This window comes from Bdellovibrio sp. ZFWA1 (assembly GCF_056175665.1).
Genome location: NZ_JBJKJH010000002.1, coordinates 345361 through 576046, shown reverse-complemented (window position 1 = coordinate 576046; position 230686 = coordinate 345361). Strand labels below are relative to the sequence as shown.

General features: G+C 43.4%; 215 protein-coding genes and 6 tRNA genes (2 of these 221 running past the window's edge). 98 read left to right on the top strand and 123 right to left on the bottom strand.

From position 1 onward, the window contains the following. On the top strand, positions 1-865 hold the 3' portion of the coding sequence (locus AC04MN_RS12220; protein WP_475383482.1) for a chemotaxis protein CheX. The gene continues 26 nt to the left of window position 1, outside the view; the window shows 865 of its 891 coding nt (coding positions 27-891); its start codon lies off the left edge, out of view; it ends in the stop codon at positions 863-865. Positions 866-935: 70 nt separating this feature from the next. Further along, positions 936-1571 carry a hypothetical protein gene (locus AC04MN_RS12215; protein ID WP_475383481.1) on the top strand — a complete coding sequence of 212 codons (636 nt, stop codon included), beginning with the start codon at positions 936-938 and terminating at the stop codon, positions 1569-1571. 40 nt (positions 1572-1611) lie between these two features. On the opposite strand, the gene AC04MN_RS12210 is transcribed toward AC04MN_RS12215, so the two are convergent. Then, a complete protein-coding gene (locus AC04MN_RS12210; RefSeq protein WP_475383480.1) occupies positions 1612-2787 on the bottom strand; it encodes a mechanosensitive ion channel family protein in 1176 nt (391 codons plus the stop codon). Between the two features lie 63 nt (positions 2788-2850). Here AC04MN_RS12210 and AC04MN_RS12205 point away from each other — a divergent pair, with 63 nt between their 5' ends. Beyond that, positions 2851-3456 carry a hypothetical protein gene (locus AC04MN_RS12205; protein ID WP_475383479.1) on the top strand — a complete coding sequence of 202 codons (606 nt, stop codon included), beginning with the start codon at positions 2851-2853 and terminating at the stop codon, positions 3454-3456. A 1-nt stretch (position 3457) separates the two neighbouring features. On the opposite strand, the gene AC04MN_RS12200 is transcribed toward AC04MN_RS12205, so the two are convergent. Next, complete coding sequence (locus AC04MN_RS12200) at positions 3458-4108, bottom strand: hypothetical protein (RefSeq protein ID WP_475383478.1); 651 nt, start codon at positions 4106-4108, stop codon at positions 3458-3460. Positions 4109-4327: 219 nt separating this feature from the next. On the opposite strand from AC04MN_RS12200, the gene AC04MN_RS12195 reads away from it, so the two are divergent. After that, positions 4328-4771: a hypothetical protein gene (locus AC04MN_RS12195; protein WP_475383477.1), complete on the top strand. Its 444-nt coding sequence runs from the start codon at positions 4328-4330 to the stop codon at positions 4769-4771. A 52-nt stretch (positions 4772-4823) separates the two neighbouring features. Here AC04MN_RS12195 and AC04MN_RS12190 read toward each other — a convergent pair. The 6 genes from AC04MN_RS12190 to AC04MN_RS12165 form a co-directional block, all read right to left on the bottom strand. After that, positions 4824-4900 (bottom strand) — tRNA-Pro (locus tag AC04MN_RS12190). Positions 4901-4907: 7 nt separating this feature from the next. Further along, positions 4908-5507, bottom strand: a complete 600-nt coding sequence (locus tag AC04MN_RS12185) for a MerR family transcriptional regulator (RefSeq protein ID WP_475383811.1) — start codon at positions 5505-5507, stop codon at positions 4908-4910. After that, positions 5497-5835 (bottom strand): integration host factor subunit alpha, encoded by a 339-nt coding sequence (locus tag AC04MN_RS12180; protein WP_475383810.1) that lies wholly within the window; start codon positions 5833-5835, stop codon positions 5497-5499. Before AC04MN_RS12180 ends, AC04MN_RS12185 begins: the two co-directional genes overlap by 11 nt. Before the next feature lie 98 nt (positions 5836-5933). Continuing rightward, the gene (pheT, locus tag AC04MN_RS12175) at positions 5934-8363 is read right to left on the bottom strand and encodes a phenylalanine--tRNA ligase subunit beta (RefSeq protein ID WP_475383476.1); all 2430 of its coding nucleotides are present in this window, start codon (positions 8361-8363) and stop codon (positions 5934-5936) included. Beyond that, positions 8360-9385: a phenylalanine--tRNA ligase subunit alpha gene (gene pheS / locus AC04MN_RS12170; RefSeq protein WP_475383475.1), complete on the bottom strand. Its 1026-nt coding sequence runs from the start codon at positions 9383-9385 to the stop codon at positions 8360-8362. The genes pheT and pheS overlap by 4 nt, the downstream gene beginning before the upstream one ends. Before the next feature lie 160 nt (positions 9386-9545). Then, positions 9546-12077, bottom strand: a complete 2532-nt coding sequence (locus AC04MN_RS12165; protein ID WP_475383474.1) for an NHL repeat-containing protein — start codon at positions 12075-12077, stop codon at positions 9546-9548. A gap of 90 nt (positions 12078-12167) precedes the next feature. Between AC04MN_RS12165 and AC04MN_RS12160 the strand changes: the two genes are divergently transcribed. The 7 genes from AC04MN_RS12160 (at position 12168) to AC04MN_RS12130 (ending at position 18614) form a co-directional block, all read left to right on the top strand. Beyond that, complete coding sequence (locus AC04MN_RS12160; RefSeq protein ID WP_475383473.1) at positions 12168-13025, top strand: 16S rRNA (guanine(527)-N(7))-methyltransferase RsmG; 858 nt, start codon at positions 12168-12170, stop codon at positions 13023-13025. 209 nt (positions 13026-13234) lie between these two features. Continuing rightward, the gene (gene ahpC, locus AC04MN_RS12155; protein WP_475383472.1) at positions 13235-13801 is read left to right on the top strand and encodes an alkyl hydroperoxide reductase subunit C; all 567 of its coding nucleotides are present in this window, start codon (positions 13235-13237) and stop codon (positions 13799-13801) included. Between the two features lie 103 nt (positions 13802-13904). After that, on the top strand, positions 13905-15449 hold the full coding sequence (gene ahpF / locus AC04MN_RS12150; RefSeq protein ID WP_475383471.1) for an alkyl hydroperoxide reductase subunit F: 1545 nt from the start codon (positions 13905-13907) through the stop codon (positions 15447-15449). Between the two features lie 216 nt (positions 15450-15665). Continuing rightward, positions 15666-16748, top strand: a complete 1083-nt coding sequence (locus AC04MN_RS12145) for a winged helix-turn-helix domain-containing protein (RefSeq protein ID WP_475383470.1) — start codon at positions 15666-15668, stop codon at positions 16746-16748. Next, a complete protein-coding gene (locus tag AC04MN_RS12140) occupies positions 16748-17206 on the top strand; it encodes a hypothetical protein (protein ID WP_475383469.1) in 459 nt (152 codons plus the stop codon). Before AC04MN_RS12145 ends, AC04MN_RS12140 begins: the two co-directional genes overlap by 1 nt. Beyond that, positions 17203-17988 (top strand): TrmH family RNA methyltransferase, encoded by a 786-nt coding sequence (locus tag AC04MN_RS12135; protein WP_475383468.1) that lies wholly within the window; start codon positions 17203-17205, stop codon positions 17986-17988. The genes AC04MN_RS12140 and AC04MN_RS12135 overlap by 4 nt, the downstream gene beginning before the upstream one ends. 5 nt (positions 17989-17993) lie before the next feature. Then, complete coding sequence (locus tag AC04MN_RS12130) at positions 17994-18614, top strand: hypothetical protein (RefSeq protein ID WP_475383467.1); 621 nt, start codon at positions 17994-17996, stop codon at positions 18612-18614. A gap of 75 nt (positions 18615-18689) precedes the next feature. Here AC04MN_RS12130 and AC04MN_RS12125 read toward each other — a convergent pair whose 3' ends face one another. From AC04MN_RS12125 to AC04MN_RS12085, 9 genes are all read right to left on the bottom strand, one after another. Next, the gene (locus tag AC04MN_RS12125) at positions 18690-19577 is read right to left on the bottom strand and encodes a mevalonate kinase family protein (protein WP_475383466.1); all 888 of its coding nucleotides are present in this window, start codon (positions 19575-19577) and stop codon (positions 18690-18692) included. Next, on the bottom strand, positions 19577-20560 hold the full coding sequence (locus AC04MN_RS12120; RefSeq protein WP_475383465.1) for a diphosphomevalonate decarboxylase: 984 nt from the start codon (positions 20558-20560) through the stop codon (positions 19577-19579). The genes AC04MN_RS12125 and AC04MN_RS12120 overlap by 1 nt, the downstream gene beginning before the upstream one ends. After that, positions 20547-21443 carry a hypothetical protein gene (locus AC04MN_RS12115; RefSeq protein ID WP_475383464.1) on the bottom strand — a complete coding sequence of 299 codons (897 nt, stop codon included), beginning with the start codon at positions 21441-21443 and terminating at the stop codon, positions 20547-20549. Before AC04MN_RS12115 ends, AC04MN_RS12120 begins: the two co-directional genes overlap by 14 nt. Positions 21444-21455: 12 nt before the next feature. Next, on the bottom strand, positions 21456-22781 hold the full coding sequence (locus AC04MN_RS12110; protein ID WP_475383463.1) for a hydroxymethylglutaryl-CoA reductase, degradative: 1326 nt from the start codon (positions 22779-22781) through the stop codon (positions 21456-21458). Next, positions 22760-23815, bottom strand: coding sequence for a type 2 isopentenyl-diphosphate Delta-isomerase (gene fni, locus AC04MN_RS12105; RefSeq protein ID WP_475383462.1), 1056 nt, complete (start codon positions 23813-23815; stop codon positions 22760-22762). The genes AC04MN_RS12110 and fni overlap by 22 nt, the downstream gene beginning before the upstream one ends. A 20-nt stretch (positions 23816-23835) precedes the next feature. Next, on the bottom strand, positions 23836-24186 hold the full coding sequence (gene rplT, locus AC04MN_RS12100) for a 50S ribosomal protein L20 (RefSeq protein WP_475383461.1): 351 nt from the start codon (positions 24184-24186) through the stop codon (positions 23836-23838). Between the two features lie 40 nt (positions 24187-24226). Further along, positions 24227-24418, bottom strand: a complete 192-nt coding sequence (gene rpmI, locus AC04MN_RS12095) for a 50S ribosomal protein L35 (protein WP_475383460.1) — start codon at positions 24416-24418, stop codon at positions 24227-24229. Between the two features lie 250 nt (positions 24419-24668). Continuing rightward, entirely contained in the window at positions 24669-26180 is a 1512-nt protein-coding gene (locus AC04MN_RS12090) for a hypothetical protein (RefSeq protein WP_475383459.1), read from the bottom strand. A gap of 170 nt (positions 26181-26350) precedes the next feature. Next, complete coding sequence (locus AC04MN_RS12085) at positions 26351-27685, bottom strand: ISL3 family transposase (RefSeq protein WP_475381169.1); 1335 nt, start codon at positions 27683-27685, stop codon at positions 26351-26353. Positions 27686-27934: 249 nt separating this feature from the next. Between AC04MN_RS12085 and AC04MN_RS12080 the strand changes: the two genes are divergently transcribed. Then, positions 27935-28702, top strand: coding sequence for a DUF2799 domain-containing protein (locus tag AC04MN_RS12080; RefSeq protein ID WP_475383458.1), 768 nt, complete (start codon positions 27935-27937; stop codon positions 28700-28702). Positions 28703-28745: 43 nt separating this feature from the next. On the opposite strand, the gene AC04MN_RS12075 is transcribed toward AC04MN_RS12080, so the two are convergent. The 4 genes from AC04MN_RS12075 to AC04MN_RS12060 form a co-directional block, all read right to left on the bottom strand. Continuing rightward, positions 28746-29108 carry a hypothetical protein gene (locus tag AC04MN_RS12075; RefSeq protein ID WP_475383457.1) on the bottom strand — a complete coding sequence of 121 codons (363 nt, stop codon included), beginning with the start codon at positions 29106-29108 and terminating at the stop codon, positions 28746-28748. A gap of 156 nt (positions 29109-29264) precedes the next feature. Next, the gene (infC, locus tag AC04MN_RS12070; protein WP_475383456.1) at positions 29265-29861 is read right to left on the bottom strand and encodes a translation initiation factor IF-3; all 597 of its coding nucleotides are present in this window, start codon (positions 29859-29861) and stop codon (positions 29265-29267) included. A 175-nt stretch (positions 29862-30036) separates the two neighbouring features. Beyond that, positions 30037-31992, bottom strand: coding sequence for a threonine--tRNA ligase (gene thrS / locus AC04MN_RS12065; RefSeq protein WP_475383455.1), 1956 nt, complete (start codon positions 31990-31992; stop codon positions 30037-30039). Positions 31993-32060: 68 nt separating this feature from the next. Further along, positions 32061-32717 carry a PilZ domain-containing protein gene (locus AC04MN_RS12060; RefSeq protein WP_475383454.1) on the bottom strand — a complete coding sequence of 219 codons (657 nt, stop codon included), beginning with the start codon at positions 32715-32717 and terminating at the stop codon, positions 32061-32063. Positions 32718-32894: 177 nt separating this feature from the next. Between AC04MN_RS12060 and AC04MN_RS12055 the strand changes: the two genes are divergently transcribed. Beyond that, positions 32895-33275 carry a hypothetical protein gene (locus AC04MN_RS12055; RefSeq protein WP_475383453.1) on the top strand — a complete coding sequence of 127 codons (381 nt, stop codon included), beginning with the start codon at positions 32895-32897 and terminating at the stop codon, positions 33273-33275. 92 nt (positions 33276-33367) lie between these two features. Here AC04MN_RS12055 and AC04MN_RS12050 read toward each other — a convergent pair whose 3' ends face one another. The 9 genes from AC04MN_RS12050 to AC04MN_RS12010 form a co-directional block, all read right to left on the bottom strand. After that, positions 33368-34567, bottom strand: a complete 1200-nt coding sequence (locus tag AC04MN_RS12050; RefSeq protein ID WP_475383452.1) for a molybdopterin oxidoreductase — start codon at positions 34565-34567, stop codon at positions 33368-33370. An 8-nt stretch (positions 34568-34575) separates the two neighbouring features. Then, positions 34576-35139 (bottom strand): c-type cytochrome, encoded by a 564-nt coding sequence (locus AC04MN_RS12045; protein WP_475383451.1) that lies wholly within the window; start codon positions 35137-35139, stop codon positions 34576-34578. A gap of 1 nt (position 35140) precedes the next feature. Beyond that, the gene (locus AC04MN_RS12040) at positions 35141-35668 is read right to left on the bottom strand and encodes a DUF3341 domain-containing protein (protein ID WP_475383450.1); all 528 of its coding nucleotides are present in this window, start codon (positions 35666-35668) and stop codon (positions 35141-35143) included. Beyond that, positions 35668-37029: an NrfD/PsrC family molybdoenzyme membrane anchor subunit gene (gene nrfD, locus AC04MN_RS12035; protein WP_475383449.1), complete on the bottom strand. Its 1362-nt coding sequence runs from the start codon at positions 37027-37029 to the stop codon at positions 35668-35670. Before nrfD ends, AC04MN_RS12040 begins: the two co-directional genes overlap by 1 nt. Beyond that, complete coding sequence (locus AC04MN_RS12030; RefSeq protein ID WP_475383448.1) at positions 37026-40163, bottom strand: TAT-variant-translocated molybdopterin oxidoreductase; 3138 nt, start codon at positions 40161-40163, stop codon at positions 37026-37028. Before AC04MN_RS12030 ends, nrfD begins: the two co-directional genes overlap by 4 nt. Before the next feature lie 15 nt (positions 40164-40178). Continuing rightward, entirely contained in the window at positions 40179-40721 is a 543-nt protein-coding gene (locus AC04MN_RS12025; protein ID WP_475383447.1) for a cytochrome c3 family protein, read from the bottom strand. A gap of 259 nt (positions 40722-40980) precedes the next feature. Further along, positions 40981-42630, bottom strand: coding sequence for a cytochrome c biogenesis protein (locus AC04MN_RS12020; RefSeq protein ID WP_475383445.1), 1650 nt, complete (start codon positions 42628-42630; stop codon positions 40981-40983). Further along, on the bottom strand, positions 42630-44006 hold the full coding sequence (locus tag AC04MN_RS12015; RefSeq protein ID WP_475383444.1) for a cytochrome c biogenesis ResB family protein: 1377 nt from the start codon (positions 44004-44006) through the stop codon (positions 42630-42632). Before AC04MN_RS12015 ends, AC04MN_RS12020 begins: the two co-directional genes overlap by 1 nt. 77 nt (positions 44007-44083) lie before the next feature. Further along, positions 44084-44887 carry an N-formylglutamate amidohydrolase gene (locus AC04MN_RS12010; protein ID WP_475383443.1) on the bottom strand — a complete coding sequence of 268 codons (804 nt, stop codon included), beginning with the start codon at positions 44885-44887 and terminating at the stop codon, positions 44084-44086. Between the two features lie 66 nt (positions 44888-44953). Here AC04MN_RS12010 and AC04MN_RS12005 point away from each other — a divergent pair, with 66 nt between their 5' ends. Together AC04MN_RS12005 and AC04MN_RS12000 are read left to right on the top strand one after the other, a co-directional pair. Beyond that, the gene (locus tag AC04MN_RS12005; protein WP_475383442.1) at positions 44954-45559 is read left to right on the top strand and encodes a cob(I)yrinic acid a,c-diamide adenosyltransferase; all 606 of its coding nucleotides are present in this window, start codon (positions 44954-44956) and stop codon (positions 45557-45559) included. Beyond that, positions 45556-46680, top strand: coding sequence for a hypothetical protein (locus AC04MN_RS12000; protein WP_475383441.1), 1125 nt, complete (start codon positions 45556-45558; stop codon positions 46678-46680). The genes AC04MN_RS12005 and AC04MN_RS12000 overlap by 4 nt, the downstream gene beginning before the upstream one ends. A gap of 23 nt (positions 46681-46703) precedes the next feature. Here AC04MN_RS12000 and AC04MN_RS11995 read toward each other — a convergent pair whose 3' ends face one another. From AC04MN_RS11995 to AC04MN_RS11975, 5 genes are all read right to left on the bottom strand, one after another. Next, on the bottom strand, positions 46704-49469 hold the full coding sequence (locus AC04MN_RS11995; RefSeq protein ID WP_475383440.1) for a hypothetical protein: 2766 nt from the start codon (positions 49467-49469) through the stop codon (positions 46704-46706). A gap of 112 nt (positions 49470-49581) precedes the next feature. Next, the gene (locus tag AC04MN_RS11990) at positions 49582-50304 is read right to left on the bottom strand and encodes a hypothetical protein (RefSeq protein WP_475383439.1); all 723 of its coding nucleotides are present in this window, start codon (positions 50302-50304) and stop codon (positions 49582-49584) included. Between the two features lie 364 nt (positions 50305-50668). Beyond that, positions 50669-51133, bottom strand: coding sequence for a hypothetical protein (locus AC04MN_RS11985; protein WP_475383438.1), 465 nt, complete (start codon positions 51131-51133; stop codon positions 50669-50671). 181 nt (positions 51134-51314) lie between these two features. Next, positions 51315-51758 carry a hypothetical protein gene (locus AC04MN_RS11980; RefSeq protein ID WP_475383437.1) on the bottom strand — a complete coding sequence of 148 codons (444 nt, stop codon included), beginning with the start codon at positions 51756-51758 and terminating at the stop codon, positions 51315-51317. A 130-nt stretch (positions 51759-51888) separates the two neighbouring features. Continuing rightward, entirely contained in the window at positions 51889-52452 is a 564-nt protein-coding gene (locus AC04MN_RS11975; protein WP_475383436.1) for a hypothetical protein, read from the bottom strand. A 134-nt stretch (positions 52453-52586) separates the two neighbouring features. Between AC04MN_RS11975 and AC04MN_RS11970 the strand changes: the two genes are divergently transcribed. The 15 genes from AC04MN_RS11970 to AC04MN_RS11900 all read left to right on the top strand — a co-directional run bounded on the left by AC04MN_RS11970 (position 52587) and on the right by AC04MN_RS11900 (position 67937). Continuing rightward, positions 52587-53495, top strand: a complete 909-nt coding sequence (locus AC04MN_RS11970; RefSeq protein WP_475383435.1) for a PDZ domain-containing protein — start codon at positions 52587-52589, stop codon at positions 53493-53495. A gap of 27 nt (positions 53496-53522) precedes the next feature. Continuing rightward, positions 53523-55844, top strand: a complete 2322-nt coding sequence (gspD, locus tag AC04MN_RS11965) for a type II secretion system secretin GspD (RefSeq protein WP_475383434.1) — start codon at positions 53523-53525, stop codon at positions 55842-55844. A gap of 32 nt (positions 55845-55876) precedes the next feature. Next, complete coding sequence (gene gspE, locus AC04MN_RS11960; RefSeq protein WP_475383433.1) at positions 55877-57568, top strand: type II secretion system ATPase GspE; 1692 nt, start codon at positions 55877-55879, stop codon at positions 57566-57568. Positions 57569-57571: 3 nt separating this feature from the next. Beyond that, positions 57572-58792 carry a type II secretion system F family protein gene (locus AC04MN_RS11955; protein WP_475383432.1) on the top strand — a complete coding sequence of 407 codons (1221 nt, stop codon included), beginning with the start codon at positions 57572-57574 and terminating at the stop codon, positions 58790-58792. A 45-nt stretch (positions 58793-58837) separates the two neighbouring features. Continuing rightward, a complete protein-coding gene (gene gspG / locus AC04MN_RS11950) occupies positions 58838-59257 on the top strand; it encodes a type II secretion system major pseudopilin GspG (protein WP_475383431.1) in 420 nt (139 codons plus the stop codon). Between the two features lie 3 nt (positions 59258-59260). After that, positions 59261-59845 carry a pilus assembly FimT family protein gene (locus AC04MN_RS11945; protein ID WP_475383430.1) on the top strand — a complete coding sequence of 195 codons (585 nt, stop codon included), beginning with the start codon at positions 59261-59263 and terminating at the stop codon, positions 59843-59845. Further along, on the top strand, positions 59845-60378 hold the full coding sequence (locus tag AC04MN_RS11940) for a type II secretion system protein (protein WP_475383429.1): 534 nt from the start codon (positions 59845-59847) through the stop codon (positions 60376-60378). Before AC04MN_RS11945 ends, AC04MN_RS11940 begins: the two co-directional genes overlap by 1 nt. After that, positions 60378-61244, top strand: coding sequence for a type II secretion system protein GspJ (locus AC04MN_RS11935; RefSeq protein WP_475383428.1), 867 nt, complete (start codon positions 60378-60380; stop codon positions 61242-61244). Before AC04MN_RS11940 ends, AC04MN_RS11935 begins: the two co-directional genes overlap by 1 nt. Continuing rightward, positions 61234-62565: a type II secretion system minor pseudopilin gene (locus AC04MN_RS11930; protein WP_475383427.1), complete on the top strand. Its 1332-nt coding sequence runs from the start codon at positions 61234-61236 to the stop codon at positions 62563-62565. The genes AC04MN_RS11935 and AC04MN_RS11930 overlap by 11 nt, the downstream gene beginning before the upstream one ends. 104 nt (positions 62566-62669) lie before the next feature. Then, positions 62670-64340, top strand: a complete 1671-nt coding sequence (pilM, locus tag AC04MN_RS11925; protein WP_475383426.1) for a pilus assembly protein PilM — start codon at positions 62670-62672, stop codon at positions 64338-64340. A 14-nt stretch (positions 64341-64354) separates the two neighbouring features. Then, a complete protein-coding gene (locus AC04MN_RS11920) occupies positions 64355-64999 on the top strand; it encodes a hypothetical protein (RefSeq protein WP_475383425.1) in 645 nt (214 codons plus the stop codon). A gap of 11 nt (positions 65000-65010) precedes the next feature. Continuing rightward, positions 65011-65976 carry a type II secretion system protein GspN gene (gene gspN, locus AC04MN_RS11915; protein WP_475383424.1) on the top strand — a complete coding sequence of 322 codons (966 nt, stop codon included), beginning with the start codon at positions 65011-65013 and terminating at the stop codon, positions 65974-65976. A 175-nt stretch (positions 65977-66151) separates the two neighbouring features. Next, the gene (locus AC04MN_RS11910; protein WP_475383423.1) at positions 66152-66583 is read left to right on the top strand and encodes a single-stranded DNA-binding protein; all 432 of its coding nucleotides are present in this window, start codon (positions 66152-66154) and stop codon (positions 66581-66583) included. Between the two features lie 33 nt (positions 66584-66616). Beyond that, on the top strand, positions 66617-67060 hold the full coding sequence (locus AC04MN_RS11905) for a hypothetical protein (protein ID WP_475383422.1): 444 nt from the start codon (positions 66617-66619) through the stop codon (positions 67058-67060). Continuing rightward, the gene (locus tag AC04MN_RS11900) at positions 67044-67937 is read left to right on the top strand and encodes a hypothetical protein (protein WP_475383421.1); all 894 of its coding nucleotides are present in this window, start codon (positions 67044-67046) and stop codon (positions 67935-67937) included. Before AC04MN_RS11905 ends, AC04MN_RS11900 begins: the two co-directional genes overlap by 17 nt. Here AC04MN_RS11900 and AC04MN_RS11895 read toward each other — a convergent pair. Continuing rightward, positions 67902-68876, bottom strand: coding sequence for a hypothetical protein (locus tag AC04MN_RS11895; RefSeq protein WP_475383420.1), 975 nt, complete (start codon positions 68874-68876; stop codon positions 67902-67904). The genes AC04MN_RS11900 and AC04MN_RS11895 overlap by 36 nt on opposite strands. A 281-nt stretch (positions 68877-69157) precedes the next feature. Here AC04MN_RS11895 and AC04MN_RS11890 point away from each other — a divergent pair, with 281 nt between their 5' ends. Further along, positions 69158-70243, top strand: a complete 1086-nt coding sequence (locus AC04MN_RS11890) for a DUF3943 domain-containing protein (RefSeq protein ID WP_475383419.1) — start codon at positions 69158-69160, stop codon at positions 70241-70243. Positions 70244-70260: 17 nt separating this feature from the next. Here the strand turns inward: AC04MN_RS11890 and AC04MN_RS11885 are convergent, their stop codons facing one another. The 10 genes from AC04MN_RS11885 to AC04MN_RS11840 form a co-directional block, all read right to left on the bottom strand. Next, positions 70261-72477: a RelA/SpoT family protein gene (locus tag AC04MN_RS11885; RefSeq protein ID WP_475383418.1), complete on the bottom strand. Its 2217-nt coding sequence runs from the start codon at positions 72475-72477 to the stop codon at positions 70261-70263. Between the two features lie 96 nt (positions 72478-72573). After that, on the bottom strand, positions 72574-72813 hold the full coding sequence (rpoZ, locus tag AC04MN_RS11880) for a DNA-directed RNA polymerase subunit omega (protein WP_475383417.1): 240 nt from the start codon (positions 72811-72813) through the stop codon (positions 72574-72576). Between the two features lie 61 nt (positions 72814-72874). After that, positions 72875-73432, bottom strand: a complete 558-nt coding sequence (gmk, locus tag AC04MN_RS11875) for a guanylate kinase (RefSeq protein ID WP_475383416.1) — start codon at positions 73430-73432, stop codon at positions 72875-72877. Beyond that, a complete protein-coding gene (locus AC04MN_RS11870; RefSeq protein ID WP_475383415.1) occupies positions 73429-74307 on the bottom strand; it encodes a YicC/YloC family endoribonuclease in 879 nt (292 codons plus the stop codon). The genes gmk and AC04MN_RS11870 overlap by 4 nt, the downstream gene beginning before the upstream one ends. A 14-nt stretch (positions 74308-74321) precedes the next feature. Beyond that, positions 74322-75272: a tRNA (adenosine(37)-N6)-dimethylallyltransferase MiaA gene (gene miaA / locus AC04MN_RS11865; RefSeq protein WP_475383414.1), complete on the bottom strand. Its 951-nt coding sequence runs from the start codon at positions 75270-75272 to the stop codon at positions 74322-74324. 9 nt (positions 75273-75281) lie between these two features. Then, positions 75282-77255: a DNA mismatch repair endonuclease MutL gene (mutL, locus tag AC04MN_RS11860; RefSeq protein WP_475383413.1), complete on the bottom strand. Its 1974-nt coding sequence runs from the start codon at positions 77253-77255 to the stop codon at positions 75282-75284. Between the two features lie 46 nt (positions 77256-77301). Continuing rightward, the gene (locus tag AC04MN_RS11855) at positions 77302-78612 is read right to left on the bottom strand and encodes a sensor histidine kinase (protein WP_475383412.1); all 1311 of its coding nucleotides are present in this window, start codon (positions 78610-78612) and stop codon (positions 77302-77304) included. A gap of 22 nt (positions 78613-78634) precedes the next feature. Continuing rightward, positions 78635-79480: an SH3 domain-containing protein gene (locus AC04MN_RS11850; protein WP_475383411.1), complete on the bottom strand. Its 846-nt coding sequence runs from the start codon at positions 79478-79480 to the stop codon at positions 78635-78637. A gap of 8 nt (positions 79481-79488) precedes the next feature. Beyond that, complete coding sequence (locus tag AC04MN_RS11845; protein ID WP_475383809.1) at positions 79489-80190, bottom strand: polyprenol monophosphomannose synthase; 702 nt, start codon at positions 80188-80190, stop codon at positions 79489-79491. A gap of 75 nt (positions 80191-80265) precedes the next feature. Next, positions 80266-80742 (bottom strand): hypothetical protein, encoded by a 477-nt coding sequence (locus AC04MN_RS11840; protein WP_475383410.1) that lies wholly within the window; start codon positions 80740-80742, stop codon positions 80266-80268. 114 nt (positions 80743-80856) lie between these two features. Between AC04MN_RS11840 and AC04MN_RS11835 the strand changes: the two genes are divergently transcribed. The 3 genes from AC04MN_RS11835 to AC04MN_RS11825 are packed head-to-tail and all read left to right on the top strand — an operon-like array spanning position 80857 to position 82775. Further along, the gene (locus AC04MN_RS11835) at positions 80857-81540 is read left to right on the top strand and encodes a hypothetical protein (protein ID WP_475383409.1); all 684 of its coding nucleotides are present in this window, start codon (positions 80857-80859) and stop codon (positions 81538-81540) included. An 8-nt stretch (positions 81541-81548) separates the two neighbouring features. Beyond that, the gene (locus AC04MN_RS11830; RefSeq protein WP_475383408.1) at positions 81549-82202 is read left to right on the top strand and encodes a hypothetical protein; all 654 of its coding nucleotides are present in this window, start codon (positions 81549-81551) and stop codon (positions 82200-82202) included. Between the two features lie 15 nt (positions 82203-82217). Then, the gene (locus AC04MN_RS11825; protein ID WP_475383407.1) at positions 82218-82775 is read left to right on the top strand and encodes a YIP1 family protein; all 558 of its coding nucleotides are present in this window, start codon (positions 82218-82220) and stop codon (positions 82773-82775) included. Between the two features lie 101 nt (positions 82776-82876). Here AC04MN_RS11825 and argS read toward each other — a convergent pair whose 3' ends face one another. The 13 genes from argS to AC04MN_RS11760 all read right to left on the bottom strand — a co-directional run bounded on the left by argS (position 82877) and on the right by AC04MN_RS11760 (position 97902). Beyond that, positions 82877-84643, bottom strand: coding sequence for an arginine--tRNA ligase (gene argS, locus AC04MN_RS11820; RefSeq protein WP_475383406.1), 1767 nt, complete (start codon positions 84641-84643; stop codon positions 82877-82879). Positions 84644-84645: 2 nt separating this feature from the next. Continuing rightward, the gene (gene dut, locus AC04MN_RS11815; protein WP_475383405.1) at positions 84646-85095 is read right to left on the bottom strand and encodes a dUTP diphosphatase; all 450 of its coding nucleotides are present in this window, start codon (positions 85093-85095) and stop codon (positions 84646-84648) included. Positions 85096-85116: 21 nt separating this feature from the next. Then, positions 85117-86403, bottom strand: coding sequence for a M16 family metallopeptidase (locus AC04MN_RS11810; protein WP_475383404.1), 1287 nt, complete (start codon positions 86401-86403; stop codon positions 85117-85119). Positions 86404-86417: 14 nt separating this feature from the next. Further along, on the bottom strand, positions 86418-88517 hold the full coding sequence (gene pnp / locus AC04MN_RS11805) for a polyribonucleotide nucleotidyltransferase (protein ID WP_475383403.1): 2100 nt from the start codon (positions 88515-88517) through the stop codon (positions 86418-86420). 157 nt (positions 88518-88674) lie between these two features. After that, a complete protein-coding gene (gene rpsO, locus AC04MN_RS11800; RefSeq protein WP_475383402.1) occupies positions 88675-88944 on the bottom strand; it encodes a 30S ribosomal protein S15 in 270 nt (89 codons plus the stop codon). Between the two features lie 121 nt (positions 88945-89065). Beyond that, the gene (gene truB, locus AC04MN_RS11795) at positions 89066-90010 is read right to left on the bottom strand and encodes a tRNA pseudouridine(55) synthase TruB (RefSeq protein WP_475383401.1); all 945 of its coding nucleotides are present in this window, start codon (positions 90008-90010) and stop codon (positions 89066-89068) included. Between the two features lie 14 nt (positions 90011-90024). After that, positions 90025-90459: a 30S ribosome-binding factor RbfA gene (gene rbfA, locus AC04MN_RS11790; RefSeq protein ID WP_475383400.1), complete on the bottom strand. Its 435-nt coding sequence runs from the start codon at positions 90457-90459 to the stop codon at positions 90025-90027. Positions 90460-90489: 30 nt separating this feature from the next. Further along, complete coding sequence (gene infB, locus AC04MN_RS11785; protein WP_475383399.1) at positions 90490-93432, bottom strand: translation initiation factor IF-2; 2943 nt, start codon at positions 93430-93432, stop codon at positions 90490-90492. Positions 93433-93484: 52 nt separating this feature from the next. Then, positions 93485-94879: a transcription termination factor NusA gene (gene nusA / locus AC04MN_RS11780; RefSeq protein WP_475383398.1), complete on the bottom strand. Its 1395-nt coding sequence runs from the start codon at positions 94877-94879 to the stop codon at positions 93485-93487. A gap of 10 nt (positions 94880-94889) precedes the next feature. After that, positions 94890-95396, bottom strand: coding sequence for a ribosome maturation factor RimP (locus tag AC04MN_RS11775; RefSeq protein ID WP_475383397.1), 507 nt, complete (start codon positions 95394-95396; stop codon positions 94890-94892). Positions 95397-95495: 99 nt separating this feature from the next. Further along, positions 95496-95957, bottom strand: a complete 462-nt coding sequence (locus AC04MN_RS11770; protein WP_475383396.1) for a GNAT family N-acetyltransferase — start codon at positions 95955-95957, stop codon at positions 95496-95498. Next, positions 95954-96595 (bottom strand): hypothetical protein, encoded by a 642-nt coding sequence (locus tag AC04MN_RS11765; RefSeq protein ID WP_475383395.1) that lies wholly within the window; start codon positions 96593-96595, stop codon positions 95954-95956. The genes AC04MN_RS11770 and AC04MN_RS11765 overlap by 4 nt, the downstream gene beginning before the upstream one ends. A gap of 116 nt (positions 96596-96711) precedes the next feature. Further along, positions 96712-97902 carry a porin family protein gene (locus tag AC04MN_RS11760; protein WP_475383393.1) on the bottom strand — a complete coding sequence of 397 codons (1191 nt, stop codon included), beginning with the start codon at positions 97900-97902 and terminating at the stop codon, positions 96712-96714. A 247-nt stretch (positions 97903-98149) separates the two neighbouring features. On the opposite strand from AC04MN_RS11760, the gene AC04MN_RS11755 reads away from it, so the two are divergent. Both AC04MN_RS11755 and AC04MN_RS11750 read left to right on the top strand, forming a co-directional pair. Continuing rightward, positions 98150-98236 (top strand) — tRNA-Leu (locus tag AC04MN_RS11755). Positions 98237-98406: 170 nt separating this feature from the next. After that, complete coding sequence (locus AC04MN_RS11750; protein ID WP_475383392.1) at positions 98407-98748, top strand: rhodanese-like domain-containing protein; 342 nt, start codon at positions 98407-98409, stop codon at positions 98746-98748. Positions 98749-98754: 6 nt separating this feature from the next. On the opposite strand, the gene AC04MN_RS11745 is transcribed toward AC04MN_RS11750, so the two are convergent. Then, positions 98755-98940 carry a hypothetical protein gene (locus AC04MN_RS11745; protein WP_475383391.1) on the bottom strand — a complete coding sequence of 62 codons (186 nt, stop codon included), beginning with the start codon at positions 98938-98940 and terminating at the stop codon, positions 98755-98757. Positions 98941-99147: 207 nt separating this feature from the next. Here AC04MN_RS11745 and istA (AC04MN_RS11740) point away from each other — a divergent pair, with 207 nt between their 5' ends. Both istA (AC04MN_RS11740) and istB (AC04MN_RS11735) read left to right on the top strand, forming a co-directional pair. Further along, a complete protein-coding gene (gene istA, locus AC04MN_RS11740; RefSeq protein ID WP_475382416.1) occupies positions 99148-100608 on the top strand; it encodes an IS21 family transposase in 1461 nt (486 codons plus the stop codon). Between the two features lie 15 nt (positions 100609-100623). Continuing rightward, positions 100624-101397: an IS21-like element helper ATPase IstB gene (istB, locus tag AC04MN_RS11735; protein WP_475382415.1), complete on the top strand. Its 774-nt coding sequence runs from the start codon at positions 100624-100626 to the stop codon at positions 101395-101397. A 28-nt stretch (positions 101398-101425) separates the two neighbouring features. Here the strand turns inward: istB (AC04MN_RS11735) and AC04MN_RS11730 are convergent, their stop codons facing one another. The 3 genes from AC04MN_RS11730 to AC04MN_RS11720 all read right to left on the bottom strand — a co-directional run bounded on the left by AC04MN_RS11730 (position 101426) and on the right by AC04MN_RS11720 (position 103239). After that, positions 101426-102040 (bottom strand): substrate-binding periplasmic protein, encoded by a 615-nt coding sequence (locus tag AC04MN_RS11730; RefSeq protein WP_475383390.1) that lies wholly within the window; start codon positions 102038-102040, stop codon positions 101426-101428. Between the two features lie 110 nt (positions 102041-102150). Then, complete coding sequence (locus AC04MN_RS11725) at positions 102151-102585, bottom strand: Hsp20/alpha crystallin family protein (protein WP_475383389.1); 435 nt, start codon at positions 102583-102585, stop codon at positions 102151-102153. Between the two features lie 165 nt (positions 102586-102750). Further along, a complete protein-coding gene (locus tag AC04MN_RS11720; RefSeq protein ID WP_475383388.1) occupies positions 102751-103239 on the bottom strand; it encodes a macro domain-containing protein in 489 nt (162 codons plus the stop codon). 219 nt (positions 103240-103458) lie between these two features. Here AC04MN_RS11720 and AC04MN_RS11715 point away from each other — a divergent pair, with 219 nt between their 5' ends. Both AC04MN_RS11715 and AC04MN_RS11710 read left to right on the top strand, forming a co-directional pair. After that, positions 103459-104178, top strand: a complete 720-nt coding sequence (locus AC04MN_RS11715; protein WP_475383387.1) for a pseudouridine synthase — start codon at positions 103459-103461, stop codon at positions 104176-104178. 32 nt (positions 104179-104210) lie between these two features. Continuing rightward, positions 104211-106274: a M1 family metallopeptidase gene (locus AC04MN_RS11710; protein ID WP_475383386.1), complete on the top strand. Its 2064-nt coding sequence runs from the start codon at positions 104211-104213 to the stop codon at positions 106272-106274. Positions 106275-106288: 14 nt separating this feature from the next. Here the strand turns inward: AC04MN_RS11710 and AC04MN_RS11705 are convergent, their stop codons facing one another. From AC04MN_RS11705 to AC04MN_RS11670, 8 genes are all read right to left on the bottom strand, one after another. Then, the gene (locus AC04MN_RS11705) at positions 106289-107038 is read right to left on the bottom strand and encodes a cyclic nucleotide-binding domain-containing protein (protein WP_475383385.1); all 750 of its coding nucleotides are present in this window, start codon (positions 107036-107038) and stop codon (positions 106289-106291) included. A 61-nt stretch (positions 107039-107099) separates the two neighbouring features. Further along, positions 107100-108503, bottom strand: coding sequence for a sigma-54-dependent transcriptional regulator (locus AC04MN_RS11700; RefSeq protein ID WP_475383384.1), 1404 nt, complete (start codon positions 108501-108503; stop codon positions 107100-107102). Between the two features lie 22 nt (positions 108504-108525). After that, positions 108526-110124, bottom strand: a complete 1599-nt coding sequence (locus AC04MN_RS11695; protein ID WP_475383383.1) for a two-component system sensor histidine kinase NtrB — start codon at positions 110122-110124, stop codon at positions 108526-108528. Further along, positions 110121-111332: a type II secretion system F family protein gene (locus AC04MN_RS11690; RefSeq protein ID WP_475383382.1), complete on the bottom strand. Its 1212-nt coding sequence runs from the start codon at positions 111330-111332 to the stop codon at positions 110121-110123. The genes AC04MN_RS11695 and AC04MN_RS11690 overlap by 4 nt, the downstream gene beginning before the upstream one ends. Beyond that, positions 111332-112372 carry a twitching motility protein PilT gene (locus AC04MN_RS11685; RefSeq protein ID WP_475383381.1) on the bottom strand — a complete coding sequence of 347 codons (1041 nt, stop codon included), beginning with the start codon at positions 112370-112372 and terminating at the stop codon, positions 111332-111334. The genes AC04MN_RS11690 and AC04MN_RS11685 overlap by 1 nt, the downstream gene beginning before the upstream one ends. Then, complete coding sequence (gene pilB / locus AC04MN_RS11680) at positions 112372-114075, bottom strand: type IV-A pilus assembly ATPase PilB (protein ID WP_475383380.1); 1704 nt, start codon at positions 114073-114075, stop codon at positions 112372-112374. The genes AC04MN_RS11685 and pilB overlap by 1 nt, the downstream gene beginning before the upstream one ends. A 67-nt stretch (positions 114076-114142) precedes the next feature. After that, positions 114143-114952 (bottom strand): Rossmann-fold NAD(P)-binding domain-containing protein, encoded by an 810-nt coding sequence (locus tag AC04MN_RS11675; protein ID WP_475383379.1) that lies wholly within the window; start codon positions 114950-114952, stop codon positions 114143-114145. After that, positions 114945-115886 carry a bifunctional riboflavin kinase/FAD synthetase gene (locus tag AC04MN_RS11670; protein WP_475383378.1) on the bottom strand — a complete coding sequence of 314 codons (942 nt, stop codon included), beginning with the start codon at positions 115884-115886 and terminating at the stop codon, positions 114945-114947. Before AC04MN_RS11670 ends, AC04MN_RS11675 begins: the two co-directional genes overlap by 8 nt. Positions 115887-116011: 125 nt before the next feature. On the opposite strand from AC04MN_RS11670, the gene AC04MN_RS11665 reads away from it, so the two are divergent. Together AC04MN_RS11665 and AC04MN_RS11660 are read left to right on the top strand one after the other, a co-directional pair. Beyond that, positions 116012-117853: an ATP-binding protein gene (locus AC04MN_RS11665; RefSeq protein WP_475383377.1), complete on the top strand. Its 1842-nt coding sequence runs from the start codon at positions 116012-116014 to the stop codon at positions 117851-117853. Next, positions 117850-119265 (top strand): sigma-54-dependent transcriptional regulator, encoded by a 1416-nt coding sequence (locus AC04MN_RS11660; RefSeq protein ID WP_475383376.1) that lies wholly within the window; start codon positions 117850-117852, stop codon positions 119263-119265. The genes AC04MN_RS11665 and AC04MN_RS11660 overlap by 4 nt, the downstream gene beginning before the upstream one ends. Before the next feature lie 22 nt (positions 119266-119287). Here AC04MN_RS11660 and AC04MN_RS11655 read toward each other — a convergent pair whose 3' ends face one another. Together AC04MN_RS11655 and AC04MN_RS11650 are read right to left on the bottom strand one after the other, a co-directional pair. Then, positions 119288-120352, bottom strand: coding sequence for a hypothetical protein (locus tag AC04MN_RS11655; RefSeq protein ID WP_475383375.1), 1065 nt, complete (start codon positions 120350-120352; stop codon positions 119288-119290). A gap of 249 nt (positions 120353-120601) precedes the next feature. Next, complete coding sequence (locus tag AC04MN_RS11650) at positions 120602-120796, bottom strand: hypothetical protein (RefSeq protein ID WP_475383374.1); 195 nt, start codon at positions 120794-120796, stop codon at positions 120602-120604. Between the two features lie 242 nt (positions 120797-121038). On the opposite strand from AC04MN_RS11650, the gene AC04MN_RS11645 reads away from it, so the two are divergent. The 3 genes from AC04MN_RS11645 to AC04MN_RS11635 are packed head-to-tail and all read left to right on the top strand — an operon-like array spanning position 121039 to position 123832. Next, complete coding sequence (locus AC04MN_RS11645; protein ID WP_475383373.1) at positions 121039-121800, top strand: SDR family NAD(P)-dependent oxidoreductase; 762 nt, start codon at positions 121039-121041, stop codon at positions 121798-121800. Further along, positions 121787-123457, top strand: a complete 1671-nt coding sequence (locus AC04MN_RS11640; RefSeq protein WP_475383372.1) for a CRTAC1 family protein — start codon at positions 121787-121789, stop codon at positions 123455-123457. Before AC04MN_RS11645 ends, AC04MN_RS11640 begins: the two co-directional genes overlap by 14 nt. Positions 123458-123499: 42 nt before the next feature. Then, entirely contained in the window at positions 123500-123832 is a 333-nt protein-coding gene (locus AC04MN_RS11635) for a nuclear transport factor 2 family protein (protein ID WP_475383371.1), read from the top strand. Here the strand turns inward: AC04MN_RS11635 and AC04MN_RS11630 are convergent. The 17 genes from AC04MN_RS11630 to AC04MN_RS11550 all read right to left on the bottom strand — a co-directional run bounded on the left by AC04MN_RS11630 (position 123804) and on the right by AC04MN_RS11550 (position 142758). After that, positions 123804-124814: a glycosyltransferase family 9 protein gene (locus tag AC04MN_RS11630; RefSeq protein WP_475383370.1), complete on the bottom strand. Its 1011-nt coding sequence runs from the start codon at positions 124812-124814 to the stop codon at positions 123804-123806. The two genes, AC04MN_RS11635 and AC04MN_RS11630, sit on opposite strands and share 29 nt — an antisense overlap. A gap of 37 nt (positions 124815-124851) precedes the next feature. Beyond that, on the bottom strand, positions 124852-126066 hold the full coding sequence (locus AC04MN_RS11625) for a glycosyltransferase family 9 protein (protein ID WP_475383369.1): 1215 nt from the start codon (positions 126064-126066) through the stop codon (positions 124852-124854). Between the two features lie 78 nt (positions 126067-126144). Then, the gene (locus AC04MN_RS11620) at positions 126145-127248 is read right to left on the bottom strand and encodes a DUF3108 domain-containing protein (RefSeq protein ID WP_475383368.1); all 1104 of its coding nucleotides are present in this window, start codon (positions 127246-127248) and stop codon (positions 126145-126147) included. Beyond that, on the bottom strand, positions 127245-128129 hold the full coding sequence (locus AC04MN_RS11615) for a lysophospholipid acyltransferase family protein (protein ID WP_475383367.1): 885 nt from the start codon (positions 128127-128129) through the stop codon (positions 127245-127247). Before AC04MN_RS11615 ends, AC04MN_RS11620 begins: the two co-directional genes overlap by 4 nt. After that, positions 128098-129117, bottom strand: coding sequence for a tetraacyldisaccharide 4'-kinase (gene lpxK / locus AC04MN_RS11610; RefSeq protein ID WP_475383366.1), 1020 nt, complete (start codon positions 129115-129117; stop codon positions 128098-128100). The genes AC04MN_RS11615 and lpxK overlap by 32 nt, the downstream gene beginning before the upstream one ends. After that, complete coding sequence (gene lpxB / locus AC04MN_RS11605) at positions 129114-130256, bottom strand: lipid-A-disaccharide synthase (protein ID WP_475383365.1); 1143 nt, start codon at positions 130254-130256, stop codon at positions 129114-129116. The genes lpxK and lpxB overlap by 4 nt, the downstream gene beginning before the upstream one ends. Positions 130257-130264: 8 nt before the next feature. Beyond that, a complete protein-coding gene (locus AC04MN_RS11600) occupies positions 130265-131194 on the bottom strand; it encodes a Gfo/Idh/MocA family protein (protein ID WP_475383364.1) in 930 nt (309 codons plus the stop codon). Continuing rightward, positions 131187-132008 carry an acyl-ACP--UDP-N-acetylglucosamine O-acyltransferase gene (gene lpxA / locus AC04MN_RS11595; RefSeq protein ID WP_475383363.1) on the bottom strand — a complete coding sequence of 274 codons (822 nt, stop codon included), beginning with the start codon at positions 132006-132008 and terminating at the stop codon, positions 131187-131189. The genes AC04MN_RS11600 and lpxA overlap by 8 nt, the downstream gene beginning before the upstream one ends. 140 nt (positions 132009-132148) lie before the next feature. After that, positions 132149-132652, bottom strand: coding sequence for an OmpH/Skp family outer membrane protein (locus AC04MN_RS11590; RefSeq protein ID WP_475383362.1), 504 nt, complete (start codon positions 132650-132652; stop codon positions 132149-132151). Between the two features lie 47 nt (positions 132653-132699). Then, positions 132700-135123: an outer membrane protein assembly factor BamA gene (bamA, locus tag AC04MN_RS11585; protein ID WP_475383361.1), complete on the bottom strand. Its 2424-nt coding sequence runs from the start codon at positions 135121-135123 to the stop codon at positions 132700-132702. Positions 135124-135262: 139 nt separating this feature from the next. After that, positions 135263-135943, bottom strand: coding sequence for an ABC transporter ATP-binding protein (locus tag AC04MN_RS11580; protein WP_475383360.1), 681 nt, complete (start codon positions 135941-135943; stop codon positions 135263-135265). After that, on the bottom strand, positions 135936-137165 hold the full coding sequence (locus tag AC04MN_RS11575; RefSeq protein WP_475383359.1) for an FtsX-like permease family protein: 1230 nt from the start codon (positions 137163-137165) through the stop codon (positions 135936-135938). The genes AC04MN_RS11580 and AC04MN_RS11575 overlap by 8 nt, the downstream gene beginning before the upstream one ends. 15 nt (positions 137166-137180) lie before the next feature. After that, positions 137181-138315 (bottom strand): peptide chain release factor 2 gene (gene prfB, locus AC04MN_RS11570; RefSeq protein WP_475383358.1). Its coding sequence is split into 2 segments (ribosomal slippage): positions 137181-138233 and positions 138235-138315, totalling 1134 coding nucleotides; the frame shifts between segments, so codons are not numbered across the junction. A 340-nt stretch (positions 138316-138655) separates the two neighbouring features. Then, positions 138656-139483, bottom strand: a complete 828-nt coding sequence (locus AC04MN_RS11565; protein WP_475383357.1) for a hypothetical protein — start codon at positions 139481-139483, stop codon at positions 138656-138658. A 50-nt stretch (positions 139484-139533) separates the two neighbouring features. Next, the gene (locus AC04MN_RS11560; protein ID WP_475383355.1) at positions 139534-139845 is read right to left on the bottom strand and encodes a hypothetical protein; all 312 of its coding nucleotides are present in this window, start codon (positions 139843-139845) and stop codon (positions 139534-139536) included. A 58-nt stretch (positions 139846-139903) separates the two neighbouring features. After that, positions 139904-140350 (bottom strand): rRNA maturation RNase YbeY, encoded by a 447-nt coding sequence (ybeY, locus tag AC04MN_RS11555; protein WP_475383353.1) that lies wholly within the window; start codon positions 140348-140350, stop codon positions 139904-139906. Continuing rightward, entirely contained in the window at positions 140347-142758 is a 2412-nt protein-coding gene (locus AC04MN_RS11550; protein WP_475383352.1) for an HD family phosphohydrolase, read from the bottom strand. Before AC04MN_RS11550 ends, ybeY begins: the two co-directional genes overlap by 4 nt. 81 nt (positions 142759-142839) lie before the next feature. Between AC04MN_RS11550 and mazG the strand changes: the two genes are divergently transcribed. The 12 genes from mazG to AC04MN_RS11490 all read left to right on the top strand — a co-directional run bounded on the left by mazG (position 142840) and on the right by AC04MN_RS11490 (position 156293). Next, a complete protein-coding gene (mazG, locus tag AC04MN_RS11545; RefSeq protein WP_475383351.1) occupies positions 142840-143640 on the top strand; it encodes a nucleoside triphosphate pyrophosphohydrolase in 801 nt (266 codons plus the stop codon). 346 nt (positions 143641-143986) lie between these two features. Beyond that, positions 143987-145117, top strand: a complete 1131-nt coding sequence (locus tag AC04MN_RS11540; RefSeq protein ID WP_475383350.1) for a vWA domain-containing protein — start codon at positions 143987-143989, stop codon at positions 145115-145117. 3 nt (positions 145118-145120) lie between these two features. After that, positions 145121-145687 (top strand): PilZ domain-containing protein, encoded by a 567-nt coding sequence (locus AC04MN_RS11535; RefSeq protein WP_475383349.1) that lies wholly within the window; start codon positions 145121-145123, stop codon positions 145685-145687. Positions 145688-145715: 28 nt separating this feature from the next. Next, entirely contained in the window at positions 145716-146429 is a 714-nt protein-coding gene (locus tag AC04MN_RS11530; protein WP_475383348.1) for a MotA/TolQ/ExbB proton channel family protein, read from the top strand. Positions 146430-146488: 59 nt separating this feature from the next. Then, positions 146489-147034, top strand: a complete 546-nt coding sequence (locus AC04MN_RS11525; protein ID WP_475383347.1) for an ExbD/TolR family protein — start codon at positions 146489-146491, stop codon at positions 147032-147034. A 2-nt stretch (positions 147035-147036) separates the two neighbouring features. Further along, complete coding sequence (locus AC04MN_RS11520) at positions 147037-147531, top strand: ExbD/TolR family protein (RefSeq protein ID WP_475383346.1); 495 nt, start codon at positions 147037-147039, stop codon at positions 147529-147531. A gap of 2 nt (positions 147532-147533) precedes the next feature. After that, on the top strand, positions 147534-151100 hold the full coding sequence (locus AC04MN_RS11515) for a tetratricopeptide repeat protein (protein ID WP_475383345.1): 3567 nt from the start codon (positions 147534-147536) through the stop codon (positions 151098-151100). A 28-nt stretch (positions 151101-151128) separates the two neighbouring features. Further along, positions 151129-151359, top strand: coding sequence for a hypothetical protein (locus tag AC04MN_RS11510; RefSeq protein ID WP_475383344.1), 231 nt, complete (start codon positions 151129-151131; stop codon positions 151357-151359). Between the two features lie 6 nt (positions 151360-151365). Then, positions 151366-152757 (top strand): AgmX/PglI C-terminal domain-containing protein, encoded by a 1392-nt coding sequence (locus tag AC04MN_RS11505; protein WP_475383343.1) that lies wholly within the window; start codon positions 151366-151368, stop codon positions 152755-152757. A gap of 49 nt (positions 152758-152806) precedes the next feature. Then, positions 152807-153529: an outer membrane beta-barrel domain-containing protein gene (locus AC04MN_RS11500; RefSeq protein ID WP_475383342.1), complete on the top strand. Its 723-nt coding sequence runs from the start codon at positions 152807-152809 to the stop codon at positions 153527-153529. Positions 153530-153568: 39 nt separating this feature from the next. Then, positions 153569-155605 carry a tetratricopeptide repeat protein gene (locus tag AC04MN_RS11495; RefSeq protein ID WP_475383341.1) on the top strand — a complete coding sequence of 679 codons (2037 nt, stop codon included), beginning with the start codon at positions 153569-153571 and terminating at the stop codon, positions 155603-155605. A gap of 37 nt (positions 155606-155642) precedes the next feature. After that, the gene (locus AC04MN_RS11490; protein ID WP_475383340.1) at positions 155643-156293 is read left to right on the top strand and encodes a hypothetical protein; all 651 of its coding nucleotides are present in this window, start codon (positions 155643-155645) and stop codon (positions 156291-156293) included. Positions 156294-156300: 7 nt separating this feature from the next. On the opposite strand, the gene murJ is transcribed toward AC04MN_RS11490, so the two are convergent. Further along, the gene (gene murJ, locus AC04MN_RS11485; protein WP_475383339.1) at positions 156301-157869 is read right to left on the bottom strand and encodes a murein biosynthesis integral membrane protein MurJ; all 1569 of its coding nucleotides are present in this window, start codon (positions 157867-157869) and stop codon (positions 156301-156303) included. Between the two features lie 52 nt (positions 157870-157921). Between murJ and rpsT the strand changes: the two genes are divergently transcribed. Further along, positions 157922-158194 carry a 30S ribosomal protein S20 gene (gene rpsT / locus AC04MN_RS11480; RefSeq protein ID WP_475383338.1) on the top strand — a complete coding sequence of 91 codons (273 nt, stop codon included), beginning with the start codon at positions 157922-157924 and terminating at the stop codon, positions 158192-158194. 14 nt (positions 158195-158208) lie between these two features. Here the strand turns inward: rpsT and AC04MN_RS11475 are convergent, their stop codons facing one another. The 3 genes from AC04MN_RS11475 to lptE form a co-directional block, all read right to left on the bottom strand. Further along, positions 158209-158559, bottom strand: coding sequence for a PilZ domain-containing protein (locus tag AC04MN_RS11475; protein ID WP_475383337.1), 351 nt, complete (start codon positions 158557-158559; stop codon positions 158209-158211). A gap of 99 nt (positions 158560-158658) precedes the next feature. Next, the gene (gene holA / locus AC04MN_RS11470; protein WP_475383336.1) at positions 158659-159669 is read right to left on the bottom strand and encodes a DNA polymerase III subunit delta; all 1011 of its coding nucleotides are present in this window, start codon (positions 159667-159669) and stop codon (positions 158659-158661) included. A gap of 65 nt (positions 159670-159734) precedes the next feature. After that, positions 159735-160319, bottom strand: coding sequence for an LPS assembly lipoprotein LptE (lptE, locus tag AC04MN_RS11465; protein ID WP_475383335.1), 585 nt, complete (start codon positions 160317-160319; stop codon positions 159735-159737). A 46-nt stretch (positions 160320-160365) separates the two neighbouring features. Here lptE and AC04MN_RS11460 point away from each other — a divergent pair, with 46 nt between their 5' ends. From AC04MN_RS11460 to AC04MN_RS11430, 7 genes are all read left to right on the top strand, one after another. Beyond that, on the top strand, positions 160366-161535 hold the full coding sequence (locus AC04MN_RS11460; protein ID WP_475383334.1) for a pyridoxal-phosphate-dependent aminotransferase family protein: 1170 nt from the start codon (positions 160366-160368) through the stop codon (positions 161533-161535). A 2-nt stretch (positions 161536-161537) separates the two neighbouring features. Continuing rightward, on the top strand, positions 161538-162527 hold the full coding sequence (locus AC04MN_RS11455; protein WP_475383333.1) for a D-2-hydroxyacid dehydrogenase: 990 nt from the start codon (positions 161538-161540) through the stop codon (positions 162525-162527). Positions 162528-162541: 14 nt separating this feature from the next. Next, positions 162542-163840 carry an adenylosuccinate synthase gene (locus AC04MN_RS11450; protein WP_475383332.1) on the top strand — a complete coding sequence of 433 codons (1299 nt, stop codon included), beginning with the start codon at positions 162542-162544 and terminating at the stop codon, positions 163838-163840. Between the two features lie 126 nt (positions 163841-163966). Then, a tRNA-Lys gene (locus tag AC04MN_RS11445) sits at positions 163967-164042 on the top strand. A 47-nt stretch (positions 164043-164089) separates the two neighbouring features. Beyond that, positions 164090-164165: transfer RNA gene (locus tag AC04MN_RS11440), tRNA-Glu, on the top strand. Between the two features lie 60 nt (positions 164166-164225). Beyond that, positions 164226-164301: transfer RNA gene (locus AC04MN_RS11435), tRNA-Lys, on the top strand. Between the two features lie 50 nt (positions 164302-164351). Continuing rightward, positions 164352-164427: transfer RNA gene (locus AC04MN_RS11430), tRNA-Glu, on the top strand. A 290-nt stretch (positions 164428-164717) separates the two neighbouring features. Here AC04MN_RS11430 and AC04MN_RS11425 read toward each other — a convergent pair. Next, positions 164718-165122, bottom strand: coding sequence for a FixH family protein (locus AC04MN_RS11425; protein WP_475383331.1), 405 nt, complete (start codon positions 165120-165122; stop codon positions 164718-164720). A gap of 62 nt (positions 165123-165184) precedes the next feature. On the opposite strand from AC04MN_RS11425, the gene AC04MN_RS11420 reads away from it, so the two are divergent. Genes AC04MN_RS11420 through AC04MN_RS11410 form a run of 3 tightly spaced genes read left to right on the top strand, consistent with a single transcriptional unit; the run spans position 165185 to position 167088 of the window. After that, positions 165185-165748 (top strand): DUF6436 domain-containing protein, encoded by a 564-nt coding sequence (locus tag AC04MN_RS11420; protein ID WP_475383330.1) that lies wholly within the window; start codon positions 165185-165187, stop codon positions 165746-165748. Next, the gene (locus tag AC04MN_RS11415; protein ID WP_475383329.1) at positions 165738-166202 is read left to right on the top strand and encodes a FixH family protein; all 465 of its coding nucleotides are present in this window, start codon (positions 165738-165740) and stop codon (positions 166200-166202) included. The genes AC04MN_RS11420 and AC04MN_RS11415 overlap by 11 nt, the downstream gene beginning before the upstream one ends. Then, complete coding sequence (locus AC04MN_RS11410) at positions 166174-167088, top strand: hypothetical protein (protein WP_475383328.1); 915 nt, start codon at positions 166174-166176, stop codon at positions 167086-167088. The genes AC04MN_RS11415 and AC04MN_RS11410 overlap by 29 nt, the downstream gene beginning before the upstream one ends. Before the next feature lie 93 nt (positions 167089-167181). Here AC04MN_RS11410 and AC04MN_RS11405 read toward each other — a convergent pair whose 3' ends face one another. Then, positions 167182-167979 (bottom strand): SPFH domain-containing protein, encoded by a 798-nt coding sequence (locus AC04MN_RS11405; RefSeq protein WP_475383327.1) that lies wholly within the window; start codon positions 167977-167979, stop codon positions 167182-167184. Between the two features lie 164 nt (positions 167980-168143). Here AC04MN_RS11405 and istA (AC04MN_RS11400) point away from each other — a divergent pair, with 164 nt between their 5' ends. The 5 genes from istA (AC04MN_RS11400) (at position 168144) to AC04MN_RS11380 (ending at position 172408) form a co-directional block, all read left to right on the top strand. Continuing rightward, positions 168144-169604 (top strand): IS21 family transposase, encoded by a 1461-nt coding sequence (gene istA, locus AC04MN_RS11400; RefSeq protein ID WP_475382416.1) that lies wholly within the window; start codon positions 168144-168146, stop codon positions 169602-169604. 15 nt (positions 169605-169619) lie between these two features. Beyond that, positions 169620-170009 carry an ATP-binding protein gene (locus AC04MN_RS11395; RefSeq protein WP_475383326.1) on the top strand — a complete coding sequence of 130 codons (390 nt, stop codon included), beginning with the start codon at positions 169620-169622 and terminating at the stop codon, positions 170007-170009. Positions 170010-170296: 287 nt separating this feature from the next. Beyond that, positions 170297-171151, top strand: a complete 855-nt coding sequence (locus AC04MN_RS11390; RefSeq protein WP_475383325.1) for a hypothetical protein — start codon at positions 170297-170299, stop codon at positions 171149-171151. A gap of 127 nt (positions 171152-171278) precedes the next feature. After that, positions 171279-171560 (top strand): IS66 family insertion sequence element accessory protein TnpA, encoded by a 282-nt coding sequence (gene tnpA / locus AC04MN_RS11385; RefSeq protein ID WP_475381948.1) that lies wholly within the window; start codon positions 171279-171281, stop codon positions 171558-171560. Beyond that, complete coding sequence (locus AC04MN_RS11380; RefSeq protein ID WP_475381947.1) at positions 171557-172408, top strand: IS3 family transposase; 852 nt, start codon at positions 171557-171559, stop codon at positions 172406-172408. Before tnpA ends, AC04MN_RS11380 begins: the two co-directional genes overlap by 4 nt. A gap of 408 nt (positions 172409-172816) precedes the next feature. Here AC04MN_RS11380 and tnpC read toward each other — a convergent pair whose 3' ends face one another. The 12 genes from tnpC to AC04MN_RS11320 all read right to left on the bottom strand — a co-directional run bounded on the left by tnpC (position 172817) and on the right by AC04MN_RS11320 (position 192045). Continuing rightward, positions 172817-174373 (bottom strand): IS66 family transposase, encoded by a 1557-nt coding sequence (gene tnpC, locus AC04MN_RS11375; RefSeq protein ID WP_475381868.1) that lies wholly within the window; start codon positions 174371-174373, stop codon positions 172817-172819. Further along, entirely contained in the window at positions 174373-174786 is a 414-nt protein-coding gene (gene tnpB, locus AC04MN_RS11370) for an IS66 family insertion sequence element accessory protein TnpB (RefSeq protein ID WP_475381867.1), read from the bottom strand. The genes tnpC and tnpB overlap by 1 nt, the downstream gene beginning before the upstream one ends. Beyond that, a complete protein-coding gene (locus AC04MN_RS11365; protein WP_475381866.1) occupies positions 174777-175187 on the bottom strand; it encodes a hypothetical protein in 411 nt (136 codons plus the stop codon). Before AC04MN_RS11365 ends, tnpB begins: the two co-directional genes overlap by 10 nt. Positions 175188-175242: 55 nt before the next feature. Further along, complete coding sequence (locus AC04MN_RS11360; RefSeq protein WP_475383324.1) at positions 175243-182031, bottom strand: beta strand repeat-containing protein; 6789 nt, start codon at positions 182029-182031, stop codon at positions 175243-175245. Between the two features lie 35 nt (positions 182032-182066). Next, a complete protein-coding gene (locus tag AC04MN_RS11355; protein WP_475383323.1) occupies positions 182067-183080 on the bottom strand; it encodes a hypothetical protein in 1014 nt (337 codons plus the stop codon). Between the two features lie 125 nt (positions 183081-183205). After that, positions 183206-184114: a hypothetical protein gene (locus tag AC04MN_RS11350; protein WP_475383322.1), complete on the bottom strand. Its 909-nt coding sequence runs from the start codon at positions 184112-184114 to the stop codon at positions 183206-183208. Positions 184115-184366: 252 nt separating this feature from the next. Further along, positions 184367-185902, bottom strand: coding sequence for a transposase (locus tag AC04MN_RS11345; RefSeq protein WP_475383303.1), 1536 nt, complete (start codon positions 185900-185902; stop codon positions 184367-184369). A 284-nt stretch (positions 185903-186186) separates the two neighbouring features. Then, on the bottom strand, positions 186187-186312 hold the full coding sequence (locus AC04MN_RS11340) for a hypothetical protein (RefSeq protein WP_475383302.1): 126 nt from the start codon (positions 186310-186312) through the stop codon (positions 186187-186189). A 616-nt stretch (positions 186313-186928) separates the two neighbouring features. Beyond that, the gene (locus AC04MN_RS11335) at positions 186929-187369 is read right to left on the bottom strand and encodes a four helix bundle protein (protein ID WP_475383321.1); all 441 of its coding nucleotides are present in this window, start codon (positions 187367-187369) and stop codon (positions 186929-186931) included. 50 nt (positions 187370-187419) lie between these two features. Further along, positions 187420-189945, bottom strand: a complete 2526-nt coding sequence (locus AC04MN_RS11330) for a beta strand repeat-containing protein (protein ID WP_475383320.1) — start codon at positions 189943-189945, stop codon at positions 187420-187422. After that, positions 189938-190327: a hypothetical protein gene (locus AC04MN_RS11325; protein ID WP_475383319.1), complete on the bottom strand. Its 390-nt coding sequence runs from the start codon at positions 190325-190327 to the stop codon at positions 189938-189940. Before AC04MN_RS11325 ends, AC04MN_RS11330 begins: the two co-directional genes overlap by 8 nt. A 143-nt stretch (positions 190328-190470) precedes the next feature. Beyond that, positions 190471-192045 carry a methyl-accepting chemotaxis protein gene (locus AC04MN_RS11320; protein WP_475383318.1) on the bottom strand — a complete coding sequence of 525 codons (1575 nt, stop codon included), beginning with the start codon at positions 192043-192045 and terminating at the stop codon, positions 190471-190473. 490 nt (positions 192046-192535) lie between these two features. On the opposite strand from AC04MN_RS11320, the gene AC04MN_RS11315 reads away from it, so the two are divergent. From AC04MN_RS11315 to AC04MN_RS11250, 14 genes are all read left to right on the top strand, one after another. Next, positions 192536-193972 (top strand): sigma-54-dependent transcriptional regulator, encoded by a 1437-nt coding sequence (locus AC04MN_RS11315; RefSeq protein WP_475383317.1) that lies wholly within the window; start codon positions 192536-192538, stop codon positions 193970-193972. A 15-nt stretch (positions 193973-193987) separates the two neighbouring features. Continuing rightward, positions 193988-194248: a hypothetical protein gene (locus AC04MN_RS11310; protein WP_475383316.1), complete on the top strand. Its 261-nt coding sequence runs from the start codon at positions 193988-193990 to the stop codon at positions 194246-194248. Between the two features lie 58 nt (positions 194249-194306). Then, on the top strand, positions 194307-195746 hold the full coding sequence (locus AC04MN_RS11305; protein WP_475383315.1) for an ABC transporter substrate-binding protein: 1440 nt from the start codon (positions 194307-194309) through the stop codon (positions 195744-195746). Continuing rightward, entirely contained in the window at positions 195743-196768 is a 1026-nt protein-coding gene (locus AC04MN_RS11300; RefSeq protein ID WP_475383314.1) for a hypothetical protein, read from the top strand. Before AC04MN_RS11305 ends, AC04MN_RS11300 begins: the two co-directional genes overlap by 4 nt. Then, on the top strand, positions 196765-198429 hold the full coding sequence (locus tag AC04MN_RS11295) for an ATP-binding protein (protein ID WP_475383313.1): 1665 nt from the start codon (positions 196765-196767) through the stop codon (positions 198427-198429). The genes AC04MN_RS11300 and AC04MN_RS11295 overlap by 4 nt, the downstream gene beginning before the upstream one ends. Before the next feature lie 144 nt (positions 198430-198573). After that, positions 198574-199929 (top strand): hypothetical protein, encoded by a 1356-nt coding sequence (locus AC04MN_RS11290; RefSeq protein WP_475383312.1) that lies wholly within the window; start codon positions 198574-198576, stop codon positions 199927-199929. 375 nt (positions 199930-200304) lie between these two features. Further along, positions 200305-200916, top strand: a complete 612-nt coding sequence (locus AC04MN_RS11285) for a sigma-70 family RNA polymerase sigma factor (protein WP_475383311.1) — start codon at positions 200305-200307, stop codon at positions 200914-200916. Further along, complete coding sequence (locus AC04MN_RS11280; protein ID WP_475383310.1) at positions 200913-201182, top strand: sigma factor-like helix-turn-helix DNA-binding protein; 270 nt, start codon at positions 200913-200915, stop codon at positions 201180-201182. Before AC04MN_RS11285 ends, AC04MN_RS11280 begins: the two co-directional genes overlap by 4 nt. Positions 201183-201310: 128 nt before the next feature. Continuing rightward, positions 201311-201679 (top strand): hypothetical protein, encoded by a 369-nt coding sequence (locus AC04MN_RS11275; protein ID WP_475383309.1) that lies wholly within the window; start codon positions 201311-201313, stop codon positions 201677-201679. 89 nt (positions 201680-201768) lie between these two features. After that, entirely contained in the window at positions 201769-202050 is a 282-nt protein-coding gene (locus tag AC04MN_RS11270) for a TrbC/VirB2 family protein (RefSeq protein WP_475383308.1), read from the top strand. A 327-nt stretch (positions 202051-202377) separates the two neighbouring features. Beyond that, positions 202378-204801, top strand: a complete 2424-nt coding sequence (locus tag AC04MN_RS11265) for a VirB4 family type IV secretion system protein (protein ID WP_475383307.1) — start codon at positions 202378-202380, stop codon at positions 204799-204801. After that, positions 204798-205487 (top strand): hypothetical protein, encoded by a 690-nt coding sequence (locus tag AC04MN_RS11260; protein WP_475383306.1) that lies wholly within the window; start codon positions 204798-204800, stop codon positions 205485-205487. Before AC04MN_RS11265 ends, AC04MN_RS11260 begins: the two co-directional genes overlap by 4 nt. Positions 205488-205489: 2 nt before the next feature. After that, on the top strand, positions 205490-206401 hold the full coding sequence (locus tag AC04MN_RS11255; protein WP_475383305.1) for a hypothetical protein: 912 nt from the start codon (positions 205490-205492) through the stop codon (positions 206399-206401). Positions 206402-206414: 13 nt separating this feature from the next. Then, entirely contained in the window at positions 206415-206633 is a 219-nt protein-coding gene (locus AC04MN_RS11250) for a hypothetical protein (protein WP_475383304.1), read from the top strand. 178 nt (positions 206634-206811) lie between these two features. Here AC04MN_RS11250 and AC04MN_RS11245 read toward each other — a convergent pair whose 3' ends face one another. Both AC04MN_RS11245 and AC04MN_RS11240 read right to left on the bottom strand, forming a co-directional pair. Further along, positions 206812-208347: a transposase gene (locus AC04MN_RS11245; protein ID WP_475383303.1), complete on the bottom strand. Its 1536-nt coding sequence runs from the start codon at positions 208345-208347 to the stop codon at positions 206812-206814. Positions 208348-208631: 284 nt separating this feature from the next. After that, a complete protein-coding gene (locus tag AC04MN_RS11240; RefSeq protein WP_475383302.1) occupies positions 208632-208757 on the bottom strand; it encodes a hypothetical protein in 126 nt (41 codons plus the stop codon). Positions 208758-208921: 164 nt separating this feature from the next. On the opposite strand from AC04MN_RS11240, the gene istA (AC04MN_RS11235) reads away from it, so the two are divergent. Further along, positions 208922-210382 (top strand): IS21 family transposase, encoded by a 1461-nt coding sequence (gene istA, locus AC04MN_RS11235; RefSeq protein ID WP_475382416.1) that lies wholly within the window; start codon positions 208922-208924, stop codon positions 210380-210382. A 15-nt stretch (positions 210383-210397) separates the two neighbouring features. After that, on the top strand, positions 210398-211171 hold the full coding sequence (gene istB, locus AC04MN_RS11230; RefSeq protein WP_475382415.1) for an IS21-like element helper ATPase IstB: 774 nt from the start codon (positions 210398-210400) through the stop codon (positions 211169-211171). A 28-nt stretch (positions 211172-211199) separates the two neighbouring features. On the opposite strand, the gene AC04MN_RS11225 is transcribed toward istB (AC04MN_RS11230), so the two are convergent. Then, a complete protein-coding gene (locus tag AC04MN_RS11225; RefSeq protein ID WP_475383301.1) occupies positions 211200-211394 on the bottom strand; it encodes a hypothetical protein in 195 nt (64 codons plus the stop codon). 205 nt (positions 211395-211599) lie between these two features. Between AC04MN_RS11225 and AC04MN_RS11220 the strand changes: the two genes are divergently transcribed. The 3 genes from AC04MN_RS11220 (at position 211600) to AC04MN_RS11210 (ending at position 214807) form a co-directional block, all read left to right on the top strand. Then, the gene (locus tag AC04MN_RS11220; RefSeq protein ID WP_475383300.1) at positions 211600-213630 is read left to right on the top strand and encodes an NADPH-dependent 2,4-dienoyl-CoA reductase; all 2031 of its coding nucleotides are present in this window, start codon (positions 211600-211602) and stop codon (positions 213628-213630) included. Between the two features lie 206 nt (positions 213631-213836). Beyond that, the gene (locus tag AC04MN_RS11215; protein ID WP_475383299.1) at positions 213837-214265 is read left to right on the top strand and encodes a hypothetical protein; all 429 of its coding nucleotides are present in this window, start codon (positions 213837-213839) and stop codon (positions 214263-214265) included. 203 nt (positions 214266-214468) lie between these two features. Beyond that, complete coding sequence (locus tag AC04MN_RS11210) at positions 214469-214807, top strand: RNA recognition motif domain-containing protein (protein WP_475383298.1); 339 nt, start codon at positions 214469-214471, stop codon at positions 214805-214807. 58 nt (positions 214808-214865) lie between these two features. On the opposite strand, the gene AC04MN_RS11205 is transcribed toward AC04MN_RS11210, so the two are convergent. The 3 genes from AC04MN_RS11205 to AC04MN_RS11195 form a co-directional block, all read right to left on the bottom strand. Continuing rightward, positions 214866-216485: a GAF domain-containing sensor histidine kinase gene (locus AC04MN_RS11205; protein WP_475383297.1), complete on the bottom strand. Its 1620-nt coding sequence runs from the start codon at positions 216483-216485 to the stop codon at positions 214866-214868. 65 nt (positions 216486-216550) lie between these two features. Beyond that, positions 216551-216970 carry a MerR family transcriptional regulator gene (locus AC04MN_RS11200; RefSeq protein ID WP_475383296.1) on the bottom strand — a complete coding sequence of 140 codons (420 nt, stop codon included), beginning with the start codon at positions 216968-216970 and terminating at the stop codon, positions 216551-216553. Continuing rightward, positions 216963-219212, bottom strand: a complete 2250-nt coding sequence (locus AC04MN_RS11195) for a heavy metal translocating P-type ATPase (RefSeq protein ID WP_475383295.1) — start codon at positions 219210-219212, stop codon at positions 216963-216965. Before AC04MN_RS11195 ends, AC04MN_RS11200 begins: the two co-directional genes overlap by 8 nt. A gap of 193 nt (positions 219213-219405) precedes the next feature. On the opposite strand from AC04MN_RS11195, the gene AC04MN_RS11190 reads away from it, so the two are divergent. Beyond that, on the top strand, positions 219406-220155 hold the full coding sequence (locus AC04MN_RS11190) for a TIGR02147 family protein (protein ID WP_475383294.1): 750 nt from the start codon (positions 219406-219408) through the stop codon (positions 220153-220155). Between the two features lie 30 nt (positions 220156-220185). Here the strand turns inward: AC04MN_RS11190 and AC04MN_RS11185 are convergent, their stop codons facing one another. Next, complete coding sequence (locus AC04MN_RS11185) at positions 220186-220677, bottom strand: hypothetical protein (RefSeq protein ID WP_475383293.1); 492 nt, start codon at positions 220675-220677, stop codon at positions 220186-220188. 72 nt (positions 220678-220749) lie between these two features. Between AC04MN_RS11185 and AC04MN_RS11180 the strand changes: the two genes are divergently transcribed. The 4 genes from AC04MN_RS11180 (at position 220750) to AC04MN_RS11165 (ending at position 225181) form a co-directional block, all read left to right on the top strand. Further along, on the top strand, positions 220750-222012 hold the full coding sequence (locus tag AC04MN_RS11180; RefSeq protein WP_475383292.1) for a cyclic nucleotide-binding domain-containing protein: 1263 nt from the start codon (positions 220750-220752) through the stop codon (positions 222010-222012). 107 nt (positions 222013-222119) lie between these two features. After that, positions 222120-223265 carry a GGDEF domain-containing protein gene (locus AC04MN_RS11175; RefSeq protein WP_475383291.1) on the top strand — a complete coding sequence of 382 codons (1146 nt, stop codon included), beginning with the start codon at positions 222120-222122 and terminating at the stop codon, positions 223263-223265. Between the two features lie 153 nt (positions 223266-223418). Then, on the top strand, positions 223419-224207 hold the full coding sequence (locus AC04MN_RS11170) for a DUF6531 domain-containing protein (protein WP_475383290.1): 789 nt from the start codon (positions 223419-223421) through the stop codon (positions 224205-224207). Beyond that, the gene (locus tag AC04MN_RS11165) at positions 224204-225181 is read left to right on the top strand and encodes a S8 family serine peptidase (protein WP_475383289.1); all 978 of its coding nucleotides are present in this window, start codon (positions 224204-224206) and stop codon (positions 225179-225181) included. Before AC04MN_RS11170 ends, AC04MN_RS11165 begins: the two co-directional genes overlap by 4 nt. Positions 225182-225250: 69 nt before the next feature. On the opposite strand, the gene AC04MN_RS11160 is transcribed toward AC04MN_RS11165, so the two are convergent. Genes AC04MN_RS11160 through AC04MN_RS11145 form a run of 4 tightly spaced genes read right to left on the bottom strand, consistent with a single transcriptional unit; the run spans position 225251 to position 227506 of the window. Next, on the bottom strand, positions 225251-225658 hold the full coding sequence (locus AC04MN_RS11160) for a YchJ family protein (protein ID WP_475383288.1): 408 nt from the start codon (positions 225656-225658) through the stop codon (positions 225251-225253). 12 nt (positions 225659-225670) lie between these two features. Further along, positions 225671-226108, bottom strand: a complete 438-nt coding sequence (dtd, locus tag AC04MN_RS11155) for a D-aminoacyl-tRNA deacylase (protein ID WP_475383287.1) — start codon at positions 226106-226108, stop codon at positions 225671-225673. A 7-nt stretch (positions 226109-226115) separates the two neighbouring features. Further along, positions 226116-226874 carry a pseudouridine synthase family protein gene (locus AC04MN_RS11150; RefSeq protein WP_475383286.1) on the bottom strand — a complete coding sequence of 253 codons (759 nt, stop codon included), beginning with the start codon at positions 226872-226874 and terminating at the stop codon, positions 226116-226118. Positions 226875-226888: 14 nt separating this feature from the next. Next, on the bottom strand, positions 226889-227506 hold the full coding sequence (locus AC04MN_RS11145) for an RlmE family RNA methyltransferase (RefSeq protein ID WP_475383285.1): 618 nt from the start codon (positions 227504-227506) through the stop codon (positions 226889-226891). Positions 227507-227548: 42 nt separating this feature from the next. On the opposite strand from AC04MN_RS11145, the gene AC04MN_RS11140 reads away from it, so the two are divergent. Then, the gene (locus AC04MN_RS11140) at positions 227549-227776 is read left to right on the top strand and encodes a hypothetical protein (RefSeq protein WP_475383284.1); all 228 of its coding nucleotides are present in this window, start codon (positions 227549-227551) and stop codon (positions 227774-227776) included. Here the strand turns inward: AC04MN_RS11140 and AC04MN_RS11135 are convergent. The 4 genes from AC04MN_RS11135 to AC04MN_RS11120 form a co-directional block, all read right to left on the bottom strand. Beyond that, positions 227724-228197, bottom strand: coding sequence for a hypothetical protein (locus AC04MN_RS11135; RefSeq protein ID WP_475383283.1), 474 nt, complete (start codon positions 228195-228197; stop codon positions 227724-227726). The genes AC04MN_RS11140 and AC04MN_RS11135 overlap by 53 nt on opposite strands. Before the next feature lie 77 nt (positions 228198-228274). Then, positions 228275-229519, bottom strand: a complete 1245-nt coding sequence (locus tag AC04MN_RS11130) for an MFS transporter (protein WP_475383282.1) — start codon at positions 229517-229519, stop codon at positions 228275-228277. Continuing rightward, complete coding sequence (locus AC04MN_RS11125) at positions 229497-230345, bottom strand: ABC transporter permease (protein WP_475383281.1); 849 nt, start codon at positions 230343-230345, stop codon at positions 229497-229499. Before AC04MN_RS11125 ends, AC04MN_RS11130 begins: the two co-directional genes overlap by 23 nt. Further along, positions 230338-230686: the end of an ABC transporter permease gene (locus tag AC04MN_RS11120; protein WP_475383280.1), read on the bottom strand. The gene runs 497 nt beyond the window's last position; the window shows 349 of its 846 coding nt (coding positions 498-846); its start codon lies off the right edge, out of view; the stop codon is at positions 230338-230340. Before AC04MN_RS11120 ends, AC04MN_RS11125 begins: the two co-directional genes overlap by 8 nt.

Here is a 230686-nt window from a genome sequence, read left to right as displayed (position 1 = left end):
AATAGGAGAATGGATCACACACTCGGAAAAAGCGCAGGCCGAGCTGGCTTCTTTTTTAGAATCCGAGGACATTCAACTGCATTTTGTCTGTTGCAAAGATGCGGCCCTAGCGGCAAATACAGTTGATAAGCAAAAGTTAGACTTTATATTCGTCGATGCCGAAGCCCCAAGGATGAAGGAAGGGGACCTTTTGCGAATGTTAAAGTCCCACAAAAATACGGCCTCTGCATCGGTCTTCGTTGCCTCTGCCAACGAGCAAAAGGACCTGCCACTCCCCTTACCGTCCTATCCACTGGTACCAAAACCCACAACTTCTGAAACTCTGATTACTCAACTTAAAGACAGTTTACGTGGAGTCGGTACCGCCGCTGCCTGTGCTCAGGGTTTTGCCGTAGACGCCAGAGTGATTAACGCCATCATCTCGTCGACCTCGAAGGTCGTATCCCAATTAGGCATTTCAGAGCTGAAGATGGACAAGCCCTATAGCAAAGAGATCAACTCTCCATTAGCTGGAGAAATTTGGTCCGTAATTGATATCGACTCTAAAATATTTCAAGGCCGCTTTGCGATCAGTTTCGACAAAGGCAGTTTTCTGCAAATTCTTTCTGGAATGATGGGCGCCGAACTCGATGATCTCAGCGATGAAGATCGCCAAGCTGTCGGTGAAATCAATAACATCATCTACGGGAATGCCAAACCTGACTTAACTCAATACGGCGTCAAAATGACAATCCCAAAAGTTCTAAAAGCAAACTCAGAACTTAAACACCCCGTAGGCGCCCGTGCCATGGTAATTCCATTTGCTACACCAAAAGGAAAGTTCACGATCGACGTCTTTGCCTATCCAGTCAAAAAATCTGCTTAAGACTGCCTGCAAGAAAGCTAGAAAAACTGCAGCAAGAGAATTAGGATAGCCCTTCTATAGGAGCTATCTGATGAAATGGCTGATCGCAATTTTAGCAGCGGGATTTGTGTTAATTTCAGCTTGCGTTATCTATCTGGTAAAAACTGGCGTGAGCTTACGATCAGCTCCTTATATTAAACCCACAGTCATCCAGGATGACATTGGAATTATTGCGGAACATATTTCGCTAAGGTTGTTTCCTGACTTTCAAAGTATCGACTACTGGATTCTTGAAGCCGATCCCGAAAACAAAGAGTGGATTGAAAATATTCAAAAACTTCAAGGCCATTACGAAAAACAATTTAAACGTAATATCACCAGCCTTGTCGACAGTGACTCATTGACTAGCGAAACCGTCAAGGCCTGCCCAAGCCCGTGCTGGATTATAACTGGTAAAAATAAAGCTCATAGCCTACAACAAAAGCCTCATGCCGCTGCCATTATCGAAGGCCTTGGTAAAGACTATCGCAGTCTGACCTGGATATATTTCAACCGACACCAAGTGCCGTCTCAAAAATGTGTTGAAGAACAACGCCTTACAATCGACTGTCTTCCCATAATATCCGTACATGAACTTGAAAAAAAAATGAAAGATGAAAATAAAAGATACTTCCTATTACGGAAGTATCTAGATCGTGACTACTTTATATTGGTACAAAACAAATAATTTGTGAATAACCTAAAAGGGAGTCATATCAGCCAACCCCTTAAAGCGACGGAATTGTAGATCTATTCCCATCTCGAACCGCATGATAGTTTGGCGACATGATTTCTATCTTTCGTTCCGCAAAAACAATTTGAATATTTCTATGCAGATCAGAATAAATGACTGCCATATTCTCGGGTTTTCGTGTCCAAACATTGATCTCGTAGCTTATATGAAAGTCATTTAACGCCGTTTGAAGAACAAATGGCGGCTTTTCTAGGTCGATGTGTTTAGTACGACGGGCAGCTTCAATCAACGCCGACTCCACCTCGCTCCATAGGGCGTCGTAACCGATAGTGATCGTCGAATTCAGTAACACGCCCTCGTTTTGCGCCAAGGTGCTATAGTTCACAATATGATGAGACAATATCATCGAATTCGGAATAGTTATTTCTACGTTTTTTATAGTTCTAACTCGAGTCACAAGTAAATCTTTAGAAACAATGTCACCAACAGTATCGGCAATCTTTACTCGATCGCCCGCCTTAAAAGGACGCATATAGGTGATTAAAAGTCCTGCCATCATATTACCAATGGAACTTGAAGATCCGATGGAAATTAAAACACCAAAGAACACAGAAAGGGCTTTAAAAGCAGGGCTTTCCGAACCTGGGATATAGGGAAAGCACACCACAAGCGCAATTAACAAAAGCAGACCTCTGACAAGCTTATAGGTCGTTTCGGCCCATTCGGCATGGAAGCCTTCAATAACGATTCTCTCGGCTTTTAAGTTCTGGAATACAAAACGAACGACTTTTAAAAGGTAAACGACCAGAATCGATATGACTAAAATAAAAAACAAGTTTGGAAGAATCTCGACAAATTTATGTCCAAGCCACTCTAAAGGAGAAACCAAGCTTTCAACTAAAAAACCTACACTTGCCGCAGTTGACGGAATAGACACCAAAATCGCAGTACATAGCAGGTAAAAGAAGAATAGGCGAAGACCCCAACGTGCAGAATCTAAAATAAAAAGAAAGGCTTCTCTGAATATCTGGGTCTCAATACGCCACTTTTTTTGGGATAAATATTGAGGCAAAGAACCATCTAAAAATTGAATACCGATAGATTTAAACTTCGTATAAAGAAAATTTAAAAATTTCCAAGCCAGAAAAAAGGTAAAGAGCGCAATCAAAACTTTCAGAGGCGGAATAAAATCAAAATCATAACTCATCATGACATCTCCCAAACTTGAACTAAGCCCAAAAACTCGATTAAATAGTATATCGGAGAATGTTTAATGTCGACAATTCGCTTAAGTATAATATCTAGCTTCATTTTATTAATTTTAGCTAACCAAAGCATAGCTGCGGATAAAATAAAAATTTATTTTAATAACGAAGAAGTTTCTAAAATGATCGAGGTTTATTCTCGAGCTTCAGGACAAAAATTCATCATCGACCCTGCAGTAAAAGGAAAAGTTTCTATTTTCATACAGGAGCCGGTCGAAATCACCGAAGCATTCAATCACCTATCATCAGCATTGGCCATTCACGGAATTGGCATGATTAAACAAAATGACACTTATATTGTACGTAATGCTAAAAAACTGCAACGTGACCTTATTGAAGTAGGAACGGAGACTCCAAATCCGGCTCCAGAGCGAATGTATACTTGGATATACACTGTTCGCAATATGCCAGCTTCACAGCTGATGAGAAACTTAAGAATTCTCCCGTCTAAAGATGGCGAAATGAATGTTAATGAAAACACAAATCAGATTATTTTTACCGATTGGTCCTCAAACATCGTACGGATTTCCACTATACTTAAAGAAGTAGACAAACCGAATTCTGCGGATATTGAGGCCATCATTGAAGCAGAAAAAAAGAAGCTAAAAAAGTAGCCTATTTAAAAAAGACTTCTTTTACGCCAAAATTTTGGCTTAACAAGCTATACCACACGGAAAAGTGAAGCTTAGTAAACGCGGACAGATCTGTTTTATAAAATTGATATTGTCCGTGGATATTCTTCAGAAGTTTAAGTTCAGCAGAACCGAACTTGTTTTGATTAAAATCCAAAGGAAATGAAATCTGAAAGTCTCCGCCACGATCGGCGCTTAAATTGTCCTTAGCCTTTATCAAGGCAATGGGACGAGATCCGTAACTAAATACCACCATACCTGTTTTTAAGATCGGAAAATTAAAAAGCCTCAGCAGACTGCGGGCTGATGGATGGTCGTACTTATTTCTTTCAATTAGAACACCCGCGAATTGCCCATCAGGCTCTTGAACAACAGAGACTCTGACAACCACATCCTCTATAGCATCATTACTGACTACAAACGAAGTCCCGACTGCTCCCATTTTCTTCAATCTTGCAATACATTCTTCTTGGAAGGCAGAAAATAGCTCGACTTGCTGATCGGATGCAATATGAATCCCTTGGGAGTTAAAACGCGCTCCATAGGATCGATGGACCTCATCCAAAATATCCTGGGATATCCCAGCAAAACCAATGCTTGGAAGTAAGTTTAATGTAAAAAATATATAAAACACTTTGGTTAACAATTTAAGACCCGCCGATTTTCCAAATTCTCTTCGTTTTAGGGGAAGTCATTAAAAAACACCATCACAAAAAACAATAGATGAAAAATCTTAATGCCCTCAACTAATCTTAAGTATATTTAATCGGCCGCCACAAGCGTCAAAACTAAATCTTTATGGACGCGCTCATCCCAATAAAAATAACATTAATAACGTCGAGGGGGCACATCCATGAAAAAACTTATTTTGATGATTTTCGTAACTATTTATCAAAGTTTATCTGAAGCACAAGATACCGTCAGCCTTCCAGAGTTTAAAGAGATATTATCTAGCCTAAAAGACACCGGCCGGTGCTCCATACGACCCGCCTTCGAAATGCACGAGCCGACCCAATTAAAAATTTCTATAAAAGAAAATACAACTAACACCGAAATCAACCTAAGATTTGAGCGTTCCGTCGACTACACCGAGTCTAAGCTCAGCACACAAACTATCATATATTACGCCGAACGATTTGAGACTGATAGAAATGCAAAAGATACACTGAGCCTGCGTTTTGAAAATCAAAACCTAGTAAACATTAATGCTGCAAAAATGTTTTTAAAGCGCGACAGATTCACTGGAAAGACATATTGGGTTGGCAACCCCACAGTTAGATGCTTTGATGGCTGGTGAAGAAAATCCTTTATTCACCCAAATGTAATATGCAATATTGTGGAAGTTTAGATGGTCTGCGCGACTGGATTTGAACCAGCGACCTCTTGCACCCCAAGCAAGTGCTCTACCAAGCTGAGCCACGCGCAGATCTATACTACAGGAACATCATTCGAACTCGGCGGATATCATTCACTAAGTCCTCGATGGACTCGTTCATGTTACCGATTTTATACATGACTTGAGTCATTTCTTTTTCTTTTTTAACAGCGGACTTAAGCTCTTTCATCGCATTACGTGCGCCCTCGATAGAGAAGCGATCACGATGTAAAAGTTTACGAATCAAAAGTGCATTCTCAACATCTTTGCGAGTGTACATCCGTTGATTATTCGCAGCCTTTTTCGGCTTTAGAACATCAAACTCGGTCTCCCAATAACGAAGAACATACTGCTTAATTCCCAAAATATCCGCGACATCACCAATCTTAAATCCCATTTTATCAGGGATCGATTGAATTTCCTCTAACAGCTTTTCATCAACCAAAGCTGCAGGAAGGCTGACCGGCTCTCGGGCCGTCAAAGGGATCGTTGGATTATCTTCATTCTCGGTGAAGCTTAACTCTGTCTCCTCAAAAGACAATTGGACTTCTTCACGTCCCGCCACCGTCTCATTCGCTTGAGACGGATTTACTTCTCCACGAAGTTCTGCCAAACGATCCAATTCAAATGTCTGAGTTTCTCCAGAATTATTCATCATCACCGTAGTCCTCGTCATCATCGTCGTCGTCATCTGTTAAGTGAGCATACTCTTCACCATTCAGCATTGCTTTCAATACTTGCGAAGGACGAAATGTTAAAACTCGACGAGCCGAAATCTTGATCTGCTCGCCCGTCTGTGGGTTACGACCAATACGCTCATTTTTTCCGCGCACGACGAAATTTCCGAAGCCAGAGATTTTCACTTTCTCTCCGTTTTGCAAAACTGTCTTCAATGTATCGAAAACAAGCTCTACAAGCTCTGAAGCTTCTTTCTTTGAAAAGCCTATCTTTTGATAAACTTTTTCAACGATATCGGCCTTCGTCACTGTTGATTTACCTAGGTTTTGGCCTGCCATGATTTTTCTCCCAAAATCAAATACTTACATAAAAAGCGTAACAATATTCACAAAGCTCTAGCAAGTCTTTATCTGATAGAAATATCAAAATTCTTCTTCAAAGACTCAAGAACCTTATTCTGCACCTCGTTAATCTGTGCTTCTTGAAGAGTTGCTGCCTTATCTTGCAGCACTAAACGAATGGCAACAGACTTAAAGCCCGCATCGATCTTTTCGCCTTCATAGACGTCAAATATTTCCACGTTCGTCAAAAGTCCCGCTCCCGCTTTACGAATGTCTTTCACGACATCCCCGACAGCGATTTCTTTTTTCATCTTCAAAGCTAAGTCTCGCTCGACGGCTTGGAATTTCGAAATGCTCTGGATGCGGTATGAGCGTGGCTGCCCCTTGTACAAAGCATCCAAATCAAGCTCAGCCATCGCTACCGGCACACGAATCTTCTCGGCATCTAACAAAGAAGGATGCGCACTTCCGATAAAGCCAACTTTTTTACCTTCAACAAGCAAGGCGGCAAATTGCCCCAGATGCATAAAACCTGGCACCTCTGCTTTATCGACTTTCACCCACGTATACGAGCCAATGTTAAGCTTTGCTAAAAGCAACTCAACCGCAGCCTTGATCTCAAAAACCACCGGATAATCTAAAGACTTGTTCCAAAGGTTTTGCGGTCGCCCCCACTGAATCAAACCTAAGCGGCGGCTTTCTAGGTAACCATTGTCTTGATAAAAAGTCTTTCCAGTTTCAAAAAGTTTTCCAAAGTGATTCCCCGAGTGGAAGTTGTTCACCATGTTACGGAACAATCCAAAACTCACCGAACTTCTCATCACGTCCATCTCTTCATTGAGTGGATTCATGATTTTGATTTTTTCAGCTGACGTTTTCAGCCCCACCGCATTCAAGGCTTTGACATCACCTAGGAACTGAACTTCTTTAGCACTACCAACAAAAGCAAAATTGAAAGCTTGAGAGAAGCCTTCGCCGCGAATAAAGCGCGAAAGTTTCATATCCAACATATACTCTTTGTCGTGCATAGAAGGTTCTTGATTCATCAGCGGCAAAGCATCTGGAATATGTTCGTAACCGTTCAAACGCGCATACTCTTCCACCAGATCCATATCTTGCTCGATATCAAATCGATAAGTCGGAGGAAGGACACTATACTCAGAGCCCACCTTTTCAACCACACAGCCTAAGCGCTTCATGAAATCCACGAACTTCGCTTCTTCCGCGACATATCCCAACCGATCGGAAACCGTTTGCACTGAAATTTTGATCGCAGCCTTCTTCACAGGTTGTGGATAGAAATCATGATTATCACCGAAGATAATCCCGCCAGCGACTTCAACAATCAGATTCGCGGCGCGATTTGACGCTCGCAAGGCTCCATCCGGATCCACCCCCCGCGAAAAGCGGTAAGAAGAATCCGTATCAACACCTAAACCACGAGACGCTTTACGCACGCTCATGGGTGCGAAATACGCAGCCTCTAAGAAAATATCTTTTGTCGAGTCAGAGACACCCGAATTTTGCCCACCGACTACTCCGGCTAAGCAAACCGCTCGCTCGCCATCACGAATAGTGAGCTCTTCACCCTTAAGTACTTTTTCAGTACCATCCAAGGTGATGAACTTTTCGCCGGCAACAGATTTATCAACGATGATTTTTGAACCCTTGATCATAGAAGCGTCAAAAGCGTGCAAAGGCTGACCAAGCTCCATCATCACAAAGTTTGTAATATCGACGATATTATTGATTGAATTCAATCCCACAGAATCTAGCTTTTGCTTAAGCCATGCAGGAGACTCACCCACTTTAACGCCTTTGATAAAGCGTCCTGTGTAGCGAGGACATAGATCTGAAGCCTTCACCTCAAGGCTCACAGCCTTTTTCGTGCTATCGCCCGTGGCGGCCACTTCAAACTTTGGAGCTTTCAGTTCACGCCCAAGTAAGCAAGCCACTTCACGAGCCAAACCAAAATGACTCAGACAGTCCGCTCGGTTAGGAGTCACTTTTAATTCAAAAGCGACATCGTCATAACCACCAAATTCAGCATAAGGCTTACCAATCGGAGCATCCGCTGGCAAAATCGCGATGCCTTCAGATTCTTTCGCCAGACCTAGTTCTTTCAATGAACAAAGCATACCCGCAGAGTCCACCCCGCGCACTGCTGACTTTTTAATCGCAAAGTTCCCTGGCAATACCGCACCTGGAAGCGCCACAATCACTTTATCGCCCGCTTTGTGATTTTGCGCACCACACACGATTTGATGAACAACATCGCCTGTAGAAACACGGCACAACGAAAGTTTGTCGGCGTTAGGATGCTTGTCTTTTTCAAGGATATGGCCAATCACCACATTCTGAAAATCTTTAGCACGGTTGGTGATTTCTTCCACTTCAAGACCGGCGCGCGTGAGTAACTCTCCGAGCTCTTCTGGTTTAGAAAAGAAATCTTTAATATCTACATAATCATTGAGCCATTTTAATGAAATTTTCATGACAAAAACTGCCTTAAGAAACGAGTGTCATTTTCAGGGAATAAACGAATATCTTCAATTCCATACTTGATGATCGCCATGCGTTCGATACCAAAGCCGAAAGCAAAACCTTGCCATTCTGGATAAGGCACCTTGGCCGCTTGGAAAACTCGTGGATTCACAAGTCCACAACCACCAATCTCGATCCAACCTGACTGCTTACACAAAGAACAACCTTTGCCTTTACAGATCGGACAAGAGCAATCCACCTCAGCCGAAGGCTCAGTGAACGGAAAGAAGCTGGGACGGAAACGTGTTTTCAAACCAGGTCCAAAAAACTCACGCACGAAAAAGCTGATTGTGCCTTTTAAATCTGCCATCGAAATTTTGTGATCCACGCAAAGCGCTTCGATCTGATGGAAGTTTGGCAAGTGAGAAATATCGCTATCGCAACGGAACACAGGCCCCGTTCCAATCACACGCAAAGGTGGCTTTTCGTTTTCCAATGCATGAATCTGAATTGGCGAAGTGTGCGTACGTAAAACATGAGACTTATCGATAAAGAAAGTGTCTTGCATATCCCGAGCCGGGTGATCCGCAGGGATGTTCAAGGCTTCAAAGTTATAATAATCTTTTTCTATCAATGGACCCGTACGAATCGAATAACCCAAACGCGACATGATATGGAAGATTTCTTCTGTCACCATATGCACCGGGTGTTGAGTCCCCTGGGGTCTTCCCATTGAAGGCAGAGTCAAATCAATCGCTTCTGATTCGAGACGCTGATGGATCTCTGCTGATTTTAGGGAAGTCTCAACCTCTGAGTAGGCTGTTTCAAGAGCTTGTTTGACTTCATTGACTTTTTTTCCAAACAAAGGTTTTTCTTCCGGAGGAAGTTTCCCCATTTCTTTCATAATCTCGGTCAAACTTCCATTTTTTCCAAGAAACTGAACCTTCAGATCATAAAGATCCTTCGTCGACTTTGCGGATCGAAACGCGTGCAAAGCCTCTTCATGAATTTTAACTAATTTTTCGCTCGCCATTGGCAACCCTAACTTAAAAAAGATTCTCTCAGTATGAGGGAACCCTAAAGTGGGTATTTTTCTTCATTTTTAAAGTACTTTCAAGGTTTTAAGCGCAGCCACACAAGCAATTGCTCACTCAATGCGCCTAGTTATTAAGCTATTTAAAGCCAATACCATGTTAAAGACCCAAGGCTCCTGAATTTGTCAGCCGACCAATAAAAAAGTCGGAGCCAGTTTCGTTATCTAAAGACCCCACAAACAGCAAACGCCCATCGGAAGTCTCTGCAAAATCGGTTAAATAGGTTTCATAAAAAAGACCTTCAACCCAATTTGAAAACCAAACTCCGGAAGTACCAAAACTAGAATCCAGAGTTCCTGTTACTGTAACTCGAGCCGCTGCCATTTCAACATCGCTGGCAGTTGCATGTTCACTACTCCCACCTAAAAGAATTCGATCCTGCGAATCGACAAAGACCGTCTTTAAATCATCAAAACCATTCCGGATATCAACCGTCAGCATGCCATCTCCAGAAAAGTTTGTATCCAAAACCCCAGTCTTACTAAATCGAACGACCGCGAAGTCTCGAGAAACCCCAAAGGCCCACCCCGCAGCGACTACTCGCCCCGAATTATCAAAAACCATTCGATTGATTCCAGACCCCGACGAGCCAACCCCCACGGATAAAATACCAGAGCTTGCGAAAGTATTATTTAAAACACCGCTGAATGAGTAATTAAGAACCGTAAATTGGGTGTTAGTTGATGGCCTCGCATATCCGCCAACAAAAAGACTGCCATTCTCTTCGTCGATAAGGACCGATGTCGCAATATCCGTGCTTGAGCCAAAATCTTGCGTCACAAACCCCGTCGAATTAAAACTTAAATCCAAAACCCCCGCTGCAGTGTACTTAACCACCAAAAAACGCTGATTCGAATTCGTTGCCTCACCAACAGCAAACACGCTTCCATCGGCCATCACTGCCAAGTCATAAAAACGTGCTGATGTAAATCCAAAATTGGAGCCAACAGTCATTCCCCCAACACCAAAAGTCGAGTCGATTGTCCCGTCCGCGTTCAAACGTAAAATACAAGGTAAAGAATTCGTATCTTTTGCCAAAAGATACAAAGCGCCCGAACCAGGAAGCTCAACCAAGCGATGATCATCCGCCGCCTTAACATTGGTCCGCAAAACGCCGCCAACACCAAAGCTCGAATCCATCTCACCAAGCTCGCTCCTGCGAATTAAAATAAGATCAGTCGAATCACGACCAATCTGAAGCAAAAGACCACTACTTAATTTTAGCAATCCCTTTGACCAATCATATTCATTCCCCATAGAAAAAACTTTTTTCCCAGTTCCACCGTTAAATGACGAATCAACAACCCCCACCAGCGACAACTTCTGAACAAATCCAGCATCATTCGAAGAAGCATTTTGAGTCGTCCCAACTACAACAAAACAACTGCAACCAGCAGAATAAATCCAGTCATTCAGACTTACACTTAAAGGGGCCTCTTCAAAAGTCACTTTCCCCCCAGCTCCAAAAACACTATTCACGCTACCATCAAGATTAAGCGAATAAAGAACGGCTTTAGCATTTTCCACACTATCCATTCCATTAACCATTAATTTCGAGTCCGCAGTTTTTGCAAGTCTTGGCTTATCCGACAAATTAAAGTCCGCGGACGAGAGATCAACATAGCCATCGGAATCAAAGCCCGTATCCAACACACCAGCGCTAGAAAATTTTGCGATTATGGGACCCACCCCAGCAGAACCGTACAAAAAAATGGACCCATCTGAATCAATATACACATCTCCGACAGAAACTATCGAAGCGCCCGGTTTAAAATTTAACTTTCCATCTCCACTAAAAGAAGTATCAAGAGCTCCTGTCAAAGGATCGATAAGTGCCAAAGACGCGCTGTAGGTATAGTTGTCACTAGCTACAAGCAACTTACCGCTTGAGGTAAACTTCATCACTTTGACTTCTCCCATCGTCGAGGCAAAATCCAACTCTAAGACACCGCCGACTCCAAAACTCGAGGCCAACTGCCCTGAAGAATCGTATTTCACAATGATTCCTCGCCCGGTACTTGCCTGATATCCATAGCCTCCAACAAAAATGTCTCCACTGGGGGAAACAACACCAGCGAAGAATTCATCAGAGTTATTTGCTGCTTCAAATGAAAACGAAATAAATCCATTAACCCCAAAGCTACGATCAATTTCCCCATTTGCCGTAATTCGAAATGCATGACCGCTGCGTCCTCGCATATCTTGAAAGGAGCTTCCAAAAACCACAATGCGTCCCGCACTATCCACGTCAAAATCAAAGTAATCACCAGAGTAGCCACCAACGCTGGCTTGACCATCAAAGCCAAAGCTTGTCACCAAGCTTCCGTCTAAATTGAATTTTACAATGCAAAAGGATTCAGGATCTGAAGAGTCTCCACAAGTACCGCCAGCCAGAAATTGATTCCCGGCCAAGGCTCTCACCCGGTGAAACCTACCGTAGTCAAAATCACCAAGTTTATTTTTTATAAAACCTTTGCCCGCAAAGTAATCAGAACCGGAAAAAGTGGGAGTTCCTCCGACAGAAGAATTTTCGGATTCACGAAGCGAATCCAGACTGGCCGTTAAGCTACAGCCAAGCTGAAAGACAAATAATAACCCGAAACAGACCGAATATACCTTTTTACATACCATACTTATCTTTTCGGTAAACCTGTAAAAAGATTCAGTAAAAATATATTTAAAACTCCCAAAATTGCAGAATTTATGTAAAAACAATCCCCTATGGCACATAAGAATAAATCGAATTATAGCGCATATAAAGCCCGCCAGAAAGGCTCGGCCGAAAAGATCAATACTCCCCTTCAAGGGAAGCACAAAAAGCCCGAGACCATCTTTGATATTGAAGAGGCCAGTGATCGCTTAGAAGATATATTCAGAAACCATGACTTCGATCTGGTTTCCCACAATCAGCGTCGCCAGTTGGCACATTTTTATCGTTTATTAATGCTCAACCAAGAGCACCAAAACTTCACGCGCTTACTCAAACTACGCGATGTCGCTATCAAACATTTTATTGATTCACTTATCATTTTGAAACACACAAAGCTTCAGTTTCCGCTGTTAGATATTGGTACTGGACCGGGCTTTCCCGGAATCCCTTTGAAAATTGCTCTGCCTGAAGAACCTATCTTACTTGGTGAAGGCGTTCAGAAGCGTGTTGAATTTTTGAAAACTGTTCGTAGTGAAATTGGCCTTAAAAAGCTAGATATCCTGGGTCGCAATATCAACCCCCATTGCTTTTATCCAATCAACGGCGCCATCACTCGAGCCGTAGAAGACATCCCTAACACTCTTAATAATGTGATTAGCGCCCTTCAGTTGGGAGGACGCGTGTATTTCATGAAAGGCCCAGGAGTTGATCCTGAAATAAAATTAGCCAAAGAATCGCCGATCATGAAGCACTACAAGCTAGTCGAGGACATCGCCTACAGCCTTCCCCATACGACTCACGACCGAAGACTTGTTGTTTACGAAAAAATAAAACATGCAGACCTGCCCGATTTTGATCCTGAAGAGGAACTCCTTCTGGATGAACTCAGTTCGTCAGAACGAAAGCGCTGGGCGGAAAAGTATAAGTAAATGCCCCAGGTCATCTTGCCGCCTCGCGCATTTCCTTGGTTTTGCCTATAATTGAGGCAAAATATAGCTTCTACCCCCCTTTATAGGCTCTGCCTATATTAGCAAAGACAGAATCAATTTTACCTTAGCCCAAATTACTCCTATTCTTTGAAAGTCGTCGCAATGAATTTTTGCACAACAGACTTAGAAACTCATAAAAGGAGATATTCATGGGAACAATCATCAACACGAAAGTTGTCGATTTCAAAGTACAAGCTTACCACAACAACGCATTCAAAGAAGTAAGCCAAAAAGACCTTAACGGAAAATGGTCTATTTTCTTCTTCTATCCTGCGGACTTCACATTTGTTTGCCCAACAGAACTTGGCGACATGGCTGATAAGTACGCTGAATTCCAAAAAATGGGAGTAGAAGTTTATTCTGTTTCTACAGATACTCACTTCACTCACAAAGCTTGGCACGACACTTCAGACACTATCAAAAAAATCAAATTCCCAATGTTGGCAGACCCAACTGGTCATTTGTCACGCGCTTTTGGCGTTCACATTGAAGAAGCCGGTCTTGCATACCGCGGTACTTTCTTGGTGAACCCTGAAGGCCAAATCAAGCTTGCAGAAATCAATGACAACGGTATTGGCCGTAACGCTGACGAACTTCTTCGTAAAGTTAAAGCAGCTCAATTTATCGCTGCCAACCCTAACGAAGTTTGCCCAGCTAAATGGCAACCAGGCGAGAAAACTTTAAAGCCAGGTTTGGACCTAGTTGGTAAAATCTAATTAGTTAAACAACCGTTATCTAAATAGCCGATATCGGCACGTAAAAGGGGGCCAAGGCCCCCTTTTGCTTAAAGTGAACACCCTAAAATTGGCGAGGTAAAAAATGTTAGATCAAGACTTAATCAACCAGCTTAAGACTGTATTTGAAAAAATCGAAAATCCTCTTTCATTGATCTACGATGAAAGCACTCACGAAAATCAAACCGAATTATTGGAAATGCTTCGTGGAGTCGCCTCGGCCAGCGAAAAAATTAAATTACAATCCTCTGGGACCCCGTCACCAGCGCCCCGTTTCGTCATCCAACGTTCCGATGGTAAAGCTAATATTCGCTTTACGGGCATTCCAGGAGGACACGAATTCACTTCCCTTATAATCGCTATATTAAATACTGACGGTAAAGGCAAGATGCCCGAAGGCGGAACTGCAGCTAGGATCAAAAATTTAAAAGGTCCTATTCGCCTTAAAACTTACATTTCACTATCTTGCGAAAACTGCCCAGACGTCGTCCAGGCGTTGAACCAGATGGCGCTTATTCACGAAAATTTTGAACATGAAATGATCGATGGGGCTTACGCCCAACAGGACATTGAACGTCTCAATATCCAAGGGGTGCCGTCAGTTATTGTGAACGACAAACTTCTTCACTCGGGCAAAGTCGAATTTTTAGACTTGTTAGCTAAAGTTGAAAATCAATTTGGAACAAAAGGCGAACTTGTCGAGCAAGAAACACAGTTAGGCCATTACGATGTGGTCGTCATCGGTGGTGGTCCTGCCGGCGCCTCGGCGGCTATTTATAGCGCGCGAAAAGGCTTAAAAACGGCAATCCTTGCCGAGCGCATGGGAGGCCAAGTTGCTGATACCAAAGGTATCGAAAACATGATTTCAGTGATCTACACCGAGGGTCCTCAATTGGTCGCTCAACTCCAAGAACATATTGCTTCTTATCCAATACAGGTACTTACTCAGCGCCGAGTAAAAACTATATCTAAAGATCGCCGTATCTTTATCGAAGGTGGCGAACAGCTGACTGCAGATTCAATTATTGTCGCAACTGGCGCAAAATGGAGAGAGCTGAATGTGACTGGAGAAAAAGACTATCTTGGACGAGGCGTCGCTTATTGCCCTCACTGCGATGGTCCTTTTTATAAAGGCAAAAAAGTCGCTGTCATCGGTGGTGGAAACTCTGGTGTCGAGGCTGCCATAGATTTAGCAGGAATTGTCAGCGAAGTGGTTCTTATCGAATTCGGAGATCAGTTAAAGGCCGATAAAGTATTGGTCGACAAATTGAAATCGCTATCGAATTCTTCGATTATTACTTCGGCAAAAACAACTCAAGTTCTTGGCGATGGCACCAAAGTCACCGGTCTTGAGTACGAAGATCGCACTCAGGGTGAATTAAAGAAGTTAGAACTGGATGGAATCTTTGTGCAAATTGGTCTACTACCGAACAGTCAGTTTATACGCGAAACTGTTGAGACCACAAAATACGGAGAAATCGTCGTGGATGGAAAAGGCCGTACGAACATCCAAGGCATCTACGCAGCGGGCGATGTGACAACCGCCCCCTACAAACAGATCGTCATCGCCATGGGCGAAGGAGCAAAAGTTGCTTTGGCCGCTTTCGAAGACAAGATGTACAATCATTAAAACCTAAACATATATGACTCTTCATCAAAAAGCGGGCCGTCTTGGCCCGCTTTTTTTGTAAAATTTGCCCACTCTTAGACGAAGAATCTTACAAAAGGTGTCTTCTTTTAAACCTAATAAATGCAGGTACTTATTTATTTATTAGAGGTTGACCCGTCCCTGAAAATTACTTACAACCGGCCCCCCATGGACATAAAAAAATTAGCCCTCGAACATATGAAGATGCACGCTCTGCTAGGAAACCATCCTCAGCTTTTGGCGTTTGCAACGGAATCACTACCACTCAACTGGACACCTGCAGAACTTGCAAAGATATGGGACTACATCCTTCGGGCCTCTTTTGAACTGGTCAAAATGGATCTTGCAGAACAAGCCAATGCGACTCTTCTAGAGCTTGCGAAAAAATCGGATGATCCCGAAGTGCAATTCCAATGTCTCTATGGCCACTCTCAGTATCTTTTACGGATCGGCGAACTTGAAGCTGCTAACGAAAAAACATCGGTACTTGTCGAGTTCGCGATGGGCCTTGCTGACAAAACATATCTTGGAAAAGCATTGTATGCACGTTCCCGGTACTACTCGCATCCCGCAATTAACGATGACAACAAAGCTCTAGAGACTATCAATAAAGCTCTAGTCCTAGAGCAAGTTCTAGAAGCCGAAACACTTTGCTCGTTGCTGGCTAGAAAAGCTCACATCCTTTTTGTGCTCAAAGATTTTTACCAGGCAGATCAATTTACCTGGAAAGCCTGGGAACTTGCTAAAGAGAACAACCTCGAAGCCGCAAAGCCTTCCCTTCTTTTGTTAATGGCACGTTTGGCTCGTGATCTTGGGGATTGGGAAAGCTCTAGATCTTATTATCGAATTTTAGGTCACAGCATTGACCTGCAAAAGTCTCCGCGTTGGGAGTCTGTTTTAAAAGGTGAAATCGAGCAGTCTTTAGGCGCGAAAAAAGCTTTGGCAGATCTAATCTATGTCCGCGAAAGCAATTCTTTTATCGAAAAAGAAAAGGGCGCAATTGAAATGAAAAGCCAGCATGTCTTAACGGACCTTGCTTTGATTCTGTTAAGAAATCCCGGCAAAACCTTCACCAAGCAGGACCTAGTTCAAAATGTATGGAAAGAGGAATATAAATCTTTAAAGCACGATAACTTACTTTATGTCAGCATCAAGAGACTTCGCAATCTGTTAGAAGAAAATGTTCAGTCGCCAAAATACATTTTACGAAGTCGAGATGGTTACTACTTCAATCCTCACTTCTCATTTGCCGAAACGGACCACTTGCGGGAGATTCAATAATGTCTAAACTTCAATTTCTAAAAACTTTCTTAATGGCAGTCGGAATCTGGATACTTTCGCTTTGTTTTATCAGTACGATAGCTTTAGCTGGCCCCGGTGGCGGTCATGGCGATGGGCAAGAACCTTGGCCTTTGGCTTTTGGAAGCTTAAACCAGTTTAAAAAATCAGAACTGATTGGTATTTGGAAAGTTGAAAAAACAAATTGGTACCTATCTATAAAAAATGTAAAAAACCAAAATAAAATTTTGATGGCTCAACTATGGGATGATGAATCTGCAGAATCTATCTTCAATGGCCCTTTGCGACTAGAACCACTTTGGGTTGAAGGTGTCGGAGTGATGAATTCACTAGAGTTTTACTCAATTTACATGTTCCGCACCAAAACTGGATTTAAAATGAAGATCATCAATGGCACCCACTCCCAAGAGTACAATCTTCAGCGCACGAGAATGCAGTGATCGAAATTACTTCAAAGGAAAACTCTCATTATAAAAGATGGTTAGACCTCGACAGCTCTCGGGGTCTAAAGAAACATCGAGAGTTCATTCTGATGGGCGAAAAGCTTATTCATGAATATTTAAAAAATCCAGTCTACCCGATAAAAGCTGAAATCATTCATGAAGACCTCCGCCCTTTAACTGTCAGCTCGCCGGGCGCCCGAACTGCGAACAAGATATCACTTTTTAAATTACCAAAAGCTCTTTTTAACGATGTTGATGTTATGGGTACTCACTTCAATCTTTTGGTAATCGAAATGCCAGAAATACCAGAGTACAGCGTGAACATTCACAGTAAACCTTCGGGATTAGAGGTTTTAACTCCTCTTGGCGATCCGGCCAATCTAGGAGCCTTAATTCGCTCGGCGGTGGCCTTCAATTGTTCTAAAATTATCTTATCGAGCGAAGCTGCAAACCCTTTTTTACCTAAGGCTATAAAGGCCTCTGCAGGCGCTATCTTTAGTGCTCAGCTCTTCAAGAGCCCGCTAGAGATTTCAGAACTTGCGGAAAAATGCAGTTACTTATGGGCACTTGATATGAAGGGTGAAAGCATTCACGAATTCGAATGGCCGTCAGACATGCGTTTGCTTATTGGCGAAGAAGGCCGAGGACTTCCCCAGGTCAAAATGAGTCGTCTATCGATCCCTACAGGCCCCGTCGAAAGCCTCAATGCCACTGTTGCTGCCAGTCTAGCATTTTACAGTTGGAATCAATACAACACCCTAAGCCGAGTTAGGAAATAATTCTTATGAATCACATTTATCAAATTTTATTGCTGGTTGTTTTATTTTTTATGGTTATGGCCTCTCAGGCCGCTGAAATCATTGGCGCGTCGGAATTCACCGTGCAAGATTTTAAAAATCAAAGCGTTGTTCTAAAGATTCAAGAAGATCAAACCAGTGAGCTCAACAAAGTTCTGCACGAAGAGTTAGATCCTTTATTTTTTAAATATAAAAAAACCCAACTCGTTCAAATTACTGGACCTGCAGGCTACCGTTTTTGGTTAAGTCCGAACTCATCTTCTGCGACTGCTTTAAGCAAGGCCTTCCTTGATAAGCTGGGTACTGAATTAAATTGTACAAAATGGGAGCGAGACTACATTGCCCCACTCGAGCTGTTAAACAGACCCCATACCAAATTGGTGGCGGCATCTGAAAAAATTCAATCTTTTTTCAATCTTCTTAGCCGAGACAATGCCACGATAAAGCTGTCTGATTTAGTAACTTATTCATGCGAAAACCAATTTGTTGATAGCTATCGAAAAGAATATGGGCACTTCTACAAAGTCTTTATTTTAGATCCAGCCCCACAAATGGACCCAGAACCCGAATTCCGAGCACTGATTGTAGACGACAAGTGGGTTGAATAAACCCACTTCAACGGCAACTAAGTGGGTTGAATAAACCCACTTCAACAACACCTAAGTGGGTTGAATAACCTACGACTAGCTACAACTGATGAGCTGACCCTTGATGTTTTCGGGGATTTCTTGCTGCCAAAGACTTAATACAAATCCCCCGCCACCGCTTCCGGTCGGCTTAACAACAGTTGCCCCGGAATCTTCTAGCAGCCTCATATGTCGAGACAGCTCGCCATCTGTAAGCCCCCACTCTTCGAAACATTGTCTTGCTAGTTTGATAGCCTCAAGTAATTGAGCATAACTTTCAGCCGACTGGGGACTGGTTAAAGCGGCGTGGGCTAACTTTACGGATTCGTGCATTTGACTATCTAATTTTGCCCCACGATCAGGTTGTTCAACTAGAAATTTTTTTACCTTAGTCACACAGTCAGCTGTCACGCCTCTTTGGCCCGAATAACTGACATACCAGTGCGGCATCCATGCTGGTTTAAACTGAACACGTTCCCCTGAACGCGAAAACAAGAGAGCCTCTCCAGACAACGCGACTGCAACATCAACTCCCGAAGATTCCCCATGAAATAGATTTTCTAAATTTCGTGCAAACTCATAGAAATCATTTTCAGAGACAAAGCCCAGATGGCCAAGCCAGCGAGTCAACGCAACACAGATTGTAGCCGAAGCTCCCATCCCCGCCCCAACTGGCACCGATGATTGAATCAGTAACTGACCTTTCAACTGATCTCTTGATATCTTTAAAGTTTGACAGGCGCGCTCGATAACTCCCCAAAGTAGTAGTTCGAGTTCAGAACCATTTTGTCCTGACAACTCGACGGTCAATCGCTGTTCAGAGGGAATAAAATCCAACTGTAAAAATCGAGACTTTAAAGGAAAGACCAATGCTGGCACTCCTCTTAATACTGAGTGCTCCCCTGCAAGGATCCATTTCCCGTAAGCGCGAGTCGAAAACTTCATTAATTCAACCCTTCTTCGCGATAGGGAGTTGCCGTAACAGGATATTTTTCTTCAAAATATTTTTTATATCTTTCAAATCTTTGAAAGTCGTCATTTCGAAAAAGAAGATGAACATTGGCTCCGGCATCCATTGTTACCAAAGGACCATCATTCCATTTTTTAAACTCTTTTTCGCAGTACTCTAAAACATCCTTGCTTCCCTGGGTCATATAAGAAAATGCCGGCACACTGGTCTCGAAAAGTCTATGCATATCGATGAACTCGTCCCAACAAATTTGAATAGCCATTGGCCAATCACCAAATCTAAGGGCGTGAATTAAATCATTAAGCCGCATATGTGCCCGCTCGATTCGACCATCAAAACGTGGACTACTAACGACTCGCCGGTGGGCCTCGCTGGAGCTCACATCCTTCTTATCGTCCTCGACTAACACCACTAAATGATGCAGCTTTGTGTACTCTAACATTGCGGGTTCAGCGTACTCTTCTTTCCACAGCGACCAGGGAGTGAATAACGAACGACAAGATGAACCACTGCCTTGACGAGACAGCGACGAAAGATGCTTTAAATCATCCCCCCAAGTCTTTGTATTAATTGATTGAAACGCTTTGGCCGCGGCCAACGTAAGAGCCGCAAAACTTGAAGCACTGCTTGCCAGCCCACAGTCTGATGGAAAGTTATTCGCGCTTTCGACCAACCAGTATTGATCTTCAATACCCCATTCAGATTTTAAAAAGGAAAAATGCTTTAAAAATCTTTCTTGCCCTTTTTGCGAAAGCTGTAAAGGAATCAAACCAGGCCCCTGCAAAGGCTTCCAAAGATCTTGAGTTCCATCGATGGGTGTTAGCCGAACAAATGTACGCAAACTTTCCAGAGTATAAGAAAGCGAGGCATTAGCTGGCTTATTTCCACTACCTTCGATTTTTCCCATGTACTTAATCAATGCAATATTGGAAGGCGCGCTGGCCTCAATGCTGTTCATAACTTAATCCTTCACAAATATCCAAATCCGTCGCCAAAAGCTTTAAGCCGTTTTTTGGAGCCCATTCCATCAACTTGTTTTTCTGTTCACAAACAACGGCAACCACATCCACTCCCAGCGCTCCGCAAGCTTTAGCCGCTAAAACACCTGGGATTGTGCGTATCGAATTTATTAATCTTAAACTATTATCGCAGGTTAATTCTAACTTTTCTAGTTCCCCAGCGTAGTCGTTCATTCCATCACAAAAAAGAGCTAAATCCTTTTCGATAATGCCTTCGAAAGCTTTATCAAAGGACTTTCGCAATCCGGAAGAATCAAACTCTATACCTTGGCGGAGATGCTCATGAGTCGCCAACTTATGACCTGTATGGAACAAATAAAGTCGAGCATCAAAAGGCCACTGAAATTTCCGGCAAGCTAATGCTTCATTCGGCAAAACCGATTTATCAAAATAACACAGCAAGCCCTTTAGCTGACCAATCAAATCAGCTCCGCTTGGCGGTGTTCCCTGCCCGTCATAGGCACACTCCAAATACGAATCTAAAAGGTCTACCTGCGAGATTTCCTCTATACGATTCCCTAACACTAACTGCTTCCATGCATACACCGCCAAGAACTGGGCCGTTGAGGCTCCCAGTCCCCCTAGAAGTACGCGGTCTTCAAATTCGATAACTATATTTTCAAAGTAATTGGAGTTCTTTTTTATGAATTTCCCAGCCGGAGAATCTGGATGAAACCGGGAGCACTCTCCGGGCAGGGTTCCATTTTTTTTAAAGAACTGAATAAAAAAGGCGGGACCCGTTAATGCAACTAGGGCCGGGCCTTGATGAAGAACCAAATACTCACCAACTAAAAAGGTTTTGCCCGGAATAAAAAACTTCAAATCAGTTCCAATCTAGTGCTTGTTAGGAATAGTTCCCACTGTCTTTTGTTCCTGACGAAGTTCCTTTAGCACTTCGATTGCATTGCTTAACGAAATGCGTTTCCGAATTGCTAAAATTTCTTCCAACTTCTTCACCACATAAGGCTGCTCTTTTTCAGTGGCCCCGGCACCGATAGTCAAATTCTTGATATGAAGTTTCATGTGTCCTTCAATGATTCCAACTGTCGTCAGCGCTTTCAAAGCTCCAAGATTCTGAGCCAGACCCACTGCTGCGATAACTCGAGACAACTCTCCAGCTGACTGAACGCCTAACATCTTCATCGAGACCTGAGCCGTGGGATGTAATGTTGTCACCCCACCAACTGTTCCTACAATGAGTGGTGCTTCAAAAATACCGGTCAATGTTTTCTGTTCTGAATTATAATTCCATCGCGTGATCGAACGATACTGCCCGTCCCTAGACGCGTAAGCATGAATTCCCGCTTCGACAGCGCGCCAATCATTTCCCGTTGCAATCAGAATAGGATCAATACCATTGAGCACACCTTTATTGTTGGTCGCTGCACGATAAGGATCCGCCCAAGCAAATAGAGCGGCCTCTTGAATCTTATTTCCAAGATCAGCATCAATTTCTTTAAGAACGACTTTTGCTCGAGTCAGCTTCGTATCAACAAGATTAGAAAGAATACACATGGTGACTTTTTCGCCTGTGAAGTTCTCAAGGGGTTCTTTTAAAAACTCACAAACCTGATTGATAATATTCGCACCCATAGCGTCGCAAGGATTCATTAGAATGTGAACGACAGCCATATCAGAACCATCACCCCGAGGAACCCGTCGAACAGTGATATCACGAACGCCACCACCTCGACGAACAAGGCCAAACGCGACTTCTTTGTTTGATATTTCGATAAGGTAATTTTTTTGTGAAAGGATAGCTTTTTCGACTGCGGAAAAATCTTTTACTTTTGCAAATTGAATTTGACCAATAATGTCTTCGCCAACAACTTCTGTTGTGATCTCACCATTTTCGCGAATCCATTTTGCAGTTTTACTCGCGGCCGCTACGATCGAAGTCTCTTCAACGGCCATCGGAATCGCATAGTCTTTTCCGTCGATCTTAAAGTTTGTCGCAACTCCCATAGGGATTTGAAACCAACCTACGACATTCTCGATAAATTTTTCGCCCAAAGAGGTGTCTTTTAAGCCACCTTTAGAAAGGTACTCAGCATCACTAGGCTGCAGAACTCCAGCTTCCAGTAAAGCATCAAGGCGTTGTTCGCGTGTCAATTTCGAAAAGCCTTTAAATATTTCGCTTAACTCTTTTGCCATTTCCACACCTTCTTCGTTTTAAACTCTTTAAGCTCTTTAATCCCGGTGCAAAACATCGCGATCTCGAGCTCTTTCTGCAGACGTTGCCATTCGATATCTAACGACTCTTCACTGGTTAGGGCCGGCTTCAATAACGGCTGAGCGATCCCAGCCATATCTGCACCTATCGCTAACATTTTAGCAGCATCCAACCCGGATCTTATACCCCCGGACCCCCAAACCTGACAAATTGCATTCGCCTCTTTGGCATTTAGCACACTTTCTACTGTCGAATGTCCCCAATTCGCAAAAGTCTCTGCAATCTTACGCATAAGACTTTCCTCGTCGGACCTAAAGCCCTCTATTCGCCCCCAATGTGTACCACCTTTACCGCTGACGTCGACAATCTTAACTCCCACATCTGTTAGCTGACGAACCGTCTGAACAGACATGCCCGATCCGGTCTCTTTAACGATGACCGGCACCGAGCAATGCTTGACCAACTCTTCAATGGCTCGAAGACCATGTCTGAAAAAGGGTGTGCCTTCGGGCTGCAAGGCCTCTTGCAAAGAATTAAGATGAATGAATATGCCAACAGCTTGCAAAGAATCGATAAGCTTCATTACTTGATCGACCGGAGTCTGAATTAACTGTGACAGGCCAAGATTTCCAAGCAAAAGCGCTTGGGGATGCTTCTTAAGAATATTTTTCCACTCGAGACTTGCGTTTGGGTCGAACAACTCGCGCCTTTGAGATCCCACACCCATTAAGACCTGGTGTCGAGAGCTCAAACCCGCCAATCGTTCATTAATTTGAACGCCGTCCTCATGACCCGCGGTCATCGAAGAAATAAAAAGAGGAGATGATAAGCGAATTTGTTTTGAAGACGAAAAAAAAGAGGTCACTGTTGTGACCTCTTTCAAATCCATTTCTGGGAGTGCGTTATGAAGGAGGCTCACCTGATCAAGTCCAGACTGTCCGGTCGTTTGCGACTTCGAGTCGAGGGCGATCCTTATATGATCACCCTTTCTTTTTTCAAACTGTTCAGGCGATTCCTTCATAATTCACGTTTGCTTTGAGCTTACTTAGCCAAAGCGTGTTTGCAAAGAGCAGAGAATGCACTTGCATCAAAGATCGCAAGGTCAGCCAACACTTTACGGTCAACTTGAACACCAGCCTTGATAAGGCCACCGATCAAGCGAGAGTATGTTGTTCCATTCAAACGAGCTGCTGCATTGATACGTTGAGTCCAAAGAGTGCGGAAAGCTCTCTTCTTCATTTTTCTGTGCTTGTAAGCATAAGCTAAAGCACGGTCATTTTTCTCAACAGCATGGATATAGCAACGACCATTCGCTGCGTAGTAACCTTTTGCTCTTTTTAATACTTTTTTGTGACGAGCACGATTTGTTTTACCTGATTTTACACGAGCCATTTTTTACTCCAAATAATTCAAAGAGATTGTGAAGGATTGATTAGAACACCAAGCAACGTTTTGCTTGAAGCAAGTTTGCATCGTTTACGTATGATGTTTTACCAAGTTGTCTCTTTGTCTTTGAGCTCATGTGTGAGTTCAAGTGACGCATTTTTGTGCTTTTCTTTTTGATTTTGCCGCTAGAAAGAAGCTTCATACGCTTCTTAGCGCCGCTGTGTGTACGCATTTTCATGATAATACCTTCCTCTGACAGGGCGGCCCCACAAGATTGTAGAACACTTAACTATGCCTTTATCAGCCATATCTTAAATAGCGAACCACAGTTTTAGGGGGATTCCCCCAAAAAATCAACCCCCTAAAGGGGGTCAGGTGTTTTTTTCTAACCATATTGCGTCAGGCGCCTCAATCCACCGTATTTCCTTTAAACCTTCAACAATCCGAAGGCTTAACGCATACCGGTTAGAAAAAAACACCTGACCCCTTTATTTGTCGTTAGAGCGATTTACGTAGAGGCCGTCAGGACGGAAGGCTGAGTGAAACTCTGAATAGCCCTCGGTGTAGTCCTGCTTGTCCTGCTGACGATATTTATCTAAGGCCGACCGAAGCTCTTTGTTCGTCATCGGACGCCCCATCTGCTTCATAAAGGCAGCATCGTCTTTTTCAATTCTTTCAAGTAGGACTTCTCCGACATTCATCAAAACCGCCATTGAGGCCAACATCTGCGGCGGCGTGGTCGGATCAATTTGCGGGCTTCCAGTGATCTTACGAACAAATGGCCACAAAGAGGTCGAACGCAACGGCACCAAGATATTCTTAATGAAAAACGCCTTAGGAGTAGTTCTAAATTCGTACTTTAACTCTTTTGCCCAGCGAACAAGTTCAAGCAAAGCCGCATCTTTATACCGAGAGTCTCTCAATAATCGAGTGTCCTTCCAATCCACAACAATATCAAAGCGTGGATCCGTCTCGAAGTCCCCGGGTGTCGGGATCGGACCGTTTTTAAGATTCAATGCCTGCAAAAAGGCCGCATTGGGAATAGTCACAGAATTGGCAATTTCGGGAATTTGGACCCCGGCCCCTTTAAGATATGAAAACAACGCAATTTCAATACAAGATAAACGCTGGAAATCAGCAAACTGCATATTGTAATCGTACTGTATTTTAAGACCCTTTCGAAGATTGTCGGCATAGACTTTTCTGAAAAACTCGGCGGCCTTTTGCCCTAACGTACGATCTTTGGGGCGAAGCCATAAAATACGGGCATTTTCATTCTTCAATGCAAAATCCCCCTCGTACAAACTGACACCTTCAGCAAAATAAGATTCATACGTCACAAGCTTTCCCGTTACAGGATCTTTATCAACGAACACCACATGACTAAACGGCGACGAGGTATCGGTCACCTGAGTGATCGTTGCACTTAAAAAAGAAACACCTCGAGTTAAAAAAATGTCGCCCGGTTGAAAATCAACTTGCGCATCTTTAAATGCCGGCCCTATCGAATGAGACTTGTAAAATTCCGTATTTTTAATTGGAATTGGTTGAGCTTGAAAGTCTATTGTTCCAGGCTTAATACGAGGGCCTGCAAATGCGATATCTTCTAAGTAATCTTCAAGCTCGCGAAGCTTTAAGATAGAAGTTCTTGAAGTCTTGCGGCACTGAGCAGACATCTGATCCAATTGATTTTGTAGCTTCAAACGCTCGGTTCTTAATGCGACGGCGACCTCAAAGCCTTGCCCTTTCATTCTGGAAATTGGCAAAGTTTCGGGCTTTATAGATTGAACAACTGAAGCCACTCTAGCAAGCTCAGCATCGCAGTTTCCCACATTCAAACCAGCGTCGATAATAGATTTCAAAGTCTGAATTTCGGGGTCTAATAGATCCCCAGAAGAGGCTTGAGCCAATCCTGACCACCCTATAGTAGAGGCCACAACCCATGGCACCACTCTATTTATAACTTTTCGAGTGCTCAAAACCTTTAAAGACTTTTTCATACAAACTCCTCGATTTAAAATCGATATTTTTTCAACCCAAGCGGAGTTCTGCAAAAGGCCCTCCAAAACAGAAAGCTTCTCACTTCCATTAGAGCTGTCGAAGTTTTAAACAACTGCCAATTTTGCACACGCTCAAGATAGGCCTCTCGGGTTTCTTCTGTGGGTAGGTTTCATGCCAGGCTGCTATATTTGAATAGACGCCGGGTATCCATGTGTCTCGAATTGAGAAATCCACACCTCTGAAGGATCTTTAGCATAAACGATTCCTCATTCTGATAGCTGTAGGCCATGGCCTTTAGAACTCTGATTTTATTGTTAAGTCCTTCACTGATTGCAGTCGTTAAATTTGATCGTATATAGGCTTCGATATTGATCCGGTACTTGCGAACTTGCAGTGCAAACTTCCGAAGTGGCAGCAACTTCGAATCTCGAACCAACCCATACCATTTTGCCAAGCGTGATCTAAACCCGTGGACACCTTTTTCTTCTAAAACCTTATGGAAATACTCAACGATAATCATTGCGTTTGAAATATTCGTATTTAACACTTTTAACTTTCCTAGCATATTATTCTCCTCGATAGATAAAACAGCATCTCGCTCTAAAAACATGAACCTTCTCGATGGTGACAACATGATTTCTTCGAACTCTTTTTTGTTCTTTTTTGCCTTTTGAAACTCTTCTTTTCTGACTTTTTCAAAGTATTCGTTCATGCTCTGAACCAAGTGGAATCGATCAATCGCAATCTCTGCATTGGGACAGAGTTTACTCACGGCTTGGAAGTAGCCAGGGTTCATGTCTATTGAAAAAAACTCCACTGATAATCGCTGGGGTCTTGATAGAGTTTTTAAACACGTTGCTAAGGCCATAGCATCCCTACCAGCAGCGTTAGCAATCACCTTTGCAGCCTTCGTACACACTAAGTTTGTTACGAACTTTACGGTCCATCGTGGTGCAAAAGGGTGCTCTCTTTTGGTTTCAGTTTCAGTCTTAAAGTGCACCTCGTCAGCACTCATACGAGAAACATCAAGATCTTTTGTAAACCTGTTTACATCTAAATTCTTTTGCATTTCTCGCATACGCCACTGATCCATTTGCCATAAAGTCTTTGGATCTGAACTCAAGGTCCGGGCCGCAGCAGCACAGGTGGTTTCTTCCATGAGTCGACCCGCGGTTTCGACAAAGCTGCAGCTATGGCCTTTGAATTTTGAATGGATCCCTGAAACCTTAGAGCGTTGGATTTTATTGCATACGGGACAAAGTCCTCGTGGATATCGTAAATGAATAACGACGTCCTTAAAGAGCCCCAGAGGGGGTACTTTAAGGTCTCGATAGCTCCATTGATGGAATTCCAATAAGGGATGCTCGCAGTCCGCGCAGCAGGCGCGGGACCACGGTAACTCTGCCGAAAGCCGACAAGACACAAAGTCCTCTGAAAGCTCCGCGTTGGTAATATTTAAATCTTGCAGACCTAATAAGCTGTTGATCAAATGATGAAGGTCCATTCTTGGCCTTTGTAATTTTTTTTTCGTAGTAAAAAAATCAAATCACAAGGTTCGCCAAGATGGGCCTTTTTATTTCAAGAGACACAACGCAAAAAGCCGGTCACGATGACCGGCTTTACCCCAGGGTATGGGAGCGGGAAGCTCCCATGACAGGATGTCTTTTTTCTTAAGTACCCACAGCTCAATCCCGAGACCCTCAAGATAGACTCCCTGCTTGCTTTAATACCGTTTAAACTATTTAATTTCTGTATGAAAACATCTTTGATTTTTTTAAGCCTATTAGTTTCAAGCAGCCTTCTTGGGGGATGCTCGTACTTTCAACGCAAATCTTGCGAATCTATGAATTGGTTCGAACACGGTAAATCCATCGCCCTCCGAGGCCTCCGCCTTTCCGGTGACGACACCATCGAACAATGCCGTAAAGTTGAGGCTCAAATCAGCGACTCTCAATTAGATCTTGGATGGAAAGCGGGTCAAAGCGAATACTGCTCTTTGGCCGGAGCCTTTGCCGCTGGCAATAAGGGACTTCAATTTTTAGGAGAAATATGCAACCCGAGTGATATTGCCAAATTGAGTGCTGAAAATTTAAAAGGCATTCGCAACTACTGCTCGCCAGAAAACGCTGAGGAACTGGGACGCAAAGGACTGACCTACAACAAGGTTTGCCCAGAGGACTTACTTAAATCTTTCATGGCTTCGTATAATAAGGGGCGAAAATCTTTTTTAAGTAAAAAAGTAGAAAATCTAAAGTCTGAAATTCAGAACAACCAAGGAGAACTGCGCTTCAGCGAGGGCAAACTTCAAGGCGCAGAAAGTAATTTAAAATATGCCGAGGGTCGCCTCCATGGCCTTTCCCTGAACGCATCCCCAAATGAAAAGTCCAGCGCTCAAGCACAATACGATGCTGCACAATCAGAAGTCTTTCGCAGCAGAAACACCGTTCAAAGCTTAAGATCTAAAGTAAATAGATTGAAAACAGAACTAGATGAAGCAGAAAAAGAATTAGCGGGTTTTTGACCCGCTAATTAAAATGACTACTCCTAAAGATCAAACCAACAAACTAGTGGCGCCCAATCGAGCAACCGACCATGCCATGACCTTGATGCCCGTCAACAACGATCACTAGAGTCTCGTTACCCATGACCGGAAATTGACCTTCTAAACAAAGAGGCTGCCCATTTTCACCTGTTACAGACCAACGCACCAAGAAACGATCTGAAGCCGGAGCTTCTCCAAAAGAGGCATTATAAACTTTTGTCGAAGGAACTGCGATATCTCCCCAAACACTCAAAGGATTTTGGTTTGTATCAAAAACAACTAGATTCGCAACCATTGCAGACTCCGTTTTATTCTCGATCTTCACATCAAAGGCATTCGCAACAGCACTCATCATCAACAAACCAACAAAAACTAAATTTTTCATATTTATCTCCTTTAATTGAAAACTACTTCAATTGAATGGCCATGTCCAAAAGGCTAAAACTATATAAATATTGATTAATTTTTAAGCAACTCTAAAATATGGCCTTAGAAACTAACACCTTGAAATAAAAAAGGACCCGTAAAGGTCCTTTTTTTATTAATTATCGTCTTCGTCGTCAAAATCTTCATCTTCAAGCTCAGGAAGAACTTCTTCCTTCTGACCAGCTTTTGGCGGGTTGGCTTTCAAATAATCTTTAATCTTCAATGGATCTGGACCAAGAAGAAGGAATAACTGTTTTCCTTCCATTTTTGGCGCAGCCTCAACCAAAGCAAGATCTTTTACAAAATCAATGCACTTCTCAAGAAGGATCACACCCACTTCTTGGTGAGCCATTTCACGACCCATGAAGCGAACAGAAATCTTAACTTTATCACCAGCGAGCAAGAAACGACGAGCATGTTTCATCTTTGTCTCGAAATCATGCTGATCTGTGCGCGGACGCATTTGAAGTTCTTTTACAGTAACAACCGCTTGCTTCTTACGAGCCGCTGTTGCTTTTTTCTTAGCCTCATACTTGTATTTACCATAATCCATGATTTTACAAGTTGGGGGAGTTGCCGTTGGAGCAATCTCGATCAAGTCCAATCCACGTTCTTCAGCTAAACGAATTCCTTCTGGAACCGTCATTACGCCTAACATTTGGCCTTCATCATCAATAACGCGGATTTGAGGGGCACGAATCTCACGATTCATACGTAGTTCATCTTTGCCCTTCTTTTTGTTGAAACCACCTCTTGAGTCGTTTCTACCTTCGAACTTGCTAATGGGAAACCTCCTAATTATTAGCCTTAAATTCATCACCTAAATACTGTCTCAACTATTTTGACAGCACACCGAACGCCCCTTCGACCTAGTCTAGGGGAATCAGTTACGGAGCCTTAGGCGCTGTTACATTATAGTTTCTATTTTTAATATCAGTCAAAATCAAAGACATCACCTGATCGACAGGGATCCCTTTATGCTCCGAACCATCACGAAGTCGTAATGAAACCGTTTTAGCTTCCGCCTCACGATCACCCACGATAATCATATAAGGAGTCTTCGCCAATTGAGCCTCACGGATCTTAAACTTCAGTTGCTCGTTGCGGCTATCGAAGCTAACTCTCACGCCTTGCGCTTTTAAGTCACTTACTAATCCTTCGCAGAACTCATTCACGCGGTCTGTGATATTCAACACCACCACCTGAGTCGGTGACAACCACGCTGGCAAATGGCCTGCGGTGTGTTCAAGGTAAACCGAGATAAAGCGCTCGAGAGAGCCCAAAATCGCACGGTGTAACATCACTGGACGATGGTCTTTATTGTCTTCGCCCGTGTATTTCAAATCAAAAGCCTCTGGCAAGTTATAGTCCACTTGGATAGTGCCGGTTTGCCAGCTTCTACCTAGAGCATCAACAAAGTGCATTTCAAGCTTAGGACCATAGAACGCCCCTTCGCCCGGTGAGTATGTAAACGGGATTCCCATTTCATTCAAAGCATCCGCCAAGGCACCCTCGGACTTATCCCAAACCTCATCAGAACCCATTCTGTTTTCAGGACGAGTCGCAAGAAGGATCTTGTAATTAGGCATACCTAATACTTGATAAAGTTTGTTCAACATCTCGATAAAGCGAGATATTTCACCCTTCAATTGATCCATTGTACAGAAGATATGTGCATCATCCTGACAGAAAGTGCGAACGCGCGAAAGGCCATGCAAAGCCCCTGATTTTTCATAGCGGTGCAAACGGCCAAAATCAGCGATACGCAATGGCAATTCACGGTAAGAGTGCTTTTCATTGGCATACAACAGACAGTGGCAAGGACAGTTCATTGGCTTGAGTGCATTCTCGCGCTCGTCCAACTTCACAAAGTACATATTGTCTTTATAGTTCTTGTAGTGACCCGATGTTTTAAAAAGCTCAACATCGAAGACCTGTGGCGTGATCACCTCTTGGTATTCATAAGCGCGATAAAGCTCTTTCACATAATTCACTAACTCATTGTAAACTATGGTCCCTTTGCCAGTAAAAAATGGAGACGCCGGTGCCCATTCATGGAACATGAAAAGACCCAACTCTTTTCCCAGTTTACGGTGATCGCGCTTTTTAGCCTCTTCCAAATTATGAAGATAAACTTCAAGTTCTTTTTTATCGCCAAAAGCCGTCGCGTACACACGCTGAAGCATTGGGTTCTTTTCATCACCGCGCCAGTAAGCCCCAGCCACAGATAAAAGTTTAAAGGCTTTGATCTGACCAGTTGATTGCACGTGAGGTCCACGGCAAAGATCGAACCATTCCGCACCGTTGTGGTAGATCCCAACAACAGTTTCACCTTTTGAAGCCAAGTCTTCAATCAACTCAACTTTAAAACGCTCTCCTAAACCTTTGAAAGTTTCAATGGCCTTTGCAATCGGCCAATCTTCACGAGTGATCGCAAGATCTTTAGAGACGATCTCTGTCATCGATTTTTCAATCTTTTCAAAGTGTTCGTCGGTGAAGTTAAACGGAGAATCGAAGTCGTAATAGAAACCATTTTCAATCACTGGCCCAATTGTGACTTTAACTTCAGGCCAAATTTTTTGCACAGCCTGAGCCATGATATGCGCACAAGAGTGGCGAATCACCTCAACAGCCTCCGGAGACTTGGTGGTGATCAATGAAATACGATCGCCGTTATTTAATTTGGTTCGCAAATCTGAAATATCGGTCGATCCGTTTATTTTAACCCCAAGGGTGTCTTTCGCTAAGCGAGCACCGATAGAAAGTGCCACATCAAGAGCAGAGGGTTGTTGATCAAAAGTCTTCGAGCTGTTGTCTGGTAAAATGATATTATAGTTTGACATGGACCTTCACTTTTAGCACGAAGGGCTCACGGGTCAAACTAAAATTAAAGCTAAATTTAGAAGAAAAATCAGGCAGTTCGCCCCAAAAACTGAAGCCCAAGGGTTTCAGAATCGGCTTCAGCTGACACCCATCGAACCTGGCTTTCCACCTCAATCCAAGAGCCGCTGACATCTTGATACATCAAACAGAGTAGATCTTTGACCCTAAATGGTGCCTTTTCCAAACGAATACGGGCCCCATTCCGAGAAAAATCTTCGAAATATCCTTCAAGTATAACTTTAACACTGCGAACTAAGGCCGAACCACAAGCCGAATAAGTGCTGTTCTTAATAATGACCTTCGCTTTTAAGGGCGTCCTTTGCTCTTTACGCATTTTTGTCCCTTGAAGCACCATTCTTTTCAAGGCCTCAAAAGATGGAAATGGTTCCGAACTTAACAGAACTTGGATACCCCCACCCACACCACGGTATTTCTCAAGAAACGAACCCGAAACTCGATGAGCATAAAACAAAACCTTAAAAGAGTATTTCATCATTAAGGCGTGAATACCGGTCACATGCCGAGCATCGAGTTCGTCCACACGAACAACCAAAAGAACATCCTTCACTCCTAGCTCTAGAATTCGACGCAGAGCTTCTAGCGTTTTTATTTGAGACACTTTATCGGCCTCACCCGCCGGTACTGAAAAAGGCAGCCTTTTAAATCCACAAAGAAAAATTCTCACCCAACCCCCTGCGATTTAATAGGTAGCAGCAAAGACCAGACCATATCTTAAAATCCGCCCAAATCATTTATAAGGAAATAGAAAATAGCTGCACTGCCTCGTTAGCTGACATTGTCTAAAAGCTCATCGACATTGCCTAAGAGTATGACACTCCTTAATTAAATCAAAGGACACGTAATGAAAACCTCGTCCCTTTTAATCAGTCTTTTCCTATTGGCTCCTACGACAGGATTCGCCTCGCAGTTGTTCTGCAGTTTCACCGAAAAAGTTTCTATAGAAACCGAATTCCATTTTGCCCAAGATTTGCCTGCTTATGATAGAGTCAATGCCCCGGTTCCAACAGCCTTCGTCATGATCGATGGACAAAAATCACAGCTTATCGATGGTTTCGTGAATCTTAATGGGGGACGAGTTCTAGTCTCATTGAATGACAAACGCAATGGTGGAAACTTCAGTATTTCAGGCAGTATCAACGAGTCATTTTTCTTTCAATGGATCCATAAAGATGGCGCCTGGATTAAGGGAGAATGTAAAATTATCGAAAAGCCATTAATGTAAAATACCTCGCAAGCACATGACCTGGAACTTTCAATGTTGAAATAAAAAAACCCAGCTTTCGCTGGGTTTTTTTATAAAACTTATTGTTTTGACTAGTAAGTCACGTGGTGAGAAAGCGCCTCATGAATACGAGGATCTTTGTGTGCCACAATACTGTGCTTAGTTAAGAAGTTCATAACACATGCCATGAAGATTCCCGCAAAGCCCGCAAACATTCCGATTTCCCAAAAACCAAACACGAAGTGACCGTGATTGAAGTTTGGATAAACCATCCAATAAATGTCTACATACTGCATAACTAAGATCAACACAGAAACAAGAATCACATGGTTGTCGTTACGCTTTAGACCACGAGGCAAAAGTGCCAAGAATGGAACGATAAAGCGGAAGATCAACAACGCCAAAGAAATTCCCAACCATCCGTTTTGTGAACGCATGATATAGTACTCTGTCTCTTCAGGGATGTTTGCGTACCAAATCAACATAAATTGAGAGAACGCAATATATGCCCAGAATACAGTGAAACCTTTTTCAAATTTCACAACGTCATGTTGATGTTCAACTGTGATGTAACCTTTGGCTAAGCCTGATCTTTTGATAAGAATCACGAAAATTGCCAAGAAGGCAAAGAACGACTGAATCATACCCGAGAAAGTATAAATACCAAAGATTGTCGAATACCACGTCGGAAGCAATGACATCAAAAGATCCATTGAAACCAAAGTGAAAGACAAAGCAAACACCACGATAAAGCCCACCGAAAGACCAACGTTTTTGTGAGTAAAAGACTCATCGCCATTTTGATCTTGCTTCAAGCTGTTCCCAACAATGAGCTTTGCAAAAATAAAGCAAAGAACTGCGAAGAAAACCAAGCGTCCTACCATAAACGGCATATTTAAATAAGCCGTCTTTGATGCGATCAAAGAGCTTGCCTCTACAACCTCGGGACGAGCCCAAGGATAAAGAGTCTTCAAACCGCCAAGCAATACCAATGCTCCAACACCAATCACTGGAATGAATGAGGTTGTAGACTCTGCCAAACGACGGATCGACGTTGACCACCCTGCTTTTGCGATATGTTGAAGAGAAGCGAAAACCAATCCGCCAACACCCAAACATAGGAAAAAGAAGAAAGCGACTAAATATGCAGCCCACATACGCTCTTGGTTCTTAATCAAACCAATTACGAATGTAAGGACACCCAAACCAATCAAAGCGTAACTCAAAGTTTTCAACTTCTGAGGGGCTTCGAATTTTCCCAAATGTAAATCTTTAGGTTGATGACCTGCCATAACTCACCTTACTTTCCAGCTTCTTTTTGTAAGAAGCGGATATAATTAACAACCTGCCAACGGTACTTCTGTGGAATGTGGTGATTGTATGGACCCATCACACCCTGTCCCGCTGTAATAATATGATAGATGTGACCATCTGTAAGACCACGCACTTTTTCAGACACCAATGAAGGTGGTTTCAAAGCCATTTTGTCAGCAACAGTGATTTTCTCCTCAACACCACCAAGACCTTTTTGGCCGTGGCAAACTGCACAGTTTGTTGTGTAAAATTTTTGACCAACAAACAGAGTCTCTGGATCCATTTGACCCGCAAGTGGGTTTGGATTGGCCTTAGCCGCCTCAACATCTGTTTTAAAACGATATGGAGTGAATCCAACAGGCACAGTACCCTCTGGTGGAACTCTCATTCCACGGTGATCTGGTGCTTCTTCTTCATACTCTTGAGCCTTGATCGCCGGGCTCTCCATCATATCTTGAATGATCTCTACGTTTGGCTTGTTGCCTGAAGGACCACAAGCCACCAACGAAGAAGCCAACATTGCAATGACAATATATACTGCTGATTTCATCTTAGTACTCCGCCACTTTCTTCACTTCTGAAGCTCCGTTATCACGGAAAATCTTCTCGAGTTTAGCTTCATCGTAGCCGTTGTCGTTACTTGGTACATAGACCGCAAATTTGTGCGAGCTTAAATCGGCATCAATCACTGGAGGATCAATTTTTGGCATTTTACATGCGTAGAAAAGTGCTCCCACTGAAGCCAAAGCTGCAAACAAGACAGTCAATTCAAACAATATTGGAATGAACGCAGGCAACGAGAAAAACGGTTTACCACCGACATTCACCGCCCAGTTAACTGCAGACGTATACCAGGTAAGTAGCAAGCCCGCTGTTAACCCTGTCGCACCCGCCACAAAAGTAACGTATGGCAACCAAGAGCGCTTAATTCCACAAGCCTCTTCCATACCGTGAATTGGGTATGGAGAGATCGCTTCAAACTTAGAAAAACCCATTTCATTCACTTTGCGAGCTGCCGCTAAAACTTGATGCTCTTCAGTGAAAATTCCGGCGATACCGCCAATTTTACGTTGAGACATTAGTGGTGCCCTCCTTTATCATCATAACCCACATTCATTACAGGCTTCACTTCAGCGATAGAGATCGCAGGGAAAAGACGAAGGTAAAGAAGGAATAGAGTTAAGAACATACCGAAAGATCCAACAAGAACACCGGTATCAAACCATGACCACGCATACATACCCCAGCTTGAAGGCAAGAAGTCTCTGTGCAAAGAAGTCACTGTGATAACGAAACGCTCGAACCACATACCAATGTTAACGAAGATCGAAACGATGAACATAACTGCCGTATTACGACGCATGCTCTTGAACCAGAACACTTGTGGAATAATAACGTTACAAGTAACCATGATCCAGTATGACCATCCGTAAGGACCGAAAGCGCGGTTAACGAAAACGAATCTTTCGTATGGGTTGCCCGAGTACCAAGCAATAAAGAACTCAGAAGCGTAAGCGTAACCAACCATCATACCAGTACACATGATGATTTTGTTCATCACTTCCATATGATCGTCAGTGATATAGTCTTTGTATACCGGCCAGCCGATACGAATCAAAGTCATCAAAGTTACAACCATCGCAAAACCCGAGAAGATCGCACCTGCGATGAAGTATGGAGGGAAGATCGTCGTGTGCCATCCTGGAAGACCAGAAACCGCGAAGTCAAAAGAGACGATCGTGTGAACCGAAAGAACTAGCGGAGTCGAAAGACCTGCAAGGATCAAGTACAACATTTCATAGTGTGACCAGTTTTTCGCAGTCCCTCTCCAACCCAATGACAAGGCTCCATAAACTGCACGGCGAATTTTATTCTTCGCACGGTCTTTCATAGTTGCAAAGTCAGGGATCAAGCCGATGTACCAGAACACCATTGAAACAGTCGCGTATGTAGAAACCGCGAAAACGTCCCAAAGAAGTGGTGAACGGAAGTTAACCCATAATGGACCACGTTGGTTCGGATATGGGAACAACCAGAAATCCAACCAAGGACGGCCCGTGTGAAGCAACGGAAACAGACCCGCAGTCATAACCGCGAAGACTGTCATTGCTTCGGCAGTACGAGCCACCGAAGTTCTCCATTTTTGACGGAATAAGAAAAGGATCGCAGAAATCAAAGTTCCCGCGTGACCGATACCAACCCAGAAAACGAAGGTCACGATCATCGTACCCCAAGCAACTGGACTGTTGACCCCAAGAAGACCAATCCCCACACCTACTACTGTCGCAAGGACACCAAGATAGGCCAATAGAAGAGTCTTCGCTCCAAGGAACATTGCCACCCAACCCTTGGAAGGCATACGTTCTGTAGGAGCACAAATATCATCAGTGATATCTTTTAACGTCTTGTTACCAAGAACGAGTTTATTGCGCTTCATCATGCGTGCTCACCTTTGTTAGCTTCTTTTTTATCAGAAGCAGCCGTTTTATCATTGTTGCGAATCTTAGCTTGGTATCGAACTGAAGGAGCCGCATGCCACTCTTCAAGAAGAGCGTATGAACGAGGTTCTTCAGAGAACAACTTCGCTACTTTGCTAGATTTATCATTCAAGTCACCAAATACGATTGCGTCAGTTGGGCAGCTTGTTTGACATGCTGTCTTCACATCGCCATCTTGCAAACGACGATTTTCATTACGAACTTTCGTTTTCGCATCTTGGATACGCTGAACACAGAACGTACACTTTTCCATCACACCGCGAGTACGAACACCCACTGATGGGTTCAATGCCATATGAAGTGGCTTTTCGATCTTCTTCGCGAAGTTAAACCAGTTAAAGCGACGTACTTTGTATGGACAGTTGTTCGCACAGTAACGAGTACCAACACAACGGTTGTAAACCATGTCGTTCAAGCCCTCTGAAGAGTGAACCGTTGCCATTACTGGACACACAGTTTCACAAGGAGCATTGTCACAATGTTGACACATAACAGGTTGGAAAACCGTTTCTGGATTTTCTGGAGTTCCATTGTAATAGCGGTCAATACGGATCCAGTGCATTTCACGGCCTTCGATCACATACTGCTTACCTACAACATGGATGTTGTTTTCAGACTGACATGCAGTTACGCAAGCTGAACAACCTGTACAGCTGTTCAAGTCGACTGCCATACCCCATTTGTGACCATTGTACTGATGACCAGACCAAATATTCCAAATGTGAGCATGAGGCTTTCCAGCCGTTTGGTCTTTCATGTAATCCTTCAACGTCGATTCGATGACGATCTTACGACCTTCCATCGAATGATGACCTTGAGTACATGCAAGTTGATATTTTTTAGAAGTCTTCGTGAATGAAGCTGTCATTCCTGCTGCTAACAACGCGCCAGACTTAACAGTCATCAATGCGAAAGCATTTTTACCGATACCATCAGCAACTTTACCTGCGCGAGTACGACCATAACCAACAGCAACCGCTAGAACATCGTCATGAAGACCTGGTTGGATATGAACTGGAAGTTCAAGAGTTTTATCTCCAACTTTCAATTCGACAACTGTCGCTTCTTTAAGACCGTGCTTTTCAGCCGTCGCCAAAGAAACCATGACATAGTTATCCCAAACAATTTTAGTTACAGGATCTGGAAGTTCTTGCAACCAAGCTACGTTCGCCAAAGTACCATCACCGATTCCGATTTTGCTATAAAGTGCAATCTCAAAACCGCTAGAGGCCTTAGCTGGCTTGATAGAAGTGAATGCATCGATCTTGAATGAGCGAGCCGATGAGCTTGCACCGAAGTTTCCTGCCGCACCCGACTGAAGAGTCGCTTGCCAGAAATCTTCGAAGCCTTGGCCTTTACCCAATGAAGAGTGAAGTTCCGTCTTCCAGTAGTTTCTCATATAGTCATAGAAGGATTCATAATCCAAAAGACGCTTAGGACCTTTATTTGCAAGGTAAGCCCAAGTCATCAATGACAATTGGAAGCTACGAGTATCGTACATTGGACGAATTGCCGGCTGAGCGATAGTGTAAACACCTTTCGCAATCTCAGCATCGTTCCATGTCTCAAGAGCATGGTTATCAGGAGTGATATAATCTGCATGAAGGCCTGTCTCATCGATACGATCGCCAGTGTAGATGACCATTTTCACTTTTTTCAAAGCTTCAACAAAGCCAACAGACTCAGGCAATACATATCCAGGATTTACTCTATGAATGATCAAAGATTGAACTTTGCCATCCTTCATATCTTGAACCAAAGACATCATTGCAGAGTTAGATGCTGTCAAACCAGGAACTGCCGCTTTATGCTCTACAGTCGCGCCGTCGTTTTCTAGAACCGAGTTCAAGAAGTTAACAGCAACTTGCAATTCCAAAGATTTTTCAGTTTGAGTGGCCAAACCACCAGCTACTACTAGTGATGCACCTTTGTTTGCCCAAAGATCTTCAGCCACTTTCGCAAACAAAGCAGTTTCAATACCCAATTTCTTAGCAACGCCTGCAAATGGCTCTAACGTCGCCTTAACAGACGCATTTCCAGCGTATGAAGACAGACCTTTCGTCACGATGATTTCATGAAGAAGACCCATTACAACATCAAGCTGCAATGAAGGTTTGATTCTCATGCGGATATCAGCGTTTGCACCCGTTAAAGAGTAAGTAGAATCAAAAGAAACCAGACGAGACATGTTTTTGATATCTTTACGACCCAAAGCAAATTGCTTAGTGAATGTCGTTGGAGAGATCCATGTTCCCAAGAAGTCCGCATCAACAGAGACAATCATTTTTGCCTTATCAAAGCGATACTGAGGAACTAAAGAGTCACCGTAAGCAGCTTTTTGACCAGCCTGAACATCTTCGTGAGCGAAAGCTTCCCAAACAACGTGCTTAGCGCCAAATGCTTGAGAGAAATCACCGATCACAGCACGAGTCGAAGGAGAGCTCACTGCTCCCGTAAGAACAACGACTCCACCTTTGTTCAATTGTTCAAAAACTTTATTATCAAGGTCTTCCCATTTTACACCAACAGTTTCTTTGTTGGATTTCTTTTCATTGAAAAGATTGCGCTTAGGACCTTGAAGTCTTTCTGGATCGTATAGAGAAAGCAAAGATGCTTGTCCACGCGCACTCAATCCACCTTGGTTTACTGGGTGAGAAGGGTTTGCTTCGATCTTAATTGGACGTCCTTCGCGAGTCTTAACAAGAACTCCGTAACCTTCAGAACCATCGAAATAAGCCGAAGAGTAATAGTTAGGAATACCTAAAGTCACTTCTTCTGGTTGTTGGTTATAAGGAACGATTTTTTGAACTGGACGACGGATACAACCTGCTGCAGACAATGCTACAGAAGCTCCCATCAATTTTAAGAACTCACGACGAGCCCAGCCTTCTTCCTTATCGCTTCCTTCGCGAAGAGGAGAACTTTGAAACTCAGTTTCCGCAAGTTTCATGAACTCTGGATCATTTTTCCATTGCTCAAGACTTAACCAGTACTTGTTATCGCGCTCGATTTGAGGTCGAAGCGCTTTCTTTGCTTCTAATTCATTTTGATCATGATCATTATGGATTTCAGACATTTACAAAATCCTTTATTAGTAGTGACAAGTTGAGCAGTTTAAAGGGGCATTGTTTTGGCTTTCGCGGTGACAGTTCACACACCAGCCCATTGACAATGTCGAGTGTTGTTTTACTTGCTTCATAGTCTCGATTTGACCGTGGCAAGTTTGGCAATTCACACCCTTCGCGATATGCGCATTGTGATTAAAGTGTACGAAGTCAGGCAACATATGCACACGCACCCACTCAACTGATTTGCCAGCATCGTAAAGCTCACGCATTTTTTGAATGTTTGGCTTATCTGTGGCTACTTGCATGTGACAATTCATACATGTTTGTAGAGATGGAATATTCGCGTGCTTTGTTCTTTCCACTTGGTTGTGGCAGTACTGACACTGAATATTGTGAGTTCCCACGTGCAATGAGTGATCGAACGGAATTGGTTGTTCAGGAGAATACCCCTTGTTGTAACCAAGACCGAAATCCCACCAGCAACCCGTCAAAGTGGTCACTGTGAAAAGAGCGATCAGGATTGCGCTTCCTTTTGCTGCTATAGTTTTGAATAATCTGCGGTGCATACCTTTCCTTTAAACGAAATAAGTTCCACGTCTGCTGAAGACGCAATGCTGCCAATACTTCTTTTAAGATGCCTTCTACTTTAAATAGGCCTTAGTCCTGTTGTCCACTATCTTTTTGCAAACATTTTGATAATGCTGACGAATTTCATTTTTCGTCTGCTAGTTTTTTAAACAAAAATGGAGTTGTTGAGATTCATTTTCACCCTCACAACTCCAACTTTGTCACATCACTAATTGATGCGCCGCCTAAAGCCGCGAATCAACCTTCATGACCTAAACGACTCTTTCGAACCACGGCCACGTATATCACAAATAGAATATGCAAAACGACGAAAGCAGAAACATACTCGACACCGCCTGCGCCGAAACCGTACGAATGCAAGCCTGCGCCGAGCACAAAGTTTACACCATACCAAGCCATGATGACCAAACTAAACGTAATGACCCCGGTTGCAACCATACCAAAGTTTTTAAGAAGACCTGCTAATCGGGCATGCAGGACTGCTAGATACCCCAAAAGCGCGATCAAAGCCCAAGTCTCTTTTGGATCCCATCCCCAAAAGCGCCCCCAAGAGTAGTCCGCCCAAATACCACCAAGGATAATTCCCGGCGCTAAAAAGACCACACCAATTTGCATGGAGCGATACACAGCAGTCACAATGGCTTTGATTTTTTCTTTATGCTTCTCTTCACCACGCAAGAAGTAAATAAGACCCAAATCGCTTAACCCAAACGCCAAAAAGAAAGCGGCATAACTAATAGTGATCGTCATCACGTGTACAACCAACCAATAGTTCGAGCGAAGCACGGGCTCTAACGGCTGAAGACTTGGATCGAGAACCGCCGGAGCATAATCCGCAACGATCATCGAGAAAAGTCCAACCAATGAGCCTGCCATCAAAGTAAAGCGGAATTTATATATTATCTCGAGGATCGCCGCGAAAACGACAACACCCCATGAAACCCAAACCACCGTTTCATACATATTTGTAACCGGAGCGCGATCCATCAAATAGACTCGCAACGCAAATCCATATGTGTGAACCAAAAAACCAAGGACCATAAATATCCAGGCAAACTTCATCAACGAACCTTTGTCGGTGGTCCACACGAACAACAAAATCAAAGCGGCGATACAATACAAAATATACGACAACCGAAAAGGATGAAGATCGTTGTAATGAACTTCTAATGAAATCTTCTGTCCCGAAGGATAGACCTCAGGATTCGCAGACTTCGCCACATCTTCAAATGCTTTTACCTTGGCATCAAGAGCCTCTCCGGTCGTTTTCAAATCTTCTTTTGATTTTCCTTCGCCAACAGCGCCAATATGAGTCACGAAAGCTTTTGTTAGCTCTAAAAACGAAGCTTGAGCTCCATCCTTTAAATCCGCAACCGCCAACCAAGCAGAGCCCTGTTCCGCACCAGGGGGGATGACTTTCATCATATTTCCAGAAGCCACCTCATTAAAGATTAAATACTGATTTTCTAAACGCTGCAGAGCCTGGAAGTAGGGATCAAGCTTTTCTTTGCTTTCACGTTTTGCCGCTAGCTCTTGCCTTAAAAGAGTAAACCGATCAGATCCAAAAACCTCTGCACCCGTGAAATGGCGACGCTCTTTAGGCAACTTCAACGCCTCTAATACTTGGTGATTGCGCACTTCAAAAATCGCCTTCTCAGACCAAGATTGCGGAGACAGCATCCAAGTCATAACTATCTCATAACCAGCCCGTCCCTCGTATTGGGTCTTTCCATAGACGATCTCTAAAACTTCTTTCCCAAATGTATCAAAAGGCTTGATTCGCCCAGCATCCTGCACCGGAAGATATTTTAATCCATCACCCGGTTCGGCATGAACAGCAACCGAGGCGAAAACCACCATTAAAATTGAAAGAATTTTCGTAAACATTAGTGCCCCTTATCTTTCTTTTTGAGCGCTTTAAAATCCAAAGTTTTAAAATAAAACAACAATATGATTCCCACGGTCATCACGAGTGAGCCTAGGTACTTCCAAAAACGGCCGGGATCATGATTGACTGAAAAAATAGAAGCAACGGGCTTGCCGTTTTCCTCTTGAAAGCTGGATTGATAAATGGTCAACCCTTTGTACTTGAGCGGTTCGTTCATCGAGATTTCTTGAGTCGCCCCTTCGGGTGTCTCGACGATACTCTTATAGGCCATGGCTCGCATCGTACCTTGATATCGAGTCACATCGAAATGATCTAATTTCAAGTCAAAACCAAGATCGATTCTGCGATTCGCCCACGTCAAAAGATAGGCACCTTGATCCGTGAAAAATTTCACCATATCATTTTGCAAAACCCACTGTTCTGAACCTTTGAATTTCACTTTAATTGCGGCTGTCGTTAACGGACTTGGCCGCGGAACAGGCTTGATTTCCCAATCATCTTTAGCCTTAGGAAGGTAGCGTAAAACACGCACTTTGGAACCCATCCATCCTGGCTCAAACACGCCCCCTTCAGGCACAACTCCAGTTAAAAAAACTTTCTTTTGATCTTTGTGAAAAACGGCGTATCGAACCTTACCATCATCGGTGACATTCAGAAAAATCTCGTTCACACCTCGCCCCTCTGCAGGGACTTCCGTTCCTAAATGCAATGTCGCAGGTCCAAAGTTTTGAACGGCTGGCGTGCCGGGTTTTCTCTGCACCAACCACTCGATAACGTTAAACATCGCACTTTCTATTTGAAAGCGAATCGCCGGACCATAATTCCCTTTATCTACCGCAACCACCTGGCGCGACGGGATGACATATTTTTCGTAGCCAATAATGTCGATACTTCCATCCATCGTCATTACTGAAAATGGTTTTTCAACAGAAGGCGGTTTCATAAAGAAATCAACTTCCTGTTCTAAAGTTTTGCTGTAACGATCACCATCAAAAGAGGAATAAACCGTCAAATCTGTCTGAGGAACTTGGACGTATCTGCCTTTTTCACCAATGCCAATGCGAAGGCTGCCATCAAGACCAAAATTCGATGTCACCCACTGTCCGCACATCAAAATTATAATTCCAACGTGAGCTAGTACAAAGGCTGCATGTCGTCTTTTCCAAGGCCAACGATCCACCATCACTGCGATCAAGTTGATGGCAAGCAAACACATCACCCCAAACATCCAGGGGGTGTCGTAAACTAATTTTTTTGCAGCGAAAGCATCATACTTTGATTCAACGAAAGTTCCCACTGCAGTCAATGTGGCAATGGCAATTATAATAAAGACAGCTAACTTCAACGAGGCCAGGGGTTTTATGATTTTTTTCATCGACCCCAAGTTTTATCCAAGCTCTTTGCTTTTGGCTAGATAAAGCCGGGGACTCCCCTCTCAATTAATTATGCGCGTCAGGAAAGGTGATGCAGATTAGAGACAATATATTCAACAGCCTTTTCGATTTTTTGTTGAACAGCAGAAGATGCCTCTAAATTAAGCTGCTTGGTTTTTTCATCCATATAAAGAGCCCGATTCATCTCTACCTGAAGCGCATGATGCCCTGAATTCGGCGCCCCATATTGTTCCGTCACTCTTCCGCCAAAATAAGGCCAGTTATAACCTACTTTAAATCCAGCGGTACAGTAGGCCGCAATCACTAAATCTTTAAATCGCGGGTCACAACTTGTCCCCTTGCAATCACTCACAACGATGTCTGCCCGCAACTCGCCTGGGTCACGATGCATTTTGGTTCCCAAGCTAGGCATAGAGTGGGCATCTAAATGAAAAATCTTTTTCGCACCATTTCTTTTCATAGACTCGTAATTTTCTCGGATTTCCTGATGGAAAGGATCATAAATCATTCCAACCAACTCTTCATGATTGGCCAGCGACATCGGCTCTGGCATCAAGGGATGATTGTAGGTAGTTACTACCCAATGAAACCCTCGATTGTGCATCCCTGCAGGATTTGTATTCCCGATCACCGAAGTGCTGTCAATATCAGCTGGTACTCTGTTCAAATCGGCGGCGTAGCGATGCCATTGGGTTTTTACCGAACGAATTTTTAATTTGTCGATAGTGGGTTGATAAAGTCTATCCACAAACCGATCCACGTCACACATCAGGATCTCTTCCGGTAAGTTTTGAAGCCACGGAGTCTGCGGTGGGACCTTTTCACCCGAATGAGGAATAGTAATTAGAAAATTATCTGCCATGAGAACTCCGATCATATTGACATAACAAAGCTTCTTACTCGAAACTATAAAAGCAAAGGGTTGAAAATGACAACATCGAATAACAGCCACGACTCAAGCTCGGCACCGAAAGCCAAAATCTATACTCGCACAGGCGATAAAGGTACAACTCGTCTTGTCGACGGCTCGTGTGTAGAAAAATTCAACCCCCGCGTCGAAGCTTATGGCTGCGTCGACGAACTTAATTCAGTGATAGGCTGGTGTCGGTCCGAAGCCGCCCCGTTTAAGGATTTGCAAAACCTTAATGACGAGCTCGAGTGGATTCAAAATAAGCTTTTTGACGTTGGCAGTCTATTGGCCTGCGACAAAGAAGAAGTTCTAAAAATGCTTCCACAAATCACGCCCAACAATGTCGAGCGCATCGAAAAAATGATTGATGTTTGGTCGGTAGAACTTCCTGAACTTCGCCAGTTTATCTTACCCGGAGGCCACAAAGTGGCAGCGGCTCTTCATATGGCCCGTACTGCTTGCCGACGAGCAGAGCGCAGATCTGCGGAAATCATGGTCAAAGACTCCCGGTACGAACTTCCGCTTCAGTTTTTAAATAGACTTAGCGATTATCTTTTTGTCGTCTCTCGGTGGGTAAACTTCAAAATGCAACAGCCCGAAACCACATGGAAGAAGGGCGAATGAGCCTACGTATTGCCACCCCCGAAGATTCGGCTCAGCTGGTTCAATTTCACAAAGAATTTCTGCGCCCAGGACAGGTCGACCTCAAAGTGGACCGCTGTCAGAACTATTTCCTTCCTTACGAAATCCATGGTGAACAACATCTCACCTACATTTTCGAACAAGAACGTAAAATCGAAGGAACAGCCTCGTTTGTCGTTCGTGACGTCATTCTTGATGGAAAAGTTAAAACCGTTTGCTTCGGCCGGGACCTTAGGATTTCCAATAACCGCCAAACGGTCCTCGAGTGGCACAAGCACTACCTGCCAGTTTTAGAAGAGATCTTCAAACAGTTTAACTGCAAATATATGTTTTCGATGATTAGTCAAAATGATCTGCAGGCACTCAACGCATTTATTCGACCTCGTCCCAGTCGACGACTTCTGCCCCGATATTATCTATTTCGTCGCTTCAATATGGTAAGTATTCATGGTAAATTTCCATGGGCAGAAAATCCCTTGCCTCATCTTAGAATCAAACATGCACAAGACCATCACAAAGATGCGTTGATTTATTATATCTCTCAAAAATCGAGACAAAAAGAATTGGCGACAGTTTGGGACGCCTCGAGCTTCGAAGACAAACTAGAGCGCTGGGAGAACTTAAACTTAAGCGATTTTTTGATTGCAATGGACAAAGAGGACAACATCGTTGGCTGTGTGGCGCCTTGGAGCAGTCAAGGGGTTCAAGAATTAATCCCGGTCGAGTACAATATGCGCGGCCACAATTTTCGGCAATTTCTAAAATTTGGGGAGCTATTGGGCTGGACTCGATCTATTACCAAGCCAGCGCATCGCCTTCCAATGGAAGACAGCTTTAAATTTAGATATTTAAACTTTCTTCATGCAGACAATGCAGATATTTTTGAAAGCCTTATTTTTTCAGCCTGGAATAATAGTCAACCCAACGAATTTTTAGTTTACAACCAAATGCGGGCTGATCACTATCTTCGACCTCCGGCGCATTGGATTCACACTCAAATTCCATATGGAATATACTTAGTACTTCCGCCGGATCAAGAACCACCAGCCTTCCTTCACCCACGCAACGAACGCACCTGTGAAGTAGAGCCATTCTTTTTATAAGGATCAGTTTGAAGGGAAAATCTCTACTGCCATACCATCACCCGAAACTGAACGGATGTTTGGTTGAATATAGTTTCATTCGTCGTGTTCGTTCTATCTCGATAAGATCCCACATGAAGAACATTATTACCATTGGCGTTTCCGCACGGAAGCCGAATATAAATATTCCCATTAGATTCGTCATAATCAATTAATGGACCATTCGCTTGAGCCGAATCTCCATACTGATTTATTCCCCATGGAAAAATTTCTCCAGTGGATTTTTTAAAATAGCCCGACATTAACTTCGGTAAACCAGATAGACCCGTAGAAGAATAAGTGTACGTTTGACAGTTCTGAGCAACGGCGATCCATCCGGTATCAAACGAAGGGCTGCCAATTCCAGTCGATCCTATGGCCGCCCACGAAGTACCATTACAAAACTCCATTTTTTTAGTCGAACTATTGTAACGTTGCTGACCCTCGCTTGTCGCATCACAAACCGAGGATGTATTACCAAATTTCACTTCACCAGCAACATCAAGCCTTGCTGTCGGGGCTGCAGTTCCAATCCCCACGTTCCCAGCTGACGGCTCGGTCACAATTGCGTACTTGTTTGTAATTGTCCCCCCGGAAGGCGCAAAAACCTTTATTCCATGCCAATTAGTTACTAAATCGGATGTTCCCATCGAGGACCTTATATCAACTCCAAAAAAATTAGTGACCGTCGTCCCCCCAGTACCATTTCCAGATAGATTTAATTCTCCTCGCAATCCAACCGCATTATTTATCGCTGGAAGGTTTGCACCAAAAGATCCAGTGACTGATCCCACCACACCAGCGGCGGTACCCGTGTAGTTCCCAGAATTTGCATTTCCAGAGGTAACCCCCTGGACGCCCATCGCTATTCCAGAGACAACCCCGGATCCTTGATTACTAAACTGTCCGCGTATGGCACTAGAGCTAGAAATTAAATTGTTTGCACCAAGCAAAGTGAAGGACGACTTCAGCGCTGAAGACTGCAATGTCGTAGAGGCGCTAGGGCTAGTTATTAAACTAATATCCGCCGCAGACATCGATATACTTCCACTAGATCCGTTATAGTATTTATTCACCTGGAAGGTAGAAGCAGCCGAAGAGGTTCCAAACGAGTTTCCAACCATCACCTCTCCGCCGGTTGTCGCGCTTAAAATAGAATTGGATCCATTTGAAAGATTGAATTTTGAATTGTATTTAAGAACTGATTCGCCAGCCACAGAATTGAGATAAAATTCATTGGCCGCGCTAGCGACTCCTAACTCTAGCGAGTTAGCACCTGAACTCACTTTCAACGATGACTTAACTCCCGTCCTTGAAATATCCAAAACCGCAGAAGGACTGGTTGCTCCAATTCCAACATTTCCCAACGCATCGATACGCATTCGCTCTGTACCAGAAGTTGAAAAACCTAATATGTTTGTACCCGGACTAAATAAGCCTAAGGAATTGGCGCCAATTCCCACACCAGGGACAGCTGCATTTCCAACTGCAGCGATCATGGTTCCTGTCATCGTTCCACCAAGTAATGGTAACTTCGTCGAATCCGATGCCGAAGGCACACTCCACGTAGGTGCACCAGCCCCGTTGCTGGTCAATACCTGGCCAGCACTTCCGGCACCGACATTCACCAGCTTCGAACCATCAGTATAAATCACACCGCCAGCTGAAACATCTAAAGAGGAATTATTTGTTCCCCCGCTTGCTATCCCCAGAACTCCGGTCAATTGACTAACGGGCAAACTAATATTCACACAGGAAAAGGCATCCGTAACTGCAGACCAAGTTAAAGTCTGAGACGAAGAGCAATTCGACGAAAATTGACTTGCCCCTAGTGAGGTTCGCAAATCGTCCACGCCAAAGTACACAGGCTCGAACTGCGTATTACTGCTGTTATAGCGATAAACCTGCCCCTCTGAAGGAGTTGTTGAGGCCACTGTAAAGCCACGAATTTTATTCACCGAAGGATTTGGATAAGAACCACCAAGATCACCAGCCGCGGAACCCACCGGAGATCGCCCATCTGATAAACGAGAGTCGTTACCCGCTGCCACCGTCCCCGCCGTGGTTCCAAACAATACCGACACAGTTTTTGAAGATGTTCCTGATACACCAATGCCTGATCCAGCAAGAACATCAGAGATCACTCCAGACCCCCCGGCGTCAGTGACACACGAAAAATTCATACCATCCCAAAACACAACCTGCCCAGCGCTGCATGAACTAACTGGCACATTCGACTTTAATACAAAATCATTAATTGTTTTATCTCCTAAGCGAGTAGTAGACAACGAGGTCAGCGCGAAAGGGACAGAACGAATGATATTATCCGGAGATATCAAACGCCAACCGACACCATCATGGAACTGCACTTTAAGTTTGCGATAGGAATCCACAGAGGAGTTCCAACTCCCGGAGCCAGCGCAGGGATGGGAAATGCCGTTGACGAATGAATCTGAAAGTTTATAGCTAGGATTCCCGGCAACTCCCGGAAAAAGGCGCGTCCCCAGACCAATCGGAACATCAAAAACACCCTTAGAATTACTTAAATTAACACCGTCTTTTTGCTCACGATAGATAACGCAAGAACCATCTTCAGAAGTAATTTCAAAAATGAAGCTGACGTTATTATATTCCAGTCCCTGACCATCTGATTTTAATATTCTGCCTTGATAGGTTAAACTGGCAGGAGAAGCCCAAATAAACGACGGCGAAAATACAGTCAGAAAGACAAGGATAAATAGACTATTTATCCAGTTATTTTTCTGAAGCATGCGCCCTCCCAAAACCAAACAATCTTCCTTTAACTAATCGGCCTTTTTGAGCAAATACTATACAAAAAAAAGAATGATCTACAATGAATGTAATCAATATTCACAATCAGCATCATTTAAACCAAATCGCCAACGTAGAGTCGGTTGAATCTCGATGCCCCGTAGCTGCTATTGTCACAGCTGTTGGCGATACAACAGACATTCCTGTTGATGTCCCATTTTGATAGGCAATGTTTATCGGATAAGTACCTGACATAGCCCACACATTTGCTCCGATGCTCCAAGTTCCGAATGTATCACCGTAGGCTGATGTCCAAGTTGGATCCTTTACACCCAAAAGATAGTCCGAGTAGGTGTATCCGTCTCGATCACTTCCATTCCACTCTAAGTTGTTTAATAAGCCACTCTCCTTAGTCCAAGGAGTGAGCGCTGCTTTCTTAGCAGCAAACGAAGAATTTGTGCTGGCTGATAAGTAAACGTTTTTGCCTTTGACCGAACTCTCAAACATAATTCTCGCAAACTTTAAATGTTTTATTATGGCCGCGCTCTGAGCAATTGTGAATGAAAAGCCTGGCACCGAATAAGCCGTCATTAAAGTACTGCTTGATGCAGTTCCATCCCAATAAGAATTAGCGGGTCCCAGGGAAGTATTTCCCCCAATAGCAAGAGTATTAGTCAAAGCCAATGTGCCGTCATTACTCGCATCACACGTAAAGGGCTCTACAGTCTGAGGAGTCAACTGAGTATAGCCCGCCCCAGCCACAGCCGCTGTCGTCTGAGTTGATCCATCTGGAAACTTAAATCCACCACTTGTGGACTCTATCACGCCATTCACCGACAACTTTTGTCCAGGAGTCGCAGTACCAACGCCGACATTCCCACCAGAAAAATTAGTACCACCGGTTGCGGCAGACCAATAGGTCGCCGAAGCCGGAAGCCTTGCAGAGGCAATGGTTCCTGTAGCGATGACCGATGCGTCTAAGTTGGCGATATTTGCACAAGTATTAGCATCCTTGACTGCAGACCAAGTTAAAGTCTGAGAAGACGCACAACTTGCAGAGAACTGACTTGCTCCCGCAGCAGTCCGTAAATCATCGATACCAAAATAAACGGGTTCAAACTGCGTCGTGCTATTATTAAATCGATAAACCTGCCCATCTAAAGGTGTCGTTGACGCTACATTAAAACCTCTAATTTTATTAACCGAAGGAATAGGGTAACTCCCCCCCTAAGTCTCCTCCCGCAGATCCAGCCGGCGTTCTTGAGTCGGTAAAGCGCGCATCGTTTCCAGCAGCTAAAGTGTTTGCGACGGTTCCAATATTGGCCGTTATTATCGGCGTCGATGCTCCGTTCGTCACCGTTATATAAGAGTTTGCACTGCTGACACTCGTGACCCCATCCGTAATTCCATACCCAGCCAGAGTCGTGGGCTTCCCTGTGATATTCGCCCATGCCGCAGTCACCGCCGAGCACTCAATTCTATCCGTCGCGCTGACATAAATTAATGCTGTGCCAGCACTACAAGATGGCACCGTGTTCAAAAAACTCTGACCACCAATTGTTGAAAAGATATCATTAATTTTTAAAGTTCCGAAACTTGGGGTGCCTGCGGCTCCATGAGGCGCAGCAAAAACCGTATTTGCAACCTGAGAACTTAACGACACACTTAAAGTCCCACTTCCCGTCACCGGGCCCCGCTTACCGACAATATCGAGGGAACCGTCATACCCACAGATGTCACAGTGCCGGCCGTGGGATTCGCAGCCACCCAATTTGAGCCATCAAATTTTAGCACTTGCCCTGTTGTTGGCCCTGGCCCCGCAACTGCGACTCCTTTAATTTTATCTACCGAAATTGCTGAATAATTCCAACTCCGTCGTTAAACTGCACTTTTAATTTTCTAAAGGAATCTATGCTAGAACTCCAGATGCCAGAGCCAGAACAGTTATGTACAACTCCGTTTACAAAGGAATCGGCAAGCTTATAGGTAGGATTGGCACCGGCATCGGGAAAAAGACGCGTTCCGGTGCCAATAGAAACGTCAAACACCCCTTTAGAATTTGCTAAATTAACACCATCTTTTTGTTCTCGATAAAGAACACAGGCACCATCTTCAGAAGTAATTTCGAATAAAAAGCTTACGCTACTGTACTCGAGCCCCTGCCCATCTGCTTTTAAAATTCTACCTTGATAAGTTAACGAATTCGGCGAGGCCCACGCTGAAAGCTGTCCGCAAAACAAACCCAAGCAGATCAGCGCCAACGCTGTCTTTTGATAAAAAAACGACATTGAACCCCTCCGAAAAGAACCGATGTGAGCTTCTAATCGGATATTTATGAGATATTCTCAAGGGATTTAAACAGGTTTTTTACAAAAGAATCAGGACCAGAGAAAAGCTGTCTCATTTCAAGGCAAACAGCTAAGCAAATATTTGATTTTGAACGGTTTCCCGAACCTGAGGCCAAAACCAATCCAAGGCAGGATCGGAATCAATAACATCTTTGACTAAAAGCTTAAGATCCGCCGTGGATGCAACTTCTCGGCGCAGCCAAATTTCAATTTCGTCGTAACCAGGACCAATAATGGTAATTTCAACCGATTTTAAAAAATGGATAAGCTGAACTCGCGACATATCCAAAGAGGGGTTATTCAATTTCTGAGCAAGACATCCAAGAATGTCCGCCTTCAAATCATTAAAATCACGGTAATTGATTCGCCGAAGAATCATATCAGAAACATGCCCCCGATTAACCCAACGCTGATGCAAGCCTTTTTGACAGGCATTGATCAACAAGCTTCTTAGCGCCTGTGGTATGCTCTTAAATTCGACCTCCTCTAGACTCATCACAGTCATCAAGTCGACATATCGAACATTCTTTTGTGTTTCGCGCAGAGAAGTAAGAACTTCAGGCACCCGCAACAAAGAGTTACGAATACTTAAGAGATCGATTCCTGCTCCGTCCGTGAAGTAGAGAATTCGCATATTCTTATCATAACCAAGTTATTAGATTTGTGATCTTTTTTTAAAAATTCCAGCCCATGGTCTAGTCCACTTCGGAAAAGGCCTATGCCATACTAAAGTGAACATAAATAGGCAGCAACCGAGGATACACAACAGTGAGCAATACAAAAGATAGTAAAGTCAAAAGACCACCATTAGAAAAATGGTATCCCTACGTCTTATTTGTCTTCATTGGTTACTGCGTGGCAGACATCGCAATCCTTTCCTATCGGGATCTTCTACTGCCAGCCGGCGCACCTCCGGCCCGTCCGCCAAAAAATCTAAATCTAACCTCAGCTCCGCGAGGAAATTATAATACGATCACCAACCGCAATCTTTTTGCCCTCGACGGCGTCATTCCAGAACAACTCCGCGCAGAAGGACAAGGAAGTGAGAAAAAGGATTTACCACCGGTTCCTTCATCACTTCCGCTAAACTTGGTGGGCACGATGGTGCACTCGAACCCGACAAAATCTATTGCTGCCATAGAGCTTAAAAGTAAAAACATGGTCATCTCAGTTGTTGTTGGACGTGAAATCGAAAACATGGCCACCATAGAGTCCATCGAACGTCACAAAGTAATCTTCCGCAATCTCAATAGCGGCAACCTCGAATATATCGAAATGAAACGCGACGGAAAAGTGGCTTTCGGACTTTCAGGAGCTGCTACCGCCGGAAAAGAAGTTCTTAAAATGGGCGATAACAATTTCACCCTTAAAAGAGCTGACGTCCTCAAATACACGAACGATTTACCGTCTGTTTTAATGCAAGCCCGAGCAGTCCCCAACCGCGTTCCTGGAACCGGAGAAATCAACGGCTTCCGTCTTTTGGATATGCAGCCGGGTTCAATTTACGAACAACTTGGCCTTCAAAGAATGGACGTCATTCAAAACGTCAATGGCACTTCCGTAGACTCTCCAGCTAAGGCGATGGAACTCTACAATGCCCTTAAGCAAGAAACAAAAATAACTATTCAAATTGAACGCAACGGCAAGAAGGAAACTCTGAATTACAACATTCAGTAGTTTCTTGATTATTCAGGAGGAATTGAAATGAAATCCCGCAAAAAAAAGAGCCTAAGCCTAGGATTGGCTTCTCTCATGACCGCGCAAATTGCCGTTGCCCAAACGGATGATTTTCCACCACCGCCTCCCCCAATGCCAGATTTTGGAATGGAAGAAGGTGATGGTTTCAATGCGCCTCCTCCGCCTCCTCCACCAGATTTTGGCTCTAGCTCATCGGGTTTTAGCAATACTTCACCAAGTGGTGGCGGGACAGGTTTTGGCGCAAAAAGCGGCACATCTTCTTCGGTTCTTAGTAAAGCTCAACAACAAAAATTTGCTAAATCGGGACCCGAAGATATCAACTCACAAAACTTCCCCGAGACTATCGAGTCCTTCGATTTTCCAAATGTGGAAATCACCGAACTTGCAAAAGCCATTGGCGAACTGACAGGAAAAAACTTTATCGTCGATCCTGGTGTTCGCGGCAAGATTTCAATCATTGCACCCTCTAAAATCACGGTAGCCGAAGCCTACAATGCCTTTTTATCGGCCCTTGCTATTAATGGTTTTACCGTTGTGCCCTCTGGAGCATTCTGGAAAATCAAATCAGCTCGAAATGCTCAACGGGATAGTATTGAAACTTATTCAGGCGCCTATTATCCAAACTCGGATCAAATGATCACACGGATCATTCACTTAAAACATATTTCCGCAGAGCAAGTAAACCGAGACCTGCGAATTCTACCATCTAAAGATGGCGAGATGAGCGTTTATTCACCAACAAATTCGATCATCCTATCGGACTACGGTTCGAACATTGATCGCGTGATGAAAATTATCAATCAATTAGATGTTCCAGGATTTGAAGAACAACTTGAAGTCATCCCTATTAAGTACGCTAAAGCAAAAGATCTTTCCGAGCTTGTTAGTAAAATCGTAAACAAAGGCGACAACAGCTCTGGCAATCGAAGCGGCGCTGGGACATTCTCTGCTGGCGTTCCCCGTTTTTCCCGTAGCACTTCTGCTTCGGGACAACAGGGAAGCTCTTACTTTATGGCAATTCCCGACGATCGCACCAATTCAATTATCGCTATTGGCAATAAACCTGGAATAGCTCGAATCAAAAAATTGATTGCCCAACTGGATTTCAGAATCCCTCTTGAAGAATCCGGTGGCGTCTTCGTGTATTACGTTAAACACGGTGAAGCCGAAAAAATTTCCCAAACTTTAAGCGGTGTCGCAAAAGACGCTGCGCCAAAACCTTCAAGCTCGGGAACTGGCAGCCTTCTGTCGCCATTTGGCCCCTCTGGGCAAATGCAGGCTTCTCAGGCTGTATTTGGCGGGGACGTTAAAATTGTTGCCGACAAAAATACAAACAGCTTAGTCATCACGGCGAGCAAACAAGATTATGATGTTGTTCTAAATCTACTTTCTAGAATCGATATTCCTCGTGATCAGGTATTTGTTGAGGCAATTCTAATGGAAATGTCAGCCAACGACGCCAATGACTACTCTGCTGGATACTATAAGTACGGAGAATCCGGCTACGGTAAGGTCGGCTTCAACGGGGGCGTCAACCTTAACGACATGCTTTCGCCAACAGCTGGAGCTGGTGCGATTCTTGGATTTGCTGATAATAAAGTGGTAGAAGTTACCGATCCAACATCTGGAAAAGCAGTTAAAATTCCAAACCTGATTGGCTTCATCAATTTTGTAAAAACCGTGAAAAAAGCCAATATCTTATCTACCCCACAAGTGACAGCATTGGATAACGAAGAAGCGGAAATTGAAGTGGGTGATAAGGTGGCAACAGGTACAACTGCGAGCCAAGCAGCTACCGGTCAAACCACGTTTACCCCAACTTTTGAAGACGCAACCATCAAAATGACAATCAAACCTTTTATTAGCAAAGAGTCTGATGCTGTTCGGATGGAAATCAAACAAAGCGTAAAACAACTTTCAAACGTGCCAGTTCCTAAGGCTCTTAAAGACACAACTCAACCTCTGGCAACCCGCTCTATTAAAACTAATATTGTCGTAAGAAATGGCGACACGGCGGTTCTGGGTGGTCTAATTAAAGAACAAGAAACCGAAAGTGTCTCGAAAGTTCCTTTATTGGGCGACATCCCCGTCATCGGATGGCTATTCAAATCAAAGGGAACCATCAAAGAGAAAGTAAATATGCTCGTATTCTTGACCCCAAGAATCATCCGTAATCCTGCAGATTCAAATGGAATCATTGGAAAAAAACTGGACGAGCGTTTAGACTTTATTAAGTCCAACGGCGGACGCGATCCTTATGGAAAGCGCATGGAAGCTATCTCGAAAAAAGCGGGCCTTCTTCCAAACGACGACAATAAAAACGAGTAACTCTAAAACCGAAGGTTTAAGGGAATAAACGAGTGGCAAATTTAGATATTCAAACCGTCCTTTCAAAAGCAACTTCTTTGAGCGAAGATCAACTTCGCTCAATTTTGAACAACACCTCTATGGTCCGCCCTGTTTCAGTTGCTGAAGCCCTTTCAGCAAAAGACTACTCGTCGGCCGAAGAACTTGTTGGCGACCTTTGTAAAGAGCTTGGACTTGAATTCATTCGCGACATCCCTGTTGCTGATATATCAGCAGACCTTGTTCGCGATTTGCCGATCAACTATGCAAAACAAAATGCAGTTCTCCCCTACAAGGACGAACCAGATGCTTTGACGGTTTTGACTTCAAATCCCCTAAATCTAAAAGCCCTGGACGACATGAAGGTGCTTTTTGGTAAAAAAATTCGTCCGCTGGTCACCACTTCCGCAAAAATTCAAGATGCCATCAATCGGGTCTATGAAAAATCAACATCGAACCTTTCTGGATTGGATGAAATCGACGACGAAGATTATGATTTGGACGACCCTATCGTTGATCTTCTTGAGGCCGACGAGGACGATGCGCCGGTTATCAAACTGGTTAACTCGTTACTATTCCGCGCCGTTAAAGAAAAAGCATCAGATATCCACATCGAATGTTTTGAAAAAGAAATGTCAGTCCGTTTTCGAATCGATGGGGTGCTGTTCGACGTCTATAAACCACCTAAAAAGCTTCAGAATGCCATCACCTCTCGTATCAAAGTTATGGCAAACTTAAACATCGCAGAAAAACGACTTCCTCAGGATGGACGTATTCCACTTAAGGTGGGGGGAAAAGATATTGATATCCGTCTATCCACTGTTCCCAGCGTCTTTGGCGAGCGGCTGGTTATGCGTCTACAAAACAAATCGAATGTTGTTCTAGAGCTAGAACAAATGGGTTTTTCTGCAGATAATCTTGAAAAAATGGATGACCTGTTAAGTCGATCTTACGGCATCGTTTTAGTTACTGGCCCAACTGGATCGGGTAAATCAACAACACTTTATGGCTGTCTTTCCAAAATCAACAAACCTGATGTCAACATTTTAACCGTCGAAGATCCCGTTGAACAACGAATTCATGGCATCGGACAGGTACAAACAAACGCAAAGATTGGACTCACTTTCGCGGCCGGACTGCGCTCGTTCCTTCGTCAAGATCCCGATGTTATCATGGTCGGAGAAATCCGGGACTTAGAAACGGCCGAACTTGCCATCCAGGCCTCGTTGACCGGTCACTTAGTTTTAAGCACTCTTCACACCAACGATGCGGCGGGGGCCTTTCCCCGTCTTTTGGATTTTGGTGTCGAGCCTTTTCTAATTGCAACTTCCGTTTTAGGCGTAGTCGCACAACGACTTGTGCGAGTGCTTTGCCCGCACTGCAAAGCTCCTCACACGCCCTCTGATTTTGAAATGGGCTTGTTAGGTATATCTAAAGAACAAGCGGCTCGTGCCAATATTTGCCGTCCGATGGGATGTGAGCACTGCAATCAAAAAGGCTACACGGGACGAACAAACATCCAAGAGCTTTTAACTGTTAACGACGATATTCGCTCACTCATTCTTCGCCGAGCAGACGGTAATACAATTAAGAAAACCGCGATTGCTCAAGGACTTAAAACTTTCCGGGATCACGGCGTTCAAAAAGTCCTTGCAGGTATCACGTCGATAGAAGAACTTTTATCAAATACTCAATTGGATATTTAATATATGCCTATTTATGAATACAAAGGCCTTACCCGAGATGGACGCAATGTTAAAGGAGTGATCGACGCAGAAAACCTGCGCGCTGCTCGCATGCGTTTAAAAAAGGATAATGTCTTTGTTGTTGATATTAAGGATAAGAAAAAAGGCAGCGCCAAAAAATCTGAAAAAGGCCCTCGCCGAACAAAACCCGTTTCCGTACAAGAAATGTCCTTGATGACAAGGCAGTTAGCTACATTAATCAAAGCAAACATTCCGTTGGTTGACGCCTTGATGGCCGTATCTGAACAGGTCGAAAACCCTACCCTTTCCGAAGTGATCGCTGATTGCAAGAATATGGTCAACGAGGGAAGTACATTTGCTAAGGCGCTGGGTAAATATCCTGATATCTTTTCCACAATCTATATTTGTATGGTCGAGGCCGGTGAGTTGTCGGGAGCCCTCGATATCATCTTACTTCGACTTGCCGAATTCTTGGAGGCCCAGGCAGAGCTTCGCTCGAAAGTCAAAAGTGCAATGACTTATCCCATAATTATGCTTGTTGTAACGACCGCACTTATGGGTTTCCTATTTACATTTTTAATTCCAAAAATGACGGCTATCTTCGAATCCAATCCTCAATTGGTATTACCCTGGTACACCGTCATCCTGATTGATTTATCCCAATTCATGGTAAACTACTGGTATATCCCCACAGGTATTACATTAATCGGCTACGTAATATTTAGAAATTGGAAGTCCACAGAAGCTGGCGCGGAGCAATGGGATGGCATTTCTTTGAAATTGCCAATTGCTGGTCCGGTCGTGCAAATGGTTGCGGTCTCTCGCTTCACGCGAACTTTAGCAACTTTGTTAAACGGCGGCGTGCCGATGCTTGCAGCCTTAGATATTGTTCGTAATGTCGTCGACAATCGCGTCATTGCAAAAGCAATCGATGAAGCCCGACTAAATATCTCTGAAGGTGAATCCATCGCAGGACCTCTTAAGAAATCAGGGCAATTCCCCCCGATCGTGATTCACATGGTCAATATTGGTGAAAAAACAGGCGAACTGGAAAATATGCTCATGCAAGTGTCGGATGCTTATGACTTCCAAGTAAAAAACAAACTTGATGGACTCACTGGACTTATGGGGCCTGTCGTCACCGTTATTATGGGTATGGCTATCGCAGCAATTGTGTTTGCGGTCATGGTACCGATGTTTGAAATGACAAACCTTGCAGGTTGAGATAAATTCAAAGACGTCATTAAAAAGCAGAGACAAGGAGTTATTATGTTTCGCTCTATAAAAAATCGTCGCGGTATGACCTTGATTGAAATCATGATCGTACTTGCAATTCTAGGATCTATCATGGCGTTGTTACTTCCACGTGTAACTGGTGGGCTTGATAAATCAAAAGTACGTGAAGTGAAAATTGGTATGGGTCAACTTATGAACTCAATCAATATGTATTACACAGATTGCGGCAAATACCCCGCTTCTTTAGACGGTTTAACAAAGCAAGACGCTGCTTGCTCAAACTGGGGCCCAGAACCCTACGCTAAAGAAAGTCAGTTACGTGATCCATGGGGCAATCCTTATATCTACGAACTTGATGGTCAGACATTCACTATCATCAGTCATGGAAAAGACGGTCGTGAGGGTGGATCTGGCTACAATGCGGATATTTCTTCTGAAGAGCTAGAAAAGTAATTCATGCTTGTAAACAAGAGGGGCTTCACTCTAATCGAGATTTTGATCGTCCTTGCAATTCTTGCAGGCATCATCACTCTAGGCGCCCCTCGATTAATCCCAAAGCAAGGCACCATGAAAAGCGTCGCCCGCAAACTCATGGTGCTCTCCAAAGAGACTCGCAACCGAGCGCGACTTGTGAACTCAACCTACCGCATTGCCTTCAAAATCGAAGATAAAAGCTCGTCATTTTGGGTGGAGCGAGCTTCGGGTGCGAAATTAATCGACCCTAACGAAGAAGCCGAAAAAGAAAAAAACGAAGATCCGGAAACTAAAAAACCCCCCGTCTTCCAGCCGGATCAGTCTGTAATCAAAGAAACTAGCCTCCCCAGCGACCTGCGCTTTTCACACATCGAAACAATAAATATGAAGACCCCAATCACCGCCGGAATGGCCTATATTTACTATTCTCCAGAGGGCTTCGTTGAGGCTTCAGTTATTCAAATCACTAACGCAAAAAATCAAACTTGGACACTTGTCATAAACCCTTTAACAGGGCAGGCTGATATAGTGGAGGAAGCAAGATCTCTCAAAGATTTGCAACGCTAATGAATAAAACCCTGAAAAACAAATTCGGTTTTACTTTGCTAGAAACTCTTTTAGCGATGATCATCCTTTCAACGGGCATCCTGTTGTTATCTAATGCATGGAGCGGCTCCTTCATGCGTATCCGCAAAACTCAATTGAACTCGGAAGTCACTGCTCTATTAGAGCGAAAAATGGTCGAGGTCGAAGCCGAGTATCGCGACAAACCCCTGGAATCAATTCCTGAAGAAAAAAGTGATGACTTCGGCAGCGACTACCCCCAGTACTCTTGGAAACTTGAATCACAAGAGTTCAAAGTCCCAGATCTTTCAGCCAGCTTGACGGCAAAAGATGGCGGAGCCAATGAAATGATGATCAATATCATACGTCAGCTATCTGAACATCTTTCAAAGAGCATCAAAGAAGTCCGGGTCACTATTATTCATAAAAATAAAAACGGTAAGAATCTTCAATTCTCGGCAACTCGATACTTCGTTGATTTTAACAAAGAAATCCCAATGCCCGGCCTTCCCGCCTCGGCTGTTGGAGGGCCGTAATGCGAAGTTCCCCCCAAAAAAACGATGGATTTACTCTCATAGAAGTTCTTATTACGCTCGCGATTCTTAGTGCACTCACGCTGCTGACCGCCCAAAGCGTACAACAAGCCATAAAAAATAAGCTTAAAATTCAAGATCAAATGGATGACGTTTCCCGGATGCGAGATGCTTTAAAGCTACTAGAGCGCGATATCAATTTAGCTTATCACTATAATGATATCGAGCTAGAGATGAATACGTTGATTGAAAAATACAAAAAGCCACAACAAGCTCCAGGTTCTACCGCTTTACCCACGCCCCCGGCACCAGTGAACCCTTATGCGGCACCCAAGGCACCGCGCATGGACCCATCGACTCACTTCATGGGTGAAAATGAAAAAATCAATTTTGCGACAATGAACAACGCCCGCACTGTACGAAACTCGCGACAGGCTGATTTTATTGAAGTCGGATACGAACTGAAAGACTGTAAAAGCCTCAGTAACGATCGCGCTTCAAGTAAATGTCTATGGCGTAGAAGCACCCCTTACGTTGACGACGACGTTACTCGGGGCGGCCAAGAAGTCGTTCTTTTGGAAAATATTTCGGAGTTTAAATTACGCTATCTCGGCAAAGGCAAGCAAGACTGGGTGAATGACTGGAAAAGCGGAAAAGGCGCAGACGGCACAACCAAAGATCGCTTCCCAGACGCTGTGGAAATTTCTTTAACCCTTGAAAAGGAAGTTAAAGGCAAATCAAAAAAGTACTCAATGCAGATAGTGGCTCCCCTGCACTTTCCTAACAATATCGAAAAATCGTCAGGTGGCACGTCCACAACTCCACCAAGTGGCATCCCAAATTCACTAGGGGGTGGTTTTGGAAATTAAAAATATTTTACGTAATCAATGGGAAAAAGAAAAGGCGGCCTGGCATCGCCTTCGTCGCTTTAGCTGGTGGCACAAACCTTTAAAAAATGCCTCGGGAATCGCTATGATGATTGCGATTGCGGCACTCATGCTCATCATGTGGCTAGCAATGGAGCTTTCGTACGAATCTAACGTAGAATACACCGTTAACTCCCAGAATCTTAATCGCATTAAGGCCTACTATGCCGCAAAATCCGGACTAGATGTAGCACTGCTTAGAATTAAAATTTTCCAAAAAATATCGTCTCAGTTTGGGGAGCAGTTAGGTTCAAATTCGGCAATGCTTGACGAAATTTGGCGCTTCCCGTTTGCTTGGCCATTACCAATTCCCGACGAACTCAATGCCGTCGATAAAGACACGATGAAGTCCACTGTCAAAGATGCCTTTATGGATGCGGCATTCATGACCACGATCGAGGATGAAGGCTCCAAAATTGACTTGAACGATCTAGCTTCTAAATCCAAAGTCATCCGCCAAAATGCCAAAAAGCAGTTAATGAATATTTTCGAAACTCAACGAAAGCAAGACGAAGAGTTTGATCGAAAGTACGGGGCCACCAACTTTGAAGCTTTGATTAATCAAATTTCTGATTTCATCAGTGAAAACGTTGAAAGCGCTGGCGGCGGAGATAAAAAATCGGCCTTTGCCGAAATCAATTCCGAAGCCCAATCCGAAATGTTCCCACCGAACCGCGCCTTTCGCAGCTTAGCCGAGCTTCGTTTTATCCCCTTGATGACCGATGATTTGTACGAACTCTTAGAACCAAGAATTACGATTTATGGAATGAAGGGCATCAATCCCAATTTAGCACCCAAAGAAGTTATTCTCTCTTTAGATCCTGGACTTACATCGGAAGTCGTCGACGAGCTGATCAAGCGTCGCACAGATCAAAATTTGGGAGGACCTTATCAAAACGCGGAAGACTTTTGGAATTATGCACAAACAAAAGGTGCACGCATCGAAGGAGATGTTTCGCAAATTCCGTTAGTTTTTGACGCCATCACGAACTTTAAAATTCGTTCAAGCGGAGAGTTCGCAGGCGCGGCTCGCGAAATCACGGCCATCGTTATGGATATCGATCGCATCGCCATAAAAGTAGCAGAGCAAGTTAAAAAAGAAGAAAAGGAAGCCCAGCAAGGCTCGGGATCTTCAGGGTTTTCGGGTTCCTCGGACTCATTCGGGGCAAGACCCACTAGTCCCGCCAAACAATCCCAAAGCCAAAAACGAAAACCCACCATTCCCAAAGGCCCTCCCAGAATTGTCTGGTGGAACGAAAAATAATCAGAGGCCGGACTCTTGTCTGGCCTTTTTTATTTCCATGCACCGTTCTTGGCTTTTCCCAATATAAATTGGATACTTAGTTAAGTTCAGGAGGAACCAAATCCATGAAGTCCGTTGGTATCGATATAGGTTCACATTCTATCAAAGTCGTGGAATTAAACAGTGGCTCTAAAGGACTGAATGTCTCGGCATTTTATCAGCACAAGTTCAGCCAAAATGCGCAGGCTGACCACAATATCGAAGCTATCGAATTTTTGCGCGAACTGGTTGGACGCTACGACAATAGTTCTACTAAATTCTGCATTGCGCTTCGCTCGGACCGCGTAGCACTTCGTTCTAAATTCTTTCCCTTTAACGAACGTATAAAGATTCTAAAATCACTCCCTTTCGAGCTAGAAGAAGACATTCCTTTTTCGACAGACAACGCAATCTTTGATGCTAAAATAATTAAGTTTGTTGGAGCCGGAGCAGAAACAATTGCCTGCGCGGCCCCTAAACATCATATACAAAATGCCCTTCAATTAGCTTCAGATTGTGGTTTTTCTCCGGGAATTTTATCAGAAGAAGGCATTGCCCTAGCAAATCTTACCGAGGGCTGGGGGGAAATTCCAACCATCGCTGCTGCTCCTCACTCATTAATTGGTGAAGTTGAAGAAAAGCCTGCAAAAAATATTCGCCTTGTTTTAAATATGGGCCATCAGCGCACAATCGTAACTGCTTATGACGGCCAACAATTGATTGCTGTTCGGTCGATTCTTTGGGGTGGAAAAAATATCGTCGATGCTGTTGCAAAAAAGTATTCAATCCCTCATATCGAAGCCGCTCGTGAAGTTGAAAATAAAGCCTTCATTCTTACCACCAAACAAGGTGCTTCATTCGATCAAGTTAGTTTTTCAGATACCATCTCGTCTTCAGTGCGCGAAATGGTTCGTGATCTTCAGTTAACCCTACTGGAATTAAAAGCAGAGCACAATGCAACGATTGTCGAAGCTCAAATCACAGGCGGAGCTTCTCAAGTTATCAACCTGGGTGCATTCTTAACTCAGATGCTTGAAATCCCAGTAAACAAACTCGAAACTTTATCACGCTTTCCAAACTCCTTCGTTGAAAAGAATGCCATGAATGAGGCCTTCATGGGTATCGCTCTCGGGTTGGCTTTAGAGGGCATAAAAAAACCACGCAATCCGGCTCTTAATTTTTTACGTGGCGAGTTCGCAATCGAAAATCATAATTTTAAAAACTTCATGGATCGCTGGACGCCATCGTTGAAGGTTTTAGGTGGCGTGATTGTCGTTCTGTTTGCGTACACTTTGCTTCGTGAATCCGTGGCGCTAAGCCTTGCCGATCGCACCACAGATGCCCTGAAGGACCAAGCTAAACAAAGCGCCGGCCTCAAGGGAAAAAAGGCCAACGAAGCTGCCATCAAAAAATTTATTAAAGAAAAAAAGAGAATCGCCACTGAACTAAGAAATCTTGAGGGCCTTACCTCAATGAACTCGGCAATGGATATTTTAAATAAAATTTCCACAGCTGCACCAGCTAAAGGGGCCATTAATTTGGAGGTAAAGAACTTAGCTATCGAGGACTCTCGAGTCTTTATTGAAGGCTATGTTAAATCCCCTAAAGAGATGACATTGCTACAACAGGCTTTAACCAATCTTTCAGTATCTGGAAAAGTTACCAATCAAAAATCTAGCCTTGGCGCAATGACGGACCGAACTGCTTTTGCATTTGGCTTCGAAGTCGACCGTGAAATCACTAAAAAGAATCAATAAGCAGAGGGCGAATTATGAATTTTGAAGACTTAAAAGATCGCATTCAAACAGAGAGCCGCCAAATTCTGGACAAGGTTCAAGAAAGTTCGACCTACAACAGATTGATGGACCGCTACGAGAACATGTCGCCATCAATGCAAAAAATCACCTTGATCGGTGGCATCAGCTTGATCGCATTGGTTGTTCTTTCATTTCCATATTCATATTACTCGACCTCACAAGAATATGAAGATGAATTCTTGGCCAAACGCCAAGTCATTCGTGATCTTCTAAAGACTGTGCGCGAGTCTCAATCAGTTCCAAATATCACCCCCGCCCCTAGCGTAGATCTTCTGCGAGGCATGGTAGAAACTCAGCTGACTAATGCCCAACTTTTACCCGAGCAAAAACTTGGGGTCAGTTCAGTTGAAACTGATTCTAAACTTATACCAGAAAGTCTTTCTAGCGGTGCCCTCGAGGTGAAACTAGCAAAGCTGAATCTAAAGCAGGTTGTCGATCTGGGCTATCAGCTTCAGAGTATCAACAGTAGCGTTAAACTAAAGGATGTCATTATCCAGGCCAACAAAAGTGATGGCCGCTACATGGATGTGACCTATAAACTCGTTGCTCTGGCAGTACCAGAAATGGCTCCTCCAGCTCCACCAGAAGAATCAAACTAGGACGAATAAACATGGATGCAATTCGAAACGCTATAGCAGGATTATTCAAGCACAAGTCCAAGTTCTTTATCATGATTCTGTCAGCTATAATCTTTGTAGCTCTGCTATTTCCCTTCGGAGACCTCGCAGACCTTATTTCTACTCAAGTTGCCAAACTTTCTGGTAATTCGGTTTTTTTAGCTCTTGAAAATATGAAGCTAAGCTTCTTTCCGACTCCAGGAATGAAGCTGGAGCGGGTCTTTGTCGAGACAAATAAAATCGCCGGCCTTTCAATTAAAGAGCTCACAATCACCCCGTCCGTCACCGGCATCGCCGCCCAAAAGCCTTATGGCCACATCAAAGCCAAAGGCCTTCTTGGTGGAGATTTAAATGTTCATGTTTCAAAGGGTGCGAAAACAGAAAATGGGCTAGAACGCCAACAAGTCGAGATCAAAGCGGATCGCATGAGCTTGCAAGACATTCGCAGTTTGGCGTCTCTTCCGATGGTTCTTAAAGGACAGTTAAATCTAGACAGCTCGATGCTCGTGGACATTAGTTTTCAAGAACAGCCAGAAGTTGATATCAAACTAAATATTCAGAAATTTGAAATGCCACCGTCGAATATCAACACCATGATGGGCCCTTTAACCTTACCAGATCTGAAATTAAGCAAAGTCGAACTAAAGGGGCGTCTGTCGGCAGGAAAATTTATTATTGAAAATGGCAGCCTTGGAGCCTCATCTGACGAGCTTTCGGGCAGCATCAAAGGTTCGATCGATTTGCGTATTCAAAATATGGGGGGCTCTCCGGCTCCGCAAATGGGCGCCTACAACCTAGAACTTGATTTAACTGCGAAGCCCGCTTTCCAAGAAAAAGCCGGTCTCTTTTTGGCTTTCATTAACACCTACAAACGTGATACTGCTGCAGGTGCAAACTATAAATTTAAAGTCAGCGCAGCCAGCACTCAAATGCCGCCAAGCATAAATGCTGTGCGATAATTCAATAAAAATCGAGACTCGGATGGGCTTTTTAAGCCCCTTCAATTAGTTTTAACATCAATTGTGCTTAAATTTGCAGCACCCCTTCTGGAGAGTTTCAGAGGGGGTTCTTCTTTATTGACAAGCCCCTGATAATGACAAAAAAAGATTATGTTAATTAATTATTGGAGGGAACATGTCTGGAGTAAATAAAGTCATCTTAATTGGTCGCCTAGGAAAAGATCCTGAAGTAAAGGCAATCGCAAACGGCCAGAATGTGGCTCGCCTAACTGTTGCTACAAGTGAAACTTGGGTTAAAGATGGTCAAAGACAAGAAAAGACCGAATGGCACAATATCACAGTTTGGGGCAAACTTGCTGAAATCTGCGGTAAGCACCTCTCAAAAGGTCGCCAGGTCTATATCGAAGGTAAATTGCAAACTCGCTCGTGGGAAGACCAAAACGGACAAAAACGTTATGCCACGGATATCGTAGCAAACACAGTTCAGTTTTTAGGAGCTTCTGGAGAGTCTACAACTCGCACTTCTTCGTCATCTAATGATGATTTCAACTTCCAAGATTTTGGGCCTGAGCCTAGTTTTAACTCAAACGACGAAATCCCGTTCTAATAAAAGCACGGCACCCTTTATAATAAGGGTGCCATGCTATTCAAAAAGCGAACTCTATCTTTTTTATTCCCCGGCCTGCTTTCAATCAACTTGATCAGTTGCGGACTCTATTCGTCGGAAGGTCGCAAGAAGTTTGAATCCGATACTCCTCAAAATGGCTCCCTTTCACTTTATCTTCGTGGCTGCCAAAGTCTTAATAGCCAGCAAATAATTTATCGTGATCTATCTTTAAATCCGTTAGTTCAATCGACAGACAGCTTACTGTATGCCGATGAAAATCTTGAACTTTGGCAACGACGTCTGACCTCTGAGCAAATCTTAATTCGCTCTAAAATCCAATATACCGACGTCGCATTTCAATTCTGTGACTACATCTTACCAAGTCAGGAAGTGAATCTGGATCAATTTATAAATGAACTTGTGAACTTTCAATTAAGTACACAAAACTCAAGGAAACCAAATGCACAAGATATCTAAGCATTTCACGTTCGCACTCCTTTTGACGTTTATAACGACCGCTTACGCAGAAGCCGCTACGGTCAAGCAAATCAAAGGAAGCAAAGTCCTGATTGATCTAGAGGGTGAAGATGCTGATATTGATCAAGAGTTCTACCTCATAGATAACCTCACCGGAAAAAAGAAAGCCTTAGTCGTTATCAAACAATTGAAAAACGGCAAAGCCGTTGCCGAAGTCAAAAAAGGAAATCCTGAACTTGAGCAGGGCCTCCTTCCCAAAGAAGCTCGATCTAAAAAAATATCGATGGATAATGAAGACAAAGACGAAACTCCCAAATCACAAAAAGGCTTTCAAAAGAAACTAGGATCCAGCTGGGGCGTCGTTGGTTCATATTTGATGGCTTCGATGAATGCCAAATACTCTGTTTCAGGATCTGCAGGCACCACCAACATGAAAGGCAGTAACTTCGGAATCGGAGGCTTTTACAACCAAGTTGTGACAGATAACTTAGCGCTAAATATCACGGGATCTTACGATATGTTTTCCGTGAAAGGATCAGCATCAGGACAGCTTTGTGATGGCAACACAGATCCAAATTGCAAAGTAAACATCAGCTACCTTTCATTCTATGGACAGCTTCGTTATTACATTAGTCAAAATCAATTTCGCCCATGGGTTGGCGGCGGCGGTGGTTTCTTGCTGAAAATGTCCTCAACAAGCAACGTAATCAAACCCCCATCTACAAATCAGGTCATTACAGCTGCCGGCGGCTTCGATTGGCAACTAAATCGAAAAAACTATATTCCTGTTTCACTCGAATATCATCTTTATCCACCGACCTCTACCGTGACAGCTAATATTTTAACTTTGAGGGCGGGTTACGCCTGGAACTTCTAGCTTGCCTTGAATTTTTTGGATAAGTCGTTGATTCAATCTTTCAACGACTTCAACCCGAGCCTTATTTAAATCAAAAGGATTCAAGTAATCCTCTTTCAACGATTCGACAATCGCCGCTTCCAACAAAAGTAAAAAACTTCTTTTTTGTTCGTCCGTTTGCATTTGCGGAATAATTGTCCCTAAATAATAACGAGTCATAGACAGGCTTGTATGCGGATCTTTTTCCGCCGCGATTGCGGCCGAGCTTGGCATACTAGAAAAATCTCGATGGCGATGACCGCCCCCTTCTTCCAAATAGATTGCCTGCTGCATGGCCTTTAAGTTTCCAGCATTGGCAAAGATCGCCACCACATCGGCATAAAGCTCGCTATAAGAAGGCATCAATGCCATCATAGACATAAACTCTTCGTTTGCACCGAGCTGCCCTCCGGCACGGCGAATGGCCATTGAACTTTGATTAGCGACTAAGTTATCGTAAGAAATCAGGGAAATATCCATTAAAGAGCTAAAGACCGAGCCCCACTCTACATCCAAGTGCTCTTTTATAGCCTCGTTCAAAATGGCATGACCATACTCATGAGCCAAAGCCGTTTGCAGGCCCTGAGTCGTGGCATAGGCCACCGAACCATCCTTCTGAGGAATTTCGAAGACTTTAGGCATCCAGATTAAAACGCCATTGTCGAAGCTGGCATTGGTCGATTTTTCCCGAATAACCAGAGACACCCTCGGCAATCTGGGAGTGAAGCCTTCAATTCGTTGTAAAATAGCTGTTGTCTCACGAGCAAAATCGCAGTCAGCTTGCATCCGAAGAAAGAGAACCTTCTCCAAAGCCTTCGTCGGTAGATCGCAATCACCCACGACGCTTTGCCCTAGTGTCGTCAACGGAAAGCTCATCAAAAGTCCTACTCCGAATAGCATATGCTTTATTGTGATTTTCACATCAGCCTCGTCTTTCAGGGACACTTCTTAGAGCCCTAAGGTCTATGCTATTCAAAGACCAGCGCCAAAACTGCTACCCTGATTAATACCGCAAACCGAATAATCAGATGCCACTTTTTGTCTGGATTTTTCGAAAAGTCTTACAAAGGAAATCCGCTCTGCCCGTAGTCACACAACTGTCTACATTTTTGACAAGCCTTTCCTTCCTACACGAACTTCTTAAAGCACCATCAGCCACCTCAAACATCTGATATATTTATCTGATCCCCGGCGAGGTTCTTATGATGCTTAAAAAATCGTTAAGTCTATTTCTGTCTGCATTGTTCTTCGTGCCAAATTTTGGTTTTGCTACCGAAGAAGAACTGACTGAATGGCAAAAAGAGCAGCGACAAAAAGCCATCATTGACGAGGCCTATAGAAATTCGAATCCTCTTTACAGATACACCCGCTCAAGCGATGGGCGCAATGCGCTTACCGATACAAGCACCGAGATTCTTCGCGCCAGAGTATTGGTCGTCGACACCCGCGATCAAAATCGATGCAAAGAAATCGAACGTCAAATACATAACTCGGGAGTGAAAGAAACCAGTAATTCAGAGGGATCTCTTTGTACGGCCTCTGCCAACCAATCCCCCTACAACTCTGTCACTATTTACGAAAAAGTGGACCGAGTTCAATACGAACGTGAACTAGATATCTCTAAGTTAACCAGTACCGAACGGAATGTTTTTACCGAAACACGCAACCTGACTATTGCAGCCGCGGGCTTTGCTGGGCTTCTTTTATTGATGCCTTCAAGCATCACCAAGTGGGATAAATCAAAGGATTCAGAAAGTGTCTTTGCAAAGTACAAAGACAATGTTCGCAATGGACCCGTCATGGATAAAGATGATTGGGCTGTGAACTATATCGGCCATCCTATTTCTGGGGCCGCTTACTACCAAGTTGCTCGGAATTTAGGGATGTCCAAAATGGAGTCTTTTGGATATTCAGTGATCATGTCTACATTCTTTTGGGAGTATGGCATCGAAGCTTTTGCGGAAAAACCATCGATTCAGGACCTATTTATTACTCCAATTTTAGGATCCCTGTTAGGTGAAGTTTTTTATCAGCTAGAGAAAAAAATCGAAAACCAAGGGGGCACCGTCATGGGCTCTCGGCGACTAGGTTCTTTCATTATGGTTTTACTAAACCCTGCTGGCAGTCTTTCGAATCAAATCAATCGCATGATGGGTTCTAAGGTCATTAAAGATTCGCGAATCTCAATTACAACACGAACCAAACGCTGCGATGGCGTGAGCCCACTAGAAGACCCCAGAACTTGTAACGACTCTGGAATCGGAATAAAGATTGAGTTTAAGTTCTAGTATTAGAATATTAGTAATTACTGAGTCACTCGGCTTACACCGATGATGCCTTTGATTTTTTGCAACTCAAAAATCGCATTGTTTAAATGGCTAGCATCTCGAACACTGACTTCGAAGTGGCAGACGGCTTTTTTATCTTTTGTCGTACGGATCTGCACCGATTGAATGTTGATCATCTGAACCGCAAAAACTTCTGACATTGACTTTAAAAGCCCGGGAATATCATGAGCGATAACTTTGACTTTAACCGTGCGCTCTTGCCCCGTTTCAGCCGTTTTAACGTTCCAAGCAACATCGACTTTTCTTTCCGAGTCGAATTCAAAAGCTTTACTACAATCAGATCGGTGAATCGTGATGCCGCGTCCGCGACTAATGAAACCGGTGATAGGATCACCCGGGATCGGATTGCAGCAGCGAGCATAGTGCACTAATACGTCATCCATCCCATCCACGCTAATCAACGAATTGCTCTTGCGGCTCTTTACGACCGCAGCTTTAGCAATTTTCTCCATGAAGCTGACATCATCAGACTTGGCTTCATTCTTCGCGACATTTTCAGGGACTAATTTCGTCACCAAGTGACGAGTCTCAAGCTTCCCGTATCCAATTTTGATATAAAGTTCATCCAAACCATGAACGCCTTCGGCTTTCACAAAGTCTTCGAACAGTTCGCCTTTAAGATATTTATTGGCTGCCATTCCAAACTTGCGGAACTCTTTTTCCACCAAGTCTTTACCCAAGGCAATTGCTCGTTTACGCTGCTCTTCTTTCACCCAAGCCCGAATTTTAGTGCGCGCCTTGTTGGTAACTGCAAACTTCAACCAGTCTTTAGATGGATTCTGCGTCTTCGAAGTGACAATCTCTACTGTATCGCCATTTTGAAGTTGATACTTAATCGGCACCATCTTGCCATTCACACGTGCGCCTACACATGTATGCCCTAGCTGGGTATGAACACTATAAGCAAAATCGATCGGCGTTGCTCCCTCTGGAAACTCTTTAACATCCCCATTCGGCGTAAAGACATAGATTTCAGTTTCAAAAAGATCCGTCTTGATAGTATCTAAAAACTCGTCTGCATTGCGAACCTGCTGATGCAAATTCACTAAATCTCGCAGCCAGTTGGCATCTTGCAAATCACTATCCACAACTTTACCGCGCTCTTTGTACTTCCAATGGGCGGCGATACCGCGCTCGGCAATTTGGTGCATGTCTTTTGTTCTAATTTGAATTTCAATGCGATCGCCACCAGGCCCCACAACGGTCGTGTGTAAAGACTGATAGTTGTTTGCCTTTGGCATTGCGATGAAGTCTTTAAAACGGCCCGGAATTGGTTTCCACAAAGAGTGAACCAATCCCAAGGCTGCGTAGCATTCTCCGACGGAACTCATGATCACCCGAAAAGCCAGAACATCGTGAATCTGTTCGTAATCAATATTCCGACTGGTCATCTTACGATAGATCGACCACAAGTGCTTAGCCCGGCCGTAAACCTCACCGCTAAAGTGCGCCTTTGATAGCTCTCGTTGAATCATGCTAATGACATCACCAATGTACCGATTCGTCTCAGTCTCGCTTTTACGAACCTTTTGCACCATTTCGTAGTACTTGTCTGGTCGGTAGTATCGAAAACAAAGATCTTCTAGCTCGATTTTCAAGGTGTTGATACCCATGCGTCCAGCCAAAGGACAATAGATTTCTAAAGTCTCTAAAGCAATTTTCTCTTGCTTCTCGAAGGGCATAAAATTAAGCGTTCGCATATTGTGCAAACGATCGGCAAGCTTAACTAAAATGACTCGCACATCCTTACCCATGGCAACGATCATTTTGCGAATATTCTCGCCCTGCTTTTCTAAGGAATTTCGAAATTTCATTTGAGAAATCTTAGTCACGCCGTCAACGAGCTGAGCTACGCTGTCACCGAACTCACGGCGAATGTCTTCAAGAGTTGCATGAGTGTCTTCCACCGTATCATGCAAAAGCCCTGTCGCAATGGTATCCAGATCCATGTTTAAATCTGCTAAAATACCTGCAACTGAAAGTGGATGCGAAAAATAAGGTTCGCCACTTCGACGAAACTGTCCTTCGTGTGCCGACTCCGAAAACTTATACGCTTTTTCGATAAATGCCAGATCCGCCGTTGGATGGTACTTCAAAATTCGATTCTGGAGGTCTTCCAAGGTGCGAACGGGCTGCAAGGATGTGTTTTCTTCGATGAACGGAGTCGCTGACATATAACTTCAGTCTATCGAAATAAAAAAAAAGACTCTAGCATATTGTCAGCTAGAGTCTTGCTTTCCCTCTGAAATCGAGGATTTTAGACCTTAGTTTTATTTATTCAGGTCTTTTTCAATTTCAGCAACCGCTGTTGTCAAATTAAGATGAGATTCGTAACCCACGTTCCCTAAAGCCACTTCACGAAGTGATTGAACAATATATTTATTGTTCTTGTGGGCAACAGTGGACTCGGCACCTTTCAAAAGCTGCTTCGCTCTTTTAGCAACCATCAAAACAAGAGCAAATCTATTCGGAACTTTTTCTAAGCAGTCTTCGACCGTTACGCGTGCCATTCGTGCCTCCAGTGGCGATAAAAATCAAATCTAGATAGGATTCGAGCTTCTGAAAATAGCGCTAAGCGAGTAATTTTTCAATGATTTTCTTGAATTCAGTAAAGGATGTCTCAAAATCGTCGTTTACGATCTGAAAATCGAACTTGTCTCGTTCTTTCATCTCTTTTTCGGCGTTGGCCATGCGGACTTCTAAGTCCGCAGGGGCGCCCCCGTCTCTTTTTGTCACTCTGCGTCTAAGCTCTTCAATCGAAGGCGGCAGAATAAATATCGTCTTGGCATCCGGAAACTTAGATTTGAAAGTTGCAGTCCCCTGAACGTCGATATCCATGATGACACATTTTCCACTCGCCCAAGCCGTTTCTAAAGAACGATAAGACGTTCCGTACATATTCGTATGAACTTTGGCCCATTCGACGAAAAAACCTTCTTCAATTTTTTTCTCGAAATCAGCCTTTTCAATAAAATGATAGGGATTGCCCTGAACCTCGCCCAATCTCATATTTCGAGTGGTATAGGTAATATTATCCACCAACCGAGATTCTTCTTGGCAAATACGACTCACAAAGCTGCTTTTTCCCGCCCCCGATGGAGCTGCGACGATAATTAGACGAGTCTTCATTCGATGTTCTGTACCTGTTCTCTCAATCTTTCGATGAGTGTTTTGGCTTCTACCACAGATTGCGTGATCTTGGCCACCTGTGATTTAGAACCTATCGTATTTACTTCACGCAACAATTCTTGAGTATAAAAATCCAATTTTTTACCTTCACCTGCAGAACCACCAAGTAAGTTTCTGTAATTTTTAATATGCTCTGACAGCCGAGTAAGCTCTTCATTAATATCTGCTCTTTCCAGTTGAATCACGATTTCCTGAGACAAACGTTGCTTGTCGATCTCTTCGCCGTTCAATCGAGCTCGAATCTTTGTTTCAAAACGCTCTTGAAGTTGCGCATTGGCCTCGGAGCGCAAAGAAGAAATACTTTTTATTTGTGATTCAAGATCCGTCAGCAACTTTTCTAAATCTCGGCGCAGGGCTTTGCCTTCACGAACTCTTTCAGCATCAACAGCTTTGACGGCCCCGGCAAACACTTTCTTTAAAAACTTATCTTCACCCTTAAATATTTCATGCACCTCTTCGGTTTCGATAACATCGGGCAAACGAGCAATAAACTCTAAATGAGGCTGCGAACTAATTTTTGTCTTCTTCGAGAGTTTTTGTAAAGCCACCAAATACTGAGCCGCTAGGTCTTCATTGACTTTCACTTTTGTGCGCGAAGATTTATTTTTCAAACGTCGGACGACAAAAATATCAACCGTTCCCCGCTTAACTTTTTCACCTAACAACTTCTTCAATTCATTTTCAAAAGGAACAAATTCCCGAGGCAAATGAAAGCGAGTTTCCAAAAAACGACCATTGACCGCACGAATGCTTACCTCAACTGAACTGTCTTTTGACTCTGCCTTAAAATTTCCATAACCAGTCATGCTTTTCATATGCGCTCATCCTCTCATTTTCGCAGAAATTCCTCAATGAGTTTGCCGACAGGACCAGGACCCTGAGCCCCCTCAAACCAGTGAATTTCAGCGTCCCGCTGAAACCACGTGCGCTGCCTTTTCGCCAATTGATGAGTGTGAATCACAATTTGCTCTAAGAGCCATTCTTTAGTCCTGTTATGCTCTAAAAAATCCAGAGTTTCGACATAGCCAACACTTTGCAATGGCGCCCAACCCATTAATCCACGATCTACCAACTGCTGCACCTCTTCAATCAAGCCCGCCTTCAGCATTTTTTGAACTCGGACCTCAATTCGTTGACGAAGAACATCGCGATTCCAGCTTGGCCCGACCTTCATCAACGGAAATGGGAATGGCTTTTTATTTTTTTCGAAATCCTGCCTCAGCGAAGTCAGGTTCAGTTGAGAAGTCTCTGCAGAAGCTTTAATTGTTCTTAACAACTCGACAGCCCTCGATATTCGATATCGATCCTGTGGTTTAATTTTTGCCGCAGCCTCTGCATCAAGCTGCAAAAGCTCTTCATAAAGCTTTTGCGCTCCATCGGGCATCTCCATTTCGGCCTCTACAGCCTGGCGAACTGCCACAGGCACTTCAGGCGTTTGATGCATTCCTTTTTCAATGGCCTGGAAATAAAAACCAGTACCACCCACAACAAAAACCGGAGTTTCATCCCCGTGTTTACTTTTGATTTCATTGAGTGCCTGAAAGAAGTGATCATGATAGATACCCGCAGTCATAACATCCGGCGCGCTCACATAGTCATAAAGAAAATGCGGACACAAAGATCGCTCTTGCAAAGAAGGCTTTGCACTTCCAATATCTAAGTCCTTATAAATTTGCACGCTATCACAATTGACAATCACCCCCTGAAAACGACGAGCCCAATCAAGAGCCACATCCGATTTTCCTGAGGCTGTGGTGCCAACAACAAAAACAACTTTCATCAAAAAATCCTAAACAATTCTTCCGAAGTCTTTTTCAAGCTTCACAAAAGGATACTCAACACTCACTGGCCGTCCATGAGGACAAAATGAAGACATTGGATAAAGATCCATCTCGGATAATAAATTCTTCATTTGTTCGACACTTAAAGTTTGCCCTGCTCGCACGACAGAGTGACAAGCCATCGTTGCACAAATATCACCGATCGCCTTTTCTAAGGCAAAAGACCCGCCCTGCTCTAAGGCCTGCGTCGCCATTTTATCCAGAACGGCTCCTAGAACCGATTCTTTAATAACTGTTGGAGCGGCCTTAACCCCCACCGTTCCAGGTCCCAATGACTCAATATGAACCCCGAGCTTGGCGATATCTTTTTCTAATAACATCAGCGCTTCGACTTTTTCCGGTGAAATATCGACGGCCAGTGGAAATAAATAGTCTTGAATATCAATCTTTCCACCCTTCCATGCTTCCATGAGCCGTTCAAAAACGACTCGCTCGTGCGCCGCATGTTGATCAACGAAAACCATTTTATCGCGAGCCTGACAAACGATATAAGTCTGGTTTGCCTGTCCCAAGACATCCAAGCTTGACCAGTACGCACTGCCCGATTTTACCTCTGCTTTTGCTGACAAAGATGTCGACAACGCCGCTCGCGACTCTGCCGCCGCAGCTAGATCGTCCAACGAGACTCTGGTAACATTCTGAATGTTGCTATTACCGCCAGACTGCCTAATCGCCACCGGCACTTCACGCTGATGAACTGCGGGATCTTTAAAGAGCTCGGGATTCTGGGTTGGTTGAAGTAAAGGAAATTCTTTTTTTGCAAATTGAGTGACCGCCAAGGCTTGGTCTTCAAACTGAAGATTCTGAGCTGGCACCTGAACAGCTCCACCCCCTGGATGTGTGACAGTGACGTCTCCTAAAGACGTCTTCACCGTATGGCTGCCTGCCGCGGAACCCGGAGACATCTGCATCTTTAAACCCGACGCTTCGACCTTGGATTGTATCCACGGAGCTTGTTCTAAAGTACCTCGAATTGCCGCAGCGACCGCTCGGAAAGGCAACGACGGATCTTGAAACTTGACCTGTGATTTTGTCGGATGAATATTAACATCAATGCTTTCGGGATCCGTTTCGACCCAAACAGCCGCAATCGGGAACTCCCCATGCATCAACATATTTCGAAAAGCTTCCACCACCGCGGCCTGAATACTTCTATCTTGAATCGATCTATTCTGAGCAAACAACCAAATATTTTTGGATGTTTTAGCCACGTTATGAGGATCGGCAAAAACTGCATAAGCACGCACATTGCCGCGCTCGCCATAACCTTCGTATAAAGGTTTTACTTCTAATATTTGTTCTGCTCGGTCTTTTTTGGAAGCACAGGCCGGCCAAAAATAAAGCATTTTATTGGCCTCTGTCACCCGAAATTCAACTTGAGGGTGCGCTAAAGCTAAAGACTTTAGCGTCGTTCGAATGGCTCCGTGTTCTGCAACATCAGACTTTAAAAACTTTAAACGCGCCGGCGTATTTTCAAAAAGCTGCTCGACGATTATAGTGGTACCTTCAGAACCTCCGGTCGGATCGATTTCGGTCTTCTTGCCAAATTCGCTAATCAATTGATATGCGGTTTCAGCACCTTTTTTTCTTGAGGTCATCGTCAAGCGACTGACTGAAGAAATCGAAGCCAAGGCTTCGCCGCGAAAACCAAAAGTTCGCAATTTCCATAAATCGTTCGCTTCAGAAATTTTCGAAGTTGCAAATCGCTGTAACGCTAACGGCATTTCGGCCGCCGTCATACCTTTGCCGTTGTCCCCGACCTTAACAAAACGTCCTCCATCGGCGTAATCGACAGTGATTTTTGTCGCTCCAGCATCGATCGAGTTTTCCACAATTTCTTTTATTAAATGAGACGGACGTTCGACAACTTCACCGGCAGCGATTTGGTCGACGACTTCAGGAGGTAAAAGCTTGATTTCCATGAAGCCTTATAGCACGTCTCAGGTAAGAAATCCTAACCTGGAAGCATCATGTCAGAAGGCTTAAAACAACCCTAGTGCCTCTCTCGCAGAACTCTCCATTTTCAGAGGTCGATTCTGTCCAAGACCGAACTGAAATTTGCGCCCCCATGGCCTCTAGATAGGACTTTACCAATAGCATTCCAAAACCCGTCCCCGCCTCATTAGCCGTCCCCCGGGTGCTATTTGCCTTCCCTGCGACAAACAGCGAATCCAAACGTTTTTGAGCAATCCCAACTCCGAAATCTCGAACCACCAAATCAACTCGCCCATCGTGAATTTCAGATCGGATTACAATGCGTCCACCGGATTCGGAAAACTTAATTGAATTTGAAATAAGATTTCCCAGAACATGATTTACTAAAACCGATGAGTTCCCCTGAATATAAACATCTGTAGGAACGTGAAAATCCAGATGAACCCCTTTGCGGTTGGCCATCTCCTCGAAAAAAACTCGGCAATCATGAATTATTGGATGCAAGCGAATCCTGGAAACATCAAACACCAATTTACCAGAATCTAATGCATCCACTCGTCTAACATGATCCAAAATATCAAAAATATTTTTTGCAGCTCTATCCATTTTTTGTACCATCTCGGCCGAAGGCTCACCATTCTGCGAACGCTCGATTCCAAAACGAATTAATGTCAGTGGTGTCGCTAAATCATGGGAAAGAGTTCTTAATAAACTTTGCACTTGAAAGTTTTTTTCCAATAGATTCTTTCGATATATCTGACCAAGACGAAGGGCGATCACGGTAAAGCCGCTGACTAAAAAAATCAGCCCACAGGAAATCATGAACTGAACCAAGTCTTCACCACGAGGATCTAAAACATTCTGAGCCCAACCCATTTTAGTAATGATAAAAGCAACAATGAAAAAGAAAATAGAGATACAAAACCAAATCACGGTGTGAAAAATATTGGCCACTACCCCCATAATTAAAGGTAAAATCGCCACCCAAATTAAAGTGGAAGAGTAAAAACCACCGTTATAAATAGCAAAACTTGTTTGAAAAATCCCACCGGTTGCAACCAAAACATAAGCACCAAACAAAAAGCTTTTAGATTTTTTGTATATTAGATAACTAAAACTATGAAGAAATGAACAGGCAAATCCAATTTCCCAGACTGCGGGGTCTTTCATATACAAATAAGACACCAAAGTATAAGACCACATGAAGATTCCGGTCACAAAATTCAAAATTTTCATCACCTGATTACGATTGGCTTCAAGCTCATGAGCCGCTCGCAGCGATGAGTCCTGAGCCTGCTCTCGTAGTAAGCGGAAATAATCTTTTAAGCCAACCAATAATTCCACTGTTTCCAATCTCTTTCAGTCTTTAAAAGGCCATCTGTGCAGACAGACCTATGCTTAAATACTTATTCTTTTCCCAGTAATACTTGATCTCGGGACGAATTCCCACCGAGGACCAGCGATAGATCGCACCGACATTAAAACAGACTCCCAGAGCCAAATCATCCGCCGCATAGGTCTTCTTCGAGGCCCCACTCCCTAAGGCCAAATCAAAATGGGAGTATCTAGCAACGGGACCAAAACCATAGAAGCCTAAATAGTTGGCCCCTCGGCTAAAATTAGTTAAAAACTGAAACTGCCCAATTAATATAAAACCTTTTGCCGAGTTCTGAGTCACATCTTTGTAATAACTAGGCGTCGTCGTAGATAACATTAACGAGGTATCTGCAGGCATCATCCCTGAAAATAAAGTATTAGGGCCCGCGAACTTAATACCCACAAATGGGACCGCAGCTGAACGCTCACGTCCCGCTGTTTTCTCAGTATACAAAACAGACTCTAAAACAACTCCACGAAAGCGCACGAAGTCCATTGGAAGGTTCGTATTCTTCCGCGCTTTCTCCATGCGCTTTTCTTCAACATCCGAAACAGCATCTTCTTCTGACTTGATTTTATGAGTACCGATACGAAGTTCCGAATCAGCGATCCAGCCGACCAAACCTGGTCGCACTCGAATTTTATGAAAACCCGATTTTTTATTTTTTGAAATATCATAGACTGTCCCGGGCTGAAGCTCGGCTAACACCTTCGAGTCAAAATCTGGAGCTGCATACACAAAAGGAGTTTCTCCGACAATGGTCGCCTTGATAGCTTGTGCAAAAGCCACCCCCGTCAAGCACACCAAAAAAAAGATTACCCCCAATAAACGCATAGATCCTTTTAAGAAAAACGCATCAACCAAACGCGATAGAAGGCCTCAAGAACTATCTTCAAAGACATTTTGCTTTGTCCAACCCGACGATCTTCAAAAACAATCGGAGACTCTGCACCTTTGCAGCCCTTCTTTAATGCCTTATATTTTAATTCAATCTGAAAGCTGTAACCATTAGACTGCACCGTTGCTAAGTCAATTTTCTCTAACGTGTGCTTCTTCCAAGCATTGAATCCGCCCGTCCAATCATTCAACGGGAAACCCAAAATAAGACGAGAGTAAATTCCCCCACCGCGTGAAATAATCTTTCGAAGCAAGCCCCAGTTAACTGTTCGCCCACCAGGAACATACCGAGACCCCACTGCGAAATCGTTAAGTTCGAGGGTCTTTAACAAAGGCCCTAGATCTTCTGGACGATGAGAAAAATCCGCATCCATTTCTACAAGTCCCTCGTAACCTTGATCCATTCCCCATCGAAATCCTGCAATATAGGCTTTTCCCAAACCTTGCTTCCCTGGGCGACTCAACAAATGCAATTTGTCCCCGTATTGATCCGCCTGTAGTTGACGAACAATTTGCGCCGTGCCATCCGGCGAGTTGTCATCGACCACTAAAATATGCACGCCATAATCTTTGGCAAAAACTGCATGAATAATATTCGCAATATTTTCTTTTTCGTTATAAGTCGGAATGATGACTAAAGATTTCATATCCGCAGACGCTACCATAAGCCTTCTATAGGGGCATGAAAAAATGAATTTTCAATGGGGTTTTTATTTTACGCGTTAAAGGGTTTTAGAGACGAATTGCCCTCGTTTAACGGGCACAAGCCCCTTGCGCTGAGCCTCAAGTTCTTTCTGCTTATGAACCTCTTCGGCGCGTCGAGATGTCAACCTTGGAAGATTCAAAGGCTGAGCCAAAAGATACTTCGGATCTTCTCGGCGACGAGCTAACTGAGCCTTTACCAACTCGGAAGCTTGATCAGGGTCTTTTTTGTAAATCAAAGGATCAAAAGCGCAGTGAGGACAAGGCACGCTCATTCTCCAGCGAAGTCGGACAAAGACTTCCGCGAAAGCAATATTAACAACCCAAATAATTAAAAATCGAGCATCGAAATCCTGCCAAAGAATAAACATAAAAACAAAGGATGCTAGCAAGGCCCCAAGAACATTGGTAAAAGAAACGGACTTTTTCTTGTAAACCATTCTTGGTGTACGACAAAAAGCGCAAAATGTTTTTACTTTAGAAGAAAACCATCCCATTGCTTTCTATATTGCCATGGAATACCCCTGAATGCCTTAAAAGCATGGTCTAGTTTTTTTAAAGTCCTGCCGGAAACCCCACACAAGCCTCACAAAAATCGCTAGAATGAAAACATGAAAGCAAAAATTTGGATCAAAACAAGCCTCCTTCTTTCTACCTTTGCACTGGGTGTTGCTATCCCGACCTCAGTCCTGGCTTCATCCACATCAGATAAAAATAAAAATGTAGAGTATGAAGAGCTTAGTTACGACGATCTTCTGCAAAAACTTTCTTCCAAAACAAAAAACACAACAGCGCAATCCTTTAGTGCTTTTGACGACATTAGTATTCACGCAGGCGTAGGTTACATCAATTCCTTCGCAGATATTAAAACAAACGATGGAACTCTTCGTCGACATCAAAACGGCATGCAATTAGCCATCGGGATGGATCTTTTTTCACCTAACTGGTACTCGGAAGCCGGTTTCAAAAATTTTGGGGTCACAACCGGCACAACTGATGAAATATCTTTAAAAGCGATTGAATTAAAGATGGGGTATCGAAATCAAATCCAAGGCCCTTGGAGTTACACTTTAAACACAGGCCTTTCCAATAGATATCTTAAGTTCAAAAATTTAAAAACTGGAGAACAGTTTGAATCCACGACTCCATCTATGCTGATCGGTATGGGTTTATTAACAAAAATCAGTCCGGGGCTTGAACTTGAGTTCGATATGAACTCTAAAAACCCTATAGTCAACGAAACCAACGACCGCGGCAGCTATGACTTTACGATTCGTATGAACGCTGTTCTTTAGGATAAAAATTGAACCCCACAAGTCTCGTACTGACAATTTGGATCGTTTTTTTTGGCGCCATTAGCATTGGCCTCTATAGCAATCTTCGCCGCCGCAACCAAAAACACCCGGCAGGAACTCACGAAGACTTAACTCCCAATTGCATACTCACTCGCTTCCCGCTTTTATTTATCCCCGGCAAAAGAAGCCTCTTTTACTTTTCCGAATACTACAATCTGATTCCAAGTTATTTAGCCGAACACGGTTACGACGTTTTCAAAGCTCACCTTCCCTGGAGCCATCCTCAGGATCGCATTCAACAATTACAACGGCTATTGCAGCAGCAAAAAACCCCGCTTCATCTTGTTTTGACCCAACAATCTTGGATTGAGTTTGCCGGGATACTACATCAAAATCCCCAAGTTCGCTCGGTCACACTGCTGGACCCCATCGATCAACGCCAAATAAAAAGCTCTCTGTTTTCAATTTCTAAATTACCGATTCGTCTGTGGCCCGATCACCTTGCCTGGACAATGCATTCGATGATTCGAAAAGATCCAACGCCTCCAATACACCTAGGGCTTTACCGCAATGGCCTTAAAGAAAGATCTGCCCAACTAGAGCAGAGTCTGTTAAAAAAGATAGTAAGATTAGCTGAAGAAGATTTAATTAGCTCACAATAACCAGAAGGATTAAGAATGAGAGACGTCACTGGCACTGATCCATCCAACTCGTTTAACATCAAAGAAATTGCACAGCGACTTGTTCAATTTCTAAAAAATCCCGTTAAAGAAATCACTCAGCTTCCAGAATGGTCCTGGCCACAGCTTTTGATATTGAATGCAGTCATTGCGATGGCTTCTGGGGTCCTCTCGGGATTTATCCCCCCCAATTTTTATAAAATTGCCGGCGGTCTTATAATCTCCCCGATCGTCAGCACCGTCATGAATGGCCTGATGAGCTTGTTCCTTTACTACTACTTTCAAGTCTTTGAATATAAAACCGTCAGCCTTCGCCGCTTATTCACACAAACCTTTTTTGCCAGCATTCCTTTTTTTATTTTTCAGACTGGTGTAGAGCTTATCCCACCAATCTCGGTCGTTGGTTTTGCCTTCACTGCCCTTCTTATGGTGGTAGGTTTGGTCGAGAACTTCCAAGTCGAGAAAAAGCGCGCCATTAAATTAATGGCTATTATCCTCGGTGTCGTCTTCGTTGTTTGGCTTTGGAATCGCATAGACATCGCAAGAATGTCCTAATGAAAAAGGAGACCCGAGGGTCTCCTTTTTTTTCTCGCTTTTCGCCTGACGGCTGCTGTCTAGCCTTCGCTCTGCGAGGCTTTTCGCCTGACGGCGCGCGCTTACATTCTTTCTGGGGTTGGGATCCCTAATAGAGAGAGGCCTTTTTTCAAGGTTTCACCTACTGAGGCGGCCAATGCCAATCGTGCTTTTTGAAGCTCTTCTGTCTCGGCCTGCCCAATTGAACAGTCATGATAGAACGTATTGAATCGTTTCGCTAAATCATACAAATACGTACAAAGGGCCGCTGGCTTGTAATTCAACGTGCAAGTTGCCACTTCAGTATTAAAACTCATCAGAGCCTGCATCAACTGTCGCTCTGACTTATGAGTCAACAACGACCAAGCCAAGGTTGAGCCCGCCTGCAAGTCCGCGCTCACTTGGTCAAAACCGAATTTGCGGCACAAACTTGAAATACGCGCCGAAGAGTATTGAACAAAAGGTCCAGACTCCCCATCCAGCTTCAGCCACTCATCCATGTCAAAGACGATTTTCTTGTTGGTATCCATACGAAGCATACCGTAACGGATGGCCCCTTTAGCAACCTGAGACGCCACAAGGTCGATCTCTTCAGAAGACCAATCCCCTTCGTAACGAGCCAAATAGTTCGTTTTGACCATCTCTTCCATTTTACGAATCAAATCATTCAAAGGAACGATATTGCCTTTTCGAGAAGACATCGCTCCATCTGGAAGCTCAACAAAGTTGTACTGCAAATGGAAACAATCTTTAGCCTGTTCAAAACCTAAAATTTCTAAAGTTTTGAAAACTTGCTTGAAATGCAAAGCCTGTCGCATATCAACGACATAAATGCTCTTTTGAATTTTATGGTCATTAAATTTTCTACGCGCAAGTTCGATATCTTTGGTGGCATAAAGACCAGTGCCATCCGACTTGAGCATCATACAGAAACCCAAATTGTCAGCCTCTAAGTTCATTCCGACAGCACCTTCAGACTTCACAAGTTTACCCTCAGCAAACAATTGCTTAGCGTACGCCACCGAATCTGAATCAACGTCAGACTCCCAGTACCAAGTGTCAAATTGAACGTCGGCCCACTTATAAACGTCATTCATCAAATCAATGGACCACTGCCGTGTCTCTTTCCAAAGATCATAGTACTCACCGGTCTTAGCTTCTAGCTGCTTTAAAATTTCAGTTAATTCCGCGCGGTTTTTTTCTTCAGCAGGAGTGCCAAGCTCATCTTCAAGCTTGATATTCCCTTTTGAATACATACGTCCCAACCACTCGCCTTTTCCCGTGGCCGGAACAGGTTCCGAGTTGTGGTGTTTCATATACCAAAGGCATTTTGCGACGTGCGTTCCCACATCCCCCGGAAAAGTTGAAGAGACGATATCTCGCCCGCCATAACGAAACAAACGAATCAAAGCATCCCCAAGACAGAGATTTCTCATATGCCCCACATGCAATTCTTTATGCGTGTTGGGCTGAGAGTACTCAATCATTGTGCGCGGCTCTTTGGACAACAAAGTTCTTTTGAACATCTCACCAGACAAAATTGGTGTGATCACTTTTTGACCGAAGGCCTGAGGGTGGAAACTGATATTTAAATAAGGTCCCGCCGCCTGAGCCGACAAAATCACTTCATCCGCCCCTAAACGCGCCGCAAGCTCTGCAGAGATTTTTGGGGGAGGCAATTTCAAAGCTTTAGCCAATAAAAAGCAACCATAAGCAAGGTCACCCATTTCAGGATTCGGCGTATTTCCCAGAGCTGAATAAATATCTGCCAATAGCATGTCTGCACCAAGTTCTTTGGCCGCAGCAAAAATTTTCTCGGAAACGTAGAGTCTCAATTGATCGTGCAACATATTTAGTTCTTTCCTGTGGAACCAAAACCGCCAGCGCCACGAGCCGTGTCTGACAGCTCTTCAACAAGTTGAAAGTCCGCCTGATAAATTGGAGCAATCACCAACTGAGCACAACGATCCTGATCCTGAATAGTCACGGTCTCAAGCCCCAAATTCGCGATAATAATTTTAACTTCGCCACGGTAATCAGCATCGATGGTTCCCGGTGTATTCATCAATGTGATTCCTTGTTTGGCCGCCAATCCACTGCGTGGACGCGCCTGAATTTCATATCCAAAAGGGATTTCAAACGACAAAGCCGTTGGAATCAAAGCTCGCTCCCCAGGTTTCAAGACAACTGGCTGTTCCAACTGAGCCCGCACATCAAAACCACTAGCTCCAGCCGATTGATACTGAGGTAGATCCCCTTTGAAATGTGCCAATTTTTTGATTTTTACAGGAAGCTTCAACATGACAAAAATCCTTTATTTAAACTATTTTTCAAAACTTAATGATTCAAACCAAGATTTATGGGAATCCACATCCGGCCCAATCAAGACACCAGCAAACTGTGAAGTGTCCATTCTTGTTTGTATAAATTCATTCACTGTATCCACCGTCACAGCATTGATTTCATCAATGACTGTATCTACAGGTTTATACTTTCCAAATACCATTTCGTTCACAGCTAACGATGTCATTCGGTTCTCTAGATCATCGGATCCTAATACAATAGAGCCCGTCACTTGGGTTTTAAACATATTTACATCGGATTTTCTCACGCCCTGCTTTTTAAGCCGAGAAATTTCTTTGGCAATGATATCTCCGACTTTGCGCAAGTTCTTGGATTCAGTACCCGCATAAATCAACAATAAACCTGAATCCACATTGGTATGCAAAGACGAATGAATAGCGTAAACCAAGCCCTTCTTTTCGCGCACACTTTGATACAAACGGGACGTCATCCCGCCACCTAAAAGAGTGTTCACGATAAAAGCTTCAAAGCGATACTTATCTTTGAAACTGGCCGTAGGCATACCCACCAATAAATGTGTTTGCTCGCCCTGCTGCTTTTGCTGAACAAAACGAACCGGATTCCAGCCTGGTGCTTTGCGAGTGACACCAACATCTTTATTCGATTTTTTACCCAGTTTTTTATTCACAGCTTTTATAAACTGATCGTGTTCTATATTTCCGGCAATGGAAACAATGATATTCGGACCTGTATAAAACTTTTTATAGTAATCCATGATCTGCTTCGAGTTCATCGTCGCAATGGATTTAGGGGTTCCTAAGATTGGACGCCCCAGTGGATGTTTTCCGTAAACCTTATCGAAGAAAATATCATAGATAATATCTTCTTGATTATCGTCAGACATCGCAATTTCCTGAAGAATCACCCCTTTTTCAAGTTTGAATTCTTTAGGCTCAATTTTCATATTGCAGACCAAATCAGACAAAACGTCCAAGGCCTGATCCCAATGATCTTTTAGAACGTAGGCATGATAACAAGTGTATTCCCGAGAGGTATAAGCGTTGAGCTCTCCGCCCAACTGCTCAAGGCTTTTGGCTATTTGAAAAGGCGAACGAGTTTTAGTGCCCTTAAAGACCATATGCTCAAGAAAATGAGAAACACCGGCCATCTCGGGCTTTTCGTCACGAGTGCCTGTAAGCACCCATATACCTATAGAAACGGCACGGGATTCTGGGTGCCTTTCAGTCAGCACCCGAATCCCGTTATCTAGAATCGTTTTTTTAAATGCGGTTCCTTGTTTGCTCACAGCAATCAGAGATCCTATTGTTGTGAAAGCAATGCTTTTCTAGAAAGTTTCACACGACCCGCGCGATCCACTTCAAGAACCATCACATCAACCATCTCGCCCTCTTTCAAGACATCAGTCACTTGACGGATGCGCTCGTTAGAGATTTCAGAGATATGCAACAAACCTTGAGTATTCGGAAGAATCTCAACGAAGGCACCGAACTCAGCAATCTTCACAACTTTACCAGTGTACTTCTTGCCAACTTCAGCTTCCGCACAGATATCGTTGATCATTTGAAGAGCTTTTTTCGTTGCTTCTGGATCTGCAGAGGCTACGTGAATCGTTCCATCATCTTCGATATCGATCTTAACACCAGTTGCTTCAGTAATTCCACGAATCACTTTACCACCAGAACCAATCACTTCGCGGATCTTTTCTGGTTTGATTTTGATTGTCTCAATTCTTGGAGCGTACTCAGAGATCTGACCACGAGGAGTTGAGATCACTTTTTCCATCTCAGCAAGGATATGCAATCGACCCGCTTTTGCTTGAGTCAAAGCTTGTTCCATCACTTCGAAAGAAACAGAGTCAATTTTCAAGTCCATTTGCACAGCCGTGATACCATTTGCAGTACCCGCCACTTTGAAGTCCATGTCACCCAAGTGATCTTCATCACCCAAGATATCAGTCAAAACTGCAACGCGGTCACCTTCTTTGATCAAGCCCATTGCGATACCCGCAACGTTAGCTTTGATAGGCACACCAGCATCAAGCAATGCCAAAGTGCCAGAACAAACAGTTCCCATTGAAGAAGAGCCATTCGACTCAAGAACTTCAGAAACGATACGTAGAGTATAAGGGAATTTGTCATGTCCTGGGATAACAGCTTTCAATGAACGCTCAGCCAAGTTTCCGTGACCAATTTCGCGACGACCTTGACCACCGAAACGACCCACTTCACCAACAGAGAATGGAGGAAAATTGTAGTGAAGCATGAAGCGACGCTTGAAAGTTCCAAGTAATGAATCAACCATTTGCTCATCATCACCAGTTCCCAAAGTCACAGTGCCAAGAACTTGAGTCTCACCACGAGTGAACAATCCAGAACCGTGAGCTCTTGGAAGGATACCTACTTCGTTGCTGATCGGACGAACAGTTGTCAGGTCACGACCATCAATACGTACTTTTTCAGTTAAGATCATCTCACGAGCACCAACAAACTTAAGATCTTCGATAACTGCAGAAAGCTCTTTTGAACGTTTCGCCAAAACATCTTTCTCAGTGATATTCGCAAGAACAGCGGCTTTAGCGGCATCTTTCGCAGCAGCATAAGCGTTGTAACGCTCGCCCTTTTCTTTGATTTTAAGAGCAGCTTGAATCATTGGTTTTGCAATAGCTTCTACACTCGCTCTGAAATCAGCATCAATTGTTGGAGCAACGAAAGCACGTTTTGCTTTTGAACCAAACTTCTCACGAAGCTCTTCTTGTGCGTTCAACAAAGGCATCATCTCTTTGTGAGCGAACTTCAACGCCGCCAAAGCATCTGCTTCAGAGATGAACTTCGTTTCGCCCTCAACCATCAAAATACCAGATTTAGTTCCAGCAACAATGATATCCATATCGGATTTTTCCATCTGTTGCGGAGTTGGGTTCGCAATAAACTGACCATCTACGCGACCAACTTGAATAGCTGCTGACGGGCCATTGAAAGGAATTTCTGAAATATGAAGAGCAGCCGATGCACCCAAAGAGGCAAGAATTTCAATTGGGAATGAACCATCCGCAGAGACTGTTGTTGCAACAACTTGAGTGTCGTTACGATATCCTTCTGGAAAAAGAGGACGAATTGGACGGTCAATTAGACGAGCTGTCAAAACAGCTTCTGTTGTCGGTTTACCTTCACGTTTGAAGTAACCACCTGGAATTTTACCAGTTGCATAGAATTTTTCTTGATACTCTACAGTCAAAGGAAAGAAATCTAATTCAGACGCTTCCTTCTTTGAAACTGCTGTTACAAGCACCATATTGTTTCCACAAGATACTAGAACAGAGCCATCCGATTGTTTTGCTAAGCGCCCTGTTTCGATGGTGATTTGTTTACCGCCCACAGATGTTGTTACGGTTGTTTTCATGATTGAGCCTCCTGTGCCCTAGATACCAGTGAGATTTAGTACTGGCATCGATTCCTCTTACTGCTGCGACCTATAATTTTCCCGAGGGCACAGCGACTGTCTTAAAAGTCCGAAGGGGCGTTTTTGCGCCCCTTCCGACCATTCTATTTTTTTTCGATTACTTACGAATATCAAGTGCTTTGATAGTATCGTTGTATTTATTTAGATCTGTCTTTTTCAAGTAATCAAGAAGCTTTCTACGTTGGTTAACAGCTTTGATCAAACCACGACGTCCGTGAACGTCTTTCTTGTGAACTGCGAAGTGAGTTGTAAGTTCGTTGATACGAGCAGTCAAAAGAGCGATCTGAACAGGTGTTGAACCAGTATCAAGATCAGATGCTTGGAACTTCTTAACGATTTCAGATTTTTGTTTTGTTGTGACGGCCATTAGCGTCTCCTTATTTAAAAGTTTTGAATTTGCCCCTATACCGTCATGGCTGTCGGTATAAAAGCGCGAGAACAATATATATTCTTAGGCCCCTTGGGGGTCAACCCTTTTCATAATAAATTCAGTACTTAATACCCCTTCGAACCACAAAACCACGCCCGGGCTCAACGCCGATTAAAGCAATGAGTTTCTCGGTACTTAGGCTAATTACCTGCAAAACTACATCAATTTCTGGATCAAACTGCGCGATGAGGTGAGCCCTCAATTCATGGCTAATAAGGCCGTTCTTAAGGTGATTCTCGTCCTGGGGTTTTACACGAATCCGCTTAATCTGCGGCAAGGCTCTCTCCATCGAAACAAAGCCGCGAGGCAGCCCGCCCTGATCACTTTCATGACCACCTGTTTTTTCAGCAATCGCCGCTTGGAGATCCTCTAAGGTCAACGCCCCCTCGCCCTTATAGGGAGCTGACCACGTCCGGCGCAATGCCGACATCGTTGCTCCGCAACCTAGGCCACGACCCAACTGCTGAACCCATGTGCGTATATAAGAGCCCTTCGAACAGGTGATTTCAAATGTCGCCGACTCCGGCGTCCAATCCAACATTTGAACATCCCAAAATTTCATGACTTTTTTCGGAATCTGAACTTCTTCTTCATTCCGGGCGTATTCATACAGCTTTTGCCCTTGAACTTTAATGGCCGAGTAAATAGGAACTTCCCATTCAAACTGCCCTTGAAGACTTAAAGCAGAACTTAAGACCTGTTCTTTAGTTAGCTGAAATTCTGTTTTTTTTAGGATTTGCCCGGTCGTATCTAAGGTATCAGTTTCCAATCCGAACAAAAGCGTGACCGTATAGCCCTTATCACCCTCTAGAATATACTGACTAAGCTTGGTTCCTTCGTTAACCAAACAAACCATCAATCCAGATGCCAAAGGATCTAAAGTGCCAGAGTGCCCAACAGTACGAGTCCCTAACAGACGTCGTAAAGCACCTACCACATCATGACTCGTCTTACCTGATGGCTTATCCACCAGAATCAACCCATTAAAATCTTTGAAATTCATTATAAGGCTCTTATCTATTCTTCGTTATTTTCGGAATCATCAGAATCCGCTTCGGGATCCGCGTCACCAGCAATTGGTGGATTTTTCAACTGACGCTCAGCTTCAAGCTCGTGAAAAATACGTTCCATTTTCAACATATGCTCGGTGGCCTCGTCGGCATAAAAACTAATCACTGGCGTATAGCGCATCGGCAGATTTTTACCGACATAGGTTTGAAACTCCCGAGAGTTCTCTTGAAGGATCTCTAAAGCTTGCTCTAAAGATCCCTTTTCACCCATAACTGTCACATAAACCCGGGCAGTTCGAAGATCGCCCGGCATTTTAACTCGAGAAACGGTCACTAAACCAGGAAGAGGGTGCTTAAACCCCTTCAGCAAAAACTGAGCGACTAATTGTTGAACTTCTTTTTCGGCCTTCGCTACACGACGGCCATCACCCATGTTTTTCATGAACAATCTCTCTCCAGATTCAAAGCCGAACTACTGTCCGGCCTCTACTGGCTTTCCATCAAGGCCCCGTTGAATTTCTTTTTTAACAAAAGCTTCAATCACATCGCCTGCCTTAACATCGTTGAAGTTCTCAATACCGATACCGCATTCGTAGCCTGTTGCCACTTCTTTGGCATCGTCTTTAAATCTCTTCAAAGAAGAAATCTTTCCTTCGTAAACGATCTTTCCATCACGAACTAGGCGCAACATATTATTACGTTGAACTTTACCTTCCGTAACAAAGCAACCTGCGATTGTTCCCACTTTTGGAACAGAGAAGGTATTACGCACTTCTACGCGCCCCATGACTTCTTCAACTACATCTGGCGTTAATAGACCACCCATGGCCTTCTTCATTTCGTCGACAAGCTCATACACGATAGAGTACGAACGAATATCGACACCAGTTTGTTTTGCTTTAGAAGAAGCCCCGCCATCTGGACGAACGTTAAAGCCAATAATGATAGCTTTAGCAGTTTGAGCCAATAAGACGTCAGACTCAGTAATACCACCCACTGCAGAGTGAATAACTTTGGCTTTAACTTCACTTGTAGAAAGCTTCGTCAACATTCCATTGATAGCCTCTAAAGATCCATGAACATCTGCTTTTAAAATAATCGCAAGTTCTTTAACATCACCCGCTTTTACTTTACTAAAGATATCTTCCAAAGACATCTTCGTGGCTGGTGTTGCTGTCGCAGCCTTAACTTGATCAAGACGAGTTTCAGACAATTTCTCTGCCGCACCTTCATCTTTAACCACGTCAAACTTATCACCAGCTCCTGGAGTTGATTCTAAACCAAGAACCTCAACCGGGAAACCAGGACCGACTTCTTGAACTCTCTCGCCACGCTCGTTCATCAAAGAACGCACGCGTCCTTTAACAGTTCCCGCGACGATATACTGACCAACCTTAACTGTACCATCCTTCACAAGAAGAGTCGCTACAGGGCCTTTGCCTTTTTCAAGCTTGGCTTCGATAACAATACCTGTTGCTGAACGCTGAGGATTTGCTTTCAAATCCTGCATTTCAGAAACGAGGCGGATATTTTCTAACAATTCTTTAATACCAGTGCGCTTCAAAGCTGAAACTTCTACGAAGATCGTACTTCCACCCCACTCTTCAGGAACAATTTCCATCTCGGTGAGCTGCTGCTTGATCTTTTGAGGATCTGCACCTGGCTTATCAATTTTATTCACAGCAACGATAATAGGTACGCCTGCTGCTTTTGCGTGAGAAATCGCCTCTTGAGTTTGAGGCATCATTCCGTCATCCGCAGCAACAACGATAACCGCTACATCCGTCGCATTAGCACCACGAGCACGCATCGCCGTAAAGGCTTCGTGGCCCGGAGTATCTAAGAAAGTAATAAAACTTCCATCTTCCATACGAACCGCGTAGGCACCGATATGCTGAGTGATACCACCCGCTTCACCGCTTGCCACGTTCGCATTACGAATAGCATCCAACAAAGAAGTCTTACCGTGATCGACGTGCCCCATAACAGTTACAACTGGTGGACGATCTACTTGTTCGGCATTCAAATCACCAAACGCAACTTCGGTGGCCACTTCTTCTGCCGTCTTAAATGTGTTTTGAGCTTCCCAGTTAAATTCTGGAACGATCAAAGCAATCGTATCAAAATCCAAAACGGTATTCATGTTGGCCATAACACCATTTTGCATAAGTACTTTAATCAATTGAGGCGCTTTCACACCCATCTCCACAGCCGCGTCAGAAAGCTTAATAGATCCATTCACCTTAAGAACGCGCTTGTGCGCAGCTCTTTCAGTGATTTGAGTCTTCATTGCTTCACGCTCAAGCAAACCCTTTTTCTTTTTAGGCTGGAAAACCATTTCACGCTTACGGAACTCTACCGCATTGAAGTCCTGAACTTCTTCAAGCTCTTTTGCTGTTGGTGTCCCACCAGGGCCAGCACCCGCCGGCGTATTAAATTTCGTTTTCTTTTTATCAAAATCACGGCCATGCCCACCGATCGGATCAGGCATAGGTGGCGGTGTCGCCGCCACAAAGCCAGGACGAATTCCGCGGTTCGGAGCTCCCCCAGCTGGGCGATTAAATCCCCCCGGACGAGGTCCACTCTGTCCAGGCCCTGCACCAGGTCCACCTGCAGGTCGACTATTGAAGCCGCCTTGACGAGGCTGGAACGCTGGACGATCCCCCTGAGGACGATCACCTTGCGGACGATCGCCGCGAGCTTGGTACCCACCCTGCTGTGGAGGAGGCGCCACTCGTGACAAATCCATTCTTCCCACGATGTTTCTACGAGGAGCCGCCGTAGCAGAAGACGATACACCTGAAGTACCCACTGAAACTTCTTTCTTGCGAGCCACTGGAGCCGCAGGAGCCGACGCTACGACTGCTGGAGTTTCCTCGCGAACAGAAGCAGCCGGAGTTACTTTTTTAACCGGAGAAGCCGCCGGAGCAGCCGGTGCCGCCTCAACCTTCGGAGCTTCAGCTTTTACAACTACTTTTTCAACAACCGGAGCTGCTGCTTCAACAACCCGCTCGACTGTTTTTACAACAGCTTTTGGAGCCACTTCCGCTACTTCTTCATCACCTTCACTACCAGGTCTTGAGATGACTTTTGCTTTCACCTGCTCATCAGAAGCTTTTTTGCGACGAACAACTGTAGCCTTCGGAGATTCCGAATCCACGGTTTTTTCCTCAGGAGCAGCGACAACCTTTTTAGCTACAGGTTTTTTCGCTGCGACCTTTTTAGGTTTCGCCTCTTCAACTGGCTTTTCTTCAACTCCACCAGATAACTTGAGCTTGATTTGCGCAAGAACCGCAGGTTCAAGTTCAGCCATGTGACTTTTCACAGGCAACTGCCACTCACGGATTTTGTCCATGAGAGCCAAGGGCGTCATCCCTACTTCTTTTGCAAATTCAAATACTTTTGGGTTACTCACTCAGTCTCCTCTTAAATTTCTAAAACTATACCTAGAAGCCCACGAAAACCGACTATTCGTCAGCCTCTCCGGACTCTAGTTTTTGCAACTCAGCCTTCAAACGCTGATCTGCTTGCTCTTTCGCGGAACCCGACATTTGTTTGTCTTTTCCAGCTGAAGGAGCTGTTGGAACTGGAATGCCATCGGCTTTGTATTTCGCAACAAGCGCTTTTGCATCATCAATTAATTTTTCGGCTTTATCTGGATCATCATAGCCAGGGATTCCCATGATATCCTCAACAGACGCCTGGGCTACAGTTTGGAATGAACCAAAACCAGATTGGAAAATGTTTTGAGCCATTGTCTCGTTCATTCCCGGCAACAACATCAAGTTGAAGATCGCATCTGCTGTACGTGAAGACGCCGCAGATTCAGACATGATATCAAGCTTCCAACCAGTCAATTTGGCAGCCAAGCGAACGTTGACCCCACGCTTTCCGATAGCCAATGAAAGTTGGCTGTCTGGAACAACGATTTCCATTTCTCTGTTGTTTTCATCAAGGAACACTCTTGAAATTTCCGCAGGAGCCAAAGCATTGCATGCGAAGCGAGTGATATCCTCATCCCAAGGAACGATATCGATTTTTTCGCCTTTAAGTTCTTGTACGATGTTTTGTACGCGAGAACCCTTCATACCTACGCAAGCCCCTACAGGATCAACAGATTGATCTTTCGAGCGAACTGCGATCTTAGCACGTTGACCAGGATCACGAGCTGCCGCCATGATTTCAACAACACCATCATAAATTTCAGGAACTTCCATCTCGAACAACTTCATCAAGTATTCTTCGCTTGCGCGAGACATGATGATCTGAGGACCACGCGTTGTCTGACGGACTTCCATTAAGAAACCTTGGATACGATCACCAGGCTTATAGGACTCACCAGGAATTTGTTCACGAGGTGGGATATAAGCTTCGGTACGACCAAGATCGACAACGATAGCTCCCTTTTCAACCCGACGAGCCAATCCTGATGCAATCTCACCACGACGCTCTTCGAACTCTGTAAAGATAATTGAGCGTTCGGCATCTCGCACTTTTTGCATGATGATTTGCTTTGCAGTTTGCGCAGCAATCCGCCCTAGATCGGAAGCTTCAAGCTTGATACCGACAGAGTCACCCAAAGAAACATCTGGATCTAATTTAATTGCATCATCATAAGGGATTTCAACTTCATCATCGATAAACTTATCGCGAGCCACAACTTCTTTGAACTCAAACAATTCAACTTCACCAGTATCATCATTGTATGCAGCTTCAATTTCACGATATGTACCGTATTTTTTACGAGCAGCCACAAGCATACCCTGAACAATTGCATCGACGACGATTTGTTTGTCGATACCTTTATCTTTGCCGACCTGTTCAATTACTTTGGATAAATCGGTAAACATATTATCTGCCATACTGACCTCACTATTTCTTCTGACCTTTTGTCATTTCAAATACTAACTTTGCTTTTTCAATCATCGCGATCGGAATTTTCAAATCGCCTTCTTTGACCTTCACATAAACAGACTGCTCGTCTGCTTGCGAGATCACGCCTTCCACTGTTTTCGCAGCTTTCCAGCGCTTTTCTTCAATGCCGGCTTCTTCAAGTGGCTTTAAAGTTTTTAAGGAGATTTTTTTTCCAACGGCTGCGGAATAATGCCAAGCCTTTGTAAGCTTGCGATCCAGCCCCGGACTTGAGACCTCTAAGTTATAAGCTTCCCCTGGGATTAAGTCGTCTGCGATCGCAGCATCCAAGCCTTGAGAGACGCGACTACACTCATCAATACCAATGCCTTCAGTCTTGTCTATATAAACACAAAGAGTTCTGCCCTTACCAATACCCGTAAATTCGATATCGTAAAGAACACATCCTTCTGCTTCTGCCACTTTCGCAGCGATTTCTTCTACTTTTTGTAACCAAGCTTCAGCCATAAACCCTAACGCAATAAAAAACGGGCCTTTTTTGGGCCCGTTGAACAAAAACACCTTAACAACTAAAATCCAGAAAGGCAAGGACTTATAAATATTTAGCTAATCTCTAACAGCGGCCTTCCACGCATACAGAAGGGCTGCAGCTCCATCTCTGTAATATCTTGGCCTTTTTCCGGTTTGAATGAAACCCGAATTTTTATAGAGTTTTTGGGCATTTAGATTCAACTCATGAACTTCCAACCAAACCTCCCCGTCATTACGCACCCCATCACAAGTCATCTCCAAAAGATGTCTCATGACTCCTCGCCCCCGATAGTCTGGCAAAGTTGCAAGGCTTGAAATCTCGCGCACCCCAGGAAGTTCACGCCAAAGGACATAACCCACCAAAAGGTCTTCATCAAAAGCCCCCACACCCGATCCACTATAAAACTCTGCGATCAACAACTCGGGGGGCCAAAAGAAGGCATCAGATATTTGACCATGGGACTGCATCCATGCGGCGAATTCTGAAAGACGGCGATGATCTGAATTTGAAAGACTCCGAAAAGTCAGACCTATCACTTTTTGTCCCCTTCTACGACCAGATTTCGCACACGATACTTTCGCTTCAGAATTTCAAACCACGACCGCAAACGCTCTTGCAGCTGCTGCTGCTCAAGAAAAGACACAACTTGCCCGCGATAAGACTCGAACTCAACATTACCAAACTTATAACGATTTTTTTCAAAATATAACTTTGCTTCAGAATCCGAGATCACACTCTTCAAAGAGTTCGTTTTAAACTCAATAAAGGCCTTAAACGTGAGCTTCTCCAAAACTAGGGTTTCGAGTTCTTTTTCAGAAAAACCCAACGCCTTCAGTTTAGAGTTGGAATTAAAATGAGTTTTAACCCGCTCTAACTCACGCTGCAAACGATCCTTTGGGACGCCCCCGAAGTCAAAACCCGCGGCCTCTAAGGCTACGACCTTTTCAACTAATACCGCAGTCACGTCCTGGGAAGTCAAATCAGCCTGCATTGCCTTGACTCCCGACCATAGGCTATCAATACCACGCGATGCCTGGACCGCTCGCTGGGTCACAATGCGATCACCAACCACACCTAAGCTTTGATTCAACACAATCTGAGCCGCCATAGAATCAAAAGGAAGTATTGTAAAGAACAGTAAAAGGTAAATTAATAAGCGACGGCTATTCAGCATAGGACTATTTAATCATAGCCCAACAAACTTTTCAAAATGAAAAAACCCCTCGCCGAGGAAGCGAGGGGCACCAACCATTTGTAACCATTAAACAGATCTATAAGAGTCTAATCTATCTAGAAATTCACTCGACCCACGACCGACATCATGTAGTACTGAAGTTTTTCGATCGGAGTTCCAGAATTTGCACCATTCCAGTTGTTCACGTTCGAAGATACGCGACTTCCTAAATTGAACATATATCGGAAATCAAATCCTAAAGAAAAACGACTGTTAAACTCTAGATCAGCGCCAGTCAAAACCCCGACATCGAAAGCATGCGAAGTCGCTTCTTGGTTTGTATTGCTGTAGCTATAAACGTTCGTGCTGTAACCTTTGTTATCATAAGTGAAGTTACGATAAGAGTACTGCAATAAACCACCAAGCACTGGACGGAACATACCAGTAAAGAACAAGTACTTACCCGCAATAGCACCAGAGTACTGCTTAACATCCACGGCATAATAAGTATCTGGATCTACTGTATAGTTACCATAGGTAAATGTTCCTTCGATCGCCATAACATCGTCATACTTCGTACCAAAAGTTGCACCTAAAGATATATTACCGCGAACATTTGAAACATCTGGATACTCTGCAGAACCAATAAATCCACTAAAATACTTTGTCTCAACTGGAGCTACTGGCAACTCTTTTTCAGAATCCAAAGCCGCCTTGATTTCTTCGCGAACGATATCACGAGTATTGTCCTCAACAACCGGTTGTGCCGCTTGCTGAATGATAATTGGCTGAGGCTGCGCTACTGGCTGAGCCACGACTGGTTGTGCAACAGCTTGCTCTTGAACCTGCTGCTGATTCTGAAGAGAGTTGAACTTATCACCAAACAAAACTTGAGCCCGCTTCTTCTCGTCCTCCATCCGAGAAATCTCTAATTTCTCGACGATTTTTTGTTCAGTTTCAACTTCCGCATCTTGACGAGCCTTACGGATCTGCTCAGAGCGTGAAGTCGTTAACGGAGTGTCTTCAATATAAGTCGTTGGCTGCTTTTGAACTTCCGCCTGAGGAGCTGAGTAAGCAGGGCCTTGATTAACAATATATACAGGCTGACCGTTCATCGGTACGATGTTTCCAGCTGAAGTATTCACTGTTGCCACAGGCAATGCCGCCGTCGGAGCTGCCACTGTCGTTTGCTTTTGTTGAGCAACAACTTGATCTAGTTCCGCATCAAGATCGACACCTACACCTTGAGCCAAAGAAAAATGGGGACTGATAGTCAGTGCCGCCAAGATATATAAATACTTCTTCATAAAAACTCCTCGTACATAATTAACGGTTGGTATTTAAAAAACTTCGAAAACTCTTTAAGCAAGCAAGATGCCAACTTGGCCGATTTTTGTCCTTTTGCTGCAAAGTGTTGAAATCTGTGGAGTTTAGACTGTCTGAAGTTTAGGCACTGATTCTCACCCCCCTTCAAAAAGTGACAAGTCTGGTGCACATTCATGAAAAAAGTACTTGAACTCAGAGATACTTATCTATAAGTTGAGACCTCCAAATGGCCCTGTGGTGGAACTGGTAGACGCGCCAGACTCAAAATCTGGTATCCGCAAGGGTGTGGGAGTTCGATTCTCCCCGGGGCCACCAACTTTCTTTCCAATTTCTCCCCTGTAAAAATAAAATCCTTCAATCGGTTCATTAAGAGTTCTCTCGTTATTTCTCGTTTCGAGACCAATTTAATGATCTCCTATGTCGATCGTCATCATGGCATTGAACTGAATGAACTAGAATCATCCTATCTTAACCAGGAGCGTATTATGAATTTACTAAAACAGTTCATTTTTGGCGCAGGAATGCTAGCGCAGTCATCAACGGGGTTTGCAGGTACGGAAAACAATATCGTTATCGATGTACGAACCTCAGGGGAGTACGAAGAGGGGCATATCGAAGGAGCCCTCCATATCGACTTCTACGCACCAGATTTTAAAGATAAAATCAATCGCCTAGATAAGACAAAATCATACTCTTTATACTGCCGCAGCGGCAATCGCTCTGGGCAAGCGGCTCGCCTAATGACTACAATGGGCTTTAAAGAAGTCGAAAATCTTGGAAGCCTAGAACAGGCTCGCACCGTAATTAAAATGAAAAAGAAAAATTAATCTAGATCATTTCAAGAAATACTTTTTCTTAAGGTTGTCCAAAAAACCTGGATCTTTCTTGATCTCGGCAAATTTAGAATTGATAAGCTTAAGCAAAGCATCGTGATGCTTTGACTTCCGACTGACAGCCCAATGGATTTTCGGCCCTTGAATCCATTGGGCCTTTTTATGGCCTAACATCGCCATAGGCATACGGTCATTTTTTGCGAATCGCAATCCATCTGCCCGATTTCATGCGAGTTGACCCCCTCGTTTTCAACGAGCTGACCCCCCTGATTTCAGGGAGTTGACCCCCTCAATTTCACTGAATTGACCCCTCTATATTTGATCTGAGGGATCAGACCATGAGCGTTAACGACATTGGATATTACCTGTGGCAGCCCTCCTCTGGGGGTGGGCATGGCCAAAATGAGGACCAGTGTGGAAATTCGCAATCAAGTTCTAGAACTAAAAAAGCAAGGCAAAGGCAAGAAGGCCATCGCGCGAACATTGAAGATCGCACGCAACACAGTGAAAAAAATATTAGAAGAGTCTGAGTCGTCACTAGCGACATCAGAGTCTCCAGCGTGGGCTCAGAAAATCAATTGGGACAACGTCCGATTTCAAGTGGGACGAGGCGTACAATTCAACATTCTTCATCGGGAAAACACTGATGCTAACGAAGTCAGTTATTTGAAGTTCTGGCGTTACTATCGTTCGCAGTTTCCAGAAAACAAAAAAGTCACAATGGTTCTTCACCACAAGCCTGCGGAGAAGACTTTTTTCGATTTCACCGACGGCTTGTACATCACAGATCGAAAGACTGGCGTGAAAACTAAGACACAGCTTCTTTGCGGCGTACTGGCTTTTAGCAGCTTAACATTTGGCGAGTTCGTCGAAGACCAGAAACAACCCAATTTAATTCGCGCAATGGAAAATTGTTTTCGTTACTTCGGTGGCGTCACGCCGTATGTAACAATTGATAATTTAAAACCTGGAGTCAAAACGGCTCATATTTATGATCCAGAAGTGAACCCTGGTTTCGTTGAATTCTCAAACCACTGGGGGTTCGCAGTTATTCCAGCAAGGCCCTATAGCCCACGTGACAAGGCTAAGAATGAAGCCGCAAACGGCGTTGTTCAGCGTCAGTTTTTCCAAGAGTTCAGAGATAAAACTTTTTACTCTTTGGTAGAACTTAATTCTGAGTTTCGCAAATACTGTGATCACTTGAATACAACAGTAATGAAAGACTACGGCGTCACTCGTAGAGAGCGCTTTGCAACTGAATTGCCGCTCCTTCTTCCGTGTGCTTTGGAGTCCTTTGAAGTCTCAAATTGGAAGGAGGCAAAGGTTCATGCTGACTGCCATGTGCAAGTGAATAAACGGTTTTATTCCGTTCCTCATGAATACATTGGTCACTCCGTGAAAGTTCGCCTCAAAAATAAGATGATCGAGATTTTCAACACTAATCTTGAATCTATCGCAGTACACGCGAAGCTGACTGGACATGATCTTTATTCAACCGTGGAAAGTCACTACCCAGAACAGAAGCTCGCGGTCGCAAGATTTGAAGTGAAGCACGCATTGGCAGAGGCGGCTAAGGTTGGTCCGGAAACTACAAAACTTGTAGAACAGCTTATCTCTGGCGATCGCCCTCTGCACTTGCTTAGAAGAGTTCAAGGAATTTTACGTCTTCAGCAAAGCAAGAAAGTATCAAAAGAGTCTCTGGAGTATGCCGCCCAAATGGGAATGAAATTTAATAGAACTCAATATGCCTACATCAAGTCCGTCGCAGAACAATACCAACAAAATGGCCACCGAAGATTATCAACAGTTCCCAAACGAGATGCCGAAACAATTCACTTACATCACCAACACTAACGAAAGGAATATTTTATGAATGAACAAGTCAGGCAAGTTGCACATCAGCTGCGGCTATTCGGTGTACACGCAGCCTTTGAACAACGCGCCCTTGAGGCAAGTGGCAAAGGATTATCGCATCTAGAATTTTTGCGCCTTATACTCGAGGACGAAGTTTGCAATCGCAAGAACAGATCCGCACAAGCGCTCTTGGCGCGAGCAAAATTCCGCAGCCAGGTTGACTTAGAAGACTGGGATATGTCCGCAGATCGCGGCATAACGAAACCAAAGCTGCGTGAGTTGGCAGGACTTTCCTTTTTCCACGCACTGGAAAATCTTTTGATCGTAGGAAAAACAGGTCAAGGCAAAACTCATCTTTCAATGGCAATTGGCCGCAAGCTGTGCCAAGAAAATATCTCGGCGGTGTTTCTACCTATGAACTTTATGTTTGAAGAAGTTCTTGCAGCTAGAACCAGTGGCAAATATCTCAACTATGTTCGCAAGCTCACTCAATCAAAGGTTCTGGTCTTTGATGACTTTGGACTTCGAAACTATACGCACGAGGAAGCTACTGTTCTGGTTGATATTTTAGAAGACCGTCATCGCAAGGGATCGGTGATCGTGACCTCTCAGGTTGAGCCTAAGGGTTGGCTGAAACTTTTTGAAGATCCAGTAATTGCCGAAGCCATCGTAGATCGCCTGTTGAACCCAAGTCAGAAGATCCATTTGCAAGGCCCAAACTTCCGGGAAAAATTGCAAAGAAAACTTCCTGCGGGAAAAACTATTGAAAAAGAAAATTTGCTGAAATAAAAAGCAGCGTCGCTACGCTCCGGGGGGGTCAGTTCCCTGAAAACACCGGGGTCAACTCATTGAAATCGAGCAATCCATCGACGATCTCGGATTCTTCAGGAAAGTACTCGCAGCGCTCTCGCTCGAGTAAACTATATAGCTGCTCGTAACTGTTCGCCAAAGCGACAAAGTCTTCGCTCTTTAAATTAAAATGAGAATAGTCAAATTCTCGCCGCCCACAGGCCTTAAACTTCTTCATTCCCGCCAACGATTGAATCTTCGAAACCTTGTCCGCATTTTTCTTTAAAAAATACAAAGATGAACTGAGTTGGTAATAGGGTTCGGAGTAGGACAAAAACAGAGCTCGCTCTGCAGAAAAATATAGATCCAAGACGATATCAACCTCCCCCTTCTGCGCCTCCCCTAAACATCGAGACCAAGGCATCAAACTAATATGAGGGACATATTTGGTTCGCTGAAATACTCGCTCTAAAATATCGGCACTCAAACCGTCATAAGACCGTTTAGTTGTGCTATCTTCAAACGCAAACGGAGGCCACCCCGCCTCGTCATTGCAAAGTTCGATTTTTATCTTTTCAGTATTCGCTGCAAGTCCCCGCAGAGAGAAAAAGCATAGTAGTACAATCAACAAGCCTAATTTCATACCCCATTATAACCGGTCACCAAATTTTTCCCAATCGGGGTTTTAAAAATGACAGCGAATTAAGAAACAGGACCTTTCGTTAACTGAAAGATCCTGCCACTGTTGTTCGATTATTTAATCTCTATTGCTTTAGCCCTCGCAGCCTCTGCCATTGGAAGCTCTAAACTCAGAACGCCGTTTTCATATTTTGCCTGAATCTTATCGACATCTACGGGCGTCGGAAGCTTAAAGCTTCTTGTGAATCGGCCATAGACGCGTTCTAAATACTTACCTTCTCCGCGAGACTCTTTATTACGCTCTCCGCTGAGGGTTAAAACACCGTCACTGTACTCAACCTTGACATCCTCTTTTCGCATACCAGGCAAGTCAGCGGTGACGAACCACACGCCATCCTTTTGTTCAATATCTACGCTAGGATGAAACTCTTCTTGTCTGCAAACGCTTGCAAATTCAGAGTTAATAGGCCGCAAAGCCTCATCAAACTGAGACATCACGTCAAAAATTGAAACTGGACGACGTGTTTTTGAAAGAACTGGAAATAACATATGAACCTCCTAATTTAAATTATGAAGGTCACAAACCGGCTTGAGAACTTCGTCTCGATATAAACATGGGTCCATATTTAGTACCGTCAAGCAGACTACAAAAAAAAAGATCTCACAACTTAGTGAGATCTTTTGGCGTGTTAAAAGACAGTCCAGTCAAAAAAACTAATGAAGCTCTTGCGCTTCCACGTCCTTTTGAAACTGAGTGTACACGAACACTTTTACATCCAAACCACCTAGATGCTTTTCAATTAATGGGTATACATCACTCCACTGAAGCCCACCAACGCCAGTAGCCAGTTTGGGCAAGGCAACTGACTTAATTTGCTCTTTTTCTACCATCTTACGCAGTTCTTTAAGTGCGTGATTCACATGATCCAAAGAGGCCTTTCCTGGATGTGAGTTATGGTCTTTTGCAGGCTCTTGAGTCATCAAGTTAACAATGCGACGTCCATCTGCGCCAGCCCATGCAAACAACTCTCCGGCCTTTGGATGATTCGCCTGATAGTAATGTCTAAAATCTTTGTACATACTTGGCCACATTTCTCGGAGGCTTAACGCCAATCCACTATCAAAATGATCGTTTGGTGCAACACCATGAGCAATCAACTGAGCCTTAGATTTCAAAATATCTCCTGCAACTTCATAGATCATAAGATCCCCCTTGTTTATAGGTAGATCCTAACCAGCCAATCTAAACAAAAATATGATAGTGATCATATTCTAAATCGAGTCAAAAAGTCTCAAATCATTACCCGGGATGTTAAGCCCTCAATTACAATCAAAATTTTAAAATTTACAACTTGAGGCAAAAAGTCTCTGAAAAAAAATATTTATCTTCAACTGCAAGATATTTAACGGTAAAGCTTTTCCATGGACAATATTTTATATTCTGACGAACATATCGTCGTTATCGATAAGCCGCCTGGATACTACGTCCATCCACCTGAAAAAAGTGACTACCCTATTCCTTACTCGGAAATACTTCTTTACCGTCTTCGTGATCATTTTAAAAAAAAGGTCTATCCGATTCATCGTCTGGACGTCGCAACCTCGGGAGTCTTAGTTTACGGATTCAGCTCTGAAGCGGCCTCTAATCTTCAAAAAATATGGCAAACAGATCTCGTTCAAAAAGAATATTGGGCCGTCGCCCGAGGCTGGCTAGCCCTTAACGAAGGCCAGATTGATCTTCCCTTGGAAGCGGATGGGGAGGGAGTTTTGCAAAATGCCCTCACTTACTATAAAAAAATTGCACAGACAGAATTGCCCTTTGCTGTTGGTAAAAAATTTAGCACATCTCGCTATTCGCTTCTTGAGGTGCGCCTGGCCACAGGACGTTGGCATCAAATTCGAAGACACTTTAACCGCATTAGCCACCCTTTAATTGGAGATGGCAGTCATGGCGACTCTCATCACAATAGATTCTTCAGAGAAAAACTGGGAATTGCTGGATTATGCCTTCGCGCCAAAAGCCTTCGTTTCCCCCACCCCATAAGTGAAACCCCCCTCATTTTCGAAGCCCCCGAAACCGAAAAATGGAGAAAAATACAGCTTCTATTCACGGACTTTGACGCCTTTCAAAAACAGGTATAAATTCCCGCCACATCTTTAATGTGGGGTTTTACATGGGGAAGTCGCAAGCCTTGAACAAGCTGCTGTTAGTAAGCTGCGTTCTTTTATTTCTACTATTAGGTTTGAATGTTCATGCACAAAATAAAGTTGAATCCTTCAAATATTCACTGCAAGTCGAAACCGTGCCCAGTCTTAAAATGCTCAAAGCCGAAGTCACTATTACTTTTCCGGCTTCAGCTTCAAGAAAAACTTCGTTCACACTTAATAAAAACCTAAACATCAACAATATCAGTCGTGGCGATAAAGTTGTTCTGCTACACGCCGGAACTGAAAAAGACGCCTATTCTGAATGGGGCCTAGAGTTAGGCTCGCAGGACAACTCTATTACGATTGAATACAATGGCATGATTTTCGATGACCCGAGCGACGGTGATTCTGAAGGTTTTATTTCCAATGATGGCATTGTGTTGTTGGGAAGTTCAAATTGGTATCCAGATATTATGGGTGGTTTAAAGACGTTCCAAATGTCGGTTCGCCACCCAAGTGACTGGAAAATGGCAACACAAGGCCAAATTATTTCCCAAGAGATCTTAAATGGCACAACAACAACAACCCATTCTGAGAATACGCCTCAGCAAGATCTTTATCTTATCGTTGGACCCTACTTTGAATTTTCCAGAGAACTTCCTAATGGAAAGTGGATTCGTGTTCTTTTACGCAAAGACGACAAAGATTTAGCCCAAAACTATCTATCTTTGCTTCCGGACTACATGGATCACTACGCTAAAACAATTGCTCCATACCCCTATACTCACTTCACCATTATCGAAAATTACTGGGAAACTGGCTATGGCATGCCCGCCTTTACCCTTTTAGGCCCCACAGTATTAAGACTGCCATTCATTCTCTATTCTTCTCTGCCACATGAGCTACTACATAACTACTGGGGAAACTCGGTCTATGTTGACTACTTTAACGGCAACTGGTCCGAGGGACTAACCACATATTTAGCTGATCACTGGCAGCAGGAAACACGCGCGGCTGATAGCGAATATCGCATGAACCAACTTATGGGCTATGCCGACTTTGTCAAAAAAGAAACGGATTTTGCACTGGTCGAATTCAAAGGGCGCCACAACGAATCATCTCAGGCTATCGGATATGGCAAAGGCATGATGTTCTTTCATATGCTGCGCAAAAAAGTAGGCGAGCAGAAATTCCAAGAAGGCCTTAAGAATTTTTACTTCAAAAATGTCTACCAAGCGGCCTCCTATGAAGACATTCGAATCGCCTTCGAGGAAGTTACCGGATTAAATTTAGAAACCTTCTTTGCTCAATGGACTGAAAAGGTAGGGGCTCCGGAACTTAAATTAGGCAGTGTCACTCCGACTCTGTGGGCCGATGGTACCTGGGCAACAAGTTGGGAACTATCTCAAAACGCCAATGACCTTTATGAGTTAGACGTTCCGATTCGCTGGACGTTGGAAAATGGCAAAACCATTCAACAAATAGTGAAATTTAAAGATGCCGCTCAGAACTTCACTCTAGTGACAGACTCTAAACCGGTTCGCATAGAAGTGGACCCTGAGTTTGATTTATTTAGAAAGCTTGTTCCTGAAGAACGACCGGCAACTTTCTCATCTGTTTTTGGTGCGGCTAAGACCACAGTGTATCACACGGCCAATAGCCAAGAACTCTTGAAAATGCCTGCCACTTGGGAGGTCGTCTTTGGTTCAAGATTTGATTACCTTGAAATCGAAGACTCTTTTATCTTACCGTCAGAGGGCGCTGTTATACTCTTAGGCAACTCAAGAACCATGCGAGAATTCGTTCGGTCTCAGGCTAACGACGGCAATCTGAAAATCTCTGAATCTAGTATCTCGTTAGACGGTTCAACTTATGATTATTCCGAGCACAGTTTGTCTTTAGTCTTTAGGAATAAAAATAACCCTGGCCAATATATTGTCTGGGTACCTTCAGCACTGCCCCCAGTGGATGAGCTAGCAAAAAGAATCACTCATTACGGCAAGTACAGTCTGTTGGCATTTAAAGGAAAACCGAACGTACTTAAAAAGACTTTAGCTCCTGCAAATTCGCCTCTTAAGAAAAAACTCTAAGTCAAATGAACGAACTATTCAACTAAGGCCTGACTAGTTCGTTTCAGTCTTTTACTTAAAGTTAAAACCAGCGCCTTTGCCCATGCTGGCTTCGAAAATAAAACTGAATCTAAAGTGGCGTACGGCAACTCAATCAGTTCGCAATCAGCGACCGCAATCACCGAGGCCGTTCTTTTACCCCCTGTGATATGCGCCATTTCGCCTACAAACTCGCCCTCGGCTATAATCCCGATGGCCACGGTTCCTTCCTCAGAGTTTTTGACGGCTTTCATTTCGCCCTTACGCAACACAAATGCACAATCAGCTTCGTCGCCTTCTGAAAAAAGCTGTGCACCTTCGGGTAAGTAGCGAACGCTGTAGGTCGTATTTTGATCCGAACGGCTTGCAAAGTTCAGAGCGCGATAAAAGGCGGCTATAAAATGCTTTTCGCTTTCTGGCTCGGTCAAAAACTGCACCTTGCCTAGCACAACTTCATCGACAAAATGTTCTTTATCAGGAATAGAACTCACTAAAACCAGAGCAACATTTTTAGCATTCTTTTGAGCCAAGACTTTTTCAGCACCTTCTAAAATATCTCCCTTCGAAAGTTCTGAATCAATAATGACCACCTGTGGGGGCACATTATCAATTTTAAACAAAGCGTCCGCAACATCTTTTGAAGAATAAACCTGAGCCGCGGAAAGGTGCTTTTCAATCATCGAAGTAAAATACTTCGTATTGTTCTCGCTTGAGGAGATTATTAAAACTGACTTTCTTTCATTCATGAAATGTGACCTCACAACAAACAAAAACCCACCTTACGGTGGGTTTTCCACGATTTAAATTCTATTCGTCATCCAACTCGTCATCGGCAGAGCCGAGGCCATATTTCTCTATTCGATATCTCATCGATCTAAATGAAATATGCAAAAGCTTTGCAGCTTTCTTTTTTGTACCACCAGCAGCATGAATCGCTTTGATCAAGAGTTCTTTCTCGATTTGTCCCATGACTTTATCTAAATCAACGCCATCATCACCAATTTCAATTTCATGCGAGGATGCCATTTTTCTTCCTGATGAAGTATTAACAATTGGAGGCAACGACTCTGGCAAGATGGTAGCTCCACTTTCAAGTGCCACGGTTCTTTCGATCAAATTTTCAAGTTCCCGGACGTTACCCGGATAGTCGTACTTCTTAAGTATCTCCATTGCCTCGGCCGAAATACCACCGATATTCTTATTAAGACGCTCGTTGTATTTCTTCAAAAAGTGAGCCGCTAACAAAGGAATATCGTCTTTGCGATCACGCAGTGGCGGCGTTTTGATATTAATCACATTCAAACGATAGTATAAGTCTTGTCTAAATGTCCCTTTTGCCACCATTTCTTCTAGATTACGATTTGTAGCTGCGATAATTCGCACATCCACCTTGCTATCATCTGTTGCGCCGACTCGACGAATCACGCGTTCTTGAATAGCACGAAGAAGCTTAACCTGAATTGTCATCGGCAATTCACCCACTTCATCCAAGAATAATGAACCGCCATCAGCAACCTCAAAAAGGCCCGCTTTGTCCGCAACAGCACCTGTAAACGAGCCTTTCTTATGTCCGAACATTTCGGATTCCATCAAGTTCTCTGGAATAGCTCCGCAGTTCACAGTGATAAACGGCCGATCCTTCAAAGGACCATTATAGTGGATAGACTTTGCAACAACTTCCTTACCCGTTCCAGATTCTCCAGTAATAAGTACGTTTGTTGGAGTCATAGATACTCGCTTCACCATATCGAATATATGGTGCATAGCTTCGGAATTGCCAACGACATTTTGAAACGAATACTCTTTATTAAGTTCCTTCTTTAGAACTTTGTTTTCGACTTCTAAATTCTTAGAGCGAAGTGCATTAGCGATATTCATCCGCACTTCATCGATCTTAAACGGCTTAGTCAAATAATCATAAGCCCCCATCTTCATAGCATCAACAGCTGTCTCTGTTGTTCCAAAAGCGGTGATCATCATAAAGACGATATCTGGGTACGAATCTTTGACATGCTTTAAAAGTTCGATTCCGGTCACATTCGGCATCTGTAAGTCCGAAATGATCATATCGAAACTTTTCTTAGCCAGTAGATCTATAGCCTTTTGACCATCTTCGGCCAATGTGATCTCGTACCCTTCTTTCTTAAGCATGATCTCAAGAAACTCCCGGATACTTTCTTCATCATCAACGACCAAAATACGCGACTTCATTCAATGCTCCTTATAATCCACTCTATTTTATTTCAATCTGGGCCAAGGGAAAATGCAAGACAAACTCGGTGCCTATACCTTTCTCACTCTCGACGAAAATCTGGGCACGATGGCCTTCCAAAATTTTATGTGTCACAGCTAAACCCAACCCCGTTCCTTTTGACTTTGTGGTATGAAAGGGTTCGAACATTCTTTTTCGAGTCTGCTCACTCATTCCGCAACCACTGTCTTTAATTCTTACCGTGACAAACTCCGAATTCTTTTCGACTCGCAGCTTAAGACTTGCAAGACCAACATCCTGCATCGCCTGATATGCATTAATAATAATATTTAAAAACGCCTGCTTAAGTTTATCTTTGTGACCAAGAATCAAAGCAGATTCGATAATGTCTTTTTGAACTTGGACATCGGCCCTAACCTGCTTGTTTGTAGCCATTAAATCCATCACTTCGTTGACTAATGCACTCAGGTCGACAGTTTGAGTCGGTGCCTGCTCGGGACGTGAATACTCTAGGAACTCGGTTATCAGATTATTCAATCTATCAATTTCACGTAGAATAATCTTCATTAGTTTTTTATCGTCATCATTGGTTGTGGTCTGGCTTAATAACTCAATACTTCCAGAGATCCCCGCCAACGGATTGCGAATTTCATGGGCAATACCCGCCGCCAAACCACCGATGGCGGCTAATTTTTCATTCTGACGAGAACTAAACTCTAGTCGGCGCATCTCTGTAAAATCTTGAACCAAGGCAATATACAAGCTTTGATTCAGTTCTGCTGACTCGAACCTCTTAATATTCAAACCCAAAATTTTTGCTTCGCTACCATCACTTTCATTGCCTGCAAATCTCACGTCCCCTTGAAATCCCTCGACCTTCTCGCGGTTCAAATCTGGCAACAAGTGAAAAAAGTTTTTTTCAGAGATTCCAAATAGATTTTTGGCACTTGGATTGGAGTTGATAATATGTCCGTCAGCATCAAAAGTCACAAGCCCTGCAGGCATATTTTCAAGTAAGATGCGATTGAACTCTTCAACGGACTGCAGACTTAAATCCGTTTTCTTGAGCTCTGACTTCACGGTATTCAACTGCTCAGCTAAATATCCAGATAAACCGGCAACCGAAAAGAAAGCGATATTGTTAAGTGCCAGCATAAAAAGATTCTGAAGAGGCTTTAACTCTGGCCCAAACAAAGTCGCAAGTGAAAAGGAAACACTTGTTACGAGGGCCACTAAAATCGCGCCTTTTGTTCTGGATACAATTCCTGCTAACAAGATATTCAAAAGATGCAAAAATAAAAATAAAGACTGATTCACTCCGGAATAGTGAATTAATGCGGATAGCAATAACGAATCTGCAACAAAACCAAAAAGGAAAAGTCCACCGGGTTCAACCTGCTTGCTTTCATCACGCAGATATATCAGCCAGCCGACTTGAAATAAATAGGCCAAAATCAGTACTAAATAAAATGGTCCCAGCAAAGACCAATTTATAAAGCTTGGTTGTAAAAGATACGAACCAAGACTGACTGACAAAATTAAAGTGAGCACAGCCGCTCGCACCAGTTGTACGATCGATAGAACCTGAGAAAATGCAAGGGCCGACGAACGTTGACTCATGATCCGATGACGTCTCCCATATTGAAGATCGGTAAGTACATTGCAATAACTAGAACGGCAATAATCCCCCCCAAGAAAACCATCAAAAGAGGCTCAACCAACGAAGTCATTGCTTTAACTGCCGTCTCGACTTCATCTTCATAAAAATCAGCAATTTTACCTAGCATCACATCCATTGTCCCCGACTGCTCGCCGATGGCGATCATCTGAACAACCATATCTGGGAAGGCTTTTTCTTTTGATAGAGGCTGAGTGAAAGGACGACCAGCGATCACAGAGTCCTTACAACGAACCAGGGCCTGTTCGATCACAATATTACCTGACGTCTTTGCTGCAATATCAATTGCTTCAATCAAGCCAACCCCAGAGGATAGCAGCGTAGACAGAGTCCGTGTTAAACGGGCAATCGCAGATTTTTGGACAACTTCCCCAATCACCGGTGCCTTTAAAAGCACACGATCCATGGTTTGGCCTCCGGCCGGAGTCGCCATCCATTGCTTAAATAACACGGGTACGGCAACAGCAATTCCAATATAAATATACCAAGAATTAACTAGTGAATGACTAAGATTCACAACCATTTGTGTTAACATCGGCGGTTCTTTGCCAGAACCAGCATAGAACTCTTGAAACTTTGGAATAATAAAAACTAATATACCTGCGATGACAATCATCGCTACGATGATGATAACTACGGGATAAACCAAAGCCCCCTTCACCTGACTCTTAATTTTTTCCGATTTTTCTAAATAAGAAGCTAGACGTCCCAATATACCATCCAGAATACCCGCTTCTTCACCTGCCTCGATCATATTCACATAGAGCTTATCAAAGACATTGGGGCTTGCGGCCATCGACTCGCCTAATCTTTTACCAGTCTCGATAGAAACCTTCACCTTTGCAGAAGCCTCACGCAAGAGCCCAGGGCGCAACCCTTCTGATAGAATTTTTAGCGAATCGACAACCGGAATACCAGCATTGATCAGAGTAGCAAATTGCCTTGTGAAAATCTGCAGATCTTTGGCGTTTACCTTGGGTGCAAAGAAACCGCTCGAGCCCCCCTTTGCTGCCCGGGCTACCTGAAGACGAGTTGGAATCAACTGCTGAGCACGCAAACGAATCATCGCCTCTTGAGGCGTTGCCGCTTCGATCTCGCCGTTTGAAACTTGTCCCTTAAGATTCTTAGCCTGGTATACGTACTTTGGCATTATACGCCTACCTTTTTAAGCAATAGATCTAAATTTTCCGGATCCTTAGACACAACAAAGGCAGACTTCAAATCAATACGTCGACGAACCAAGTGCTGTAAAAGACTTTGATTCAAGGATTGAACACCAACAGATTCTGCAGAGCCCTTGAATAAGGCTTCTAAAGATTTCATATCTTCATTTTCAATGTACTGCCGAATATGTGGCTTGATTGTCAAAAACTCCGAGGCCAACACGGTTTCTGTAGTTAATCCCTTCAAAGCCACCTGACCATAAACCATACTAATCACTTCTGCAAATCTGGCGGTGCCGTGTTTTCCAAACGCTTGGGAAATGCCCGAGTAACAGCGTTTCAATGCCGCCAAACAAGAGAACGAAGACATCGTATAAATCACAGCCAATCCATTTTCAGCCAGGTTTACGGCCCAGGCTAAGTTCTCGTCACTGTGAACTCCATCCAGAATTACTAAATCCACCCCTTTTAGAAGTTCAGGGTTTTTCCAAGAGGTTGATAGCGCAGAAGCGTATATAAAACTGGCTTTCTCTTCTTTGATCTGCGCAAATGGCGTAGAGGAAACGACCAAGGACACGAAAGATTTTTCTTGATTCAATTTATAAAGCAGCGCCTGCAAAGTCTGAGTCAACTTTGAATCTCGGCCACCACTCATCAAATAAAATCCCTGTAAGTTCGAAAGCGCCTCAACAAATGGGGACGCTGGCAACAACTCGTTCTGAACTTCGCTTTCGCCAAAATTCAAAAGCAGTCTAAAAATGCTGTCTTGCTGTAAAAAAGAGAAACCAACTCGGGCCCCACCGAACTGCCCTTCTCCGTTCACAGAACCTTCTTTTTCAAGTACGGATTTCTGATGATTATTTAATAATGTCTGCATCAGAATATTCCAGTCGCTCATCACAACCGGGGAATTCTTAAGTTGAATCCATTCACCCTGAACTCGAGCCCGTGGCTCACTTCCCAACAGAAAAAGCAATTCACTGGCTTTTTTAGCTTTGGCCTGCAGAATCAATTCAGTAACGCTCATTAAACATCCTTCACTGAAGCATTCACGACTTCTTCAATAGTTGTGATTCCACGCTTAAGTTTCAATAAAGCACTTCGTCGCAAGGTTCTCATCCCCTGCTCTCGAGCAAGATAACGAAGTTGCCCCGTTGTCGCACCTTTAAGAATGGCTTCTTTGATTTTTTCATTCATATAAAGAAGCTCATAAATAGCGGCTCGACCCTTAATACCTGTTCCATTGCAGTTTGCGCAGCCACGCCCTTTAAATATTTGATACTCACCGACTTCGGCCTGAGGAACCCCTAAATTCAAAATTGTCTGAGCAGGAACTTCAATCGGGGCCTTACAAGACTCGCAAATTTTTCCAACTAATCGCTGCGCAACGATTAGATTGACCGTAGAGGTAATGATGTAAGGCTGTACACCCATTTCGGTTAACCGAATGACTGTCGCGGGAGCATCATTCGTGTGAAGCGTACTAACGACCAAATGCCCCGTCGAGGCCGCTTTAAAAGCAATCTCGGCCGTTTCATAGTCTCGAATCTCCCCCACCATGACCACATCGGGATCCTGACGCAGAAAGGACTTCAAGGCTGACGAAAAATTAAGATCAATATCAGGGTTCATTTGAACCTGATTAATTCCTTCTAAGTTAAATTCCACCGGATCTTCTGCTGTCGAAATATTTATATCGGGGGTATTTAGCTCTGCTAGAGCCGAATAAATGGTCGTCGTTTTACCCGACCCTGTAGGACCCGTGATCAAGATCATTCCTTGGGGTAAATTAATACACGATTTGAAAAGTTTTAAATCGTCTTCTTCAAAGCCAAGCTTAGTCATATCCAGCTGCAGATTACTTTTATCCAACAAACGCAGAACGACTTTCTCGCCCCACAAAGTCGGCAAAACACTGACCCGGAAATCCATTTCTTTACCTTTGACCGTTCTAACTTTCAAACGACCATCTTGAGGGCGGCGTTTTTCAGCAATATCTAACTTAGACATGATCTTAATACGTGAAGAAAGGGCCGGCCCCATCGCCACTGGGGGGTTTGCGGCCTCTACTAAATTACCGTCGATACGAAATCGAACACGGTATTTTTTTTCGTAAGGTTCAAAATGAATATCAGAAACTTTTTTGCGAATAGCATCATTCAAAATCTGATTTACCAATTTAACGACAGGCGCTTCTTGTGATGAACTGTCATCAATAACTTCAGCGGTACTGACTGCAGCATCCAGGAAGTCTTCATCTTCTTGGCTCGCCGCTGCCGCAGCAATGCTTTTCATATTGATCGAGCCACCATGATATTTATCGATCGCAGCAGCTATCGCAGTTTCAGTCGCAACCACTGGCTGAATATTTCTAATCTTAGTGATGAACTTTAGATCCTCGCGAATCATGATGTTCGAAGGATCAGCGAAGGCCACGACCAAAGTATTCATGGCTTTTTGTAGTGGAATAAGTTGAAACTTGTCGCAGGTTTCTCGAGGAATCGTAGCAATGACCGAGGCCTCGATTTCAAAGGTATTAAGGTCAACCCCTTGAACTCCATAAGCTTTTTCTAAAGCTCGCAGCACGATATTTTCTTTTACAAAGCCAAGTTTTATAACCGTCGCCGTTAGCTTTTCACCCGTTTTTTTCTGTTCTTCAATAGCCTGAGCCAATTGTTCTGGACGAAGCAAACCTTGCTTAACAAAAATATCTGCGAGTTTGGCGGACATAGATGACACTCCCGACTTTAAGTCTAACGAAGAGTGCCGAAAATTGTAACTAGACGAGGGTTGAGATTTATGAAGACTGGATGAAGGTCTTTATCTTTTCAACACCTTCTTCCTTAGACAGAGTCCAGGAGATACCTAACAAATGGGTCAACTCACACATATACCAATACAGCATTTCGTATCCTGAAGATGCTTTTAGATTAGCTTTCTTTGCCTCGTAATATAAAAGATTTTCGGAAGTTCCAACTTCGGCATCCAAAACAAATCCATTTAAAGTCATAAAGTTAAAGTACGAGATATCCTGCAGTAACAATTTCTGATCAATAAGATCATCAGCGTTGATAATCAAAGAGCCGGGCTCGGCATTTAAGACAAGCTGGCTATTTAAAAGCTCGGAAAATCGCACGCCTAAAAAAAGTCGCGAAAGATGCTGAATATTCTCACGATTCGAACCAACCATCTCGTCGACAATAAAAATATTTCGATATCCATTTTGCGCTGCAAATCCGGCAGCAACCCTAGCACATTCTCCGCGTCCGATAACATAGGCAGATTGGCGAATATCCAGATCACCCGCATTCTCGACAACCAGGCGGCGAAAAACATCTAAAATCACCAATCGTGGAATCCACTTTCCTTGCTGAAAGTGAATCACATCCGCTGCCATCAATTGGCGCGAAAACTGGGCATGCACTGGAAACTGCTGAACCACGCCCCAGCTATCGCGAACTGGCAATAGATAAAGAGCAGCTTCGGGATCTGCCAAAAATTCTTGGGCTGTTTCGACAGTTAGCTTCAATCCCGCATCTTGCGCCAGGAACTGCACGACTTTAGCAAAAGTTGACATTTCGCTACCTAAATAAAGTATTTTAGCCATTGTTTTTGAACCAATCTTTTGCTTCTGAAATATCGAGTTGGATTTGATGTTTTAACTCCGAGATATCAGAAAATTTCTTCTCATCCCGAATAAAGGATTTCAACACAACTTCAACTTCAAGACCGTATAAGACAGCATTGAAATCAAAAAGATGGCTTTCGATTTTAACGGGACTACCACTTTCCGACTGAGCAAAAGTAGGATTGATACCGATATTTGTAATAGACGGATAAAAATGTCCCTGTACCTTTGTAAAAGTGCAGTAAACACCTTTACGCGGGATGAACTCGACGTCTGGCGAAATATTGGCGGTCGGCACCCCAATTGTCCGTCCTCTTTGATAGCCTTGCTCGACATGCCCACGCACATAATAATCACGCGCCAAATATTTTTTAGCAGACGCAATGTCTCCATTTTTTAATGCTTCACGAATTAAAGATGAAGAAACAACAACCCCTTCCAATTTCATCGGAGGGATAATAATCAGCTTAATTCCTCGTTGCCGACATTGCTCTTCCAAAAACCGCAAATTACCTTCGCGCTGCGATCCAAAAGAAAAGTCGTGCCCAACCACCAAAGTTTTTGGCCGTAAACAGCGCACTAAATAATTTTCAACAAAATCTTTCGCGGAAGTTTTAGCAAAATCTGCCGAAAATGGTTCTACGACAACGGCCTTAATTCCAAAACGTGCAAACTGCTCTTGTTGATCCCGAAGGTCAAAAAGACGCTGGGTCTGCCTCTCAGGATAAAGAATTTTCACGGGATGAGGATGAAATGTATATACGATGGGATCAACCCCTTCGGCCTGCGCTTCCCGACTGACAGTTTTTAGCAACTCTTGGTGTCCTAGATGAACCCCGTCAAAGTTACCGATTGTCACGACCGATCCCGCTAAAGGCTGCCCTATTTGTTGTACGCCATGAAAAACCTGCATGGTTTAAATATACCCTCTTTTGCGCAAGCCAGAAAGTGCTTTTAATACTTGATATTCCTCATAATTTTGCTACGGTGCGATGCGTGATTAGGTCTTTAGTATTGTTCCTCGAAAAGATGAAGCAAATGAGTGTCTTTTTTTTCGTAAAAAGACGGGGACTCATTTTAAGAGCCCTACTTTGTTGGGTGCTTGGCTTGGTGATTCTGCTAAATGATGAAACCTCAAACTACGATCAACGATTCAACCTCCGCGGCAACCAAAAACAATCCGAACAAATTGTGATCATCACGGTCAAGCAAAGCGAAGTCTCGTCGGCATACTTCAATCGCACACAATTTCGAGGCGACTTCGAACAACTGACTGACATGACCGATTCATTTTTTTGGAATCAAAAAATATGGTATCAACTGTTAAGCAAGATTCTTGCACAGCAGCCTGAAAAAATTGGAGTAACACTGTATTTCGGCGACAACATCGGCGATGTCCATTTAAGCCCCCAGGAAACTCAAGTTTTCACCAATTCAAAGATCATTTGGTCATCGACCTCAAACTATCTAGAGCAAGAATTAGCCCCTCTGTTCATGAACTCGGAAGCCAATAATGTGGCGACAAACTCAATTACCAAAGATGAAGATGGAATTGTCCGTCGCATCTTCCCGACCGATGAAAATCACATGTCGGAAGCATTAACTGGCAAAAAATGGCCAGATAGCCTTAGCGGTTTAGTCATCAATTATCGCGGCACCGGAGAGGCTTTTTCACATATTTCTGCAAGTGAAGTTCTATTCGATGAACTACCAGAAAATTTCCTAAAAAATAAAATCGTACTTATCGGATCTGAGCCTAGCGATAGCCAAAAATTTATGACACCACTGGGCCCTCAGACTCGAGCCGAGGTTCTAGCTCAAGTCACCGATAATCTGGCCAATGCCCGCCCCATAAAGCGTCTTCATTTTGGTTGGTACGCATTACTCATGGCTCTGTTTACAGCATTAGCAGTTTACCTAATATCAAATCACCCGCAAAAAGTTGCGATCATGTTCTTCACTTGGATCATGACTTTAGCTTTGGCTCTTTCAGTTTGGACCTTTGATACGTTTTACATATGGACTCCGGCGCTTTCTCCAGCCGCAGTGATGATCATTACCTGGATTGTATTTGTCGGCTACCAAGCAAACAAAATCGAACAAATGCACTTCCAACTGCAACAAGAGCAGCGTGCACTCCAGGAACTAGAGCAACTCAAAAACAATTTCGTAAGCCTTATCTCGCATGACTTAAAAACTCCCATCGCTAAGATTCAAGCAATCGTCGATCGCATGATCCTAGAGAACGGTGAAAACGAGAAAATAAATTCAGACCTTAAGAATCTTCGCGGCTGCTCTGACGAGCTTAATCGCTATATTCAATCTGTCTTAAAACTACTACGCCTTGAATCCAGAGACTTTCATTTAAATAAAGAAGTCGGCGACATCAATGAGGTCATCGATGATGTCATAATTCAGCTGCGTCCATTGGCCGCAGCCAAGGGTATTCATCTACAGACTCAGCTAGAACCCATGTTTTCAGTCGAGTTCGACTTAACTCTGGTGCGTGAGGTCGTCTTGAACCTTATTGAAAACGCTATTAAATACACAGGTCCTGGTGGCCTGGTCGAAGTTCGCTCTGAAGAAATTGACAATGTCATTCGAGTCTCTGTTAAAGACAGCGGCGAAGGAATCAAAGCAACAGACCTTGATAAAGTCTGGGGTAAGTTCACCCGAGGCTCGGATCAAGATATGAAGTCTAAAGGCACCGGACTGGGACTTTACTTAGTTAAATATTTTATTGAGCTTCATCGTGGAACAGTTCACCTAGAAAGCGAGTATGGTGTTGGAACCTTAGTCACCTTCACCCTACCTATCGACGAGGAAGAATCCGAACTAAATCCATCTGAAGCAGCATCAACAACGGAGAAATTAACATGAAAGACAAATTAACTACCTTGATCGTTGATGACGAAGCCGAACTGCGAAAATCAGTTATTTCGATTTTGCATTCAAATATGCCCGAGATTGAATTCGACATCACCGAAGCTGCTAATGGACGCGAAGCCTTGAATCAAGTTATGGCTCGACAATACGACCTCGTATTAATGGACGTTAAGATGCCTGAAATGAACGGCTTAGAAGCTTTAACTGCGATAAAAGAACACGATCCTCGTACTTTTGTCGTCTTGATGACGGCGCACTCAAATCTTCAGGATGCTGTCGCTGCAATCAAGGAAGGCGCCTACGATTACACGGAAAAACCCGTGCAACCAGAAAAATTAGCCAGCGTTGTCCGTAAGAGCTTAGAAGCTCGCGATCTGGTTAGCTCGTTAGCCATTTCCAATCCTATCTTCGATGATGATGTCGAGTCAGAGTTTGTCGGTAATTCAAGCAAAATGCGCGAAGTTTTCAACCTGGTTTATAAATTATCAAAAGTTGACACCACAGTCCTTGTACGTGGCGAAAATGGAACTGGAAAAGAACTGGTCGCCCGAGCCATTCACTTCAATTCACCACGAAAAACAGGAAGCTTCGTCGCCATCAACTGTGGAGCCATTCCCGAAAACCTGATGGAATCAGAGCTTTTTGGCCATGAAAAAGGCGCGTTTACTGGTGCTATTGAGCGTAAGATTGGGAAGTTTCAATTAGCCAATAACGGTACACTTTTTCTTGATGAAATCGGAGAACTTAAGCCCGACATGCAAGTTAAGCTGCTACGTGTACTACAAGAAAAGAAATTCACACCCGTGGGCTCGAATCGCGAAGTTAAAACAACGGCAAGAATCATCGCGGCGACTAACCGAAATTTAGAAAAAATGATGGAAGATCTTAGCTTCCGCGAGGACCTTTTCTATCGTTTAAATGTTATGCCTATCTTTATGCCCCCGCTCCGTGAACGCATTGACGACATGGAGGCTTTGATCATGCACTTTGTGAAGAAATTCAGTCGCAGCCATGGCCGACAGATCAATGGTATCGATCCCCTAGCTTTAGAAATTCTTAAGACTTATCGATGGCCGGGAAACATTCGAGAGCTTGAGAACGTCGTTGAACGTGCTTTTATTGTGGAAGGTTCAGATAGAATTACTGTCAGCTCGATCCCCGAACATGTTCGGGAGCAAGCGCAGAAGCAGTCCAAGGACAACAAAGAAGAAACGCACACTCAACTTGGAGCAATGGATTTTGACTCCTTCAAAGAAGAGATGGAAAAGGAATTTATCATTAGTGCTTTAAAAGCCAATAAAGGAAAGATCAATCAAACCGTAGCCCAGGCCAATATTCCTAAGAATACTCTTTTAAGAAAGATTCGAAAATACGGAATCAATGTCCGTAACTACTCTGAAGAATAAAAAAGGGGCTAAGGCCCCTTTTTTATTTTCCCAGCTGCTGCAATAAACTCCGATACTGCTTATAATGAAACAGTTGAACTGGATTTTTAAGTTCGGTCGCATTGTCATCGAAAACAAGGTTACTAACAATATTCTGAATCGTAGGATCCCATTTAATAGCCTGACCAATCTGATTTAACAAAGCCAAGGTACTTTTAGAGGCCTCAAGTCTTTTTAGAATCTCTTTCTTGGTGGACATGTTAGATTTTTCAAACAAAGAATGCAGTTTTACTTTTCCAAACTTACCATTACTTAGCTTTGCCAAAAGAGCCGAGCCTTTTTCAGACAGGCTTGCTTGATCGATCTCGCGTAAATCTATCATATAACTCACTGCCAAGGCCAATAACATGTTACTGCGAGCCTTAAGCAGTTGGATCGAAATTTCTTTATTTGTTCCTGTTACAAATATGGCCTCTGATTCCGTTAGCTCTTGGCCTAACTTGTCCTTTATAAGCGCTGACTTCATCAAGTCATAGAAGCTTTTTATTTCAAAGGTCTGCTTGGTGTCTTTATGAATCTGTTCTTGGTGATGATTCACCATATGCATCGCTACAGAAAGAGCCAAAAAGGCCATTTCATTTGACCGTCCTTCTGGATCATCCAAAGTCGGACTCAGTTTTTCAACATCAATACGATTGTAGATATCTGTTGCCCGTCTAAAGAATTCGTTAGCAGCATCCACAAAAAGACGTTCTCGCACTTCAGGAGTGTCATAGGTTTTATTATTATTCCAAAACTGAAATTCAAAAGATTGAAAGTAGATGGCCGAGGCTGCGATGCGCGCACCCATACCAGATTGTTTATCCAGTATCAATTGCATCTTTTTGTTGCGAGTATCTTCCGTTTCTTTGGTACGAATTTGCGGATACATATGAGACGTGACATCGTTCATCTCATCAGTGGTCTCGGCCATTTTCTTGGTGGTATCTGACATTTCTGTCGTGGTGTCAGCCATGGTCTTCGTCCGTTTATCCAACTCCTCGACCTTCGAGCAGGCACTAAGGCACAACAGCCCTGATATAGCTAAAAGCCATTTTACTTTAGACATAGGTTCTCCTGATCAAGCCGGTGAAACATTATTGTTTCCATTAGACACAAGCAGGATAAATGCCAAAAAAATCGAGCTAAAATTCTAGATTTTGCAGCTCATTCTAATTATAGGCTATTTAGAACACCTAAATTTAAAAGCGTCCAAAAGTTCGACAGTTTAACATGACAAAAAACAAAAAGCGCCCCCAACATGGGAGCGCTCACAGCAATTAACAACAGGAAAAGAGCTTAACTAACGGACGAAGGACTACTTTGTTTCAGTTTCTTTTTTTGTATCTTTCTTATGAGCTTTCGCCATTTTTTTGTCAACTTTTACAACTTCAGCTTTTTGAGAAGCTGCTGTCGCTGGCGCTGCAGGAGCCGCGGGAGCTGCAGGTTGATTGGCATGAGCTACGAAAGAAGCCATTACGATTGACGCTGCGATTGTTGCGATTTTTTTCATTTATAATCTCCTTGTTTTATCCATAACTGGACAAGAAACAATATACCGCAGGGAGCCCTAAATAAGATGATCTGAAGATGAAAACATTTTTATTTTCATTCGCTCTTACGTTCATCTAGGTAGGTCTCATTTATAAACAAATTTGAAACTTTATACTCCAATATATCTCAGGTTTTGTTTACTTTTTGGCTTACTCTTTTATGGCCAATTTCCGATAAGTTAGAAGATTTAGAGGGCAGTTCATGAAGCTTTACGTTATTACCGGTGGATCAAAAGGTTTAGGACTTGAAGTGTGTCAGCAAGCGCTGATCGCTGGTCACATGGTTATCAATCTTTCTCGCTCTAAAGGCCCCCTTAAGTCAGGTTCACTAGAACAATACACACTGGATCTAAGCAAACCTATAGCAACGGAAAAAAGAATAAAATCGATCTTACTTAAAATAGATAAATCTGCACGCTATTCTAAAATTCAAGAGATCGTATTAATTAATAATGCCGGTATTTTAGACCCATTAGGTCCCGTCGACAGAGTCGATCCTAAAGAGAGTACTCAGCATCTCAATGTAAATCTAATTGGACCTATTTTAACGACGAAATACTTCACTCAACTAGCGCTTTTAAAAAAAATGAAACTTGCAGTGATTAATATTGGGTCGGGGGCTGGGAAACACCCCATTGCCGGCTGGGCCCACTACTGTGCTTCTAAGGCCGCGCTACAGCTATTTACCGAAACTTGTGCTTTAGACTATGCCAAAAACAAATATCTTCGTTTCATTCACTTAAGCCCTGGTATTATTGACACTGGAATGCAAAAGCAAATACGCTCTACTTCTGAATCGCTCTTCCCAGATGTTAAAAAATTCAAGCAGTACAAGAAAAATAACAGTCTTCAAAAACCAGAAAAAGTTGCCAAAACTTTGCTAACCTTTATAGAGCAATCATCCAAAACAGCACAGACCTCTTGGACCATATCCGAAATGGAAGCTAGACATGAAAAAAAATAATCATCTTAAAAAATATTTCCAATATCTTCTAGGAACTACTGCATTTATCTTTTTCTTTATTCAAGGGTTCTGCCTTTCACACCCAACAACGACCACACCTTTTGCAATCGTTAATAACTTAAATTTAAGCTCCGAGTCCGCCTACTTTGAAGACGACACTCCGAGCTCTGGAATCGAAATAGGATACAGTCCAACGGTTGTATTTGGTGACTACGATAATGACGGATGGACCGATGTCATTGTAGGTTGGAAACTGTTTAAAAACATTAGCTCGACACAGCAGATCCGCTTTACTGAAGTAACTTCCAAAGTTGGCATCGACAAAATTCATGGCAATCCCCTGTTTGCTGACTTCAACAATGACGGACTGCTAGATATTGTCACCTCTGGAGGGCACCTATGGATTCAGAAAAATAGTGGCCAATTTGTTGAAAGCTCTAAGGACTACAATTTACAGTTTCCAAAAGAGGTACAAACCATTGCTGTCGTAGATGTTAATAAAGATGGGTTCTTAGATATTTTAGTCGGAAGACATGAAATTAAAGAGGCACCACTTTATCTAGAACCTCAACTTTTTATAAATGTAAGGGGAAAGCTTTTCATCAATAACAACCCTCTCGTTTTTAAAAGCATCCCCAACTATCTCCGCTCAATTGCTGTTGCTGATTACAATAACGACGGTAGCGTGGAAGCTTATTTTTCGAACTACCGCATCAGACCTAACAACTTCTTCAATCTAAATTCGATTTGGATGCGCGATCTTGCACCTCAATTTAAAATTGAAGGCCTCTATAATCCAAAAAAATATTTAGATCCAACAACTAAGCAATGGTACGGGCCTCGATACGGACACACTATCGCGTCGACCTGGGGGGACCTTAATAATGACGGAAATTTCGATCTTTGGGTTTCAAACTTAGTACACAAATTCGTTGGAATGAATAAAGGTGCCTTTGATCAACGAGGATACCTTTGCGATGATTCAAAAATTTACAGAAATACCGGAGCCCCGCTTTATCAATTTGTTGATATGCGTGCTAGTTCAAATATTCCCTACCGCCCAATCGGTGACTTTACAAAGTACAACGGAGATGAGCTTTGGGCCCACACCACCATGGGTGATTTCGACAACGATGGATGGTTAGACGTCTACGTGTCCCAGGTCTATGACCTTCCTTACTCTTATTCTTTGCTTTATAAAAACAATGGAAACTTTAAATTCACAGACGTTGGAGCCCAACATGGAATTCGCGTTTTTGACTCCTATGCCGCGGCCTGGGCAGACATTAATAACGATGGAAAGCTCGATCTGATACAAGCTGGCCGAATTAAAAATGGTGCTGACCGCAGGGTTCGGGTTTTAAAAAACGTTATGCCCGATGGAAACAACTACCTTAAAATTCGCCTTACAGGCAAAAAATCTGGCAGCTATCCCGTTACTGCCCAAGTTCGAGTTTTCCATCCCAATGGAGTCTTTTTAAGACAGGTTGATGGCGCTGTCGGAACCATGAATCAACAAAATGATCCGACCCTTCATTTTGGTCTAGGAAAAGTCACGCAGCTTACCAAAATTGAAATCACTTGGCCCTCAGGAAAAAAGCAGGTACTTAAAAATATAAAACCTAATCAGCTACTCAAGGTTGTTGAGCCTCTATAAGGTCTTAGCTTCCTGATAAATTCTAAAAGCCTAAGGTAAAGTATGAATGAATCTAAAAAAATAGAATTAGTTCAGGGCCAACTAGATGCCTATAACTCGTTAGATATCGAAAAATTTTGCAGTTATTACCATCCAGAAGTTCGTGCTTATCGAATCGGAGAATCTAAACCATTTATTCAAGGTATCGACCAATTCCAAGCAAGCTACGCTGAAAAATTTAAAAAAACTCCAGATCTGCACTGCAAATTAAAAAGCAGAATTATCCTAAAAGGACGAGTGCTAGATGAAGAATCCGTGACACCTTCAGGTTCCCATGTGGTCGCCATCTATGATTTTAAAGACGATCTTATTCACGAAATATATTTTGTGTATTAACTAACAAAGTTGCCTGCAAAACTTGCTCAGCTTCAATTGACTTCATACACTCATGGGTTCCTAGTGGACACTCCTTGTGCCCATGTTTGCCACAGGGACGACAGCTTAAAGCTTTGTTTTCAACAATAGCCACTTTTTGCCCCCACGGACGATATCCAAAGTCTAGTACCGTGGGACCAAAAATACCAACGACTGGTGTCTCGGTCACCGCAGCAAGATGGGCACTTGCAGAGTCATTTGCAACGACTAACTGAGCTTTAAGCATAATCGCAGCTGACTCGATCACTTTAGTTTTACCTGTTAAGTCATACGCTCCAGACAACTTCTGAGCCACAAGTTGTGACAGCCCTTCTTCTCCTGGCCCGCCCATCAAAAGAATCTGAAATCCTTGTTGCTGTAAACCTTGAGCTAACTTAATAAAGCCTTCTGTTGTCCAACGTTTAGTTGCCCACACACTGCCAGGAAAAATCAGTACAAATGGCTGACGTTCCATTTGCGCAAGAAAATCAAAACGATCTTTTAATGCAGGCCACATCACTTCGGCAATCTGCTGAACTGAAAGCCGACAATTCATACTAGCCCACTCTGGAGCTGCCGGTAATAGACCTTGAGAGCTGACTTTTAGTGGCTGGCTCTGTGTACAGTACTCAGTAGATAGGTTGTGAAGATCTGGGTCTACGATCTCCATTAAACTCAACTGCCTTAAAGCATCCGGCCAAGACAAATTTTTAGATATACATTGGTCATAAAACAGAAAACTCCACCAATTCTTGAAGCCCCATTTATGACGAGCTTTGAGTCCACGAACAAAAAAAGCTGTTCGTAAAGACTCGTGCGGAGAAATAAGATGATCGATTTGATATTTGCCCAATTCCGCAGAAATCGTTGAATAAGACTTCGAGTCCCCTTTTTTAATCTCGAAGCATTGATCAACAAGTTGAAGTCTTAAAAAAAAGTCGCCAAAGCCCTGACGACATACCAAAAACAATTTTTGATTGGGCCACGTCTTCTTTATTTTTTTAAGGAGAGGAATCGTTAGTAACAGATCGCCCAGAAAAGCTGTTTGAATTACTACGTTCACTTGCACTGGTTATTCCTTGTTGAAATCTGTCCTGAGTTTCCCGTTCGTCAATAATTTTAACTTGGCGGCGAACCGCATCGATCATCTCTGAAAAGGAAACCTGATCGTAACACATGATCTCTTTTTGGCAAGATCTCTTCCAACAAGGAGCACAGGTAGCCTTGGTCAAGACAACCTCACCCCGCTCGTAAAAATCAATTTCGTGGGCACAAGTTGGACCAAACCAAGCTACTATTCTTTTTTGGGCCGCGATCGCCATATGCATTCCCAAACTATCACCTGTGACAACAACATCAACGGCGCTCACACTAAGATAGCCATCGCGCAAACCGCTACTTTCGGAACTTCGAATCACCGGAAGCTGGTAGGCAATTTCATCATTTCGCAAGATATCCTCAGGTCCCCCCAGAAGAACCACTTGAACACCGGGCCACTTTGAGATTTCCTCGATCAACTTTCGCTGAAACTGAACACTTAACTTTTTATGAGCAATCACATTGCTACAGCCAGTATTAAAACCGACTAGCATTTTTTTAGAAGGACCGCCCCACTCTATCCGACGTCGCTGAACTTCGTGACGCTCTTCAAGCGATAACGGCATATCATACTCATCTCGTCTATAAGAAAGCTCTAAGGCCTCGGCCATTAATTGGGTTTCAGGCTTTTTATTCACAAAAAACTTACGGTAATCGTCCAAGCCAATCTGCCACAATTCTTGTGCAGCTGGCGTCGCCGGTATAATCGCCCCCGTACGGCCTTCCACTGAAAAACCGTAAATCTTATCGATCTGCGTTCTTTTAATTATCCCAGCCGCCTTTAAACTTTTATCAATAACAAAAGCAATATCAAACTCTAGCGCCGACAAACTTAACAAATCAGTTTCAATGGTGGTTAATACTCTATCAATTCTTGGATGCTGTCGTAAAAGTTGATCCGCTGGTTTATCTGTAATCCAAGTAATATGCGAACCGGGAAATTTTCGCTTGATGCCAGCTAAAATTGAAGTAGCCCGTACTACGGCCCCCAACGCACCCAAATGAACAACCAATATTGATGATTTAACCGCATCGTAAAAAAGACAGTCCTCGCTACAAAGAGTACTTTTACCACAAGGCTTATAACCGTTAAAATGGCGACAATCGGTTTTTGGCATACTCTAAGAATAACAAAAGCCCTGTATCTTATTAAAGACCAGGGCTTTGTATTTACTCATTCAAGATCTGAATCTAGTCTATCGACCGGGCTCTATCTTTGTTACTTCCGAGATAAGAGTCCCAATTTTAATTTTAGATTCGATACGTAGAACATATTTTCGATCATCGTCAGAAAGCCAGATATAAATATCACCAACGGGCTTAAAAATGCCCTTTACAGTAAACTCTGGCTTTACGACAATGGCCTTAAATGTGCCAGCATCCGTTTCTAAAGTCTCGCGTCGCACAACTTTGCCTCGAAAAACTAGATTCTCGTTATCATGCGCCACTCTAAACTGATATTCCTTACCATCTTCCCATTTGAACACACGCATATAATAGATGGCACTAAAGACGTTTTGAGAATACTGCTGTATCTCCCAATCTATCTTTTTTATCTCCTCACCTTTTTTTTCAGTAATTTTCTTTTCCCAAAAAAAGGCTCTGTTTTTCTGCCAATCAAAAAAAGACCGAGATTCGCGCAGCTGACCCGATTCCTTTACATGAAGCTGAAAAGCACTTGGAACTAAGTCATCAAAACCAACTTGGGTAACCGCCCGATCATCCACCTTATAAAAAGTTTCAAACAAGGGTGACGTTTTCAACTCGGTGGCAAATGTATAGGAATTCTTGCCATTAACATTTGCAAAGTTTTCGACTTTGAATTTGATTTCGCCGGCTGAAACTTTGAAGTAGTGCACATTATGAGTCACAACCTCTCCGACTTTAAAGGGATCCTTCAAGGGCCGACGCCCCTCAAAGCCCACGGCATCTTCAATGTTGGGTTCTCGAGCCGTCAAGACTGAGGGGACAGCTTTAGACTCCGACATGCTTGCACTGCTTTTCGGAGCTCCCTTTTTTACAGGACTTTTCTTGCCATTTTTTTCTGTTAAAGGACTCAGGGACTTTTTAGGTTCTTGCGATGTTTTTAACGCGGCTCCTGGTGACTTCAATTCCAGAGGTGACTGAGGACTGTCTTGGGAAGGAGATTTGATTTCTTCGCCGACATTTTCAATACGCACGGCCTTTTCAAACTCGTCATTCTTCTGCAAATCGTCGGATTTTTCAAAATGAAGAACAGATGAAGCGCATCCCGCTATCCCTAACGATAAAACAAAGATTGCAAGTTTGTTCTTAATCACTCGATATCCTTCCAACGACGATGCACCCACATCCATTGATCGGGATGCTGACGAACACAATCCTCGATAATATCAGTAAAGTGTTGAGTCATTTTTTGCACGGTTTCATCCTTATTGTCTGTGATGAATCCCTGCATGTCTAGAGCCGGCCTGAAGACAATGTGAATTTTCCCGTCGTCTCCCTCGTATGGGTACACCGGCACTACGGGCGCCCCCGTCTTAAGGACAAATAAAGCTAGACCATAGGCTGTTCCAGTTCGCTTACCAAAAAACTTAGTAGGAATACCATAAGGTCGCCCCATGAATTGATCGAGAACAAAGGTCACAGCCACCTTCTTCTTCAAAGCTTTTAAAATCTCGAACGCATTATTCGGCCCATGAGCATCGATATACTGAACACCTTTGGCCCCACGAATCGCGAACCAAAAATCATTTAAAAGTTTATTTTTAAAAACTTTTGTAATTATCGAAATAGGCATAACCTTCATTGCAATTGCGTTTGCCGCCATATCACTATGACCGATATGCATCGACAAAAAGAATACACCTTTATTTAAATCCTGAGCCTGACGACAGTACTCAACTCCCTCAAACACAACATGCTTGTCAATCCACTTATCAGTGAGGGCTGGCAAAATAAAAAATTCCGCAAAATTGTAGCCAAGGTTATAGACGGACTCCCGTCCCACTTGCTTTTTCTTCTGTTCGTCCCAGTCTGGAAAAGCGATTTCCAAATTGGAGTCTATAATTTTTTTTCGAAACCGAAATAAATCAATCCATATAAAACCTAAGATGCCTCCTAGCCCCCTTAATAAAGGACGTGGAAGTAAAATAAGAAATTGAGAAATTTTAACCAGGAAGAATTTTAGAAAGGATCTCATACACCTTTTCCTCGGATTGAGAGGGCTCCATAGCCAATGAAGCAAAGTAGACATTATTCTTTATTGCTTCGGGAAAATCTTTAAACTTAATGGCGTCTTTCGCTGTTACTACTAAAATAGCTTCATGGAGCTTTGCATTTTGTTTTAAATTTTCTAAAGCTTCTAGATCGATCGCTTCATGATCACCAAACCACTGAGTCCCCACGATCTCAAACCTTAAGTCAGACATCATTTTTTCGAAAACCTCGGGTCTAGCTATACCGGCGGCCAGATAAACTTTTCTACTAGGAAAATTTACCAAAGAGACAAAATTTCCACTTAAATTCATAAAACCATTTATCGATGACTTAAACTCGACGACAGGAATATCTGAAGGAATCAACTTTCTCAGCGTATGAATGTCTCCATCTCCAATTTGGTTGACCTTGGTAATAAAAACAAGTTGAGCTCGTCGTAAAGAGCTGAAATCTTCCCGAGCCCGGCCCGCGGGGACAACTTGGTAGTTTTCAATTTTCTCTGTAGCATCCAATAACACAATATCGATATCTCTAGAAAGTCGTCGATGCTGAAATCCATCATCGACAATCATCATATCATACTTTTTTTGTGAGGTCGCAAAAGCTGCAATATCACTTTTAACTTGGCCGGAATAAAAATCCACCTCGGGATGAAAGGATGCTAACATAACAACTTCATCTCCATAAATCGCTGCAGGATTCTTCGCACTAAGATCCACCAAACAAGGCTCTGAGGCCTGCGCCTTGTAGGCTCTACTTACAACAGCAATTTTTAATTTTCGGTCTTTCAAAGAATTTAAAAGCCAATCCACAATGGGGGTTTTACCTGTTCCACCCATCGTTATATTCCCCACGCTGACGACAGGAATATCCAAGCTCACCGATTTAAGTCGCCCCTTATCGTAAAGCTTGTTACGCAAATCCATTGCAGATGAGTAAATGGCTCCTAGGCCTTTAAACACTTGATTCATAAATACTTATCAATCGCCTTAACAACACGTTCAGTCGCACCTTTGTCACCGAGATGCTGCCGAACGGACTTCAGATCCATGATCACTTTATGTCGATAGGCAGAATCACTGATCATTGGCTCTAATAAAGCACTTAAATGCTCTGGATTAACATCACCCTTCCATCTTTCAGGAACAGCTTCTTTATCTAAGATCAAATTGACGATTCCAAAAAATTTCGTACCCCTTACGAATAAGGTGGCAAACAACTCGGTCAACCACTTTAACTTATACATGATGACCATCGGCACTTCCATCAGCGCCACCTGCAATGTCGCAGTCCCTGAGGCTGCCAACATCACATCAACCATATGAATCATACGGAAAGGCTCATCTTGAAGAAGGATGTAAGGAAGCCTGAAGTCTTCTAGATACTCGCGGACCTGATCTTTTGTGAAAGTCGGAGCCACCAAAATCAAAACTTTTAAATTTGGATGTTTTTGAGCTAACAAACGAGCTGTGTCCAACTGTATTTGCATGTGCTGCTTAAGTTCCAGCCGACGACTACCCGGCATCAGACCAAGCACAATTTCGTCATCTTTGATTCCACACTGTTGACGATGAATCTTTCTGAATTCAGGATCATACAACTTTGGATCGATTTCATCCAAAAGTGGATGACCCACAAATTCATGAGGCACATTGTGCTCTTGATAAAATTTTTCTTCGAAGGGAAAAAGTAAAAATACTTCTTTACAGTATTTTTTAATTTTCTTTACGCGGCCTTTACGCCAAGCCCAAACCTGTGGGGAGATATAATAAACAACTGGTATCCCAAGAGCATGTAACTTCTTGGCGAGCATTAAATTAAATTCGGGATAGTCCATGACAATAGCAACTTTGGGCTTTCTGATTGTCGCCTCGTCCACCAAGCGATTAAAAACCGACTTCAAGTGAGAATACGCATGAACAACTTCCGCGACTCCAACGACAGCCATTTCCTCTGCTTTTCCAAAGCGGATGAAACCGATATCTTCCATGCTTTGAGAGCCCACGCCAAAGGCCTGAATCTTTCGACCTTGTTTCTTCCACGTCTCTAAGATTCGCTGAGCGTAGGTAACACTTGAAGCTTCGGCTGCCACTATCAACACTTGATCCATTTAGATACCTAGCCCTTTAAAATCTTGTTCTCGATCTGCGCAATTCCTTCAAGTGCTTTCAACCCATCTTGTCCGGTAACCACAGGTGCCGTCTTATTTTTTACCGCGAAAATAAAAGCATCTTCTTCTTTTTGAAGCGCATCTTCTTTAGTGACAGCCCACTTGGTCACTTTTAAAGGTTCGGTATTTAAATCACCACCTTTTTCAATCTTTTCGATCTCGAGTGAGCCAGTGTTTGCCACGATAATTGCATCATCTTGAATAATACGAATACTACGTTCTGCCGTTGGACTGACTCGGCTAACTTTGATGGTTGCGTGAATGCCGTTCTTCATTTTGAAAGTTGCCGAGGCGATGTCGAGCTCTTGAGTGATCAACTTAACTCCAGACGCTTCAAAACTAGCTACTTCGCTACCAGAAAGCCAATAGAGTAAATCAAGATCATGAATCATCAAATCATGCAATACACTGACATCAGCGCCTCGCGCCTTAAAAGGTGCATAGCGAATGAGTTCAATCGAGCGCACATTCTTTAAATGCTTTCTCATCTCTTGAATACAAGGATTAAATCTTTCAATATGTCCAACTGCCACTAAAACATCTTTCTTAGCAGCCAGCTGTAGCAACTCTTGCGCTTGTTCGACCGTTGCCGTGATTGGCTTTTCAATATTGACATGGATGCCAGCAGAGATGAATAACTTCGCCAGCTCGTAATGGCTTTGCGTACTTGCAGAAATAGTCACCAAATCAACCTGACCAACAAGATCCTCTGCCCGGTGAAAACTAGAGACGCCGAGCTCTGCCGCCACTTTGTCGGCCTGAGCGGGACTGAAATCACAAACACCAACAAGCTCAACATCGGAGTTGTTTTTATGTTTCTGAGCATGAAAGGTACCAAGGTATCCTACGCCAACAACGGCGCTTCTTAATTTATTCATCTTCAGGCACTCCTTTTAACGAACGATCGACAGCAATACCTCGCTTCGAGGAGCGAATAAAGTTAATAAAGTATTCGATTAAGGGACTCGCAAAACACTCGTGCTGAATACGGGCAATACCTTCTTCGATGGTATCAGATCCCATTGTCATAATTCGAATAGCCTTATGAACATTTAGGACTTCTTCTCGGGAGTATCCCTTTCGAGCCAAACCAATCTTATTGGTCGCCCGGATCACAGCGTAGTTACCTTGTGCACGTGAAAACGGTAATATGTCTTTATTCACAACAGAAGAACCAGCAATAAAGGCCATTTTTCCGACTTTGGTGAATTGATTGAATGCACACACTCCACCTATAGTGACTCCGTCTTCAATCTCACAGTGGCCACCCAAATGCGAATCGTTGGCCATGATAACATTGTTACCGACCTTGCAATCGTGTCCGACGTGAGTGTAGGCCATGAAATAGCAGTTGTTACCAATTTCGGTTTTACCATCACCTTTTGATGTCGCAAGGTTCACAGTACAGAACTCGCGAAAGACATTGTTATTTCCTATAATCAATTTCGTCGCTTCACCCTTGTAAGAGACATCCTGAGGTGCTCCTCCAAGAACAGCTCCCGGACAGATATGGTTATTTTCACCAATCTCAACAATTCCGTGGCGCGATCCAATTGTACAATGACCCTCCACAAAAGTGCCTTTGCCAATTTTTACTTTTCCTTGAATTAAAACATAAGGCCCAATTTCAACATCGTCTCCCAATTCAACATCGTCTGGAAGAATACTGGTTGGATGAATTTTTACTGCCATGATTTACTCTCTTTTTGTCAGAATTTACTTAGTTTGAAGTATAGCAGAATCTAGGAAACTGTCATTAAATCCAACACCTAGACCAAAAATAAAAAAAAGGGACCCTCAGGTCCCTTCTTCAATTTGTAGTTTATTTACAACTACTTTTCTTTTTCGTAAGCAGAGATCACTTCTTGTGTTAAATCTGCATCAGCCGTCGCATAAAGAACCATTTGGTTGTTTTCAAGAACGATACCGAAACCTTTTTCCTTAGAAACTTTTTCGATAACTTTTCTCATTTTATCCAAGATCGGAGCTGTCAAATCACGCTCTTTCTTTTGAATTTCAATTTGGCTTTTTCCAACAACATCACGGTACTTAAGCATTTCTTCCTGGAACTCAACTTGTTTCTTTTGGAAAACTTCCTCTGAAAGAACTGCTTTTTTCTTCTCTAGATCATCGCCCATCTTTTTAAGATCAGCTTCTTTTTTCTCTAGCTCTTTTTTCTTTTTGTTAAACTCAGCTTCAAGCTCTGTCTTCGCTTTTTTACCAGCAGATGTAGACTGAATAGCCTTTTGCATATCTACGAATCCAACCTTAGTTTGAGCCGAAGCAGAAGCTGCAATCAACAAAGCACCGATAGTTGCTAATAATCCTTTATACATGATGAATCTCCTCGATTTTAATCCATTCCTCATTATTGAAGCATACTCTAGAAAGGTGTTCCAATAGAAAATTCAAACACCGTATTTTCGTGATAATCAGGGTCTCGATCCAAGGGGAAGCCCCACTCGAAACGCAGCGGCCCAATCGGCGAGAACCAGCGAATACCAAAGCCCACATCGCTGTAGAATTTATCACTGGAAAGCTGATTATCAGCGGCACCGATATCGTAGAACATCACACCCATAATTCCAGCTTCCTTAATCATTGGGAACTGCAACTCCCCTTGATACATCAATTGCTGCGTACCGCCAAAATAACGGTAGGCACGTTTTTCAGCCTCACTTGCACTTGTTCCGGCGGCGATCTCTTTGTCGTAAACAAATTGTGACCGCACCTGTTTACCCACCCGGTAAGAGCGGAATCCGCGTAAAGAGTAAGGTCCACCAAGCAAGTAAAGCTCTGAGAATGGCACAACTCGCCCCTCTTGAGTTGTCGAAATCTGGGCATAGTTAAAGCTGTTTCTGAAGACAACATCCCAGAAAAGATTTTTGAAGTACCTGAAAGTTCCAGAAACACGTTGGTACTTAAGCTGAGAAAAGCCAGCATATTCATAGGTAGCTGATGCTAAAACGCCCTTGCTTGGCATCATGCGGTCATTTCGAGTATCGAACTCTACTGTTGAAGACAATGACACCGTTTCCCCTGAAGCGGTGTCCAACGGGAACAAAGTTGGATCCGTTAAAGCTTTCCCATCTTCGTAGTTCGTTTTTAATTCGGTCACGTCATACTTCGCACGCAAAAACAATCGAACATTGTCTGAAATTGGATGCCCGAAGCGCACGCTACCGCCCCGATGCGATTCACTGTAGTCTTCACGACCCGTGTTCGCGCTTTGATAAGCATCAAATCCAACAGACCACAAAGTATCGTCGTAATAAGGCTCGGTGAAAGAAAGGCTGTAGTAGTTGCCCGTACGGCTTAAATTTAACGAAGCCCCAAGGTTTTGCCCTTTACCCAGGAAGTTGGTTTGATTGACCGAACCCTGCATGGTGAAACCCTGAGTTGAACCATAACCCGCACCTAATTGAATTTGTCCAGTATTACGCTCCTTCACTACGATATCCACATTCATAATGTCGGTATTGTTTGGATCAACACTGGTTTTAAAATTAACTTCTTCAAAGAAACCCAGACGTTGAATATTTTCAACAGACTCGCGGCGACGAGTTTCGTTATAAAGCTCGCCTTCACGGACTTTCAATTCACGACGTACCACTTTGTCGCGAGTTTTTGAGTTGCCCACGACATTGATATTACCAAAGTAAACTTTTTGCCCTTTATCAAACTCAAAAACCAAATCAACCTTGCGGTCTTTGTCGTTAAATCGCGTACGAGGGATCACGTTGGCATAGGCAAATCCTAGATCACCGTATTTTGCAGTTAGCGCACTGATATCTTTTTGAAGGACATCGTAGGCAAAGACTTCGTTGTTATCGATCGTGATTGCCTCGTAGAGTTCGGACTTATCAAATAAAATGTCACCTGCAAAATCGACGTCACCGACCGCATACTGCTCGCCCTCTTCAACATGCAAAGTGATGTAGATACTTTTTTTATCAGGGCTAACCGTTACCTGAGGCCTATCAATTTTCGCCTGAACATAGCCTTTGTTATAATAAATAAAACGAAGAATTTGCACATCGCGATCAAAGGCTTCTTGTTTAAACTGCCCAGAACCAGACAGTGCACTAAAATAACCACCTTCACTTGTCATAAGCTTGGACTTCAACTCTGAATCTGGAATCTGCTTATTGCCCAAAATAGTGATCTTGGAAACCTTCACTTTATCGTTTTCCGAAATCTTAAATCGCAAACGAACTGTTTCATCAGCTTGCACTTCTTCGATCTCAATTTTTACCTTTGCAAGGAAGAATCCCTTGTCCTCATAGAGCTTTTGAACTTTCTCTTCAGCCTCTCGAAGTTTAGCTATATTCAGCAGTTGATAATTCTTAAGCCCTGCTGCATCGGCAATATCTTCACTCTTAACTTCAGAATTACCTTCATAAACGATCTCGGTGATCGAAGGCTTTTCTTTTATCGTGTAGGTTAACTGCAACCCGCCGTCGACGATTTTTTTAGAGACAGAAATATCCAAATAGTAGTCTTGTTGAAAAAGCGCCAGAATATCTTCACGTACCTTTTGTTCGGAATAGGCATCGCCCACTTTCGAATTAAGCTTCAATAAAATGGCATCCTTTTCGATCTTGCGCTGCCCTTCGATAAGGATCTCTTTGATAGTCACACCAGCAACTTTCGCCGATGAGGGAGCCGACACTTCTGTAGAACCTTTTACTTTTGCTTTATTTTTTGCTGGAGCTGCAGAACTGACTCCACAGTACGAGATCATAAACGCAAGAATGCTTATCAGAGATAGCTGCTTTTTCTTTCTATATATCAATGCCAGATTCATTCACGCTGCTTTCAAGTTGTTCGTTAGAAAAACAAATTATCTTCAATAGTTAGACAAACACTGAAAAGCCTAGTCCAAGACCTAGGTCGTGTCAAAAAAACCTGGCAAAAGGGGAAGTCAGTTTGGGCGATGTGTTATACTAAACCCAGAGCCCATCCTTCATTCGTAGAACCTTTGGAAAACGAGTGGCAAACTGCAGGTCATGAGTCACCACAACCAGGGTCAATCCTAGTTTCGCCTGCAACTCGAAGAACAAATCTTGAATTTTTAAACTGGTTGCGGAATCTAGATTCCCCGTCGGTTCGTCAGCAAACAATATTTTGGGATTGCGCGCCAAAGCCCTGGCAATGGCCACTCTCTGCAACTCACCCCCACTCAACTGTTGAGGGTAATGATCCATCCGACTCTGCAGTCCCACCATATCTAAAAGCTCCTTTGCACGCGCTGAAGATTTTTTTGAATCCTCTCCGGCTACTCGGCAGGGCAACATCACATTTTCAAGGGCTGTAAACTCGTTTAGCAAGTGATGGAACTGAAATATAAATCCCATCTTATCACTGCGAAAGGCCGCCATTTGCTCTTCATTTAGCGTTAATAGATCCAGACTTTCAAAGTGCAATTGCCCCCGATCTGGCAAATCCAAAGTTCCTAAAATATGTAAAAGAGTCGACTTACCCGACCCCGACGCCCCTAATATGGCGACCGCTTCGCCCGCGTGCAGCTTGATATCAATTCCCCGAAGAACTTCCAGTTCGTCGACTCCGCGAGTATAGGATTTGTGTATATTTTCCGCTTTTAAAATAAGAATCGCATTATCCATATCTCAACCCATCCACTGGTGACATCTTCGCACCTTTTCGTGCCGGAATCAGTGTCGCAATAAAACAAATCAACAATGTAGCCGAGGCAATGGCCAGCAAATCCAGCACTCGCAATTGCGCCGAGATACCCTCAATTTTATAAACGGACCCTGACATCAAGCCGTACTTAGCTTCGATCCAAGTAAACATTAAACAAAGCACCCATCCCAGCGCAAAGCCAGCCAAAACCCCCATCGCTCCGATAATCAAACCATGATACGAAAAAATACGCCGAACCTGTTTTTCCGAGACTCCCATTGTTTTTAGAATCGCGATATCGGCATAGCGCTGCATAACACTGACAAATAAGGTGGATGCCACATTAAAGGCAGCCACGATGACAATAATAAAGACCACAAAAAAGATTATGACCTTTTCAACAACCACGGCCTCGAACAAGTTTTCATTGGACTCTCTCCAATCACGGACCCAATAAGGAGCCCCCAAAACTTGACTCAATCGAAAAGCCGAATCTCGCGCCCGATCAGCATCTTGAAACTTTAAAATCAGTCCCGAATAGCGATCACCAATTTCGGCCATATTTTGTGCAGCCTTTAGATTTGTAACAACAAATCGCTCATTCCATTCGAACTTACCCAGTTCTAAAACCCCTTGAACTTGGAAAACGCCCAACTTTCTTCGAAAATCAGAATTGTCATAACTGCTCGCCACCGGCACCACGGCCCGAAATTGATCCCCAGGCTTCAGACCCAACTTTTCAGCTAAACCTTTACCGATCAATGCCTGTGGAATTTCAGCATTTTGGTCTAAAACTGACGAGCCTTGTATTACTCGTCCCCTGAAATTCAAAATCTCGGGCGCCGATTCGAAATCAACTCCTTGAATTAGTATTCCAGAAATTTTACCTTGATGTGCCGTCACAGCTTCCAAAAAAATGAATCGACTGGCCGATACAAGATCAGGCTCGGCCTTACGAACACGACCCAATAACTCTTGCCAATCATCCTGGAAACGAGAGCGCTTGACGATTTGAACATGCCCAGTGACATCAATCATCGCCTTCTTCAGAGTATTTTCATAACCTGAAAACACTCCCATGCTAACCACCAAGGCCGCAACGCCAAGAACCAGTCCAATAAAAGCAAACGGCGTCGAGCCCCCGAACAAACTTTTCTTTGAAAACATCAATTTGATCGAGATCCACGCAATGACTGACTTCACAATCGTCCCCTGATCCTAATTTATCGGCGTCGTTGCCGACACGACTTGGTCTTTCAAGAAAGCCATAATAAAGGAATCGAGTTCTCCATCCATGACATCTTGAACTTGATTGGTCTCGTGGTCGGTTCTATGGTCCTTCACCAACTGGTAAGGATGCATCACATAAGAACGAATCTGCGAACCCCACTCGTTGGCTTTTTTCTGAGAATTCATTTCATCTTTTGCTTTATTACGTTTTTCAACTTCAACTTCGTACAACCGAGCTTTCAACATTTTCATTGCGCGCTCTCGGTTCTGAATCTGAGAACGCTCGGTCTGACAGCTGACCACAATCCCCGAGGGTAAGTGATACATTCTCACCGCAGAGTCAGTTCGGTTGACGTGCTGTCCTCCGGCCCCTGAGGCACGGAAAGTCTCGACGCGAATTTCATCAGATCGAACTTCAATATTGATGTCGTCATCAATTTCAGCCCAAGCAAAAACCGACGAAAAAGAAGTATGGCGTCGAGCGTTTGAATCAAAAGGAGAAATTCGCACAAGCCGATGGACACCTGATTCGGCCTTAAGATAACCATAAGCATAAGGACCCGAGATCAAAAGAGTGCAAGATTTTATTCCAGCTTCTTCACCCTCGGTCATATCGACAATTTCACATTTAAAGCCGTGCTTATCAGCGTAACGAGTGTACATTCGAAGCAGCATCGCCGCCCAATCACAAGACTCGGTACCACCGGCTCCAGAATTAATCGAGAGATAACAATTATTGGGGTCAAGCTCGCCGCTGAGGACCCTTTGCAGCTCGAGCTCTTCGCCCAATTTGCTAGTCGCGCTGACTTCGTTTTTGACTTCTTTAAACGTGTCTTCGTCTTGAGCTTCTGCCGCCATATCTAATAGCACTTTAGCGTCTTCTAATTTTTGATGAAAATTTTTGTATTCCCCGACAGCGCGCTCAAGCAAAGCTTTTTCTTTATTCAGTTTTTGCATTTCAGCTGGCTTTTCCCATAAAGCGGGATTTTCGGCAGCCATAGCAAGCTCTTCAAGCCTTTTGACTTTGGTATCTAAGTCAAAGATACCCCCGAAGCTCGAAAGAGAGTTTCTCTAAATCTTGGATCTGTTTTTTTACTTCTGAAATTTCGGTAACAATCGACATGGGTCCTATGATTGAACCTCTGTTGATTCCAGTCAAGGGGGGATACGTCGCAGAGCTTGAAAAAAAGTAAGGGCCGAGCCCCAATCTAATTTGAGCTCGAGGCGTTTTGGCCTTCAAAGTGACAAGTTTGCGCCTCAAAATACGTTGATTTTGTATAATCTGTAAGCAGTTCGAAGACGATCACGCCGAAAATCACTTAGGCACCCATCGCCGCCGCCTAAAAGCTGATTAAATAAAATTTAAGAGGTTTTTAGAGCTGGCATCAATGTTGATATAGGGATTCTACGAGAGCAAAGCGATTAGCAACTCTTTGGGATTCCCCTCCCTTATTCCCGAAGAGTCATTTTGCAGGTCCCGGCAGTACGGATACTGAAGGGACCTTTTTTTTTGCACAAGGAGCCGGAATAAATTGGTAGCGCCTTGAGTAGTCAATCCATTGCCTATCACAAGCCAGATCCGCTAATGCCTGTTCAAACTCCAAGGTCCGCTGTTCAGTCATCAATGATCCTAAAATCGCATAGCGTTCAAAACTTTGTGCCTCTTTAAGGTAAACCCTTTGAATTTTTGAGACGTATCGACTTTCAGTTTGATTCAGCGCTAAGTAGTTCATTCGCCCCGAAATCACAAAATCGACCTTACCGGCAATCAACATATCAAAACTTTGAATATCCGAATTAGTATTTATAACTTCTATGGCTTTTTGCTCGCGCAACTTGATAAGTTCGGGTTGAACATGCCCCCTAATTGAACCCAATTTTTTCCCTTTAAAATCATTCATCGATGAGGGCCGCCATTTTGAATCCTTCGCTATCAACACAACGTTGGCGTCACTCATCAATGCTGAACTCCAACGGAATTTGCTTCTCGCTTCATCACCAACAAATTTTGGCGATAAGAAAAGAATAATTCCCGATAATGATTGAGGATTGTCTAAGTAAAGACGCTTAAGACGCTCTCGCGGCAATTTTTCTTCAATAAAAACAACTTTTCCTGAAAATTTTTTATTTAAAAACTGAATGACGTAACTAACAAGACCTTGTTGATTAGTAGAGTCAATAAAGGGTACCTGATCGTAAGAATGCACTACCGAAATAGAAAGAGGGGCTCCGTCACTCAGAGCCCCTAAGAAAAAACAAAAATAAAAAACAAGATGTATTGATAGCCTCAAACCAATTTCCCCTCGGCTGAAGATAACACATTTAAATCTGATTCAAAAAACTACTGACACCAAACTTCAGCACCACCATTTACGAATGGATCATACCAAGGGTTTGCTGCATATACATAAGTGTAGGCATAAGTTCCAGGTGCGATTGGCATATTAAAACCGGACCAAACTGGGAACCCAGAAGCGGTGAGCCCTTGAGTGCGCCCCTGACAAACGATATAAAATGGATTTGGATTGTAAACAGCGCAAGAGGCCTGCGCTGGAGTCACCTGACACTGCGCCTGAACTGGATACCAAGCCAATGCCCGAGTTGAAGAAATAAAAAGTCCCGCAATAACGAGAGCGAACTTAAGCTTCATCATAAATGCTCCTTTTTTAGGCTTGTATCGCCCAACCCAAAGGAGCTTGTCATCTTCAAAGCTACAACCCAGCGCGTAATAGTCTCTCAAATAATCTATCTTGAATGTCAAACATCAATTCTGCTTCTTTGGGCCCCAATTCGTGGTCATAGCCTTTCAAATGTAATAGACCATGCAACAACATATAGCCCAACTCGTGTTTATAGGTCAGGCCATGCTCGTTAGCCTGCTTTTTAAGCACGGGCGAACACAGAACTAATTCACCGAGGCTAGAGGGATCCATAGAGTCAAAACTTAAAACGTCCGTTGCATAGTTTTTTTTTCTAAATTCAGAGTTAATTTTTTTAGCCGCGGCAACGTCTAAAAAAACCAATGTCAGAGTTTTATTTTGATCTGATTTTGCCAAAACTTTTTGTTTGAGCAACTCCCTAACACAGGACTGCATCCAATTTTCGATAAACTTTCGAGGCACTCGAACTTTTGATTCATTCACTATTTCTAAAATCATTTTTTCAACTCGGTCCTAGCAATATCACCCAGTCCACCACCTGCAGAACGTGGATAGTCGATGCGTTGGTGATAAATACCAATCAAAATTCGAACGAATGCCGCTTCCACTTTAGAAAGATCTTTGAGAGTTAAATTACACTCGTCCAATTGACCATCGGAAAATTTGCGCTGAATGACATTTCGTACAATATTTTGCAATCTAACCGGAGTCGGTTCATCTAAGGACCTGGCTGCGGCCTCGATAGAGTCTGCCAACATACATAATGCAGCTTCACGGAACTGTGGTTTAGGGCCAGGATATCTAAATTCATTCTCTGAAAATTCCGGGTCGTCTTCTTGTCTAGCATCCAAGGCTTTATTATAAAAATAAGAAATTAAGGTCGTCCCATGGTGCTGCAATACGCCGTCGATAATAGGCTTGCCCAGCTTATGCTCCATCCCCATCTCGACACCATCTTTAACGTGGGCAATCAAAAGGGTCTTCGACATAAATGGCGATATATGATCATGAGGATTTTGTCCTGGTTTCTGATTTTCTATGAAATACTTCGGATAAACCATTTTGCCAATATCATGGTAATAACACATGACTTTACCTAGCAATGAATTGGCGCCAATTTCCTCGGCAGCAGCCTCGACCATACTCCCCACCATCATAGAATGATGATAAGTCCCTGGAGCCTTAACGATCATTTCACGCAATAATGGATGATTTAAATTAGATAATTCTAAGAGTTTAATATCTGTCGTATAGTTAAACACCGATTCAAGCAAAGGGATAAACATCATGGCAACAAGAGAAGCAAAGATCCCACCTAAAAAGCTGGCCGGCCCTGAAAGTAGAATCTCTTTAACGACATCACCACTATCCAGATGTGCCACCGACAAAACAAAGGTGACCAAAAAGACATTCACAAGCCCCGTGCGCACACCGGCCCAGTAAATATCATTTCTTTTTTTACACGCAAAAACACCTCGAGCAGCAGCGATCCCCCCGACCATCGACACCAACATAAACGGAAAGTTGAAATCCGTCATTATGCCCATACAAACTGACAGGAATGCGGTAAATAACCAAACCACCTCTCCCGAGGTGACCAGAAGTCCTACCATCATAGGACCCGCGGCTACTGGTGCTGCGAATAACAAAACAGTTCCTGGAAGCCATTGCCCGAATTTTGAGGCTATGGAGGCGTCCATAACAAAGATCCAAATTTTTACTAACGTGATCACCACAAAGGCGATCACCATCATCACCGAGACATCTTTAAACTCGATCTTCACCTTGTTCAGCGTAAAGCGACGCAGATAAGAAAAGAACACTAGAACACAGGTGGAAAGCACAATTGCCAATGCGATCGCCATAAAATCTTTTCGACGATCATTTTGAATCGATTCGATCTCTTTGAACATTGCCATATGAAATGGCTGAATGACTGAGCCATTAGCCACGATCACCTGGTTCTTTTTAACTGAAATAATAACTGGGATAACGGATTCCCGTGCCGTTCGATGGCGGACTCGTGTTTCATTTTTATTTAAAGTCAGGTTCGGAACTAGAAGGCTTTTAGCGAACATCTCTAGAGTTGTTTTTTCACTCTCGCTTAAATTTTCAATACCCCTTGTGACGGCTAACTTAAAGACCGAAGGATCTTGCAAGTCAGCAACTTCTGATCTAGCAATCTTGAATTCTTTCCCCGCGGTATTATTTGTTAAAGTTCGGGCTAACAGACTGTCTTGCCCAGATGGAATATTCCGATCCAAAGAAGTTGAAATTTTTCTCTGATACCAATATGCGATGTTCCTTAAAATTGCATCCTCAATCCGGCGATCAAATCGTGACTCTAAAAGCCACTCAAAATGGTAATCAGCAACAGGCACCCCAATCGCCTTTTCAAACAAGGGCTTTGATTTCAATAGCTCTTTAATTTGCTCCCGACGCTCTTTAAGATTCGACTTAAACGGCACCTCATCTATCAGGGCTCGCATTTCTTTAAACGACTGAATGATGCCCATGGCAACTTTTGGCTGCGTCGAAGCATCGTAATCATAGATATAACCGACGTCGGATTCGGCCTTTTGACGGCGCTCTTCGGTCGAAACCTCATCCGTCATTTCGAAAGTAATTGGCGAAATGACATCATTTTTGACTTTCTCGCCGACCTCAAAGCTTTGGGGAATTTCAATTTGAAAAAAAATAAGATAAGAAAGGACAACGCAATATAGAAAAACCAAGGCTGCGCGGCGTATATACAGTTTCTCGTCAAGATACTGAATCCAGCGACCAAAAAAAGTTCGCTCCAAGCCCATAGAATCAACCCAGTCTAAAAACTTTAAACTGTGATCTTCATAGTTGACTCGATGTAAAGGCGCCTGGCCTTTTTTTTCTTTATTTTCTCGCTGCATATACTATGCTGTCCATTCTACAACTCTTCGGTTTTTTTGTTAAAATAAGAAGAGTCTGGCTTGCCAAAAGGAAGGTTTTTTGTGCCTCATCCCCCTAAAGAATTACGACATATTCATGCTTTAGTCGAGATCGTTTCTGCATTGCGCGGCCCCGAGGGCTGTCCCTGGGATAAAGAACAGACCCACCAAAGTCTAACTCAGTACGCAATCGAGGAAACCTTTGAAATGGTCGAAGCTTTAGAATCAAAAGACGATGCAAAATTCAAGGATGAGCTAGGTGATGTTCTTTTCCAAGTAGTGCTCCATGCCCAACTTGCAAAAGAAAGAGGCGCGTTTGACCTCTTAGATATCATCGAAAACTTGGCTGAAAAATTGATTCGTCGGCACCCCCACGTCTTTTCTGACACCCAGGTTCAAGACACTGAAGAAGTCATAAAAAACTGGGAAACTATCAAGACGAAAGAAAAAGAAGGGCAAAAAAAACCCCGTCTTGATGTACCAGCTGGAATGCCTGCCCTACAGCGAGCTTATAAAATTGGAAAACGCACAGAAAAATTCAAATTTGATTGGTCCACTCCCAACGAAGTTTTCGACAAAGTCGAAGAGGAAATTCAAGAGTTTAAGGAAGCTATAGCTCAAAAAAACTCGAAGGCAATGGCTCACGAAATGGGAGATATCCTGTTTTCCTTAGCCCAATTAAGTCGCCACTTGGGACTTGAACCCGAACAGATCCTGCGGCAAGCGAATCAACGCTTCGAAAAGCGATTTGAAACTATGTTTCAGGTAAAGCCCCTGACTGATGAACAGTTTGCACAGCTCCCCGCTGAAGAAAAAGAAATACTTTGGAACGAAGCAAAAAAGCGGTGCCACGATATGGAATAAATAAAAAGTTAATTTTTAACTTTTTTGTTTTAGTAAATTCCATAGACAATCTGACCGAAAATCCCCGCCATCGCCTTTGCATTCAAAGGCGATTTTCTTTTTTTCTGTCGGTGTTTTAGTCACAAGAAAAAAGTTAAAACACTGCACTTTTTTTTTGATTTCAGTCTTTCCAATGACTTAGTCCGTCTCATTATAGTCATTTCACAAAGGTAATACTTAGATTCCAAGCACTTAGCTCAAATTTGAGTTTTTTAAAGCTCCCTTGCAAACTGATTTCACAAGGACGTCGCTGAATTCGAACGCAAGAACGATGACAGTGATAAACCACGGAAGGAAGGTTGCTAAGATGGCAGCTAATCAGATGCAAAAAAGAATGGAGTTGCGATGCGCTTGTCAGGCGACAGAAAGTTGCCGGCCTCGAAGTTCTAGAACATTTCGAAGCATGACGGCTCTGGCCATGATGGCCGCGCTAAGCGTAGGTTGCAACAAGTCCGTAGATTCTTTTTCTCTGCTGGAGGATCAGGCCAGTTTTAAACAAACTAGCGCCTATGCCGCCAAAAAAATTGACGTCCTTTGGGTCGTCGATAACTCGGGAAGTATGGATACATCCCAAACAAACTTAGCAAATAATTTTGCTTCATTTATAGCAAGATTTAACCAGAAAGGCCTCGATTTTCACATGGCAGTTGTTACGACCGACGGGTGGGAAAAACGTTTTAACTCAAGTTCGACGAAAGCGCGTTTCAAAGACGGCATCAGCTCGCACACGGGTTACTACGTTATGGATAAAAACACGCCCAATCTTTCTCAGGTCTTCACAACTAACATCAAAGTCGGCATCAATGGTAATGGTGATGAACGAGCTTTAGATTCTATGAGATACTCTTTAAATGACTCATTTAACATCAGCAAAAGCTTTCGGCGCAGTGACGCCTTCCTAGCTGTTGTCATTGTCTCTGATGAAGAGGATTTCTCACACAGTGGAACGGGACTTAATGAAAGCTATTCGAATCCAAGTCTGTTTCCAGTTTCGGACTTCGTCAGCTTTCTAGATACTTATACGGGCCGCCAAGCTGGTGGTATCGCCAACTATTCGGTCAACTCGATCACGGTCCCCAACTCAGCTTGTGTGACTCAATTGTCAACAGATGGTTTTACTCGAAAAATTTCCACTCGAGTGCCACAGTTGGTGGATCTTACTGGTGGCGTAAAGGGTTCATTGTGCTCGAATTTCGGAGACACCTTGGATCTGATTTCAGAGTCGATTATTGCACTCTCGTCGGTATTCACACTGGCGCGTGTACCGGTCGTAAGCACAATCGTGGTAACAGTTGATGGAATCACGGTTCCTCAAGACGGTACCAATGGATGGACCTACGATTCAGCAACCAATTCAGTTGTCTTCCACGGAAGTGCTATCCCCGCGGCGAATTCAGATATTCGAATTGGATTTGATCCAGTAACTATCAAGGAGTGATGGATGCAAGCAGAGAATATAGTTCAGGACTCATGGTTCATCTTACGAGGTGACATGAAATTCGGCCCCTACCAATACAAAGTCATGCTCTCCATGTTACAAACTGGAGAGCTGTTCGACTATAACTATATCTGGGCTCCACACATGAATGGCTGGACTCTTTTAGGGGATACACCCGAGTACTCAAAAGAGCGCCTTTTGCGATTATTAGGCGGCCAAGATCAGCTTGCCGAAGTCTTTAAAAAACGCAGCTGCCCTCGTGCCCGCATTGAAGTCCCAATATATGCACACAACAATCATCGGCTCATTGATGGCCAGACCGTTTCGGTATCTGAAAACGGAGCCCTCTTATTATTGAACGATCCTTTGCTACTTCCAGGTCAAAGTATATTTCTTCACTTTGCTACCTGCGAACAAAATCCTGAGTCATTTAACATTCGCGCTGAAATCATTCGAAAGAATTATAGCCGAGAACGAATGAACGTGAAGTCGGGTCTGCACTATGCAGTAAGATTTGTCCAAGTTCAAAATGAAGGTTTACAACGTCTAAAGCAGTGGACGTCAGCCTAAAATTAATTACTTTCAGGAGGAAAGATATATGATGGCATTTTTAAAGTTCATGAATGATTCTGGTGTCGTAGGCTGGCTGACTCTGGGTGTGGGGATTGCCGGATTAGCATTAGTTTTCGAACGCGCTAAAAAGTTCTATGTCGACTATGCTTTAAAGGCCGATGAATTTGCAAACAAGATACAAACACTAGTTCTGGCCAAAAAAATTGATGAAGCACTCATTCTTTGCGGGAAAATGGAGCAAAAGCCCCTAGCAAACGCCTTCAAAACAATTCTTGAAAAGTCAGATCGCGACGATGAGACGATTTTTCAGGCTCACGATATTGCAATGAGTGAAAACATTCCTCGTTTTACAAAACGCTTACACTATCTAAGTATGCTTGCTAACGTCGCTACATTGTTAGGTCTTCTTGGTACAATCCACGGTCTGATTCTTTCATTCCAAGCTGTGGCCACCGCCGACCCGGCTCAAAAACAAGCTTTGCTTGCAAACGGGATCTCGGTTTCGATGTATACGACAGCATTGGGTTTAGCAGTGGCCATTCCAGCCATGGTCTTCTTCTCGTTCCTTCATGCTCGGCAAAATGCCTTGATCGAGGAAATGATGGAAAAATGCGCAAAATTAACAGAACTTCTTACCAGCGCGCACATTCCTCAACTTAGCCGAGACAAAATGTTTCCAGATCAGGTAGTGCAAGTCAGTACCTCTGTGCCTCCGAACCCAAACCAAAAAGTATCCTAGTCGCCGATTGAATTTTAACACCCCTTCAGTGACGAAGGGGTCTTAATCAGGGATGAAAAATGAGACGCGCAAAGAAATTTGAAATTAAGCACAACTCAGAATTCGAACTAGATTTGGCTCCATTATTGGCCGTCATGGTAAAACTGGTGCCTGTGCTTCTTGTTTCAACGGCCTTCGTTCAGACCAGCGTAATCGAAACTGAACTACCCCAAGTAGTCCAACAGGCCCTTGAAGAACAAAAAAACAAGAATGATGCGACCAGCATCATGTTGTACGTTGGCAAAGCCAACGGCTTCGAAATCCAAATTGTCCAAAAAGAAAAATCCGAAGTGATTAAAATTCCAGTCACGGGAAATAAACTTGATTATGCTGGCCTTCACAGCAAGCTCATTGAGGTCAAAAAGAAACACCCCGATGTGTTTAAAATTGAACTTCGCCCCGAAGACTCTGTTTCTTATAACGATTTAGTCAAAGTGATGGATGAGGCTCGAGCCTCTAAAGACAAAGATACGAAATTTCCGGTCACCGATAAAAAAACGGGTCAACAACAAGAAACTAACTACATGTTTCCCGAAGTTGTCTTTGCAAATATGTTGGAGGGTTAGCCATGGGTCGCCGTCGCTTCGAATATAAAGTAAAAAAAGATAGTACCTTCGGGCTTAACATTAACTCGATGACAGACATGTTTACTATTATGCTAGTATTCCTATTACAGACCTATTCGACCTCTGATGTCGAAATTAATCCCGTAAAGGATGTACGACTTCCTAGTTCCATTTCTGATTCTAGTCCGACTGAAGGCGTTCGCATCAACCTTTCGGCAAACGATCTTATGATCGGCACCGAGAAAATTGCGAGTCTTCAAAATAAAGACTTTCAAAGCCCTTCTGTCGATAGCAATGATCCTTCGTTTATCAAGCCACTTTTTGAGCGCCTCGATAAGTTAGCAAAAGATCCCGCAGCTAAAAAACATATAAAAGACGGTAAAATCTTACTACAAGCTGATCAGGATCTTCCATATTCGACGATTCGTAAAATTATGTACACTGCCTCGATGGCAGGATTCCCTCAATTAAAACTTGTGACCGTAGTAGGAGAATAGACATGAAGTCTTTCTTTCAGAGAAACAGCCTGATCCTCTTAGCCACCACAACTTCTCTCTCTGTTTTTGCCGCCGACAAAGACACGAAAGGTCTTTTACCTGAGGTCGCCATTGGCAGCCAAGAAAATGAAAACGAAGCAAAGGCTTTTACGTCAGAAATGCTAATTACTCGGGCGGAAAATAAAGCGCTCGAATCTTTGCAAGCACTACTTACTAAGAAAAAAGGCACCAGCGAAGAGCCTTACTTACTATATCGCCTTGCTGAACTTTATATGAAACGATCAAAATCAGGTCGCTTTTTTGATATGCAGCGAAACACAAAAAGTGCCTTTCCCTTGCCTGCTGAGTCCAGCGCCGAGCACATTCGCAAGGCCGTGCAAATTTATAATCGCATAGCTCGGGATTTCCCAAAATTCCAAGACATGGATTCAGTATTATTTAATAATGCGTTTGCAAATCAGCAGTTGAGCCTCAGCAATGTCTCGATACATTTATACAAAGAACTTTTGGTGAAATATCCACAATCGCCATTAACCCCCGATGCGCGCCTTGCTGTCGGTGAACTTTTGTATAATCAACAAAACTTTAAAGAAGCTATTTCCCATTTTGAAGCCCTAGAGTCTTATCCCCAGGCCCGTGTGTACTCGTATGGTATGTACAAAGCGGCTTGGACTCAATACAATCTACGCAATAACGATGAGGCAGTTAAACGTTTGATTTCTGTAGTTAAACGAAACCCTCCTGTTACCCCTGGCGAAGTTATTTCGAACAAGCACCACCTGCGCAAAGAGGCCCTAAGAGACTTGTGTATATTCATTGGTGAAAGCTACAGCCCTTCTGAAGTCTACCCGTTCTTTGAAAAGATCACCACACAGGATGAAATATCTCAAGCGATGCTCGATATGGGAAAGTTGTATCTCTCCCATTCAAAATACAAAGAAATGAGTCAGTTTTTAAACGACTATCTCGAAGACCAGCCTTACGGCTCTGCCGCAGTAAAATCACACATGTTAATGGTTGAAGCCCAAGAAAACTTAAAAGCTCGCGACAATGTTATCTCTCACCTTCAGTCTGCATCTGAGCTGTGTGCAAAGAACTCTAAGTGGACAGCGCAAAATAGCAAAGAAGAATATCAAGAATCTTGTACTGAAAGATTCAAAAAAGACAGTCTCGAAATTGCTTCGAAATGGTGGGATATCTGGTTAAAAAATAAAAATCATAAAGAATTTTCAGCCTTAACTGAGAAGGCGTTTGCCCTTATATTGGCAAATGAAGATAGTAAAAATCCAGATTTCAAAACTCGTTATGCTTATGCAGAGCTTTTATTTCAACAAGAAAAATTCGTAGATGCATCGAAAGAATATCAAAAAGTGACGGCAACCAGCGATGCTACAATGAAACACGATGCTCAGTATGGTGTTCTATATTCATTAGAAAAAGCACTGGAAAAAGATCCTCAAAACTCAAACCTAAAAAATCAACGGTTCCAAGCTGCGCTTGCCTACGCAAAAGAAAATCCTCAGGGCACCCACTATTCAGCGGTCCAGTTTAAAATCGCCTTGCTATTTTATGAAGACCAAAAATACAAAGAATCATTAGAAATTCTAAGTCGGTTAGTCAGTCAAAATCCAACACCGGAAATTAAAACTAAATCGCAGGACTTAATATTAGACATCTACAATATTCAAAAGGACTACAAGTCTATTCGCCAACTTGCTGAAAAAATGTCTATTGAAAAGGGTGTTTCGATAGAACGAAATAAACAACTAAGTCAGATTGGCCAAGAAGCCCACTTTGCTGACATACAGTTATTAGCTGAGGCTGGAAAGACCCAAGAATCCCTTCAGCAATTAAATGACTTTATTAAAAAGAACCCACAATCCCCATTAAGCGAAAAAGCGCTTTTACAGATTCTGGGTATCCAATTAAAAGCAAATATGGATTTGGCAGCCGCTTCGACAGCCATGGATTTTTCAAAGAAGTATCCTAAACACCCCAAAACAGTCGACGCCCTGATCGAAGCAAGTCAAATCTTTACTCAGTCTGGTCAATTTACCAGAGCCATTGCGGCTTATGAAGAACTTCAAAAACTTGACGAAAAAAATAAGGCAAAGTACTCGGCTCAAATCGTCAATCTTGCTGTAATGGAACGCCAGTATGTTCGAGCAAAGTCTTTGCTAGAAAATCAACTTAAAACAGCCTCTAAAAACGAAACTCAAGATATCTTGGTTAAACTAAAAACAATGGCCGAATCCGCGGACGATATAAAAACAGTTCAAGAAATCGAAACAAAAATCCTATCCCACGGCTTTGAACCCTATACGACACAAATCATGATTAAAAAAGCTCAGGCCGCTTTGGATGCCGGCAATGCTTCCTTAGCGTTTGACTTAAGCTTAAAAGCCAATGCTCGTCCATCATCAAGCGAAGTTCGGTCCCCAGCAAGATTGATTCAAGCTCGAATCTTAGAAAAAGAATCTGTCAGCCAAAGTGTTAAAACTAAACTTGACCGCCTTGGACTTGTATTGTCTATGAAAACTGAAAAGTTTGATAAAGCTCACACAGCCTATTTTTCTGCGGCAAAGATGGCCACAGACGACAAGAATAAGACTTTGGCTCTTGAGGGCTTAGACCGCCTCTATCGCGACTACATAAAAGCTTTGGAAAATGTCATTATCACTGACTCCATTTCAGCAGAAGATCAAAAAGCTCTTCAATCTGAACTTGCAAAGTTAATCGAACCAATGAAACAGCGCCAAATTGAAAATATGGCTCAATTGAAGGTCTTACAAGAGAGTACTGGTATACAAAACCAAAATCCTTTCAGTGGACTTTTAGCAAATGAATCCGTGAAGCCTAGTATTCAATACCCGTCCCCAAGTCAGGTTGCGATACTTTTAGAAAACAAAAAGATGCAAGAGCTTGCTTTATCAAAAAAAACCGACCTACTTGAAAAAGAAGCTCTAGATGCTTTTGATATTAAAGAGCGTCGAGCTGAAGCCTTAATTGCACTTTCGGTCGTGGCAGAACAACGAAAGCAGCTTGAAAAGGCTCAGTGGCTTGCGGAACAGTCTCTAAATGAGAAAAAATCTTATGAATACGCCTATTTTCAAAGAGCTAGAATTGTCTACTCGCTAGACAATAACATTCAAAATGCCCTGGTGGATTTCGAAAAATCAGAACCCTTGAAAAAATCTTCGTCAGTTCTTGCAAGCATTTTGGGAATAAAAGCCTATGCGAACGGAAAGCACGATGAGGCTCTAAAAAATTTCTCTTTCGCAAAAAAAGAAGATGCGATTAACTTAGAGATAGGAAGCTTGATTGCTGAAGCCTTCGCACAGAAGGGAGACTCTGACAAAGCTCTTTCAGTCATCAAAGAACACATCAAAGAAAACAGCACCAATGTAAACCTCTTACTTACAGAGGCCCACATCTTAGAGACTTACAAAGCTTCCCCGGCTCCGGCCTTAGATATCTACGCAAAGGCGTTAAAGCTGTCTAAGAATCAGGAAGTCAATGCATGGTTAGAAACAAAGATTAAGTACTTAAAAACAGTATTACCTAACTAACGGGGGAATTGTGCTAAACATAGTCAGGATGACAACGCTACTTTGCGTAACCATGACTGCCACGATGGCATTTGGAAAAAAGCAAAGCATTCGAAAACTCCAGGAAGTGAATTTTGCAGAAATGAACCTAAAAGGTACCGTGCGAAATCCTGATGGAGCTTATCTAGTGCAAAAACGCGGTATTCGCTTCAAACCATTGCACGACGTTCAAAAAGACATGGACGCTAAGATTCGTGAAACAAGTCTTTACATGAGGTAGAGCGCAATGATCTTGATTTTAAAACAGACTCTTCAATCTGGAAAAACAAAAACCTGGAAGCTGCGTCCAGTTCAAGGACAATATAGCTTCGGAGCCTCTCGGCTTGCCGATATTATTTCTTTAGACCCGCAAAGTCCCGGTATCGAAGGCCTTTTCCTATACCAACAAGAAAATTGGTTTTATGTACCAATGACCGAGTCTGTTTTCAATCCAGGTCCGCAAGTAAGTCGCTTACCTGTAACTCAACAGAAAGAAATTAAATTAGGATCTTCGCTTTTACACATAGAGACAATAAACAAAGAAGTCGAATGGGCTAATAAAATAGTCCACGAAGAATATTCACAGGGTGACGAGGACGCAGAAATTCTGATTGTAAAAAGAAATGGAAAAATTTTAACGACTCGAGTATTTAGCTCTTCTTCTGCCATTGAAAAAGAGATTAAGGATATTTGGTCTGACCCCGTCTATGAAGTCATTCGTAAGAAAATCAAAACTCAGTCAACTCTTTCCCTTTCAAAAATTGGAATGGATGATATCGTTGACAAAGAATCCCAACGGCAGGTCGCAGTTGTACTTGGTCTGACGACCCTGCTTGTGGTCGGCGGTTTGTTCGGTCCAAAATCGACACCGCAGATGGTACAGGTGCCGAAGAAAACCCAAAGCATCGTTATTCGTACAGAAGTAAAACCAAAAGAAAAAATAAAAGAAGAAAAAGCTCCTCAGGCAGTTGCTCAAAAGCAGGTCGAAATTCCGATGGATTCCAGCAAACCTTCCGGACGAGTGGCTGATAAGGTCAAAAACTTAGCTGGGGGAAGAATTTCCCAATTGTTAGGAAAAGTTTCAGCCCAGGCGGCAAAATCTGCAAATATTTTTGTTGGTCAAGGGACCAAAGCTGGCTCAGGCAACTCCGGACGCGCAATGGCTTCTATTGGAGCTATCAACCGGGGAGGCAATTCCTTTGGCACAGGTTCCGGAGATGGCGTCACTGTCTCGACTGCGGGACGTGGTGGCGGCCGAGCTGTTTCGGGAATGGGAGGCCTAGCAGCCGGTCGCACTGGCAATGGCGGCGTTGGTCTGATTGAAGAAGAAAGTGAAATTTCTGGAGGCTTGGACCGAGAAGTGATTGCTGCCTACATCAAGTCCCAATTAGGAAATATTCTGTATTGCTATGAACGCCAACTCAGCGCCCAGCCCGATCTATTTGGTAAAGTAGCCGTTAAATTTACCATCGGCCCGACGGGTGGGATTGAGGCGCGAAGTATTGGCGACTCGACCTTAAAAAATGCAACTGTCGAAGGCTGTATTTTGCAAAAAGTCGCTGGATGGAAGTTTCCAAGCCCTCAAGGTGGAACACGAGTCTTGGTAACATACCCGTTCTTATTTAAATCAACGAACTAATGATAACTGATGATCACGACGATCTAAGGATGACTTCAAGGAGGAAATTATGGATTTCAAAAAATGGATGATGTTGAACCTACTTTGGATTATTTCAACACCAGCATTTGCCCAAAATGCAGGTGGCGACAAACTTGATATTCAAAAACTAGAACAAAAATATTGGTCTGCCAAAGATGATGACTTTGCAGTCGTCCAAAATCGTCGTTACACAAAAGAAAAACGCTTCTTTTTAAACGCTTCAATGGGACTTCCTTTTAACGACCCCTTTGCGACTGGAACAATGACTCAGCTGCAAGCAGGTTACTTCTTCAGCGAACGCCTTGGTGTCGATTTAGCTATGACCCAAGCCTCTTTACACGATAACGACGCTGTCGATCAGTTTATCAATCGATATGGAATTGCCCCGGATCGAAATATTTTCACAGGAAGCAAAATGCTGAATGTAACCTATGTACCAATGTATGCAAAAATGAGCTTTTTAGATAAATCAATTATCTACTTTGACATGGGATTTATGCTTGGGGTTGGAACGACTGACTATAAAATTAAAAAAGAAGAAGGTGACGAGCACAAATCTGCGTCCTCTTGGCAATGGGGTATAAATCAGCAGATCTTTTTCTCGGAACACTTTTCCATTCGCTTTGATTTGATTAATAAATACACCAACGAAAATCGTTTAAAATTTAGAACTAATGCGACGAACCGCGATCAGGGTTCTAAAAATTACAACGATTCCTCGGTATTGCTTGGAATTACGTACTGGCACTAAAAGGATTTTTGTCTTTAAGAAATTGGCAGGAGGCCATTTATGAAATTGAAAGTTATTGCCTATATCTCTGCTTTTAATGTTGTTGCATCGCTAACGACAACACAGTCGTTGGCGCAGACTTTCAAAACGGTTTCATCGGGAACCAGCACGAAAGATAAAAATTTAAAAATGAAACTAAGCGGTGTCCCGGCTTATAATTTTGCAGCTAAGCAAAAGAATATTCCCCTTTTGAGTTTGGGAACTGAAAAAACAATCTCTGCAGATTCAGTGCCGGCGTTGAAGAATTTTTCAGTTCTTGCTTTAAAGCTAAAGCCAATTAAAGTGCTGCCAATGACTGCGGACCGCTTGCCCGCAAATGCCGATAAAATCGGTCCGGCGTCCAAAGCAGTACAACTAACCAGTCCCGAAGCCTTTAAAAAAATTCCTGATGTTCCAGACTTAGCCGCGGCTCCGCAGCCTAAAATAAATAATGCCAATCCAAAACTAAAAGACCTTAAAGACCTTCAGGCCAACGACTATAAACTAATTCAGGCCCTAATATTTTTAGAAGTTCATAAAAAATATGAACTGGCTATGTCCCTTTTAGCGGAACTTTTCACAGATAAAAAGCATAGCATCGAGGCTCAGTACAACTATGCTTTAACGGCAAAAGGTCTTCAATTGAACACCGAATTTCGACAATACATGATGAATGTGGCCAAAGAGGGCTCAAAAGAGTGGAAAGAAAAAGCTCTTGACCAATTAACAAGCAATACACAGATGTTAGAACTGCCCGATGTTGGACCCATTGATGCAATGGTAGAAAAGTCTGACTTGGATGTTACAGGCAAAGAAGCGTGGCAAATTTATCGCGCCCAATTTTACTCGGACAAAGGAGATCTTGGACGCGCCGATGATGCTTTAGGCTTGATATCAGAAAAATCTAGTTTCTATCCCAAAGCATTAATGATGAGTGCGCTTTTAAAGTACCGTTTAGGACAACTTGAAGTCGCTCAGAAAGAACTAAAAAAATCCCTAGAAATGACTAAATGGGAGAAAGCTGATCCAATGCGAAGCTTGGCTGCTCTAACATTAGGACGCATGCACTTTCAAAGGTCTGAATGGTCGGAAGCTTACAAAGCATATCTTGAAGTTGATCGCAACTCATCACATTGGTTGCAAGCGATGACCGAGCAGGCCTGGACCCAGATTCTTTCCGGAGACTATGAAGGGGCCGCCGGAAACATGTTCTCATTACATACGGATTATTTTAAAGCGGCCTTTTCTCCGGAAACCTACGTTATCAGAACGGTCGGTTACCTGAATCTTTGCCAATACGGTGACTCTATGCACGTATTGCAGGATATGAAAAAGAAGTATGGCAACTGGAAATCCCAAATCGACGAGTACCAGAAAATCAAAAAATCCGATGCTGATTACTATGATACTTTTAAGTTATGGGCACAAAATCCGGATTTAAAGAATGTGGATGGCCTGCCTCGTTCGTTCATTGTCGAGCTGGCTCGTCACCCGTCTTTTCTATCAATTCAAAAACAGATTAACAACTACGACGACGAAATCACACGCTTCAATAATTTAGCAGTGTCAGTTTTAAGACTTGAAAAAAAGATTCTTGAAGAGCAAGCCTTGATCATGAAAAAACCCTTTAAGTCCGAGGCCGAACGCGAAGATGCCTTAGAGCCTGTAAAGATTCAGCTCTATATTGCAAAAAAAGCTCGAACTGCGATCAAAGAAGCCAGACAAAAAGCAGTGGATCGTCTTGAGTCCGAGAAGACTTCGTTAAAAAACCAAGCTGCTAAAACTTTGGTGGCACGATTCAAAGAGCTTCAAACCAAACTCAATGAAGTCTTGGATCAAAACGAAGTCTTAGCATACGAAATCTACTCTGGGGCCGGCGAACATATCCGCTATCAAATGGCGGGCGGAGAAATTAACGATACTGCCCGTCCAGAACTTAAAGCCGAGGCAGAAAAGTCGGTCAACTGGAAATTTAAAGGTGAAATCTGGGAAGATGAAATTGGCCACTATCGTTCTTCACTTAAGAACGTATGCGCCAAAGACATCTCTGCGAACTAAAATTAATTAATTACATATTTCAATGGAAGGAAATATCATGAAAACAACAATCGCAAAAACTATTTTAATGTCTTCACTTCTTGCCTCAGCTTCGTGGGCCCAAAACACCGCCCAAGATGGAATCAAAGCCATCGAAACGAATCTTAGCAACTCAAAAGCAAATCTAGAGCAGTACGAAGACAACTTAAAAATCGTCGAATCAAACTTAACAGAAGTTTCCAAAGCGAAGACAATCCTTCAGCAGCAAAAAAACAATGTTCAAGCATTGATAAATGAGAATCAAAAAGGTCTGCAAAAAATCACAGCCCAACAATCAGAAATTGATAAGCTGATTGGCGAAGAGGCCAAGCGCAAACAACAAGAAGAACTACGAATCAAAGAGCTAGAAGCGCAAATAGCTCGTCTTAAAGATAATATTTTGAAACGCGATCAGAATGTGGCTGATTATCAAATTCAAAAACAGCAGATCACTGAAGAAGTCAAAATTTGGTCTTCCCGCGCCAAAGAATTGTCAGAGCAAGCCAGCACCGTTCAAGGTCGTCAAAAAGAACTTGCCGGTGTAGAGAACGATTGGAACAACAAGAAAAAAGGCTACCAAGGTGAGATCTCGCGATGGAAAAAAGAAGTCGAACGCCAAGAAAAACTAAGTTCAACTTACAATAAATTAGCAAAAGACCCAGGTATTTAGTCCTCGCTTAAGAATTCACCTTGCGGCTTTTGATCCTCTTCCAAAAAAGCCGCAGGGTTCGACTTCTTAACCAGATCAAAAAAATCACATAAATTCCTAGGCCCAGTAAGATCGAGCCCGCTTGAGCCGCCCGTCCTGCCAGAATAAAACGCTCTTCCAAGAGCGCCAAAAATGCCGTCATAAAAAGACTGGCTGCCAATATTTTAACAATTTCTTTTCCGGCACTTTCGTGTTGCCCCCACGAGTGCTCTTTTAGGTATATTCCCAACAAGATTCCCGCAGCAATAGCCAGAGTGCCAATAGTTAAAATCAGCAAACCTGCTAATTGGCCACGTGCCACTGCCCAAGGCGCTAAACTTAAGTGGAAGGCCAAACTAATAACCATCGTTCGAAAGATCCATCGGGTTTTAGCCTGAGCCAAAAATACCGGCAAAAGAATACGGTACAAAGAATGAAAAATTAAAATCCACGCCGAATATTTTAAAATTGCAGAGGTCCTTGATAAATCAATCAAGTCAAATTCTCCGCGATAAAATAACAATCGAACCAAGCAATTTGAAAGGGCCCACAATCCACCCGCCGCTGGTAAAATGAAAAGGGCCCCATACAATAAATTCTGTTCGACATACCCCGAGAATTCGAGTTTTCTATTTTCTAAATGCAGCTGACTCAACAAAGGCAGCAATGCTGTTCCTAAACTGACCGCTACTAAGGTCATCGGCAACTCTAAAAGTCGATCTGCCCAATACAGGCGAGACAGCGTCCCCGGCTCAAGTCCACTGGCCAAATAGGAGTTTACCAAAAGTAAAAACTGTAAAAGACCCACTGCTATAAAACCAGAGGGTATACTTTTTAAGAATGGCATCAAAAAAGACAGATCAATTTTATTAAGGCTCCAAGAAAGGCCGCGCTTACGAAATCTCCAAGCTAAAAGGCTGAACTGAGCAATTCCCCCCACGAGGACTCCCCACGCTAATCCCATGCCTGGTCCTTGAAACCAACCGACGGGAATGAAGGTAAAAATCAACATTCCAACGTTAAAGAAAAGAGGCGCAAGTCCCGTCCAACCGAACTCTCCATAAAGTTGTAATAGAGCTGACAGCAAAGCCGACAGCCCCGAAAATAAGACGAATGCCCCCATGATCTGAGCCATCTTGACGGTCAAAGCAAATTTAAAACTGTTATTTACAAAGGCCCCATCCAAAAGCATTCGTAAGAGAGGCTCCGCCCCAAAAATCAAACCAAGACTTATAAATATTAAAAGCATCGCGACCAGTAAGAAGCTTTGATTGACGAAATCTTGAGCAACTCGAGAGTCGCTGTGTTGGTGCTTTTGCCATTCCGGCACAAAGGCCGCTGATAGACTGCCCTCGCCAAGCAATCTTCTAAAGAAATTTGGCAACCGAAAAGCTGCAGCCCATGCGTCCGTAATTGTGCGATCAAATAAGGCAGCCATCGCTAAGTCCCTGAAAAGACCTAGGATACGGCTGGCCATTGTACCCATGGCAAAAGAGATCGCTTTTTTTAGCGGTCCCGAGGAATTCTTTTTGTTATTTGCGCTTGCTTCGACAGACACCCTATGTTAATCCCTTTAATTCGTTTAGAAAATCTACTCGGAGGTATTTCCCTTGGCAAATCATAAGTCAGCTGCAAAAAGAGCTCGTCAAGCCGTTAAGAAGAACGCTGTTAATACTCGTCGTAAGAGCACAGCTAAGACTGCTGAAAAGTCTCTTGTAAAAGCAATCGAAACAAAAGCAACTAAAGAAATCCCAGCTCTTTTGAGCAAAGCGGCTTCTAAATTGATGAAAGTGGCTAAAAAAGGCACTATCAGCAAAAAGACTGCAGCTCGTAAGATTTCTCGTCTTGCTAAGCGTGCAACTAAAGCAACTGCTACTAAGTAATTGGTAAAAGCTGTTTAAGAACCAGTTCGGGCTGATACGTAGGCCCGAATTTGACGTTTGCTAGAAAACGATATGTTTTCGAAGCTGAGGCCATGGGTGACAAACCCGGCCTCTTCTTTTTTTGTCGAACGCACCTCAGCACGAGCTGTTACAAACTCGCCCCCTGGAACTTGAAAATTCACGATCACGCGACTGCCTTCATTCAACAGCATTTCTGATCGAATCGAGATTCCCCCCTCCCCGATTTCAGTGCTTAGCGCAATAAAGTAGTGACCACGTGATAAAACCCCAACACTTCTTCGAAGTTCTTTGCGCGGATACTTCCGCCGACCATGAATTTCTTCTGGTTGATGAGTCTTTTCCATGACTCTCTTATCGTCCTATTCAGACATCAACTTCATAGAAATAAAAAAAGGGCCCTTAAATCAGGACCCCTTTTCTCGGATTGAGACGTTTTTGATCGCCTACATAGACAATGGCTGGCAGGTTTTCAATACCATATTTTCCAGCCAAATCGCGGAAGATAGCGGACTGCTCTTTAAAGCCTTGTCCGTCTCACTAAGAATAACCAATGTTTGTTCTAATTTTTTAACAGACCACTCGCGGGTCTGTTCAAGGTAACTCTCTAAGAAATAAGGAGGCACCTGAGCATAGTGAGCAAGCTTCGCACCATTTAAACCTTCGTTAAGTCCCTTTTTTATTGTTAAAAGAATCCTAATATGACGAGCCAAAAGTGAAACGATTCCCACTTCGCTTTGCCCCTGATCCATCAGATGCACCAGGTGCTCTAACGCTTTAACTCGATCGTTAAGTCCAACGGCTTTGGTAAAATCAAAAACGCTTTCTTCTTTTGATCTTGAAACGACAGCAGCCAAATCTGAAACTTCAATCTTGCGCTGTCCGCCGACGTAGTCTCCCAACTTGGTCAACTCCGCTTCGATTTCCGTCAAATGATTACCCACTAACTTATGAAGCAAATGGATGGCATCGTCGGCTATACCCAATCCCAAATTACTAGCGATATATTTAATCCAACGAGGCACTTCGTTTTCGTAAGGCTTTTTAAACTCAACGCAATCTGCCTTATCCATCAGCAAGCGAATGGTCTTTTTTCTTTTATCAATACGATTGGCAAAAACAACGAAAACAGTGCTATCCACCGGAGAAGCAAATAGAGGCTCAAGCGATGCCCACTCTTTATCTGAAAGCTCTTGTGCTTCTTTCAAAATCACAAGCCGTCGCGCCGCCATCATAGGCAAGGTTTCTACTGCATCAGTGACCCGTCCCGTGTCAGCATCCGAAGCGTAAAACAAGTCGTAATTAAAATCGATGGCGCCCTCATTAAGGACCGCGTACTTAAAGCGCTCCACGCATTGATTAAGCAAATAAGGCTCTTCGCCAAAAAGAAAATAAAGAGGAGACAAGCTTCCCTTCTCTAGATCTTTATATAATTTTTGCGAATCAATCAGAGCCATAATTTAAGTTGCCAGTTTCATGTTGAAAATTCTTATTCGTGCGCAAGCTGAAGCTATTTTATAAACTAAAAGTTTTCAGTGATGCGATCGTATATTTCGGCGGCCACATCATTTGCGACAACCTCAATGTTCTGCCTGCGCGCTGACAAATTGTAAAGTGGATTCACCGAGTTGACACCTGCTAGCGTGACCTGAGGTGCTGCATAAGTACGCTCGCCAGAAAAAGTTCCTGTCCATACAACGGCACCATCAAGCGTTTTCACAACACGCACATCAACAGACACTAGAATCCGGTACTCCGCCGCCAGAACCGCGCCCTTAGCCAAAAAAGGAAAGGAAGGATCATCCGAAGTTTTTTTACCACCCGGCATGTATTGAACGTTTGTGATAGTTCCAACAACCTTGAGATCAGCACTAGCCGGTTCGACAACCTTCGCAACCTTCGACCGAGTGAATTCCTGCAACACAGCGTTAGTAAAAGACATCTCGATGCCTGGCTCCATACTTTTGTTTTGAAAGATAGGGACGGCAACTAAACGATAACCCTCGGGCAATCCACGGCCCACGCTGCCCATTCGGTAAGCACACGAAGTTAACACCACTGCGAAGAATAAAAATAAACCAAATCTTTGCACACTCAGTCCTTGCACACCTCTAATCTAGGTATAAAATGGCCACTCTAGCAAGGATTAACACATGTCCACAGGCCATATTGAACAATCTGACTACAGCTTACTTGCCCCCGGGCCCGTTAACATCCACCCTCTTGTCAGAAACTGCCTTGCAGAGCCAATGATTCATCACCGCACGCCAGAGTTTGATAAGATCTTGGCCAGAGTCCTTGTGGAACTAAAAAATATTTTTCAAACTGAACAGCCTGTCTACTTGCACACATCAACCGGAAGCGGCGGCATGGAGTCTTTGCTAGTCAATGTCCTTTCAAAGGGCGACAAAGTTTTGGCCATTGTTTCGGGTAAATTTGGCGAACGCTGGGCCGAGATGGCGCAGTATTTTGGCGCCGAAGTCACAGTATTGACAGTTCCCTGGGGGGAGGCTGTTGATATTAAAGCTGTTGAGGCTCACCTTCAAAGAAATCCAGAGACTCGCGCAGTTCTTTGTCAGGCCTGTGAAACGAGCACGGCCGTTGCTCACCCCATAGAAGACCTTGGAAGAATTGTTTCTGGGTACCCACAGACACTTCTTCTTGTTGATGGAATTACAGCCCTAGGAGCCTATCCGCTACCGATGGACAAATGGCACATCGACGGCATTGTCGCAGGTTCTCAGAAAGCGTTTATGCTACCGACGGGACTCAGCTTCGTCGCTTTTTCAAAAAAGGCCCAATCCTTTATCGAAACAGCCAACTTTCCTCGGTTTTATTTTGATATTCGCAAAGAGATAAAAGCTAATAAAAATGGTGAAACATTTTTTTCATCTAATGTCGCTTTAACCAAAGCTTTAGATGTCGTGCTTAAATTAATCGAAGAAAAATCCCTGGATAAACATTTCGAACAAATTCGGCGACGTGCCGAATTCACTCGGACTTATGCACAAAAGTTGGGCTTTACCCTTTATGCTCAATCCCCTAGTGATTCTGTGACCGCCTTGGTTGTTCCGCCAACGATAGATGGTCAAAAACTTCGCCTTCATCTGGAACAAAAATACAACATCACCATCATGGGCGGACAGGATCAAGCCAAGGGAAAAATCATTCGCATTGGACACATGGGATACATTCAAGATCACGAAATGCATCGCTTGATCGAAAAGCTGGGTCAGTCACTAGAGGACTTACAACCGGGCCTTTGCTCGTCTCAGAAATTGAAAAGTATCGTTTCTGAAGCTTCCCTAGAGAAAGGATTTTAATAATGCAAAAGAAAAAAGTCCTTATTTGCGATCGTTTTACCCAAGATGTCTATTTATATCTACAACAACAGCCTTACTTGGATGTGGTCAGAATGGAAAATCCTCACCACATTCCTCAAGAGCATCTAATCACTGCTCATGCTTTAATTATTCGAAGCCGAACAAAAATTGACGAAGCTTTTTTATCAAAAGCCCGCCAGCTTCAAGTGATCATCACTGCAACCAGCGGCTTTGATCACATTGATTTAGAAGCCACCCAAAAATGGGGCGTCACCGTGATGCACACTCCGCGTGCCAACATTGAAAGCGCCGCTCAACTAACTTGGGGCTTAGTGCTTTCTTGCGCCAACAACTTAGGCCCCGCCCATCGCATGATAAAAGCCGGCGAATGGAATCGCGATCAAATCACTGGAATGGAACTTTCTGGTCGCACTTATGGCATTATCGGACTTGGAAGAATTGGCAAACGCGTAGCTCAAATTGCTCAGGCATTTGGAATGAACGTCGTTGCCTTTGATCCTTATCAAGACGATGAGAGTTTTGATCTCTTAAAAATTCCGCGACTTTCATACGAAGAGGTTCTTAAAACCGCTGACGTCCTAAGTTTTCACGTTCCAAAAACACCCGAGACCGACTATATGCTGACTCGATCGCAGCTTGAATACATCCATCGCGGAGTGATATTGATCAACACCTCCCGTGGATCTGTAATTCGCGAGCTAGATTTGATCGAAGCCCTTGAGGCCGGATGGATTCGCAGCGTGGGCTTGGATGTTTTTGAAAAAGAACCCCTACAAAGGGAATCTAAGCTATTGAAGATGAACAATGTCATCCTCACTCCGCATATTGGAGCCAATACCGAAGAGGCCTTTAATAAAGCTTCGCAGTATGCGGCCCAAAAATTAATTAATTTTTTTATCGATGGGTCCACGGCAGATACTCTTCCACCAAGAGCACCGTGGTATGGAGCCACATCGTTTAAAGGCGAATAGAAAGGACACAGGTCATGTCAGGCAGTGTTGTAGTTGGAGCCCAATGGGGCGATGAAGGAAAAGGGAAATTGATCGATGTCTTTGCCGAGAAGGCCGACATGGTTGTGCGCTACCAAGGCGGTGCGAACGCAGGCCATACTCTGGTCGTTAATGGACAAAAAACTATTTTGCACTTAGTCCCTAGTGGAATTCTAAGACCGGAAACAACTTGTGTCATCAGCAGTGGCGTTGTTGTCGATATTTTTGGAATTCTAGAGGAAATTCGCAAACTGAAAGAATCAGGAATTCTTCAAAATGCGAAGCAATTGTTGATCTCTGAAAATGCAACGGCAATCCTTCCATACCATAAAACCTTGGACGCGGCCCGCGAGAGCTCATTGACCGATAACAAAATCGGAACAACCGGCAAGGGCATTGGACCTGCTTACGAAGATCGCGCCTCGCGAAGAGCGATTTTATTTGGCGACCTTTTTGCTCCAGAAACTTTGAAAGCAAAGTTAGAACTTGCAGTTCGAGAAAAGAATTTTCTTTTCGAGAATTATTATAAAGCCCCTGCGATAAAAGTTGATGAGCTTTACACTCAGCTTTTAACTGCTGCAGAAGAACTTCGCCCTTACCGCCAAAAGGACACGTCATTGATCGTTCATCGCGCGATGAAGCAAGGTAAACGAGTTCTTTTTGAAGGCGCTCAAGGCGCTATGCTAGATCTACTGCACGGTACCTATCCGTTTGTGACCTCCTCTTCGACAATCGCAGGTTCTGCCTGCATTGGTGGCGGCTTTGGTCCAACTCAAATTTCTAAAGTTATTGGAGTATTCAAGGCTTATACTACTCGCGTAGGTGGAGGTCCTTTCCCCACAGAACTCAATGATGAAGTTGGCGCAAAGATTCAAAAAGACGGTCATGAGTTTGGCTCTACCACGGGGCGATCTCGTCGTTGTGGTTGGTTGGATCTTGTCGCACTAAAATATGCGATTCGAATTAATGGCATCACAAATCTTGCGATGATGAAATTAGATGTTCTTACTGGTCATGAAAAAGTTGGCGTGTGCACGGGTTATAAAATTGATGGTGAACTGGTGACAGAGTTCCCAACAACACTGGCCGATCTTGAAAAGATTGAACCTGTGATTGAACACCTTCCAGGATGGACTCAGGATATCTCGAAAATTAAAACTCTTTCAGAGCTACCCCGTCCCGCGACGAACTTTATCGACTACGTGGGCTCGCAGATTGGTACGCCAATTGATGTGATCTCGGTGGGCCCTGGCCGTGAGCAAACCTTATGGGTCAAACCATTGTTCAATAATTAAGCATATTTACGAAGATCTGCCGACGAAAACGGCAGATCTTTTTTTTTCACTTTTTTTTCAAAAATTTAAAAAATTCATTTGACTCCCCCACCCTTTTTTAGGAGATTAGGCACTCCGAAACGCGGCGATCCGGTAGCTCAGCTGGTAGAGCACTTCACTTTTAATGAAGGGGTCCATGGTTCGAATCCATGCCGGATCACCAATTTACTTTTTAAGTAAATGTTTCTGAAAATGTTTTGTCTTAGCTGCGTTCCCATCGTCTAGGGGCCTAGGACACCTCCCTTTCACGGAGGATACAGGGGTTCAAATCCCCTTGGGAACGCCAAATTTTCTAAATTAGCTACCCTCAAAATGGTGGCTTTTTTAATGTCTTAAAATCGAGAGTGATCCGGTAGCTCAGCTGGTAGAGCACTTCACTTTTAATGAAGGGGTCCATGGTTCGAATCCATGCCGGATCACCAACTTACTCTCAAGGGTAAAGATTTTTCGATTCTTCTTTCGTCTTAGTTGCGTTCCCATCGTCTAGGGGCCTAGGACACCTCCCTTTCACGGAGGATACAGGGGTTCAAATCCCCTTGGGAACGCCAAATTTCTCATTTGTTCGCACGATTGACCTTCACTACCACTCATCATAGTTTTTTAGAATGAAGAAAAGCTAGATTACACCCCATCATCAACGACTCCATATACTTACCTCGAGACTGTGAAGACTTCGAAGAGTTCATTTCAAAGCTGATAGAGCTGATTAAAAGAAAAAGTCCATTGGTCGGCGTCGAGCCAGAGTTCTAGAAAAACTCTCGCCTGGTCCATATTGTTCAAATAAAAACTTATTCATTGAGAAATTTCAAAAAGCGACACGTACCCAGCAGAGTATTTTTTAATGATGTCCACCATGATCGGTCCCACCAGCAAGAGTGAGCTTAAAAACCTTTGTCTCTTGAGCACCATGAGCATCTGTCAGAGTTACACGAACTTCCCAATCGCCTCCCATGATAAAGTAGACATTACGAACATTAAAAACACCTGGAAGAATATTTCCGTTGGCATCAACCGAGCGTTCAGTTTGCGTTGGAGCTGATCCATGTCCCATGCTAGGCATCCAAAGAACAACTTCGTTATCATCATTTAACTCTGTTGCTTGATGAGTTTTTCCATCTTTCGCTTCTAAAACTAAAAGTGCTTCTTGGCCAACAACAGGTTCTATCGGAAAGCTAACATGAATGTGCAAGGTGTTTTTTTGTACAACAAGTGACCCATTAGCGATGGATGCTATAGGTTCCATGCAACATCTTGTTGCACCGTACTTGGTCGACATTTCAGCTCTTTTCAGCTATGAAGAAAGGCATGAAAAATACACTCCCTTTTATCTTAGGATTCCTATTCTCTGTCGCAGTGTCCGCTGCGCCACAAACGAAAGCTATCGAAGGCAATGGTCTTTTGACAGATGCTAAAGTGAGCGTCGACTCGAAAGATAAGAAGGGAATCGTCGTCGTTTTTCTATCAGCTAAATGCCCATGTTCAAACAGCCACAATATCGAAATTCAAGAATTGGCTCAGACTTATAAGGATTTTAACTTCGTCGCGGTTCACTCAAATGTTGATGAAGGAAAAGAGCTTTCTAAACCCTACTTTGAAAAAGCTGCATTTTCATTTCCTGTGATCGAAGACGAGAAAGCAAAACTTGCCGATCAATTGCAGGCCTTAAAAACGCCCCACGCCTATATCTTTGGATCAAACGGTGATGTTCTTTATCAAGGCGGGGTTTCAAACAGCAAAGACTGCGCTAAAGCCGACCGAAAATTTTTAAGAGAAGCTCTTGAAGATCTTCATGCAGGAAAAAAAGTTCGAACACCTGAAGGTCGGACGCTGGGATGTTCAATCTCTAGAGGAGAAAAAAATGTTTGGTAAAAAAACACTTTCGATTTTACTTCTACCTCTACTTACCAGCTGTGCTGAGCCTAAATATGTCAAAGTTTCTGATGCAGCAACTGACGGAACAAATGCTCAAGAATCTAAAACTGACTGCCAAACTTTTTTTTCAACTTCAGGACTATGCCTAACGTGGTATTGGGAGAAAAAACCGACTTCCACCCAGATGGGAAATCTGATCTTCAAGACCTATCGTCTAAATTCACTAGATCAAACCCCGATTGAAGTGGATTTGACTGCAACTCCACAAGTTGTGCTTTGGATGCCGAGTATGGGCCATGGATCTACACCTACGCAAACGACAAGAGTCGATGAAGGAACTTACAGGGTTACGAACGTCTTCTTCATTATGCCTGGAGATTGGGAAATACGATTTCAGGTCAAGGCTGGAACAGAGGTCGTTGATGAAACGCACATTAGTCTCGTTTTTTAGTTTCTTTCTAGTTGGAATTCTCTTTTCAGCAAAAGCCAAAGCAGCTGCATGCTGCGGTGGCGGCTTTGCCGCACCCTCAATTATCGCTGGTGATGATAAAGCACAACTGACGACTTCGTACTCTGAAACGAAAGTTGTGATCGACAACGTCGACACACAAGGCTTTTGGAGAAAATGGGGTACTCATCAACAAGTGCAGACATTCAAGATAGAAGGAGCACATATTTTTTGGGATCGTTTCCAAGCGGGCTTGTCGATCCCTGTGATTCAAAGAAGTCGTGAAGGCCTAAAATACTCGGGGCTCGGAGATATTTCGACCTCTCTGGGTTACGAGTACCTACCTGATTGGGACTACAACCCATATCGACCAAAAGGTATCGGTTTTCTACAACTAACTCTTCCCACGGGAAAATCAAAAGCTGACTCGGAAGTTGGTGGACTCGATTCTAGAGGCAATGGATTTTGGGCTTTGGGCCTAGGCTCGCTTCTTACGAAAACCTGGGCAAAACTTGATTCGTTTGCTTCTTTTGAACTTCATCGTTCTTTCGGTAAGGATGTTTCAAACTCTCAATTCAGTGGAAAACTTAAACCTGGCTACGGTGGGAATTTAGGAATAGGCCTTGGATACAACGTGAAAGACTACCGCCTTGGCTACAGCATCACATGGACCTACGAAGATGCAGTAAAAACGAAATCAATTTCTGGTACAGGCAACAATGGATCTATCGAGCGCTATGCAACTGGTGTGCTAAATGCGAGTTACATGGCCAATGATGAATGGTCAGGAACGTTTAGCTATTCAGATCAAACACTTTTCGGTTCACCAGTGAACACAAGCCTTGGAAGAAGCGTCGCTTTACAGGTTCAGCGACGCTGGGGAAGATGATAAGTTTGCTTCACATTCAAAAAATGAAACGCTATCCGATCAAAGGATTAAATTGATTTTGCTCTATCAAACTTTTAGATATCGCAAATCCGTTTAGTTTTTAATTTTTGATAGCGCCAACATTTGCTTCATGGTTTTTTCTAGCCCTTCGTTAGAACCATCCAAGAAAATCACGTTGCCTTTTCCTTGCTCTGCAAAATGTTTAACTGCATCAGTCCACATCGAAAATAAAATAAAGGAACTATCTAAACCTGCAGACTTCATTTCATCTGCGGCCTTCGCCATCCCCTTCGCCACTTCTTCACGGAAGAGGGCAATACCTTCACCGCGCATTTTTGCGGCTTCGCGCTCGGCTTCAGCTGCGATTTTGATAGTAAGGCCTTCTGCTTCCGCAGCTTTTGTTTGTTTGATCAAATGTGCCTGGGCTTCATTTTCCGCAGCCGCCCGAAGATTGCTGGACGCCACGACCTGCGCCATAGACTGCATAATCGTCTCATCAAAAGTGATATCATTTAGCTGCATATCAATTAAGTGATAACCCCAAGACTTTAAATCCTCGTCTAACTGATCTTTCACCGCATTCACAATGTCCCGACGCAACCCTAAAATTTCATTTTGTTTTTTTGTTGCGACAAAACCCCGAACACTGCCTTCAACCGTTCGATTTAAAGTCTGCATCAAAGAGCCAAAATCAATAAACTTGAAGGCGACGTTTTTAATTGTCTCTTCTGTTTGGTCGATCACCGAATATAATAACATGGCCTTAAAATTGACGTTCGCCTGGTCTTGGGTAATTGCCTGAAACTGCAATTCGATCGATTGATTCTGAATCGAAACGCGTCGATAAATAACCTCTAGAAAAGGAATCTTTACATTCATGCCCGATTTCATGCGAGTTGACCCCCTCGTTTTCAACGAGCTGACCCCCCTGATTTCAGGGAGTTGACCCCCTCAATTTCACTGAATTGACCCCTCTATATTTGATCTGAGGGATCAGACCATGAGCGTTAACGACATTGGATATTACCTGTGGCAGCCCTCCTCTGGGGGTGGGCATGGCCAAAATGAGGACCAGTGTGGAAATTCGCAATCAAGTTCTAGAACTAAAAAAGCAAGGCAAAGGCAAGAAGGCCATCGCGCGAACATTGAAGATCGCACGCAACACAGTGAAAAAAATATTAGAAGAGTCTGAGTCGTCACTAGCGACATCAGAGTCTCCAGCGTGGGCTCAGAAAATCAATTGGGACAACGTCCGATTTCAAGTGGGACGAGGCGTACAATTCAACATTCTTCATCGGGAAAACACTGATGCTAACGAAGTCAGTTATTTGAAGTTCTGGCGTTACTATCGTTCGCAGTTTCCAGAAAACAAAAAAGTCACAATGGTTCTTCACCACAAGCCTGCGGAGAAGACTTTTTTCGATTTCACCGACGGCTTGTACATCACAGATCGAAAGACTGGCGTGAAAACTAAGACACAGCTTCTTTGCGGCGTACTGGCTTTTAGCAGCTTAACATTTGGCGAGTTCGTCGAAGACCAGAAACAACCCAATTTAATTCGCGCAATGGAAAATTGTTTTCGTTACTTCGGTGGCGTCACGCCGTATGTAACAATTGATAATTTAAAACCTGGAGTCAAAACGGCTCATATTTATGATCCAGAAGTGAACCCTGGTTTCGTTGAATTCTCAAACCACTGGGGGTTCGCAGTTATTCCAGCAAGGCCCTATAGCCCACGTGACAAGGCTAAGAATGAAGCCGCAAACGGCGTTGTTCAGCGTCAGTTTTTCCAAGAGTTCAGAGATAAAACTTTTTACTCTTTGGTAGAACTTAATTCTGAGTTTCGCAAATACTGTGATCACTTGAATACAACAGTAATGAAAGACTACGGCGTCACTCGTAGAGAGCGCTTTGCAACTGAATTGCCGCTCCTTCTTCCGTGTGCTTTGGAGTCCTTTGAAGTCTCAAATTGGAAGGAGGCAAAGGTTCATGCTGACTGCCATGTGCAAGTGAATAAACGGTTTTATTCCGTTCCTCATGAATACATTGGTCACTCCGTGAAAGTTCGCCTCAAAAATAAGATGATCGAGATTTTCAACACTAATCTTGAATCTATCGCAGTACACGCGAAGCTGACTGGACATGATCTTTATTCAACCGTGGAAAGTCACTACCCAGAACAGAAGCTCGCGGTCGCAAGATTTGAAGTGAAGCACGCATTGGCAGAGGCGGCTAAGGTTGGTCCGGAAACTACAAAACTTGTAGAACAGCTTATCTCTGGCGATCGCCCTCTGCACTTGCTTAGAAGAGTTCAAGGAATTTTACGTCTTCAGCAAAGCAAGAAAGTATCAAAAGAGTCTCTGGAGTATGCCGCCCAAATGGGAATGAAATTTAATAGAACTCAATATGCCTACATCAAGTCCGTCGCAGAACAATACCAACAAAATGGCCACCGAAGATTATCAACAGTTCCCAAACGAGATGCCGAAACAATTCACTTACATCACCAACACTAACGAAAGGAATATTTTATGAATGAACAAGTCAGGCAAGTTGCACATCAGCTGCGGCTATTCGGTGTACACGCAGCCTTTGAACAACGCGCCCTTGAGGCAAGTGGCAAAGGATTATCGCATCTAGAATTTTTGCGCCTTATACTCGAGGACGAAGTTTGCAATCGCAAGAACAGATCCGCACAAGCGCTCTTGGCGCGAGCAAAATTCCGCAGCCAGGTTGACTTAGAAGACTGGGATATGTCCGCAGATCGCGGCAGCAATGATAAAGCCTCACCCGAACCCACCCGCAACCCCACTGTGGAGGCCCTAACTTTAAAACCATCATCGAAAGCGAAACTAGATGTAAAAAAAACCTTAGGCTTTAACTCAACAGAAAAAATCGAAAAGAATCAAAACGATTCCTAGTTTATCTGGGGAACCTCAGCGAGACTCAAATATCCCTCTTCCAGTTAAAGGGGGAACCTCAGACGCTCAAATGACAAGCACAGCGTAAATCTTAACTTTTACAAGAGGTTAAGTTGCGAATTGATGGCCTAAAAAATCAAAAACCTGTATTTTTTACAGAGTATGGGTTGTCACATTGGCCCCAAATTTTTTTGAGAGACTTAGAAGTTTTAGAAAGGATTTAGTCTAAATAATTTGTATTATCTTTATTAAAAATGATTTATAAACATTGAAAAATTGGAGGGGCTATGAAAAAAGAAATCATACTGCTTGTTTTATTTTCTTTAAATTCGTGGGCTGGTCTATTTGATGTACCATTAAGATCGATTGAGCTTAAGAGTCGCGTTCAGATTGCGACCCAGTTATTGAATCATATTTCAGCACCAAATACAGTTTTTATTCAAGATGCTAAAATACAGTATCTTGGAGTTGACGAAAAACGCCCTTACTGTTCATTAACAAAATATATTCAAACTGATAGTAATGATGAGTTCGAATCATTTACTTTAGATGCAGTTGAAGGTGCATATGTCTACGCTCCCTCATGGTTTCTTACAGCATCATTTAGAACTACTTTCAAATTATCTAACTCAAAGCAATTCGTTGAGTTGTCTTGCGTTAATCCAATATCGAATTCTCAAAGAGTTGAAGAATTAAATATCAGTAGCCTAGATATTATTTTGGGTGGTTATTTACAACTTGAAAAACTAAACATTAGTCCTGGAGATTATAAACCTCGATTCGCACCACCTATAACAAATGATTTTGTTATAAATAAATTAAAAATAAAAATTAACAAAAATCTTGAACTCGTTAATTCTGATGAATCGCCAAATCATTTTGAAGCTGAAATTGGAAGATGCACAATTTTCTCAATGGGCCAAAAAAGATCAATCAATCAAAATGAGGAATTAAAAGCTAATTCATACGAGATAGGTTACACAAATGATGGTATGATTAATCAGAAGCCGACAATAATTTTAAGATTTAATGATGATTTTGGAATGATGTGCGAAGGCAACTCTAAGAAGAGGATGTTTGATTACCAAGATTTCTGGGATGCAACTGGAAAAATAGATATTGGCTGGATAATTAGTATTTAGTTCAATTTCCTAGAGGCATTCGAAATGGCAAAATATATTATTTGTGTATTGCTTGTATTAACTACTGACCTTGGCCCCAAAAACTGGAGCACTTGATTCCTCCCAACAAAGCGCGTAAAAGACGTGCATGAAGGGAGCGCAAATGCGCAAATCCAGATTTTCAGACGAACAAATCACCAAGATTTTATCCGAAGGCCATGCCGGAGCGTCGACTCAAGATATTTGCCGCAAACACGGCATCGCCACCCACACGTTCTATGCATGGAGAAAGAAATACGGCAGTATGCAGGGCTCTGAGGTTCGTAGGCTTAAAGAGCTTGAAGCAACGATCGTGCGCTTGCAGCGTGTGGTTGCAAAACAGGCCGTCGAACTAGAGGCAGCCCAAGAGATCATCAAGGGAAAGTGGTGAGCCCCAAGCAAAAGCGCAAGGCGTTTGAAGCTATCAAAGACAAATTGAAAATCAGCAAACGATCACTCTGCAAAGTCTTGGGGCTTCAACAATCTACGCTATTTTACAAGCGCCAACGACATCGCGATGACAACGCCCTAAAAGAAAAAATGCTTGAGATTGCGCAAGCAAAGGTTCGCTATGGCAGACCACGGGTTTCATTTATTCTTCGTGAGCGTATGGGTTTTAAAGATAATCACAAGCGAATTGCTCGAATATACCGAGAGCTGGGATTGCAAATGAATCGACGATCAGGAAAGAAAAAGAGATCAGGCAAACGACTCCTCTTTGTGGCTCCGACGGGACCCAATCAAATTTGGGCCATGGACTTTGTCTCAGACTCTCTAGCGACGGGACGAAGATTTAGAACCCTCAACATCAAAGATTTATTCACACACGAAGCGGTGGCGATTCATGTTGATTTTTCAATTCCGGGCAACCGCGTGGCCGATGTGCTCAACAGACTCAAGACTCAAGGTAAGTGCCCGAAAGCGATCATCGTGGACAACGGTACGGAGTTCACTTCAAAGGCGATGGATGTATGGGCATACCAAAACGGGGTGGAACTGAAATTTATTCAACCTGGCAAACCTATCCAGAATGCATTCATTGAGTCTTTCAACGACAAGTTCCGCAGCGAGTGTTTGAATCTAAACTGGTTTGAATCCATTTTGCATGCAAAAGAGATCATTGAAAGTTGGAGAATCGAGTACAACACGGAACGACCAAACTCAGCGTTGAAAAATAAAACACCAGAAATGTTTGCCAAACAATACGAAGAAAGATTAAGAGAGACTTCTCAACCGTGAGGTTTCAAACACTCCAAAGAAGGGGCCAAGGTCAAGAACTATGTTAAAAACGCACCGATTTAAAGTCGGAGTTCTTTATAAGATCGCCTAAGGACAAGTCGTCTTGTAAGTATGCCCAGTTGGCAAGTAAGATTGACTACCCCATTTACAAGCCAAATATCCCTCTACTTTTTCACGTTGAGCGTTGGTGAGATTTGAACTGAAAACGACCATCTCCATAATTTGACCGTCGTACCTTCCATTAGCCCTAGTTCCTGTATTCCCCAAATAGAAGGCGCTAGCATCCCACAACGGCATGGCTGTGCTGCCGGTATTTCTATAGGCATTGTCCTTTTTCGTTCCATCTAAATACGCGCTATAATATGCGTCTGCTGAGTTACGATTGACGTAAACCCTGCGTAAGACGCGTTATTGACGAAGGGCTCGGGCATGTGCCAGTGGCGTCGGCGGTGTTTTTCCGTCGGCCACCATATGCAGTGCCATGCTAAGATAGGTCCGCGGATCAAGATCATTCTTTTTGCACGTCTCAATAATTGAAAACAAGGTCGCAGCTGTTTCTCCACCAGCATGATTTCCAGAACCATAATAGTTTTTTCTTCCAACGACAGCATGTCGAATTGTGCGTTCGGCTTCGTTGTTGGAAAGTGGAATGCGGATGTCCCCTAAAAACAATGTAAAACCATCCCACCGTTTGGTGAGGTACTCAATGGCTTTGCGCTTCTGACTTCCTGGCCGGGACTTCGGAAACTCTTCCAGAAGTTTTCGATTTAAATCATTTACAACAACGAGACTTTTGGTCCTTCGAATATTTGCGAGTTCCTCGAAAGACTTAGCCTCGCGCTCGATCTCAAACAATTTATCGATGTCATCTAAGATGGGTTTCACCGATGGATCGTGGTCTTCGATTTTTATAAATTCTCTGCGGCCATGGGCCCAACAGAAAGCTTGTGGGATTGCCGCCTCTTGAAGAACATTGTAACCGCTATAACCATCAGTCACCACTGGACCGTTGTATCCATCCAAAAATTCTTTTACAACTTGCCCTGACCTGGTGGGTTTGAATAAGTAATGACTACCATAGCGGTTGCTCACAACCCACATATAGCCGTCCTTTTCATCTTTGTTTTGGATTTTCCAAGGCGTCTCATCCAGGTGAAGTGCTAAATCAGTAACTTTAAGTTCCTTAAGAATTTCTGCCTGAATGGATTCCAAACTTGCTGCCACAAGTCCGGCCATTCTGGATAAAGTACTGTTCTTGATTCCCTTAAGTCCCAAAGACTCCATTTCTCGAATTTGTCTTTCAAGTGGCATGTGGCTGATATATTTATCCGCCACAACACTGACGACAAAATCTGTGGAGTAATTCATTCCCGGCAATAGACCCGAAGGGCCATTGGCCGTGATAATAACTTCTTTATCAGGATCGGGATTGAATTTTGGATCAAGCTTGTATTTGAACTTTTTGTGGATTTCTTTGAAGTAAGAGCGTTCGATGATTTCTATGCGGAAGGATTCATCATAAAGGCCCGTATTTTTCCACATTGATGGCTGCGGATTTTCAATACCACGAAGCTTTGCTTCTTCATCAAGTTCGCGATCAGCAAAATGATGTTCAACTTCTTGAGTTGGAAGACCAGACCACTTGTTTTTTGTTTGATCCTCGCGTGAAACTTCAGCAGGAAATGCGGCCTGGCTAAATAACAAAGCCTCGGTCTGACTCTTATCGCGCGGGCGGTCTGTTGCCTCAGCTCTTTTTTCTGCGGATTTGCCAAAAATACTTCGGCGAAGAAGTTTAACGCGCTCATCGAGATTAAACTTGGATTGTGCGCTCAGCGCCTGCTCCTCCTGAAGTTTTGCTACCAAAGCCTTTTGTTGATCGATGAACTCGAGTGCTTGTGTCAAAAGCGCCTGCAAAATGCGGGGATCTTTTTCGCTTTCAATAATTCGTCGAGTTCGCTCATCCATCAGACAAGATTCTGAATGGCCCCTTTGGGAAGATCAACTGACTCCCTTTGCGTCAGTGCATTTTGTGGTATTGATGCTGATAGCGACCGATCCACAATCGGAGTTCTGATCATACTGCCATGAAAAATCATCTTTAATTCTGCAAGACTGACTTCGGAACGGCCAAGTAAATCTGCTAAAGACATGAAGTTGCCCTTTTCCATACGCTTTGAAATCTGTACCAATCCAGTACCATCATAAAACAGAGCTTTGATTCGTTTGCGGTTTTTTCCGAAAAATATATACACATGCCCCTGATCCATGATGGCTTGCATTTGGTGAACACAAAGCGAGTGCAACTTTTCAAACCCACACCGCATATCTATACTTTCTCGATAGATGAATGCGCGAAGTCCCTTGCGATCTAGAAACATGAGACCCCCCGCTGAAGTTCAAGAATGGTTTTGGCCGCAATGGCTTCGGGAATTTCCAAAATATATCCTTCAGGTGTTCTAACCGTCACAGTTAGACCACTATTAGACTTCTGATTGTTAGATGGTCCAACTGTGACGGTTGGACTGGGTCTAACTGTGAGGGCATGGAAATCTGGTTTGATTTTCTTTTTGGGCCGAATTCGCCAGGACATAATGGTCGCATAGGGGATGTCGATTTGCCGAGCTGTTTTCTTCACCGGTACGTCTAGTTCAAACAATTCTTGGATTCTCGTTTTTATAGATTTCGGCCAGGGTTTCCTGACTGAACTTACTTCAGCATGATATTGGCGGGTGAGTTCTTGAATTTCTTCGATAAGTTGTTTTGCACGCTGTGTATTCATGGAACTCAGCATGCCGGACGACGAAAAACTTTCCTAGACGCGTTTTATGCAGTGGTTACCGATTGACTCCTAAAATATTTGGACGACTTGATGGCACGCTTACTCCCGTCCCTGTCCAAGAAGCGCATGGCTGCGCCGAGCAGACAGTTAAAATTTCATTTGTAAGATTTGAGGTAAATAGCCCCAACCAAACCGCGTAGGGATCAGACGATGATCTTTTAAACTCATATAAGGAGCCACCAGTCGTTGTAAAATCCGAGGTCGACGAAATATTTGTAGATGGTTGAAACACAGTAAATACATGGCGACCTGTAACACCAAAATTAAATGGCCCATAGGTAGCGACAGATCCATCAAAGTTGATGGACTTATTAGTCGGACTATACGTAGCGCCTGTCGCAGAAGTGATAGATCGGTTATTGCTACTTTTATCTTTAATGCAACCAACGGTTCCAGCATCAACAGCCGATGTCGTGCAAGAAGTATTCGAATACAGTGTAGCACTATCACTCATATCCCACCACATCTCTAATCCAACCAAAACAGTCGGATCAAAAATTCGCCAAGACGCCGATGCGAAAACTGTACTCTGATTTCCTACGCCGTCTATGACTTTCAGAGATATAAAGTAATTCGTCTCTTTGGCCAAGGTAAGCATCATCGAATCCACTCCATCTCGAATTTGATATTTTTTGGCTGAAATCACCGGGGCATTTGGTATCTCTTTCCAACCCATCACTTCCACCCCGCCGGCAGTGGTGCCCACGGCTACTTCCATACTTACAAAGCCACTAGTAACATCAGTGATGGTCATTCCACTCCAATTAAAAATCGTCGACTGTGTTATTGATGCTCCGTCTTCTGAAAAATCTAAAACTCCCGACAGAGTTGGAAGGACAGTGTCCTTCGTGATACTTTGGCTGATCGAAACGGAGTTTCCTGCCGCATCCGAGAGACTCGCTTGCACCAGTGTAGAACCCTCTGCCAAGGCATTTAAATTGATCGAAAGTTTGGAATAGGCATTTGAAGTACAAGTGACGGTCGTCGTGTAACTTCCAATTGAAAGCGCAACATCACGGCCGTTGTCGCTGCAACTTCCGGAAATGCTATAACTCGAATAGTTGCTATTAGTGATAGGAGTCAAAGTCGAAAATGTTAAGGCTGGATTAATGGTGTCCTTACCAATACTTTGTACTACAACTCCACTATTACCCACGACATCAGTGGTTTCAATTGTCCAACTAGTTGAGCCCTCACTGAGGCTTGTCACGTCTAAATTGGAAAAAGTAAACACTCCAGCGCTGCAGGTGGCGCTAAAGCTCAAGCTTCCACTGACGGCTGTCACCAATTGACCACTTTCACTGCATGTTCCTGAAAGAGCATAGCTCGATTTATTTGCGTTATTAATACCATTCGAAGGGCTCAAACCAATACTTGGAGCAGTGGTGTCTTTGATAATTGCCTGTGAAACGGTCGAGGAGTTTCCATTTGCATCAGAATGAGTGACTTGTACAGAAATTGCACCATCACTCAGTGACGATAGATCGATGTTCGTTTTGTTGAAGGCCCCAGATGTGCAGGTTGCCGATGAAGTGTAGGTACCTGCCTGTATACTAACAGCCCGCGAGTTTTCGCTACAGGCTCCTGCAAGAGTATAACTACTTTGATTAGATATTTTAACATTTTCCAGGGTTACCAAACTTAAAGTCGGCGCCGCAGTATCTTTGTTGATTGTTGCAATCGCTTGCGTAAAATTTCCGGCAACGTCGTAAAGTGTTGCCGTATAGGTGCTGTTTCCTTGTGAAAGGCTGGAAAGATTAAGTCCCGTAAAGTTAAAAATCCCAGTTGTACAGGTTGCATAGAAAGTCAACGCACCAACCACCAACGTCACTGTTTGTGAATTTTCACTACAAGTGCCACTGAGTGCGTACGAACTAACATTGGACGTATTAACAACTAATGGTGAAGTGATCGCCAAACTTGGATTTGAATTATCAACTGTATAGCCTAAAAATACTATTGAGCATAAAGAATTATTTCCAATACCATCGACTGCCTTGGCGTAAAACTGATAACTCGCATCAGGCAAATTGCTTGTTGTGATGTCTACGCTGGATTGCCCCGCCCCCACAACTGCAGAACCTATTAAGGTCGAACAAGTCGAGTTACTATAGAGGCTGACCGTGTCCGCAGGACTCACACCCCCCACGCGAACTGTCGGAGTTCTATTCTGTGAAATTAATGAGGCAGGACTCTGTAATGTAATTGTACTAGGTACTGACGGAGCTATAGAGTCTTTTGAAATATCTTGATTGAGTACAAATTGATTACCAGCCAAATCACTCAGTGACAGCTGTACCGCAAGAACACCTTCTGCTTGAGAATTTAAATCCATATTGGACTTCGAAAAGGCCCCGGCCGAACAGGTACTGGATGTTTGAAAGCTGCCAATCTGAATACTTATGGTCTGTGCATTTTCGCTGCAAGCCCCTGAAAGGGAATAGCTGCCTTCATTACTTGCTGAAATATTTGAAGCAGTGAGAGTCAAACTCGGCAAGACCGTGTCTTTGAAAATATTTTGGGTAATGCTGGTAGTATTCCCATAACTGTCTGAGGTGGTTAGACTCCACGTTGAGTTCCCCTCTAATAGAGTGCTAACATCCATCCCTAAAATCGAAAAGGAGCCAAGCGTACAAACCGCAGAAAAACTCAGCGCCCCCACTGAAATGGTAACTGTTCGTCCCTCAGCACCACAAGATCCTGAAATTGAATAGGTCGTTTTGTTTGAATTTAAAATATTTGAAGGGGAACTCATTGTTAAAATCGGAGCCGCAATAACTTTATTGATACTTTGTGATACCTCTACACTATTCCCCGCAGCATCTATGTGACGAATACGCACTGAAACAGCACCTTGGGGAATGGCCGTTAAATCTATTCCCGACTTTGAATAGAAACCAGCGCTACAGGCCACTGTTGTGGCATAACTAGAGATACTAATTTCAACATTCAAACCATTTTCACTGCAAGAACCCGAAACCCCGTAGTTACTCATATTGGACAGAATGATATTAGACAAAGCACCCACTGTAATACTCGGAGGAGTCACATCTTTGAAAACTACTTGTATCGAAGAAGTCGAATTTCCAGCAAGATCAACCAATGTCACCACAAAGCTATTGTTACCTTCTGGCAAACTAGTAACATCGAATGACGAAATACTATACCCACCCCCTGAACAAGTGCTAGAAAAAATCAGTCCCCCTACAGAAAGGCCGACCAAACGCCCGTTTTCACTACAGGTTCCTGTCAAATTGTAAGACGCAACAGAAGACAGATTTAAAACTGCGGGCGAATTTATCGTAAGTGTTGGCGAAGTAGTGTCCACGGTATAGGTTAAAAATACAATTGAACAGAGGGAAGCATTGCCGTTCGAATCCTGTGATTTCGCGTAGAAGCTGTATAGCCCATCACCAAGCGCCGTAGATGTCAAATCCACTGTTGATTGCCCAGCACCAACCACTCCAGAAGCAACTTGATCACTGCAAGTTGAATTTTTATGTAGGGTCACAGTGTCTGAAGCAGCAACTCCCGCCACTCGCACCGTTGGGGTGGTATCCATAGATGGAGTGGCTGTTGGATTAATCAAAGCAATCCCACTAGGCAATGACGGCGCCGTTGTATCTTTACTGATACTTTGAGTGACGGATATTGCAGAGTTGCCTGCGATATCCGACTGTCCTACCTGAATCGTAAGCGCACCATCTGCTAAACTAGACAAATCAATTCCAGATTTTGAGAAACTGCCTGTTGAACATACGACCGTTAAATTAAGGGAACTTATCTGTATGATCACAGCTTGAGTGGCCTCACTGCAGGTACCAGAAATTGAATAGCTTCCTACATTAGAAGGGGTTACTGATGGAGCTGGATCTAAACTCACAATGGGTACCAAAGTGTCTTTGAGTATCGTTTCATTTAAAGTTGTTGTATTACCAACATCATCTGAGGTTTCAAAAACCCAGTTGACGATCCCGTCACTTAAGCTACTCAGATCTTTGTTAGCAAATGTAAATGCGCCTCCCATACAAATTGTCGAGTAGCTGATCGCTCCAGACTGGGCCGTGACAGGACGTCCGCTCGCCCCACAACTACCAGAGATCGTGTAATTTGTTTGATTGCTCTGATTGATACTAGTAGGCGTACTTAATCCTAGCTCCGGTAATATTGTGTCTTTGATTGTTGTTTGACTGAGGCTACTTAGATTCTGAAAGGCATCGGTCTGCCGAACTTGGACTGTGATCGTTCCTTGAGCGGCCTCGGAAAGATCTATTCCCGTCTTGCCAAAAGCCCCCCCGGAACAAATAGACGTCGAAAGAAAGGTGCCAATTTGAATTTCAACGTTACTTCCATTTTCACTGCAGGTACCTGAAAGACTGTAGTTGGTTTCATTAGCTGTAGAAATTGAAGACAAGGTCCCTAATGTGAGTGTTGGCGAGATCGCATCTTTAAAAATCAATTGCGTTGCTGTTGCTGAATTCCCCGCAAGATCAGCGATGCTAACATTAAAGTTATTGTTCCCCTCGGGCAGGCTCGAAAGATTTAAAGAGCTTAAAGTAAAAATACCGCCAGAGCAGGTGCTAGAAAAACTTAAACCTCCAACAGCTAGAGTTATTGGCCGTGAGTTTTCACTACAGGTTCCGGTAAGGCTGTATATCGGAGACGATGCAAAGTTTAATATGGGTGGTGTTTGAAGGGTCAATGTCGGAACCGCAGTATCGACAGTGTAATTTAAGAATACGACCGAACAGATCGAAGTGTTTCCATAAATGTCTTGAGACTTAGCGTAAAAACTATAAGTGCCGTCAGTGAGTCCACTTAAGTTGAAATCAACCGAAGTCTGAGATATTCCCACCGTAGCTGTTCCGACCAAATCAGAGCAAGTGCCATTTTTATGCAGGAAAACCGTATCTGCTGCAGTCACACCAGTCACTCGAATAGCTGGACTTGAATCAGAAGAGACTGTGCTCGCTGGATCGATAAGAGCGATTGAATTTGGCAAACTGGGTGCCGTCGTGTCCTTCAAAACCACTTGCGCAGCCGCCCCAGAAGGGTTGCCAGCAATGTCGGAATGATTCACTTGAATAGTTAAGTTGCCATCGGACAGGTTTGATAAATTAATATCTGATTTAGAGTAAGTTCCGCCACCGCAGGCCGTAGTTGTCGAATAGCTACCAATACTTATAGACACGGCCTGTGAGTTTTCACTGCACCCCCCCGAAACCGAATAGCTTGCTACATTCGATCCTGTCACTGCTGGAGCAGTCGCCAATGTGACTGTCGGAACTACGGTGTCCTTCAAGATGTTTTGAGTGATGCTCGATGAATTACCGACCACATCCGATATTTGAATGACCCAACTCAATAATCCATCACCTAGTGAGCTGACGTTCAGATTAGAAAATGAATAGACTCCGCTAACGCAGTAAGAAGTAAAATGTAGCCCAGAAACAGAAGCAGTCACTGATCTTCCATTTTCGCTACATGCCCCAGAAAGGCTGAAAGCTGATTTATTTGAGTTCGTGATATTTAAGAATGCCGTTACGCTGATTGAGGGAGCGAGAACATCTTTAACAACACTCGAACTAATTGATGTTTCATTTCCATTGGCATCTCGTTGCTTGGCCTGAATATTGATGGCACCCGAAGCTTGCAAACTCAGATCTATTCCTGAAATCGAATAAAGATTTGATGAGCATGCAATGACAGCCGAGTAGGTCCCAATGCTCACTTCCACATTTTGAGCGTTTTCGCTACAAGCCCCTGAAACTTGGTAGCTTGCCACGTTCGTCGAATTTATATTCGGAGTCGTGTTTAAACTAACAGTCGGGCCCGTTGCGTCTTTCAGAATCACTTCGTTAACGCTTATAAGATTTCCAAGGAAATCAGTTTGAGAGACTGCAAAAGTAACGTTGCCATCACCTAAACTCGATAAGTTAAGATTTGTGAATTCAAAGACATTCGCAGCACAAGACGTCGCAAAACTCTGCGCACCAACATTCAAACTAACAACTCGCCCGTTCTCACTGCAAGTCCCAGAAAATGAATAGCTACCGACATTGGCTGCTAAAATCTTAGGAGGCGAAGATAAACTGATTGCCGGCGGCAACGTGTCAACCACATATGAGGCTAATGAATCCGAACAACTTGAGTAGTTAAACGATGCATCTCGAGATTTCGCATAAAAATTATATTCACCATCCGACAAATCAGAAAGTGTCATCGTCACGCTAACTTGATTGTCACTGACCACCCCTCTACCTACTTCAATTAAACAAATGGCGTCGGTGAAAACCGAAACGGTTTGCCCAGGCACGACACCAAACACGGAAATGGTTGGCGACTTATCAGCCGAAATAGTCGCTGCTGGATCAATAAGACGAATGGACTGTGGCACTGGCGGAGTCGAACCTGACGGAAGAACAACCTCAAATTCTTTTTCCACTGAGATTGTCGAGCCTGAACTGTTCGTCGCTTTGATTCTAAATCTATAGCTTCCATAAGTCGTAAAAGCACTGAATCTGTAACCAGTATTAGCTTGGGTGGAGGCAGTAAGAAAGCTGCTCGATTCGGGGGGCATATACTCTATCGTGTAAGTTTTTGCTCGCGAAACTTGATTCCAATTCAATTGAATAGAGTACGCATCTAGCTGCTGAATGCTTAAGGCAATAGCTTGCGGAGCCTCTATAAAAGGAGTGTGTTCATATTCAATGTAGGAAGACTGACCTCCAAAGGGAAATTTACATCCCGATAAAATAAGCAAGAAAAGCGGAAGGAAGTACACAGCTTGGCCTCCAATTTTTTAGCTTTCAAAAACGATCAATCACCTGAAAACGGAATACCTATCTTAAAAACAAACAATTGCTCAGCAATAGAAAAGCTTCCGAATTGAGTTTGCCCGTATGTGAATTCTATACCGGGCCTGAGCTGAAGAGTTCGAAACCGAAAACGACCCGTATATTTGGTCTCGATGAGATAACCAAATCCATTTGGAATCGTATCTCGAGCTGCAAAAGTACTTATCCCCCCGATCAATTCCAATTCATGGTCTTTTAAAAACACGCCATCGAAAATTAGGCCGAACTTAGCTACTAGTCTTTGAAGATTTACGTACTCTAGTTGTTGCGTTCCTAAAGATCGATAAATAGGATGCTCTCCAAATACAAAAATATAAACTCTATCAATTTCGTTGGAACCCATTGTTCGAAGTGAGTACCCAAAGTCTTTGGAAAGAACTTGATTATTATCGACAGAACCACTCTGTGGCTGTGTTAACACCAAGTAACCTATCCCCGCTGAAAAAGTAGAAATATAATCTTCTGTAGAAGAATCCACGAGATGCAAGCGAAGAATATTTAAAGATTCGCTTAGTAGGCGAGCATTAGAACCAGCCAGCGCCCCCTCCGCTATATAGAATCCCGTTTTATATTCGAGTTCGACATCTATTGGAGTATAGAATGATTTGGATGGCGCTAACTGGAGGGGAGGTTGAACCAACTGCGGAGAACTATCTTTTTCAACCTTGGAACTTTCTTCTTCGAGGGGCACGCCTATTAGGGACGCTCTTTCAAGAGGTCCAATTTCTGGCAAGATGATCTTTTGCCCTGGGCTGATCCAATTGATACTTTTCCCATCTTTATTCAAATGGGGATTTAATCGAACGACTTTTTTTAGATAAGCCCGCCAATCCCCAGTAGAGTCATAGCTACGATAGTGCCGATGGACAATCACCGAAAGGCAATCGCCTTTTTTTACAATAATGTCTGCTACGGCCCGAGTGGACCCCAAAAATAAGAAAAAACAAAGGAAGGACCATTTATTGTAAACTATCACATGATTATTTTACCATATAAATGAGTAAATATGCACAGCTTCCACCATTAAATTGAAAGTGCATATCCGTCTCATAATAAGAAAATATTGACGTCTACAACAACAGGTTTAAAAATTAAAATGGATCAGTAATCCACTGCTATACCGGCACTAAAAATATTCGAAGACACATCGATGTCTTCACTGAGGGCTTGCTGGCGACGGTATTCAAACACAAACCACATCGTCGCAATTCCATATTCGGAACTTAAATTAAAAGCAAGTTGCTTATCCAAGGCTGTAATGTTCGCCATAATACCCGCAGCACCGTAGGCTCCGGCCGTACCCACCGCTTTTGGTGAGGCATTGTCATCCCTCATCTCGAGCAGTCCCACGTAACTCAATCCACCCGCTACATAGGGGGCCAACCATTGCTTGTTCATATATTCTAGACGGTAAATCACACCCGCATTCAATGGGAACATGAACAAAGTGTAGCTTTCCTTAGCCTCGGAGCCGTCCTTTAAAAAACGACCTTTTCCTTGAGAGTAGGTAAAACCTCCCCCCACTTGAACGCCCAACTTTCCAAAACTCTGAAAAGGTTGCCACTCATAATCGATCATCAGACCAAGGACGTCTGAACTTCCATACATCGTTTCAAAATTAGAACTACCATCTGCTGATTCAATTTGCGGAGGCGACATTGAAGCCATACGAATCGACATCATCTCATCTTTAGGTGACTCTTTTGTTTTATAAACATAGGCACCGTCTTTTTCGATTTTCAGAAGGCCTTTTTTTGCCCAAGGATGAGGTTGTAATTTTTTAGATGACGTCCCTTGAACTGATGATGAGACAGTTGAACGGCTCTCTTGATGGCGAACCTCGTTGGATCTTTTTTCCAAAGCTTTTGCTTCTGTTTTATTTTCGGCAGGCGGCACTGACATCGGCACTGACGCTGAATCTACCGGTTGCTCAGGACCTGCTTGAATTTCAGCTTCCATTGCCTCGGCAGCCTCGTCTTCGGAAAGATAAGGTTCTTCGGCTGGTGGCACTTCCCACTCCGACTCTGGAGGATAGGAATTTTAAACACCGAATTTGGCCATACGATCGTCTAGCTATCCCGTAGATCTTGATAAAATTGTGTGATTGTTGGGTCTGATTGGCAATGAGTTTCACGAAATTTTGGATTTGGGGTTCTGGTTTCGATTTTCCGCAGTTGTTTTCTCAGATTTTGAATAGAAGGATCCATGGCGGCTGATTTGCCACGGCATGCTCTAGCGCTACAGCTGGAACATGTGGCCGTTTTAGTCGGCGTATTGATTAAAATTGTCGAAGCTCATTTCGAAGTGTTGTTGAAAGTCGTCCCCGAAATAGTTCCCCTGCTTTGGCGGGCCTCTGGCTGGATGCAGGGGTGGTGGTTTCGTTGGTAACCCCAGGTGGTCCAAGATTTTGCGAATCACTTTGGGATCTTCGATGGCTGCAATCATTTTCATTTTGCCGCCGCATTTGATGCATGTTTCAACGTCGATATTGAAGACTCGCGATAAGAGCCTCGCCCAGGGAATATTTTTCCTCTTCATCTGTAACTGTTGAGGTCCGATGACTTGGTCGACTTGATCCAGACTGAGCACTGGTGGTGCCGGTGGTTTGGGAACGATTTGTTTTCTGTATTTGTAATGTGGACCAAGGACACCATGGTATCTGGTCAAATGGACCCTGGGCCGTGGAACCAGTGCCACAAGCCTTTCCATGAACTCCATGGGTGTTAGCTTCATGGCCGTGGTTCCGTCATCCCAAGGTTTTTTGAATCTGTAAATCACATTGCCATGATCGTCCGTGGATAGCCGCTCCTCACTGACTGCGGGACGAGCGATATATCTGCAAACTCTCTCAAGCCGGTCACGCTCATGGGATTTGGTGGCAACGCCTGCGTGCAGTGAAAATCCTGAGTTCTTGGCGACAAGCCCCTTGGTGGCGGTGTGATCATTGTCTGTCGCAGCCCTAAGCACGATCGCTTTTTTGCCTTTGCTTTTGCCTGTGGCAAATCTGTAGGTTACTGATGTGGCTTGCAGTTTAGAGAGTGTATCTTCGTCTGGGATCGGTATTTGGAAGCCACCGTCATCGACATCGCGGATAATGATTTTTTGTCGTTCTAGGTATTTGGTGAGCTTAACGATGATTTTGGAAAGCACTTCTTCGATCTCTTTTACTGTTGGTAGTGGTGCCGCCCAGAAGTCGATAGGTTCACCATCAGTACCTAGCTCGTAGCAGCCATCGACGAATAGTTGGTGGAAGTGGATGTTCAGGTTAAGACTGCCACCAAAGCGCTGAATCAGGGTGACTGCTCCTGATTTGGAGTTCTTGGCTGTGAGCCCTGCTTTATTGCGGTAATGACTTCCGATCACAAGATTGGCGATATCCAGAGCTCTTGCCATGACTTTTGGTCTCACGGCTAAACACAGTCTTATTTGTACTGGAAATGTCAGTACCCATTGGCGGATGTTTTTGTGTGGCAATACATGGTCCACCAAATGGGCGGCGGTCTCTGACATCCGCCTGGCCCCGCAGCTGGGGCAGAATCCGCGTTTTTTGCAGCTAAAGGCCACCAGCATCTCATTGTGACAACTGGTGCACTGGGCTCGCAAAAATCCATGAGCCAGGATCCCGCAGCGCAAGTACGCTTCGAACTCTTTGATCACGAAGTCTGGCAGTGGATACCCCAGGTCTTGTTCAACCTGATCCTGAAACGAGAGCCAGTTGGACTGTACAAGCTTGTACAGATCTGTTTCTTCGGGTTGGTGGCGTTCGTAGGTGTACGTTTTTGGGGCGACATTTAGCATGGGCCCGGCACACTGTGCAATGTTCCGGCCGGACGGAGCACGTCCGATCAGCGGTCGTCATCTTGTACACGGCTTGTTCTGAAAGGCTCATCAATTGGTCAGCGAATCACTGCGATTGAGAGGTGGCACCACCTTGACTGCGATGTATTTGCTTTTGGATCCGGATCTAGCTGGTTTTGTCGGCGCTTCAGAAACCCCTTGAAAACTAGCCCGAGCCTGTCCTTTTAAAAACAGGTTCGGTTAGTCACATCCCTCACAAATTCTCGGCTAGCAAATAGGACTCATTAGGCAGCAACTTCAGGAAAAACAGTTGCTACTCGTTCTTCGGTGGCTACAGCTTTTGCCGCAGCCTCATCTTTCATCATGGCCGACTTTTCAGCCCATACCGAGCCATGACTGCCCGATTTCATGCGAGTTGACCCCCTCGTTTTCAACGAGCTGACCCCCCTGATTTCAGGGAGTTGACCCCCTCAATTTCACTGAATTGACCCCTCTATATTTGATCTGAGGGATCAGACCATGAGCGTTAACGACATTGGATATTACCTGTGGCAGCCCTCCTCTGGGGGTGGGCATGGCCAAAATGAGGACCAGTGTGGAAATTCGCAATCAAGTTCTAGAACTAAAAAAGCAAGGCAAAGGCAAGAAGGCCATCGCGCGAACATTGAAGATCGCACGCAACACAGCCTGAGTTCCAACTTTTCATCGCGGAAGAACTCCACCGCTTTGAAGAGTTGAAACATGAGAAATTCAAAGTCTTAGCCAACCTCTTCCAGAACCATCCTGATTTCAAGAACAAAATATTTCTCTGTGAAGCCCAGAAGGGGGTGGAGTTCCTGGGGTTTCATATTCGTCAAAGCAAAAGGACCATCAAACCCGCCAATATGGCCCGCATCAAAAAGCGTTTGCGGAAATTATCTCGACTGCTTAAAAATAAGGCCCAAACTCCAGAAAAAATTCGGCAGCGCATAGCCAGTTGGCGCGGGTATGCCTTGCATGGACAAGTCCGCTTTCAACTGGAACATCTTATTTCTTGGTGCGCTTTTGATCCGGAACTTCAGAGGATTTGTCAGAACGTTTTTTTTCCACCTTCAGAAGACCGCCAACCTGGTTCAGAGCCTCCACAATCAGCTTCGCAAAGCGAGCATAGCGTTTGGTATCAATCGCCTTCAGATCGTGAGATATGCGAATCAAAATGCGGCTTTTTTCAAGCTCTACAATCGTCGCCACTAAAGCCTTCTCCCGGCGAACCTCGGAAACGATGGCCTCGGTTAAATTCTCCACGGCCACTATCAAAGATAATGAAAGACGCTTTCCCACACTATACTTGTGAACCTTTGGAAACTGCGCATGGGCTCGCTCAAAATCAAGAACAAGATCATAGAGAGTTTTAAAAACCGGGAACAAATCAACACGATCTTTAGGCAAATTTTCTTCTGGCTTTTGCGTAGATTTTTCTTCAGACATAGCCCATGTGGGGCCTACTCGGCCCCACCCCCAAAATTAAATTTTTACCCCTAGCGAAAACAACATCGCGACCCGTAGGGGTTACTTACGGAGGTGGAGTAGTTGAACGAATCACAACCCGAGTTGCCCATCACTTGCCCGGTGGCGTTATAGAGATCGGCCACCCACTCCCAATTTCCTGTCATATTCGTGGGAAGACCTGAAACGCAGGCCATAGCCCACTCGCTCGCTGAACATAATCGAGCCTTTGTCGGTGTCTTATTATAACAAGCTGTTGTTGCATTTAACCAAGTTGCCGAAGCTTCTTCATTAGTCGAAATACAAAAGGCTTCGGCACTGCCACTGGTCCCAATCAAAGTAAATCCAGCAGGGCAACTTGTGCGACCTCCACCAGCAGCAGGGGGTTGACTACTCCAAGTCGTTCCATTGCTAGTTAAAACATTCCCCGATGTTCCCGGTGCAACAACTTGAACAGGGCTTGTTCCGTTGCCCAGAATGACGTTATTTGCCGTTAAACTTGCAGCCCCTGTTCCACCATTGGCAACCGGTAAAGTCCCCGTCACAGCGCTGTTAGAGGCTAAATTCACAGCACCAAATGCCAAGGCCGTTCCCCCACTGTCTACTCTTAAAACTTGATTGGCTGTCCCTTGGATATCTGCCACATTGGCTGTCGCATTTCCGGTAACACCTACTACTGATCGTGCGGCTCCTTGACGAAACTTAGCATTGGTCACGGCATTATTCGCAATCGTCGTCGCCGCTGTTCCAGAAGTGCTGGTTACATCACCACTCAAGGCCGGAAGACGAGCTGCATTCAAAATCCCTGTGGCTTGGGAACCAGAAAGGTCTACGGCATTTAATCCTGCTAATGTTCCTAAAGTCGGTTTATTTAGAATCTGAGCTGCACCACTGACCGCACTCCAGTCGGAATTCACTTGAGCCGCAGGGATCGTGGGTTTATCAGAAAGATCGTTGTAACTGCCACTGGTCGCCACTGTTGCCAGCGCCGGGAAATCACTAATTTGAGATTTGGTAATAGAAATATTCTGACAACTCATCACATCACCCACGGAATTATACACCAGGGTTTGATTGTTTGCACAACTGCTGGCAAATGAATTGGCCCCAGTCACTGTCGATCGTAAATCTGTCATCGCCACAAAGCCTGGAGTCCAATTATTTCCTCCAGCATAGCGTAAGACCTGCCCTGCCACATTGGCGGTGGTGGTAACTGCTTGACCTTTGATTTTATCAACCACAGTCGTTCCTTGGGGACCACTCACATCACCCGCTAAGGAACCACTAAAGCCACTGCCACCAACTTCCGCTACCGTGATCCAAGAGCTTCCATCGTAACGATAGATTTTTTGTAGATCTGTTGCCACATACATTTGGCCCGCTACTGGCGAGCCTGGCTTATTGCTGTCTAACCCTGCGGAAATTGAAACTACATTCGATGCAGTATCTGTTCCTGAATTTTGAACAGCCCCCGTAATGCGAGAGTCATCTCCGGCGGCTACTGTTCCCGCACTAACTCCTACATTTAAAGAAGCCGCACCACCAAGATTGGTCCAAGCCCCGTCACCTCTTAAGTAGGTCGTATTATCCGCAGTGCCTGACGTTGCCTTCGTTGCCAATGAACCTAAACCACTCACATCCGAATGCGACAACGTAACTGCCCCAGTTCGTCCGGCAACGCTTGTTACGGCACCACCTGCACTCACTGAAGCCCAAGTTCCATCACCACGAAGATAGGTCGTATTGTCTGCTGTTCCCGTTGGACTCATCGTCGCCAAAGACCCTAGACCTAAGTTCGTTCTCGCGCCCGCATCCGTCGTTGCTCCAGTACCACCATTGGCAATCCCTACTGTACCACTGACACTTGCCGCTGTGGTCGCTGTTGAAGCATTTCCAGAAATATTGATACCTGCTGACGTACCGCCCGAATTGAAGTTATTCAAAATTGCATCTAACTTCGTGAACCGATCAAAAATACTTTCGACATTTATTTTCGTAACACCTTTGGCATTGTTGATATTTACGAAGTCGTCATCAGACTTACTGTTTAATAGCTCTGAATTCACTGCAAAACCCACCGCGCGCATATTAAAATCTGCCGCAATATCTTCGCCCTGAAGATTTAAACGAACACGCAAAACACGGCGATCTATATTTGAAGGAATATAGCTTTGCCCTGTTCCTACGATATTATTAGCCTGATCCACGCATTTTAAGCCCGTGCGGGTGGTTTTATTATCCAGTACCTGACTGATGGATAAAACGGGCGAGGGATTACGAGTCCCCGGAGTCGCAGCACCACTATCACCTAAAACTAAATTTAGATATCCATTAGAGATATTTTTCCCCGTATGCTCTTCTTCACGCAGCACACAATGGTTCACAGGATCAAGGATCTGGGCGATGACTGTTACGCCGCTTGCGGTTGGATAACTTCCATCGGATTTTTTCATGACAGCCTGAAAGCTAATGCCCTTATGTTGCGCTGAAGCCTCAAAAGAAGCTCCGAAAAAAAGACTTAGTCCCAATACGGATGCTACGACGTACCACTTATTCATAGAAGACTCCTTCAAATTCCCACTGACTATTATTTATACTTTGAGTTTTTTCTGAAATTTCACCAAAGACCCCAGTCATTTGATAGTGTCCGGAAGTTACGACTTCACCATGGATAAAATCTGGATCTTTGCGATTGAGATTCTCAACGTCTATAGATTGAGAAAGTGACTGTATGTTTGCATCAAGCGAACAACCACTAAAAGCTATCAATAGCCCCATGTAAAAGAAAATTTTTTTTAAGGATATTAAGACAAAGTTATTGGCTTGAGTTGCTGAGTTGCTGAGTTGCTGAGTTGCTGAGTTGCTGAGTATAAAAGTACCAGACAGCTCTTGGCTGTCAAGTTCATCAATCATCAATTTTAAATCATTTAACTCACGCATTTTGTTACGTTCCCATAAGGTTATACTCTTACAAGCTTAAGACCTATCGGTGTTTCGTAAACAAAACTTTAAGAGCATTCATATTTGAGGCCAAAATCGTATCAAAATAAGAATGCCACAACTCGACAAATGTACTAAGTCACTTAAGACGTCAATGCCTCAATATCTTCTTTTTCACTTATCTTTGCTCCTTTCTCTCGCCTGCCTTCTATAACGGCAATCAATTCGGTGACCATCTGGTGCATTTCGTCTGATTTCTGTGAAAGAACCGTCGCTGCTTCCGCGCACTTCTGGGCCGAAGTCGCATTATTTTGTGTCACACCGTCCATTTCGTTGATCGCTTTATTTATATTACTCACACCTGAAGCCTGCTCATTGCTGGCGTTTGAAATTTCTGTACTAAGGGAAGTCAGTTTTTCAATCTCAATCACGATATCATTAAGCATCGTACCACTTGATGTAACTATCTTGTGACCGTTCTCGATCTTCTGAACACTCTCCGAAATAAGCGCTGCGATTTCTTTCGCAGATGTAGCACTTTTTTGTGCCAAGCCCCGAACCGCATCGGCAACCACAGCAAAACCTTTTCCTTGTTCTCCGGCTCGTGCCGCTTCCACTGCGGCATTCAAAGCCAAAAGATTTGTTTGAAAAGCGATGTCTTCAATCACTGTCACAATTTCTTCGATCTTTTTTGAACTGGTTGCAATGTCGTTCATAGAAAGAATCAGGTTATCAACTTCCTTCTTCCCTCCCTGAGCTTTATCTTGGGCCTTCATCGCTAGGTCTTTGGCTTCGTGAGTGTGATCGGCGTTAAGTTTAATCATACTAGACATTTCCTCGGTCGCCGCTGATGTCTCTTCGATGGAGGCCGCCGCACTCATAGATGATTGACTCAACGAGGTTGACGCTTCGGTTATCTCCGTACTCGAAACTGCAACCTGAGACCCCGCGTCCTGCAAACGTGTCGCAATCGAGTTCAAAGCATTCATGGGTCTTTTTAGAATTAAATAAGCCACGATAATTGCCAAAATCGACAAGCCCCCTGCCCATCCCACAATACCCCAAATTGCTTTCATCGTGGCCGCTTTAACTTCTGCCTTACTGGATATAATCGCAAAAACTCCATGCAGCTTCCCATCTTTCCAATTTTCCAGAGGGAATCCTAGAATATCCTTCCCATTGCCCCATGGCGATGTCTTTGGGTCTCCGTGACACACAAGGCAGCCTTGAGCTTCTGATAACCTCACTGGGCGATAAACTATAACCTGATCCCCTGTTGTATCTGTGAGTTCTTCAAGTTTTGGATCAGCTAAGAACTTTTTGAAAATCTCCAGTTCTGAAACCGTCGCCGTATTGTCTTTATTTCGAGGTTCATCTGAAAAAATACGGAATTTATAACCTTCTTTTTCGGCACCCTCCGCCCCCACCACCATTGCTGCAAAGATAGGAACTTGCTTTAAGACCATACTCTTTGTTTCTTTTGATAAATTTCCATCAGGATGATTTTTGACTGCATTTTCAACAGTGATATTTAACCCACCTTGAGAGGCAATATATCCTCGGACAGCCTCTAAGCGACTTAAGATCGCTCGTGACTTATCTTCTAAATCACGCTCCCCGATTGCTGAGATCCTGGATGCAGAAACTAAAACCGCCGCGACAGTACAAATCACGCAAGCCAAAGCCACGCTCAGAAGAACTTTCCTACTGAACTTCATTGAATTATCCTTTTGTTGTTGAATACAAATGATGGGTAATAAAAAAGTCGAGCCGCGTTTGGATTACCAAACACGGCTCTAAAATATTTCAAAAAGTAAACTATCGACTTAGACGATAGACGATAGACGATAGACGATAGACGATAGAAAAAATCTCGTCGCATCTATATTACTGTCAATAAAATCTTTCGCACATTTTGGCATACTAAATAAAAATAAATCTGTTCTTTGTTTCCAGTCTATTAAAGAAATCAAAAACTCGAGTAAATCTCGGGGTAAGTCTAGGTCCTGTTTTGTAATATTATCGTACACTTGAAAACTGATGCTTTTTCGCCAACTTTTACAATTAAAGGATGAAAATTATTCATAACCTCTTCCTAAAGCCCTCTTAAGATATAAATTACGGTGAATTTACCTGCTTATCTTGGTGGCACAAGCTTTGTAACACATAAAAGATGCTTGAAAGCTCTTAATTATTTAGGGAGAGACAATGGAGCATCTAAAAGCAAAAGTTTTATTGATCGAAGATGACGAGTCCTTTGTCGCAGGCTTCCGGCTTATTTTGCGAAAAACTTCTTTATCTATCGACTGGGCCGTGTCTGCTCAAGATGCTATTGCATATCTAAAGAAGAACGCAGACTATGCTGTCATAGTCATTGATAAACATCTTCCTAATATCAAGGGCGATGAGTTAGCTCTTAATATTCGTAAGCTCTACCCCGATCTTCAAATAATCTACACCACTGGCGACTTGACACATGAAACACTTACCGAACTCCTAAAAACAGGTGTCGCTATGGATTTCATACCTAAAGGAAAATCCACTGAAGACATCTTAAAACCCGTTCTTAAAGCAGTACAAATTTATCAAAACGAACGGCGCATACTCAAAAATGATGAAGTCTCAGGCATCGAGGCCGAGCAAAAACTTTTATCCGCAGGTATTGTCGGACGCTCTGAGGCTCTTTTAAAAATCCTCAAGCAGCGCGAAGCTTTTAAAAAACTACCTCTGCCGACCCTTATCCTGGGAGAGTCAGGAACAGGGAAAGAAGTCATTGCAAATGCTTTTGCTCAAGGAGTAACTGACATCCTCCCTGTCAACTGTTCGACTTATCTCAATCGCGAAAACATGATGGATTCGGAATTGTTTGGGCATATCCGAGGCGCTTTCACCGACGCTCACAAGGACAAGCAGGGTATTTTTGAGGTCGCCAAGGGCCGTATAATATTCCTTGATGAAATTCATCATCTTTCAATTTCTGGACAGGCCAAGCTTTTACGCGTCTTACAGGAGAAGAAAGTAACCCGCGTTGGGGATCATTCAGGCCATTCCATTTCTTGCGACTTTAAAATTATTGCCGCAGGAAAACCGGAGATTCTTAAAATGGTCAAAGATGGTTCGTTTTTGCCAGATCTCTATTTCCGTCTTGCGACCTATACAGTGAATATTCCCCCTCTCTCTGAGAGAACTGAAGACATAGAGCCCCTAGTGGAATTTTTTGCGAAAACACTACGCTATAAAACGAACATTCAGAAAAATTTTAGAGCTGCCACGATCCGATTGATGGAACAATACTCATGGCCTGGGGAAGTCCGAGAACTTCGCTCTCTTGTTGAACGTCTATTCGGCGAAACAAAATCTGACATTATAGAGCCTGCTGACTTTTTATCGTCACTAGCAAATAAGTTTCAGATCGCTCCACAACCGATGTCGGAGAATCTTGACTATGGGGCCTATATGAAAATGATTGAAACAAACTATTTGACCAAGGCACTGAGTCAGTCTGCCAGACAAAAAGACGCGGCTGCACTTGTGGGCTTAAGTACATCCACTTTTAACAATCGTCTAAAGCAACTAGGGATAGATCCTAATTTGTGGCTACGGCCCGAACTCAAGAAAATAAAACCCGAACTGGAACTTTCTTAAAAGGAGCAGAAAACTATGGCAACCCCAGAATCTTTACTCGTAGGAATTGCTTGTATTCTTGCACAATCAAACACTATGGAAGCCGCAAAGATTAGAGCAAATCTTTCGCCTGAACAAACACAACTCATCGAGCAACTTCAGCAAGAAGGCGTCTGCGAGAAACTAGAAAAATATTTAGAAGAAAATAAATGCATTCCCGACTCTGATATTCTCGTAAACTGTCATACTTGCCTAAAAACAACGACTATGACGAAAAAAGACGATGGCAAAGCATAGACGAATTTTCTTCGGAATCTGTCTTTTAATCTTAGGCGTACTCATGGGAGTTTTCACTATGAATAAAACCACGAACTCATACTCACAAATAGATACTTTGAGGGTTCGTTTTCCTATCGGGCGTCAAATGCCAGACCCGGCAAATATTGTTTGGACTGGGGAATGGTACTTATTAGATCACTTATCTTCTGGTCTCATTCAGTATGACTCAAATAAAGGTCTGTTTCGTAGCATGTTAGCTGACCGCTGGGAAATATCAGACAATAATATCCATCGGTTTTACATTAAAAAAGACATTGTCTTTAGTGATGGAACACCGATCACAGCACATGACTTTGCTGCGACCCTTAAACGTCTACTTATACGCAAATCCTCTTCACACTTCCCTCTTTGGGATTATGTGGAAGGATGCGAAAACCTCACAAGTTTAAATGACGACTGCTCTGGTTTAAAAATCGTCGATGACTATACATTAGATATAAAATTAAAAGGGCGCTATCGTTCTTTTTTATTGCAACTTGCCTCCCCAGAAACTGGGGTCTGGAGTGCTGCCGATATTACCAACGACGCGCAGTTAACTATCAAACCGAAAAGATTCTCAGGCCCTTACACATTAGAGTCTTTTGACCCATCAAATAAATTTGTACTTAAACGCAATCCATTGAACCAAATTTCTAAAGAATTTAAAGATTCACCTCAACGCATCGAAGTGCCATTAAATGATTTATCAATTTGTGAAGAAATGATGGCTAAAGGTGAGCTTGACGTTTTCCTTAAAGACCCTCTTCCAACGGGCGAGCGCGACTGGAAAAAGCTGGGAGTCGAAACTCTCAAATCATCACCGTCAACGCTGATCTATTTTTCGGGTGTCTCTAATTCAGATCAAAAAAGCAAAGTGGCTTTTGAAGTTATTCAGGATATTTGGAACAAGAGTCCATTTGACGGGTTATTACCCGCCACAAGTCTTCTGCCGTTTGAAAAAGCCTATAAGCTTGATGTGGAATCCATAAAAGATCAGCTTCCCAAAAGCACAGCGAAAGTCATTCGTCTGGGAATTCCGCATACATACTTTCAAAAGGATTTTTTAGACTACCTCGTGAATGTCTTTAAGAATCACGGATCAGATCTACAGCTTGTGACTCTGTCCCGCGAAGAGTATCCGCAAATGTTCGACAATCCTAAGGCCATCGAAAAAATAGACTATATTCTAGCGCCCTATGCCGCTTCAGAACGCTATCCAGCGGTGCAACTTCGTTTTATGACAGGGAAACTCAAGAAATCGCCGATTGATCTCAAAGAAGCTGAAACTCCTGAGCTTGATGAGAAGCAAATCCAAACACTCAAAGGTTATCAAGAATGGCTTTTGACTACTGGTCACATCGTGCCTCTTTTCTTTGAGAAAACCCTCGTTTTACATCAAGCAAATATCGACCTCGGAGTGCAAGAGGCCTCAGATTCTGAAATAGAACTCTGGCGAGCAAGAAGGATCAACAAGTGATCCAACCTCAACCCGTTCTTAGTGAAAGTGCGCTCACTCCATCGTCTTTGATGGTGTCTTGGTTTATTGATAACTCCAAGGCTCCATTAAAAATGGAAGAGCACAACATTGGAGGGCATAAATATTTTCTTTGCCTGTCCAGCTTTACTAAAAATGGCGAAGTGATCTCCGTAGGAGGCCGAGGGCAATCAAAGATCGAGGCCGCGACTAAATGTATAGGCGAATGGTTTGAGAGAAAAGCCGCTTTTGACTTCTTTAGCGCAAACCCGAGTCATGTTAATGCGAGGGCTTTAAAGGTAAATAAAGACGGAACTTTTTTTATCTCGTCACAGGAAGATAATTATCCGCTCCTACCTATGGAGTTTTGGACGACAAACGGCTGGGCTGTTCATACGGATCTAAAGGCATCTCAAAAAAATGCTTTCGACGAGGCCTTAGAACGTCATCTATTGGTGAGCAGCTTTTTACGCTGGGGCTGGCAAGGATTTATAAAAATTAACCAAGTCAGCGTCAAAGAAACACTTTTTACGTCTTGTCTATCTCGCTATAAAACAAGATCTCACTCCGCAGGGTTTGCAATAAGTAAGCATGTTTCGTCACCCGGTCTTAGTTTTGGGCACTTCAGTGAACGTTCTGATTCTATAAATCAATCAACGAAATGGACTCATGCACTTTATGAGGCCGCCGACAAATTGCAGCCATCTATGAAGGCCGATCAATCCTTAGATCCTATTGCGATTGATACCCGTTGGTATTTGGAAAACCAGACCGATTTCGACATAGCTCCTCAAAATACTCCTCAAGAAGTCATTGAGCTGTCTTCTTGTTATTTACACACCGTCGATCTTGCTCAAAAATACAATCTTCCATTTCCCCTATATGGTTCATTTATTTTTGGTGGAGACTTAATGCCTCTCTTCTTACCCAGAGAGTTGACCGCATCTGGGAGGGAATTTATCAAGACCCTGGCAAACTCTTTGGGTTTTGATGCCGTCATTCCCGAAAGGATGCCTGTTTTATGAAATATCTAAAACTTGCATCTTTATCCATCGTACTTGCAGTCATCACAATTCTGTCGGCTCGTTTTTTCAGTATCAAAATAACTGAATCTGCCGAAAACAAAAAAGTCTCTGAAATCGGTGCCATTATCACGAGCGAAGTCCAGACAGGCTCAATGGCAAAAGCCATTGAGAGCGCAAAAGCTCTTTTCAATCTGGCGTTTCCCGACCCGCTTCCCATCGTGCAAATTAAAGAGCAAAATCGCGCCTACGGAAGTGAGCCCTCCTCTTCAGACCTCAATCGTTATCGAAGCATTCAATTCGAGATCGAGGCAAGATCCGATATAGCTGTCACATTCTACGTTCAAAGAGCGAAAATATTAGATGCCTCTCTTGTGCCCTCTATTTTCATCAGTGGCTTGATTTACTTTGTCCTATTGTCTCTATTTGGGTGGATCGCTAAGCGCATTTCTATGGCCGCCCAAAAACGATTTAATACAGAACTGCAACAGGCTCTCGGCCTCTCAATAGAATCGACAGCCAACAGTCGATTAGGACAGTTTTTCGAGAAAATCGTTAATGGTAGCAGCGGCGGTCAAAATCTGAAAAAATCAATTCAACATTTGAAGCAAAAAATCGTCGAACAAAATCAGCTTTCTTTGATGACGGAAATAGAACTCAAAAAAAATGAGAGATTTATCGAGGTCGTCCGTCAAGTTCGTCACGATATTAGATCACCTCTACAAACGCTCATCGTCCTTGCCGAAGATGAGCAGGCTTCGGTAGCTCTTAAAAGACACATGACTCCGGTAATTTCATCAATCAATAATTTGATTGAAGATCTAGAAATCAAAGAAGAAATGGCCGACTCCTCAGAGCTAGGCCTTAAGATTCACATTGCCGAAGCTTTGATAAAAGAAGTTATCCAACAACGTCGCTTAATTTATGGGACGACTCAAATCGAGCTTAAAATAAAATCGGATTTTCTGACTGTCGTCCAAGTGAATCCACATCATTTTAGACGTGTTATCGGAAATCTTATACAAAATGCCCAGGATGCTATTTTAGCCAAGGGAATAAATGGACAGATTCTCATTGAGACTTTCCAACAAAACGGAAATCTGTGCATTTCCATCAAAGACAACGGCATCGGTATAAGTTCTGATATTAGATCAAAACTTTTCATTCCTGGCTTTACTCACGGCAAAAACGGCGGCTCTGGGCTTGGGCTATCTCATGCTAGATCTTGTATTCATAGGTGGAAGGGAGAAATTTCTATCGCTTCAAATTCAGACGGCGGCGCCACCGTTAGCATATTACTTCCCCAAATTCTTCCCCACGCACGATATATTGCAAGTCCTCCCCTTAAAGATCCACGGGTCAGCGTTGTTGTTGATGATGACCCGTTAGATTTTGCGCGCGTGCAGGAGGCTATAAAAGGCCCCTCGGTTTATTGCTCTAGCATTAAAGACTTTGAGAATTGGTTAGATTCTGTCCCAGATAAACAGGGCATTCAGATGATATTTGACTACAACCTGGGAGAAGACAGAACGGGGTTGGACATTCTAGAGACCCTGCCGTTAGATCAGCCCCGAGTCTTATCTACGAATGACTACGACGATCCTAGAGTGGTCTCGGCTAGTACTGAAGGCATTTATATTCTGCCGAAGGTGTTTCTGTCTTAAACATTCGTCAGCGCGAATATATTCATTTTAATAATTAAAACATTAGACTTTGAATACCTAGAAAGTAATTTAGCACACACCTGTTGGAGCTAAGAACTGGGCTCATTTATTGAAAATAAAGCTTTAGGTAGCGAGGAGTGCTATATGAAGTTTGATATCAAATTAAATCCTCTGGGATCTATAAAAATGATCAAATGGTTGACGGTTGTTAGCCTTTTTACTTTTACGCTTCTTATTCTGTCCCAAAGTGACACATGGGCTGCGGATCATTGCAGTAGCATCTTTACAACTTCAAAAGTCAAAGTAGAGAGCACCGCCAACCGCTCTGTTGGTAAAATTAGTCAGATCTTCGATCCTCAGATATCTAAGGAATTTTGGGCGACATTCAAGGAAGAAAACTTTCGACCTCAGGATGCAAATAAATTCCTAGAAGACTTTAAGCAAGCTTTACTACTTAAAAAAGGTTCTGATTCTTCTATTGAGAAAAAGGATTCTACAACAGGCGATCAGCAGCCATTTACAGTGCAGCTCAATCTATTCGACCAGTATTTACATTACAAATTCAGATATTCTGTGGCGGATCATGTGGGTCTTCGTACTTATCAAAGTATGGCATTTGCCACCGCATTTGAGAGCCATACTAGAGAATCGGGTCCTCGCCCTGATAATTCATCACTTTTGTCTCAGTATATGCGTGAGTTCGGTTTCAATGATAAAGAAATAGCCTTTGCGAAGGCTCTCGCAGAGCAAGATTATGTTGGCAGTTATTTGCGTAACGAAATTAAACTAGAAACATTGGTCTCGAAACTAACACTACAAGCAGATAATGCTGGCCTACCTCTACAGGATTTTGCCGCAAATCAGCTTTTGTATTTTACATCCCATGCTTATTCAAATTCGGCGTGGCATCCATATTTTCACAAGAATGATGATGGGACTTTAGTTCCACGCAATTTCAGATTCGAGCGAATATTTGAGGCCCTTAAAGGGTCAACAAACTCAGGACCCCAAGATTATTTTTATCATGTAACCCCGATGGCAAATATCAAATCCATTGCGGAGAAGGGACTTATCATCAACTACCTACCTAATTGGTTAGATATGGCTGAGCCCCGTGAATATTCCAAGAAAGGGGTTTTCTTCTCGGCGAGTTTAAAGCGCGCAAACACCTGGCTGGATCTGTATAAAAGCCGCTTAGGAGACAAGAATCATGGGGGAGATTTTTCAAACTCCTTGCTGACTCCGACCTTAATTAGAACCAAAGCGCGATATGATTTCATCAAGCAAGATGAACTTGCGGGAGGAGCTGAAGATATCATTTATAATGGAGACCTCCGCCCCGAAAATTTAGAGTTTTGGAATGGATTGGCTTGGATTGATATGAGTAAATCTCTAGGAGAGTTGAAGCCTGTTACGAGTTTTCCAAAAGATCCAGTTCCATCAATATCTACATCTGTTCGTTATGATGGGGTTCGAACTAAATCTGTTTTACAGCCGTAATGGTGCTACATATGCTCAATGACCTGACACTCAGACTGTTGCAAGAAGTGGCTTTTATATAAAATCGCTCAAAATATTTATTCCTTATTCCCTCCTCTAAAAATCCCAATTTTAGGACACCTTTGAAGTCCCTTTACGTCTGAATTACATTTCAAAGACGTTTTCTTTCAATTTCATTCCAAAAATCCAATTTCTCGGATCACATCCCATTTTTCGAATCAAAATCTAGAAATCCCATTTTTGGGATTTTCTCCAAAACTCTCAAATTCATATCTCTTTCTAATGGCTTAGAGACGTTGGCCTACTTTCCCCGCTTTTCGCTCAAGGGATCTCCTGTCTTGGCAATTAAGCCAGATCAACAAAGGAGAATTTCCTATGACAACAACAATCTTTTCCGCACGTCCTTGGACTCACAAAGACGGTTCTTTATTATCCGATGAACAGCTTAAGAAAGTTTCTCGCAACTGGTCCCCTGAAACCTGGGAGCAATTCTTAACCGAAACTGTCGAGCAAGAGACCTCCTATCAAAGAGATATGCCCGCCTTCGTATCTCAAGCAGCTCTGAACTCTTTCTCAGAAACTATTTGGGAAGGTCAAGACAGTGACAGGATGGATCAAGTCGCTAAAGGTTTGCGCAGAATATGCCGCGATCATCTAACGCCCCAGCAACAGCAAATTATTCGCTCGACCTACTGGCACGGCCAATCTGAAAGACATATCGGCCAAATGTTAGATATTAGTCGCTCCTCAGTGAGAACTCAAAAACAGCGATCCTTGGAAAAAATTAAAACCCAAATCGAAGAACAACGTCTTTTAGAAGATGGGCGACAAGTTTTAAAAAAAGGAAAGTCATCATCGACACTTACAAAAAAACCTATCGCCAATTCCTCCAATAATGAAGGGCGTAACAAGGATACCGCTCAAGAATTTTATCATGCAGAACTTGAAAAACCACAATTTACTTTCAGAACGGGAGGAACTTTTTGAGATCACTCAAAGAGCAAATGGTGATGTTCCCCACTCAAGAGGCACTAGGTATAGATGAATACCAGCGAGTCATTGAGAAAGCCTTAAAAACTCTCGACGAAACCGAACGTCGAATCATCTTTTTAAGATTTTGGGAGCCCCACACCATTGCACAAGTTGCAGATAGGATCGGCGTTGCTTGGGAAGAAGCAGATCAACTGATCGACTGTGCAGTTCAGAAAATTCAAAAAGAGATCAAAAAACACAAAATGAAGGCCAACGCCTAAAGGAACTTATGAAATTTATCACACGCATTATCCGAGCATTCGTCAGGTGGCTCGAAGAAACAGACTTTACCTATGACCGTTTCATCGAGCTTGAAAGTAAAAAACATATTCGCCGAGGAGGCTAATTTATGAACACACAAATTTCTGAAAAACGTCATCTAGTCATCAATCACATGGAACAAGACCGACCTTTTCGCATCGTCGGCACAGCGAAGAAAAAAGACAATGAAAATCACTATGCTCTTTTCTTAAGAATCCTCCCCGGTATTCCATACTACATCGTGCCTCATCGAGAACGCGCTGGAGAATTTCTTGTCTTCTCTGGGAAGAAGAAAAAGGAAGATGGCAGCCTGGTCTTCTTTTGTAAGATCGGCTCAGCCCTTCAGCTCTTTAACAAAAAGGCTATCGAAGTTCATCTGCCGGATCTTCGCCAAGTCTTATATGTTTCTTTAAATCCAGAATCGCAAAAAGCATCAGAGGGTGAAGCTGCCGCATAGGCAGCCTCACGGCCTTCTACAAAAACAATCTTAAAACTCAACTCACCTATTTTGAACCTTCCGTCAGTGAAGGTTTAGGAGGTTTATTTATGCAGATTAAACGTCTGTACCGCTTAGCTATTGCCTTTCTTCTAGCTATGGCCCCTAACATTCTATCGGCCAGCGTCGAAGGCTCTCTTGAAAGTGTTCGTCAAACTATGGTCGGTAAAGTGGGAACCCTTATTGCTATTTTAGGATTTATCTTTGCCGGATTTAGTTACATCACGGGCAACCCAAATGCCCGAAGCCATTTAGTTCTAGCAGTTATCGGTGCCTTTGTTCTTTTCGGAGCAAGCTCCATCGTTAGCTTTATTCAAACAATGGTGCATTAAAGAAACCGCACAAATGGAAATCAGCACATCCACCGTTTATAAGTGTCTAGAGAAAAAGACATTGATCTTCGGTTTTGAAATCATGGATCTGTTCGTTCTAAGTTTTATTCTCTGTCTTCTCAACTTTGTCTTTAACGATTCAGCATACAAACTCTTTTATACATTTATCCCAACTTTTGCGCTGGCCGCAGGCTTGCGAATTACGAAAAGAGGGCAAGCCGACGGTTTTCTTGTTCACTGGCTTAGATACCACCTAACCCCGGGGATCATTCAAGCTTTCCCTTCCGCAACACAAACAAACGAACTTTTAAAAATCAGGAAATCCACATGATAGATGCAAGTCTTGCAAACCGCCTTCAAGTCTGGGGATTTGAAGACGGGATAACCGTTTTTAAAGATTTCAGTCTTGGCGCAGCCTTTAAAATATCTATAAGAGACATTTCTTGCGATACTGCCGAGAAAAGAAATCATATTAAAGAAGAGATCAGACAATTCCTCAATGGGCTTCCACAGGGACTTTCTTTGCAGTTTATGCAAGAAATTACCCCTGGAAATTCTGAAGTCATTCAAAAGCACTTAAATCTCACTAAAGACAATGTTCCAGAAGCGATCAAGAGCATTACTCAAGAGCGAGTCAGTATTTATTCAGAACTTGATAAGTCGGGATGGCTGCCGCAACAAAATCTATATATTTTTGTCCGTAAACCCTTTGAGAACTCACCTCAAAAAACTGGCTGGCTTTCTATTTTTTCTAAAAAGAAAGCCGAACTCTCAGACAGGCTCTTACAAAATGAAGTCCACCATTTTGCGAGGATATTAGAAAACGTATCTGCGGCACTACATCAACTGAATGTCCAAGCTGATCGCCTGCCAGAACAAGAAGTTTTTAGATTGCTTTACGAGCAATGGAACCCTCAACAGAAAATATCAGCACCTCAAATGTCAACTCAGGACATTCGTGACCAAGTTGTTCTCACTGACGTTGTTATCGGGCTCGATCACTTCCTGATGGGCAAAAGTCACCATAAGGTTATATCCCTTAAGCTCTTACCGGAAATCACGCATGCAAGCCTCGCCGAAGAACTTCAAGATCTTCCCTTCAAATCAAAATTGTTTTTATCAGTACAGGTAGAAGATCAAAATAAAGAAATTGAAACCCTACAGCTTCAAAGGCGCATGGCTTACGCTTCTGTCGTTGGCAAAAAAGGCGTTTCCGATCTTGAAGCACAGGCAAAACTCCAAGATATTGAGGGAATCTTAGAAGAGGCCATCAACGGAACTGAAAAGATTTTCCGCTTCGCACTAACTATTGTTTTAAAAAGCGAGAACCCCGAAGAACTAGAAGACCAAACAGCGGCAACTCTCGCCCTCTTACGCCAACTCAACGGTGCTGAGGGAATGTTAGAAACCGTGGCCGCCTTTGATGTATTTTCAGAGGTCTCGCTTCCCAACGCCCGAGCGAAAGAACGTGCTCTTAAAGTTAATACAAGTGTTCTTGCCGACTTTATTCCTATTTATGGACATTGGAAAGGTCACGATAAGCCGAGCGTATTACTTCGCAGATCCGACGGCGGGCTTCTACCTTTTGATCCGTTTGCGGAGTCACTGACTAGCGCCAATATGGTAGTGAGTGGAGGCTCCGGCTCTGGAAAATCATTTTTCGCAAACCTCCTGATTTCTCAAATGCTAAAAGAATCCCCGAAAGTGTTTATTTTAGATATTGGGGGCAGCTATCGGCGGGTGTGTGAAAATCTCGGAGGACAGTATATTGAGCTTGGTCTGAAGTCTGATCTAGCGATTAACCCTTTTTCGTTTGAAGGCATTAGCTCTGGAGCAAGTGAAGAAAAAACTCAAAAGCTCAAGTTCCTTGTAACATTGGTGGAGCTGATGACCAAGGAATACGATCAGCGAGGACTTGGCAAACTAGAAACTTCTGAAGTCGAAAAGGCCATTTCGACGGTCTTATCTGAAGAGAAAGAACCAAGACTTTCTCATCTGATGAGAAAGCTATTAGATCACGAAGATAAAGAAATTCAGCGTTTGGGTAAAATCATGGGGCTATGGTGCGGTGACTCACCTTTTGGAAAACTCATTGATCGCCCCACTACGGTCAACTTTAGCAAAGACGTCGTGTGTTTTGATCTAAAAGGTCTGGAGTCTCATCCAGAGCTGCAATCAGTTTATCTTTTTATTATCACAGACCTAATTTGGCGTGAGGTTCAAAAAGATAAAACTCAAATGAAGATCACTGTTTTTGACGAATGCTGGCGGCTATTGCAAGACCCATCGGCGAGTTTATTTATTGGTGAAGTTTTTAGAACTTTCAGAAAATATAAAGCTTCAGCGATAGCCATTAGTCAAACTATGGACGACTTCGTAAATAGCAACGTGGCCTCTGCGATCTTACCAAATGCACCGATCAAATGGCTACTCAAACAAAAAGAGGCTAGACTTGAGCTTTTAGAGTCTTCACTTCGTCTCAACGAAAGAGAACTTTCAATCATTAGCTCGTTGACCTCCGTTAAAGGAAAATATTCCGAAGTCTTTCTGATGGCAGGGGAAAATAGAAAGCTGATTCAAGTCGAAGCCACACCTCTTGAATATTGGCTCTTTACAACAGACCCCGCAGACTATGCGCTACTTGAAAAAACCAAACAAAGTAAACCCGAACTGTCAGATTTTGAGATCTTGAAGTCTCTTGCTCTTTCGCATCCTTCAGGCGCTCAAAATTCAAGAAAGGAGGCCGCTTGAAGAAATTTGCTCTTATTCTTATAACAAGTGTCAGTCTCGTTTTCGCTCCCCTTAAATCACGAGCTGATCTATTCGGCGGCGACGTCGCTGTTTTAACTCAGATTCTCCTCCAGGCCATTAAACAGCTTTACGAACTTCAACGAATCGTACAGACGGGGCAAGACACCCTCTATTTAATGAGAGATATAAATCGAGGCATCAATGACTCGATGAAACTTGTTGAAAGCCTGGGGCCATACATAGACCCCGGACTTTACAAAGAACTCAAAAAATTTGACGATCTCCTAAAGCACCTTGAAGGAACTTATGGCGTGGTCGTTGACTCTCCAGATAGACAGCCCCAGGAAGAAACAGACCGGGTCGTTTCTGAAGGGATTTCACTAAATAACAGCCTTTATGACTACGCCAAAGAATTAGATCAAGTCGGTGAACGCATAAAAACCTATTCGCATGAGGTCTCCCCCGGTGGGGCGCAAAAGCTAACGGCCCAGTCCCTCGGGGTTATGATTCATATTCTTAATCAAAATCTCCGAGCTACGGCAACAGGCCTTAAAATCCAAGCGCAGGGCCTGGCATTGCAAAATAAAAAAGAGAAGCAAGAAACAGAAGCCTTCTTAGGGCAAGCTCGTCTTTTAAAAAGAATGATGCAAACAAAAGAGGCTAAATTTGAATTTCCGAGGTTTTAAATATGGACGTTTCATGGTTAGCCAATGAAGCAAGGACTCTCCACGAAGTTTTTGCTTCACTGTTTTATATCTTGATTCTAACGATGCTGACCTTAGCTGTGATGCTTGAATACTTTAAACTCCCCGTTGGAGGAACACCTCAGTTTGTGACTCTTATTGGACGTGTTTTTATAGCCTCGGTGTTATTTGTCGCTACACCGGAAATTATGAACACGCTAGCAAGTCTCACGGATGCTTTCACTGCTGACTTAGGATCGTTGACAAACTTTAAACTGGTATTTGAACGATTAGGAGAAAAGCTTGATAGTCTTTCTTGGTCTTGGGTCTCTGTAAAAGACTCTGTCATCTTGTTGATTTCATTTTTAACTTTTTTCATTCTTTATCTAGTCGTTTACTTCGCAGATGCCATGTTTATGTTTGTCTGGATGATTTTATATATAATGTCTCCGGTGCTTATCGCGCTTTATATACTGCCCGCGACCTCTGGAGCTACCACAAAACTTTATAGATCACTTGTCGAAGTCTGCATTTGGAAAATACTTTATTGTGTCTTTTCAGCGCTTTTGTGGAGCTTTGCAGTTTCCGACATTAACAAGCCCGATGCAGAAATAAATTTTTTAACGGCAATAATTCTAAATCTCATGCTCGCTTACTCCGTCGCAATGACGCCTAAATTAACGGCTAGCTTTCTAGGGGCTGGAATTTCTGAAGTCGCTAGTTCCTTCGGTGGAGCCCTTCAGAATGTGGCAGCACTCACCCCCCAAGGAATAGCAACAAAGCTTCCTGCACGGGCGATGGCAATTTATCGCGGTGCTAAAAGTGCGGGCAGCAAGGCAATCAATGCGGGAAGATCCCTCAATGAGTTTAGAAAAAAAATGCCTCAACGAAAACCCCGAACACCTCCCAGAAGATAGGAGCTTATAATCTATGAAATTTGACACGGCTTGGAACTCCCTAGAGAAAGAGAATCGAAATCTTAAAATTCTAACAATAGCTCTTTGCACACTGGCGATCTTTTTAACCGTTACGCTGACAAGTGCTTTAACAAAAGATCCTCTTATTATCGAACGAGCCTGCTACTCTTCGGCTGAGGATAGGAATTTTAAACACCGAATTTGGCCATACGATCGTCTAGCTATCCCGTAGATCTTGATAAAATTGTGTGATTGTTGGGTCTGATTGGCAATGAGTTTCACGAAATTTTGGATTTGGGGTTCTGGTTTCGATTTTCCGCAGTTGTTTTCTCAGATTTTGAATAGAAGGATCCATGGCGGCTGATTTGCCACGGCATGCTCTAGCGCTACAGCTGGAACATGTGGCCGTTTTAGTCGGCGTATTGATTAAAATTGTCGAAGCTCATTTCGAAGTGTTGTTGAAAGTCGTCCCCGAAATAGTTCCCCTGCTTTGGCGGGCCTCTGGCTGGATGCAGGGGTGGTGGTTTCGTTGGTAACCCCAGGTGGTCCAAGATTTTGCGAATCACTTTGGGATCTTCGATGGCTGCAATCATTTTCATTTTGCCGCCGCATTTGATGCATGTTTCAACGTCGATATTGAAGACTCGCGATAAGAGCCTCGCCCAGGGAATATTTTTCCTCTTCATCTGTAACTGTTGAGGTCCGATGACTTGGTCGACTTGATCCAGACTGAGCACTGGTGGTGCCGGTGGTTTGGGAACGATTTGTTTTCTGTATTTGTAATGTGGACCAAGGACACCATGGTATCTGGTCAAATGGACCCTGGGCCGTGGAACCAGTGCCACAAGCCTTTCCATGAACTCCATGGGTGTTAGCTTCATGGCCGTGGTTCCGTCATCCCAAGGTTTTTTGAATCTGTAAATCACATTGCCATGATCGTCCGTGGATAGCCGCTCCTCACTGACTGCGGGACGAGCGATATATCTGCAAACTCTCTCAAGCCGGTCACGCTCATGGGATTTGGTGGCAACGCCTGCGTGCAGTGAAAATCCTGAGTTCTTGGCGACAAGCCCCTTGGTGGCGGTGTGATCATTGTCTGTCGCAGCCCTAAGCACGATCGCTTTTTTGCCTTTGCTTTTGCCTGTGGCAAATCTGTAGGTTACTGATGTGGCTTGCAGTTTAGAGAGTGTATCTTCGTCTGGGATCGGTATTTGGAAGCCACCGTCATCGACATCGCGGATAATGATTTTTTGTCGTTCTAGGTATTTGGTGAGCTTAACGATGATTTTGGAAAGCACTTCTTCGATCTCTTTTACTGTTGGTAGTGGTGCCGCCCAGAAGTCGATAGGTTCACCATCAGTACCTAGCTCGTAGCAGCCATCGACGAATAGTTGGTGGAAGTGGATGTTCAGGTTAAGACTGCCACCAAAGCGCTGAATCAGGGTGACTGCTCCTGATTTGGAGTTCTTGGCTGTGAGCCCTGCTTTATTGCGGTAATGACTTCCGATCACAAGATTGGCGATATCCAGAGCTCTTGCCATGACTTTTGGTCTCACGGCTAAACACAGTCTTATTTGTACTGGAAATGTCAGTACCCATTGGCGGATGTTTTTGTGTGGCAATACATGGTCCACCAAATGGGCGGCGGTCTCTGACATCCGCCTGGCCCCGCAGCTGGGGCAGAATCCGCGTTTTTTGCAGCTAAAGGCCACCAGCATCTCATTGTGACAACTGGTGCACTGGGCTCGCAAAAATCCATGAGCCAGGATCCCGCAGCGCAAGTACGCTTCGAACTCTTTGATCACGAAGTCTGGCAGTGGATACCCCAGGTCTTGTTCAACCTGATCCTGAAACGAGAGCCAGTTGGACTGTACAAGCTTGTACAGATCTGTTTCTTCGGGTTGGTGGCGTTCGTAGGTGTACGTTTTTGGGGCGACATTTAGCATGGGCCCGGCACACTGTGCAATGTTCCGGCCGGACGGAGCACGTCCGATCAGCGGTCGTCATCTTGTACACGGCTTGTTCTGAAAGGCTCATCAATTGGTCAGCGAATCACTGCGATTGAGAGGTGGCACCACCTTGACTGCGATGTATTTGCTTTTGGATCCGGATCTAGCTGGTTTTGTCGGCGCTTCAGAAACCCCTTGAAAACTAGCCCGAGCCTGTCCTTTTAAAAACAGGTTCGGTTAGTCACATCCCTCACAAATTCTCGGCTAGCAAATAGGACTCATTAGGCAGCAACTTCAGGAAAAACAGTTGCTACTCGTTCTTCGGTGGCTACAGCTTTTGCCGCAGCCTCATCTTTCATCATGGCCGACTTTTCAGCCCATACCGAGCCATGACTGCCCGATTTCATGCGAGTTGACCCCCTCGTTTTCAACGAGCTGACCCCCCTGATTTCAGGGAGTTGACCCCCTCAATTTCACTGAATTGACCCCTCTATATTTGATCTGAGGGATCAGACCATGAGCGTTAACGACATTGGATATTACCTGTGGCAGCCCTCCTCTGGGGGTGGGCATGGCCAAAATGAGGACCAGTGTGGAAATTCGCAATCAAGTTCTAGAACTAAAAAAGCAAGGCAAAGGCAAGAAGGCCATCGCGCGAACATTGAAGATCGCACGCAACACAGTGAAAAAAATATTAGAAGAGTCTGAGTCGTCACTAGCGACATCAGAGTCTCCAGCGTGGGCTCAGAAAATCAATTGGGACAACGTCCGATTTCAAGTGGGACGAGGCGTACAATTCAACATTCTTCATCGGGAAAACACTGATGCTAACGAAGTCAGTTATTTGAAGTTCTGGCGTTACTATCGTTCGCAGTTTCCAGAAAACAAAAAAGTCACAATGGTTCTTCACCACAAGCCTGCGGAGAAGACTTTTTTCGATTTCACCGACGGCTTGTACATCACAGATCGAAAGACTGGCGTGAAAACTAAGACACAGCTTCTTTGCGGCGTACTGGCTTTTAGCAGCTTAACATTTGGCGAGTTCGTCGAAGACCAGAAACAACCCAATTTAATTCGCGCAATGGAAAATTGTTTTCGTTACTTCGGTGGCGTCACGCCGTATGTAACAATTGATAATTTAAAACCTGGAGTCAAAACGGCTCATATTTATGATCCAGAAGTGAACCCTGGTTTCGTTGAATTCTCAAACCACTGGGGGTTCGCAGTTATTCCAGCAAGGCCCTATAGCCCACGTGACAAGGCTAAGAATGAAGCCGCAAACGGCGTTGTTCAGCGTCAGTTTTTCCAAGAGTTCAGAGATAAAACTTTTTACTCTTTGGTAGAACTTAATTCTGAGTTTCGCAAATACTGTGATCACTTGAATACAACAGTAATGAAAGACTACGGCGTCACTCGTAGAGAGCGCTTTGCAACTGAATTGCCGCTCCTTCTTCCGTGTGCTTTGGAGTCCTTTGAAGTCTCAAATTGGAAGGAGGCAAAGGTTCATGCTGACTGCCATGTGCAAGTGAATAAACGGTTTTATTCCGTTCCTCATGAATACATTGGTCACTCCGTGAAAGTTCGCCTCAAAAATAAGATGATCGAGATTTTCAACACTAATCTTGAATCTATCGCAGTACACGCGAAGCTGACTGGACATGATCTTTATTCAACCGTGGAAAGTCACTACCCAGAACAGAAGCTCGCGGTCGCAAGATTTGAAGTGAAGCACGCATTGGCAGAGGCGGCTAAGGTTGGTCCGGAAACTACAAAACTTGTAGAACAGCTTATCTCTGGCGATCGCCCTCTGCACTTGCTTAGAAGAGTTCAAGGAATTTTACGTCTTCAGCAAAGCAAGAAAGTATCAAAAGAGTCTCTGGAGTATGCCGCCCAAATGGGAATGAAATTTAATAGAACTCAATATGCCTACATCAAGTCCGTCGCAGAACAATACCAACAAAATGGCCACCGAAGATTATCAACAGTTCCCAAACGAGATGCCGAAACAATTCACTTACATCACCAACACTAACGAAAGGAATATTTTATGAATGAACAAGTCAGGCAAGTTGCACATCAGCTGCGGCTATTCGGTGTACACGCAGCCTTTGAACAACGCGCCCTTGAGGCAAGTGGCAAAGGATTATCGCATCTAGAATTTTTGCGCCTTATACTCGAGGACGAAGTTTGCAATCGCAAGAACAGATCCGCACAAGCGCTCTTGGCGCGAGCAAAATTCCGCAGCCAGGTTGACTTAGAAGACTGGGATATGTCCGCAGATCGCGGCATAACGAAACCAAAGCTGCGTGAGTTGGCAGGACTTTCCTTTTTCCACGCACTGGAAAATCTTTTGATCGTAGGAAAAACAGGTCAAGGCAAAACTCATCTTTCAATGGCAATTGGCCGCAAGCTGTGCCAAGAAAATATCTCGGCGGTGTTTCTACCTATGAACTTTATGTTTGAAGAAGTTCTTGCAGCTAGAACCAGTGGCAAATATCTCAACTATGTTCGCAAGCTCACTCAATCAAAGGTTCTGGTCTTTGATGACTTTGGACTTCGAAACTATACGCACGAGGAAGCTACTGTTCTGGTTGATATTTTAGAAGACCGTCATCGCAAGGGATCGGTGATCGTGACCTCTCAGGTTGAGCCTAAGGGTTGGCTGAAACTTTTTGAAGATCCAGTAATTGCCGAAGCCATCGTAGATCGCCTGTTGAACCCAAGTCAGAAGATCCATTTGCAAGGCCCAAACTTCCGGGAAAAATTGCAAAGAAAACTTCCTGCGGGAAAAACTATTGAAAAAGAAAATTTGCTGAAATAAAAAGCAGCGTCGCTACGCTCCGGGGGGGTCAGTTCCCTGAAAACACCGGGGTCAACTCATTGAAATCGAGCACATTCAGCCCCGGGGGCAAAACGCGACGGTATTTGCCGAACATAGTAACCACGGCGACGGTGCCTTGATTGACCGTTACAAATAAGCCTCCAATAATTGAAACGACTAAAGCAATAATTAAAACACCAAAAAAGCCCAAGCCTTCAAACATACTTACTCCCTTCGAGTTCATTGAGATAACTTTAAAAGTATCGATAACAAGGCTAGCAAGCTTACTACCTCCATGTCCACGATCATACTGGTAGTGACATTCAATCTATGCAATGAATTGATGCGTCACGTTTCTAAACGAATATTAAAGTTTATTTCCAGAATTCCTGCAGTATTCTTAAAGAATCAGCTTCTAGGAGAACGGCATGAAAAAGCAATACCCCCACTTATTGACTCCCCTTGATCTAGGTTTTACTCAATTGAAAAACCGCGTCCTCATGGGATCTATGCACACAGGTCTTGAAGAAACAAAAAATGGTTTTCAAAAGATGGCTGCCTATTTTGCAGAACGTGCTAAAGGCGGAGTCGGACTGATTGTAACTGGTGGAATTTCTCCGAACCTTGCTGGCTGGGTCGCCCCCTTTTCATCTCAACTCAGTTTTCCTTGGCAAGTTCGCAAGCATCGACTGATCACCGAGGCCGTACACGCAGCCGGTGGAAAAATTGCTCTTCAAATTTTACATGCTGGTCGCTATGCCTATCATCCATTTGCAGTAGCACCGTCAGCTATCAAAGCTCCGATCAGCCCTTTTAAGCCTCGTGCCTTAACCAAATGGGGGGTCGAGCGCACCATTAAAGATTTTGTGAACTGTGCACGCCTTGCTCAAAGAGCTGGATATGATGGCGTGGAAATCATGGGCTCTGAAGGATATTTGATTAATGAGTTTATTGTCGCAAAAACTAATAAACGCACAGATCAATGGGGTGGCAGCTATGAAAATCGAATTCGCTTTGCTGTCGAAATTGTTCGTCGAACTCGCGAAGCCGTTGGAACCAACTTCATAATCATCTTCCGTTTATCGATGCTCGACTTAGTAGAGGGCGGCAGCACTTGGCAAGAAGTGGTTCAATTGGCCAAGGCTATTGAAAAAGCGGGAGCCACAATCATCAATACGGGAATTGGCTGGCATGAAGCGCGGGTTCCGACAATTGCCACCATGGTTCCTCGGGGCGCTTTCACCAAAATCACTCGCAAACTAAAATCAGAAGTAAAGATCCCGCTTATCACAACGAACAGAATCAACATGCCCGAAGTTGCTGAAAAAATCCTAAGCGACGGGGATGCTGATATGGTTTCAATGGCTCGCCCTTTTTTGGCGGACCCCGAATTCGTAAATAAAGCCGCCGAAGGCAAAGCAAACGAGATCAACACATGTATAGGCTGCAATCAAGCTTGCCTAGATCATATCTTTAAGCAAAAAACAGCCTCGTGCTTAGTCAATCCCCGAGCCTGCAACGAGACTGAACTGAACTATTTACCGACAGCAAAAACTAAAAAAATAGCCGTCGTAGGCGCTGGCCCTTCGGGACTTGCTTTTGCTACGGTCGCTAAAGAGCGTGGCCACCATGTCGAGATCTTCGATCAACAAAGCGAGATCGGTGGGCAGTTTAACTTAGCCAAACAGATTCCCGGCAAAGAAGAATTTTATGAAACACTTCGCTACTTCAATACCAAGATTCAAAAGCTGCAGATTCCACTTCATTTACATAAAAAAGTAGAGGCCAGTGATCTGATATCCAAAGGCTATGACGAAGTCATCTTGGCAACCGGAATCAAGCCACGCACTCCGGCTATCGACGGTATCCAACACGAAAAAGTGATTTCCTACGTTGATTTACTCAGTGGCCGTAAACAGGCTGGTAAAACCGTCGCAATTATCGGAGCTGGTGGAATCGGTTTTGATGTCGCCGAATTTTTGACAGAAAAAGACCATTCATTATCTATGGACCCCGTAGCCTTTGCTAAGTATTGGGGAATTGACTTGGAAATAGAAGCTCGAGGAGGTGTCACGAACACCACTCGGCAAATCCACCCACCCGAGCGCCAAGTTTATCTGATGCAAAGATCTGATAAAAAAATGGGAGATGGATTAGGGAAAACAACCGGCTGGATTCATCGAAGTATGCTGAAGGATAAAAAAGTCCAAATGCTTACCGGCGTTCAGTATTTAAAGATTGATGATGCTGGATTACACATCAGCGTTCGAGGCGAAACAAAAACTCTCGCCGTAGACAGTATTATTCTGTGTGCGGGCCAGGAGCCACTTAGAGAGTTGCAGGCAGAACTGCAAACTGCAGGTCTTTCAGTTCATCTTATTGGCGGTGCCGATGTGGCCTCAGAACTTGATGCCAAAAGGGCGATCGACCAGGGCTCCCGTCTTGCGGCCAGACTGTAGCCTTTAAATTTGCGCCACAGCGCTTGCGCCCTATTTTGCAAGAGTGCCCAACAACTTGACGGCTAGTTTGAATTATTCTCGGCTTTAGGGCCGATTCGCCCTGGCACAGGCTTCGCATAAGTACGACTCCGAAATAAGTGCTGTGGTTGAACCGCTGTAGCTTACAGCTCAGCCAACAAATGCACCTTAATAAAAAAGGAGTCCCTATGAAAGCTTTAGTTTCTTTAATGGTTGTATTTGCTGCTGTCGGTGCCCAGGCTCAAGATTCCTTGACTGCGAAATACTCGAATGCCGAGGGTTGTAAAGTCGAAGTTGAGCAAGCCAGAAATGGCGCAAGAATTTATGTCCAGGATTCAAAAGGCCAATCTGCCTTTCTTGGCATTTTAAACGACTACTCATCAGGCGATATCGCTGCATTCTGCAAAGATGCCAAGGTTGCCCTGGATAAGGAAAAGTTAACCATTACATTATCCTGTGGAGAACAAGAGGAAAGTGGCTCCCTTTCGACTCGTGGAACGGCTGTTTTGGACGCAACAAATGGTCTAAGCTCAGTTAAGGTCAAAGGCCAAGTTAAAAGACTTTTTGGCTGGAAAACTGACACCGACATCAACTGCGAAAACCTGAAAGCGGAATAGCTTTTAACCCCAATCAGGGGCGCAAAAACTTCAAAACCCCGAAAAAACCCCTCTTTTACCGGAAAAAAGAGGGGTTTTTCTTTAAATTGGTTCCTTTTTGGGCATTTTCATGGTTCTATGCGGCCTCAAAGTCATTTCCGAAATACATTAGATGTCCTTATGTTCTTCTGTGAATGGCCCCAAACGCACTCCAGGAGGCACAAATGGGAAAAAAACTATACGTAGGCAACCTTTCTTTCAGCATGGACGATCAATCTCTAGTTGATATTTTTGCTCAGTACGGAAACATCGAATCAGCTCGCATCGTAACTGATCGCGAAACTGGTCGCAGCAAAGGTTTCGCGTTCGTAGAATTCTCTACAGACGACGAAGCTACTGAAGCTATCAACAAATTGAACGGCGCTGAAGTTGCTGGTCGTAACATCAATGTAAGCGAAGCTAAACCAATGGCTCCTCGTGAAAATCGTGGCGGTGGCCGTGGTGGTTTCGGTGGCGGCGGACGCGGCGGCGGCTTCGGCGGCGGCGGACGTTCACGTTACTAGTATTAACACTAAATAAGAAAAGGCAGATGAAAATCTGCCTTTTTTTTATTTTCGCAGCCTATGCCGCCGGGATTTTAAGTACAAATCGGGTATTTTTTGACAGAGCATCGTAATAGAGATCACCACCATGCTCCCGAGCCAAACCCAATGACAAACTCAACCCCAAACCGGTCCCTTTACCAACTTCCTTTGTTGTAAAAAAAGGATCCATTATTTTTTTTACTACTTTTTCTTCGATTCCACTTCCACCGTCTGTAATCCCAATTTCAACCCAAGCATTCCCGACAAGTTTTGCATCAATTGAAATCCAATGGGCCTCGGGCATCATTTCAATAATTGCATCCCTTGAGTTCATAATTAAATTTAATATGATCTGAGAAATTTCTGAGGGGTGACACTTTATTTCTAATTCCGGTGCTACCTTCAAATCCACCTTAATGTTTTCCAATTTTAATTTTTCCATACACACTGAAAATGTATCTTCTAATATTGAAAGAACCGACACTCTCTCAAACGGGTCTTCTACGGACTCTCGAGAATACATTTTGAGTCCCTTTACAATTCTTTCGATCCTCATCAATGTCTTATCAATAACCTCAAAATCTGAAGAGTATTGACTTGCAGATTCCTTCATATTTTTTTTCAGTACGGCGATTCGTGCACGCAGTATTGTTAATGGGTTGTTTATCTCATGCGCCAAACCTCCTGCCATAATACCCAACGCGGACAGTTTCGAACCTTCCATTAGCCGCATTTCTAATGTTCGCCGCGTATCTTCCAGAGTTTTAAAAAGAGTGATATCAGTAAAACTAGTTACAGCATGTGAGGCCGCACTACTGTCATTCAAAAACAGCGGCACTGAATTGATGTTAATCCATCTCATTTGCGAGCTGGCCGAATAAACCCCCATTACAAAGTTATTCTGCCTTTCACCATGCTTAAGACATTTTATGGCTGGATGATCCTCACCTTGCAATGCATTCCCATCTACATCAACTGCGCGCCAAGAAGGATCAAAAGAAGTTTTTCCAGTTAACTCGTCTGCACTTAGACCTAATATATCCAGTGCTGATTTATTAAAATCAATAATAGCCCCAGCACTATCCTGAACGACCATTCCTTCCGCAATTGTCTCGATAGCCGTTTGCCTAAACGCTAACTTTTCGTTCGCCTCTTTCGCCTCCTGAACCTGCAATCTCAATTCAAGCAATCGTGTTACTTGAGAGGATAAAGCCCTTAAAGATTCCTTTTGATTTTCACTTAAACTTCGAGCAACAGAATCAATGACACAAACAGTACCAATAGGATCTCCTGATGGCGCAAGCAAAGGAGCACCAGCGTAAAATTTGACATGTGGAGCATCCGTAGCTAACGGATTATCATAAAATCTTTCGTCCTTTTCCGAATCCTTTATCTCTAACACATCATTTAATAATATCGCATGAGCACAAAATGCTAAATCTCGAGAGGTTTCTGATGCATTCAAGCCCACTTTGGATTTAAACCATTGGCGTTTTTCATCAACTAACGAAATTAAGGCTATAGGAGTATTACAAATCTGTGACGCCAAAAAAGTAATTTGATCGTACTCCACTTCAGGTAATGTATCTAGAATTTTCAAAGATTTTAAAGCGGCAATTCGCTTCGATTCCAACGGATGCATCTCTGCTTTTTTCATTTAGTAATGCCTTTTCAATGATCGTAACAGAAAACCCACTTGTTTATTATTTCAATTCAGAAATATTACTTATTCTTTGGCTTATTTTGACTCAAATTTTCTAATATTGGACAATCGGGTCTCCCCCCCCCTTCGCAGCATTTTACCAAGCTTGTTAGATTCGCCAAAAGAGCCTCAAGATTTTTAATCTTAGATTGCATAACAACAATGTGAGACTGAGCGATAGCCTTCACATCAGCGCTCGACCGACTTTTATTTAGCCAAAGTCCGACCATTTTTTTTATCTCTCCACTGGAAAAACCCAACTCCTTTAAATGCTTAATAAAAATAAGTAAATGAACGTCCCGCTCAGTAAACTTACGATAGCCAGCATCGGACCTCTTCTTTTTTGGAAGTAATCCGTGCTTTTCATAATAGCGAATCATTTTATGATGAACCCCCGAAAGCTTCGAAACGGTTCCAATATTCAATTCGTCGTTACTCATGTCGGCCTCTCCGATTCTTCAATAGCAATGCATTACCAACGACGCTCACGCTGCTCAATGCCATTGCTGCGCCGGCAATAACAGGACTTAAAGCCCCCGACATCGAAAGTGGGATCCCAATCAAATTGTAAATAAATGCCCAAAATAGATTCTGTCGAATTTTAGAGTAGGTCTTTCTGGAAATTTCGATTGCTTGAGGCAATAAATTCGGGTTGCCATTCATTAAAGTAATTCCCGCAGAGTGCATTGCCACATCTGTTCCTGTACCCATCGCAATACCGACATCCGATACCGTCAAGGCGGGAGCATCATTGATTCCATCTCCAACCATCGCCACCAAATACCCTTCACTTTTCAATTCTAAAACCTTTTCGGCTTTTTGATCAGGAAGAACTTCAGCAAAAATACGATCAATTTTTAAATGTGTTCCAATTTTATTTGCAGCTGCAGAATTATCGCCTGTTAGTAAAACTGTGAGTACTTTAAGCTCTCTCAGCTTTTCGATTGCTAAAACGGCTTCAGACTTGACCTGATCTTCAAAAACAAAATATCCAATAACGACCCGACGATTTTCATCAACAACAAAAGAGACACTCCCGCCATCTTTAACCGCTAACTTATATTCATTATCTAGCTGGGGACTCCAGACATTTAATTCTTCCATCCACCGCCGATTCCCAATTGCCAACGATACAGCTTGAGATCCATTATTGACATTCACCTGGCCTCGAACTCCTTTGCCCGGCACTGCTTGGATATTCTGAATATTTAATTCTCTGCCCTCTTGCTCTGGCACATATTGCACAACAGCTTTAGCCAATGGATGTTCACTTCCGCGTTGAATCAAAGACGTTGCTAAAAGTAACTCGGCACTTTCGGGCTCTAAAGGACACCAGGCCTTGACAAGGGGCTTCCCAATCGTCAAAGTACCCGTTTTATCGAAAACCACAGCAGTGATGGAATGTGCTACCTCTAAGGCTGAGGCATCCTTAATTAGGATACCACTCTTCGCGGCTTCTCCTGTGCCCACCATAATCGCCGTCGGCGTCGCCAAACCAAGCGCGCAAGGACAGGCGATAACTAAAACAGAGACCGCGTTAATCAGCGCCCCCTCCCAGTTCTGGGTTGTTAATCCCCAATATAGAAGTGTAATCAAAGCCAAAAATAAAACTATCGGAACGAAAATCGCACTTACTTTATCAACAGTTCTTTGTATCGGAGCTTTGACTGCCTGAGCATCCTCTACCATTTTGATTATCTTAGAGAGCACTGTTTCCGTACCAACAGCACTGGTCTGAATTAAAAGACGGCCCTCGCCGTTAATTGAGCCCGTAAATACTTTTGCCCCATGTGCTTTACTTACCGGAAGACTTTCTCCTGTTAGCATGGACTCATCAATAGCGGAGTCCCCTTCGATAATTATACCATCCACTGGCACTCTCCCACCAGGAAGAACTCTTACCAAATCATCAACTTTCAGTATGCTAATTGGTACCTCGATATCTTTGCGACCAACCAGAAGAGCTGTCTCGGGTCTCAGTTTCTGCAAAGAATGAAGAGCTTCGGTTGTATTTTGTTTTGCAAGGGCTTCTAAGTATTTACCAAACAACACAAGTGTCATAACGACAGCAGCCGATTCAAAATACAAATGAGCATGGTCATGCCCGCTTTGCATGTTCACCCACAACTGATAAAGACTTAGAAAATAGGCTGACGACGTACCGATCGAAACCAAAAGATCCATATTTCCCGAGAAATTTTTTAAAGCCGACCAACCTGCTTTATAAAAGCGAAGGCCAATCCAAAACTGAATAGGAGTAGTTAGAACTAACTGTAGCCATCCGGGAGGCATGATATCTATTCCAAAAGGCATCAACAACATAGGTGCAACCAAGGGTAACGAAAGAAGCGATGCTATAATTAAATGAAATCGCTCTTTCCGAATCTGTTTTTCTTTATTTTGACGAAGGATATTTTCATCAAAATTAATATCTAAAACTTGCCCTCGATATCCAGTACTGGCAAGGGCTCGAATTACATCAGATGCTTGAACACCGTCATTGGAAGCCTTTAAATGAGCCTTCTCGGTCGCAAGATTAACCGAAACTTCCATCACGCCAGGAAGTGCGCCAAGAGCCGTTTCGACTCTGCGGACGCAGGAAGCACAAGACATTCCTTCAATTGCTACATCGATTTCGTTCAACCCTTTTGATACTTTCGATTCCGAAAATTGCTTTGCCATAACGACCTGCCTTAATACCTCAAGGTAAACCTTCCCACCATGGGAAGGTCAATTTTATTTTTTTATACCTACAGCCAAGGATGCGTTTTCACAAAATGCCTCTTTATTTGCAAACACTCAAAGTAAAATATTTCTTGCAATTTAAATGCGAAGGCTGCTTGAATTAAATTTACGTTATAAACGAGAGGCACCAATGAACGCAGTCGAGCTATTAACAAGGACTCTACAAGAAAAACAAAAAAAGAATCCACGTTTTTCTCTTCGAGCCTTTGCGAAACAATTGAATATGAGCCCCAGTTCATTAAGTTTGATCCTCAACAACAAGCGAACGCTGACCAAAAAACAGATCGACAAAATCATGGAAAACATAGGGGCTGAATACAATGAAGCTCTTAAAAACAGCATTGAACAATCTCGCCTTCGCACCACTTCACACTTTGACGCTTTTGTAACCACCGAGCAAGTTGAGCACATTCAGAACTGGTTGGATTTTTCTATTCTTGAATTGTTTTCTGTTAAGCCAGAATGGACATTCTCTAAAATCTTAAAAGCTTTAGAGGTCGATCCCGAAGAGGCACATTTAGCCCTAAAACGCCTTCAAGATCTTGAGATGATCATGATCACCGGAGATAAGTATGTGGCTCTAAAACGGGCAATTTCGACCAAACAAGTTAAGTTCGAAACACCTCATAAAAAAGAACTGATCAACAACCTTCACGCAAAAAATATTCAGTTAAATCAAGAAGCCCGGCAAGAATTCTCTCATCAAAGTGGTTTGATCTTCGCCCTATCTCGGGCAGACTTTAAGAAGATAAATAAAAAGATAGAAGCCCTTCGGCAAGAAATTATCGAAATGGCCTCGCAAAGTAAAAGAACTCCGACCGACGTATATTTAATGACAATTGCTGCCAACCCCGTAAATAAAAAAATGATATCTGAATAAAAAAGGCCCACGGATGTGGGCCTTTTTTATTCAAAGCGCTATTTTAAAATGCGAATTCCATCGCCCATGAAAAGAAAACATCTCGACACTTCCAGAAACTCCTTCTTGTCGTAATTGCGTGATCAACTCCTTGGGTTCGGCAATGTCCACTACCTTCGCCTTCATGGGACCATCGTCCTCGCGAAATTTGACCAAAATAACCTGTTCTCCCCACAATTGAGATAAGACATCAATAGCGATATGCATTTGCTCTTCAATATCCTGATCTGGATCTAGCATATCAAAAGCGAAGCCTTGACTCCAACGAAGACGGACCTCGCGTCCTGCCAGTATCTGACAGATTGAGTCTCCGTCCGCAGGGGAATTCACTAATATTTCGACTTCATAGTTATCGGACTGACCTTCTTGGACTTTGACCATCGACACCGAACACTTCCAAGGCGCCTCAAGCATCCGCCAAAGGTCTAAGGCTTTTTTCGCATTCACGCTAAGTTTGTCTTCGTTTATTCTTAATCGTTCCATATGATCTTATATTACCTGGAGCCCGACCAAAGTGGCATTATCCTTTTTTAAGAATAAGCCGATGCGAGCTTTATGAATCATCATCGTTTTCTAAATTTCATATCAATTGGAGGCGCTCTTCTTGTGGGATTTTGGATCCCACTCCAATTGATCGATTTTAGGACTCATATTGATATAGAAATCCTTCTCGAACTCATAGTCGCTTGCATATCTGTCATAAATGTCTATTTACATTTTCATAACAGAAAAAAGAATTGGCGTCTCATTCGTAGCTGGATTAACTTTTCACTCTTTTTGGATTTTCTTGCTATCGTTCCTTGGGCCACTTTATGGCACTTCTTCACCGGGGACTTCCAGCCCAATTTTCTGCTGATAAATTTGGTCGTGGTCCGCCATATTTGGAAAGTTAAAAAGGTCATGGACTCTTATGATCGCCTGGGGCCTATCGCCTACCGACTGATACCATTAATGGCCGTAATGCCTCTAATAATTCATCTGATTACTTGCGCCTGGATCGCACTAGGAAGCGGAACATCCGGTCCTCAAGAAAACAAAATAGAAGAGTACATCAAAGGTATCTATTGGTCCGTCACGACCCTTGCAACTGTTGGCTACGGAGACATCAGCGCTAAAACCCCTATCCAAATGCTATTTGCAAGCGTGGTTATGTTAATAGGAGTCGGTACATTTGGATTTGTGCTGTCAAATGTTGCCAGTATGCTTAGCCGTGCGGATGCTGCCCGTGAACACCATATGAATAATTTGGATAAGGTAGAAGTTTTCATGAACAGCCATGGAATCCCTACAGAGATGCGCCATAAAGTTCGCAGTTACTATCATTTTCTATGGAATAAGCACAAAGGTTATTCAGATCGGACTATTCTGCGAGACTTGCCTATTAAAATGCAGGCCGAACTATTCTACTTCATAAACAAAGAGATCGTCGAAAAAGTACCGCTTTTGGCTGGCGCTTCGCAAGAACTTCTAGAAGACCTGATGCGTGAACTCCAGCCGAAAATCTTTGTACCCAATGAATGCGTTTTCAAAGTCAATGAACCAGGAGACGGAATCTATTTTATCCAACATGGAAGTGTCGAAATCATTAGTAAAGATAGCCAAATCGTCGCCACCCTTCATGAGGGCTCCTTCTTTGGGGAAATGGCCCTGATCTCGGATCGAAATCGCAATGCCACGGCCCGCGCCGCCACTTACTGCGATATCTACGTCCTGCCTAAGCATTCTTTTAATCGAGTGGTCGCCAGCTACCCAGAGTTTAAACAGCATATTGAAGCTGTGATTAGCCAGCGAAATACCGCCAATCAACAATCCAAATAAGTCTCAAAAATATACAGTCCCTTTTTAAACCCTTGGTCGGGTTAACAAGGGGCCTCGGAATTCCGATAACCCATTTGAATAACTCTATCTATTCAAAGGGGATCGCTTTGAAAACCTGGATGAAAAAACTTGTTGATCAGCTAGATATGGATTGGAACGCCCAAAACGCAAATGGTTCCAAGAAAGCTTCTGGTAGTTCATCGTCTGAATCGAAGGAGAAGTCCTTTCCCGAGCTATCTGAAGAAAAAGCAACGCTTTTGTTTATATTGGATGTTTACAATAAACACTTATTTGATATCGAAAAACACAATATGCGGAAAGTGCGCGAACAGCTAGATGCTTATTCAAAGGATCTGGTCAATCCGCACAACCCAAAAGCAGACATGGCACTATTTAATATTCGTCAATTTTTTTCCACTTATCGAATAGACGAATACACCTACATGCAAAGTAATCTTGAAGAATTTAAACGTATCATTTGGGAGTTCGCAGATCAACTTGGCGAGGAATTACGCCAAGAGAAAAAAACCGATGATGAAATGAATCAGAGCCTTGAAGATTTGCGTGAAGCTGTAGAAGCAAACTCTGTGGAAACCTTAAAAAAGAAATCTAAAGAGTTTATCACCGCCTACAAAGAACATCAGTCCACCAAAGACGAGCGAAGAACCAAGCGAATGGCACAGGTTCGAAAAAGCTTGAACTCAGTGAAAAAACAACTTTTAAAAGCAAATGAAACAGCATTGACAGATCATATGACGGGCGCACAAAACCGTCGGTCTTTTGATGACCAAATTCAAAAAACTTTGCAAATGTACAATTTAGATCAAGCCCCAGTCAGTTTGGTATTCTTAGATATAGATCACTTCAAAAAGGTAAATGATACATACGGCCACGATATCGGAGACTTCGTTATCAAAGAATGTGTTCGCATGACCAAAGAAACTTTCAACCGTAACAATGACTTTATTGCCCGTCTTGGCGGAGAAGAGTTTGCAATCATCCTTCCCGACTACACAGAAGAGGCCGCATTAAAAAAGTGCGAAGAGCTGATGGCTAAAATCCGAAAAGAAGTTTTTATTCACGGCGAGCATCAAATTAGATTTACAATTTCGATGGGCGTCTGCGAGGCCGCTGGAATAGATAATCCTGATCTGTGGCTGAAACGCTCTGACGAATCTTTATACTTCGCAAAACAAAACGGTCGAAATCAGGCTATTCCCTGGAGCCGTTTAGCCCTAAAAACCGTGGCTTAGACGATGTTCTGACCAAATCCTTTACAGGTGACCAAAACTAAAACATAGATGTTGGGCTGATGTTAAATTTTATAAAACATCAGCCCAACTTCATTTAAATGCATCTTCAAATTGGCCTCCCCTTTGCTTTATCCATAACTAAGGGGAAAGCATATGAAGTGGGAACAACAACTCTTAAAATATATCCTAACAATTGCAGGTACGTTCGTACTTCCATGGGAAATCGCCCAAGCGCGCAGCCAATTGAAGCTCAATCAAGGAGCCTTCTTTACAGAATGGATCGACATAAAGATTGGTGATTGGAGATTGGTTCGCCAATATCATAGTCGCTCGCTGTTCAATGGCGTGTTCGGAATTGGGTGGTGCTCCTCTTTAGACTATAGAGTCATCGTAAAAGGTGACGACACAAAACTGCAAACTTGCTTTAATGAAAATATAGCGAACTCAAAAATCCAAAAAGATCTCAATGGAGAATACTTTTGGAACGAATCAGATTCGACACAGTGGAGGTTCGACTCTGACGGCCATCTAAAGACCGTCACTCAAAATAAATTTACAATCCATTTTGAAAAAAATAGAAATGGCACGATATCAAGAATATTTGATGGCAAATTGTCATACAGATTGCGCTACGATAATAACAATCTAATTACTGCAGTTGGCCCAGCAAACTTCAAGTACGACAACCAACTGCAGCTGATAAGCTTCACCAATCAATGGAAATCGAAATTCAATTTAGAATATAACTTTTATGGAAACTTAATTAAGATAAATGGCCCTCACAACTATCTTGAGACAATTGAATACGACGATGAATTAGATGTCGTCATAAAATGGCAAGATCGCAAAGGTTGTATTTCAAATACTCTTTGGAAAGCTTCAGAAATAAATCAAAGCTTAGCAACGCTGACTTCAGAAACAAAAAAGGAGTGTCTGTTATGACCAAATTGATACTTCAAATTGCAAGACTCACATTATTGTCCCTGCTTGCATTCTCGTCAGACTGTTTTGCACGAACAATTCGTGTTGCGGTCATCGACACAGGCGTGGACTTTCAACACCCAGCTTTAAAAAACAAGCTTGAAATTTCTAACATCAACGGAATTAAATATGGCTGGGACTTCTCTGGTTACGGAAGCACTCAAGATAATAACGGGCACGGTACCCATATTGCCTCGTTAATTGCGATGGAAAACAACTTGGGGCAATCACCTGAAGTGCGGCTTATAATTTTGAAATATTACGATAATAAAGATCAAAAAAAAGATCCCATGGCTTCGAGCATAGAAGCATTGAATAAAGCCCTTGATTTGAATGTCGACATCGTCAACTATTCAGGAGGTGGCCCTATCTTTAATCAGGAAGAGTTCGAAGTTTTAAAAAAAATGAACGACAAAGGAATTCTTGTCGTGGCCGCTGCTGGAAATGAAAACCAAGATATTGATCAGAAAGGTTTTTATCCGGCAAGTTATGATCTACCAAATATTATTAGCGTGGCTGCCGTCGACAAAGAAGGTCTTCCCGTGAAAAGCAGCAATCACGGCACAAAAGCGGTTCATATCGCGGCCTGGGGCAAAACAGTTTGGGCCGCTCTTCCCCATGGTAAATACGGCGCTTTAACGGGGACAAGCCAGGCAACAGCAAAGGTTACAAACTCAATTGTATTCTATCTTCAAAGTCTCGCCAAAAATCCGGCCCCTCAAAAGACTCGAGAGCGACTTATGAAGACCGGAGTAATAAGCCAACGTTTGAAAAAGAACAATGCGGCCTCTGCCAGGCTGGATGCTCGCCGATTGCTATTTATGAAAGATATAGATGACCCAATAGTCAAAAATTTATCAAACAATAAAGTTTTTTCAGAAACCAAGATGGTTGAACAGACAAGGACGTTGGCTGGTGGTGCGTCCTCTCCTTAGAGCGGGTTCTTCAAACGCACCACGAGACGGGGCCAAGGATGGCCCATTTTTTAGATTTACACGGAAAATCTATTCTTCAAGTTCTGGCATTTCCGGAGAAAGATCCTTCCCTTCTCGGTAATACCAAACTCCAGATTGTTTACGAAACTTTGAATATTCGTGATGCAAGAGTTCTTTCCCCTTGATGTCATACCAGGCCTTGAACTCGACATGTCCTTTATTTCCAAGGTCATCATACTTCAAGACTTCTAACTTTTTAAAGTCAGCCATCTCGGCCCATTCGCGATAGGACTCCTCATCAATGTGTCCCCGCGCCTGCGGATCTGTGGTTTCTATCAAATAAGGAATATCCTTGGTGCAAAAAGCGCTGTAACGAGAACGCATCAACTCGACCGGAGACTGAGCCACTTTTTGTTTTTTATGTAAGGGTTGGCAACAATTTTCGTAGTTCGCACCATTTCCGCAATAACAAGACATCTGATTGTCCTCCTAAAAGTCTAATACAATAGTCACAGGTCCATCGTTAATCAATTCAACTTTCATATCGGCCCCAAAAAGACCACCCAAACTTGGAACTCCTTGAGATGCTGAATAGCGCAAAGCCTCTTCATAAAGGGGCTTGGCCACGTCGGGGCGTGCTGCAGCGATAAAAGACGGTCGATTCCCCTTCTGGGTATCGGCCAAAAGAGTGAACTGAGACACAATTAAATGGGCGCCCTGAATATCCTTTAATGACAGATTCATTTTTCCATTTTCGTCTTCAAAGATTCTTAGATTTAAGATTTTATCAATGGCCTTTTGAACTAAAACAAGTGAATCCGTTGGACCAATTCCAATGAGCGTTAATACCCCCGGTCCGATCTCGCTAACGACCTTTTGATCCACCCGAACGCCGGCCTTCAAGACCCGTTGAACAACCAACTTCATATAACACCTACCACTCCACGTTCATATCAAGAGTGATTATTTTAGGAAGACCTCGGCGCTCTTTTTCGGGTATCTCGGACAAATCCAACTTCCACGCCCTTAAAGCAATCCGACTTTCCTCGGAAGTTTTTACGTTAGAGCCATAGAGGCGATCCCCCAAAATAGGAAACCCGCGGTAGCTTAATTCAAAACGCAACTGATGGGAGCGCCCCGTTACCGGATTTAAATCCCAAGCCAATATCGAAGGGGTACCTATCCGAAGCGCTCCGTCTACAATTTCATTTAACAATACTTGGCTAATTCCATCTACGTTATCGGCAAAACCCAAGCACTTCGCCAAGGTGTGGCTAGCTTTTCCGTGCTCGCTGACAAAAGCGCGCTTTTTACCTTTTAAAATTTTATTGTGCCATTGGTAAGTTTTTTGAAATTCTGGAGATAGCAATTGCCGAGGATTTTCAATATTCGCAGGAATGTGCTGGAAATCACAATTCAAAGTCAGAGCTCGATAGGTTTTTTGAATTAATTTTTTTTCAAACCACGAATTGGCTACCGAATGTGCAGAGGCATTGAGTGCGTACACTACCAATCCCGAAACTTCAAAATCCAAACGATGTACGGGGTAAATTTGAAGTCCCAGTTGTTTCTGCAGCTCAAGGCCTAAAACTGCCCGGGGATCTTTGTCTCCCTCACGAGCAGGTGTCGTCAAAACACCGGCTGGCTTGTCCAAAATTATAAAATCTGAATTCTTATAGATGGGCTTGATCATATCCAAAGAACTCGTCAGTCCACCGAACCAAAAGTTGGTCCCATTTTTTTTCCAAGACCTACTAAGAAAATCTCTTTTGAAATCTTGCGTGTCGAATCCGGCTTGACAGCTTCAAAACGCGTGTATTCTTTTTTAATAGCATCACGTAACGAGTTAAAATCATCACTATGAAATAGCTTACAAACAAAATGCCCATCTTTTTTCAAAAAACGACGAGCCACATCTAGTGCAAGCTCACAGAGCTCGACCGAGCGCGCCTGATCCGTCATACGAATCCCTGTCGTTTTTGGAGCCATGTCAGACAGAACTAGATCAAAGGGAGGTTCAAATCCGTGCTCTTTAAATACATCCGTCAAATTTAAATCGCGAAGGTCGGCCTGAATGAACACCGCATTGTCTAACTTGACTGTGACCGGGGACAAATCAACCCCTAAGACCTTTCCTCTGGCGCCCACTTTTTGTGACGCATACTGAGACCACGACCCCGGAGACGCCCCTAAATCTAATGCCACTTGTCCTGGTTTGAAAATACGAAACTTTTTATCGATCTCTTCCAGCTTAAAAACAGATCGCGCCGCAAAACCTTGTTCCTTGGCCTTTTTAAAATAGTTATCTCGGGGATTGTAAGTCATAATGGGATGGAATATAAATCAAGTCCTAGTCAGGAGTCACTAATGGAATTAGCAATCGGTATGACAATGTTCTTTATTGTAATAACGATGATTTTTGTCGCCATTGCCGTGTTTTTACCCGAATGGATTGGTATTACCGGCAAAAAAGCCCATGAAGTAATTTCAGAGCAGCAGGGATTGAGCGAATCCAAAGAGTTTTTGGCCCCCGAAACTCGCCCTACAAACACTTCAAGTTCATCTCAAGAGCGGTCTTCAAAAAATCCAAGTTAAAAAACTCGGTCCAGGCCGCATTCAGAATCAGCTGTTTGTCATGCCAGGGTAGCTGGCAAAAACCCGCCTGATGATAACACTCGATATGATGCTTAAGAGCAAACTTTCTTGAATCACTGCAGGTCATTCTGTCAAAGTCCCTCTCCATTTTCTGCTGCAAGCACAAGCGCACCTGCTGATTGAAGCTCTGCCCTTCCTGATCAAACTCATCTTCATGATCGACGAACAATTGACAGTAGGGCTGACCGAAACGTCTCATATAGCTGGAGGCTCCGCAGCCCATCGCTTGATTGACACAAATATAATACTCGCAACTGCCGATTTCTTGATGACAAACGGGCTCTTGCTCTTGAGACATACCCACAGACACAGAACAAACAATTAGCATATTAATAATGATAAAACGCCAGACCATATTCATGGGAACCTTATACCACGGCCCCCAAACTTCAAATTCATCGATTTGTTATAAATTGAAAACTATGCTCGATTGACCAACTAATGGCGAGGTTCTTGGACTCGGGTCAATAGCGCACCACCGATAATAAAGAGCACCAGTAGACCAACCATACCCCAACGATTGGAGCCCGTAAGTAAAGCCCCCATCGCAACCACCAAGGGCCCCAATATAGATGCGAACTTCCCTACTAGATTAAACAAGCCAAAATACTCGGCACTGTTTTGTTGGGGCACCATTCGAGCATACATCGAGCGGCTTAAGCCCTGTACGCCCCCTTGAACCATCCCAATTACACAGGCCAACAAATAAAAGTGCAATGCCTGATTCATACCCGTTGCTGCCAGCACTGTAATTCCATAGATAACAATACAAATCAGAATTGGAAGTTTCGAACCCCAGCGTTTAGCCACAAAAGAAAAAGCGTAGGCAAATGGGAATCCGACGAATTGGGTTATAAGTAAAGCCGCTATTAAATCCTTGGCTTCAAAGCCTAACGAGATGCCGTAATCCACGGCCATGGTCATGACGGTATAGACTCCGTCGATATAAAGCCAGTAGGCTATCAAGAATAAAGTCAAATTACGATCCTGCGCCAAGCGTGACATAGTATGTTTCAGTGCCCGGTAACTTTTTTTAGTCAACTGCCCTAATGAATCAACACTTTTTTCACAATATGGCTCGGGAATAAATCGAGCCAAAGGAAAGCTAAAAACAATCCACCAAACACCTACAGATATAAAACTTGCCTGAACTGCTTGCACACCATCTTTAAATCCAAATATTTCCGGCTTAAGATACATCACAACATTTAAAAGAAAAAGAATTCCACCGCCCAAATAGCCCAGCGAATATCCCAAAGATGAGGCATGATCCATCTCTTTTCCTTTTGCAATAAAAGGTAAAAGAGCATCGTAAAAAACAGACGAAGCATTGAAACACATCATCGCGAGTCCATAAATAAACATGGCCGCAAACCATCCCCCCGCGGGAACGAAAGCTAGAGCCATACACGAAATGGCTCCGATAAACATAAATAGCAAAGCAAAGGTTTTCTTATAACCCTTTAGATCTGCGATCACCCCCAGGGTAGGGCTCATCAATGCGATCAGTAAACTTGACACAGAAATGGCTGAGCCCAGCCGCGCCGTCGTTAAAACGTGATCAGCTCCTTGGCTCCAATACCCCTTGAAAAAAACTGGGAAAAAACCCGCCATGACGGTGGTTGAAAAGGCACTGTTAGCCCAATCAAAAAAGGCCCAACTAAGAACTTTCTTGCGATCCATTTTTCTTCCCTCCGCCCTCAAACAGATCACGGAAAGAAGCAGAACGGAAGAGGAAAATCAGCACTGACAGAGTGCCCAAAAACATCAGAGACGAAAGTGCATTCAGTTTAGGACTGACGCCCATCTTCATTGCCGTATACAGCTTCACGGGCAAAGTATCTGTACCTACTCCGTTAACGAAGTAAGTGATCAAGAAATCATCGAAAGAAATCAGAAAACTTAAAATAAATCCACCCAAAATTCCGGGCTTTAGCAATGGTAAAATAATCGTACGTAAAATATAAAAATCGGAAGCGCCAAGGTCTTGCGCCGCTTCGTCCAGTGACTTATCCAATACAGACAGACGGGCCGAAACGGTCATCATTACATAAGACAGACAAAAAGTAACATGGGCTATAATCACTGAGGTAAGCCCCAATCCCAAGCCTAAAACAAAAAACAGAGACAACAGCGAAAGAGCAAAAACTATCTCTGGAAAAACCAAGGCAACCAGATTTAAATTCTCGAGCCACTTTTTTCCTTTAAAATTACTTTTGTATAAAGCGATACAAGCCGCGGTTCCTAAAACTGTCGCCCCAATTGAACTCGCCACAGCAACCATCAAGCTGTTTGCAAAAGCTCGCATAAGCTCTAAATCCGCAAGTACTTCGCCGAACCACCTCAATGTCCAAACTTTTCCATTTCCTGCCGCCAGCCCAATCGCTTCCTCTGGAACCCAAACAGCCCCAATCAGCATCATAATTAAGGGAATATACAAGGCAGCCAAACAGACATACAATGTCATTCGCGCCCACCAAGGCGCACGAGGTCGTCGTTTTTCATTCATAAGAGGCATCCTTATTTCTTCCAGAACCCAAACGACCTAATACAAACCAAAACCCCAAAAGAATAAAAACAAGAAGTACCGACAAAGCGGCACCAAAGGGCCAGTGCCGGGCTTTCAAAAACTGCTCAGTGATTAAATTTCCAAAAAGCATGTTTTTCGCCCCACCAAGCAGATCGGGAATCACATACTCTCCAAGGCAGGGAATAAAGACTAAAAGAGAGCCACTGATCATGGCCTGCTTTAAATTAGGTGAAATGACATTCTTCAAAAGCTGGAAGGGGCTTGCCCCTAAATCTTGGCCAGCCTCTACCAAACTGAAATCAAATTTTTCAAAAGCCGCA

Coding starts and splice junctions, on each gene's coding strand:
- AC04MN_RS12215 (WP_475383481.1), top strand. CDS start 936: ATGAAATGGCTGATCGCAATTTTAGCAGCGGGATTTGTGTTAATTTCA.
- AC04MN_RS12210 (WP_475383480.1), bottom strand. CDS start 2,787: ATGATGAGTTATGATTTTGATTTTATTCCGCCTCTGAAAGTTTTGATT.
- AC04MN_RS12205 (WP_475383479.1), top strand. CDS start 2,851: ATGTCGACAATTCGCTTAAGTATAATATCTAGCTTCATTTTATTAATT.
- AC04MN_RS12195 (WP_475383477.1), top strand. CDS start 4,328: ATGAAAAAACTTATTTTGATGATTTTCGTAACTATTTATCAAAGTTTA.
- AC04MN_RS12185 (WP_475383811.1), bottom strand. CDS start 5,507: ATGATGAATAATTCTGGAGAAACTCAGACATTTGAATTGGATCGTTTG.
- pheT (WP_475383476.1), bottom strand. CDS start 8,363: ATGAAAATTTCATTAAAATGGCTCAATGATTATGTAGATATTAAAGAT.
- pheS (WP_475383475.1), bottom strand. CDS start 9,385: ATGGCGAGCGAAAAATTAGTTAAAATTCATGAAGAGGCTTTGCACGCG.
- AC04MN_RS12165 (WP_475383474.1), bottom strand. CDS start 12,077: ATGGTATGTAAAAAGGTATATTCGGTCTGTTTCGGGTTATTATTTGTC.
- AC04MN_RS12160 (WP_475383473.1), top strand. CDS start 12,168: ATGGCACATAAGAATAAATCGAATTATAGCGCATATAAAGCCCGCCAG.
- ahpC (WP_475383472.1), top strand. CDS start 13,235: ATGGGAACAATCATCAACACGAAAGTTGTCGATTTCAAAGTACAAGCT.
- ahpF (WP_475383471.1), top strand. CDS start 13,905: ATGTTAGATCAAGACTTAATCAACCAGCTTAAGACTGTATTTGAAAAA.
- AC04MN_RS12145 (WP_475383470.1), top strand. CDS start 15,666: ATGAAGATGCACGCTCTGCTAGGAAACCATCCTCAGCTTTTGGCGTTT.
- AC04MN_RS12140 (WP_475383469.1), top strand. CDS start 16,748: ATGTCTAAACTTCAATTTCTAAAAACTTTCTTAATGGCAGTCGGAATC.
- AC04MN_RS12130 (WP_475383467.1), top strand. CDS start 17,994: ATGAATCACATTTATCAAATTTTATTGCTGGTTGTTTTATTTTTTATG.
- AC04MN_RS12125 (WP_475383466.1), bottom strand. CDS start 19,577: ATGAAGTTTTCGACTCGCGCTTACGGGAAATGGATCCTTGCAGGGGAG.
- AC04MN_RS12120 (WP_475383465.1), bottom strand. CDS start 20,560: ATGAACAGCATTGAGGCCAGCGCGCCTTCCAATATTGCATTGATTAAG.
- fni (WP_475383462.1), bottom strand. CDS start 23,815: ATGAAGGAATCGCCTGAACAGTTTGAAAAAAGAAAGGGTGATCATATA.
- rplT (WP_475383461.1), bottom strand. CDS start 24,186: ATGGCTCGTGTAAAATCAGGTAAAACAAATCGTGCTCGTCACAAAAAA.
- rpmI (WP_475383460.1), bottom strand. CDS start 24,418: ATGAAAATGCGTACACACAGCGGCGCTAAGAAGCGTATGAAGCTTCTT.
- AC04MN_RS12090 (WP_475383459.1), bottom strand. CDS start 26,180: ATGAAAAAGTCTTTAAAGGTTTTGAGCACTCGAAAAGTTATAAATAGA.
- AC04MN_RS12085 (WP_475381169.1), bottom strand. CDS start 27,685: ATGGACCTTCATCATTTGATCAACAGCTTATTAGGTCTGCAAGATTTA.
- AC04MN_RS12080 (WP_475383458.1), top strand. CDS start 27,935: ATGAAAACATCTTTGATTTTTTTAAGCCTATTAGTTTCAAGCAGCCTT.
- AC04MN_RS12075 (WP_475383457.1), bottom strand. CDS start 29,108: ATGAAAAATTTAGTTTTTGTTGGTTTGTTGATGATGAGTGCTGTTGCG.
- infC (WP_475383456.1), bottom strand. CDS start 29,861: ATGAATCGTGAGATTCGTGCCCCTCAAATCCGCGTTATTGATGATGAA.
- thrS (WP_475383455.1), bottom strand. CDS start 31,992: ATGTCAAACTATAATATCATTTTACCAGACAACAGCTCGAAGACTTTT.
- AC04MN_RS12055 (WP_475383453.1), top strand. CDS start 32,895: ATGAAAACCTCGTCCCTTTTAATCAGTCTTTTCCTATTGGCTCCTACG.
- AC04MN_RS12050 (WP_475383452.1), bottom strand. CDS start 34,567: ATGGCAGGTCATCAACCTAAAGATTTACATTTGGGAAAATTCGAAGCC.
- AC04MN_RS12045 (WP_475383451.1), bottom strand. CDS start 35,139: ATGAAATCAGCAGTATATATTGTCATTGCAATGTTGGCTTCTTCGTTG.
- AC04MN_RS12040 (WP_475383450.1), bottom strand. CDS start 35,668: ATGTCTCAACGTAAAATTGGCGGTATCGCCGGAATTTTCACTGAAGAG.
- nrfD (WP_475383449.1), bottom strand. CDS start 37,029: ATGATGAAGCGCAATAAACTCGTTCTTGGTAACAAGACGTTAAAAGAT.
- AC04MN_RS12030 (WP_475383448.1), bottom strand. CDS start 40,163: ATGTCTGAAATCCATAATGATCATGATCAAAATGAATTAGAAGCAAAG.
- AC04MN_RS12025 (WP_475383447.1), bottom strand. CDS start 40,721: ATGCACCGCAGATTATTCAAAACTATAGCAGCAAAAGGAAGCGCAATC.
- AC04MN_RS12020 (WP_475383445.1), bottom strand. CDS start 42,630: ATGTTTACGAAAATTCTTTCAATTTTAATGGTGGTTTTCGCCTCGGTT.
- AC04MN_RS12015 (WP_475383444.1), bottom strand. CDS start 44,006: ATGAAAAAAATCATAAAACCCCTGGCCTCGTTGAAGTTAGCTGTCTTT.
- AC04MN_RS12010 (WP_475383443.1), bottom strand. CDS start 44,887: ATGGCAGATAATTTTCTAATTACTATTCCTCATTCGGGTGAAAAGGTC.
- AC04MN_RS12005 (WP_475383442.1), top strand. CDS start 44,954: ATGACAACATCGAATAACAGCCACGACTCAAGCTCGGCACCGAAAGCC.
- AC04MN_RS12000 (WP_475383441.1), top strand. CDS start 45,556: ATGAGCCTACGTATTGCCACCCCCGAAGATTCGGCTCAGCTGGTTCAA.
- AC04MN_RS11995 (WP_475383440.1), bottom strand. CDS start 49,469: ATGCTTCAGAAAAATAACTGGATAAATAGTCTATTTATCCTTGTCTTT.
- AC04MN_RS11980 (WP_475383437.1), bottom strand. CDS start 51,758: ATGTCGTTTTTTTATCAAAAGACAGCGTTGGCGCTGATCTGCTTGGGT.
- AC04MN_RS11975 (WP_475383436.1), bottom strand. CDS start 52,452: ATGCGAATTCTCTACTTCACGGACGGAGCAGGAATCGATCTCTTAAGT.
- gspD (WP_475383434.1), top strand. CDS start 53,523: ATGAAATCCCGCAAAAAAAAGAGCCTAAGCCTAGGATTGGCTTCTCTC.
- AC04MN_RS11955 (WP_475383432.1), top strand. CDS start 57,572: ATGCCTATTTATGAATACAAAGGCCTTACCCGAGATGGACGCAATGTT.
- gspG (WP_475383431.1), top strand. CDS start 58,838: ATGTTTCGCTCTATAAAAAATCGTCGCGGTATGACCTTGATTGAAATC.
- AC04MN_RS11945 (WP_475383430.1), top strand. CDS start 59,261: ATGCTTGTAAACAAGAGGGGCTTCACTCTAATCGAGATTTTGATCGTC.
- AC04MN_RS11940 (WP_475383429.1), top strand. CDS start 59,845: ATGAATAAAACCCTGAAAAACAAATTCGGTTTTACTTTGCTAGAAACT.
- AC04MN_RS11935 (WP_475383428.1), top strand. CDS start 60,378: ATGCGAAGTTCCCCCCAAAAAAACGATGGATTTACTCTCATAGAAGTT.
- pilM (WP_475383426.1), top strand. CDS start 62,670: ATGAAGTCCGTTGGTATCGATATAGGTTCACATTCTATCAAAGTCGTG.
- AC04MN_RS11920 (WP_475383425.1), top strand. CDS start 64,355: ATGAATTTTGAAGACTTAAAAGATCGCATTCAAACAGAGAGCCGCCAA.
- gspN (WP_475383424.1), top strand. CDS start 65,011: ATGGATGCAATTCGAAACGCTATAGCAGGATTATTCAAGCACAAGTCC.
- AC04MN_RS11910 (WP_475383423.1), top strand. CDS start 66,152: ATGTCTGGAGTAAATAAAGTCATCTTAATTGGTCGCCTAGGAAAAGAT.
- AC04MN_RS11905 (WP_475383422.1), top strand. CDS start 66,617: ATGCTATTCAAAAAGCGAACTCTATCTTTTTTATTCCCCGGCCTGCTT.
- AC04MN_RS11900 (WP_475383421.1), top strand. CDS start 67,044: ATGCACAAGATATCTAAGCATTTCACGTTCGCACTCCTTTTGACGTTT.
- AC04MN_RS11890 (WP_475383419.1), top strand. CDS start 69,158: ATGATGCTTAAAAAATCGTTAAGTCTATTTCTGTCTGCATTGTTCTTC.
- AC04MN_RS11885 (WP_475383418.1), bottom strand. CDS start 72,477: ATGTCAGCGACTCCGTTCATCGAAGAAAACACATCCTTGCAGCCCGTT.
- rpoZ (WP_475383417.1), bottom strand. CDS start 72,813: ATGGCACGCGTAACGGTCGAAGACTGCTTAGAAAAAGTTCCGAATAGA.
- gmk (WP_475383416.1), bottom strand. CDS start 73,432: ATGAAGACTCGTCTAATTATCGTCGCAGCTCCATCGGGGGCGGGAAAA.
- AC04MN_RS11870 (WP_475383415.1), bottom strand. CDS start 74,307: ATGAAAAGCATGACTGGTTATGGAAATTTTAAGGCAGAGTCAAAAGAC.
- miaA (WP_475383414.1), bottom strand. CDS start 75,272: ATGAAAGTTGTTTTTGTTGTTGGCACCACAGCCTCAGGAAAATCGGAT.
- mutL (WP_475383413.1), bottom strand. CDS start 77,255: ATGGAAATCAAGCTTTTACCTCCTGAAGTCGTCGACCAAATCGCTGCC.
- AC04MN_RS11850 (WP_475383411.1), bottom strand. CDS start 79,480: ATGCGTTTATTGGGGGTAATCTTTTTTTTGGTGTGCTTGACGGGGGTG.
- AC04MN_RS11845 (WP_475383809.1), bottom strand. CDS start 80,190: ATGAAATCTTTAGTCATCATTCCGACTTATAACGAAAAAGAAAATATT.
- AC04MN_RS11840 (WP_475383410.1), bottom strand. CDS start 80,742: ATGGGATGGTTTTCTTCTAAAGTAAAAACATTTTGCGCTTTTTGTCGT.
- AC04MN_RS11835 (WP_475383409.1), top strand. CDS start 80,857: ATGAAAGCAAAAATTTGGATCAAAACAAGCCTCCTTCTTTCTACCTTT.
- AC04MN_RS11825 (WP_475383407.1), top strand. CDS start 82,218: ATGAGAGACGTCACTGGCACTGATCCATCCAACTCGTTTAACATCAAA.
- argS (WP_475383406.1), bottom strand. CDS start 84,643: ATGTTGCACGATCAATTGAGACTCTACGTTTCCGAGAAAATTTTTGCT.
- dut (WP_475383405.1), bottom strand. CDS start 85,095: ATGTTGAAGCTTCCTGTAAAAATCAAAAAATTGGCACATTTCAAAGGG.
- pnp (WP_475383403.1), bottom strand. CDS start 88,517: ATGAAAACAACCGTAACAACATCTGTGGGCGGTAAACAAATCACCATC.
- rpsO (WP_475383402.1), bottom strand. CDS start 88,944: ATGGCCGTCACAACAAAACAAAAATCTGAAATCGTTAAGAAGTTCCAA.
- truB (WP_475383401.1), bottom strand. CDS start 90,010: ATGAATTTCAAAGATTTTAATGGGTTGATTCTGGTGGATAAGCCATCA.
- rbfA (WP_475383400.1), bottom strand. CDS start 90,459: ATGAAAAACATGGGTGATGGCCGTCGTGTAGCGAAGGCCGAAAAAGAA.
- nusA (WP_475383398.1), bottom strand. CDS start 94,879: ATGGCAGATAATATGTTTACCGATTTATCCAAAGTAATTGAACAGGTC.
- AC04MN_RS11775 (WP_475383397.1), bottom strand. CDS start 95,396: ATGGCTGAAGCTTGGTTACAAAAAGTAGAAGAAATCGCTGCGAAAGTG.
- AC04MN_RS11765 (WP_475383395.1), bottom strand. CDS start 96,595: ATGCTGAATAGCCGTCGCTTATTAATTTACCTTTTACTGTTCTTTACA.
- AC04MN_RS11760 (WP_475383393.1), bottom strand. CDS start 97,902: ATGAAGAAGTATTTATATATCTTGGCGGCACTGACTATCAGTCCCCAT.
- AC04MN_RS11750 (WP_475383392.1), top strand. CDS start 98,407: ATGAATTTACTAAAACAGTTCATTTTTGGCGCAGGAATGCTAGCGCAG.
- AC04MN_RS11745 (WP_475383391.1), bottom strand. CDS start 98,940: ATGCCTATGGCGATGTTAGGCCATAAAAAGGCCCAATGGATTCAAGGG.
- istA (WP_475382416.1), top strand. CDS start 99,148: ATGGCCAAAATGAGGACCAGTGTGGAAATTCGCAATCAAGTTCTAGAA.
- istB (WP_475382415.1), top strand. CDS start 100,624: ATGAATGAACAAGTCAGGCAAGTTGCACATCAGCTGCGGCTATTCGGT.
- AC04MN_RS11730 (WP_475383390.1), bottom strand. CDS start 102,040: ATGAAATTAGGCTTGTTGATTGTACTACTATGCTTTTTCTCTCTGCGG.
- AC04MN_RS11725 (WP_475383389.1), bottom strand. CDS start 102,585: ATGTTATTTCCAGTTCTTTCAAAAACACGTCGTCCAGTTTCAATTTTT.
- AC04MN_RS11720 (WP_475383388.1), bottom strand. CDS start 103,239: ATGATCTATGAAGTTGCAGGAGATATTTTGAAATCTAAGGCTCAGTTG.
- AC04MN_RS11715 (WP_475383387.1), top strand. CDS start 103,459: ATGGACAATATTTTATATTCTGACGAACATATCGTCGTTATCGATAAG.
- AC04MN_RS11710 (WP_475383386.1), top strand. CDS start 104,211: ATGGGGAAGTCGCAAGCCTTGAACAAGCTGCTGTTAGTAAGCTGCGTT.
- AC04MN_RS11705 (WP_475383385.1), bottom strand. CDS start 107,038: ATGAATGAAAGAAAGTCAGTTTTAATAATCTCCTCAAGCGAGAACAAT.
- AC04MN_RS11700 (WP_475383384.1), bottom strand. CDS start 108,503: ATGAAGTCGCGTATTTTGGTCGTTGATGATGAAGAAAGTATCCGGGAG.
- AC04MN_RS11695 (WP_475383383.1), bottom strand. CDS start 110,124: ATGAGTCAACGTTCGTCGGCCCTTGCATTTTCTCAGGTTCTATCGATC.
- AC04MN_RS11690 (WP_475383382.1), bottom strand. CDS start 111,332: ATGCCAAAGTACGTATACCAGGCTAAGAATCTTAAGGGACAAGTTTCA.
- AC04MN_RS11685 (WP_475383381.1), bottom strand. CDS start 112,372: ATGAGCGTTACTGAATTGATTCTGCAGGCCAAAGCTAAAAAAGCCAGT.
- pilB (WP_475383380.1), bottom strand. CDS start 114,075: ATGTCCGCCAAACTCGCAGATATTTTTGTTAAGCAAGGTTTGCTTCGT.
- AC04MN_RS11675 (WP_475383379.1), bottom strand. CDS start 114,952: ATGGCTAAAATACTTTATTTAGGTAGCGAAATGTCAACTTTTGCTAAA.
- AC04MN_RS11670 (WP_475383378.1), bottom strand. CDS start 115,886: ATGCAGGTTTTTCATGGCGTACAACAAATAGGGCAGCCTTTAGCGGGA.
- AC04MN_RS11665 (WP_475383377.1), top strand. CDS start 116,012: ATGAGTGTCTTTTTTTTCGTAAAAAGACGGGGACTCATTTTAAGAGCC.
- AC04MN_RS11660 (WP_475383376.1), top strand. CDS start 117,850: ATGAAAGACAAATTAACTACCTTGATCGTTGATGACGAAGCCGAACTG.
- AC04MN_RS11655 (WP_475383375.1), bottom strand. CDS start 120,352: ATGTCTAAAGTAAAATGGCTTTTAGCTATATCAGGGCTGTTGTGCCTT.
- AC04MN_RS11650 (WP_475383374.1), bottom strand. CDS start 120,796: ATGAAAAAAATCGCAACAATCGCAGCGTCAATCGTAATGGCTTCTTTC.
- AC04MN_RS11645 (WP_475383373.1), top strand. CDS start 121,039: ATGAAGCTTTACGTTATTACCGGTGGATCAAAAGGTTTAGGACTTGAA.
- AC04MN_RS11640 (WP_475383372.1), top strand. CDS start 121,787: ATGAAAAAAAATAATCATCTTAAAAAATATTTCCAATATCTTCTAGGA.
- AC04MN_RS11635 (WP_475383371.1), top strand. CDS start 123,500: ATGAATGAATCTAAAAAAATAGAATTAGTTCAGGGCCAACTAGATGCC.
- AC04MN_RS11625 (WP_475383369.1), bottom strand. CDS start 126,066: ATGCCAAAAACCGATTGTCGCCATTTTAACGGTTATAAGCCTTGTGGT.
- AC04MN_RS11615 (WP_475383367.1), bottom strand. CDS start 128,129: ATGAGATCCTTTCTAAAATTCTTCCTGGTTAAAATTTCTCAATTTCTT.
- lpxK (WP_475383366.1), bottom strand. CDS start 129,117: ATGAATCAAGTGTTTAAAGGCCTAGGAGCCATTTACTCATCTGCAATG.
- lpxB (WP_475383365.1), bottom strand. CDS start 130,256: ATGGATCAAGTGTTGATAGTGGCAGCCGAAGCTTCAAGTGTTACCTAC.
- AC04MN_RS11600 (WP_475383364.1), bottom strand. CDS start 131,194: ATGAATAAATTAAGAAGCGCCGTTGTTGGCGTAGGATACCTTGGTACC.
- lpxA (WP_475383363.1), bottom strand. CDS start 132,008: ATGGCAGTAAAAATTCATCCAACCAGTATTCTTCCAGACGATGTTGAA.
- AC04MN_RS11590 (WP_475383362.1), bottom strand. CDS start 132,652: ATGTATAAAGGATTATTAGCAACTATCGGTGCTTTGTTGATTGCAGCT.
- bamA (WP_475383361.1), bottom strand. CDS start 135,123: ATGAATCTGGCATTGATATATAGAAAGAAAAAGCAGCTATCTCTGATA.
- AC04MN_RS11580 (WP_475383360.1), bottom strand. CDS start 135,943: ATGGATAATGCGATTCTTATTTTAAAAGCGGAAAATATACACAAATCC.
- AC04MN_RS11560 (WP_475383355.1), bottom strand. CDS start 139,845: ATGATGAAGCTTAAGTTCGCTCTCGTTATTGCGGGACTTTTTATTTCT.
- ybeY (WP_475383353.1), bottom strand. CDS start 140,350: ATGATTTTAGAAATAGTGAATGAATCAAAAGTTCGAGTGCCTCGAAAG.
- AC04MN_RS11550 (WP_475383352.1), bottom strand. CDS start 142,758: ATGCAGCGAGAAAATAAAGAAAAAAAAGGCCAGGCGCCTTTACATCGA.
- AC04MN_RS11540 (WP_475383350.1), top strand. CDS start 143,987: ATGGCAGCTAATCAGATGCAAAAAAGAATGGAGTTGCGATGCGCTTGT.
- AC04MN_RS11535 (WP_475383349.1), top strand. CDS start 145,121: ATGCAAGCAGAGAATATAGTTCAGGACTCATGGTTCATCTTACGAGGT.
- AC04MN_RS11530 (WP_475383348.1), top strand. CDS start 145,716: ATGATGGCATTTTTAAAGTTCATGAATGATTCTGGTGTCGTAGGCTGG.
- AC04MN_RS11525 (WP_475383347.1), top strand. CDS start 146,489: ATGAGACGCGCAAAGAAATTTGAAATTAAGCACAACTCAGAATTCGAA.
- AC04MN_RS11520 (WP_475383346.1), top strand. CDS start 147,037: ATGGGTCGCCGTCGCTTCGAATATAAAGTAAAAAAAGATAGTACCTTC.
- AC04MN_RS11515 (WP_475383345.1), top strand. CDS start 147,534: ATGAAGTCTTTCTTTCAGAGAAACAGCCTGATCCTCTTAGCCACCACA.
- AC04MN_RS11510 (WP_475383344.1), top strand. CDS start 151,129: ATGACAACGCTACTTTGCGTAACCATGACTGCCACGATGGCATTTGGA.
- AC04MN_RS11505 (WP_475383343.1), top strand. CDS start 151,366: ATGATCTTGATTTTAAAACAGACTCTTCAATCTGGAAAAACAAAAACC.
- AC04MN_RS11500 (WP_475383342.1), top strand. CDS start 152,807: ATGGATTTCAAAAAATGGATGATGTTGAACCTACTTTGGATTATTTCA.
- AC04MN_RS11495 (WP_475383341.1), top strand. CDS start 153,569: ATGAAATTGAAAGTTATTGCCTATATCTCTGCTTTTAATGTTGTTGCA.
- AC04MN_RS11490 (WP_475383340.1), top strand. CDS start 155,643: ATGAAAACAACAATCGCAAAAACTATTTTAATGTCTTCACTTCTTGCC.
- AC04MN_RS11475 (WP_475383337.1), bottom strand. CDS start 158,559: ATGGAAAAGACTCATCAACCAGAAGAAATTCATGGTCGGCGGAAGTAT.
- holA (WP_475383336.1), bottom strand. CDS start 159,669: ATGGCTCTGATTGATTCGCAAAAATTATATAAAGATCTAGAGAAGGGA.
- AC04MN_RS11460 (WP_475383334.1), top strand. CDS start 160,366: ATGTCCACAGGCCATATTGAACAATCTGACTACAGCTTACTTGCCCCC.
- AC04MN_RS11455 (WP_475383333.1), top strand. CDS start 161,538: ATGCAAAAGAAAAAAGTCCTTATTTGCGATCGTTTTACCCAAGATGTC.
- AC04MN_RS11450 (WP_475383332.1), top strand. CDS start 162,542: ATGTCAGGCAGTGTTGTAGTTGGAGCCCAATGGGGCGATGAAGGAAAA.
- AC04MN_RS11425 (WP_475383331.1), bottom strand. CDS start 165,122: ATGGAACCTATAGCATCCATCGCTAATGGGTCACTTGTTGTACAAAAA.
- AC04MN_RS11420 (WP_475383330.1), top strand. CDS start 165,185: ATGAAAAATACACTCCCTTTTATCTTAGGATTCCTATTCTCTGTCGCA.
- AC04MN_RS11415 (WP_475383329.1), top strand. CDS start 165,738: ATGTTTGGTAAAAAAACACTTTCGATTTTACTTCTACCTCTACTTACC.
- AC04MN_RS11410 (WP_475383328.1), top strand. CDS start 166,174: ATGAAACGCACATTAGTCTCGTTTTTTAGTTTCTTTCTAGTTGGAATT.
- AC04MN_RS11405 (WP_475383327.1), bottom strand. CDS start 167,979: ATGAAATCGGGCATGAATGTAAAGATTCCTTTTCTAGAGGTTATTTAT.
- istA (WP_475382416.1), top strand. CDS start 168,144: ATGGCCAAAATGAGGACCAGTGTGGAAATTCGCAATCAAGTTCTAGAA.
- AC04MN_RS11395 (WP_475383326.1), top strand. CDS start 169,620: ATGAATGAACAAGTCAGGCAAGTTGCACATCAGCTGCGGCTATTCGGT.
- AC04MN_RS11390 (WP_475383325.1), top strand. CDS start 170,297: ATGAAAAAAGAAATCATACTGCTTGTTTTATTTTCTTTAAATTCGTGG.
- tnpA (WP_475381948.1), top strand. CDS start 171,279: ATGAAGGGAGCGCAAATGCGCAAATCCAGATTTTCAGACGAACAAATC.
- tnpC (WP_475381868.1), bottom strand. CDS start 174,373: ATGGATGAGCGAACTCGACGAATTATTGAAAGCGAAAAAGATCCCCGC.
- tnpB (WP_475381867.1), bottom strand. CDS start 174,786: ATGTTTCTAGATCGCAAGGGACTTCGCGCATTCATCTATCGAGAAAGT.
- AC04MN_RS11365 (WP_475381866.1), bottom strand. CDS start 175,187: ATGAATACACAGCGTGCAAAACAACTTATCGAAGAAATTCAAGAACTC.
- AC04MN_RS11345 (WP_475383303.1), bottom strand. CDS start 185,902: ATGCTAAATGTCGCCCCAAAAACGTACACCTACGAACGCCACCAACCC.
- AC04MN_RS11340 (WP_475383302.1), bottom strand. CDS start 186,312: ATGAAATCGGGCAGTCATGGCTCGGTATGGGCTGAAAAGTCGGCCATG.
- AC04MN_RS11335 (WP_475383321.1), bottom strand. CDS start 187,369: ATGTCTGAAGAAAAATCTACGCAAAAGCCAGAAGAAAATTTGCCTAAA.
- AC04MN_RS11330 (WP_475383320.1), bottom strand. CDS start 189,945: ATGAATAAGTGGTACGTCGTAGCATCCGTATTGGGACTAAGTCTTTTT.
- AC04MN_RS11325 (WP_475383319.1), bottom strand. CDS start 190,327: ATGCGTGAGTTAAATGATTTAAAATTGATGATTGATGAACTTGACAGC.
- AC04MN_RS11320 (WP_475383318.1), bottom strand. CDS start 192,045: ATGAAGTTCAGTAGGAAAGTTCTTCTGAGCGTGGCTTTGGCTTGCGTG.
- AC04MN_RS11315 (WP_475383317.1), top strand. CDS start 192,536: ATGGAGCATCTAAAAGCAAAAGTTTTATTGATCGAAGATGACGAGTCC.
- AC04MN_RS11310 (WP_475383316.1), top strand. CDS start 193,988: ATGGCAACCCCAGAATCTTTACTCGTAGGAATTGCTTGTATTCTTGCA.
- AC04MN_RS11305 (WP_475383315.1), top strand. CDS start 194,307: ATGAATAAAACCACGAACTCATACTCACAAATAGATACTTTGAGGGTT.
- AC04MN_RS11295 (WP_475383313.1), top strand. CDS start 196,765: ATGAAATATCTAAAACTTGCATCTTTATCCATCGTACTTGCAGTCATC.
- AC04MN_RS11290 (WP_475383312.1), top strand. CDS start 198,574: ATGAAGTTTGATATCAAATTAAATCCTCTGGGATCTATAAAAATGATC.
- AC04MN_RS11285 (WP_475383311.1), top strand. CDS start 200,305: ATGACAACAACAATCTTTTCCGCACGTCCTTGGACTCACAAAGACGGT.
- AC04MN_RS11275 (WP_475383309.1), top strand. CDS start 201,311: ATGAACACACAAATTTCTGAAAAACGTCATCTAGTCATCAATCACATG.
- AC04MN_RS11270 (WP_475383308.1), top strand. CDS start 201,769: ATGCAGATTAAACGTCTGTACCGCTTAGCTATTGCCTTTCTTCTAGCT.
- AC04MN_RS11265 (WP_475383307.1), top strand. CDS start 202,378: ATGATAGATGCAAGTCTTGCAAACCGCCTTCAAGTCTGGGGATTTGAA.
- AC04MN_RS11255 (WP_475383305.1), top strand. CDS start 205,490: ATGGACGTTTCATGGTTAGCCAATGAAGCAAGGACTCTCCACGAAGTT.
- AC04MN_RS11250 (WP_475383304.1), top strand. CDS start 206,415: ATGAAATTTGACACGGCTTGGAACTCCCTAGAGAAAGAGAATCGAAAT.
- AC04MN_RS11245 (WP_475383303.1), bottom strand. CDS start 208,347: ATGCTAAATGTCGCCCCAAAAACGTACACCTACGAACGCCACCAACCC.
- AC04MN_RS11240 (WP_475383302.1), bottom strand. CDS start 208,757: ATGAAATCGGGCAGTCATGGCTCGGTATGGGCTGAAAAGTCGGCCATG.
- istA (WP_475382416.1), top strand. CDS start 208,922: ATGGCCAAAATGAGGACCAGTGTGGAAATTCGCAATCAAGTTCTAGAA.
- istB (WP_475382415.1), top strand. CDS start 210,398: ATGAATGAACAAGTCAGGCAAGTTGCACATCAGCTGCGGCTATTCGGT.
- AC04MN_RS11225 (WP_475383301.1), bottom strand. CDS start 211,394: ATGTTTGAAGGCTTGGGCTTTTTTGGTGTTTTAATTATTGCTTTAGTC.
- AC04MN_RS11220 (WP_475383300.1), top strand. CDS start 211,600: ATGAAAAAGCAATACCCCCACTTATTGACTCCCCTTGATCTAGGTTTT.
- AC04MN_RS11215 (WP_475383299.1), top strand. CDS start 213,837: ATGAAAGCTTTAGTTTCTTTAATGGTTGTATTTGCTGCTGTCGGTGCC.
- AC04MN_RS11210 (WP_475383298.1), top strand. CDS start 214,469: ATGGGAAAAAAACTATACGTAGGCAACCTTTCTTTCAGCATGGACGAT.
- AC04MN_RS11205 (WP_475383297.1), bottom strand. CDS start 216,485: ATGAAAAAAGCAGAGATGCATCCGTTGGAATCGAAGCGAATTGCCGCT.
- AC04MN_RS11200 (WP_475383296.1), bottom strand. CDS start 216,970: ATGAGTAACGACGAATTGAATATTGGAACCGTTTCGAAGCTTTCGGGG.
- AC04MN_RS11195 (WP_475383295.1), bottom strand. CDS start 219,212: ATGGCAAAGCAATTTTCGGAATCGAAAGTATCAAAAGGGTTGAACGAA.
- AC04MN_RS11190 (WP_475383294.1), top strand. CDS start 219,406: ATGAACGCAGTCGAGCTATTAACAAGGACTCTACAAGAAAAACAAAAA.
- AC04MN_RS11185 (WP_475383293.1), bottom strand. CDS start 220,677: ATGGAACGATTAAGAATAAACGAAGACAAACTTAGCGTGAATGCGAAA.
- AC04MN_RS11180 (WP_475383292.1), top strand. CDS start 220,750: ATGAATCATCATCGTTTTCTAAATTTCATATCAATTGGAGGCGCTCTT.
- AC04MN_RS11170 (WP_475383290.1), top strand. CDS start 223,419: ATGAAGTGGGAACAACAACTCTTAAAATATATCCTAACAATTGCAGGT.
- AC04MN_RS11165 (WP_475383289.1), top strand. CDS start 224,204: ATGACCAAATTGATACTTCAAATTGCAAGACTCACATTATTGTCCCTG.
- AC04MN_RS11160 (WP_475383288.1), bottom strand. CDS start 225,658: ATGTCTTGTTATTGCGGAAATGGTGCGAACTACGAAAATTGTTGCCAA.
- dtd (WP_475383287.1), bottom strand. CDS start 226,108: ATGAAGTTGGTTGTTCAACGGGTCTTGAAGGCCGGCGTTCGGGTGGAT.
- AC04MN_RS11150 (WP_475383286.1), bottom strand. CDS start 226,874: ATGATCAAGCCCATCTATAAGAATTCAGATTTTATAATTTTGGACAAG.
- AC04MN_RS11145 (WP_475383285.1), bottom strand. CDS start 227,506: ATGACTTACAATCCCCGAGATAACTATTTTAAAAAGGCCAAGGAACAA.
- AC04MN_RS11140 (WP_475383284.1), top strand. CDS start 227,549: ATGGAATTAGCAATCGGTATGACAATGTTCTTTATTGTAATAACGATG.
- AC04MN_RS11135 (WP_475383283.1), bottom strand. CDS start 228,197: ATGAATATGGTCTGGCGTTTTATCATTATTAATATGCTAATTGTTTGT.
- AC04MN_RS11130 (WP_475383282.1), bottom strand. CDS start 229,519: ATGGATCGCAAGAAAGTTCTTAGTTGGGCCTTTTTTGATTGGGCTAAC.
- AC04MN_RS11125 (WP_475383281.1), bottom strand. CDS start 230,345: ATGAATGAAAAACGACGACCTCGTGCGCCTTGGTGGGCGCGAATGACA.